General features: G+C 28.7%; 175 protein-coding genes and 3 riboswitches. Of the genes, 157 read left to right on the top strand and 18 right to left on the bottom strand.

What is annotated here, in order from left to right; genetic code table 11:
• From kduD to BUB01_RS02005, 8 genes are all read left to right on the top strand, one after another.
• A partial coding sequence (gene kduD, locus BUB01_RS02040; RefSeq protein ID WP_072984762.1) for a 2-dehydro-3-deoxy-D-gluconate 5-dehydrogenase KduD occupies nt 1-753 on the top strand: 753 nt, incomplete at its 5' end.
• Between the two features lie 56 nt (nt 754-809).
• Nucleotides 810-1,454 carry a bifunctional 2-keto-4-hydroxyglutarate aldolase/2-keto-3-deoxy-6-phosphogluconate aldolase gene (locus BUB01_RS02035; RefSeq protein ID WP_072984759.1) on the top strand — a complete coding sequence of 215 codons (645 nt, stop codon included), beginning with the start codon at nt 810-812 and terminating at the stop codon, nt 1,452-1,454.
• 10 nt (nt 1,455-1,464) lie between these two features.
• A complete protein-coding gene (locus tag BUB01_RS02030) occupies nt 1,465-2,484 on the top strand; it encodes a sugar kinase (protein WP_072984798.1) in 1,020 nt (339 codons plus the stop codon).
• An 11-nt stretch (nt 2,485-2,495) separates the two neighbouring features.
• Nucleotides 2,496-3,659 (top strand): galactokinase, encoded by a 1,164-nt coding sequence (locus tag BUB01_RS02025; RefSeq protein ID WP_072984757.1) that lies wholly within the window; start codon nt 2,496-2,498, stop codon nt 3,657-3,659.
• 94 nt (nt 3,660-3,753) lie between these two features.
• Nucleotides 3,754-5,271: a UDP-glucose--hexose-1-phosphate uridylyltransferase gene (gene galT / locus BUB01_RS02020; RefSeq protein WP_072984754.1), complete on the top strand. Its 1,518-nt coding sequence runs from the start codon at nt 3,754-3,756 to the stop codon at nt 5,269-5,271.
• Nucleotides 5,272-5,459: 188 nt separating this feature from the next.
• Nucleotides 5,460-6,512, top strand: a complete 1,053-nt coding sequence (locus BUB01_RS02015) for an aldose epimerase family protein (protein WP_084108169.1) — start codon at nt 5,460-5,462, stop codon at nt 6,510-6,512.
• 108 nt (nt 6,513-6,620) lie between these two features.
• A complete protein-coding gene (locus BUB01_RS02010) occupies nt 6,621-7,040 on the top strand; it encodes a hypothetical protein (RefSeq protein ID WP_072984752.1) in 420 nt (139 codons plus the stop codon).
• Nucleotides 7,041-7,046: 6 nt separating this feature from the next.
• The gene (locus BUB01_RS02005) at nt 7,047-7,250 is read left to right on the top strand and encodes a helix-turn-helix transcriptional regulator (RefSeq protein ID WP_072984750.1); all 204 of its coding nucleotides are present in this window, start codon (nt 7,047-7,049) and stop codon (nt 7,248-7,250) included.
• Between the two features lie 217 nt (nt 7,251-7,467).
• On the opposite strand, the gene BUB01_RS02000 is transcribed toward BUB01_RS02005, so the two are convergent.
• The 3 genes from BUB01_RS02000 to BUB01_RS01990 form a co-directional block, all read right to left on the bottom strand.
• Nucleotides 7,468-8,430: a PHP domain-containing protein gene (locus BUB01_RS02000; RefSeq protein ID WP_072984748.1), complete on the bottom strand. Its 963-nt coding sequence runs from the start codon at nt 8,428-8,430 to the stop codon at nt 7,468-7,470.
• Nucleotides 8,431-8,453: 23 nt separating this feature from the next.
• On the bottom strand, nt 8,454-9,728 hold the full coding sequence (locus BUB01_RS01995; RefSeq protein ID WP_072984747.1) for an MFS transporter: 1,275 nt from the start codon (nt 9,726-9,728) through the stop codon (nt 8,454-8,456).
• 639 nt (nt 9,729-10,367) lie between these two features.
• On the bottom strand, nt 10,368-11,132 hold the full coding sequence (locus BUB01_RS01990; protein WP_072984746.1) for a DeoR/GlpR family DNA-binding transcription regulator: 765 nt from the start codon (nt 11,130-11,132) through the stop codon (nt 10,368-10,370).
• Nucleotides 11,133-11,298: 166 nt separating this feature from the next.
• Here BUB01_RS01990 and BUB01_RS01985 point away from each other — a divergent pair, with 166 nt between their 5' ends.
• The 39 genes from BUB01_RS01985 (at nt 11,299) to BUB01_RS01795 (ending at nt 54,225) form a co-directional block, all read left to right on the top strand.
• Entirely contained in the window at nt 11,299-12,672 is a 1,374-nt protein-coding gene (locus BUB01_RS01985; protein WP_072984745.1) for an MATE family efflux transporter, read from the top strand.
• Between the two features lie 181 nt (nt 12,673-12,853).
• Complete coding sequence (locus tag BUB01_RS01980) at nt 12,854-13,396, top strand: sigma-70 family RNA polymerase sigma factor (protein WP_242958349.1); 543 nt, start codon at nt 12,854-12,856, stop codon at nt 13,394-13,396.
• A gap of 4 nt (nt 13,397-13,400) precedes the next feature.
• Entirely contained in the window at nt 13,401-14,762 is a 1,362-nt protein-coding gene (locus BUB01_RS01975; RefSeq protein WP_072984744.1) for a DUF4179 domain-containing protein, read from the top strand.
• Between the two features lie 140 nt (nt 14,763-14,902).
• Nucleotides 14,903-14,948, top strand: a riboswitch (PreQ1 riboswitch).
• A 93-nt stretch (nt 14,949-15,041) separates the two neighbouring features.
• Nucleotides 15,042-16,028 (top strand): nucleoside hydrolase, encoded by a 987-nt coding sequence (locus tag BUB01_RS01970; protein WP_072984743.1) that lies wholly within the window; start codon nt 15,042-15,044, stop codon nt 16,026-16,028.
• A 12-nt stretch (nt 16,029-16,040) separates the two neighbouring features.
• Nucleotides 16,041-16,598, top strand: coding sequence for an ECF transporter S component (locus tag BUB01_RS01965; RefSeq protein WP_072984742.1), 558 nt, complete (start codon nt 16,041-16,043; stop codon nt 16,596-16,598).
• Nucleotides 16,599-16,606: 8 nt separating this feature from the next.
• Nucleotides 16,607-17,296, top strand: a complete 690-nt coding sequence (locus BUB01_RS01960; RefSeq protein WP_072984741.1) for a radical SAM protein — start codon at nt 16,607-16,609, stop codon at nt 17,294-17,296.
• A 162-nt stretch (nt 17,297-17,458) separates the two neighbouring features.
• Nucleotides 17,459-19,267, top strand: coding sequence for a penicillin-binding transpeptidase domain-containing protein (locus BUB01_RS01955; protein WP_072984740.1), 1,809 nt, complete (start codon nt 17,459-17,461; stop codon nt 19,265-19,267).
• Nucleotides 19,268-19,430: 163 nt separating this feature from the next.
• Complete coding sequence (locus BUB01_RS01950) at nt 19,431-19,994, top strand: restriction endonuclease subunit S domain-containing protein (RefSeq protein WP_143152435.1); 564 nt, start codon at nt 19,431-19,433, stop codon at nt 19,992-19,994.
• A gap of 330 nt (nt 19,995-20,324) precedes the next feature.
• The gene (ppcA, locus tag BUB01_RS01945; protein ID WP_072984738.1) at nt 20,325-21,941 is read left to right on the top strand and encodes a phosphoenolpyruvate carboxylase; all 1,617 of its coding nucleotides are present in this window, start codon (nt 20,325-20,327) and stop codon (nt 21,939-21,941) included.
• A 280-nt stretch (nt 21,942-22,221) separates the two neighbouring features.
• A complete protein-coding gene (locus BUB01_RS01940; protein WP_072984737.1) occupies nt 22,222-22,863 on the top strand; it encodes a C40 family peptidase in 642 nt (213 codons plus the stop codon).
• Between the two features lie 226 nt (nt 22,864-23,089).
• Nucleotides 23,090-23,797, top strand: a complete 708-nt coding sequence (locus BUB01_RS01935) for an SPOR domain-containing protein (protein ID WP_072984726.1) — start codon at nt 23,090-23,092, stop codon at nt 23,795-23,797.
• Nucleotides 23,798-23,966: 169 nt separating this feature from the next.
• On the top strand, nt 23,967-24,236 hold the full coding sequence (locus BUB01_RS01930; RefSeq protein ID WP_242958348.1) for a DUF4321 domain-containing protein: 270 nt from the start codon (nt 23,967-23,969) through the stop codon (nt 24,234-24,236).
• 4 nt (nt 24,237-24,240) lie between these two features.
• Nucleotides 24,241-24,807, top strand: a complete 567-nt coding sequence (locus BUB01_RS01925; RefSeq protein WP_072984724.1) for a Maf-like protein — start codon at nt 24,241-24,243, stop codon at nt 24,805-24,807.
• Nucleotides 24,808-24,844: 37 nt separating this feature from the next.
• Nucleotides 24,845-25,528 carry a RadC family protein gene (gene radC, locus BUB01_RS01920; protein WP_072984723.1) on the top strand — a complete coding sequence of 228 codons (684 nt, stop codon included), beginning with the start codon at nt 24,845-24,847 and terminating at the stop codon, nt 25,526-25,528.
• Nucleotides 25,529-25,545: 17 nt separating this feature from the next.
• On the top strand, nt 25,546-26,565 hold the full coding sequence (locus BUB01_RS01915) for a rod shape-determining protein (RefSeq protein ID WP_072984722.1): 1,020 nt from the start codon (nt 25,546-25,548) through the stop codon (nt 26,563-26,565).
• 5 nt (nt 26,566-26,570) lie between these two features.
• Complete coding sequence (gene mreC / locus BUB01_RS01910) at nt 26,571-27,431, top strand: rod shape-determining protein MreC (protein WP_072984721.1); 861 nt, start codon at nt 26,571-26,573, stop codon at nt 27,429-27,431.
• A 13-nt stretch (nt 27,432-27,444) separates the two neighbouring features.
• Nucleotides 27,445-27,942, top strand: a complete 498-nt coding sequence (gene mreD, locus BUB01_RS01905; RefSeq protein ID WP_072984720.1) for a rod shape-determining protein MreD — start codon at nt 27,445-27,447, stop codon at nt 27,940-27,942.
• An 8-nt stretch (nt 27,943-27,950) separates the two neighbouring features.
• On the top strand, nt 27,951-30,845 hold the full coding sequence (locus BUB01_RS01900) for a penicillin-binding transpeptidase domain-containing protein (RefSeq protein ID WP_072984719.1): 2,895 nt from the start codon (nt 27,951-27,953) through the stop codon (nt 30,843-30,845).
• Between the two features lie 137 nt (nt 30,846-30,982).
• Entirely contained in the window at nt 30,983-33,880 is a 2,898-nt protein-coding gene (locus BUB01_RS01895; protein WP_072984718.1) for a penicillin-binding transpeptidase domain-containing protein, read from the top strand.
• A gap of 279 nt (nt 33,881-34,159) precedes the next feature.
• On the top strand, nt 34,160-34,795 hold the full coding sequence (gene minC, locus BUB01_RS01890) for a septum site-determining protein MinC (protein ID WP_072984717.1): 636 nt from the start codon (nt 34,160-34,162) through the stop codon (nt 34,793-34,795).
• Nucleotides 34,796-34,818: 23 nt separating this feature from the next.
• A complete protein-coding gene (minD, locus tag BUB01_RS01885) occupies nt 34,819-35,616 on the top strand; it encodes a septum site-determining protein MinD (protein ID WP_072984716.1) in 798 nt (265 codons plus the stop codon).
• Nucleotides 35,617-35,628: 12 nt separating this feature from the next.
• Nucleotides 35,629-35,895, top strand: coding sequence for a cell division topological specificity factor MinE (gene minE / locus BUB01_RS01880; RefSeq protein ID WP_072984715.1), 267 nt, complete (start codon nt 35,629-35,631; stop codon nt 35,893-35,895).
• A gap of 295 nt (nt 35,896-36,190) precedes the next feature.
• The gene (gene rodA, locus BUB01_RS01875) at nt 36,191-37,318 is read left to right on the top strand and encodes a rod shape-determining protein RodA (RefSeq protein WP_072984714.1); all 1,128 of its coding nucleotides are present in this window, start codon (nt 36,191-36,193) and stop codon (nt 37,316-37,318) included.
• A gap of 193 nt (nt 37,319-37,511) precedes the next feature.
• Nucleotides 37,512-38,639, top strand: coding sequence for a rod shape-determining protein RodA (rodA, locus tag BUB01_RS01870; RefSeq protein ID WP_072984712.1), 1,128 nt, complete (start codon nt 37,512-37,514; stop codon nt 38,637-38,639).
• A gap of 266 nt (nt 38,640-38,905) precedes the next feature.
• On the top strand, nt 38,906-39,745 hold the full coding sequence (locus BUB01_RS01865; protein ID WP_072984710.1) for a M23 family metallopeptidase: 840 nt from the start codon (nt 38,906-38,908) through the stop codon (nt 39,743-39,745).
• A gap of 92 nt (nt 39,746-39,837) precedes the next feature.
• The gene (locus BUB01_RS01860; RefSeq protein ID WP_072984708.1) at nt 39,838-40,686 is read left to right on the top strand and encodes a M50 family metallopeptidase; all 849 of its coding nucleotides are present in this window, start codon (nt 39,838-39,840) and stop codon (nt 40,684-40,686) included.
• Between the two features lie 214 nt (nt 40,687-40,900).
• Nucleotides 40,901-42,754, top strand: a complete 1,854-nt coding sequence (locus tag BUB01_RS01855) for a TIGR03960 family B12-binding radical SAM protein (RefSeq protein ID WP_072984706.1) — start codon at nt 40,901-40,903, stop codon at nt 42,752-42,754.
• Nucleotides 42,738-43,439: a TIGR03936 family radical SAM-associated protein gene (locus BUB01_RS01850; RefSeq protein ID WP_072984704.1), complete on the top strand. Its 702-nt coding sequence runs from the start codon at nt 42,738-42,740 to the stop codon at nt 43,437-43,439. The genes BUB01_RS01855 and BUB01_RS01850 overlap by 17 nt, the downstream gene beginning before the upstream one ends.
• 19 nt (nt 43,440-43,458) lie before the next feature.
• The gene (locus tag BUB01_RS01845) at nt 43,459-44,904 is read left to right on the top strand and encodes an Rne/Rng family ribonuclease (RefSeq protein ID WP_072984702.1); all 1,446 of its coding nucleotides are present in this window, start codon (nt 43,459-43,461) and stop codon (nt 44,902-44,904) included.
• Nucleotides 44,905-45,035: 131 nt separating this feature from the next.
• Nucleotides 45,036-45,347: a 50S ribosomal protein L21 gene (gene rplU / locus BUB01_RS01840; protein ID WP_072984700.1), complete on the top strand. Its 312-nt coding sequence runs from the start codon at nt 45,036-45,038 to the stop codon at nt 45,345-45,347.
• A 7-nt stretch (nt 45,348-45,354) separates the two neighbouring features.
• Nucleotides 45,355-45,726 carry a ribosomal-processing cysteine protease Prp gene (locus BUB01_RS01835; protein ID WP_072984698.1) on the top strand — a complete coding sequence of 124 codons (372 nt, stop codon included), beginning with the start codon at nt 45,355-45,357 and terminating at the stop codon, nt 45,724-45,726.
• A 4-nt stretch (nt 45,727-45,730) separates the two neighbouring features.
• Nucleotides 45,731-46,030, top strand: coding sequence for a 50S ribosomal protein L27 (rpmA, locus tag BUB01_RS01830; RefSeq protein ID WP_072984696.1), 300 nt, complete (start codon nt 45,731-45,733; stop codon nt 46,028-46,030).
• Nucleotides 46,031-46,467: 437 nt separating this feature from the next.
• Nucleotides 46,468-47,760, top strand: a complete 1,293-nt coding sequence (gene obgE / locus BUB01_RS01825) for a GTPase ObgE (protein ID WP_072984694.1) — start codon at nt 46,468-46,470, stop codon at nt 47,758-47,760.
• A 92-nt stretch (nt 47,761-47,852) separates the two neighbouring features.
• A complete protein-coding gene (gene yhbY / locus BUB01_RS01820) occupies nt 47,853-48,152 on the top strand; it encodes a ribosome assembly RNA-binding protein YhbY (protein ID WP_072984692.1) in 300 nt (99 codons plus the stop codon).
• Between the two features lie 4 nt (nt 48,153-48,156).
• Nucleotides 48,157-48,759, top strand: a complete 603-nt coding sequence (nadD, locus tag BUB01_RS01815; RefSeq protein WP_072984691.1) for a nicotinate-nucleotide adenylyltransferase — start codon at nt 48,157-48,159, stop codon at nt 48,757-48,759.
• 16 nt (nt 48,760-48,775) lie between these two features.
• Nucleotides 48,776-49,354, top strand: a complete 579-nt coding sequence (gene yqeK / locus BUB01_RS01810) for a bis(5'-nucleosyl)-tetraphosphatase (symmetrical) YqeK (protein WP_072984689.1) — start codon at nt 48,776-48,778, stop codon at nt 49,352-49,354.
• 20 nt (nt 49,355-49,374) lie between these two features.
• A complete protein-coding gene (locus BUB01_RS01805; protein WP_072984687.1) occupies nt 49,375-50,622 on the top strand; it encodes an LCP family protein in 1,248 nt (415 codons plus the stop codon).
• 6 nt (nt 50,623-50,628) lie between these two features.
• Nucleotides 50,629-51,531, top strand: coding sequence for an RluA family pseudouridine synthase (locus BUB01_RS01800; protein ID WP_072984685.1), 903 nt, complete (start codon nt 50,629-50,631; stop codon nt 51,529-51,531).
• Nucleotides 51,532-51,882: 351 nt separating this feature from the next.
• Nucleotides 51,883-54,225 (top strand): M4 family metallopeptidase, encoded by a 2,343-nt coding sequence (locus tag BUB01_RS01795; protein WP_072984683.1) that lies wholly within the window; start codon nt 51,883-51,885, stop codon nt 54,223-54,225.
• Nucleotides 54,226-54,314: 89 nt separating this feature from the next.
• Here BUB01_RS01795 and BUB01_RS01790 read toward each other — a convergent pair whose 3' ends face one another.
• Nucleotides 54,315-55,583: a D-alanyl-D-alanine carboxypeptidase family protein gene (locus tag BUB01_RS01790; protein WP_072984682.1), complete on the bottom strand. Its 1,269-nt coding sequence runs from the start codon at nt 55,581-55,583 to the stop codon at nt 54,315-54,317.
• Between the two features lie 129 nt (nt 55,584-55,712).
• Between BUB01_RS01790 and BUB01_RS01785 the strand changes: the two genes are divergently transcribed.
• The 5 genes from BUB01_RS01785 (at nt 55,713) to BUB01_RS01765 (ending at nt 60,908) form a co-directional block, all read left to right on the top strand.
• Entirely contained in the window at nt 55,713-56,381 is a 669-nt protein-coding gene (locus BUB01_RS01785) for a ComEA family DNA-binding protein (RefSeq protein ID WP_084108163.1), read from the top strand.
• 206 nt (nt 56,382-56,587) lie between these two features.
• Nucleotides 56,588-57,892, top strand: coding sequence for an ABC transporter substrate-binding protein (locus tag BUB01_RS01780; RefSeq protein ID WP_072984678.1), 1,305 nt, complete (start codon nt 56,588-56,590; stop codon nt 57,890-57,892).
• A 79-nt stretch (nt 57,893-57,971) separates the two neighbouring features.
• Nucleotides 57,972-58,835 carry a carbohydrate ABC transporter permease gene (locus tag BUB01_RS01775; RefSeq protein ID WP_072984676.1) on the top strand — a complete coding sequence of 288 codons (864 nt, stop codon included), beginning with the start codon at nt 57,972-57,974 and terminating at the stop codon, nt 58,833-58,835.
• Entirely contained in the window at nt 58,835-59,692 is an 858-nt protein-coding gene (locus BUB01_RS01770; RefSeq protein WP_072984674.1) for a carbohydrate ABC transporter permease, read from the top strand. Before BUB01_RS01775 ends, BUB01_RS01770 begins: the two co-directional genes overlap by 1 nt.
• A gap of 211 nt (nt 59,693-59,903) precedes the next feature.
• Complete coding sequence (locus BUB01_RS01765) at nt 59,904-60,908, top strand: LacI family DNA-binding transcriptional regulator (protein ID WP_072984672.1); 1,005 nt, start codon at nt 59,904-59,906, stop codon at nt 60,906-60,908.
• A 166-nt stretch (nt 60,909-61,074) separates the two neighbouring features.
• On the opposite strand, the gene glgP is transcribed toward BUB01_RS01765, so the two are convergent.
• Together glgP and BUB01_RS01755 are read right to left on the bottom strand one after the other, a co-directional pair.
• A complete protein-coding gene (gene glgP, locus BUB01_RS01760) occupies nt 61,075-62,730 on the bottom strand; it encodes an alpha-glucan family phosphorylase (RefSeq protein WP_072984670.1) in 1,656 nt (551 codons plus the stop codon).
• Nucleotides 62,731-63,014: 284 nt separating this feature from the next.
• Nucleotides 63,015-65,333, bottom strand: a complete 2,319-nt coding sequence (locus tag BUB01_RS01755) for a family 65 glycosyl hydrolase domain-containing protein (RefSeq protein WP_072984668.1) — start codon at nt 65,331-65,333, stop codon at nt 63,015-63,017.
• Between the two features lie 269 nt (nt 65,334-65,602).
• Between BUB01_RS01755 and BUB01_RS01750 the strand changes: the two genes are divergently transcribed.
• The 22 genes from BUB01_RS01750 to BUB01_RS01645 all read left to right on the top strand — a co-directional run bounded on the left by BUB01_RS01750 (nt 65,603) and on the right by BUB01_RS01645 (nt 87,035).
• The gene (locus BUB01_RS01750; protein ID WP_072984666.1) at nt 65,603-65,845 is read left to right on the top strand and encodes a hypothetical protein; all 243 of its coding nucleotides are present in this window, start codon (nt 65,603-65,605) and stop codon (nt 65,843-65,845) included.
• Nucleotides 65,846-66,007: 162 nt separating this feature from the next.
• A riboswitch (SAM riboswitch) is annotated at nt 66,008-66,123 on the top strand.
• Nucleotides 66,124-66,240: 117 nt separating this feature from the next.
• The gene (locus BUB01_RS01745) at nt 66,241-67,251 is read left to right on the top strand and encodes a methionine ABC transporter ATP-binding protein (RefSeq protein WP_072984664.1); all 1,011 of its coding nucleotides are present in this window, start codon (nt 66,241-66,243) and stop codon (nt 67,249-67,251) included.
• Nucleotide 67,252: 1 nt separating this feature from the next.
• Entirely contained in the window at nt 67,253-67,891 is a 639-nt protein-coding gene (locus BUB01_RS01740) for a methionine ABC transporter permease (RefSeq protein WP_072984662.1), read from the top strand.
• Between the two features lie 27 nt (nt 67,892-67,918).
• On the top strand, nt 67,919-68,728 hold the full coding sequence (locus tag BUB01_RS01735; RefSeq protein WP_072984660.1) for a MetQ/NlpA family ABC transporter substrate-binding protein: 810 nt from the start codon (nt 67,919-67,921) through the stop codon (nt 68,726-68,728).
• Nucleotides 68,729-69,051: 323 nt separating this feature from the next.
• On the top strand, nt 69,052-70,182 hold the full coding sequence (locus BUB01_RS01730; protein WP_072984658.1) for a VanZ family protein: 1,131 nt from the start codon (nt 69,052-69,054) through the stop codon (nt 70,180-70,182).
• Between the two features lie 205 nt (nt 70,183-70,387).
• A complete protein-coding gene (locus tag BUB01_RS01725) occupies nt 70,388-70,834 on the top strand; it encodes a DUF3284 domain-containing protein (protein WP_072984656.1) in 447 nt (148 codons plus the stop codon).
• Nucleotides 70,835-71,005: 171 nt separating this feature from the next.
• Nucleotides 71,006-71,413 carry an RDD family protein gene (locus tag BUB01_RS01720; RefSeq protein ID WP_072984654.1) on the top strand — a complete coding sequence of 136 codons (408 nt, stop codon included), beginning with the start codon at nt 71,006-71,008 and terminating at the stop codon, nt 71,411-71,413.
• A gap of 22 nt (nt 71,414-71,435) precedes the next feature.
• Entirely contained in the window at nt 71,436-72,794 is a 1,359-nt protein-coding gene (rlmD, locus tag BUB01_RS01715; RefSeq protein WP_072984649.1) for a 23S rRNA (uracil(1939)-C(5))-methyltransferase RlmD, read from the top strand.
• 295 nt (nt 72,795-73,089) lie between these two features.
• Nucleotides 73,090-73,281: a YwbE family protein gene (locus tag BUB01_RS01710; protein WP_072984647.1), complete on the top strand. Its 192-nt coding sequence runs from the start codon at nt 73,090-73,092 to the stop codon at nt 73,279-73,281.
• Nucleotides 73,282-73,704: 423 nt separating this feature from the next.
• Complete coding sequence (locus BUB01_RS01705) at nt 73,705-73,920, top strand: PF20097 family protein (RefSeq protein WP_072984645.1); 216 nt, start codon at nt 73,705-73,707, stop codon at nt 73,918-73,920.
• 365 nt (nt 73,921-74,285) lie between these two features.
• On the top strand, nt 74,286-75,464 hold the full coding sequence (gene iadA, locus BUB01_RS01700; protein WP_072984643.1) for a beta-aspartyl-peptidase: 1,179 nt from the start codon (nt 74,286-74,288) through the stop codon (nt 75,462-75,464).
• Between the two features lie 99 nt (nt 75,465-75,563).
• Nucleotides 75,564-75,824: a YkuS family protein gene (locus tag BUB01_RS01695; protein ID WP_072984641.1), complete on the top strand. Its 261-nt coding sequence runs from the start codon at nt 75,564-75,566 to the stop codon at nt 75,822-75,824.
• Between the two features lie 411 nt (nt 75,825-76,235).
• Nucleotides 76,236-77,234, top strand: coding sequence for a cobalt transporter CbiM (gene cbiM, locus BUB01_RS01690; RefSeq protein ID WP_072984639.1), 999 nt, complete (start codon nt 76,236-76,238; stop codon nt 77,232-77,234).
• A 24-nt stretch (nt 77,235-77,258) separates the two neighbouring features.
• Complete coding sequence (locus tag BUB01_RS01685; protein WP_072984637.1) at nt 77,259-78,053, top strand: energy-coupling factor transporter transmembrane component T family protein; 795 nt, start codon at nt 77,259-77,261, stop codon at nt 78,051-78,053.
• Between the two features lie 4 nt (nt 78,054-78,057).
• The gene (locus BUB01_RS01680; protein WP_072984635.1) at nt 78,058-78,786 is read left to right on the top strand and encodes an energy-coupling factor ABC transporter ATP-binding protein; all 729 of its coding nucleotides are present in this window, start codon (nt 78,058-78,060) and stop codon (nt 78,784-78,786) included.
• A 413-nt stretch (nt 78,787-79,199) separates the two neighbouring features.
• The gene (locus BUB01_RS01675; protein WP_072984633.1) at nt 79,200-80,135 is read left to right on the top strand and encodes a DUF5692 family protein; all 936 of its coding nucleotides are present in this window, start codon (nt 79,200-79,202) and stop codon (nt 80,133-80,135) included.
• Nucleotides 80,136-80,628: 493 nt separating this feature from the next.
• Nucleotides 80,629-82,011: a bifunctional lysylphosphatidylglycerol flippase/synthetase MprF gene (locus BUB01_RS01670; protein WP_159433195.1), complete on the top strand. Its 1,383-nt coding sequence runs from the start codon at nt 80,629-80,631 to the stop codon at nt 82,009-82,011.
• A 142-nt stretch (nt 82,012-82,153) separates the two neighbouring features.
• Entirely contained in the window at nt 82,154-83,023 is an 870-nt protein-coding gene (gene pdxS, locus BUB01_RS01665) for a pyridoxal 5'-phosphate synthase lyase subunit PdxS (protein WP_072984630.1), read from the top strand.
• Nucleotides 83,024-83,025: 2 nt separating this feature from the next.
• Nucleotides 83,026-83,613 (top strand): pyridoxal 5'-phosphate synthase glutaminase subunit PdxT, encoded by a 588-nt coding sequence (gene pdxT, locus BUB01_RS01660; RefSeq protein ID WP_072984628.1) that lies wholly within the window; start codon nt 83,026-83,028, stop codon nt 83,611-83,613.
• A 60-nt stretch (nt 83,614-83,673) separates the two neighbouring features.
• A riboswitch (guanidine-I (ykkC/yxkD leader) is annotated at nt 83,674-83,772 on the top strand.
• Between the two features lie 56 nt (nt 83,773-83,828).
• Nucleotides 83,829-84,149: a quaternary ammonium compound efflux SMR transporter SugE gene (sugE, locus tag BUB01_RS01655; protein ID WP_072984626.1), complete on the top strand. Its 321-nt coding sequence runs from the start codon at nt 83,829-83,831 to the stop codon at nt 84,147-84,149.
• A 196-nt stretch (nt 84,150-84,345) separates the two neighbouring features.
• Nucleotides 84,346-85,470 (top strand): betaine/proline/choline family ABC transporter ATP-binding protein, encoded by a 1,125-nt coding sequence (locus BUB01_RS01650; RefSeq protein ID WP_072984624.1) that lies wholly within the window; start codon nt 84,346-84,348, stop codon nt 85,468-85,470.
• Nucleotides 85,471-85,472: 2 nt separating this feature from the next.
• Nucleotides 85,473-87,035 (top strand): ABC transporter permease/substrate-binding protein, encoded by a 1,563-nt coding sequence (locus BUB01_RS01645; RefSeq protein WP_072984622.1) that lies wholly within the window; start codon nt 85,473-85,475, stop codon nt 87,033-87,035.
• A gap of 97 nt (nt 87,036-87,132) precedes the next feature.
• Here the strand turns inward: BUB01_RS01645 and BUB01_RS01640 are convergent, their stop codons facing one another.
• Nucleotides 87,133-87,753, bottom strand: coding sequence for a GntR family transcriptional regulator (locus BUB01_RS01640; RefSeq protein WP_072984620.1), 621 nt, complete (start codon nt 87,751-87,753; stop codon nt 87,133-87,135).
• Nucleotides 87,754-87,945: 192 nt separating this feature from the next.
• Here BUB01_RS01640 and BUB01_RS01635 point away from each other — a divergent pair, with 192 nt between their 5' ends.
• Nucleotides 87,946-88,608 carry an SDR family NAD(P)-dependent oxidoreductase gene (locus BUB01_RS01635; RefSeq protein ID WP_072984618.1) on the top strand — a complete coding sequence of 221 codons (663 nt, stop codon included), beginning with the start codon at nt 87,946-87,948 and terminating at the stop codon, nt 88,606-88,608.
• A gap of 134 nt (nt 88,609-88,742) precedes the next feature.
• Here BUB01_RS01635 and BUB01_RS01630 read toward each other — a convergent pair whose 3' ends face one another.
• A complete protein-coding gene (locus BUB01_RS01630) occupies nt 88,743-89,468 on the bottom strand; it encodes a tRNA 2-thiocytidine biosynthesis TtcA family protein (RefSeq protein WP_072984792.1) in 726 nt (241 codons plus the stop codon).
• A gap of 145 nt (nt 89,469-89,613) precedes the next feature.
• Here BUB01_RS01630 and BUB01_RS01625 point away from each other — a divergent pair, with 145 nt between their 5' ends.
• The 6 genes from BUB01_RS01625 (at nt 89,614) to BUB01_RS01600 (ending at nt 97,772) form a co-directional block, all read left to right on the top strand.
• The gene (locus tag BUB01_RS01625) at nt 89,614-89,817 is read left to right on the top strand and encodes a DUF350 domain-containing protein (protein ID WP_072984616.1); all 204 of its coding nucleotides are present in this window, start codon (nt 89,614-89,616) and stop codon (nt 89,815-89,817) included.
• A 165-nt stretch (nt 89,818-89,982) separates the two neighbouring features.
• Nucleotides 89,983-90,549, top strand: coding sequence for a tRNA 5-(aminomethyl)-2-thiouridylate-methyltransferase MnmM (gene mnmM, locus BUB01_RS01620; protein WP_072984614.1), 567 nt, complete (start codon nt 89,983-89,985; stop codon nt 90,547-90,549).
• Nucleotides 90,550-90,757: 208 nt separating this feature from the next.
• Nucleotides 90,758-91,582: a 5'-methylthioadenosine/S-adenosylhomocysteine nucleosidase family protein gene (locus tag BUB01_RS01615; RefSeq protein WP_072984612.1), complete on the top strand. Its 825-nt coding sequence runs from the start codon at nt 90,758-90,760 to the stop codon at nt 91,580-91,582.
• Entirely contained in the window at nt 91,554-92,576 is a 1,023-nt protein-coding gene (locus BUB01_RS01610; protein ID WP_242958347.1) for an SPL family radical SAM protein, read from the top strand. The genes BUB01_RS01615 and BUB01_RS01610 overlap by 29 nt, the downstream gene beginning before the upstream one ends.
• 1 nt (nt 92,577) lies before the next feature.
• The gene (locus BUB01_RS01605) at nt 92,578-93,270 is read left to right on the top strand and encodes an SDR family NAD(P)-dependent oxidoreductase (RefSeq protein WP_072984608.1); all 693 of its coding nucleotides are present in this window, start codon (nt 92,578-92,580) and stop codon (nt 93,268-93,270) included.
• 236 nt (nt 93,271-93,506) lie between these two features.
• Nucleotides 93,507-97,772, top strand: coding sequence for a polysaccharide lyase family 8 super-sandwich domain-containing protein (locus tag BUB01_RS01600; protein WP_072984606.1), 4,266 nt, complete (start codon nt 93,507-93,509; stop codon nt 97,770-97,772).
• A gap of 57 nt (nt 97,773-97,829) precedes the next feature.
• Here the strand turns inward: BUB01_RS01600 and asd are convergent, their stop codons facing one another.
• Entirely contained in the window at nt 97,830-98,909 is a 1,080-nt protein-coding gene (gene asd, locus BUB01_RS01595; protein ID WP_072984604.1) for an aspartate-semialdehyde dehydrogenase, read from the bottom strand.
• 140 nt (nt 98,910-99,049) lie between these two features.
• On the opposite strand from asd, the gene BUB01_RS01590 reads away from it, so the two are divergent.
• The 13 genes from BUB01_RS01590 (at nt 99,050) to rihC (ending at nt 112,782) form a co-directional block, all read left to right on the top strand.
• Nucleotides 99,050-99,892: an AraC family transcriptional regulator gene (locus BUB01_RS01590; protein WP_072984602.1), complete on the top strand. Its 843-nt coding sequence runs from the start codon at nt 99,050-99,052 to the stop codon at nt 99,890-99,892.
• Between the two features lie 111 nt (nt 99,893-100,003).
• Nucleotides 100,004-100,552, top strand: coding sequence for a helix-turn-helix domain-containing protein (locus BUB01_RS01585; protein ID WP_072984600.1), 549 nt, complete (start codon nt 100,004-100,006; stop codon nt 100,550-100,552).
• 79 nt (nt 100,553-100,631) lie between these two features.
• Entirely contained in the window at nt 100,632-100,970 is a 339-nt protein-coding gene (locus BUB01_RS01580; RefSeq protein WP_072984598.1) for an arsenate reductase family protein, read from the top strand.
• Between the two features lie 197 nt (nt 100,971-101,167).
• Nucleotides 101,168-101,320, top strand: coding sequence for a hypothetical protein (locus BUB01_RS23400; protein ID WP_200802822.1), 153 nt, complete (start codon nt 101,168-101,170; stop codon nt 101,318-101,320).
• Nucleotides 101,321-101,454: 134 nt separating this feature from the next.
• The gene (locus BUB01_RS01575; RefSeq protein WP_072984596.1) at nt 101,455-103,227 is read left to right on the top strand and encodes a M3 family oligoendopeptidase; all 1,773 of its coding nucleotides are present in this window, start codon (nt 101,455-101,457) and stop codon (nt 103,225-103,227) included.
• An 81-nt stretch (nt 103,228-103,308) separates the two neighbouring features.
• Nucleotides 103,309-104,217, top strand: a complete 909-nt coding sequence (locus tag BUB01_RS01570) for a DMT family transporter (RefSeq protein WP_072984594.1) — start codon at nt 103,309-103,311, stop codon at nt 104,215-104,217.
• A gap of 27 nt (nt 104,218-104,244) precedes the next feature.
• Nucleotides 104,245-105,051 carry a Cof-type HAD-IIB family hydrolase gene (locus tag BUB01_RS01565; protein ID WP_072984592.1) on the top strand — a complete coding sequence of 269 codons (807 nt, stop codon included), beginning with the start codon at nt 104,245-104,247 and terminating at the stop codon, nt 105,049-105,051.
• A gap of 86 nt (nt 105,052-105,137) precedes the next feature.
• A complete protein-coding gene (locus BUB01_RS01560) occupies nt 105,138-105,428 on the top strand; it encodes a DUF4491 family protein (RefSeq protein ID WP_072984590.1) in 291 nt (96 codons plus the stop codon).
• 5 nt (nt 105,429-105,433) lie between these two features.
• A complete protein-coding gene (ybaK, locus tag BUB01_RS01555) occupies nt 105,434-105,913 on the top strand; it encodes a Cys-tRNA(Pro) deacylase (RefSeq protein WP_072984588.1) in 480 nt (159 codons plus the stop codon).
• Between the two features lie 227 nt (nt 105,914-106,140).
• Entirely contained in the window at nt 106,141-108,174 is a 2,034-nt protein-coding gene (locus tag BUB01_RS01550) for a methyl-accepting chemotaxis protein (protein ID WP_072984586.1), read from the top strand.
• A gap of 235 nt (nt 108,175-108,409) precedes the next feature.
• On the top strand, nt 108,410-111,142 hold the full coding sequence (locus BUB01_RS01545) for a carbohydrate-binding protein (protein WP_072984584.1): 2,733 nt from the start codon (nt 108,410-108,412) through the stop codon (nt 111,140-111,142).
• A gap of 73 nt (nt 111,143-111,215) precedes the next feature.
• Entirely contained in the window at nt 111,216-111,779 is a 564-nt protein-coding gene (locus tag BUB01_RS01540; RefSeq protein ID WP_072984582.1) for a beta-class carbonic anhydrase, read from the top strand.
• A 79-nt stretch (nt 111,780-111,858) separates the two neighbouring features.
• Nucleotides 111,859-112,782: a ribonucleoside hydrolase RihC gene (gene rihC, locus BUB01_RS01535; RefSeq protein WP_072984580.1), complete on the top strand. Its 924-nt coding sequence runs from the start codon at nt 111,859-111,861 to the stop codon at nt 112,780-112,782.
• A gap of 158 nt (nt 112,783-112,940) precedes the next feature.
• Here the strand turns inward: rihC and BUB01_RS01530 are convergent, their stop codons facing one another.
• On the bottom strand, nt 112,941-113,285 hold the full coding sequence (locus BUB01_RS01530; protein ID WP_072984578.1) for a phenylpyruvate tautomerase MIF-related protein: 345 nt from the start codon (nt 113,283-113,285) through the stop codon (nt 112,941-112,943).
• Nucleotides 113,286-113,703: 418 nt separating this feature from the next.
• Here BUB01_RS01530 and BUB01_RS01525 point away from each other — a divergent pair, with 418 nt between their 5' ends.
• Nucleotides 113,704-114,039, top strand: a complete 336-nt coding sequence (locus BUB01_RS01525; protein ID WP_072984576.1) for a hypothetical protein — start codon at nt 113,704-113,706, stop codon at nt 114,037-114,039.
• A 55-nt stretch (nt 114,040-114,094) separates the two neighbouring features.
• Here BUB01_RS01525 and BUB01_RS01520 read toward each other — a convergent pair whose 3' ends face one another.
• The gene (locus BUB01_RS01520) at nt 114,095-115,900 is read right to left on the bottom strand and encodes a glycerophosphodiester phosphodiesterase (protein ID WP_072984574.1); all 1,806 of its coding nucleotides are present in this window, start codon (nt 115,898-115,900) and stop codon (nt 114,095-114,097) included.
• Nucleotides 115,901-116,077: 177 nt separating this feature from the next.
• A complete protein-coding gene (locus BUB01_RS01515; protein ID WP_072984572.1) occupies nt 116,078-116,902 on the bottom strand; it encodes an RMD1 family protein in 825 nt (274 codons plus the stop codon).
• Nucleotides 116,903-117,519: 617 nt separating this feature from the next.
• Between BUB01_RS01515 and BUB01_RS01510 the strand changes: the two genes are divergently transcribed.
• The 5 genes from BUB01_RS01510 (at nt 117,520) to BUB01_RS01490 (ending at nt 125,079) form a co-directional block, all read left to right on the top strand.
• Complete coding sequence (locus tag BUB01_RS01510; protein ID WP_072984570.1) at nt 117,520-118,866, top strand: MATE family efflux transporter; 1,347 nt, start codon at nt 117,520-117,522, stop codon at nt 118,864-118,866.
• Nucleotides 118,867-119,082: 216 nt separating this feature from the next.
• Complete coding sequence (locus tag BUB01_RS01505) at nt 119,083-119,709, top strand: TetR/AcrR family transcriptional regulator (RefSeq protein WP_084108159.1); 627 nt, start codon at nt 119,083-119,085, stop codon at nt 119,707-119,709.
• 8 nt (nt 119,710-119,717) lie between these two features.
• The gene (locus BUB01_RS01500) at nt 119,718-121,820 is read left to right on the top strand and encodes an efflux RND transporter permease subunit (RefSeq protein ID WP_242958351.1); all 2,103 of its coding nucleotides are present in this window, start codon (nt 119,718-119,720) and stop codon (nt 121,818-121,820) included.
• A gap of 15 nt (nt 121,821-121,835) precedes the next feature.
• Nucleotides 121,836-124,400 carry a hypothetical protein gene (locus tag BUB01_RS01495; protein ID WP_072984566.1) on the top strand — a complete coding sequence of 855 codons (2,565 nt, stop codon included), beginning with the start codon at nt 121,836-121,838 and terminating at the stop codon, nt 124,398-124,400.
• 184 nt (nt 124,401-124,584) lie between these two features.
• Entirely contained in the window at nt 124,585-125,079 is a 495-nt protein-coding gene (locus BUB01_RS01490) for a hypothetical protein (protein WP_072984564.1), read from the top strand.
• A gap of 28 nt (nt 125,080-125,107) precedes the next feature.
• Here the strand turns inward: BUB01_RS01490 and BUB01_RS01485 are convergent, their stop codons facing one another.
• The 3 genes from BUB01_RS01485 to ilvA form a co-directional block, all read right to left on the bottom strand.
• A complete protein-coding gene (locus BUB01_RS01485) occupies nt 125,108-125,893 on the bottom strand; it encodes an HAD-IIB family hydrolase (RefSeq protein WP_072984562.1) in 786 nt (261 codons plus the stop codon).
• A 35-nt stretch (nt 125,894-125,928) separates the two neighbouring features.
• On the bottom strand, nt 125,929-126,642 hold the full coding sequence (locus tag BUB01_RS01480; RefSeq protein ID WP_072984788.1) for a lysophospholipid acyltransferase family protein: 714 nt from the start codon (nt 126,640-126,642) through the stop codon (nt 125,929-125,931).
• Nucleotides 126,643-127,072: 430 nt separating this feature from the next.
• Nucleotides 127,073-128,272, bottom strand: a complete 1,200-nt coding sequence (gene ilvA / locus BUB01_RS01475; protein ID WP_072984560.1) for a threonine ammonia-lyase — start codon at nt 128,270-128,272, stop codon at nt 127,073-127,075.
• 152 nt (nt 128,273-128,424) lie between these two features.
• Here ilvA and BUB01_RS01470 point away from each other — a divergent pair, with 152 nt between their 5' ends.
• From BUB01_RS01470 to fabV, 3 genes are all read left to right on the top strand, one after another.
• Entirely contained in the window at nt 128,425-129,051 is a 627-nt protein-coding gene (locus tag BUB01_RS01470; RefSeq protein WP_072984558.1) for a hypothetical protein, read from the top strand.
• A gap of 98 nt (nt 129,052-129,149) precedes the next feature.
• Nucleotides 129,150-131,378: a putative bifunctional diguanylate cyclase/phosphodiesterase gene (locus BUB01_RS01465; protein ID WP_072984556.1), complete on the top strand. Its 2,229-nt coding sequence runs from the start codon at nt 129,150-129,152 to the stop codon at nt 131,376-131,378.
• 166 nt (nt 131,379-131,544) lie between these two features.
• Nucleotides 131,545-132,708, top strand: coding sequence for an enoyl-ACP reductase FabV (gene fabV / locus BUB01_RS01460; protein WP_072984554.1), 1,164 nt, complete (start codon nt 131,545-131,547; stop codon nt 132,706-132,708).
• 173 nt (nt 132,709-132,881) lie between these two features.
• Here the strand turns inward: fabV and ytaF are convergent, their stop codons facing one another.
• Nucleotides 132,882-133,499, bottom strand: coding sequence for a sporulation membrane protein YtaF (ytaF, locus tag BUB01_RS01455; protein WP_072984552.1), 618 nt, complete (start codon nt 133,497-133,499; stop codon nt 132,882-132,884).
• 154 nt (nt 133,500-133,653) lie between these two features.
• Between ytaF and BUB01_RS01450 the strand changes: the two genes are divergently transcribed.
• Nucleotides 133,654-133,854: a hypothetical protein gene (locus tag BUB01_RS01450; protein WP_072984550.1), complete on the top strand. Its 201-nt coding sequence runs from the start codon at nt 133,654-133,656 to the stop codon at nt 133,852-133,854.
• A 128-nt stretch (nt 133,855-133,982) separates the two neighbouring features.
• On the opposite strand, the gene uvsE is transcribed toward BUB01_RS01450, so the two are convergent.
• On the bottom strand, nt 133,983-135,227 hold the full coding sequence (gene uvsE, locus BUB01_RS01445; protein ID WP_072984548.1) for a UV DNA damage repair endonuclease UvsE: 1,245 nt from the start codon (nt 135,225-135,227) through the stop codon (nt 133,983-133,985).
• A gap of 518 nt (nt 135,228-135,745) precedes the next feature.
• On the opposite strand from uvsE, the gene ilvN reads away from it, so the two are divergent.
• The 17 genes from ilvN (at nt 135,746) to recJ (ending at nt 158,773) form a co-directional block, all read left to right on the top strand.
• Entirely contained in the window at nt 135,746-136,273 is a 528-nt protein-coding gene (ilvN, locus tag BUB01_RS01440; protein ID WP_072984546.1) for an acetolactate synthase small subunit, read from the top strand.
• Nucleotides 136,274-136,308: 35 nt separating this feature from the next.
• A complete protein-coding gene (gene cimA, locus BUB01_RS01435; protein ID WP_072984543.1) occupies nt 136,309-137,898 on the top strand; it encodes a citramalate synthase in 1,590 nt (529 codons plus the stop codon).
• Between the two features lie 12 nt (nt 137,899-137,910).
• Complete coding sequence (gene leuC, locus BUB01_RS01430) at nt 137,911-139,182, top strand: 3-isopropylmalate dehydratase large subunit (protein ID WP_072984541.1); 1,272 nt, start codon at nt 137,911-137,913, stop codon at nt 139,180-139,182.
• A gap of 4 nt (nt 139,183-139,186) precedes the next feature.
• Nucleotides 139,187-139,678 carry a 3-isopropylmalate dehydratase small subunit gene (leuD, locus tag BUB01_RS01425; protein ID WP_072984539.1) on the top strand — a complete coding sequence of 164 codons (492 nt, stop codon included), beginning with the start codon at nt 139,187-139,189 and terminating at the stop codon, nt 139,676-139,678.
• A 24-nt stretch (nt 139,679-139,702) separates the two neighbouring features.
• Nucleotides 139,703-140,773 (top strand): 3-isopropylmalate dehydrogenase, encoded by a 1,071-nt coding sequence (gene leuB, locus BUB01_RS01420; RefSeq protein ID WP_072984537.1) that lies wholly within the window; start codon nt 139,703-139,705, stop codon nt 140,771-140,773.
• A gap of 37 nt (nt 140,774-140,810) precedes the next feature.
• On the top strand, nt 140,811-142,469 hold the full coding sequence (gene ilvD / locus BUB01_RS01415; RefSeq protein ID WP_072984535.1) for a dihydroxy-acid dehydratase: 1,659 nt from the start codon (nt 140,811-140,813) through the stop codon (nt 142,467-142,469).
• Nucleotides 142,470-142,623: 154 nt separating this feature from the next.
• Nucleotides 142,624-144,324, top strand: coding sequence for a biosynthetic-type acetolactate synthase large subunit (gene ilvB, locus BUB01_RS01410; RefSeq protein WP_072984533.1), 1,701 nt, complete (start codon nt 142,624-142,626; stop codon nt 144,322-144,324).
• A gap of 113 nt (nt 144,325-144,437) precedes the next feature.
• Nucleotides 144,438-145,442: a ketol-acid reductoisomerase gene (ilvC, locus tag BUB01_RS01405; RefSeq protein WP_072984531.1), complete on the top strand. Its 1,005-nt coding sequence runs from the start codon at nt 144,438-144,440 to the stop codon at nt 145,440-145,442.
• Nucleotides 145,443-145,682: 240 nt separating this feature from the next.
• Entirely contained in the window at nt 145,683-146,156 is a 474-nt protein-coding gene (gene msrA, locus BUB01_RS01400; RefSeq protein ID WP_072984529.1) for a peptide-methionine (S)-S-oxide reductase MsrA, read from the top strand.
• Between the two features lie 171 nt (nt 146,157-146,327).
• The gene (locus BUB01_RS01395) at nt 146,328-147,329 is read left to right on the top strand and encodes a DHH family phosphoesterase (protein ID WP_072984527.1); all 1,002 of its coding nucleotides are present in this window, start codon (nt 146,328-146,330) and stop codon (nt 147,327-147,329) included.
• 34 nt (nt 147,330-147,363) lie between these two features.
• Entirely contained in the window at nt 147,364-147,651 is a 288-nt protein-coding gene (locus BUB01_RS01390; RefSeq protein WP_072984525.1) for a DUF1294 domain-containing protein, read from the top strand.
• A gap of 272 nt (nt 147,652-147,923) precedes the next feature.
• Complete coding sequence (locus BUB01_RS01385) at nt 147,924-149,525, top strand: glycosyltransferase family 2 protein (RefSeq protein ID WP_072984523.1); 1,602 nt, start codon at nt 147,924-147,926, stop codon at nt 149,523-149,525.
• A gap of 422 nt (nt 149,526-149,947) precedes the next feature.
• A complete protein-coding gene (locus tag BUB01_RS01380) occupies nt 149,948-151,903 on the top strand; it encodes a DNA gyrase/topoisomerase IV subunit B (RefSeq protein WP_072984521.1) in 1,956 nt (651 codons plus the stop codon).
• Nucleotides 151,904-152,002: 99 nt separating this feature from the next.
• A complete protein-coding gene (locus tag BUB01_RS01375; RefSeq protein WP_072984519.1) occupies nt 152,003-154,927 on the top strand; it encodes a DNA topoisomerase IV subunit A in 2,925 nt (974 codons plus the stop codon).
• 21 nt (nt 154,928-154,948) lie between these two features.
• The gene (locus BUB01_RS01370; RefSeq protein ID WP_072984517.1) at nt 154,949-155,518 is read left to right on the top strand and encodes a DJ-1 family glyoxalase III; all 570 of its coding nucleotides are present in this window, start codon (nt 154,949-154,951) and stop codon (nt 155,516-155,518) included.
• A 171-nt stretch (nt 155,519-155,689) separates the two neighbouring features.
• Complete coding sequence (locus tag BUB01_RS01365) at nt 155,690-156,943, top strand: M16 family metallopeptidase (RefSeq protein ID WP_072984515.1); 1,254 nt, start codon at nt 155,690-155,692, stop codon at nt 156,941-156,943.
• A 54-nt stretch (nt 156,944-156,997) separates the two neighbouring features.
• A complete protein-coding gene (gene recJ, locus BUB01_RS01360) occupies nt 156,998-158,773 on the top strand; it encodes a single-stranded-DNA-specific exonuclease RecJ (RefSeq protein ID WP_072984513.1) in 1,776 nt (591 codons plus the stop codon).
• A 47-nt stretch (nt 158,774-158,820) separates the two neighbouring features.
• Here the strand turns inward: recJ and BUB01_RS01355 are convergent, their stop codons facing one another.
• The gene (locus BUB01_RS01355; RefSeq protein WP_072984511.1) at nt 158,821-159,000 is read right to left on the bottom strand and encodes an alpha/beta-type small acid-soluble spore protein; all 180 of its coding nucleotides are present in this window, start codon (nt 158,998-159,000) and stop codon (nt 158,821-158,823) included.
• A 229-nt stretch (nt 159,001-159,229) separates the two neighbouring features.
• Between BUB01_RS01355 and BUB01_RS01350 the strand changes: the two genes are divergently transcribed.
• The 36 genes from BUB01_RS01350 to BUB01_RS01175 all read left to right on the top strand — a co-directional run.
• The gene (locus tag BUB01_RS01350) at nt 159,230-160,306 is read left to right on the top strand and encodes an undecaprenyldiphospho-muramoylpentapeptide beta-N-acetylglucosaminyltransferase (RefSeq protein WP_072984509.1); all 1,077 of its coding nucleotides are present in this window, start codon (nt 159,230-159,232) and stop codon (nt 160,304-160,306) included.
• A 451-nt stretch (nt 160,307-160,757) separates the two neighbouring features.
• Entirely contained in the window at nt 160,758-161,183 is a 426-nt protein-coding gene (locus BUB01_RS01345) for a flavodoxin (protein ID WP_072984507.1), read from the top strand.
• A gap of 89 nt (nt 161,184-161,272) precedes the next feature.
• A complete protein-coding gene (gene nifJ, locus BUB01_RS01340) occupies nt 161,273-164,782 on the top strand; it encodes a pyruvate:ferredoxin (flavodoxin) oxidoreductase (RefSeq protein WP_072984786.1) in 3,510 nt (1,169 codons plus the stop codon).
• Between the two features lie 394 nt (nt 164,783-165,176).
• Nucleotides 165,177-165,551: a DUF1292 domain-containing protein gene (locus BUB01_RS01335; protein ID WP_072984505.1), complete on the top strand. Its 375-nt coding sequence runs from the start codon at nt 165,177-165,179 to the stop codon at nt 165,549-165,551.
• A 151-nt stretch (nt 165,552-165,702) separates the two neighbouring features.
• Nucleotides 165,703-166,344 carry an HAD-IB family hydrolase gene (locus tag BUB01_RS01330; protein WP_072984503.1) on the top strand — a complete coding sequence of 214 codons (642 nt, stop codon included), beginning with the start codon at nt 165,703-165,705 and terminating at the stop codon, nt 166,342-166,344.
• 25 nt (nt 166,345-166,369) lie between these two features.
• Nucleotides 166,370-167,191, top strand: a complete 822-nt coding sequence (locus BUB01_RS01325; protein WP_072984501.1) for an aminotransferase class IV — start codon at nt 166,370-166,372, stop codon at nt 167,189-167,191.
• A gap of 64 nt (nt 167,192-167,255) precedes the next feature.
• Nucleotides 167,256-169,169 carry a flagellar assembly protein A gene (locus BUB01_RS01320; protein ID WP_072984499.1) on the top strand — a complete coding sequence of 638 codons (1,914 nt, stop codon included), beginning with the start codon at nt 167,256-167,258 and terminating at the stop codon, nt 169,167-169,169.
• A gap of 11 nt (nt 169,170-169,180) precedes the next feature.
• On the top strand, nt 169,181-169,630 hold the full coding sequence (locus BUB01_RS01315) for a chemotaxis protein CheW (protein WP_072984497.1): 450 nt from the start codon (nt 169,181-169,183) through the stop codon (nt 169,628-169,630).
• A 9-nt stretch (nt 169,631-169,639) separates the two neighbouring features.
• Nucleotides 169,640-170,125 carry a chemotaxis protein CheD gene (locus BUB01_RS01310; protein ID WP_072984495.1) on the top strand — a complete coding sequence of 162 codons (486 nt, stop codon included), beginning with the start codon at nt 169,640-169,642 and terminating at the stop codon, nt 170,123-170,125.
• Nucleotides 170,126-170,157: 32 nt separating this feature from the next.
• The gene (locus BUB01_RS01305; RefSeq protein ID WP_423231118.1) at nt 170,158-171,189 is read left to right on the top strand and encodes a protein-glutamate methylesterase/protein-glutamine glutaminase; all 1,032 of its coding nucleotides are present in this window, start codon (nt 170,158-170,160) and stop codon (nt 171,187-171,189) included.
• Between the two features lie 11 nt (nt 171,190-171,200).
• Complete coding sequence (locus tag BUB01_RS01300; protein WP_072984491.1) at nt 171,201-171,971, top strand: CheR family methyltransferase; 771 nt, start codon at nt 171,201-171,203, stop codon at nt 171,969-171,971.
• Between the two features lie 13 nt (nt 171,972-171,984).
• Entirely contained in the window at nt 171,985-174,012 is a 2,028-nt protein-coding gene (locus BUB01_RS01295) for a chemotaxis protein CheA (RefSeq protein ID WP_072984489.1), read from the top strand.
• 27 nt (nt 174,013-174,039) lie between these two features.
• Nucleotides 174,040-174,642 carry a chemotaxis protein CheC gene (locus BUB01_RS01290; protein WP_072984487.1) on the top strand — a complete coding sequence of 201 codons (603 nt, stop codon included), beginning with the start codon at nt 174,040-174,042 and terminating at the stop codon, nt 174,640-174,642.
• Nucleotides 174,643-174,658: 16 nt separating this feature from the next.
• A complete protein-coding gene (locus BUB01_RS01285; protein ID WP_072984485.1) occupies nt 174,659-175,018 on the top strand; it encodes a response regulator in 360 nt (119 codons plus the stop codon).
• A gap of 21 nt (nt 175,019-175,039) precedes the next feature.
• Nucleotides 175,040-175,441 (top strand): chemotaxis protein CheW, encoded by a 402-nt coding sequence (locus BUB01_RS01280; RefSeq protein WP_072984483.1) that lies wholly within the window; start codon nt 175,040-175,042, stop codon nt 175,439-175,441.
• Between the two features lie 18 nt (nt 175,442-175,459).
• Entirely contained in the window at nt 175,460-176,455 is a 996-nt protein-coding gene (fliM, locus tag BUB01_RS01275; RefSeq protein WP_072984481.1) for a flagellar motor switch protein FliM, read from the top strand.
• Nucleotides 176,448-177,575, top strand: a complete 1,128-nt coding sequence (gene fliY, locus BUB01_RS01270) for a flagellar motor switch phosphatase FliY (protein ID WP_072984479.1) — start codon at nt 176,448-176,450, stop codon at nt 177,573-177,575. The genes fliM and fliY overlap by 8 nt, the downstream gene beginning before the upstream one ends.
• Nucleotides 177,576-177,767: 192 nt before the next feature.
• Nucleotides 177,768-178,046, top strand: a complete 279-nt coding sequence (flgM, locus tag BUB01_RS01265) for a flagellar biosynthesis anti-sigma factor FlgM (protein WP_072984477.1) — start codon at nt 177,768-177,770, stop codon at nt 178,044-178,046.
• Complete coding sequence (locus BUB01_RS01260; protein WP_072984475.1) at nt 178,046-178,453, top strand: flagellar protein FlgN; 408 nt, start codon at nt 178,046-178,048, stop codon at nt 178,451-178,453. Before flgM ends, BUB01_RS01260 begins: the two co-directional genes overlap by 1 nt.
• Nucleotides 178,454-178,852: 399 nt before the next feature.
• Nucleotides 178,853-180,601 carry a flagellar hook-associated protein FlgK gene (gene flgK / locus BUB01_RS01255; RefSeq protein ID WP_072984473.1) on the top strand — a complete coding sequence of 583 codons (1,749 nt, stop codon included), beginning with the start codon at nt 178,853-178,855 and terminating at the stop codon, nt 180,599-180,601.
• 27 nt (nt 180,602-180,628) lie between these two features.
• Nucleotides 180,629-181,594 carry a flagellar hook-associated protein FlgL gene (gene flgL / locus BUB01_RS01250; protein WP_072984471.1) on the top strand — a complete coding sequence of 322 codons (966 nt, stop codon included), beginning with the start codon at nt 180,629-180,631 and terminating at the stop codon, nt 181,592-181,594.
• 19 nt (nt 181,595-181,613) lie between these two features.
• Nucleotides 181,614-182,039 carry a flagellar assembly protein FliW gene (gene fliW / locus BUB01_RS01245; RefSeq protein WP_072984469.1) on the top strand — a complete coding sequence of 142 codons (426 nt, stop codon included), beginning with the start codon at nt 181,614-181,616 and terminating at the stop codon, nt 182,037-182,039.
• Nucleotides 182,040-182,044: 5 nt separating this feature from the next.
• A complete protein-coding gene (gene csrA, locus BUB01_RS01240) occupies nt 182,045-182,260 on the top strand; it encodes a carbon storage regulator CsrA (RefSeq protein ID WP_072984467.1) in 216 nt (71 codons plus the stop codon).
• A gap of 40 nt (nt 182,261-182,300) precedes the next feature.
• Nucleotides 182,301-182,663 (top strand): flagellar protein FlaG, encoded by a 363-nt coding sequence (locus tag BUB01_RS01235; RefSeq protein WP_072984465.1) that lies wholly within the window; start codon nt 182,301-182,303, stop codon nt 182,661-182,663.
• Between the two features lie 18 nt (nt 182,664-182,681).
• On the top strand, nt 182,682-182,990 hold the full coding sequence (locus BUB01_RS01230; protein ID WP_072984463.1) for a hypothetical protein: 309 nt from the start codon (nt 182,682-182,684) through the stop codon (nt 182,988-182,990).
• A gap of 13 nt (nt 182,991-183,003) precedes the next feature.
• The gene (fliS, locus tag BUB01_RS01225) at nt 183,004-183,393 is read left to right on the top strand and encodes a flagellar export chaperone FliS (RefSeq protein ID WP_072984461.1); all 390 of its coding nucleotides are present in this window, start codon (nt 183,004-183,006) and stop codon (nt 183,391-183,393) included.
• A gap of 74 nt (nt 183,394-183,467) precedes the next feature.
• Nucleotides 183,468-183,809 (top strand): hypothetical protein, encoded by a 342-nt coding sequence (locus BUB01_RS01220; RefSeq protein WP_072984459.1) that lies wholly within the window; start codon nt 183,468-183,470, stop codon nt 183,807-183,809.
• A 470-nt stretch (nt 183,810-184,279) separates the two neighbouring features.
• Nucleotides 184,280-186,034, top strand: a complete 1,755-nt coding sequence (flgK, locus tag BUB01_RS01215; RefSeq protein ID WP_072984457.1) for a flagellar hook-associated protein FlgK — start codon at nt 184,280-184,282, stop codon at nt 186,032-186,034.
• 16 nt (nt 186,035-186,050) lie between these two features.
• Nucleotides 186,051-187,031 carry a flagellar hook-associated protein FlgL gene (gene flgL / locus BUB01_RS01210; protein ID WP_072984455.1) on the top strand — a complete coding sequence of 327 codons (981 nt, stop codon included), beginning with the start codon at nt 186,051-186,053 and terminating at the stop codon, nt 187,029-187,031.
• 19 nt (nt 187,032-187,050) lie between these two features.
• The gene (fliW, locus tag BUB01_RS01205) at nt 187,051-187,497 is read left to right on the top strand and encodes a flagellar assembly protein FliW (RefSeq protein WP_072984453.1); all 447 of its coding nucleotides are present in this window, start codon (nt 187,051-187,053) and stop codon (nt 187,495-187,497) included.
• 57 nt (nt 187,498-187,554) lie between these two features.
• A complete protein-coding gene (gene csrA, locus BUB01_RS01200; protein ID WP_072984451.1) occupies nt 187,555-187,770 on the top strand; it encodes a carbon storage regulator CsrA in 216 nt (71 codons plus the stop codon).
• A 36-nt stretch (nt 187,771-187,806) separates the two neighbouring features.
• Nucleotides 187,807-188,142, top strand: coding sequence for a flagellar protein FlaG (locus BUB01_RS01195; RefSeq protein ID WP_072984449.1), 336 nt, complete (start codon nt 187,807-187,809; stop codon nt 188,140-188,142).
• A gap of 108 nt (nt 188,143-188,250) precedes the next feature.
• Complete coding sequence (gene fliS / locus BUB01_RS01190) at nt 188,251-188,655, top strand: flagellar export chaperone FliS (RefSeq protein ID WP_072984447.1); 405 nt, start codon at nt 188,251-188,253, stop codon at nt 188,653-188,655.
• 121 nt (nt 188,656-188,776) lie between these two features.
• Nucleotides 188,777-190,261 (top strand): flagellar filament capping protein FliD, encoded by a 1,485-nt coding sequence (fliD, locus tag BUB01_RS01185; protein WP_072984445.1) that lies wholly within the window; start codon nt 188,777-188,779, stop codon nt 190,259-190,261.
• Nucleotides 190,262-190,268: 7 nt separating this feature from the next.
• Nucleotides 190,269-190,610: a hypothetical protein gene (locus tag BUB01_RS01180; RefSeq protein ID WP_072984443.1), complete on the top strand. Its 342-nt coding sequence runs from the start codon at nt 190,269-190,271 to the stop codon at nt 190,608-190,610.
• A gap of 379 nt (nt 190,611-190,989) precedes the next feature.
• Nucleotides 190,990-191,186 (top strand): flagellin N-terminal helical domain-containing protein (locus tag BUB01_RS01175; RefSeq protein ID WP_479723182.1); only part of this gene is annotated, 197 nt, incomplete at its 3' end.

The following is a 191,186-nucleotide window of genomic DNA, read 5'->3' as shown; positions in this document are numbered from 1 at the left end:
GATTTCTTTTCTTTAAAAGGAAAGGTTGCAGTAGTAACAGGTGGAAACACAGGACTTGGACAAGGCTATGTAGTAGCATTAGCAAAAGCAGGTGCAGACCTTTTTGTTCCAACTTATGATAGAAATTGGGATGAAACTAGAGAGTTAGTTGAAAAAGAAGGAAGAAAGATAGTATTCCATCAAGCTGATTTAACAAAGAAAGAAGATAGAGAAAGCGTTGTAGAAACTTGTATGAAAGAATTTGGAAGAATAGATATATTAGTTAACAATGCAGGAACTATAAGAAGAGCTCCACTTTTAGAATATAAAGACGAAGATTGGGATGCAGTAATGGATATAAATCTAAACTCTGTATATCACTTAAGTAAGGCTGTAGCTAATATAATGGTTGAACAAAAATCAGGAAAGATAATAAACATAGCTTCAATGCTTTCATTCCAAGGTGGAAAATTTGTACCTCCATACACTGCAAGTAAGCATGGGGTAGCTGGATTAACTAAAGCTTTTGCAAACGAATTAGCTTGTCACAATGTTCAAATAAATGCAATAGCACCTGGATATATAGAAACTGCAAACACAGCGCCTATAAGAGCTGATGAAAAGAGAAATGCAGAAATTCTTTCAAGGATACCAGCAGAAAAATGGGCTAAACCATTTGATTTAATGGGAACAGTGGTATTTTTATCAAGTAGAGCATCTGATTATGTAAATGGACATATATTAGCTGTTGATGGTGGATGGTTAGTTAGATAATTTAAAAAAGCAATATATAACAGAAAAAATTACGTTAATTCTAAGGAGAAATTATTATGTTAAATAAGATGAGAATAGTAAATGAGGTAATGGAAACTGGTGTTGTTGCTGTAATAAGGGGAAAAAATATAGAAGAAGCTATAAATGTAGCTTCTTCTTGCATAAAAGGCGGAATTAATGCAATTGAAGTAACCTTTACAGTACCTAAAGCGCATAAGGTAATAGATAAATTAAAAGAGATGTATGGTGATTCTATAGTAGTTGGAGCAGGAACAGTATTAGACAGTGAAACTGCTAGAATAGCTATTTTAGAAGGAGCAGAATTTATAGTAAGTCCAAGCTTCGATTTGGAAACTTCAAAATTATGTAATAGATATGACATACCATATATGGCAGGATGTATGACAATCCAAGAAATAATTAAGGCCATGGAAGCTGGAACAGATGTAGTTAAGTTATTCCCAGGTTCAGCCTTTGGACCAGGAATAGTTAAGGATATTAAAGCACCTCTTCCACAGGTTTCAATAATGCCAACAGGTGGAGTTTCACTAGATAATATTGACACTTGGATTAAAAATGGCTGCGTAGCAGTTGGAATAGGCGGAAGCTTAACAGCACCAGCACTTAAAGGAGATTTTGAAAAAACTACTGAACTTTCAAGACAATTTATAGAAAAAGTTAAATTAGCAAGAGGAAAGTAAGGTGTATACTATGAAGAAAAAAATAGTTACCTTTGGTGAAATAATGATGAGATTATCACCAAAATCTAATAAAAGATTTTCACAAGCAGAGGATTTCAAAATAAATTTTGGTGGTGCTGAAGCAAATGTAGCAGTGCTTTTAGCTAATTTAGGAATACATTCAACTTTTGTTAGTAAGTTGCCAGAAAATCCTATAGGAGATATGGTAGAAAGATATTTAGATAGTAATAGAGTAGATACTAGTTATATAGCTTATGGAGGAGAAAGACTAGGAGTTTATTATTTTGAAAATGGAAATTCTGTAAGAAGCTCTAAAGTAGTCTATGACAGAAAAAGTTCAGCTATGTCAACATCTAAAAAAGGTGACTTTTCGTTTGAGGAAGTGTTTAAAGATGCAGATTGGTTTCATTTTTCAGGTATAACGGCTGCTTTAGGTGAAAACTGTGTTGAAGCTTTAAAGGAAGCTATAAAGGTAGCTAAGAAAAATGATGTTAAAATAAGTGTAGATTTAAATTATAGAAGTAAGCTATGGGATTATGGAACATTTAAAACTGTAATGAGAGAACTTATTAAAGATGTAGATTTATGTATAGGTTGGATAGATTTAAATAGTAAAAGTAATGAATTTACACCTGTAAGTTTTAAAGATGAAGTAGAGGAAAAGGATTACTTTATTAAAGTTTTTGGAGAAATGAATAAGGAACTTAATGTAGGATTAGTTGCAACAACTATTAGAGAAACTTTTTCAACTTCAAGAAATTCTTTAAGAGGAGTAATTTTTGATGGAGATAAGCTTATAGCATCAAACAAATACGAATTTGATATTACTGATAGGGTGGGAGCAGGAGACGCTTTTGCAGCAGGTTTACTTTGTGAGTTAGCAAATGATAAAGATATTAAAGAAGCGTTAGAGTTTGCAGTAGCATCTGGTGTGTACAAGCATACCATAGAGGGGGATGCAAGTATTGCAAGCTATGAAGAGATAAAAGGGATAACTACAGGAATATTAGCAGGTGGAGTAGCAAGATAGGAGGCATATTTATGTTAGATGTATTAAAAAGTGACTTCAAAGAAATTTTTAAAGTAAATGCTGAAAATATATTTTTTGCACCAGGTAGAGTAAATTTAATAGGTGAGCATACAGATTATAATGGTGGACATGTTTTTCCTTGTGCTTTAAGTTTTGGAACATATGCTGTTTCAAGAAAAAGAGAAGATGGTTTGGTAAGAATGTATTCTTTAAACTTTGAGGACTTAGGAATTATAGAATTCTCCATAAATGATTTACAAAATATAAAACAAGATGATTGGGCTAACTATCCTAAAGGTGTTATTTGGGCGTTTAAAGAAAAAGGGTATAGCATAAATCATGGTATGGATGTTCTTGTATATGGAAACATACCGAATGGAGCTGGACTTTCTTCATCTGCATCCATAGAACTTGTAACTTCAGTTATGCTTAAGGATTATTTTGACTTAGATTTAGATATGATTGAAATGGTTAAACTTAGTCAAATGGCTGAAAATAAGTTCATAGGTGTTAATTGTGGAATTATGGATCAATTTGCAATAGGTATGGGAAAAGAGAACCACGCTATATTATTAGATACAAATAATTTGAAGTATGAATATGTACCAGTTTCTTTAGATGGAGCATCTATAGTAATAGCCAATACTAATAAAAGGAGAGGTCTTGCAGACTCTAAATACAATGAAAGAAGAAGTGAATGTGAAGAAGCTTTAAGTGATATAAAAGAACATAAAGATATAAATTCATTAGGAGATTTAACAGAAGAGGAATTTATAAACTTAAAGCAATATATAAAAAGAGATGTATGTAGAGATAGAGCGGAACATGCTGTACTTGAAAACATAAGAACTAAAAAAGCTGTTGAAGTATTAAAACAAGGAAAAATAAGTGAGTTTGGAGAGTTGATGAAATCATCTCATTATTCCTTAAAAGATAAGTATGAAGTTACTGGAATTGAGCTTGATACATTAGTAGAGCTTGCACTTGAAGAAAGAGGTGTAATAGGTTCTAGAATGACAGGAGCAGGTTTTGGGGGATGTACTATATCTTTAGTTAAAAATGAAAATATAGAGGATTTTGTAAAAAATGTAGGAAAAGGTTATAAAGAAAAAATAGGTTATGAAGCTAGTTTTTATGTAGCATCAGTAGGTGATGGAGCAAGAAAATTGTTTTAGGACGTAGGAAAAACAACATATAAGTAGACTAAATTATTACCTTTAAAATTTATGTGATAAGAAACAAAATTGTTTAACTTAGGAGGGAAACTGTATGATTAATATAGATATATTTAAAGAAATACAAGCTTTAGTTAATTACGGAATAAAATGCGGTTTTATAGAAATAGAAGATGAAATATATAGCATTAATAAAATATTAGAAGTACTTAAATTGGATGATTTTAAATGCTATCAAGGAGATGTAGAAGAAGACAGAGATTTAGACGGAATATTAGAAAATATACTAGCTTGGTCTATTAAGGAAGGTCTTATTAATGATACTGTTACTGAAAAGGATATATTGGACACTAAGATAATGGCTACTATGATACCAAAACCTTCTCAAGTTATTAAAGAGTTCTTATCAAATTATGAAATTAATCCTAAAAAAGCAACAGATTATTATTATGATTTTAGTAAAAAATCAAATTATATAAGAGTAGAAAGAGTGAAAAAAGATCTTAAATGGAAAGTTGCAACGGAATATGGTGATTTGGATATTACTATAAATATGGCTAAACCAGAAAAAGATCCAAAAGAAATTGCTAAAGCAAAGACTATTAAAAGCTCAAATTATCCTAAATGTTTATTATGTAAGGAAAATGAAGGCTATGCTGGACATTTTAATCATCCAGCAAGAGGAAATCACAGAATAATACCCCTTGTATTAAATAATTCAAGATGGTTTTTACAATATTCACCTTATGTTTATTTTAATGAGCATTCAATAGTGCTTAAGGATGAGCATAGTCCAATGAGGATAGGTAGAGATACTTTTGTTGAATTATTAGATTTTATTGAAACTTTTAATCACTATTTTATAGGTTCTAATGCAGATTTGCCTATAGTTGGTGGTTCTATCTTAACTCATAATCACTATCAAGGTGGTAATTATGAATTTGCAATGGAAAAGGCTGAAAGTGAAAAACAATATATTATAAAAGATTTTGAAGATATAATAGTATCTAAGGTTAAATGGCCTCTGTCTGCAATAAGAATAGCTTGTGAAGATAAAGATAGATTAGTAGAATTAGCAACTAAAATAAATAACTCTTGGAAAAAGTATAGTGATGAAGAAGTTGATATTTTAGCTTTTACAGGAGAAACTGAGCATAATACAGTAACACCAATAGCAAGATTTAGAAACGGAAAATTTGAACTAGATTTAGTTTTTAGAAATAACAGAACTACTTCTGAATATCCTTTTGGTATATTCCATCCACATGAAGAACTTCATCATATAAAGAAGGAAAACATAGGTCTTATAGAAGTTATGGGACTAGCCGTATTACCTTCGAGATTGAAATATGAAATGGAAGAATTAAAGTCTTATGTGCTTAAAACTATTAGAGGTGAAATGGTTCAAGTATCAGAAAGTATTAAAAAACATATTGCTTGGATAAATGAAGTAATAATAAATCATGGAGATATAACAGAAGAAAATATCGATAAAGTAATAGAAGAAGAAATAGGAAAGGTATTCCTTAAAGTATTAGAAGACTGTGGTGTATTTAAAAGAGATGCTAAAGGAATTAAGGCCTTTGATAAATTTATGAATTTATTAAACTAATTTAAAAGTTTTGACAAGTGAGAATCCAAATTTTAATTTGGTTAATTCAAACTTACTCATACGAATGTAATGAGTAGGAGTTTCATTAATATATTAAGACTTTAGGTATATTAAAAGATAATTAGTCAATATAGGAGGCTGTTATTATTTTAATATACCTTATTTTATTTAAGAAAGAGGTTATTTGTATGGGTATGAATTTTAAAAGTAATATTATAGATAATTATAAAGGTGAAAATATAATTGAGTATGAATTTGAAAATGAAAATGGGATAAAAGTAGGAGTTCTTAATTTAGGCGGAATTATTACAAAAATTATGACACCAGATAAAGAAGGTAACTATGAAAATATAGTGCTTTCTTATAACAATATAGAAGATTATTTTGAAAATGATTGTTATTATGGTGCTACAGTGGGGAGAACTGCTGGACGTATTTATAATGGAATTGTAACTATAGAAGGCAAGGAGTATAAGCTTAATAATAATTATGTAGTAAATCAATGTCATGGTGGTAATATAGGTTTTGATAAAAAAATATGGACAGTTAAACCTATAATAGAAAAAGACAAGGTTGGAGTAACTTTATATTATTTATCAAAGCGTATGGAAGAAAATTATCCAGGTAATTTAAGGTGTGAAGTAAGCTATACGCTTAATAATGAAGATGAACTTGAATTTTTGGCAGTAGCTAATACAGATGAGACTACTTTAGTAAATATAACAAATCATAGTTATTTTAATTTAAGTGGTAATTATAAGGATGATATATTAGATAATGAATTACAAATGAATGCTGAAAATATTTTAGAAATAGAAGAAACAGGAGCGGTTACAGGGAAGATATTACCTGTTTACGAGAATAAAGCTTTTGATTTTACCAAAAGGAAGACAATTAAAGAACATATTAATGCTGAACACAAGCAAATAAAACTTGGGAATGGATATGATCACCCATTTGTCTTCAGGGAAAACGAAGATGGATTAATATCATTAAATGATAAAAAATCAGGAAGAGGCATGGATATAGAAACAAATAATGAAGCAGTTGTTATTTATACTATGAACTATCCAAATGATAAAGCTTTAAAAGGAAATATTAAGCCAAGGCAAAGACTAGGAGTATGTTTTGAAACACAAGCGCCACCAATAGGAATAAATCAATGTTTCTTAGAAAAATCTATTCTAAAACCAGATGAAACATATAGTAAGTATACAAAGTATAAATTTTATTTAATATAAGAGGAATAAAAGTTAAAAATATACAAAAGATGCATTGACTAAAATTGTCATAAGTGATATATTTATAACATCAAGTTATAAATATATCACTTTTAGGAGGATGATTTTATGAGAGAAAATAAATTAACCGTAAAAAAACAATTATATCTACAATCTATACCATGGCTGTTTTTTTTAATTGTAGTAGCAATTGGTAAGGTAGATTGGGTTAGCGAAAGTGTAAATATTGTGCTGACTGTTGTTATGGCGATAGTAATTATTTATTTTTTCGTACTAGGATTGAAGAAAAAAGAAACTATTGATGAGTCAGCTAAAAGCATACTTGCAAAAGTAGATGGTATTTGTTTGCATACTATAATATATAGTCTTATAATATTTAATTTTACTATATCTCCAAATAATAATAATAACGTTGTTACTACTCTTATTCCTGTTAAATTTATAGGTTTATTTCTAGTTATAGTAGCTTATCTTGTTTTGCTTTTAAGAGCAATACTTTTTGGTTATTATGATAAAAGGGGGATTTAAATAAAATTGCCTACTTTAAAAACAAAAATAAAAGAGTATAGAGAAAAAGCGCTAATTAAGCAAAATGAGCTTGCAGAACTTGTGGGTGTTAGACGTGAAACAATTGTTCACTTAGAAAATGGCAAATATAATCCATCTTTAAAATTAGCAATGGATATTGCAAAAGTTTTTGGAACTACTGTTGAAGAGCTATTTGAATTTGAAGATTAAAAAAGTTATAAAAAATTATATTGATTAATAGTTTTTAGGAAAAAAGTAAAATCAGATATAATATTAAAAAATTGGACATGGTTCAAAATTAAAAAAGTAGATGGTTTTGTATAAAAGCAAAACTATCTACTTTTTTAGTAATAGATATTAGTTTGACACTTATATAGTATATAAATTTATATTATATATTGGTGATTTCTTACACACGTAATTATATCTATTCTGATATAAACATAGGATTTGTCCAAGCTGTTTTACCGAATTTATCTTCACATTCAATTCTAATATATTTTTCGGTTCCTTTTAATTTATAAGTAATTTTAGTTACAGGTTCTCCAGATTTATTACACCTACTATAGCCATAAGTATTTGATCTGAAATAAACCTTTTCAACTGGCGAGCATTCAACAAAAGCCTCACCATTTTCTATTCCGTAATTATATATTTCAGGACCTGTAGATGAGTAGAACTTACCAGCTAAAAGAGCTTCAGAAATAGCATCTTGAGATAACTCATTTGCTTGTACATTAACCCAGCCACCAAAAGAGTCCCATGTTATAGAGGCATCGCCAAATTTATTCTTATTATGATTATCATCTGTAGCTATCCCCCAGATTTTTCTGCCTCTTCTAAGTAAAGAATCCCAATAAACAGTAGATAGACCTGTCTTTGTTTCCATTTCGCAAGAGTTGTTAAAGATTTCTAAAGCAAAATAGTCTTTTAAATCTATAAAATCATCTAACTCAGTTAATGACCAAACAGGATGGTTAAGCATAACTAGATTGCCAGTGTTATTTAATTTATCAATAACATTTTGAACTGTATTGACATCCTTCCAATCTGGTGGAGCCATCCTATCATTATGATTAAGAGGCGTATTACCAGTACTTTTTATCATTTCTTTTGAACCTTGTATACCATGGATGTGATAGCATTTTTCGGAGTCTTTAACATATATGCCTGCTTCTATAGCTGGCATGATTAAGAAATCTTTAGAGTTAAATTCAGAAAGATTTGTAAATAATCCATGCTCACTAAAGGCTAAAAATGAGTAACCTTTTTCTTTATAAAGGTTTACAACTTCATCAGGATTAAGTTTTCCATCAGACATAGTAGAGTGACAATGCAAATTGCCTTTAAACCAATTTCCATTTCTATTTATAGGATATATATTTTTCATAGGTATTCCTCCATTAATTTATATTAAGCTAATTTTTTATATTGAATATCTAAAGTAGCTTTTTTATCTAATTTCCAGCTAATAGTAATTGATAATATTCCAAGTAGAGCTAATATACTCCAGCTGATTATAACAAAATTCCAACCATATTTATCAACAAAAAGTCCTGTGATAAATGATGCAAAACCTGTAGCTAAATATGATGCAAAATTAAGAAAGCCAGCTATTAAAGATGTCTTGTTATATTTTGCAAATCTCAGAGGTATAACACCAAGAAGAATAGTATTTACACCATACATTGTAGCTGAGGCTAAGGATAAGAATATTAAACTTATAATGGGACCAAAGCTTTGAAATTTAATAAAAGCAATAATGCTTATTATCCCAAATGTAAATAAAATAGAAGTAGTAAGTTTTTCTTGATTATTAAGTTTTTTATTAAGCCAATCGGTAAACATTATACCGATAAAATTCATAATAGGTATTAATAGAATCAAGGTTGTTGTAGATTTCATATTTAGCCCCTGAGTTTCCATAAGTAGAGTAGGTCCCCATAAACCAATACCATCTTTTATTATTCCTTGAGCTATACAACCAATAACTATTAACCAAAGTTTTGTTTCTTTAAAAACTTCTATAAAAGATAAGTTGTTATTTTCGTATGGTTTAGAAGTATCAACTTTTATATCTGTAGGCTGTTCTTCAAGAATAAGTCCTAATTCATTAGGGGTATCTCTTACTGTTAATAACCAAATAAAAGAGTATATTAATATTATAATGCCAGGAACCCAAAACGTCCATTTCCAATTTGCGATAGAAAGAATCTTACCAGATAATCCCCAAGCAAGAATATTACCACCAACCATGGAAGTACCTAAGATAATAGCAATAGAGTTTTTTTTATTTTCTTCAAACCAATGGGAGGTAGTTTTTATTATTGGCCCCCATAACATTGCTTGAAAGTATCCATTAAAAGACCAAAATATAAACATGATAGTTAAGCTAGTAGCAAATCCAAAAAATATATTGCAGATAGCTGTAATTATTAAACCTATAAAGATAATAATTCTAGAAGAAAATTTATCGCCTAAGTAACCATTAGTTAATTGACCAATGCCATAAATCCAAAAAAATAAACTACCTATTAATCCAACCTGTGCTTTACTTATTTCTAAATCATTTTGTATATATGGAATTGCAACGGATAGGTTTACTCTTCCGAAATATATAAGAGCATAAGCAAGCCAACAGCATATAAAAGTAATTACTTGCCACTTCTTTAGTTTTTTATTATTCATTCACAATCATCTCCAGTTTTTTTCTTAGATATATAATACAACAATATTTGTGGTTTTTCAAGAGATTTTGTGGTTTTTAGTGGTGTTTCTTGTGGTAAAATATGTTTTTGTGTTGTAATGTGTGATTTTTTAAGCAAAAGTGACTAGTTGTTATATGCTATTGTGTGTGCTGTGTCGGCCTTATGAAAAAGATATGGTAAAAGAGTTTCTCGAGAATTGTTGTTCTCATCTATTATAGAAAATAGATAATTATTTATTGTATTCACTCCATCAGGAAGAAGTTTATTATACACTGATTCTGATAAAGATAATGCATCTTCTTTTTTACAATTTCATGATTTGATTTTTTCTTGTGCATAAGTTTTTATTGCTTTATCTAAATATTTATAAAATTCAACACTAGTCATCTCTCTTAATATACTCATATTAACACCCTTAATTTATAAATTGTAATATTAAACTAGTATTCTCTTTTACCTATAAATATTTTATTATATACTGGAAAAGATGTAATATTTTTTTGATTATAATAAAAATAATAGATATCTAATATTACTAAGCAATAATAGATATCTATATTGAGTGTTTAATAATTTAAGGCATTTATATACTTTTAACTATATAGCAGAGTTTTCTATCCTATTTATTTATAACTTCAATATCATTAGCTTTATATTTATTTAATATATTATCATTAAGTTTAGAATCTGTAATTATCATATCAGCTTTTGAAATATCACAAAGTTTTAATAAAGAGAGTGTATCAAATTTACTACTATCACTTAGCATGAAAACTTGTTGAGATATTTCTATAAGTTTTCTTTGAATTTGAATTTCATCTAAGTTATGATCAGTGAAACCGTCTAGAAGTGAAATTCCACTTACAGAAATAAAAGCTGTATCTATACGGAATTTTGATATATTTTCTAAGGCAAATTCGCCTGCCAGTGAATATTCTTCACCATTAAATATACCTCCACAAAGAATTATTGTATATTTACTCATATCAGATAGCTCTAAAGCTATAGCTACAGAGTTTGTAAGAATAGTAAGTTTTTCAAAATTAATTTTTAAGAGTTTTGCTATTTCTAAAGTAGTTGTACCAGAGTTTAAAGCAATTGATTGACCTTCTGTTATATATCTAATAGCAATTTTAGCAATTTCCTGCTTTTCTTCAATAAATTCTTTTTCTCTCACATTAAAGGAAGCTTGGTTTGTATTTATTCTTTCACGAACAGCACCGCCATAAACTTTTTTTAGTAGCCCCTTTTTTTCAAGATGGTCTAAGTCTCTTCGTATAGTTTCCATCGAAACATTAAATATTTTAATAAGGTTAGATACCCTAACAGAATCGTTTTGTTCAAGTAATTCGAGTATTTTTTGATATCTATCTTGTGCTAACAATAAAATTCACCTCTCAATATAAATTTACTTATATTTTTATATAATACAATTATATAAAAATAATTTCAAATTCTTAGTTTTATTTGTTATACAATTTTAAAAGTGGTATAATTATCTGTATTATTTTTACACAATAGAAAAAAGCTATTAATTAGGGGGTGATAGTGTGGATACTAAAAAACGAAAGGATCTTATACTTAATGGGGGCTTGTATAAGGTTATAATAACATTAGCTGTACCTATGATGATTAGTAATCTTATACAAACACTATATAGTATAGTTGATGGAATATGGGTTAGTAAGATTGGAACTTCAGAGTTTGCAGCAACATCATTTGTTTGGCCAGTAAACTTTTTGTTTATATCAATAGGGATGGGGTTATCAATAGCGGGAACATCTTTATTATCGCAATTTATAGGAGCATCTAAATATAAGGAAGCATCTAAATATGCGAGTCAATTAGTTGTTATGTCAGTAATAAGCGCTTTAATATTTTCAGGAATAGGATTTTTACTTACCCCAATTATAGTAACGTTAATGGGGGCTTCTGGAGAGCTTGCGACTTATAGTAATATATTTTTAAGAATAACATTTTTAGACATGCCTTTTACATTTTTATTTTTTGCTTTTAATGCAATAATGAATTCACAAGGAAATACGTTAATGACAACATTTCTTAGTGCAGCAAGTGTTGTGTTAAATTGTATATTAGATCCTATATTTATATTCACTTTAAATATGGGAGTTGGTGGGGCAGCTTTTGCAACTCTAGTAGCTAAAGCTGTTTTGTCAATACTTGGAATGTATCTTCTTATGAAGTCTAATGTTGCTGTTAAGCCTAGCTTAAAGAATTTTAAATTTGATAAGACTATAATGAATAACATTGTTAAGGTTGGCTTACCATCAGCGGTAGGACAATCTGGAGCGGCATTAGGATTTATAGTTTTAAATTCATTTATAGCTTCTTATGGAACGGTTACAATTGCAGCCTTTGGCATGGTAAATAGAATAACCTCATTAATAATGCAACCAGCTATGGGAGTAGGAGCATCTCTTACTGCAATTGTTGGACAAAATTTAGGATCAGAAAAAATAGATAGGGTTAAAGAAGCTTTTATAAAGGCAATGAAGCTTACTATAGGTTTTTCTATAATAGGTTGCATAATACTTATTTGGCAAGAGGATGCTGTTATTGAGTTCTTTATGCAATCTAAAGAACGAGGGGAAGTATTCAATCAAGGAATTGTATATTTAAGGATGATATCTTTTTCTATGCCTTTAATGGGTATGTTTAGTGTATATCAAGGCTTATTCCAAGGTTCTGGACATACTAAGTATTCTATGAATATGGAAATAGGAAGGCTTTGGTTTGTTAGATTACCAATGATTCTTATATTTAAGTATTTAACAGAAGTTGGTTCGAGTGGAATCTGGTTTTCAATGAGTTTTAGTAATTTAATAGTTTGTATATATGGGTATTTAGTTTTTAGAAAAGGAAATTGGCAGACAAAAGTAATAAGGGAACAACTTGCTGTATAGTGTATTTATATGATGAAATACAAGTACTAAAATTTTTGTAAAAAAGGCTTCTCAAATAAAAGTATATTAGAATATATTTATATTCAATTATTTTTATTTGAGATTTTTTTTATTTATAAGAACCAACTAAAGTACTTTTGCATCTAAAGGATGTATTAAAGATTTTTAGGAGGTGTTAGAATTGAATGCGCAAGCTATAGAAGAAGGAGAATTTAATTTGAATAGGTTAGATTTAGTTAGAAGAGCAAAGGCAGGCGATAAGGAAGCTTTTATAGAGCTTATAAGAAATAATAAACTATCATTGTACAAGATTGCAAAGAATATCTTGAAAAATGATCACGATGTGGGAGATGCTATATCAGATACTATCTTAAAGGCTTATGAGAATATAAATACTTTAGAAAATAATGAGTATTTCAAAACATGGCTAATTAGGATACTTATAAATAAGTGTAATGAAATACATAGGAAAAATTCTAAGGTTATCTTGATTGATAAGAATGAAAATCCTTTTGATACTTATTATGATATTTATGAAGATATAGACTTGAATAAAGCTATAGCAGTTCTAGATGAAGATTTAAGGGTTTTGATTCATTTATATTATTATGAAGATTTATCTCTTTCAAGTATAAGTGATATTTTGAGTATACCCCAAGGTACGATAAAGTCTAGATTAGCTAGGGCTAGAAAGAATCTGTATGAAGTTTTAAAGGAGGAATAATGTTATGGATGATAAAAAGGATATATTTTTAAAGAATAAGTTTAAAGATACAAATTCAGAAATTCCTGATGTAGTAGATAGTATTATAGAAAATACATTATTAAATTTAGAAACTAAAAAAGTTGGTGAAATAAAAGTAAATAAGAAGAAAAGTGCTTGGACTAAAAGAATTATAGCAGCAGGAATTGTATTTTGTACACTGGTTATTTGTGAAAATACATTTAATGTATCAGCGAAGGTCAAAGGTATCTTAATACCAGCGGAAAAGCTATTAACAAAGGATACAAAGAAGTATGGCTATGATATAAATAGTGTAGTTGAAAAGGATGGCTACAAAATAACTTTGAAGAATGTATATACTAGTGACAAATCTATAAAGATAGTTTATGAAATAGAGGGAGAAAATCTAACTAGTGAGGATTTAAATAATTTAGATATAGATCAAAGGCCGTTTATAAATGGTAAGGATAATTTATATAGTTTTGGTTCTTTAGGAATACCTATTAAATTAGAAAATAATAAATATATATTAGTTGGAGAGGCAGAAACAAAAAATTCTATAGATAAGACATATGAATTGAAAACTAGTATTCTAAATAAAAAAAATAAGGCACAATATGAATTTAAGGCCGAAGTTGAAAATAAAAAACTTAATGATGTAACTAAAGTTTTAGCTCAGAATAAGAAGATAGAGCTTAGAGATTTTACTGTAATTATAAATAAATTGACATATAATCCCATAGAGATAAGTGGAGATGTTACGTTGCTAAAAAAAGATGAAATAGCTTGGCATAAGCTGACAGCACCTGCTTCTGAAAACCTTCCAAGTTGTAAGATGCTTAACATTTTTATAAAAAATGAAAAAGGTGAAAAAATATCAGAAAGATTTGTTGGAGGAGGGAATCCTGATGAAGGAAAGCTAAATTTTAAGTTCAATACTATGAGCTTTTTAGATGAAGCTAAAACGTTAGAAATAATACCTTCTGTAATGAATACTGATGAAACAGGAGAAAATACTATGTTAAGTATTAAAGAAGCTAAGAATAAGGAAATAGTAAAAGGTGAGAATAGTTTTATTATTAAAGATATAAAAGAACAAGAGGATAAATTTATAGTTTCAGTAAAGGCTAAAGGTATTTATAAAGATTATATTGCTAATAATATAAATTTTGTTTCAGAAGATAATAAAGTAGCAATGCTAAGTATGGAAAATCAGCGAGAGATATATGGAAATAATGAAGAATTCTTTTTAAGTTATATTAAGGTAGAAAAAGGTAAAAATTATAAGTTATCTTTACCTAAAAATATACAGTTAATGTATGAAAATATAGATTTAGCAAGTTTAAAGATAACTATTAAAGAATAAAAATTTAATTGTTTAAGCAGTATTTCATTGGTAAAATTGGAATTCTAACGGTTTAGTATATAAATGGAATGTGGACAAATTACAAGAATTTGATATAATTAGTGAGTAATCAAATAAAGAAATCTAAGAATAATAATTTCTTAGTAGAGGTTCATGAACCATCCCTCTATAAAAAACTAGGACTGTATATCGTATTTTACGAGCGCACTCTAGTTTAGTGCGCTCTTTTTTACGTTTATATGTTCTTCTTGGTTAAATTTTGAAAACAAGGAGGATAAAATGAAAAATATTATTATTGATTGTGATCCAGGGATTGATGACAGTTTAGCTCTTATTATGGCATTAAAATCACCAGAGATTAATGTAGTAGGGATAACTATAGTATCAGGTAATGTTCATGCAAGCAAGGGGGCTAAAAATGCTTTAAAAGTATTAAGACTTTTAGATATGCTTCATATACCGGTTTATGTAGGTGAAGGCAAGCCTTTAGTAAGAGAATTTGTAACAGCTGAGGATACTCATGGTGAAGATGGGTTAGGGGAAACTTTTATTGAAGAAGTTTATGATGTTGAGGTTAAAAATGGAGTTGTAGATTTTATATTAGAAAGTGCTAAGAGGTATGAAAATCTTACAGTAGTAGCAATAGGTCCGCTTACTAATTTAGCTTTAACAATAGAAAAGGATAGGGAAACTTTTAATAAGTTAAAGGAAGTTATTTTAATGGGAGGAGCGTTTAAATCTCATGGTAATTGTTCACCTGTTGCTGAGTTTAACTTTTGGGTAGATCCTCATGGAGCAGATTATGTGTTTAAAAATATAGATATACCTTTAATTATGGTAGGATTAGATGTAACTAGAGAGATTGTATTAACACCAAATTATATTGAATTATTGAATCAGATTTATCTGGAAAGTAGAGATGAAATAGCAAAATTTATAGTTGATATTACAAGGTTTTATGTAGATTTTCATTGGAAACAAGAAAGAACTTTAGGATGTGTTATAAATGATCCGCTTGCAATAGGATATTTGTTAGATTCTAGTATATGCAGTGGCGAGGATTATTTTGTTCAAGTAGTAAAGAATGGAGAAGCTATAGGACAAAGTATGGTAGATGTAGCTGATTTTTATAGAGAAAAACCAAACTGTCATGTATTAACTAAAGTAGATGCTAAGAGATTCATGGTGATGTTTTTAACTAGATTATTTCCAAATTATAAAAAGGAAATAGAAGTTGTATTAAATAATAATAGGTATGGTATTTAGGGGGAGAAAATTATGAAAAAGGTATCAACTCGTAAAATAAGTATAATAGGTATAGGAATAGCTCTTAATATAATAGGAGCATTTATAGCTTTAAATTTAAAGCTTCCAATATACATGGATTCTATAGGAACTATAATGGTGAGCTTTTTATTTGGACCGTTAGCGGGAGTCGTAACGGGTATTTTGGGAAGTCTTGTAAGTGGTGTAACTTTTGATATATATTCAATATATTTTGCTCCAGTACAGATAACTACTGGATTATTTGTAGGTCTTTTGTATAGAAAGGGTATGCTAAAAGGATTTAGGACAATATTTGGAGTTTTCATAATAACATTATTTACTTCAACAGCTAGTGCTATTATAGCAGCCTTTGTATTTGGAGGTATAACATCTTCAGGTTCTTCTATAATAGTAACTGTATTATCAAATTTAGGAGTTAATAAAGTTGTATCTGTATTTATAGTGCAATATTTAACTGATTATGCAGATAAATTTTTAGCTTGTGTAGCTGTAAGTGCATTTTTAGCAAGGGTACCTTATACCCTTAGACAAAAAATAGTTAATAGTTAGGAGAAACTATGGATAGATATAATAAGATAATTAATAAAAACGAAAGAGAGATAGTTTTACTTAAATCTTTTCCATGTGTATGGGGAAAGTGTGCATTTTGTGATTATATAGATGATAATTCAAAAGATGAAGAAGCAGTTAATAAGCTTAACATGGAAGTGCTTAAAAACATAACTGGAGAATATGGAGTGATAGAGGTTATTAACTCTGGAAGTTGTTTTGAAATACCTAAAACTAGTTTAGAAAAAATAAGAGATATTATAAAAGAGAAAAATATAAAGCTGTTATTTTTAGAGAGTCATTGGTGTTATAGAAATAGACTTCAAGAGATGAGAGATTTTTTTAACGTACCTATAATATTTAAGGTAGGTATTGAAAGTTTTGATTATAATTTTAGAAATAATATTTTAAATAAAAATGCTAAATTTAAAACTGTAGAAGAGGTTAAAGAATATTTTCAGTCTGTTTGTCTTATGGTAGGGATAAAGGGACAAACAAAAGAACTTATAGATTTAGATATGAAACTTTTAGAGGAAAATTTCAAATATGGAACTGTAAATGTATGGACTGAAAATACAACTAAATTTAAAAGAGATGAGGAAATTATAAAATGGTTTAAAGAAAAGTATAGTTATTTGGATAAACATGAGACTATAGAAGTTCTTTATAATAATACTGATTTTGGTGTTGGAGATTAATTTAAGAATAATAAACTTCCTTTTAAGTAAAGATGTATTATAATTTGCTTAAAGGGGAGTTTTCTTAAAAATAATAAAAAAATATTTTTCATTAGGTATATTTTATTATATACTATCTTTAGGTAGTTTTAGTTACTTCAAAAAATAGCTTTGGAGGATTTTATGAAAAAGTCAAATAAAAAAAGAAAAATAATAAAACCTGTTATAACAGAAAAAAGAATGTTGTTGGTGAATTTTGGTGTGGTACTTGTGCTAATAAGTTTAGTTGGAAGATTGGCTTACATAATGATATGGAAAAAAACAGAGCTTACAGCTAAGGCTACAGAGCAATGGACTAGTGAAATGCAAATAGAACCTAAAAGAGGAAAGATTCTAGATAGAGATGGAAAAGAGCTTGTTAGAAGTGCATCCGTTTATAGAGTAGATTTGGATTTAGATACTCTTAGAGATACTTATTTTGATACAGAAGATAAGAAAAAGCATATGACACCTAATCAAATGGCATCTAAAATAGCTCCTATTTTAGGGATGAAAGAAGAAGAGGTATTAGAAAAATTACAGGCTAAGCTAAAAAGTGGAGCGCCAGCTAAGTCTGCTATTTTGGCTAGAAGAATAGAAAATGATGTTGCTACAAAAATTAAGGATTTAAAGATATTAGGGTTAGTAGTATCTTCAGATACTAAGAGATATTATACAAACAATAACTTTTTATCGCATATATTAGGAACTACAAGTGCTGATGGAAAAGGATTAAGTGGAATAGAACTTGAATACAATAAGGAACTTACAGGAGTCCCAGGCATGAAGGTGTCTCAAATAGATGCTGGGAATAGAGAAAATCCATACAGTACTGCTAGTGTTACAAATGCACAAGATGGACATGATATAGTACTTACAATAGATGAAAAAATTCAATATTATGCAGAAGAGATTGCACAAAGAGCTTTTACAGAGCAGAAAGCCAAAACAGCTACAGTTATAGTTAGTAACCCTAAAAATGGAGAAATTTTAGCGTTAGCTAATAAACCAGATTTTAATCCTAATAAGCCTTATGAAGGTGTTGAAAAATTTGATGGGAATAGTAATTCTGAAAAGGTTAGTAATATGTGGTCAAACTGGGCAGTATCAACAGCGTTTGAGCCAGGGTCAACATTTAAAATGCTAACAGCTTACGCGGGGCTTGAATATGGGGTAGTAAATGAGGATTCTTGGTTTAATTGTCCAGGATATGAGATTGTAGATGGTATTAGAATAAATTGTTGGAAACAAGGTGGACATGGACATTTAAATTTATCTGGGATTTTAGAAAATTCTTGCAATCCAGGATTTATGCAACTAGGAAAAAAAATAAAAAAAGAAAACTTAAATGAATGCATTCAAAGATTTGGACTTGGTAAGCCATCAGGTGTAGATTTGCCAGGAGAATCAGCAGGTGTAATAAAGAAAACAGAAGAGATAAGTAATGTTGACTTGGCTAATATTTCTTTTGGTCAAACAGATACTGTAAATGCTGTTCAACTTATGGCTTCTGTAAATGCTATTGCTAATGGAGGTACTTTAATTCAACCTCATGTAATGAAAGAAGTTTCTCATGTGGATGAAAGTGGGAAAAAGGTTGTGGATAAGACTTTTGATCCTAAAAAGCAAGTGGTCGGAAAGCCAGAGATTGCTGCTGAAGTTAGAGCAGATTTAAAAAATGTTATAGAAAAAGGGTCTGGTAAACCAGCAAAAGTAGATGGATACTCCATAGCTGGTAAAACTGGTACATCTGAAAAATTAGGTTCTAAGGATAAGGATAAAAAAATAGCATCTTTTGTAGGAATGGCTCCAGCAGAAGATCCAAACGTTACAGTTATGATAATAATAAATGAACCAAATGGAGAGCAATATTTTGGAGGAGTAATAGCAGCACCTCTTGCTCATGATTTGTTTTCAGACATATTCAGTTATAATGAATCGAAAAAAGATTAATTTTAATAAAAGTGAGTATTTAAAATACTCACTTTTATTAAAAAAAGAATTATCAGAAAATTCAAAGAATATATTTTAATATGGAAGTTTATAGTGTATAATAAAACTAGAAAACGTTTACTAATTTTATGTTAATAACTATAAGGTGGGGAGGGTATATATGATGAATAATGTAAAATCTGTAGAAAATGAAAGCTTAATATTGAATAGTCTAGTTACTAATGGGTCCATTGAGGAAATAATGAACTTAAATTTAGCTTCACAAGAAACAAGTTTTATGATAGGAGAGGTTGCCGAGGTTTTTGAAGGAATATCAGTTAATCCTAAATACCTTCAAACTGATGAGGATATTAAAGGGATAAGCTATATAAAGCCTAGTTCAATAAAATATTGGGAGTTACTTAAAGGAAAGTATTATATTAAAGAAGAATTTGCAAATAAGTATGATAAGAAGTTATTAAAGGTTGGGGATATACTAATATCCAAAATATTTGATGGGTACAATTGTGCTATAGTAAGAGATGAGAGATTAAAAGCTATAGCATCTAAAAATGTTATAATAATAAGATGTACAAAAATGAATCCTCAAATACTTTTTAATGCAATAGCATTTAATGAAGGAAAACAAATATTTTTAAAGAGTATTAAGGAAAGAGGAAGAGGTTATGATATTAAATATATCAATAAAGAAATAATTAATGGAATAAGATTACCTTATAAAATATAATGAGAAAAAAACATTCTCCAAGAATTTAGGAGAATGTTTTTTATTATATATTGAAATTTAAATTAGATATTTAATTAACTATCAATAATAAAACTAACCTAAAACTAATTTTTAGATTAGCATTGTAGAAAGCATAGTTCAATAGATGTTATTACAGATTATAAAAAGGGAAATATTATAAAAATGAGCTGAGAAAACGTTATTATGTGTCAAATGCAAGTACACAAGAGAAAAACTTGCAAAAAATAATAAAAAAGCTTTATTTATTTAAGAGTTTATGATAATATTGAATTATTGAAAAAAGAAAATATTCATATAGGAGTGGTTTAAATGAAAAAATTTCCAAGTTCTATGATGACGCAGCATCCAGATAATGTAAGTACATATGTTTCTATACAAGAGGAACCTCAAGAAGCAATCGACGGGTTAAAGTTTCAAAATAAAGGTGGTCTTGGTATAGATGAAATAATGATAGATTTTGAAGGAAAGTTAACACCATATCATCAAACATCTCAAGTTGCATTAGGCTTAATTGCAAACGGAATAATACCAGGTAAAGATGTTGCAATAACGCCAAGAATACCCAATGCAAACAAGGAGTCAGTCTTTAGACAGCTAATGAGTATAATGTCTATTGTTGAAACTAATGTTCAGGCTTATGAGAATTCAGGAATACAAGCTATAAAAGAAGTTGTTGTACCTATGGTTGAAACTGGGGAGGAAATTTCAGAGTTTCAAGATAGAGTTAATTCAGTAATTGAGTTAGGAAATAAGAATTATAAGACGAAGTTTGATCTAAATAGTATAAGAATAATACCTTTAGTAGAAGGAGTACCTTCTTTAGTAAATATAGATAAAATATTTGATGAGTTTTACCATACATCTGAAACAAAAGGTGATAAATTAGATAGTTTAAGATTTATGATAGCAAGATCAGATTCAGCTATGTCTTATGGTATGATATCAGGAGTTCTATCTGTTATAATAGCTATTAACAAAGCTTATACTTGGGGAAAAGAACATAGCGTAGAAATGGCACCTATATTAGGTTGTGGTTCACTTCCATTTAGAGGACATTTTACAGCTGAAAATGTAGAACAAATGATAAAAACTTATTCGGGAATTAAAACATTCACAGTTCAATCTGCATTGAGATATGATCATGGAGCAGAAAAGACAAAGGAAGCTGTTAATAAGTTAAATGAAAGTATACATAAATCACTTCCAAGAGAATTTACAAGTGAAGATATAGATTTGATGAAAGAATTTATAGGAATATTTTCAAAACATTATTTACAAACTTTCTTAAAAATAATAAATACGGTATCATTTGTTTCAGACTTCATACCTAAAAACAGAGATAGGCTAACCAAGAGCAAAACAGGTTTAGATTATAATAGGGAAGTTGCTAATCTTCAAGATATAGCTGATTTAGTAAAGGATGAAACTTTAAAGAAAGAAATACTAGCTATAGATAATAGTACAGAATTCTCAGTACCTAGGGCTATATCATATACAGCAGCTATGTATACATTAGGTATGCCACCTGAATTTATGGGTATGGGAAGAGGTATGAAAGAAATAAAAGATAAGTATGGAGATTACGGAATAGATAAACTTAAAGAATTTTACCCACAAATAAAGGAAGACTTTAGATTTGCTGCTCTTTTTGCAAATAGTAAGATATCAAAAAAGATTGTGGATGAGTCAGCAAGACTTGAGTATGCTGAAGATATGAAATTAGTTAATGAAATATTAAATCTTGAAATAGATTTTGAATATTTAGATGAAAATGAATTCTATCATACTTTACTTAAAACAACAAAACCTATAATAATGCATCTTATAGGAATGGAAGATGACATAATCCAAAATAAAACTGAAGAACTTAAAATCCTTAACGAGTGGATTGTAAGAATGGGTAAAGTTAGAGGAAGTATGGGCTAATATATATTAGAAACACCATTTGGTGAAAACCAAATGGTGTTTTTTATACATTTAAAATTTTAAAATAAATTGCTTATTAAGTATATGAAAATTTGCTTTATTATTAAAGACGTATAAAATATGAAAAAGTTTCTTAAAAAATTCTTAAATTTTTCTTAAAATAAGGTTGACCAAAGGTTGACATAATGTATATAATTAGTATGTACATAAAGTTTATAGTAACTTTGGTTCTGTAAATGTTTACTTTGGAGAGAGTAACTTTATTTTTGAGGGGGATATTATGAAATTGAAAAAATGTTTAATTATAGCGAGTGTATTTTCAATTGCACTCATTTCTAACATGGTTAGTGAAAATAAAGTAGTTAAAGCAGACACTACAGTTAAAACACAACAAGGTGTTGTGCTAAAAAGTACTCAATTAAAGGGTGAAAAAACTATAATAGCACCTAAAAAAGAAGAGGCTGTTTCGGATAGTGGATCAAATTCATCAAGTGAAAAAAAATCATCAGGAAGCAAATCATCTGGTGGGAATGGGCCTTCTTCAAGAGGTGGCTCAAGTTCAGGGAGTGCAGTAGTTCAATATGCGTATAATTTTATAGGAAGACCTTATGTGTTTGGTGCAGCTGGTCCAAAAGTTTTTGATTGTTCTGGATTAACACAATATGTATATGCTAGATTTGGAGTATCGCTTGGTCACTATACAGGTTCTCAATGGGGGGCAGGCTCATCAGTAAGTAGAGGAAACCTACAACCAGGAGATTTAGTGTTTTTTAATACATATGGTCCTATAAGTCATGTTGGTATATATGTAGGTGGAGGGGACTTTATACATGCACCTTCATCTGGTAAAACTGTAACAGTAAGTTCACTTGGAGAATCTTATTATGCTTCAAGATATGCTGGCGCAAGAAGAGTTAAATAATAAATATAATGAAGGTTACGACATAGAGTGTGAAAATTCTATGTCGTTTTTTATATATAGGAATTTATAAAATTAATTATAAGTATAAATGTAGTAATATTAATATTTAAGATTATATGAGGCCACTTTTTACTTTTTAAATTTATGTAAACTATTTTTGTTTTAGGAATATAATTATGTAAATTAAAATAGATTTAAATATAAAGATGAATAGGTGGGTGATTATATGAAGTATACAAGATATGACTTTAACAAAGGGAAAAATAATTCGAATAGATTTGGTATAATAGTTATACTTATGGTAGTAATCGCATTAGTTATTGGAACTCTTATAGCAAAGTTTTTATTTTTGGGACAAGGTTCTCCAGAAAAAATTAAGGTAGAAAAACCAAATTCTATTCAAGCTGAAGATAGCAAAACACAAAGTAAAGATGGTGTTGAGAATTATTCTATAGTTCAGTGTGGATATTATTCTAAGAAGGAAAATGCAGATGATTTGAAAAATAAATTGAAAGATAAATATGATATATTTATCTTAAATGAAGGAGATAAATATAGAGCTATTTCATTTATAGGTAAACCAGAAGATGCTACAAAATTATTAGAAAAGCTTACTACAGAAAATATTACTGCTACTAAAATTAATTATAAAATAGATAAAAGTGCTTCTTGTAATCTTGAAATAGCAGGTATGATAAGTGGATATCTTGAGATAATTAGTAAGTTGAATGATAAGGATGTTAAGTCAGTTAAAACAGAGGATTTTAAAAAGTGGGCTGATACTTTGAAAGGAGAAGCTTCAGGTGCTAATTATAAAACATATAAGGAACTTCAAGACACAATAAAGAACTTGCCTAAAGAAATAACAAAAGCTGAAAATGATAAAAGCTATTCAGACATATTTAAGGCATTAAATGTTTTTAAAAGTAAATAAGAGATGTAAAAATAATTGATCAACGTATAAGGGAATTGTTTTCTCTAAATCTAGACAAATATTAAATAAAATGTAAAACAAATTAAGAAATTCTTAATTTGTTTTTTTTCACTTGTGTATGAATTTAATAAGTGATAAACTATATTAGATGAAAGTTAAGGTGGGATAAGTGTTGAAGAAGGGTAATAGAAATGTATGGCTTATAATATTAATAATTTTTATAGGTCTTATTTTAGGTAGTTTTATAGGTGATTTTTTAGGAAATCAGTTTCAGAATATAGAACTATTTAAACAAAAATATACAATTGGAAATACATCTCCACTAGTACTTGATTTAAAGGTTATATCATTAACCTTTGGTATAAGTGTAAATTTAAATTTTATGTCTATAATATGTGTTATTTTGGCAATAATACTATATAGAAAGTATTGGGAGTGATAAAATGCATGTAGTTTTAGCATCTAAGTCACCAAGAAGGAAAGAACTTTTAAGTAGGATAGTTAAGGAATTTGAGATTAGAGTTTCAGATTTTGATGAATCTACTGTAATTTTTAATTGTGATGCAGAAGCTTATGTAGAAGAATTATCTAGAAAAAAAGCTGAAACGGTAGCACAAAAACTACAAGAACCTTCATTGATTATAGCAGCAGATACTATTGTAGTATTAAATGGAGAAGTGCTAGGAAAACCTAAAACAGAAGAAGATGCTTTTTTTATGCTTTCTAAGTTAAGCGGAAAAACCCATGAAGTTTACTCAGGGGTTACGGTGATTAACACCCAAAATAATAAAATTATTTCAGATGCTGTATGTACAAAAGTTAAATTTTCTATTTTGGAAGAATCTCAAATTGAGGAGTACATAAAAACTTCTGAACCTATGGATAAAGCAGGAGCTTATGGAATTCAAGGATTAGGAGCTGTATTTGTTGAAGAAATAAAAGGTTGCTATTATAATGTGGTGGGATTGCCTTTAAATAGGTTAAATAAAATGCTATCACAAATTAAGTAGGGATGGGGAATTCAATAATTGAATAGGAGTTATTAAAATGAACAATAACCTGAAAATCATTGATATTCCACAAAATGAAAGACCTAGAGAAAAAATTATAAAATACGGACCAGATTCATTGAGTAATGTAGAACTTTTAGCATTGCTTCTAAGAACAGGAACTTCAAGCGAGAATGTTATTACTTTAAGTAGCAGAATATTAAAAGAAGTTCATGGTCTAAATGGATTATTTTCAGCATCAGCAGAAGAACTCATGTGTATAAAAGGCGTAAAAGAAGCAAAAGCTACACAAATACTAGCTTTATGTGAAATTTTTAAAAGATTTAGAAGTTTTGAAAAAAGTGAATACAAAATAAGTTCACCAAAGGATGTGGCAGAGCTTCTAACAGATGAAGTACGCTCTTTAGAGCAAGAAGTGTTTATATTAATTATGTTAAATACAAAAAATGTTGTTATTGGGAAAAAAGAATTATTTAAGGGAACTTTAAATTCTTCTGTAGTGCATCCAAGAGAGGTATTTAAAGAAGCACTAAAAAAAAGTGCAAATTCAATTATAATTAGTCATAATCATCCATCTGGTGACCCAACACCAAGTAAAGAGGATGTTAATATAACTCTTAGAATAAAAGAGTGTGGAAAACTTATAGGTATTGATCTTATTGATCATATAATTATAGGAAATAACAAATTTATTAGTATGAAAGAAAAAGGAATCTTATAACTGGAAGGGGAATAAAAATGGGATTATTTGGAATAAATAAAGATATGGGTATAGATTTAGGAACTGCTAATACCTTAGTATATGTAAAAGGAAAAGGTATTGTTTTAAGCGAACCATCAGTTGTTGCTATAAACAATATTACTAAAAAGCCATTAGCTGTAGGAACAGAAGCTAAGCAAATGATAGGAAGAACACCAGGAAATATAGTAGCTATAAGACCACTTAAAGATGGAGTTATAGCAGATTTTGATATAACTCAAACAATGCTTAAAAAGTTCATTGAAAAAATAACAAACAAATCTGCATTTACAAGTCCAAGAATTATAGTATGTTTTCCATCAGGAGTTACTGAAGTAGAGAGAAGAGCTATAGAAGAAGCTACAAAACAAGCAGGAGCTAGAGATGTTGTTCTTATGGAGGAACCAATGGCAGCTGCAATTGGAGCTGGTCTTCCAGTTGATGAACCAACAGGAAGTATGATAGTTGATATCGGTGGAGGAACTACTGAAGTTGCTGTGATTTCATTAGGTGGAATAGTAACAAGTAGATCTTTAAGAGTAGCTGGAGATGAATTAGATCAAGCGATTATTAGTTATATAAAGAGAGAATATAATTTAATGATTGGTGAAAGAACAGCAGAAGCTATTAAAGTTGGAGTTGGTTCAGCGTTTAAAGTTGAAGGCGAAGAAGAAAAAACTATGGAAATAAAGGGAAGAGATTTAATAACAGGTCTTCCTAAAGTAGTTGAAATAAGTGAAACTCAAATAAGAGATGCTCTAAAAGAACCAGTATCAGCAATAATAGAAGCTATTAAAACTACATTAGAAAAAACACCACCAGAACTTGCAGCAGATATAATAGAAAAAGGTATAATGCTTGCAGGTGGAGGAGCGCTTTTAAAAGGATTGGATCAATTAATAAATCATGAGACTCATATGCCTGTGCATATAGCTGAGTCACCACTTGATTGTGTTGCTTTAGGGGCTGGAAAAGCATTAGATAAATTTGACATAATAGCAAAACAACAAAGAGGTTAATCTGAGTGAAGATTTTTAAAAATAAACTGGCAGTAACTGTTATAGTTCTGTCAGTTACATTTTTAGGTATAATTATTTTTTCTGCGAAAAAAAATAATTATAACATATTTTCTAGTAGCGCAGGAGCAGCAGTCAATCCAGTCCAAAAGCTTGCTTATAAAGCATCAGAAAAGGTTAAAGGATGTATGACGTTTTTTTATACATTTTCAGATGTGAAAAGAGAAAATCAAGATTTGAAGAAAAAGAATATTGAGCTTGAAAATAAGCTTATAGAATATGATACTTTTAAAAAAACTAATGATGAATTAAGAGCTATATTAGATTTTAAAAATGAAAGCGATAAAAATAACAGTAAATATAAATACATAGGAACAAACATAATAGGGGTTAGTGGCGGAGGCTTCTTAAATGGTTATATCATAGATAAAGGTAAAAAAGATGGTGTAGATAAAGAAATGGTAGTTATATCAGCCAACGGCTTAGTGGGTCAGGTTTCCGAAGTAGGGTCTAACTGGGCAAAAGTTCAAACACTAGTTAATGAAAATGTAGCTGTACATGCAAAAGTAAAAGAAAGTAATGAAACTGGAGGAATAGTTAAGGGGTATAAAGATTCTAATGGAAAGCTTTTGGCTAAAATAGACTTTTTACCTATAAATTCTCAGATAAAAGTCGGAGATGAAATATATACATCTGGATTGGGAAAGATATATCCTAAAAATATAAAAATAGGCAAAGTACTGTCTGTTGATGAGGATAAAGTTAAGGTTAATAAAAGCGCAATAATAGAACCATATGTAGAATTTAATAAACTAGAGGAACTTGTAGTTATAGTTTATGATGAAAATAGAAAATATGAGCAAGATTAATTAGGAGATTTTTATGAAGAGATTTGTATTAATTTTATTATGTTTATTCTTTTTGGTGCTAGATAATACGCTAATGCCTTTTGTGGGAATTAAGGGCTGTTTTCCAAGTTTGTTATTTGTATTTGCTATTTTATTTTCAATTGTGAATGGATATTATGAAGCTATATTGATAGGTAGTTTTTCAGGGATAATACAGGATATATATTTTTTGAATGTATTTGGTATCAATTCTATTACTAATCTATTATTATGTCTTTTAGCGGCTTATATTGGTGAAAATATATTAAAACATAAAAAGTTAGTTCCAGTTATATTTACGCTAGTTATAACAGCAGTAAAATATATATTAGTATATATTTTATATAGAGCTACTAATATTAAAATGAATTTTGATGGAATAATAATAATGCCGGTATATAATATGATTATTGCTTTATTAATGTATTCGTGGATTTACAAAATATCTAATAAGCCTTATATGAAAACAGAGTGGAAGTTTAACGAAAAATAGGTGATGAAATGAATAATACAAAGAAGAAAAAGAAAGATATAAACAGATATTCAATTTTGCTTAGTATAATGTTGATTATATTTATAGCTATAATATCTAGACTTATATATTTACAAGTGTATAAATATGATGATTTTAAGGATAGAGCAAACACAAGAGCACAAAGATTTCTTGCAACAAAGGCACCAAGAGGTAAAATTTACGATAGTAATGGAAATATATTAGCTACCAATAAACAAACATATACTGTTACTTTTACAGAAACAGATGAATCAAAAAAACAATTTTATAAAACTATGGACAGTGTTATTTCTCTTTTAAGTGATAATAAAGAAGCTCTCCAAGATAAACTTAAGTTGAAATTAGATGATAAGAAGGAACCTTATTTCGATTTTTCTTCAGATAGTGATAGTGTAACTAAAGCTCAAGAGATAAGATTTAAAAGGGATAGAGGTTTAAATGACGAAGTCAAAAAGAGACTATATCCTAAGAAAAAGGATGATTTGAAAGAAGAAGAAGAGAATAAAATAGATCAAGAGCTTCTTAAATATACTCCGAAACAAACCTTTGAATTTTTAGTTAAAGCCTACTCATTATACGATTTGTTAATACCTTATGATATAGGAACTAAATCATATAATGAAGAAGCAAAGAAATATATTAATATGACTTCAGAAGAAGTTGCAAATGCAGTTTTAGCAAAATATCCAATAGAAAAAATAAGAAACTATATGATAGTTAAAGATGCTATAAAGATGCAGAGTTTTTCGGGATTCAAACCTGTAACTATAGCTTCTAATATAAAGCAGCCTTCTGCATTTGTATTTGAGCAGAAGTTAAGTACATTACCAGGAATAGATATAGCCTTAGAGCCTATGAGGGAGTATCCTTATGGTGAACTTGGGGCTAGTTTCTTGGGATATGTATCAACTATAAATAGTTCTAATAAGAATGTATATGAAGAAAGAGGTTATGATGTATCAACCGACCTTATAGGTAAAACTGGTATAGAATCTGCATTTGAAAATGTTCTAAAGGGAACTAAGGGCGGGAATACTGTTAATGTAAATGCTGAAGGAAGAAAAATAGAGGATTTATTTACATTAGAAACTTACCCTGGTAATAATGTGCATTTAACAATAGATAAGGATATTCAATATTCAGCAGAAACTATGCTTAAAAGTCAATTAGAATTTTTGCAAAAAAAAGGAATAGAAGGAGATATTGATTTTAGAAATGCAACAAGGGGAGCAGCAGTGGCTATTGAGGTTAAGACAGGTAGGGTCTTAGCAATGGTAAGCTTACCGGGATATGATCCTAATTTGTTTGCAACAGGTGACATAACAACGGAAATATCTAAAAAGTATTTTTCACCGGATCTTGAGGCATTTGGTAATCAATATATTAAATACAGAGGATTAAATACTACTGTAGATACGTTATTCCCTAAAAATAAAGATGGGATTAGACAAGATCCTTATGATATTTATCCAAAACCATTTTTAAATTATGCAACTATGGGACTTATTCCTCCGGGATCCACATTTAAACCTCTTACTTCTTTAGCAGCGCTTTCAGAGGGTGTAACAAATCCTTCTGAAACTATGGCTGATAAGATTGTTTTTGATAAATATCCAGAAATATTCGGAGCAACTAAACCTAAGGATAATGATCTTCATGGAGTAGTAAATTTAGCTTCAGCACTAGCTAAATCTTGTAACTATTACTATTATGACATGGGAATAAGACTTTATTATAAGAATAAAGAAAAGGGTGGAGAATTATCAGGACTTAATAGTTTGGCTAAATATGCTTGGGCTATGGGGCTTGGAGTAGATCCGAATTCAAATACAAAAGCTGCCACAGGTATTGAGATAAGTGAAAATTTTGGCCATTCATATAATTTTAATGATTTTAAAGATTTAAAATTAAATTATGCGAAATGGAATTTTAGAGATTATTTAGGAAGTGGAATATTTCCATCAAGAGGAACTAGATTTACACCTTTGGATATAAATAGTGCAACGGATGATAAAACTGATAAACTAGAAGCTGCAAAGGAAAAATTAAAAAATCTTGTTAACAATAAGCTTAAAGAAATAGGAATCAATAATATTAGCACAAATTCAAGCTATAATGAGTTTGAAAAACAAGTAAAAGAATCGCTTCAAGCTATTTATGATAATTCAGATGACTATAAAAAGGCAATGGAAGGTAAGAAAGTAAATCCTAGCTCAGAGATTACTACAACAGCAAAGGAAATAGCAAATTGGGTTATCTACTCTATGCCTATTGAAATTATGACACCTGTTGAAGTTGCAAATGCTTCCATAGGGCAAGGTATGAACAACTTTACACCACTTCAAATAGCTGATTATATAGCAACATTAGTTAATGGTGGTACTAGATATAAGACTCATTTAGTAGATAAAATAACTGATATAGATGGAAAAGTTGTTAAGGAATTTAAACCAGAAGCTATAAGCCATATGGATATAGATAAGGGAAATCTTGCTGCTATAAAAGAAGGTATGAGACAGGCAAATGAAGTAGATATGGGTACTGCTTCTTATGTATTTAAGAGTTTCCCAATAAGTTCTGGAGGTAAGACAGGAACAGCTACATTTAGAGATGATCAAAAGAACTTTGGTAGAGAAGCATATGGTGTCTATGTATCCATGGCGCCAGTAGAAGATCCTGAGATAGCAGTATGTGTAGCGATTTATGATGGTGGGCACGGATATTTCGGAGCTTCGGTTGCTAGAGCTATTTATGAAACTTATTGGAGAAATAAACTAAAAACAGAATTTCCAAACTATAAACCAATGGATATGTCTGGGAATTCCTATGATTATTCATTAAACCCTCCAACAGAAAATATAAAAGATGTAAAATCAAAATAATAAAAGAAAGTACTATCTTACAAATTTATTAAGATAGTACTTTTTTCTTATGATTCAAAGGACTTTTATGGTTTTTGTAGAAATATATATATATTTATACAATTAGTGGCATGAAGATAAAAACGGAGGAGACATGAATGAAAAAATTAAAGGAGAAGAAAATAGATAGATATAATATAATGTTGTTTATTACTATAATTATATTAGTAGTTATATTTATAAGATTATTATATTTGCAAGTTTATAAGTATGATGAATCAAAAGAGAAAGCTAATATTAGGGCGAGAAGATTTGTGGCAGAAAAAGCACCTAGAGGATTGATATATGACAGTTCTGGAAATATTTTAGCTAGGAATAAAGAAACTTATAATTTAACTTTTACAGAAACTGACCAGGCTACAATTGATTTTTGTAATACAATTGATAGCGTAGAAAAGCTTCTAAAAGAGGATAGTGCTGCTTTAAAAGATGATTTCAAAATAAAAATAGATGATAAAAAAGAATTTTATTTTGATTTTAATACGGATAATAAAAATATTAAAGCACAAGAAATTAGATTTAAAAGGGATAGAGGTTTAAATGACACTATAAAAGATAAATTATTTAAAGATAAAAAGGAAGAATTAAATGAAGAAGAAGAAGAAAGAATAAACGAAGAGTTACTTAAGTATGATGCTAAAGATACTTTTAATTACTTAGTTAAATCTTATGAACTTTATGAATTATTATTACCAAAAAAAGAAGGGTTAGATAAGAAAGCTCTTAAAGATAGAAGTTCAGAAATAGAAAAATTTCGGAAGAAAATTAGTGGCCAAGAAATTACAAAGCGGCTGCTTGAAAAATATAATATTGAGCAAATTAGAAATTATATTATAGTAAAAGATGAACTTAAAATGCAAAGTTTTCAGGGGTTTAAGCCTGTTAATATAGCAAGTAATATATCAAAGAATACAGCTTTTAAATTTTATCAAAAGCTTAATTCGCTTCCAGGAGTAAATATATCATTAGAGCCTATAAGGTTTTATCCTTATGGTGATTTAGCTTGTGCAGCTATAGGGTATGTAGGAGCAATAAATAGTGATAAGAAGAATTTATATGAAGAAAGGGGTTATGATGCATCTTCAGATTTAATAGGACAAGCTGGGATAGAATCAGCTTTTGAAAAAGAACTTAAAGGGATTAAAGGTGGAAACACCATAAAAGTAAACTCTACAGGAAGAAAGATAGAGGATCTTTTCAAATTAGAAACATTTCCAGGGAATAATATAACATTAACAATAGATAAAAATATTCAGTATTCTGCAGAAACTATGCTTCAACACCAGTTTGATTATTTAAATAGTGTTGGATCCACTGATGGTATTGATTTAAGAAATGCAAATAGGGGTGCTGTTGTTGCTATCGAAGTTAAAACAGGAAGAATATTGGCTTTAGTAAGTTTACCTAAATATAACCCAAATGAATTTGCTAGTGGACAAATAAGTAAGGAATTAAGAAAAAAATATCTATCGCCTGATTTGGAGGAGTTTGGAAAGAATTATATTTCAAGAAGAGGTTTAAAAGCAAGTGTAGATGAGTTATTCCCTGATACGAAGGGAATTAGGTCAGATAAATATGATATTTATCCAAAGCCTATTTATAACTATGCAACTATGGGATGTATACCTCCAGGATCTACATTTAAACCTCTTACATCAGTAGTTGCATTAGAAGAAGGTGTTACAGATGCTAATTTTTCTATAAATGATAGTACTTATGATCTTAGTAAGTATAAAAAAATATTGGGAGCAAATTTACCCAAAGATAATAATAATCATGGTGGAGGAATAAATATACAAAAAGCTTTAGAGCAATCTTGTAATAATTATTTTTATGATATGGCTGGAAAGCTTTATGAGAAATATGAAAAAGAAGATCCTAAAAAAGGTTTAAATTCATTATCAAAATATGCTTGGGCATTTGGGCTTGGAGCAGATCCTAAGTCAAATGAGAAAAAGAGCACAGGTATTGAAATTACAGAAAATTTTGGGGATTCTTATAACTTTGAAAGTTATAAGACGGTAAGAATAGAACAATCAAAGTTTGAATTAAGGGACTTCCTTAAAATGGGTAACTTTGAAAAAAGGGGGACATTTTTTGTTCCATTAGATATTAATATAAACGAGGACGATAAAGATTCTAACCTAGAAAAAGCCAAAGTGCACTTAAAAGAGGTTATTAATAAAAAATTAAATGAAATAGGAACAAAAAATATAGCTGATGATTATGATACATTCGAAAAAGATATAAGGAAGTGTATGCAAGAGTACTATGATGCTTCGCCCAAATATAAAGCTGATTTAGAACTTGCTAAGAAGAATGAAAAGGCAGAATTAGATATTGTTTCAAAAGAAATTGCTACATGGGCAGTTTACTCAATACGAACAGAAATGTTGTCAGGGGCTCAACTTGCTTATGCAGCTATTGGGCAAGGAAGTAATAACTTTAGTCCTGTTCAAATAGCAAGTTATATAGCCACTTTAGCAAATGGTGGAACAAGATATAAGGTACACTTAGTAGACAAAATAGCAGATAGTAATGGTAAAGTAATAGAAGAATATAAACCCGAAGTTTTAAGTAAGGTAAATATATCTGATAAGACTGTGTATGAAATAAAACAAGGTATGTATAGGGCAAATGATTCAGAAGGAGCAGCAGCATCTAGTGTTTTTAAAGGTTTCCCAATACGTAGCGGAGGAAAAACTGGTACAGCTTCGTTTAAAGAGGAAAAAGAACAAAAATATATAGGAAGAGAAGCATTTGGTATGTATGTTTCTTTTGCACCTTTAGATGATCCAGAAATTGCTGTATGTGTAGCTATATATGATGGTGGACATGGGTATTTTGGAGCACCAGTAGCTAGGGCTATTTATGAAACTTATTGGAGAGATAAAATAAAAAAAGAAAATCCAAACTATGTTCCAAAAGATATGAATGGTGTAAGTTATGATTATACTTTAACCCCCCCTAAATTAGAAGGAGATAATCAAAAATAAATTAAGAAGGATTTGTAGTGTTTTGCAAATCCTTTTTGATTGTATTATTTAAAGGAAACTCCTTCTCATTTCATTCGAATGAGTAAGTTCGAATGACTAAATTTAAAATTTAGATTCTTACTTAATTATAAGGTGATTTTTTGGAAAAGTAGTAATTTATAAATATTGCCCTTATTACTTTAAACAATTATAATATTAATATAGCTTTAAGAAGGAATTTATCAGGTTTTGTTGAATAATATAAAAGTATGCGTAGGTATTGGAGGTTAGCACATAAACATGATAGATGATAGGATACTTATTAAAGGCAATAAAAATGGGTTAAATGCTATAATTAATATTGATAAGTTTAAAGATTTTGAAGATATGCTCGAATGTTTAATAGAGAGATTGAATAAGGGAAAAAAATTTTATAAAGGCGCTACGCTAACAATACATACTGATTTGAAGCTATTAAATGATAGACAGATGAGAAAATTGAAGGACAGTCTTTTTGATGAAATTTTAATAAAAGATTGTATATTTATTGATAAAGACGAACCCTCGCTAAAATCATTTACAGGAGTATATGAAGGTAGAACAAAGTTTTTAAGAAAAACAGTTAGAGGTGGACAAGTAGTTGACTATGCTGGAAATATTGTTATAGTTGGTGATGTAAACCATGGTGGAGAGGTAAGAGCAGCTGGGAATATTATAGTTTTAGGAAGTGTAAAAGGAAGAGTGTTTGCAGGTGATAATGGCAATAATAAAGCTATTATAGCAGCATTTTCATTGCAGCCAGAAGTACTATCTATTGCTAGGATAATTACAATTTCTCCAGATGATGCTGAAAGACCAAGTTATCCAGAACTTGCAAAAATAAAAGATAATGCTATTATTGTGGAACCATATTTGCCAAATAAATATGGGTATTAATTAAATATGGAGGTATATTAAAAATGGGAGAATCTATAGTTGTTACATCAGGAAAGGGTGGAGTAGGTAAAACTACTACTACTGCTAATATAGGTACAGCGCTTGCTGCACAAGGGAAAAAAGTCGTTGTTGTTGATGGGGATACAGGTCTTAGAAATTTAGATGTTTTAATGGGCCTTGAAAATAGAATAGTTTATACAATAATTGATGTTATTGAGAATAGATGTAGAACAAAGCAAGCATTAATAAAGGATAAGCGTTTTCCTCATTTATGTTTGTTACCTACAGCTCAAACAAAGGATAAAAATGATATAAGTCCACAACAAATGTTAAAACTTGTTGAGGAGTTAAAAAAAGAATTTGATTATGTAATAATAGATTGCCCTGCTGGAATAGAACAAGGATTTGAAAATGCTATAGTTGGAGCTGATAGGGCTGTAGTTGTAGTTAATCCAGAAATAACTTCCGTAAGAGATGCGGATAGAGTTATAGGAAAACTTGATGCTAAGGGGTTAGAGGAACATGCTGTTATAATAAATAGATTAAATTACGAAATGACTCAAAGAGGAGATATGTTAGATATTCCGGATATTATAGAAACTCTTTCTGTTAAACTTCTAGGAGTTGTTCCGGATGATAAAAATATAACAGTTTCAACTAATAAGGGAGAGCCTGTTGTTTTAGATGATAAAGCAATGGCTGGACAAGCATTTAAAAATATTGCAAGAAGACTAATGGGAGAAGAAGTACCTCTTATGGATTTAAATACTGAGACAGGTGGTTTCTTCAGCTCTTTATTCAAAAAGTTCAAAAAACACTAGGAGGAGTTAGAGATGGATTTATTTAAAAGTTTTTCAAGTAAACCTACTCCGAAACAAGTGGCTAAGGATAGGCTAAAGTTAATCTTGATTCATGATAGAGGTGAGCTTGCACCAGAAATTCTTGAAAAAATAAAAGTTGAAATTTTAGAAGTTCTATCTAAATATATTGAAATTGAAAGCGAAGAGATAGACTTAACAGTAACTAAGTCTCAAAATATAGAAGGTGAATCACCTGCTCTAGTAGCAAACATTCCTATTAAAAATGTAAGAGGACGATAGTTTAATAAAAAAGAGTTAAATATTTAAATATTTAACTCTTTTTATTAATCTACGTCTTTATTTTGTTATTGAAAGTAATCTACGCCAATTAAATTTTAGTTTTAGTTAATAGAATTTGATTAGAGGAATGCTCATATGAATAATATTTGATAATGGTGTTAATTTAAATAATGGAAATTATTAAGAATTTATTTCATTTTATAGATTAGACTTTAATTGATTAAAAGGAATGTTATATAATATAAAAAGGTGTGGATGTTGTATATATTAACTACAAAAGATAGGAGGGGGTACTTTGCTTAAAAAATTTAAGATAGATATTAAGGTTTTAAAAGAAATGGACTTTACTTTATTTATAGTAACAATATTAATATCTCTATTTGGTATAATTAATATATATGAAGCAACTAGAATGATGAAAGGAAATTTTACTAGAAATCAATTAATATTTCTTTTAATATCGGTGGTGATATTGTACATTTCTTTACATTTTGATTATAGTTTACTTCGAAATTATGTTGAGATATTTTATTGGGGTAATATAGTATTGCTTATAGCAACAAAATTTATAGGTGTAACTGTAAATGGAGCACAAGGCTGGATAAGGTTTCCTGGAGGCTATCAATTTCAACCAGCAGAATTTATGAAATTTGCTATGATACTTATGTTAGCAAAAAAAATGGATCAATTTGATTTGAAAGTAAATGATTTTAAAAATTTTATGATACTTGTAGCATATTGTGTATTACCTATGGGGATAATAATGAAGCAACCGGATATGGGAATGGCAATGGTTTGCTTTTTTATAGCTCTTGGAATATTTTTTTGTGCAGGATTGGATTATAAAATTATAGGTGGAGGTCTCATAGCTGTATTATTAGGAATTATAATCTTATGGAATTCGCCTTTAATAAAAGATTATCAAAAAACAAGGGTACGAGCTCTTTTAAACCAAGAAGCAGATGAGCTTAGTACAAATCTTCAACTTACTCAATCTATGATAGGTATAGGTTCTGGTGGGATTCTTGGGACAGGACCATCATTTGGTAGTGACACTTCGAGGAGTTATGTTGCTGCATTTGTTCCGGAAAGTGAAACAGATTTTATATTTGCAATTATTGCAGAGCATTGGGGGACTATTGGATCAACAATACTTTTAATATTGTATGGAATACTTATATATAGAATGATAGTAGATGCTAAGGAAGCTAAGGATATATTTGGTAGTATGATATGTGCTGGGTTTACATCATATTTTATATTTGCAATACTTCAGAATATAGGGATGACAATAGGTATTATGCCTATAACAGGTATAACATTACCATTAGTAAGTTCTGGCGGTAGTTCTCTTGTTACAACATTTATTGCGATAGCATTAATACTTAATATAAGTATGAGAAAGAAAAAAATATATTTTTAAATTAAAGGTTAAATATTGTTCAAAAATATTTAACCCTTTTTAAGCTATAAATTTCTTTTTTATTTTTGCAAAAAATAGTATTATATAATTAAAAGAATATTACATAATAATATTAAGACGTATCAGAAAATAATAAATTAATTATTTTTATTTTTTTGAATATGATTAAATACAAATGACAGGAGGATTTATTTTGCTTAAAAAATTTAAAATAGACACTAAGCTTTTAAAAGAAATGGATTTAACTTTGCTTATAGTAACTATATTAATAGTTTTATTTGGAATAATTAATATATATGCAGCAACTAGAATGATGCAAGGGAATTTTGCTAAAAATCAATTAATCTTTCTTGGAGTATCATTAGTAATAGTATATGTATCGTTACATTTTGATTATAGTTTGCTTCAAAATTATGTTGATATATTTTATTGGGGAAATATATTATTACTTATAGCAACAAGGTTTATAGGGATAACGGTAAATGGAGCTCAAGGTTGGATAAAGCTTCCTGGGGGGTTTCAACTTCAGCCAGCAGAATTTATGAAATTTGCTATGATACTTATGTTAGCGAAAAAAATGGACCAGTTTGATTTAAAGGTAAATGAGTTTAAAAATTTTATTATTCTTGCAGGATATTGTATATTGCCTATGGGAATAATAGTAGCTCAACCTGATATGGGAATGACTATGGTTTGTTTTTTTATAGCACTTGGAATATTCTTTTGTGCAGGACTGGATTATAAAGTGATAGGAGGAGGTCTTGTATCTGTATTTATAGGAATATTAATTTTGTGGCAGACTAACTTAATAAAACCATATCAAAAGCTTAGAATATTAGGCTTTTTGAATCCAGAAGCTGATGATCTTAATACAAATTTACAGCTTACTCAATCAATGATAGGGATAGGATCTGGCGGTTTTTTAGGTACTGGAATATCATTAGGTAGTGAACCATCTAGAAGTTACGTTGCCGTTTTTGTACCAGAAAAGCAAACGGATTTTATCTTTGCTGTACTTGCAGAACATTGGGGAACTATAGGAGCAGTCGTGCTTTTAATATTATATGGAATACTTATATATAGGGTAATAATAAATGCAAGAGAATCTAAAGATATATTTGGAAGTATAATATGTGCTGGATTTGCATCATATTTTATATTTGCAATACTCCAAAATATAGGAATGACTATAGGTCTTATGCCTATAACTGGTATAACATTGCCACTTGTAAGTTATGGAGGTAGTTCACTTGTTACAACATTCCTTGCAATTGCGTTGGTACTTAATATAAGTATGAGAAAGAAAAAGATATATTTTTAAATATTTTAATAAGGATGTAGTTTTTTTATAAAGAAACTGCATCCTTATTTTTTATATAAGAAAGTAAATAATATTAAAAAGCTCAAGATTATAAAAAATTAAGGAATAATAACTCTCAATTATTTATTCATCTATAGAAAGTTAATGTTAATTCTCTTTTTGAGAGATGTAGATACATTAGTGAAAGAAAGTTCTAACTGTAACTTTTATTAAATATATATTAAGTATGGATTTTTAAAGTCTGCATATACTTAAGGAGGATAATGATGAGTAAGTATAACAAAGAGTATGAAGGATATTATTCTAAAATTATAGAAAGGCAGAGAATGGGACCTAGTTATAGAGAATATAAGCCTATTAGTAATGATGGGGAAGCGCGTTATAATTCATATAATATTAAAGATGGATATTATGTTAAAAAACCGTTGTTTGATTTTTCTAGAGATGGGATAGTTAAGAGATTTATTAGTGAATTAATAGGAGTTGCTTTACTTACAATTATAATATGTTTGTGTAAATTTACTGCTGTATCACAAATAAATTGGATTTACACATATGGAAAAAATTCTGTAAATACAAACTTAGATTATAAACAAGTTTTAGCATATGATTATTTAGGGGCTCTTAACAATTTAAAGGGAAAGTTTGACAAAACAGCTGATTTTAAAAATGAATTAGAAAATTATATAGATACATTTAAATCTAAGGTAACTGGAGAAAAAACACAAAAAGAAAAAATTAAAGAATCTTATGTATTGCCTCTGAATGGAAAGATAAAAGCAGATAGTGAAAAGTTAATAGAAGATAAAGGTGTAATTATAGAAGGTAAGGCTTTATCAGAAGCTATTTGTAGTTATGATGGTAAAGTTAAAACTGTAGGAGAAGATAAAAAACTTGGAAAGTATATAATCGTAGATCATGGAGATGGTATAGAGACTAAATATTATAATTTAAAAGAAGTTTCGGTAAAAGAAGGAGATAAATTAGGTAAAGGCGAGCTATTAGGAAAAATTGCTGAAAATAAAAATTTAAATGTGGTAGGTATAATATTTGAACTTTCAATTATGGGGGAGAATAGAGATTTAAAGGAATACTTTAAGCTATAAGGCATATTCAAAACATAATAAACAAATCTGCTTGTTTATTTGGTTTGCTATTTTCTTTCATATGCCTAAACAATTAATAAATGGAGGCGTGAATGGAGAAGACTATTAAGTGGCTTATTCCTCAAATTTTAGTATTTTTTATTTTAGGCTTTAAGGCTAAGATATTCTTAGCCTTTCTATTTATAATAATTCATGAGTTTTGTCATTTTGTGGTGGCTGTTAAAATAGGTGTTAATGTTCAGAATTTTAAAGTACATCCTTTAGGTACAACCTTAGAAATATCTGAGTATGATGAACTTAGTCCAAAGGAAGAAATTTTAATTTGCATAGCAGGGCCTATTGCAAATATTATAATGGTATTAATTTTTTTTTGTATTAAAAAATATATAAATATTGATTTTATAAACAATTGTATTGAAATAAATTTAGTTTTGGGAATATTTAATTTGATACCAGCTTTTCCTTTAGATGGTTCAAAGATTTTAAAAGCTATATTAAGTAGGAAGATGTTATATAAAACCGCATATGGTATTACTATTATAATAAGTTATATTATTTCAATATTATTTATAGCTTTATTTTTTCTAGAATTATATATACATAACTTAAATCTAAGTTTAATTTTAGCAGGTATTTTTATTATATATACCACTTATAAAGAAAAAGAAAGGATAATGTATATTATTATGAGTGATATTATAAGAAAGAGGAAAAGATTACTTAAAAATAAATATATTGAAAATAAATTTTTATCAGTTTATTATAAACAAGAGTTATTATATATATTAGGATTAGTAGATAAAAATAAATTTAATATATTTTATATATTAAATGAGGAAATGAAGCTTTTATATACTTTAAGTGAAGATGAGGTTTTGGAAGCGTTAAAGATTTATGGAAATATAACACTGGAAGAATATGTTGATATAAAGAGCAGTTAAAATAAGAGTTGGTTATTAAATTTATTTATGATAGAATAGTATAATACAATGTAAGAAGTATAGAAATATGCTTCTTTTTTTTGTGAATAAAAAAGTTAATTATTAAAAGTTAATTATTAATAGATAGACATATCCTAAAAAATAAAATATCAATTTATTGAGTTATCTTGTAACATATGTTTTGTGTTAATAGTTAAATGAAGGAGGAATATAAATGGTTAAAGTTTCAGATGACATTTTATATAAAGTTGAGAAACCTTCTAGATATATAGGTGGAGAGCTTAACGAGATAATTAAGAATCCTAAGGAAGTAGACATTCGTTTTGGTTTTTGTTTTCCAGATGTTTATGAGGTTGGAATGTCTCATTTAGGGTCAAGAATATTATATCATACTATAAATGAAAGACAGGATACATATTGCGAGAGAGTATATGCACCATGGCCAGATATGGAGGCAGAGCTTAGAAAAAATAAGATACCACTATATGCATTGGAGAGTAAGGATCCTATAAATGAATTTAACTTTTTAGGGTTTACGTTACAATATGAAATGAGTTATACAAATATATTAAATATGCTAGATATGGGTGGTATAACATTAAGAGCTTCAGAAAGAGGCGAGGGTGAACCTATAATTATGGCTGGAGGCCCGTGTGCATATAATCCGGAACCACTTTATGATATAGTAGATTTCTTTGAGCTTGGAGAAGGCGAAGAAATAATGAATGATGTTCTAGATGTATATAAAAAATATAAGGGACAAGGAAAGAAAAAAGAATTTTTAAGAGAAATATCAAAGATAAGAGGAGTGTATGTTCCTTCACTTTATGATGTTTTTTATAATGAAGATGGAACAATAAAAGAATTTAAACCTAAATATGATGATGTTCCTGCTACTGTTAAAAAGAGAATAATACCTGATTTTAATAATGTATCTTATCCGGATAAATTTATAGTACCTTATAGTGAAATAGTTCATGATAGAGTTATATTAGAGCTATTTAGAGGGTGCACAAATGGATGTAGATTTTGTCAAGCAGGTATGATATATAGACCAGTTAGAGAAAAATCAAGAGAAACTTTAATTAAACAAGCAGATCAGTTACTTAAGGCTACTGGATATGATGAAATATCATTATCTTCTTTAAGTACTTGTGACTATTCAGATATAAAAGGTTTAGTTACTGATTTAATAGCAGAACATGCTAAGGATAATGTTTCAGTTGCTCTTCCTTCCATAAGAGTAGATGCTTTTTCAGTAGATCTTTTAAAGGAAATGCAAAAGGTTAGAAAAAGTGGTTTAACATTTGCACCAGAAGCTGGCTCTCAAAGAATGAGAGATGTTATAAATAAAGGGTTAACTGAGGAAAGAATTTTAGAGGCTTGTAAAAATGCATTTGATTCAGGTTGGAGTAGCTTAAAGCTTTACTTTATGCTTGGTCTACCTTATGAAGAGGTTCAAGATGCTAGGGAAATAGCAATGCTTGCAGAAAAAATAGTAGCTAAATATTTTGAAGTGCCAAAAGAAAAGAGAAATAAGGGATTAAGAGTTACAGTAAGTACGTCAATATTAGTTCCAAAACCATTTACTCCATTCCAGTGGGCACCTATGGATAAACCTGAAAGTGTAAATGAAAAGATAAATGCTGTAAGAGATACTATAAAATCTAAGGCTATAAACTATAACTATCATGCTCAAGCTACTTCCTATATGGAAGCTGTATTTGCAAGAGGGGATAGAAGGCTTTGTGATGTTTTAATAAAGGCTTTTGAAAAAGGAGCTAGATTTGATGGATGGTCACAATACTTTAGCTTAGATACTTGGAAGGAAGCTATGGCGGAATGTAATGTTGATGGAGATTTCTACGCATTTAGAGAAAGAAGCTATGATGAAATACTTCCATGGGACTTTATAGATATAGGCGTTAATAAAAAATATATTCAAGCAGAAAATGAAAAGGCTAAAAGTGCAGAACTTACTCAAAACTGTAGAAAAGGATGTACAGGTTGTGGAATAAATGTAAACTTCAAAGAAGGGAAGTGTTTTAACGGTGCGATATCTAATTAAATTTACTAAAGGCTCAAACATAAAATTCATATCACACTTAGACTTAATGAGAACTATACAAAAAATTATAAGAAGATCAGAACTTCCTATAGAGTATTCAAAGGGGTTTAATCCACATATGGCTTTATCACTTGCACAACCTCTTTCAGTTGGAGTTTATTCAGATGCAGAATATATGGATATAGTTTTAACTGAGTTTGTAGATAATAAAACAGTATTAGAAAAGCTTAATGAGAATTCTTCGAATAATATAAGATTTTTAGAGTCTTCTAATACTGAAATAATACCTAACCAAAAGAGGGTTCCTCAAGGTATGGCACTTTTAGATGCTGCAAATTATACTATAAAGATAAGGTATTATAATACAGAGAAGGTATTAGAAGAAGTTAAAGCTCTTTTAGAAAAAGAAACTTGGGAAACATTAAAGAAAACTAAAAAGGGTGAAAAGATGGCAGATATAAAACCTTTAGTTAAGGATTTTAAATACTGGGTAAATGAAGATTTTCTAGTTATTAACGCTACTATAAGTTGTGGAAGTAGAGAAAATTTATCTGCAGACCTTTTAGCAAGTTTTGTAAAGTTGAATACAACAGGATTTAATGAAGAAGCTTTTGTTGAAATAAAAAGAGAAGAAATGTATGCATTAAAGGATGAGAAGCTTGTTCCTTTATATAAGTATATATAAAATTTAGGAAGTTAGTGTTATGAGAGAAATATATATTGAAAAAAGAAATGATTTGCGTAGAATTGCTATAAAAGAAGTTAATATTTTAACTGAGTGTTTTATAGAAGAGGAAACCTTTGAACCAATCCCTGGAGAAATTTATAAGGGAATAATCAAAAATATAGTTCCTGGTATAAAAAGCGCCTTTGTAGATATAGGGCATAAAAATAATGCATATATGAGTCTTAGTGAAAGTGAATTAAAGATTCTTAAAAAAGGTAGCGAAGTATTAGTTGAAGTTGTTAAAGAGGAGCTTAATGGTAAGGGTGCAAAGGTTATTAAAACTTTTTCTATTCCAGGAAAGTATGTAGTTTTAGAAACAGCTAATACAAAAAGGGTTTTTTCAAGAAAAATAAAAAATCAGGAAGTTATTAAAACGCTTAAGGAGGTTATAAAAACTCCAGAAGGTATAGGGATAACCTTTAGAACAAATTCACAATTTGCAAAACATGAAGACATCCAAGAAGAAATTGATAGACTATATAAAGAATATGAAAGAATAGTTAGAGATTTTAAATATTCGATAAGACCTTGTAAGCTATTTGGTGAGAGTAGCATAATTTATAAGGTTTTGAGAGATAATATAAATTCTAAAACTTCAAAAATAATTGTGGATTCTAAAGAAGATTATGAGATATGCAAGGAATATTTAAAAGAAATTAATACAGTAGATTTAGAGTTTTATGGCGAAGCAAGAACTTTGTTTGATTTTTATGGTATAGAAAAAGAGATTTTAAGTCTTAGAAATAATAAGGTAAACTTAAAATGTGGTGGCTATATAATAATAGAAAAAACAGAGGCTATGTATGTAATTGATGTTAATTCAGGTAAACATGTAACAGGAAGAAATATAGAAAAGACAGCTGAGGAAACTAATGTTGAGGCTGCTAAGGAAATAGCAAGACAAGTAAAGCTTAGAAATCTAGCTGGTATTATAGTAGTTGATTTTATAGATATGAAGAAAAAAGAAAGTAAAGAATGTGTAATAAAAGCTTTAAACAGTAGTTTTATAGGTGATAGAAATAAAAGCAAAATTTTTGATTTTACAGAACTTAATCTAATTCAAATATCTAGAATGAGAAAAGGCAAAAGTATATATGAGCATATAGAGGAAGAATGTCCATTATGTAAAGGTCATGGAAAGAGACTAAAGCTTTCATATATATATTTACTTATAAAAAATGAAATTTTAAAATCCAATGTTGAAGGTAAAATAAAGGATTTTCATATAGAAATAAATGAAGAGTATAAAGAAGCTGTAAATGGCAATATGTTTGAGTTTATAAAAGAAATAGGAGCTTTAGATTTAAATATATATTTAAATTTTAAAGATTTTAGTGAATATTATAAGGTAGAAGCTTTACTTTTTAATAATCAAATAGATAACGTAAAAGAATATTTAGTAAAGGTCATTGAGAAATATTAAAATTTGCTTTACAAAAATATGCACATGTGGTAGAATGGCTTTTGTAGACCGCTCACGAATGGGTTAATTATAAACAGGCTATTTATTGTCTGTACCTTAAGTGGCGAAACCGTAATTGAGGAGGTGTTTTAATGTACGCAGTATTAACTACAGGTGGAAAACAATACAGAGTTCAAGAAGGAGACGTATTATTCGTTGAAAAACTTAACGCTGAAGTTGACGCAACAGTTGAATTAACAGAAGTTCTTGCAGTATCAAAAGACGGAGAACTTAAAGTTGGTAAACCAGTTGTTGAAGGAGCAAAAGTAGTTGCTAAGGTTTTATCTCAAGGTAAAGCTAAAAAGGTTGTTGTATTCAAGTACAAACCAAAAAAGGACTACAGAAAGAAAACTGGTCACAGACAATCTTACACTAAAATAGTAATCGAAAAAATCGAAGCTTAATTTTTGTATGATTAAAGTAAAGATAATTAAAGAGAATAAAAACATAATTTCATTCATGATTGAAAATCATGCCCTTAGAGATAGAGACATGATTTTAGCTGGAGATGCTTATGATATGGTTTGTAATTCTGTATCAGTGCTTTCTCAAAGTGTAATAATTGGCTTAGACGAAGTTCAAAAGCTAAATTGCAATTATGAAATGAGTGATGGATATCTTAAGCTTGATCTTAATGGGTTTACTCAGGAAGAGATAAATGAAGCACAGGTTTTATTAAAAACTTTTGAGCTTAGTTTAGAAAGCATAATGATGTCTTTAGAGAGCAGTTTCGGGAAAAAGAGCTGCGATAAATATATAAGGCTTATAAAAGAGGAGGTGTAACGCTATGCTAATAATGAACCTTCAATTGTTCGCTCACAAAAAAGGTGTTGGTAGTTCTAAGAACGGTAGAGACTCTGAATCAAAAAGATTAGGAGTTAAACGTGCAGATGGAGAATTCGTTCTTGCTGGAAACATTCTTGTTAGACAAAGAGGAACAAAGATACATCCAGGAACTAACGTAGGTAAAGGTAAAGATGATACTTTATTTACAAAAGTTGATGGAATTGTTAGATTCGAAAGAATGGGTAAAGATAAGAAAAAAGCTTCAGTTTACCCAGTAGACTTAGAACAAATAGCTGAATAATTTATTCATATAAAGCACCCTAATTACTAGGGTGCTTTTTTAAAGTATAGGAAACAATCATCACATTTTTATTGTTTTAACAGGCAGTAAGATAACGATTGTTTATTTTGTAGAAAAGTCTAAAGTAGGCTTATACAAATTTTTTAGAATTTAAAATATATAGATAAAAAGAAAGTTTATATAAGCCCACTTTTTTATAATATGATTTTATACCTTTAAGAGTCTAAATATAAATAAGCAGGGTAATAATATAAATGAATCTCCTATTAATATCAGTAAATAGGAGTCAATTAGAAGAAAAAAATCTAAGATTTTGACTATTATTTAAATAAAGCTGCTACTTATTATCATTCGTAGGAGTGAATTTGAATTAATTAAATCTGAGATTTTGATTCTTAATTAAAAGAATAAATTAACATGAAGGTAAGGTGATGAGCATGTTTATAGATACGGCCAAGATATTTGTAAGATCTGGTGAAGGTGGTCATGGTGCTATCTCTTTTAGAAGAGAGAAGTATGTACCATTAGGAGGTCCAGATGGTGGAGATGGTGGAAGAGGAGCAGATGTTGTCTTAAAGGTAGATCCTTCTATGACTACACTATTAGATTTTAAATATAAGAAGAAATTTATTGCTGAAAAAGGCGTAAATGGTTCAGGTTCAAAATGTTATGGTAAAGATGGGGAAACTCTGTACATAAAAGTACCTATGGGAACAATAGTTAGAGATGTCGAGACTAATAAGGTAATGGCTGACCTTTCTCATCCAGAGGATGAATATGTAGTATGTAGAGGTGGAAAAGGTGGAAAAGGAAATTGTAAGTTCTGTACACCTACAAGGCAGGCACCAAACTTTGCAGAGCCAGGTATGCCAAGTGAAGAAAGATGGATAAGTCTTGAACTTAAGCTTTTAGCTGATGTTGGACTTTTAGGTTTCCCTAATGTAGGTAAATCAACTCTTTTATCAGTAGTTTCAAAAGCGAGACCAAAGATAGCAAACTATCACTTCACAACACTTAAACCTAATTTAGGTGTTGTTGCAGTTCCGGGAATACAACCATTTGTTATGGCAGATATTCCAGGTATAATAGAAGGAGCTGCTGAAGGAGTAGGTCTTGGTATTGACTTCTTAAGACATATAGAAAGAACTAGAGTACTTATACATGTTGTAGATATTTCTGGAGTTGAAGGAAGAAATGCTATAGAAGATTTCATAAAAATAAATGAAGAGCTTAAAAAGTATAATGTTAAGCTTTGGGATAGACCTCAAATAGTTGTTGCTAATAAAGCAGATATGTTATTTGAAGAGGAAGTTTATGAAAACTTCAAAAAAGAAATAAATAAAATGGGATATGATAAAGTGTTTAAAATGTCCGCAGCTACTTATGAAGGTGTAGAGGATGTAATAAAGGCTGCAGCAGAAATACTTTCAAATATTCCTGTAACTGATTTAGAAATTTCAGAAGATGAAAGATTTATACCAGAGGAAAGAAGATTCACATATGATATCCATGTGGAAGCTGGTGAAGAAGAAGGTACTAACGTTTATATAATTGAAGGAACCTTCGTAGATAGAATTCTTACAGCTGTTAATGTAAATGATCCAGATTCACTTAAATACTTCCATAAGGTTCTTAAGAATAAGGGAATATTTGATGAACTTAGAGAAATGGGAATACAAGATGGAGATTTCGTAAGACTTAACGATTTTGAATTTGAATATTTATTATAAGTGAGAATCCAAATTTTAATTTGGTCATTCGAACTTACTCCTATGAATGTAATGAGTAGGAGTTTCCATAATATATTTTATGAGGTGATTTAATGATTACAACAAAGCAAAGAGCTTACTTAAGAAGTATTGCTAATACATTAGATCCTATTTTTCAAATAGGTAAAAATGGAATTGAAGAAAATTTCTTAAAGCAAGTAGAAGAAGCGTTAGAAGCAAGAGAAATTATAAAAATAAAGGTTTTAGAAAATAGCGGGTTAGACACAAGAGAGGCTTCAGATATTATATGTAAAGCTGTAGGGTGTGAGGGTATTCAAGCTATAGGAAGTAAATTAGTTGTCTTTAAACAATCAAGTAAAAAACCAAAAATAGAGTTACCTGTAAAGAAATAATTCTATGAGGAAAATAGGTGTTTTAGGTGGAACTTTTGATCCAATTCATTTTGGTCATATGTATATAGCCTATGAGGCTTATAAAAAACTTGGTTTAGAAGAAATCATATTTATGCCAGGCGGTAACCCTCCACACAAAAGAGGAAATGAAGTAACGGATGGTATTTTAAGATATGAAATGGTAGAGAAAGCTATAAGTGATTATAGCTTCTTTACTATATCCGATTATGAAATAAGAAAAGAAACTTTAAGCTATACATATGAAACCTTAAGATATTTAAAAGAAACAAATAAAGACTCAGAACTGTATTTTATTACAGGTGCGGATTGTCTTATTAATATAGATAAATGGAGAAATGTGCAAAATATAATGGAAACCTGCAATTTCGTTGTATTTAAGAGACCAGGATACTCGAAAAATGAAATAATTTCACAGAAGGAAAAAGTAGAGGAAAGGTATAATACTAATATAATATACCTAGATTTACTTAATATGGAAATAAGCTCTAGTCTTATAAGAGACAGGGTAAGAGCTGGACTTTGTATAGATTTTTTTGTGCCTATTAATGTTAGAAATATTATAAGTAAGGAGAATTTATACAAGTGATGAAGGAGGAAAAATTATGTGGACGTATGAAGCTATGGATTATTATGTAAAAGAGAATCTAAAAGAAACTAGGTATATTCATACTTTAGGAGTGGTAAAAACAGCTATAGCCTTAGCAAAATTAAATGGTGCTTCAGAGGAAAAGGCAAAAATTGCAGCACTGTTACATGATGCAGCTAAAAACATGAAAATAGATGAGCAAGTTAAAATATTAGAAAATAATAATATAGAGCTTGATGATGTTACAAAAAATTCACCTCAAATATTGCATGGTCTTGTAGCAGGGATACTAGCAAGAGATATTATGGAAGTTACAGATAGTGAGATTTTAAGTGCCATAGCATGTCATACTACAGGTAAAGATAATATGTCTTTATTAGACAAGATAATTTATATATCAGATTATATAGAACCAAATCGTAATTATAATGGGGTAGAAGAACTTAGAGAACTTACTTTTAAAGATTTAAATGCAGGGCTTTTAAAAGGCATAGATAATACTATTATGTATGTTATCAAGTTAGGTCAATTAGTACATCCATTAACAATAGAAGCTAGAAATTATTTAATTTTAGAAAGTCAGGGGAACGTCTAAGTCTTCAAGTGGAGGCTTATATGGAAATTAAAAAGTTAGAAAATAAGAGAAAAATAAAAAGATCCAAAAAACGAAAGATGATAGTATATATAGTTATAAGCTTATTATGTATAATCTTGAGTTTAGGAGCTTTTTTTTATTGGTATATTGGGAAATTTAGTAATAAAAATAGCTTAGGTGTTATTAAGGGACAAGACTCTATAAACGTATTATTTTTAGGTCTTGATATAGGGGTGGTAGAAGATAAAGAAAGGCGCGATTTAAAACGAACTGATACTATGATGTTGGCACATGTTAATACAGTTGATAACACAGTCAAGGTTGTTTCAATACCGCGAGATACTTTGTTTGAGTATGGTGGAAAACCTCAAAAAATAAATTCTGCCTATGAACTTGGAGGAGATGATTTAGTAAAAAAAACTATAGAAGATATGCTTGCTGTAAAAGTACATTATGTTGCTAAGGTTGATTATGAGGGCTTTAGAGAAATAATAGATGCTATAGGTGGAGTAGAAATGCCTATAGAAAGAGATATGATATATGATGATGACGTGCAAGATCTTCATATACGTTTTTATAAGGGAGATACAGTAAAATTAGATGGGAAAAAATCAGAGGAGTTTTTTAGATGGAGACAAAATAATGATGGTACTGGTTTTAATAATGGTGATTTAGATAGAATAGAAAATCAACATAAATTTATAAATAGACTTTTAGAAAAAGTAAAAGCAGAAAACTCTTTTTCTGACTTTATTAAGATTTTATCTATAATGCCTAAATATATACAAACTGATATGAATGAAGATGCAATTATAAATTATGGAAAGTGTATATTCAAAATAAAGAAAGAAAATTTTAAAGTTACTACGCTTAATGTGTATCCTAAATATATAGGAAATATATCCTATGTTGTTTTTGACAAAACAAAAAATGAGAAAATAATAAAGGATTTTACGGATAGTGTGTCTAATTTTAATAATTTATCAAAGGATAGTGTAAGTATAAAGATTATAAATTCTACTAAAATAAAAGGATTGGCCACAGAACTTAAAAATCAATTAGAAAACAATGGGTATACTAGAATAGATGTAGCTAGTTCAGATTTGGAGAATTCAAAAAGCGAAATACAAATAAAAGATGTAAAATATAAGGCATTAATTTCTAATAATATAAAAATTAAAAAATATGTTGAATTACCTACTGACGAAAAGATATATGATGTTATAATAATTTTAGGAAAAGATTATAAAAAGTTTGGTGAGGAGTAAATAGCTGTGAGTAACTTAAGAAAAACTGTAACTAAAGAATATAATGGTAGAAAAATACGAGAGTTTTTGAAGGAAGAACTTCTTTTGTCAAGTAGATTAATAAGGGGGGCAGCTATAGATAAAAGAATTTTAGTAAATGGCATAGCTGTTAAGATGAATTTTGTTATAAAAGAAGATGATGAGATCGTAATAGATTTAGCAAAAGATGAATCACAGGATTTTGAACCAGAAAAGATGGATTTAGATATAGTCTATGAAGATGAAGATATATTAGTTTTAAATAAAAAGCCTTTTATGGTTGTTCATCCTACAAAGAGTCATCAAAGTGGGACATTAGCTAATGGAATACTTTATTACTTTAAAGAGTCTGGCCAAAACTGTATAGTAAGACTTGTAAGTAGATTAGATATGAATACTTCAGGGCTTATTATAATAGGCAAAAATCAATTTGCACATATGACACTATCAAATGAAATGAAAACAGATAATTTTAAGAAAAGATATTTAGCCTTAGTTCATGGAAATTTAGAGAAAAAAGAAGGTACAATAAATGCTCCTATATACAGACCAGAGTTGGATTCTATAAAAAGGATAGTGGATAGTAAAGGGCAAGAAAGTATAACTCACTATAAGGTTATAGAGAGTTATAAAGATGCAGACTTAGTAGAATGTCTTTTAGAAACAGGTAGAACTCATCAGATAAGGGTTCATTTAAGTCATTTAGGGCATCCTATTTTTGGAGATACATTATATGGAGAAAGTGATGATTCAAGATTAATAGAAAGGCAAGGCTTACATGCTTATGGTTTAGATTTCTTTAGTCCTAGAACAAAAGAGCAGTTAAGTCTTAGGGCTGAATTACCTTATGATATGAAAGAATTAATAAAAAATCTTAAAAATGGTAAATAAATTAATAAAGAGATTCTGCTAGAAAATAAGTGTGGTAATGATTAAAAAACAATCATTACCACACTATTTTTTATTGAAATATTTTTGGTGAAATTTTTTAATTTGTAAATTAATTTTTATATTTATTAATGATTCAGTTATAAATATAAAAAAATAAAAAAAGTATTGACAATATGTGTTAAAAATGCTATTCTGTATTTAACATATAGGAATAGTAGGAATTAAAAAATGATTAAGTTTGTAATCTAATTGATTTGTTAATAGATTTAAAGATTTTATGATACCTTAAAAAATGGTAATATACATACTTATTTAACAAGATAAGTTAAAAATTAAAAAGGAGGACTATTTATGAAAAGAAAAATTGCTTTTTTGGTATCATTATTTTTGGCTACAACCGTAATTACACCAATTAGCGCAAATGCACAAGAAAAAAAGGGGTATTTAAAATCTTTAATTGAGGCACAATCTTATACAAGTGATAAGGGGTTATTTATTCAGTGGGACGAAAGTAAAAATGTTCCAAGATTCATTTCAGGTAATTTGAGTGAGAGTGCTATAACTTCAAATGATTCAGTACAAAAATACTTGCAAGAAAACTTAGACTCATTTAACTTAAAAGGAGGAACTTTTAAGTTAATTAACACAGAAAAGGATAAGTTAGGTTTTACTCATTATAAATATCAATTTCAAGTAGATGGCATTTCAGTATATGGCTCAGAAGTAATAGTTCATGTTAATAAAGATGGTATAATAAATACTATAAATGGACAAACAGAGCCATCTCTTCCAATTGCACAGTATTCTAAAAATTATAAAGTATCAAAGGATGTAGCTTTAAAAAATGCACTAAAAGAAGTTAAGGTTAAAGAGGACAAAGTAACTAAAAATAAAATTGATTCTGTAATATATGAAAGTAATAAAAAGTGGTATTCAGTATATCAAGTAAATTTAGCTGGACAAGGATTCAATTGGATTGTATTTGTTGACGGAGAGAGTGGAAAGACAATAGATAAATATGATAATTTGGCACATGAAGCTGCTGTTGGTACAGGGGTTGGACAACGAGGTGATACAAAGACTTTAAATATAAACAGCATAGGAAATGGATATAATCTTGAAGATGTTTCAAGGCCTGGAAAAGTTACTACCTATGATGCTGATAATGGAATAAATGTTCCTGGAGATATAGTGAAATCTAATACAACTACTTTTAATACAGACAGAGAGGCTGCGGCTGTAGATGCACATTATTACGTTGGTAAATCCTACGAATATTTTAAAAATAATTTTGGAAGAGAAGGGTTTGATGGAAGAGGTGGAGCTTTAAAAGTAACGGTTCACTATGATGAAGATTATTTAAATGCATACTTTGATGGATATGATCAATTAGTATTTGGAGATGGAGATGGCAAAATAGCTGGAAATTTTGCAAAGGCATTTGATGTTGTATCACATGAGTTTACGCATGGAGTAACTGAAAATTCAGCTAAACTAACTTATAGAAATCAAAGTGGAGCTTTAAATGAGTCATTTTCAGATGTTTTTGGTGTAGTAATAGAAAATAAACCTCAGGATTTTTGGACTATGGGTGAAGATTTGACTATACCAGGTCAACCTATAAAGGTGGCTAGAAGTTTATCTAATCCTAAATTATATGGGCAGCCAGATAATATGTCTGGTTATGTAAATACAACTTCAGATGCTGGAGGGGTTCATACTAATTCAGGAATACCTAATAAGGCATTTTATAATATAGCAACAGCTATAGGAACTAATAAAGCAGCTAGTATATATTACAGGGCTTTAACAAGCTATCTATTCTCATCTGCAAACTTTACTGATGCTAGATCAGCAGTTGAAAAGGCTGCCTTCGATTTATATGGTGCAAATGAAAAATGGTATGCTAGTAAAGGGTTCTATGATGTTGGAATAGGTAAAGATCCAGGAGCAAATCCAGGGACAAACCAAACTTTAAAGGCAGCAAATATATCTGTAGACAATGCAAATAATACAGGAAATTATAATTTGAAGTTAGTAATACCTAAAGATAATACAGCTAGAACTGTAAAATTAATAGAAAATAGTGTAACTACAATTTTATCTCAAAATATAGATGTTACATTAAATGATGTAGTTATTAATAAAGCATTTTCAAATAAAGAAGCTGGAAGTTATAATTATTTAGCTGAAGTTAGTGACGGAACTAAAACTGTTACGTCTGAAATTAAAGTAACAGTTACTAAATCACAAGTACCAGTATTGCAAGGAGCTGAACTTTCAGTTGATAAACCAATTAATGATGGAAATTATGTGATTTCTATAAAACTACCTAATAATAATACAGCTAAAACAGTAAAGCTTTTTGAAAATACAGCTATAAGACCTGTATTAACTAAATCAGTAAGTGTAGTAGAAAATCCACTAAGTATAACAAAAGTATTTAGTAATAAAAAAGAAGGCTTATATAATTATAAAGTAGAAGTTTCGGATGGGAAAACAGTTAAAACAGATACAATTGTAGTTAATGTGAAAAAGTCAAAATTAGGAATTAGTAGTTGGGAGGAGAACGGTGTATATAAAATAGGTGATAAAGTAATTTATAAAGATAATTCATATACTTGTATACAATCTCACAATGCACTACCTAATTGGACACCAGATATAGTGCCTGCACTTTGGGGAAAACAATAAAAATCTAAATTCAAGTGATTAAATTTAAATAAATAAAAGCTCCAATTGTAGAGAGGTTGATTCTACAATTGGAGCTTATTATTTCAATACTATTTATCTTCTTCTAATTTTTTCTTAGCTTTTAATTTTTTTATTTTATATAAGGTAGCAAAAGCAGATAATGAAATCATTGCTATGCCTAAACCTAAAAGAAGTTTTCCTTGTGGGGTTGAAAGTTTTGATGGTTCAGTATATGTTACATCAACACCACTAGAAAGAGGAATAGTAGAAATTTGCTTATTATTAACATTAATATTTGCAGAAAGAATATTATCACCTTTTTTAAAGCTAGCTTTTGATAAATCTTTCTGTTCTAATGATACACAAGCCTTTAAATCCTTTATTTTTTCTTCTAATGTTTCATTAGGTTTAAAGTCAGACTTTTTAGTAACATAGTAAATATCTTTAGTGCAAATAAGAGGAACCTTGGTTTTAGCAGCCTCGCAAGAAGCTATTTCATTTCCTTTTGAATAAAGCTTTATTAAGTCGAAGTTATCAAAGCCATAGTCAAATAATTTTTTAGCTTCAGGAAAATAATCTTTTTTAGAATCAGATCTCAAAATTGATAAAACTAAAAGTTGACCATTTTTTTCTGCAGCAGAAGTATATGTATGTTTTGAAAGTGTTGTATATCCAGTTTTACCTGAAACAGCATATTTATAAAAATGAGGAGTATTTAAAATAAGTTCATTTTTATTATTAACCCATTTAATAGAGTTATCAATATTGCTTGGTGGAAATTGATACAAAGGTTTCCTTGATATTTTTACGAAGGTGTCATTTTTTACTACAGTTTTCATTATAAGAGATAAATCATAAGCTGTAGTTACATGACCTTCTTCATAAAGTCCAGAAGCATTTACAAAATTAGTATCTAAAGCTCCTAATTCTTTCGCACGCTTGTTCATAAGTTCAGCAAAAGATTTTTCGCTTCCAGATACAGATTCTGCAAGAGCAACAGCACAATCATTAGCAGATTCTAACAAAAGTCCATGTAATAAATCGTTTATAGTATATATTTCACCCTCTTTAAGTCCTACTCTAGTACCTTCTGCAAATGTAGGATTTTTACCAATAGTAACTTTTTCATCTAATTTCTTATTTTCAAGTATAAGAAGTGCAGTCATAATTTTTGTTGTAGATGCAGGTGCTAATTGTTTATGTTCATTTTTACCATAAAGTAAAGTTCCAGTAGTTGCATCTATAAGTGCAGCACCTTCACATTCAAGTTCTGGTATTTCCTGAGTGGCATTTGCAATTATAGGTTTAAAGTTAAATAAAAACATAAAAACCATAAAAAAACTAAATACTTTTTTCATAATATCCCCCTAAAGTAATCATTTTCGACATAAAACATTATAACAAAAAAAATTTTAAGAAGCTATAAAAAAGTCGTAAATATGGCAATAATTAAAAGTATAGTTACAAATTTAAGGAGGTAACATATTTTGAAGTTAAAAAATAAGGAAAAAATAATAGGAGCTATAATAATAGGAGTTATAGCTTTAGTATTTCTAACTGTTGGATATTATACAACAAGACCTCAAAAATTAAATCAGAAAGATATGGAAGAAATTTTTGTGGATTCAAAAGTTAATAAAGATAATAGTAATAATAAAACAAAAGAAGGAAAAGAGAATAAAAAGGATAAAGCGACTACAGAAGATGAGTTTATAACAGTAGAAATTAAAGGTGCTGTAAAAAAACCAGATGTATATAAACTTAAAAAAGGAGCAAATGTAAAGGAACTTATAGAAGTAGCTGGTGGATTAACAGAGGATGGAGATGATACTAATATAAATAGGGCAACCGTTTTAAAGAATGAGCAATGTATAGTAGTAGTGTCCAAAAACAATCAAAATTCTAACAAAATACAAAATAATAAAATTTCAAATAATATATTAAATAATGATAAGCAAGAAAAAAGAATAAACTTAAACTCTGCAACAATAGAGGAGTTAGACAGTTTACCAGGAGTGGGCAAGGTAACTGCTGAAAAGATAGTGGAATATAGAGAGAGCAAAGGAGGTTTTAAAACTATAGAGGAATTAAAAAATATAGGCGGACTAGGTGATAAAAAGATAGATAAATTTAGGGATAAAATAGATGTAAAATAAATAATGGCTATTGTAATCTTAAAAAGAACACCTCATTTTTACATATTATAAGAAATTTATTATGGAATAATGAGTAGTCAAAAAATTAGAAAATTTAAAAAAATAAAAATTCAGACTATTGACAGGAAACGTTTGCACTGTTATAATTTATTCATGAGCAAACGATTGCAGAAGCAATAAATAAAAAAACGAGGGGTGTTAATAAAATGAGGAATGTAAAAAGAATAATTGCATTAGCATGCACATTAAGTTTAGGAATGGGGATGTTTGTAGGTTGTGGCAAAAATAAAGATGCTGCAAATAAAGATGTCACAATAGATGTTTTTCAATTTAAAGTAGAAGCGAAGGAAGCTTTAGAGAAGGCTACTAAAGAATATATTAAAGAAAATCCAAATGTGAAAATAAATGTACAAACCGTAGGAGGAGGAGAGGACTACGGTGCTGCTCTAAAATCTAAGTTTGCGTCAGGAGAAGAACCAACTATTTATAATATAGGTGGTGCACAAGATGTTATTGATTGGAAAGAAAAGTTAGAAGATTTATCAGGTGAACCTTGGGTTTCGCAAGCTTTTGATGGAACATTAGAGGCAGTAAAAAAAGATGGAAAACTATACGGTATGCCATTTAATCAAGAAGGTTATGGTCTAGTATATAATAAAGAAATATTTAAGAAAGCGGGAATAGATCCAAATACAATAAAGACTTATGCTGATTTAGAAAAAGCAAGTGATACCTTAAATTCTAAAAAAGCTGAATTAAAATTAGATGCAGTTTTTGCATTGCCAGGAAAAGAGAATTGGGTTACAGGACTTCACTTATCAAATGTAGCATTTGCTAATGAATTTGAAAATGTAGTTAAAGCTTTCGAAGCAAAGAACATAGATTTCAAATATAATGCAGAGCTTAAAAAATTATTAGATTTACAAATTAAATATGCATTTAAACCTGATAATACAAACAAATCAATAAACAGTGTAGATTATGCAACACAAGTAGAAAAGAATTTAGCATTAGGTAAAGTTGCTATGATACAACAAGGAAACTGGGCTTTTGGTTCTATAGATGGAGTAGACAAAACTTTATCACAAAATGTAGGTATATTACCAATGCCGCTTGATAAAGTAAAAGAAGGCGCTATTCCAGTTGGGGTTCCAATGTATTGGGCTATTAATTCTAAAAAAGATGATGACACTAAAAAAGAAGCTAAGAAATTCTTAAATTGGTTATATACTTCAGATAAAGGTAAAGAAATGATTATAAAAGACTTTAAATTCATACCAGCATTTAAAGGTTATGATTCAGAAAATTTACAACCAGCAGATCCACTTGCTAAAGAGGTTTTAAGATATGCTAAAGAAGGAAAAACTATGCCATGGGTATTTATGGGTTATCCAACTGGTTGGGGAATGGACAAGCTAGGAGTAGATATTCAAAAATATATAGCTGGAGATATGACTTGGGATGCATTAGTACAAGACGCTAAAAAGACATGGCAAGAAGCTAGAAAGTAGTACTAATAAATAAGGGTTGCTTGAAACTTTGTTTTAAGCAACCTTAATAATAAGAATATTAAAAAGAGGGGAAATGTTTATGAAAAAGAATAATATCTCATTTTGGTTATTTGTAGGTCCAGTATTAATTGCATTTTCATTAGTAGTATTAGTTCCACTTATTTTTGGTATATATTATTCTTTTACAGATTGGAATGGAATTAAAAGTAATGTAAATTTAATAGGTTTTGATAATTATATAAAAGCATTTAAAGATGAAAGTTTTATGAAATCATTTTTATTTACAGTAAAGTTCACAGTTGTTTCTGTTATAGTTTTAAATGCATTAGGATTTGGTCTTGCTATGTTAGTTACTAGAGAGATGAAAATGAGTAATTTTTTAAGAACAGTATTTTTTATGCCAAACCTTATAGGAGGACTTATACTTGGATTTATATGGCAATTTATATTTAAAGAAGTTTTTGCAGGTATTGGTAATGCGATGGGACAATCTTGGTTGCTTGGATGGCTTTCAGATGGTACAACAGGATTTATAGGACTTGTAATACTTATGAGCTGGCAAATGGCTGGTTATTTAATGGTTATATATATAGCTGCTATACAAAATATACCTCAGGATTTAATAGAAGCATCTAAAATAGATGGAGCTAAACCTTTTGAAAGAATGAGACATATAGTATTGCCTTTAGTCAGACCAGCAATTACTATAAGTATATTCTTAACATTATCAAATTCTTTTAAACTTTATGATCAGAATCTTTCACTAACAGGTGGAGGTCCTGCCAATGCAACTCAAATGATGGCTATGAATATTTATAATTCAGCTTTTAAATTCAATCAGATGGGGGTTGCCCAAGCTAAGGCCTTTATACTATTTTTAATAGTTGGGATAATAACATTAACTCAAGTTTATTTCTCCAAGAAGGGTGAGGTGGAAGCATAATGAAAAATAGTAAGGTAGCTTCAAATAGTAAAAAACCTTTAAATATAAAAATAAGCACTGTAATATACACTATAATAGGGTTGGTGTTAGGAGTTTTATTTTTATCACCGTTTTATATAATATTTATAAATTCTTTTAAAAGCAAGAAAGAATTATTTGCAAGTACATTATCAATACCAAGTGTATTTACCTTTGATAATTATAAAGAAGCTTTTACAAGGCTAGACTTCTTTAAAACAGTAGGTAATTCATTATTTATCACTGTAATTAGTATAACGCTTATAATAATATTTGGTTCAATGGCAGCGTGGATGCTTGAAAGGACTAGATCAAAAGTTAGTAATATAATATTTTTCTTATTTATAGCTTCAATGCTTGTACCATTCCAAGCAGTTATGTTACCTCTAGTTAGAATTATGGGACAATTACATTTGCTTAATATGGGTGGTATAATATTCATGTATGTAGGATTTGGAGCGTCGCTTTCAATATTTTTATATCATGGCTTTGTAAAAAGTATACCTAAAGAACTTGATGAAGCAGCTATGATAGATGGATGTAATAAGTTTCAAACATTCTTTCATATAATATTTCCACTACTTAAACCGACTACAATAACAGTTGCAATTTTAAATGTAGTTTGGATTTGGAATGACTTTTTATTACCATCTTTAGTTATAAATAAACCAGGTACACAAACTATACCTCTTAAAACATTCTTCTTTTTTGGAGAATATACAAAACAATGGAATTTAGCATTAGCAGGCTTAATGCTTACTATAATACCAGTAATAATATTTTATTTCATAGCTCAAAAGCATATAATAAAATCTATAACAGCTGGTAGTATAAAATAGTAATAGGAATTAAAAGGTGTCCGTAGTGGCACCTTTTAATTATTTAGATTATAAGAGATAATATAACGGTAAATGCAAAAAAATAAAAAAGTTCAATTATGTAAGGCAGAGTGAAGGGAATTTATGTGTAGCTTTTTATTGACATATTGTTATATTAAGGTTTAATGTTATAATGATAATAAAATACATGGAAAAATAGGGGAGTGTAGTAATGAGTGTTACAATAAAAGATGTAGCAAGGGAGGCTAATGTGGCTCCTTCAACTGTTTCAAGGGTGTTAGCAGGAAATCCAAGAATAAGTGAAGCAACAAAAATTAGGGTAATGGAAGTAGTAGAAAAATTAAATTATCATCCGAATGTTATAGCAAGAAGTTTAGTGAACAATACAACTAGAACTTTAGGGCTAATACTTCCAACAGGGGAAGATAATCTATTTAAAAATCCTTTTTTTATACAAGTAATGACAGGTATAAGTGTTTATGCTCAAAAAAGAGGGTACTCTATTATGTATGCTTTTAGTAAAGATGAAGATGAAGAGCTTAATTTTATTATTAGATATATAAATTCAAAGCAAGTAGATGGAATTATATTACTTACATCACGGACAAATGATAAATGTATAAAATATTTAAAAAGTGAAGATTTTAAATTTGTAGTTATAGGGAGACCTGATGAACAAGAAGATATTCTTTGGGTTGATAATGATAATGTGAAGGCAATGGAAGGCGTGGTAGAAGATTTAATAGTTAAAGGTAATAAAAGTATTGCTTTTATTGGAGCAGGTAAAGAACTTAATGTGTCAATAGACAGACTACTTGGCTATAAGAATGCACTTAAAAAACATAATATAGTTTATGATAAAAAGTTAGTTATGCAGATGAATGATTTTAATGAGGAAGAAGGAGCAATTGCTTGTAATAAAATCTTAAAATATAAAATTCCAGATGCTATAGTAACAACAGATGATTTATTAGCATTTGGTGCAAATAAATCTATAAAAAATAATAATATTAAGGAACATATAGACATACTAGGCTTTAATAATACACCTCTTGCTGAGTATCAAATACCATCGTTATCATCAGTTGATATAAATGCAAAAAAACTAGGGTATTATGCGGCTAAAATTCTTATTGACAATTTGGAGAATAAACATAATGATGAAACGAATTATATTATAGAAACTAACCTTGTAAGAAGAGATTCTATAAGATAAAATGAACTCCAGAATTTTGGAGTTCATTTTATTTTTATAATAATCTGTTTAATGAAAATAATTAGATTTGAAATCTTTTTAGAGTTTGTGTGAAAAGTCTATTAATTTCTGGTGATTTGAAGAAGTAAAACAATAGTTTTAGTAAACTTATACTGTCTTATAGTGATTAAACCATATACATTAACTCATAGTATTCTCTAAGCATTCTTTCTATTGCAAAAAATTCTCTACAGTCAACTATAGAAGACTTCATCATTTCAATCCATTTATCTCTATAATCATAGTAAGTAGGGATAACCTTATTTAGTAAAACATCATATAGACTCTTTAAATCATGATTATCTAATTCGTCTAAGGTTGTAAAATCATCCACACCTTTTCCATCACCGAAGCTCCATCCGTTTATTTCTTCTCTGCAAGCTTCAGGCCACCATCCATCTAGTATAGAAAGATTTAGTACACCGTTTATAGCAGCTTTCATACCAGAGGTTCCAGAAGCTTCTAAAGGTCTTCTTGGGTTATTAAGCCAAACGTCAGAACCGTTAGTTAACATTCTACCAATTGCCATATCATAGTTTTGAAGGAAAACTACTGAATTTGGATATTCTTTTGAGAATCTTACTATTGTTTGAACTATTTCTTTTCCTGTATCATCAAGTGGATGAGCTTTACCTGAAAATACTATTTGAATCTTACCGGATTTTAAAAGTGGTTCTATAACTTTTTTATCAGAGAAGATTAAGTTGCTTCTCTTATAAGGAGCAGCTCTTCTTGAGAAACCTATTAATAATTTATCCTTATCAAGCTTAACGCCATTTCTTTCATAAACAAAGTCTATAAGAGCTTCTTTATTTTTTATATGAGCATTCCATAGTCTATTATTTATATCAGAAGTTGTATAACCTTGAGCAAGCTCTTTTCCAAGCTTAAGCATTTCCTCACCCACCCAAGTTGGAAGGTGAATAGCATTTGTTATACCTATTATTTTAGAAGCATCTTCTATATGTGCCCACATTTTATTTGAAGTTTCTTTATGAAGCTGAGCAACACCATTAGTTATCTTAGAAAGTCTTAAGGCTGCCACTGTCATATTAAATGGAGCTCCACCAATTTCAACTAATTGTTCTATAGTTAAGCCATTATTTGCTCCCATATACATTAGTCTATCAATAGGGTGAGATTCGTTTCCCTGGATAATAGGAGTATGGGTAGTGAATACCACTTCTTTTCTAGTAGCTTCGTAAGCTTCCTTGAAGCTAAAACCTTTTTCTATTTTTTCTCTTAATAATTCAAAACCAGCAAACACAGCATGACCTTCATTAAAGTGATATACTTCAGCAGGATAGCCTAAAACTCTTAAAGCTCTAACACCACCAATACCAAGAACCATTTCTTGAGCTATTCTTTCTTCACCAAACCAACCATAAAGTTGACCACAGATCCAAGTATCTTCATTTTCAGGAATGTCAGTATCTAAAAGATATAGAGGACAAACTCCGAATTTATTTACTTTCCAAACTTTACAGTAAACTTTTCTTTCTCTTATAGTAACATTAACAGTAACACCTGTATCTTCTAGACAATCTTCATAATCAGTATTTACATAAGAATCATAAGCTTTACCTTTTTCATTTATATATTGATCAGTATAGCCTTGTTTCCATTTGATACCTAATCCAACCATAGGATAGTTGTTATCTCCGGCTCCTTTCATATAGTCTCCGGCTAATATTCCAAGGCCACCAGCATAAGTTTTAATTGCGCTGTCTAAAGCATACTCCATACAAAAATAAGCAACATTAGGTAAATTATTCTTATCCATATTTACACCTCTCATATAATATTTTTTAAGTTATAAATTTAAGATTTACAAATAACTTTAATAATTTATTTAAGTTACTTGTATATATAATATCTATTAGTTTTATTATTCTAGAATTGAGCTTATTAAAATTGTATATAGTTTATGAGAGCATTGGATTAATTTTTAGTAAATTGGGGCCATAAGGCGGAACCAGAAAATTAATCCCATGATACCATTTGTTGGTATCCAAGACTCAAGCTACCAATGAAAAAATCATTGGTAACTTAAGGGGATGGTGTATCCTAAACAGTAGCTTTTTTAGTAGCTAAAGTTAAAGGCTTAGATTGCTTAACAGTATATTGTGTACCATATACTGAAAGTGTAAGATTATCTCCAGCTTGAAGCTCTATAGAAACATTTTCTTTAGAAACTGTAATGTTTAACAAATGCCCTCTATATAAAGTTTTGAAAGCATACTTATTCCAGGATTTTGGAATAAAAGGATTGAATTCAATCATATTATCCATAACTTTAAGTCCACCAAAACCATAAACCACAGACATCCAGGTACCTGCCATAGAAGTTATATGAAGACCATCGTCTGAATCGTTATTATAATTATCAAGGTCAAGTCTCGCAGTTCTTAGATACATTTCATAAGCTTTAGTTTCATAACCTATTTCAGAAGCTAATATGCAGTGAACACAAGGTGATAATGAAGATTCGTGAACAGTTCTTGGTTCATAGAAGTCAAAGTGTTTTTTCTTAAATTCTTTATCATATAAGTGACTTAAGAAGAAAATTCCTTGGAGCGTATCGGCTTGTTTTATAAATCCCGAACGAAGTATTCTATCCCATGACCATTTTTGATTAAGAGGAAGATTGCTAGTGTTTAGTTCGCTAACTAGAATTTGCTCTTTGTCCATATAGCCATCTTGTTGAGCAAAAATGTCTAATTCTTCTATGCGAGGGTAGTACATTTTTGTTATAATATCTTGCCATTTAGAAAGCTCTTCTTCTTTTAATCCTAAGCTACTAACTAATTCGGCATATTCAGTAGGATATTTTTCTCCTAAAAGTTTATTTACCTCTAAAGTATATTCTAGGGTCCAGCTTGCCATTCTATTTGTATGCCAGTTGTTATTAACATTATTTTCATATTCGTTTGGTCCTGTAACACCTAAAATCATATATTTATCTTTAAAGGTATTGTAGTTAACCCTGCTTGCCCAAAATCTACTAATTTCTGTTAAGACAGGAAAACCGTAACTTATAAGGTGTTTTTCATCACCTGTATATCTAACATAGTTAAAAATTGCATAAGCTATTGCACTGTTTCTATGAAGCTCTTCAAAGGTTATTTCCCATTCATTATGACATTCTTCACCAGTCATAGTAACCATAGGGTAAAGAGCACCTTTAGTACCTAGCTTGGCTGAGTTTTCTTTGGCTTTATCAAGCTGATTATACCTGTAAATCAGCAATTGTTTAGATATTTCTTCTGGTGCTGTACTTAAGTAAAATGGTACACAATAGGCTTCTGTATCCCAGTAAGTAGAACCACCATATTTTTCTCCAGTAAAGCCTTTAGGTCCTATATTTAAACGAGAATCTTCTCCAGTATATGTTTGGTATAGATGGAAGATGTTAAATCTTATGGCTTGCTGAGCTGAAATATCACCTTCAATAACTATATCACTTTCTTCCCATTGCTTATGCCATTTATCGCTATTAGTTTTTAATAATTTTTCAAAACCTATATTTTTAGCATTTAAAACTAATTTATTTGCTTTAGAGCTTAATTCTGAAAGTTCAAGATATCTGTTATTTGTTAATGCAATATATTTATTTAATGTTACAGTAGAGTTTTGCTTAATTGAAACATTAAAAGTATTAGCTACATATTTATCTTTAATCACAGTTTCTGGTACTACATTGATTTCTTCACCATCAATTAAAGTACTATAGGTCATAGCGCATGTGACTGTATAAGCAGTTTTTTTTGTTACCATAGTGACCTCACCATAGAGAGGAGCGACTTTTTCAGAAACTTTGTCCCAGAAGATTTCATCATAGTTTGAATCCTCATTTGTTACATTACCATCTAAATAAGGTGTGAATTCTATTTTACCATCATAGTTTAATGGAGTAATAGAATATGAAATAGCACCAATTTCTTTAGTATCTATGCTTAGAAATCTTTTAACTGAAACTTTTGTTTCATGATCATTTTTTGAAACGATTATAAAATTTCTTTCAAGATAGCCATCTTTCATATTTAGAATTCTTTTAAAGTCTTTAACTTTTTTAGCTTTAGCAAGATCTAAGATTTCACCATCTATTGAAATTTTGATACCTCTAAAGTTTATGGCATTTAAAACTTTAGCAAAGTATTCAGGGTAACCGTTTTTCCACCAACCAACTCTAGTTTTGTCAGGGTAGTAAACTCCAGCTACATAAGTTCCTAGGAGCGTATCTCCAGAGAAATCTTCTTCAAAATTTCCCCTCATTCCCATATATCCATTACCTAAACTCATAAAGCTTTCATAAATTTTATTTTTCCCAAGATGAAAGCCATTTTCGATTATATTCCACTCATTGAATTCAACATAGTTCTTCATTATATACTAATACCTCCTATAATATGCAATCGATTGCATGATTTGTCAAAAAAATAGCAACATTGTTAATGTTTACAATTATAATGTACCATTTTTTGTATGGATAATCAATGATAAATTTAAAATTCAGATAAAGGAACAAAAAAATAAATAATATTTGTAAAAACCACAAAATAAAAAGGTTAAAGCTAAGTAATAGTCATAAAATTAAAAAAATAAAATAAATATAATTGAGGGGATAAACTTGCAGTTTGAAAGGAGTTTTTAACATGAATTTATACTATTGCACTGAATGTATGAGAATAATTGAAAATGAAGAAAAATGTACTTATTGTAATTCAGAAGTTGTAAAACCGTTAAAAAAACATTCACCAGTTAATGTTATGGGGACAAAGCTTAAAGGTAGAATATCAAGAATATGCAAAGAAAAGGTAACTTTAGTTATAAGGACAGAAAGTTACGAAAAAGTATTAAAAGAATATAATTTTGAAAAGTTAAGAAAAATTCTTTAAATGATAATTTAATAAAAAAACAAAAATGAAAAAGTTTTCTTTTTAGATTATTAAAAAAATAATACTATATCAAATTAAATTTATAAAATATAAAAAAAGGGTTGATTTTTTTTTCTGTAGGTATTATAGTTGATACAAGACAAAACTTAATAAAACGAAACATTCTTATCAAGAGTGGTGGAGGGACTGGCCCTATGAAACCCGGCAACCGGTATGTGTTCCATTTAACATATACAATGGTGCCAAATCCTGCAGCTATATTAGCTGACAGATAAGAGAATAGATCAGTGCATATTTCAGCACCAGAGATTTATTCTCTGGTGCTTTTATTTTTAAAATGAGACTTTTATTATAGTTTTATTACAAATTAGACTTAGATTAAGGGGGAGCTTAAAGTGATTGAAATTAGAAATGTTTATAAGAGTTTTAATAAAGTAGAAGTACTAAAAGATGTTTCAATAAATATAGAACAAGGACAAATTTACGGTATTATAGGGCATAGTGGAGCAGGTAAATCTACACTTTTAAGGTGTATAAATGGACTTGAAGGTTATGAAAAAGGTAGCGTGAAGGTAATGGGAAAAGAGGTTAAAGGTTTAAGAGGTAAAGAACTTAGAGAGTTTAGAAAAGATTTAGGTATGATATTTCAAAGCTTTAATCTACTACAAAGAAAGACAGTAGCTGAAAATATATCGCTTCCCTTAGAAGTTTGGGGGTATGGGAAAAAAGAAAAGGTATATTCAGAGGATGGTGAAATAGAATTAACTTCAAAAGAGGCTATAGCTGAAAGAGTAGAAAACTTATTAAAGTTAGTTGGGTTAGAAGATAAAAAGGATATGAAACCAAGTAATTTAAGTGGAGGTCAAAAGCAGAGGGTAGCAATAGCGAGGGCATTAGCATTAGAGCCAAAAATACTTTTATGTGATGAGGCAACGTCAGCATTAGATCCTAAAACAACTAATGATATATTAGCACTTTTAGAAAAAATAAATAAAGAATTGGGGATAACTATAGTAGTAGTGACTCATCAGATGGAAGTTATAAAACAAATATGTGAAAATATAGTCTTAATTGAAGGTGGAGAAATAAAGACCAAAGGAAAAGCTCAAGAGTTATTTTTAAATCCTGGTCTATCCCTAAAGAAATTTTTAGGAGAAGATGATGAGGAAACATTACCTGAAGTTGGGGTAAATATTCGAATATTCTTCCCAAGTGATTTAAGTGAAAATTCATTAATAACAAAAATGGCAAGAGAGCTTAATATAGACTTCTCTATAGTATGGGGAAAGCTTGAAAAGTTTAAAGAAGATGTTTTAGGAAGTTTAGTAATAAATATAGAAGAAAAAGATAAAAACAAAGTTTTTAAATACTTAAAAGAAAAAGAAGTATTATGGGAGGTGTTATAAAATGAATGAAATACTTATAAGAGCATTAAAAGAGACAGCTATAATGATTTCCCTTTCAACTATATTTGCTGTAATAATAGGATTTATACCAGCAGTAGTACTTATACTTACAGCAAAAGATGGGTTAAAGCCAAACAAATTGATATATAGTGTATTAGATTTTGTTGTAAATACCTTAAGAAGTTTTCCATTTATAATACTTATGGTATTAATAATGCCATTAACAAAGATTATAGTAGGAACATCAATAGGAACACCGGCAGCAATAATACCATTAACAATAGGTTCAGCACCTTTTGTAACAAGGGTTATAGAAGGTGCTTTGAGGGAAGTGGACAAGGGAGTTATAGAGGCTGCTAAATCTTTTGGAGCAAGTAATTCACAAATAATATTTAAAGTAATGTTAAAAGAAGCCATGCCAGCTATAATGTCAGGAATAACATTAACAATAATAAGTATAGTAGGATATTCAGCTATGGCAGGAGCTATAGGTGCAGGTGGTCTTGGTGATGCAGCTATAAAATATGGATATTTGAGAAATAAAAAAGACATATTATTTTATACAGTAATAGTATTAATAATTTTAGTTCAATTCTTACAAGGGCTAGGAGATTTAATATATAAAAAATTATCAAAATAAAAAATAAATTTTAAGGGGGCAATATATATGAAAAAGACAAGAATATTATCAGTTATATTAGTGGGAGTTGTGGCTCTAAGCCTATTTGGATGTGGAGCAAAAAAGGAAGATGCAAATAAAGAAGACAAAAATATTAAAATAGGTGTTTCACCAGTTCCACACAAGGAAATTGTAGATGTAGCTAAACCACTTTTAGAAAAAGACGGTTATAAAGTAGAAATAGTAGAGTTTTCAGATTTCGTTCAACCAAATACAGCGTTAAATGATAAAGAATTAGATGCTAACTTTTTTCAGCATATACCATATTTAAATAAGTCAAATGAAGAAAAGAAGTTAGATTTAACTTATACTGCTAAGATTCATATAGAACCAATGGGGTTCTATTCAAAGAAAATAAAGGATATTAAAGAATTAAAGGATGGGGCAACTATATCAATTCCGAATGATCCAACTAATGGAGCAAGAGCATTAAAATTGCTTGAAAAGAATGGAATATTGAAAGTCAAAGATGGAGAGCTAGTAACAGCAGCAGATATTACAGAAAATCCAAAACATATTAAGATTAAGGAGTTAGAGGCACCACAATTAACTTTATCACTAGATGATGTTGATGGTTCTGTAATAAATACAAACTTTGCACTTCAAGGTAATTTAAATCCTACTAAAGATGCATTGCTTATAGAATCAAAGGATTCACCATATGCAAATATTTTAGCAGTTAGAAAAGGCACTGAAAATTCAGAGAAAATAAAAGCTCTTACAAAGGCATTGACTTCACCAGAAGTTAAAAAATTTATAGAAGATAAATATAATGGAAGTATAGTACCAGCATTTTAATGAGAAATTAATATTGATAATGTATTAATTATTCAAAGTAGACATTGATAGTTAATAAATAATATATAAATATTAATTAATAAGTTATTTAAAGACATTTTAAGTATAATTTATATCTTAAGATGTCTTTTTGTATGAAAAATAATCTACAGTTATAGATTAAAAAATATAGATTTTATTGTGTTTATTAAGCTTTAGTAGCTTTTACAATAGAAGAATTTATTTTGACTAATTTAAAAAAAAATGCTAAAGATAAAGTTACAATATAAACAAATTATTTCGAATTAGAAACTAAAGAATAGAGGTTACAAGGGGGAAATAAGATGAATTATTTATATCCTATAAAAATGGCTATATATACATTTCCTATAGTTGCATTTTTAATTTCATTACCTTTTCTAATATATCAATATAGAAGATATGGATACTTTAATAAATTTAGGGCGTTTATTATATATTCGTTTATTTTATTTCTAATGTGTGCATATTTTTTGATAATATTGCCACTTCCAAAGACAAGGGACGTATTAAGTATGCAGAGACCAGGAACTCAATATACTCAATTTAAGCCATTTAACTTTATTTCAGATATTGCAAGAGAAACAAAAGTAAACTTTGATAATCCTAAAACATATTTAAGGATGCTAAAAGAAAGAGCTTTTTATCAAGCATTATTCAACTTTTTTTTATTAATGCCTTTAGGAGTTTATCTAAGATATCATTTTAAAAGAAATTTTAAGCAAACAACAATAATAGTATTTTTTACTTCATTATTTTTTGAAGTAACTCAAATAACAGCATTATATGGATATTATAATGCTCCATATAGAGTATTTGATGTAGATGATTTGATTTTAAATACAGCAGGAGGAATTTTAGGATATTTTATAGCTCAAAATATTACAAGGAAATTACCGCATTCAGAAGATATAGATAAGAAGTTTAACGCAGAAATAGCTACAGTATCAGTAATTAGGAGAGTAATAGCATTTTTTATAGATAGTTTTATAATAGAACTTATGATTATAATACCTTCTATATTACTAAGGTCTAAATTTAGCGGTATTAAGATTAATATAGCAAATACTTTTATCACTATTATTTTTTGGTATATATATTTTGTAATGATTTCAAAGAAAAAAGATGGTAGTACAATAGGAAAAAGGTTTGTTAAAATAAAGTTAAAAAGAGAAGATAATATATTAACTAAAAAAATGTTAATAATAAGATATTTTATCTTATATATGCTTGTATATGGAATTAAAGGTGGAATTGATTTAATATCAGAATTAGCCTATTCTTATGGTTATATAAATATTGATTTTATTTTAGATTTAATAGGTATTGTATATATTATAGGCCTAACAATATATTTTGTTTCAGTTACATTAGGCAAAGAAAAATTATTTATTCATGAAAAAATAAGCAGAATAAAGAATGTAGTAAGTTTATAGCAAGGAAGTATAATAAATTTATTATAAATAATATTAAGATAACCTATATATTTATTTTTAGTATTTAATAAAAATGTTTTAAGTAAAAACGTCTTAAGGAAAACTTAGGATGTTTTTTAGTTATATTTAAGCTCTATTGTCTAAAGTATAGTAAAAAAGTATAATAAAGATTGATATGGTAAATAATTCATAGGAGGGGTTAATTATGGCAACTTATAAAAATGAAGCTGTGGTAAATTATAATGTAGAGAAAGTATTTAAATTATTTTATAAAACTGCTAAAAGGGATTTCAAAAAGTTCAAAGAAGAAACGGCAGTAGGTACCAATATAGGTAGACAAGTAGGAGCTTATTCTGGAAAGAAAGAACATATGCAAATAGAGATTACTGCCTATGAAAAAAATAAGGTTTATGAAATAACTAGTTATAAAAGAGGGGTAAGTTTTATATCAAGATATGAATTAGAAAAAGTAGATGAGGATAAAACAAAACTGAAGCTTATAGAAAGTGATGATACTAAAGGAATATTTGGATTAATAAATAATCTTTTAGCAATTTTATTTGTAAGAAGAAAGGCTAAAAAGAGATTTGATATATTTATTAAAGGTATGAACAGTCAATTAGAAAGATCATATGGAAATGTGAAGAAATAATAAAATATGTTATTAAATTGAAATATTTTATTAACAATTAGATATCAACGGATACATTGGTTTACACTATATAATAAATATAGTATATTAGAATAATGTAATGTAATGTATTAGAAATTAATTATAATAAAAATTAAAAACTAAAAAGAGGCAATAGCCGAGGAGGGCAATATGGACGAAAATAAAAAAGATTTAGAAACTACTGAAGCTATAGGAGAAAATGGTGAAAATATTAACCAAGAAATTCATCAAGAAGAAATAAAAGAGTTATTAAACAATCAAGAAGAAGTTAAAAAAGAAACTAAAGAAGAAGTTAAGGAAGAGGTTAAAATAAGTACAGAGAAAAAAGGTATATTATTAAGACTAATAGCTTCTATTATAGATCAAACAATAGCTATAGGATTATCAGTTGCGCTTTTATTCGTATTTAATGCAATACTTAAAATATTTGGCTATGAGGTAGCACAAAGACAACCAGTATTTTTCATTATCTTTGTCATAGTAAATGTGATATACTCACCAATAATGGAGTCAACAAAAGTAAAAGCTACTTTAGGAAGAAAACTTCTAAAATTATAAATGTAGAGGAGAGTTTAACTTAATGAAAAAAGGAAGTCAAATAGAGGTAAAAATTGAGACTACAGAATTTCCAGGACAGGGAATAGCATACCATGAAGGTTTGAAAGTTTATGTTAAGGGTGCATTCCCTGAACAGGTGGTTTATGGAAGAATCACTAAAAAAAGAAGAGATTATGCAGATATGAAACTTTTAGAAGTTAGGGAAAAAGCTTCATATGAAATAGAAAAGAAGTGTCCACACTTTGGTTTTTGTGGAGGATGTTCTTCTCAAAATCTTAGTTATGAAAAGCAATTAGCTCTTAAGGTAGAACAAGTTAAAAAACTTTTTACAGAGGCTAATGTAAGCACAGGAGAGTTTTTAGGTATAGAAACAAGTCCTACAGAGTGGGAATATAGAAACAAAATGGAATTTACCTTTGGAGATATGGAAAAGGGTGGAGAGTTAACTCTAGGTATGCATATGAAAGGTCAATCTTTTGGGGTAATAACTGTAGATCAGTGTTCTTTAGTTGATGAAGACTTTAGAAAAGTTATTAAGCTAACTCAAGATTATTTTAGGACTCAAAATCTTCCTTATTATAGAATAATGAAAAGAGAAGGCTATTTAAGACACTTGGTAGTAAGAAAAAGTGTTAAAACTGGAGAGCTTTTAGTGAATCTAGTAACAACAACTCAGATAGATTTTGATTTAACAGAATACGTAAATCTTTTAAAAGGTCAAGAATTTAAAGGTACATTAAAAGGTATATTGCATACAGAAAATAATTCTTTTTCAGATGCAGTAGTGCCTGAAAAGGTAAATGTTCTATATGGAGAAGAAAATATAACAGAGGAGCTTTTAGGATTAAAGTTTAATATATCGCCATTTTCATTCTTCCAAACTAATACTTTAGGAGCTGAGAAGCTGTATAGTATAGTAAGAGATTTTATGGGGGATGCAGATAGCAAGGTAGTATTTGATCTTTACTGTGGAACAGGAACTATAGGGCAAATAGCAGCAGGAAAAGCTTCTAAAGTTGTAGGTGTTGAGCTTATAGAAGAAGCTGTTCATAAAGCTACTGAAAATGCAAAATTAAATGGTTTAGATAACTGTAATTTCATAGCTGGAGATGTAGCTGAAGTTATAAAAACAGTAAAACAAAAACCAGACATAATAATATTAGACCCACCAAGGAGTGGGGTTCATCCTAAGGCATTAGACTATGTGATTAAGTTTGATGCAAAAGACATAATATATGTTTCTTGTAATCCTAAGACCTTAGTAGTTGATTTAAAGGTACTTGAAGAGGCAGGATATGTTGTAGAGAAAACATTACTTATGGATATGTTCCCAAACACACCTCATGTTGAAACAGTAGTAAAGCTTAAAAAGAAATTGTAACGCCAAAAAAACTCTCACCAATTACAAAAAAAATTACATCAAATGAGAGTTTTAAGGATTAAGGTAAGATAAAATTCTTGCCTTAGTTTTTTATTATCGAAAATTAGGATTGAGTATATACGACAAAGCCTATTCACGCCCTTCTATATTTTAAGAAATAAAATTTAGGAGGATTTGAGGAGAGTTTCTTGTAAGTGTATATTAAAATAAAGTTTTAGGATATCAACAGTGATATTTTTAATTTGTTTTGATATAGGTAACATGTGTTCATAGTAGAGGAAAGTAGGTTTATATAATGGATGGAACAATAAGAAAAAATATAAAAGTAGGAATAAGAGTCTTAGTAGTACAAAAACAAGATCAACGTACTGGAAAACTAACAGAGGGAGTAGTACAAAAAGTACTTACAAACTCAGAAGTTCATCATCGAGGGATTAAAGTTATGCTTGAGGGTGGAATTGTTGGAAGAGTTCAAGAAATAAAATAGTGTTTATTTGTAAAAGCATTCAATCTTTAAGGTTGGATGTTTTTTTATTTTTGAAGATGTAAGAAAAGTTTTTTGTAATTATAAAAAACTTTAGTTAAATAATTGTTATAGAATTTCAAATAAATTCTATAACAAAGATGAGAATGATAATTTTATGTAGCAGAATGTTTAAAATTATAGTGTTAATGTTAAAAAGTAAATATTGAAATATAAAAATGTATTATTTATAATATATTTGTAATATATGTAAAAAATATTAATCTAGGAGGCCTGTTACTGATTTTAGTTATGAGGATTGTGGATTAATTATCATGCTAAAGGATAGTTTCCGGAACTGGTTATAGAAAATCAGGACAAGGATGTGAAATAAGGTTATTAAGCAGAATTTGTGTAAGTTATTATGATGGAAAGGAGCAAAAAACTATGAAATGTCCATATTGTGAAAAAGAAATGAGGGAAGGGTATCTATACGGAAGTAAGGATGGAGCTTTTAGCTTTTCAAATGAGATTCCAGGTGTTTTCTCAAATGCAAAGAATGAAGAAGGTTTTATTCAGATTACTAAATTAAAAGCAGGTCATCGTATCAGTGTTAAGGCTTATGTATGCGAAGAATGTAAAAAAGTTATTTTTGATTATTAATGTTAATTTACAAGCCCTGTCACCATAATTGACAGGGTATTATTTCTTATAGAATTAATTGCTTTTAAGAATAAATGTGAAATAATCAAAGACTTAAGGCATACATTATTTATAGTAACTTAACAAGAAAGGAACTCCTCAGGGAGTTCCTTTGCAGTTATAAATAAAATTTTGTCAAACCCAAAATAAATTCTAAACTTAAAATCGTAGATATTCCAACTAGTAGTGAAGTAAAGGACATTCTTTTAATATAAGAATAGAATAATTAAATTGTGGGAAATAATATAAGCTGAATGACTGATTCTTGCACTAAAAATGATACATTAGATTAGAATTAAATTTATTGTTATTTTATGGAGGTTATCATGCTAAAAATTATTAAAAATGTTAGTGTATATACGCCTGAATTTATAGGTAAAAAAGATATTTTACTCTGTGATGATAAAATTGCAAAAATAGATGACTTTATACCAATACCACCCAAAGAATTTTATGAAGTCGAGGTAATAGATGCATCTGAGAAGTATCTTTTGCCTGGATTTATTGACTTACATGTTCATATAATAGGTGGAGGTGGTGAAGGGGGTTATATTACCAGAACACCTGAAATTCAGTTCTCTAAAATAACTACTTACGGAGTTACGACAGTAATTGGGTTATTAGGTACAGATGGAACTACTAGATCGCTTCAAAGTTTACTTGCAAAATGCAGAGCTCTTGAAGAAGAGGGTATCAATGCTCTGAATTGGACTGGTTGTTATCAGTTTCCAACAAGAACGATAACTGACAGTTCAAGAGATGATATCATATTAATTGACAAAATTATTGGAATTGGTGAAATAGCTATAGCAGATACTAGAGGGAGTAAACCCAATGAAGAGGATATAGAGAGACTAGCCTTAGAATGTAGAGTTGGTGGACTTCTTTCTGGAAAGTCTGGAGTGCTTCACATTCATGTTGGAGATGACAAGGAAGGAATACTGTCTCTTATCAGGATAATAAGTGAATCTCCAGTTCTTGCAAAGAATATGCTTCCTACTCATATTAATAGAAATGAAAATCTCTTACATCAAGGAGTTGAATATATTAATAAAGGAGGATATTTAGATTTAACTACAGGTATATATAGAACAGAGAATGATAAAGAATCAATAGATGCATCCATGGCGCTAAAATATTTATTAGAAAATGGGTGTAGTATAGAGCATGTTACTATGAGTTCAGATAGTAATGGAAGTATGCCTTTATTTAATGCACAGGGTGAATTAGAAGATATAGGTGTAGGCTCTATAGAAAGTAATATAATAGAATTTAGGAAGATGATTAATAGATTTAATATTCCAATTGAGAAAGCATTGATGCCATTTACTATAAATCCTGCAAAGATATTGAGACTTAAACATATTGGTGAAATTAAAATAGATAAACAGGCAGATTTAATTATTATGAATAAAGATTTATCTATTGATTATGTTATATGTAAAGGTAAAACATTAGTCAAGAATGGTGACCCTATAAAATTTGGGGTATTTGAACAAAAGTAAAAAGATACAAATATATTACAAAATAAAATAAATTTTTGTAAAAATAGGGATGTATATTGGTACATATGAATGGAAAATATAAAAGTGAGGTGATAATATATGAAAAAGATTGGCGTACAAAAGGGTTTGTCTACAATTGCAGACTACTTAAGTTCACAAGGATATTCAGTAGAAATTTTGGGAGAAGATTTTCAGAATAATATTGCAAAGTGTGATAATTTAGATGCTATTGTTATAGCAAACTATAATACAAACATGATGGGGTTTAGTGACAGTTTTACTCAAGTTCCTATTATTAATGCAGAAGGATTAACACAAGAGGATATAAAGAATATAATTGATCAGAAAATCACTAGATAACAGTTTTTTATAGTTGCAAAATTATTGCAAAGCAAACCTCCTTTGTCAAACTAAAATTAAATTTTAGGACTGAAATTAGAACAAAGGAGGTATTATTTGAATATTACAGGGAGACAAGCTGTATAAAAAATCGAATGAACTGTGATTAAATAACAACAACTAAGATTGGTTGTGCAAAAAAATAATAACTTTAGTGATTTTATTTTTTATAAATTATTGGGAAAAATATCTTGGTATTTACAAATTAGAAAGCATATAGTATTATAAATTTGCATATAGTAAAAAATACCTTTATGCGAAAATTTAATAAGTAGATTAATTATTGAATAATAACCACAAATACCGATTGGTGTAAACAATTACGAATTTTTGTGGTTTTATTTTATGGTTAAATTTTAAGGGGGTATAAAAATGCACATTCCAGACAATTATCTAAGCCCATCAACATGTGCTGTTATGGGAGGAGTAATGGTTCCAATATGGAAAAAGGCGGTTGAAAAAGTAAAGAAAGAGGTTACTAGAAAGAAAATGCCACTTATGGGTGTAGGGGCATCGCTTTCATTCTTAACAATGATGTTTAATATTCCATTACCAGGTGGTACCACTGGACATGCCGTTGGCGGAACATTATTAGCTATTCTTTTAGGTCCTGAAGCAGCCTGTATTTCTATAACTATAGCGCTTTTAATTCAAGCATTATTGTTTGGAGATGGGGGTATTTTAGCATTTGGAGCAAATTGTTTTAATATGGCGTTTGCTATTCCATTTGTAGGGTATTATGTTTATAAATTTTTAAAAGAAAAGTTGAGAACAGAAAAAGCAGAATATATAGCAATTTTTATTGCTGCATATATAGGTATAAATATTGGAGCATTATGTGCGTCAATAGAATTTGGTATACAACCTTTATTTTTTAAAGATGCAGCAGGTATGCCATTATATTGTCCATATCCTTTAGCAATTACAATACCATCAATGATTATCCCTCATCTTTTAGTTGCAGGCTTTTTAGAAGGAATTATAACAGTTGGAGTATTAGGGTTTATAAAAAAAGTTTCGCCAGGTAGTATATATGAAGGCGCTACTACAAAGATGAAACCTATATATGCTTTTTTAATATTAGTAGTATGTTTAACTCCTTTAGGATTATTAGCTACAGGAACAGCTTGGGGAGAATGGGGAACTGATGAGATAAGTTCAGTGATCACAGGAGGTAAGGAATTAGGTTTTGTACCTAAGGGAATGGAAAATGGATTTAATTTTAATACATTAATGCCAGAGTATTCAATTAAAGGACTTTCAGATAACTTTGGGTATATTCTGTCAGCAATTGCAGGAGTAGCAATACTTTTAATAATATTTAGAATAATAGCAAGTATGAAGAAGGATACTAAAAGCGTGAATGATTAAGTGCAGTAAGAGAGGAAGTTATAAATGCCAGAATGGCTTTTAAAAAAAGATGATTATGTACCGCCAAAGGATAAAGATGCATTTATAGATAAAAGTATTATTTCCATATTAGGTATAGTTATAAAATTTACCAAGCAGACAGAATATAGAAAAAAGAGAGTTGAAATCAATGCTTTAGTTAAACTTATTTCAACACTTATATTAATTGCTTTTATTTCTTTAACAAAAAATTTTACATTTGTTTTAGTTGTTACTGTATTTATGCTTGTGTTAATTAATTTTTTTAGGATTAATGAGATAAAACATATTTTAAAAGTAAGTTTAACAGTAGCAGTTTTTACTTTCATTATCTTTTTGCCATCAATTTTTTTAGGGTATGGTAATAATATCTTAATGATTACACTAAAGATTTTAGTTTCTGTTGCTTTTGTTAATATATTGGCTTTTACTACTCAATGGAATGATTTAATAGGTGCATTAAATGTATTTAGAGTACCGAATATGTTTATATTTGTTCTAGATATTACTATAAAATATATTTTGATTTTGGGTGAGTTTTCCTTGAATATGGTTTATGCACTTAAGTTAAGATCTGTAGGAAAGAGTAATAGTAAAAGTACATCAATTTCAGGGATTGTAGGAACTATGTTTATAAAGTCTAAAGAAATGGCAGAAGAAATGCATGGTGCAATGGAATGTAGAGGTTTTATAGGAGAATATAAAGTCTATAAGAAGTTTAAATTAAAACTACCTGATTATATTTGTATTATATTTAACTTAGCTTTTATACTAATGTATTTTTACTTTGATAGGTTGTGATTTTATGATTGATATAAAGAATGTTTCTTATAAATATGAGACTAAACAATATGCTCTAAAAAATATAAATTTTCATATTGCTGAAGGAGAAGCTATTGCTTTAATAGGAGTAAATGGAAGTGGTAAATCTACTTTAATGAAGTTAATTAATGGCCTAATAACACCAGATGAGGGGAGTTATTTTTTTGAAGGAGAAGAAATTAATTATAAGAAATTACAAAATGAAAGTTTTTCGAAGGCTTTTCATAAAAAAATAGGTTTTGTTTTCCAAAATTCAGAGGTGCAGTTATTTTGTTCTAATGTTTACGATGAAATTGCATTTGGTCCAAGGCAAATGGGAATGGATGAAGAAGAAGTTAAAGACAGAGTAGAGGATACTTTAAAGCTGCTAAAAATTGAAGAATTACGAGATAGACAACCATATCATTTAAGTGGTGGAGAAAAGAAAAAGGTGGCAATTGCTTCAGTTGTGGTTTTAAATCCAGATGTATATATTTTTGATGAACCTATGAATGGACTTGATCCTAAAACTAAGAGATTTTTAAAAGAATTTATGATAAATATAAATAATGTAGGGAAAACAATTTTATGTTCTACTCATGATTTTGAATATGTACAAGGAGTATTTAAGAGAGCAGTTGTTTTTTCAGAAGATCATACAATAATTAGAGATGATAATTACAATGAAATAATTAATGATACGGAATTTTTATATAAAAATAATATTATTTAATATAAGATTAAAATAAAGATTAGCCTCTTGATTTTTCAAGGGCTTTTTATTTTTTAGAGAAAATTATATATAATCTATGGATAATTTTTTAAAATTAAAAAATTTTATAGTCAAGGTAGTGAATTTTTATTTATATAAAATTATATAAGATTATTTTTTATTTCGTATAGAAAATAATCTTTGTTATGAATTTATAAAAATAAATAATATAAATTTTAATAAACATTGAATTTTAATAAAACAATATTTGCTAGAATCGAAAATGTAAAGATTTGACCATAATAGCATTGTATAATATAATTATGAGGATAGGGGGAAGGTAACGTTTTCATATATACCTATACATTAAGTAAATTAGGATAAATATGAGAATTATACTTATTTTATATTTTATTTTTAGGAGGTAAATTATTATGGGCTTTTTGTATGAAGCAACAAGTTTTACTAGTTGGGCAATTTGGCTTTTTGTTCTTTTTTCTTTAATGGCTTTTAATGAGTTTGGTCGTTCGACTAAATGGGGAGGTATTATACTTTTTGTAATTGTTCCAATAATTTTAACAATATTTATTTGGCCAACAACTGCAGCACCAGGAAATGAATATGGAACAGGAACTTGGTTTAACTGGGTAAAAACATACTCGGCTTTAGCAGGTTGTGTTTGGTTTATGGTTCTTAGATACAGCAAGTCACTTGCTAAGAAGAAGTGGGCAATAACATTACCAGCAGTTATATTAGCAGTTAATATCCTTGAAGCATCTATTCGTGATTTTCAATGTTTTTCATATGGTGCATGGAATGGAGCGTATGTAGATAACCTTTGGGTAATGTCAGGACCATGGAATATAATGAATGGTATAGCTGGATTACTTAACATAGTTACGATATGTGGTTGGGCTGGAGTATTTATATCTAAGGATAAAACAAAAGATATGATATGGCCAGATATGATCTGGGCTTGGATACTAGCTTATGATTTCTGGAATTTTGCATATACTTATAATTGTATAGCAGATCATTCATTTTATTGTGGACTAGCATTATTGCTTTCATGTACTATCCCTTCTTTCTTTATTAAAAAGGGAGCATGGTTACAACATCGTGCGCATACACTTGCTTTATGGATTATGTTTGTCATGACTATACCTCAATTTGCAGATCGTATAGCTCCTGTTCATACTACACATAATTCAACTGCATTTTTCATTGTAAGCTTAATATCATTAAGTGCAAATATTGCTTTAGCAGCTTATCAATTCAATAAGATTCGTAAAAATAAGCTTAATCCATTAAAAGATGAAATCTTTGCAGATACTAAAACATACAAGCAAGTAGTTGCAGAAAATGTATAATTAATAATTGATTTTATAATAGAAACTATGTCAAATCTTTAGTTAGATTTGACGTAGTTTTTTTCTTATATTACAGTTTAATTTATAGTTATTGTAGTCTATTATAATAAATAAAGTAGTTATATGTGGGATAAATTCGTATGATTTACAATTAATGGTGTAGGATTTGCGTTTAAGGAAGCAGAGATACCTGAAGAATTTATTGTAAAATAGTGAATTTTTATAAATTGACATAATCTACTTTGTATGGGGTAACATAATTATATTATTTTATATAATTTATATTGCTTTTTAGGTAATTTTAAAATAAGAAGAGTATTTTGGAGGGGCCATGAAAACTGTTATAAAAAAATATCATGTTATTTCTTTAATTTTATTAATATTGTTTTTAGGATTAAAAAATATAGGATATTCACTTTATTTGCTCAAAAACCCTGATATAAATAGTTCTTATATATACATACTGAATTATTTTTTATTAGGATTATGTTTTATGTTTATTACGCAAGGTCTACTAAGGAGATTAAGAGCTGTCTGGCTTGTTAATATGTTTCTTATATTTTTAATTATTATAAGGAATTTTTTTCAAAATGCATATTTTAAAGAAAATATTGTTTTATTAGGCTATATATTAATATCTTTATTATTAGAAAGTACTTGGTTTAAAGCGAAAACAAATTTTATAAGACTAAAACAAGCAACTATTGTATTAGCTATTTTGATGATTGTAGATGTTATACTTAAAGTGAATTGGGGAAGTAATTTTAGTGATATGATTATTTATATAAATCTTTCTTTAATACTAATAATCACATTACTAGTTTTAAGGCCTATTGTGTTAAGGTCAGAACATCATTTTGAGGAGCGGCTTAAGGTTCAAGATTTATTAAATAGGGTTGAAACAAATCCAGTTTCAGCTATAAATTTAGAGAACAATAGACAATACTTTTTTGCACAAGGATATGATGGTGTTATTGGATATGTATTAGTTAATAATATGGCAATGGTAGTTGGGGATCCTATATGTGATTTTACTAAGATGGAAGATATTTTATTGGAGTTTAAAGAGTATTGTTTTAATCGTTCATTATCAAGTTGTTTCTGTCAAATATCTTCAAAATATAGAAATGTTTTTGAAAAGGTTGGATTTAAATTACAAGAGTGTGGAAAGGAAGCTATTATCGATTTAAATACTTATAATATAAGTGATTCTATAATAGGTTTTAATGATAAAGTAGATAAACTAGAAATAAAAATAACAGAGTATAAACCAGCTATTAAGCATGATAAGTATATTGAAGATCAAATATACGATATATCTGATGAATGGCTAAAAATGAAAGGAAGCAATGAACTTTCTTTTATGAGAGGAACAATCTCATTTGATTATCCTTTTGAAAAAAGATATTTTATAGCTAAAACTATAGATGATAAAGTATTAGGAATTGTAGTATGTTTACCATATAAATTTAAAAATGGTTATTTTATTGATATGGTAAGAGAATGTAAAGATGCACCTTATGGGATTAGAGAAAATCTTGTTATAGAGATTTGTAAAATTTTAAAAGAAGAGAAGGTTAAAGAAGTTAGCTTAGGTTTGGCACCATTTGTAGACATAGAGTACAAAGACAACACTGAAAGCACATTTTTATATAAGGCGTTCAAATTTATTTATAAAAAAATGAATTCTATTTATGATTTTAAAGAATTGTATGATTATAAGAAGAAATATAATCCATCACTGTGGGAATCTAGATATATAGCGGTTTCATCTGAAATATCTATTCCGTCATTAGGGTATGCAATGATGAAAGCTAAGTATACTAAAGGGGTTAAGGAATTTTTTGTTAGTATATTAAATAATAATAAAACTTAAAGTAGATTAAACACTTGGTCATTCAAGTGTTTTTATTTTTATAGATAAAAAACTTTTGATTTAATTAACAGTGTATCCATACATTTGAAAATATTCTTTTGGTTTGCTATTGTGAAGATAGTAAATTTTTTAGGAGGCTATTATGGAGAGAGTAAACTTAAACAAAAACCTAGCACAAATGTTAAAGGGTGGAGTAATAATGGATGTTACTAATGCCAAAGAAGCAGAGATTGCAGAGAGAGCTGGTGCTTGTGCAGTAATGGCACTTGAAAGGGTTCCATCTGATATTAGAAAGCAAGGCGGAGTTGCTAGAATGTCAGACCCTAAGATGATAAAAGAAATTCAACAAGCTGTTTCAATACCTGTTATGGCAAAAGTTAGGATAGGACATATTGTAGAAGCACAAATCTTACAGGCATTAGATATTGATTTCATAGATGAAAGTGAAGTTTTGACACCAGCTGATGGACGTTATCATATTGATAAAAAAACTTTTAGTGTACCTTTTGTTTGTGGTGCAAAAGATTTAGGAGAAGCTTTAAGAAGAATAGGTGAAGGTGCAGCAATGATTAGAACTAAGGGTGAAGCTGGGACTGGAAATGTTGTAGAGGCAGTTACACATATGAGAACTGTTAATGAAGGTATTCAAAAAATAGTTTCTGCACCTAAAGAAACTTTGATGACACTTACCAAAGAATTTAATGCGCCTTTCAATTTAGTAGAGTATATTTGGGAAAATAAAAAATTACCTGTTGTTAATTTTGCAGCAGGAGGTATTGCAACACCTGCCGATGCAGCGTTAATGATGCAATTGGGCTGTGATGGAGTTTTTGTAGGGTCTGGGATATTTAAATCTGAGAATCCCGAAAAGATGGCTAAAGCAATAGTGGAGGCTACTACTCATTTCAATGATCCCAAAATACTAGCTGAAATATCTGAAGGTTTAGGGGATGCAATGGCTGGAATTGAGATATCAAACTTAAATGATAAATATGCAACAAGAGGTTGGTAAAAGTGGTTATTGGAGTTTTAGCATTACAGGGTGGTGTTGAAGAGCATATAAATCAGATAAAAACATTAGGATATGAGGGTGTGGGTGTAAAGACAGAAAAGGATTTAAACAATTTAGATGGTTTAATATTGCCTGGTGGAGAAAGTACGGCTATAAGGAAGTTACTTGATTATAGAAATATGTTTGACAGAATAAAAGAATTAATTATTTCTGGATTGCCAGTTTGGGGAACCTGTGCTGGAATGATTCTTTTAGCGAAGGAACTTGAGGGAGATACTACTTCACATTTTGGGGTTATGGATATTAAGGTTTTAAGAAATGCCTATGGTAGACAATTAGGTAGCTTTGAAGCTATTGAAGTAATAGAACAAATAGACAAATATCAACCTATTCCTATGGTATTTATTAGGGCGCCTATAATAAAAGATATATTAAGTGATGATGTAGAAATTTTATGTAAGGTAGATAATAAAATTGTAGTAGCGAAACAAAGGAATATGCTAGTTTCATCATTTCACCCAGAATTAACTGATGACTTAAGATTTCTCAAATATTTTATTGAAAAGATGTGTATAATTAAATATAGTTAAATTTATAAAAAGAAATTGACGGATTTAAAGTTTTCTGATATGCTAGAAAAAAATAATTATGTTAAAGTTTTATAGGGTTCCGCAGAATAATATCTGGTCTGGTCCAAGATAAAACGCACAGTGTATCTGTGTTCACGGAAGGACAAAAGCCTGGGAGATATTAAAAAATATCCTCCTAGGCTTTTTTATATTTAAAATGAAAGGGGTGAAGAAAAATGCAATGGGTATACTTGGTTGTAGCAGGTCTATTTGAGGTTTGTTGGGCAATAGGATTAAAATATTCTCAGGGTTTTACGAAGCTTATCCCTAGTGTATTAACTATAATAGGTATGATAGCAAGTTTTTATTTTTTATCATTAGCATTAAATGATATACCTTTAGGAAATGCATATGCTATTTGGACTGGTATTGGTACAGTTGGAACTGTTATTTTAGGAATAGTACTTTTTAAAGAAGCAGTTGATTTAACAAGATTAATTTGTATTGGATTCATAATAGTTGGTATTGTAGGATTAAAATTAGTAGGATCACATTAGTGAATTTTTTTAAAAATAATGAAAAGTGTAAGAACCTTGATTTATCAAGGTTCTTACATTTATAAATGTATATTAAAATATCTTATATAGAGTGAGAAGAATAGGTGTCTTATTTGCACAAGTAACAACTTTGTGATATAATAAAGTTGTTACTTATGGCGGATTTAAAAAAATATAATTAAAAGGAGGACACCGAATGATTGAATTTATTAATATAAAAAAATCATATAAAGATAAAACTATAATTAAAAATATGAATTTAAAAATTAATAAGGGAGAGTTTGTAGTTTTTATAGGACCTAGTGGTTGTGGGAAAACAACCTCTGTAAAAATGATAAATAAGCTTATAAAAATTACTTCAGGAAAAATATTAATAGAGGGTAAAGATATAGAAAAGGAAGATACTATAGCTTTAAGACGAAAAATAGGTTATGTAATACAACAAACGGGATTATTTCCTCATATGACAGTTAAAGAGAATATAGAGTTAATTCCTAGACTTGAAAAGTTGGATTCGAGTGAAATAGAAGAGAAAACTATAGAACTATTAAAAATGGTTGGGCTAAATCCAGAAGAGTATATGGACAGATATCCAAGTGAATTAAGTGGAGGGCAACAACAAAGAGTTGGAGTAGCTAGAGCATTTGCTACAGATCCGGAAATAATACTTATGGATGAACCATTTAGTGCTTTAGATCCGATAACAAGAAACGGACTTCAAGAAGAATTATTTAATTTACAAAATGAATTAAAGAAAACAATTGTTTTTGTTACACATGATATGGATGAAGCGTTAAAACTTGCAGATAAAATATGCATAATGGGGAATGGTGAAATAGTTCAGTATGATACCCCTGAAAATATTTTGAGAAATCCAGCTAATGAATATGTTGAAGAATTTATTGGGAAGAATAGAATATGGAACAATCCAGAATATATAAAAGCCAAGGATATTATGATAGAAGATCCGGTGGCAATAAGTAGTAAAAGAACTATACTTCAAGGAATTGAGATAATGAAAAATAATAAAGTAGACAGTTTACTTATTACAGATAAAGAAGGTCATTTAGAAGGATTGGTTACATTAAAAAATATAAAAAAGGATCCGAACAAAGTTTTAAGATTAGAAGAAATAATGGAACAAGATATTATAGCAGTTGAGGAAGATGACAATCTAATTGATATATTAGAAACTATGAATAAAAATAATATAGGTTATGTTCCAGTTATCAAAAAGGATAGAAAACTTGCGGGACTAATTACAAGAAGTAGTTTACTTTCAATTCTTAGTGAACAATTTATAGAAATGGAGGTGAACTAATAATGAATGAATTCATAAATTTTATCATTTCTAGAAAAGAACAAATCTTAGAATTACTATGGCAACATATGCAGTTAACTGTTTTTGCAGTTTTACTTTCTATAGTTATAGGTGTTCCATTAGGAATCTTAATTACTAGAGTACGTAAACTTTCTAAACCTATACTTGGAATTGCAAATGTTGTACAAGCAATACCAAGCTTAGCCTTACTAGGTTTTTTAATTCCAGTATTAGGAATAGGTAGTAAACCAGCTATTGTTATGGTAGTGCTATATTCATTACTTCCAATCATAAAAAATACTTATACAGGATTAACGAATATAAATTCGGATATTTTAGAAGCTGCAAAAGGTATAGGAATGACTAAGACACAAATTTTAAAGATGGTACAATTACCATTAGCTCTACCTATAATGATGGCTGGTATAAGAATATCGGCAGTTACAGCAGTTGGATTAATGACTATCGCAGCTTTTATAGGTGCTGGTGGATTAGGATATATGGTATTTTCAGGTGTACAAACAGTTGATAATAACATGATATTAGCCGGAGCTATTCCTGCATGTATGTTAGCGTTATTAATAGATTTTATAGTAGGAAAGATTGAAAAATCAGTATCTCCAAATGGCATTAAAAGTGCAGATGGAAGTATAAATATAAGAAAAAAGAGAAAAATAAATAAAAAGGTAGTTTTGGCTATAGCGGCATTATTTATATGTACAATTTTAGTTACTACATTTTATAAAAGTAATGATAAAAAAATAGTGGTAGGATCTAAAAATTATACAGAACAATTGATTTTAGGAAATATGTTAGCTGATTTAATAGAAGAAAATACAAATATTAAAGTTGAGAGAAAGTTAAACCTAGGAGGTAGTCAGGTTACTTTTGGTGCAATACAAACAGGTGAGCTTGATATGTATATAGAATATACTGGAACAGGTTTAGTTAATATATTAAAAAAGGATGTAGTAAATGATCCTAAAAAGGCATATGATATTGTTCATGATGAGTTTAAGGATAAGTATAACCTTAAATGGCTTGAACCATTAGGTTTTAATAATACGTATGCATTGGCAGTTAGAAAAGATACCGCAAAAAAATATAATTTAGAGACTGTTTCAGATTTGGCAGGAATAAGTAAGGATTTGATAATAGGACCTACTATAGAGTTTGCCAATAGACAGGATGGTTATTTAGGTTTATCAAAAGAATATAATATAAAATTTAAGGATGTTAAGGCTGTTGATGGAGGATTACGATATAAGGCTATAAATAATAATAAAAGTGATGTAACAGATGCTTTTTTAACAGATGGACTTTTAAAAGCCTTTGATTTAAAGGTATTAAAAGATGATAAAAATTTCTTTCCACCTTATTATGCTGTTCCTTTAGTTAGGGAAGATACACTAAAGAAATATCCGGAGTTAAAAGATGTTATAAATAAATTGTCTGGTAAGCTTAATGATGAAACAATGAGGGATTTAAATTATAGAGTTGACGAATTAGGAGAATCTCCAGAAAGTGTTGCTAAAGACTTTTTGAAAAAACAAGGATTAATTTAAAAAATAATAAATAATTTAAAAGATAATAATAAATAATTTAAAAGATAATAATAAATGCCTATTTAAAATATAAAAGTTTTAAATAGGCATTTTATTTTTATTCAGATAAAAATATTTTTATAGAATTTGATATACTTTCTTCACCAACTACTAAAAGAATATCTCCATTTTCAAATGTTGCATAAGGACCAGGAGATAGTATCAATCCGCCATTCCTTTTTATGCCAACTATTGTGGCACCTGTATTTTGCCAAAAATTAACCTCGGCAATAGTTTTTCCAAGTAGTTTACAAGTAGAAGGTATTTCAATTTCTAAAGGAGTAATTGGATCTATATTTTTTAATCTACCAGAATAATCAATAATTTTATTCACTGTAGATAGAATATCCTCTTCTAATGATTTCTTTTTGTTCATAAGCGAATTTAAGTGTGTTTTAAAGTAAGCAATGCTTTCAACATTTTGGAACTTATTAATAAATAAGAATGCATTTTCTTTAGAAAGTACAGTAATTCCACTTCCTTTTGTTGATTCAACAACATTCACATCTTCAAGTAATTTTATAGATCTTCTTATAGTTTCTGGAGAAACATTATACTCACTTGCTAATGTAGATCTGCCATGAATTTTTTTTCCTTCTAAAATGTCACCGCTATTTATTCTACTAGCTATATCTAAAGCTATTTTTTGATATATAGGTATTGAACAGTTATTACCCATTAAAGCCATCCTCCGTAATGATACCAGTCATATTATTATAAAAGTAGTATATATATATTCTAGTTATATTACAATATTAAGTCAACATTATCTGGTTATAACTAAATTATTAGATATAAATATATTGTAGTATAAATAAAAATTGTATATAGTAAAGAAAAATAAAAGTTTTTACAAAATGGAGGAATATAGATGAAAAAAGTATTGATTACAGGGGCTGGGAGTGGCTTGGGATTAGAACTTGCTAAATGTTATGCAAAAGAAAAAAATCATGTTATATTAGTTGGTCGTAATAAAGAAAAATTAGAGAAAGCAGTTGATGAAATTACCAAAAGTGGAGAATCAGCAGAATATTTTATTTGTGATATAAGTAATATAGAATCAGTTAAAGAATTAGTTGAATATATTTGTATTAAACATAAGACTATAGATTATTTAATAAATAATGCAGGAATAGGAATTTTTAATCCAATATCAGAACTTACTGTAAATGAAATTAATAAAATGATAGACATAAATGTAAAGGGAACAATAATGGTTACGCAAAGGATATTGCCATACATAAATGAGAGAATATTAAATATAATATCTACCGCAGGATTAAAAGGTAAAGTTAATGAATCAGTATATTGTGCAAGTAAGTTTGCAATTAGAGGTTTTACAGAAAGTCTTCAAAAAGAATTTATAGATGAAAAAATTAAGATAACTGCAGTATACATGGGAGGTATGAATACTCCATTTTGGGAAGGTTCAAAGCATATAAAAGATAAAAATAGATTAAAATCAGCTACTGAAATTGCAAAAGAAATTATAATGAAAGATGATGGTAGATTAGAAATTATTATTGGTCAGTAGCTATTTAAAATTCGATATTTTAAGAATAATCTTAAAATATTTTTATAGTTTGTTGGAGGGTTAATTAATTTTCGGTGACTTGGAATACAACGAAATAAGAAAATTAATTAACTCCACTACATTTATACACAGGATTACATGTTCTTAATTTTTTCCTTATCCCAAATAAATAATTCATCAGAATTGTTCAAGGCAGAAAAAAGTTTATCTTTTAAATTAGGAAATTCTCCTCCAAGATTTTTTACAAGATTTTTTACTTCTTGCCTTTTAGTATGTCCATCAGCCGGACAAGGGTTTTTAATAATAGGGTAGTTATACTGGAGAGCGGCTTTTCTTATCATATATTCATCTATGTAAACCATTGGTCTTATCAAACTTAAATTAAATTTTTCCATATATGATTTTGGCGAAAAGCAGTTAATCCTTCCTTCATAAAACATTGTCATAACAAAAGTTTCTACAGCATCATCTTTATGATGTCCAAGGGCTACTTTTGTACATCCAAGCTTCATAGCAGCATCATTTAAGGCACCTCTTCTTAGTTTAGCACAAAGAGAGCAAGGATTTTTTTCTTTCTTTATATCAAAGACAATCTTCGAAATTTCAGTTTGAATTTCATAGAATGGTATATCTAATTCTTTACATAATTTATGTAAAGAATCATTATTAACATTGCCAGGATTTAATGTTATAGCTATAAGCTCAAATTTTTGGGGAGAAAATCTTTGATAGTTTTTAAGTATATGAAGCAGTGTTAAACTGTCTTTTCCTCCAGAAAGGCCAACAGCTATTTTATCATTTTCTTCTATTAAGTTAAAATCATTTATAGCTTGTCTTGCTTTACTTAATAATTTTTGCATTGTCATATTTTATTACCTCAATATATTAGAATACTCCTATTTTATCAAAACTTTATTTATTTAACAAATTCAATAATATTATTTTATACGGTTTCAAAAGTATATATATTATGGTAAAATTAAGGTAAAAAAGAGGGGGAGACTTATGCATATTTTAACAAGTTTAGGTACAAGCTTTTTATTTGGGCTTTTAGGAATAGTTATAATGATACTAGGATATTGGATATTTGATAGAGTTATACCTGCAGATTTTAATAAGGAATTAGAAAACAATAATACTTCCGTAGCCATAGTTATAGCTGGAATGTTAATAGGTTTAGCAATTATAGTTTCAAGGGTTGTTGCATAAGATATAGCTTTAAACACTAGATATTAAATACGTTGTAATATCTAGTGTTGTTTTTTATGCATATGTTAAAAATCATTATATAGTCAGTTGTGTATTTATGGTGTTAAAATAAAAGTGTGAATTTTATACAGGACAAAAATTTTAAAATACTATGGAGGATTTGTTATGAATGTAAGTGACTTAAGAAGACCTACAGAGTTAGCAAAACTTTTTTTAAAAGGAAATATAAAAAATGGAGATATAGTAGTTGATGCTACTATGGGAAATGGAAATGATACTTTGTTTTTATCAGAACTTGTAGGCAATAAAGGAAAGGTATTTTCTTTTGATATACAAGAGATAGCTATTTTAAGTACTAAAAAGTTATTAGAAAATAATAATGTAAATAATGTAGAGCTTATACAAAAGGGACATGAAAATATTGGTGAATATATTTCGGAGGAGATAGCTGCAATTATGTTTAACTTAGGGTATCTACCTAAGGGGGACCATACTATTTCTACAAAGGCTGAAACAACAATTACTGCAATTGAAAAGGGGTTAAAGCTTTTAAAAAAAGATGGAATAATTACTGTTATTATATATTATGGTCATGAAGAGGGACAAATAGAAAAAGAAAAGCTTTTAAAATATTTTGAAACTCTTGATTCGAAAAAATTTCATGTTATGAAGAGTGATTATATAAATCAGTTAAAGCAGCCACCAATTTTAATTACAATAATTAAAAAATAAAATTATATATTATAGTTTTAAGGCGAGGTAATTTGTTTAATTCTCATAATTTCCTCAATGTAAAAGTTTATAAAATATATATTGATATTATGATTATAACATTATTTTGAATATGGTGTTATAATTATAATATCAATAACTATTATTTACAAAATGATTTTATTATGTGTAATTTAGTAAGATTTGGGGAAATAAAAGAGGTATTATTATGATTTATATAAGCGTATCTATGTATATTGAAGCACAATCTTTTGTAAAAAATTTCAATTTAAAGAAAGATTTTCGATTTAAAAAATTTGAAGTTTTTAAAAGTAACGAAGTAATTTTGATTATTACTGGAGTTGGTAAGATAAAATCTGCAATTGCTTTAACATATTTATTTTCTAAATATGAAATAAAGAGTTCGGATTTATTTATAAATATTGGGGTTGCAGGTAGTCTTGATAAGAATATTTCGATAGGAAGTGTATTTATATGTAATAAAATTATAGAGAATGATACAAATAAAACTTTTTATCCTGATATGCTTTTAAAGCATCCGTTTAAGGAAACCAGTATTGAGACTTTTTCATCAATAGTAGACAAGTCTAATTTAAATATTAAAGGGACTTTAACTGATATGGAAGCAGCAAGTTTATATCAGGCAGCGCTAGTTTTTATGGAGCCACATCAGATAATTTTTATAAAGATAGTTTCCGATTATTTAGATACAAAAGATTTAACTATAAAACATATTTCAAATTTAGTAGATGAAAAATCCTTACAAATTATAAGATTTATTAATGATATAAAAGATGTATTTTCTTATGATAATGAAGTTTTATCTAAAGAAGACATAAAAGCTTTAGATGTATTAACTCAAAACTTGAAATTGTCTGTAACTATGGGAAATAGCTTAAAGCAACTATTTACATATTATAAGTTACAAAATGGTGATTTTTTGGAAGCTATAGATAAATATATAAGTTTAGAATGTAAATCTAAAAATGAGGGGAAGAGATATTTTGATAAGCTTACAGAAAAAATTATTTAATCCTTATTTTTCACATATATACATTGAGAAAGCTGCTTTAAATTATGAAATAACAAAAGAAGTATTAAAAGTTTTTAAAAATTCTGAGCTTATTGAGATTAATCATTATAAGGATATTTTTTCTAGGAGTCATCAGAATTATATATTACAAAAGGGAAGTCCTAAATTAATTTTAGCTGTAAAAAGGGATAATTTAATTTATGAAGGTGCAGAGATGTGTCAAGATTTTGGAAATAATTATTTTTACTATACATCAACTATGATGAATTGTATATATGATTGTGAATATTGTTATCTTCAAGGTATGTACACTTCTTCTAATATAGTTATATTCGTAAATATTGAAGAGATATTTGAAGAGGTAAAAAAGCTTTTGAAAATCCACCCTGTATATCTTTGTATTTCTTATGATACAGACGTTTTAGCTTTTGAAAATGTTATAGGTTATACTAAAAGATGGATTGAATTTACTAAAGAAAATAAAGATTTAAAAATTGAGATAAGAACTAAGAGTGCAAATTTTAATGCGATTAGTGCTATTGAGGCTTATGATAATGTAATACTAGCTTGGACTTTATCACCAGATGAGGTTATAAAAGGTTATGAGAATAGAACTCCTATCTTAAAGGATAGGATTTTAAGCATAAAGCAAGCTGTAGATAAAGGCTGGAATGTTAGGTTATGTTTTGATCCAATACTTTATATAAATAATTGGAAAGTATGTTACAGTAATTTAATTACAACTATATTTAATGAGATAAATGCTGATAAAATAATGGATATAAGTATAGGTGTATTTAGGGTATCAAAGGATTATTTAAAAAGAATGAGAAAGCAAAGAAAAAACTCTATCATATTAAATTATCCTTTTGAAACGGTAAAAGGAGTCTGTAGTTATAATAACCAGTTATCAGAGAATATGACAAGTTATATATATAGTTTAGTAAGTAAATATATTCCTAAGGAAAAAATATTTATTTGGAAGGATAGATAAGATGAAAACAGCTATTATAACTGGTGCATCATCGGGCATTGGTTTTGAAATAAGTAAAATATTATTAAAATTAGGTTATAAGGTTTATGGTATAGGGAGAGATTTTTCAAAAAATAATATTCAAAATAATAATTTTATTCCTATTATTTGTGAGCTTAGCAATATAGAATTCCTTTGTGAAAAGATAAAAGACATAAGAAAGAATGAAGAAATATATATACTTATAAATAATGCAGGTGTTGGTTATTTTGGACCACATGAAGAACTAAATACTAAAAAGATTCATGAAATAGTTTCAATAAACTTGGAAATACCATTAGTATTAACAAACCTCCTTCTTAGAGATATAAAGAAAAATAAGGGCTTTATAGTTAATATATCTTCTATAACTGCAAAAAAATCTAGTACTTATGGTTGTGCTTATGGAGCAAGTAAAGCTGCACTTAGCCATTTTTCTAATAGTCTTTTTGATGAAACTAGAAAGTATGGTGTTAAAGTAATTTCTATTCATCCAGATATGACTAAAACGAACTTTTATAGAAATGCTAACTTTAAAGAGGGAAGTGCTTTAGAGAGTTATCTTATGCCAGAGGAAGTAGCTAAAGCTGTTGAATTTGTACTGTCACAAAGAGATGGTGTAGCTATTACAGATATTACATTAAAACCACAAAAGCACATGATTGAGAGAAAATAGCTTGAAAAGCATTACAGTAGTAGTAAATTTCAATTTGTGTCATTATATATAATTTAAATTTAATTATATAAATAAGAAAAAATCTATAGTGTCATAATAAAAAAATAGTTTTATATGACAAAAAAACTTATAATTCGGAAATAACATAGTAAAAATGCTATTCCTAGCTACTAATTATATTTGGTGTCAAAATTGCTATTAAATATTAATGATATATGTGTAGGGAGGAAAAGCTAATGAATAAAAACAAGATTATTGCTAAAATTTTAGCAGGAATATGTGTAACGAATTTAGTTATGATATCAACATTGAACTGTAAAATTGTTAAGGCTGATACTATAGCATATGTTGATAATATTAATGAAAATAGTAATGTTATCAAATATGATGATTTTTCAAAGACTAAAAAAGAAACGGATAATAATTTTAAAGCGTTTTATGCAGATGAGGTACGTCCTGAATTATGGCAACTTAGAAAATGGGCTGGGGCAGCGGCAACAGGAGATAATAAACCATACGGAAAGGTAGTTTCAGATATAACAAGCCGTGGTGGAAAAAATTTTCAGGTTGACTTTAATAAAAGTGTTGGATTTTTTCAACCAGATGATTTTGTGAGTATTGCTCCAAATGAGAACTATATTGTAAACGTTAAATTAAGAACAACAGATATTACAAAGTCAGAACCGCTAGTTGTTAGAGCGGAGTATTATGATTCAAGCGGAAAGGTTCTTGAAAGAAAGGACTTAATTACACTAAGTGGTAATAATGAGTGGAAAGATTATACTTCTAATATTGGAACTAGTAAAAGTACAGCTGTTAAAATGAAAATAATATTTGTATTTGGTAGAGTAGCTGCAAACAGTGTGGGTGCAAGTGGAAACTTTGCTATAGATTATCTTTCAATTAAGGCACAAGATTCAAAGCTTGAAAAAGTAGAATTTACCAATCAAAATGTTAACATAGGCATTGATAATAGCTATAAACCTGATGTTAAAATATATCCGTCGTATTCTACAGAAAAGTATACTTTAAAATCAAGCGATGAAAGTATAGCAAAAGTAGAAAACAATATTGTGTATGGATTAAAGGTAGGAACAACTACTATAACAGCTATAAGTGAATCTAATAAGGTATTAGGTAGCTTCAATGTAAACGTTAAATATGTAGATGTAGCTATGTATAATAAAATTTTAGATTCAATTTTTGAAACAATGGTACCTAATTCTATAATTGATACAAAAGATACTCAAATGATGACTATAATAGAAAATATGGTTGCAAGCGGTGAGAAGTCTTGGAATACTATGAATAAAGCGCCTGGAAATACTAGTGGATTATGGGAAGATACTAAAAGTACTACTAGCTCAGCGCAGGTTACAACTCAATTTAATAGATTATATGATATGAGTGTTGCTTATGCTATGGAAGGCTCAAAACTAAAGGGCAATGAAGAACTTTTGAAAGATATAATCTACGGATTAAATTGGATGAAAGCTAATAGATATGACGGTCAAAAATGGTATGATAATTGGTGGGATTGGGAAGTTGGAGCTCCTCAAAAATTAAATAGTATATTAATTCTTATAAGAAACAAAATATCTAATGAAGAAATAACAAAATATACTGATATAATTGATAATTATGTAAAAGATCCTACTATGATAAGCAAGGGTAGATATCCTTCTGTTGGTGCTAATAGATCAGATATGTGCAAAGTTATAATTTATAGCGGATTACTTTCAAAAAATGAAGATAGAATTAAGTTAGGTGTGGAAAAGCTAGATCCTTTATTCAAATATGTAGAAGATATAATTTCAGAAACAGGTTCCAAAACAGATGGGTATTATAAGGATGGTTCTTGGATTGAACATGGTTCAATTCCTTATGCAGGTTCTTATGGCGGAGTACTGATAGGGGGAGTTGGAGAGTTAGCTCATGTATTAAATGGTACTAGCTTTGAAATTCCTAAAGACAAACAAAAGATTATATATGATGTATTATTAAAATCATTTGACCCTCTTATGTATAAAGGGAATATGATGGATATGGTTAGTGGAAGATCTATTTCTAGAGAAAGTGAAAAGGAATCAGGTCGTGGTTTTGGATTGATGAGAAGGATTTTAGCCTTCTATACAGAAACTGCACCACAAGAATATAAAGATAAATTTAAATCTATAATAAAAGGTTGGATAACATCAAATGATGCTAGGGATATTATAGCTAACTCAACTAATATTCAATTTACTGCACAAGTAAAGGAATTGATGAAGGAAGATACTATAAAACCTAGAGGAGAACTTTTAGGTAATTTTATGTTTCCTAATATGGACAGAGTAGTACATAGAACTCCAAATTTTGTTTTTGGATTAAGTATGTATTCAAGTAGGGTTTCAAACTATGAATCTTTAAATGGTGAAAATTTGAAGGGGTATCATACATCAGATGGTATGACATATCTTTATAATGGAGATAGCGAACAATATTCTAAAGACTTTTGGCCAACAGTTGATGCTAAAAGACTAGCTGGTACTACAGTTGATACTAAGGCTATATTTAAAAATGTAGCAGGGCTTAGTTATGGACCAGGTGAGACAGCTACTTCAACAAGAGATTGGGTTGGAGGTGCTAGTCTTTTAGATTATGGCGTAAGTGGTATGTATTTAGATAATAAGAGAACCAATACTAAGAAGGATCTTGGAATGGACTTAGAAGCTAAAAAATCATATTTTATGTTTGATGATGAGATAGTTGCTTTAGGTTCAGGAATTACTAGTACTAAGGATAATGGCGTTGAAACTATTGTAGAAAATAGGCTTATAGATAAAGATTTAGATAAAATATATGTAGATGGAAAAGAAGTTTCTAATGATATAGATAATGAAACAAAAACTGATAATAGTAAATGGATTTATTTGGAAGGAAATAAGAGTAACTCAAGTATAGGTTACTATTTTCCAAGTAAAGATTCATTAAAGATTAAGAGAGATACTAGAACTGGAAGTTTTAAAGATATTAATAATGGACAATCAGCAAATTTAAAGACAAATACATTTTTTACAATGTGGAAAGAACATGGAGTAAATCCTAATAACGATACTTATGAATATGTTCTTTTACCAGGGAAAACTAAAGAACAAGTAGAAGAATATTCAAAGAAAGCAGATATAAATATACTTATTAACAATGAAGATGTACAAGCAGTAAGAGAAGAAAATAAAAATATAATGGCAGCAAATTTCTGGAATGATAAAGTTGTTGATATTAAAGAAGCAGGAATAAAAGTAAACACTATGGCATCTTTAATACTTAAAGAAAAAGATGGTAGATTAGACATAGCTGTCTCAGATCCAACTATGAAAAACCAAGGAGAAATAACTGTTGAATTAGATAAGAAAATAAAAGACATTATAGCAAAGGATGATAATATAAAAATAGAAAATGTGGATGGAAAGGTTATAATGCATATTAATGTTAAAGATTCAGCAGGAAAAAGCTTTAAGGCTCAATTTGAGTTGCTGAATGATAAACCAGTTGATCCAGAAAAGCCAGTTGATCCAGAAAAACCAGTGGATCCGCAAAAACCAATAGATCCAGTAAATCCTGGGGAACCAACAAAACCGATAGATCCAGAAAAGCCAGTGGACCCAGAAAAACCAGTGGATCCGCAAAAACCAATAGATCCAGTAAATCCTGGAGAACCAACAAAACCGATAGATCCAGAAAAGCCAATAGACCCAGGAAAACCAGTGGATCCACAAAAACCAATAAATCCAGTTAGTCCATTAAAACCAGAAACACCCCAAAATTCATCAGATTTAGTAAATAATGATATGGTAAAAGTAGACATTATAAATAATAATGGTGTTTTTGAAGTTAATAAAGTGAAGGATAAGGATAAAGTAAATGTTATCGATGTTTCTAATTTAGCAGATTTAAAAGAATGTGTTATAGAATTAAAGGATATTGAAGCAATAAAAAACGGTAATGGTAGAATTATGATAAAAGAAAATGGGTATACTATAAGTTTACCATTTTCAGCAATAGACAAAAATTTATTATATCCTGGTTCAAAAGTTATTATTAGAAATAGTACTATAGATAATAGTCCAATATCTAATAACTTAAAAGGTATTAAGAAAGTATATAAATTTGATATTGTTGTTAAGGATGGAGACAAAGAAACAATAATTCATAATTTTAAGGATGGAAAAGCAGAAGTAACAATTAATTTAAGCGATGATGAATTAAAAGGATTAAACAAAGAAAAGCTTGCAGTATTTTATTACAATGAAGAAACGAAGAAATTTGAAATAATGGAAACTAGAGTAGAGGGAAACAAAGTTATATTCAAAACACCACATTTCTCACAATATGTAATAGCTGAAAAGGGTGATAACAGTTATCTTCCTAGGACTGGTGAAAATTATGGAAGCAAAAATATTGCTTTAGTAGGATTAGCATTTTTAAGTTTAGGATGTCTGATATTAAGAAGAAAACTTTAATAAAATAAAAAATAAGGTAAGTATAGGCTTAATTTCTATACTTACCTATTTTATTTCTTATTTTAAAAGTCCTTCAGCATAAAGTAATTCTGCTGTAAGAAGAGCTCCACCAGCTGCACCTCTTAAAGTATTGTGGGAAAGGCAAACAAATTTATAATCAAAAATATTATCTTCTCTAAGTCTACCAATAGTAATTCCCATTCCTTTTTCAATTTCTCTATCTATTCTTGTTTGAGGTCTTGTTTCATCTTCAAAATAAGTTAAGAACTGTTTTGGTGCAAGTGGAAGTTCAAGTTCTTGTGGCCTTCCTTTATAATTTTTCCAAAGAGAAATTATTTCTTCCTTAGTTGGCTTGTTTTCAAAGCTAACAGCTACAGTAGCTAAATGCCCATCACTAACAGGAACTCTAATACATTGAGCTGATATTACTGGATATTCCGCTAAAGTTATACCAGTTTCATCAACATTTCCCCAAACCTTTAATGGTTCTTGTTCACTTTTTTCTTCTTCACCACCTATAAATGGAATTACATTATCATTCATTTCAGGCCATTCTTTAGGTGTTTTTCCGCTACCAGAAATAGCTTGATAAGTTGATACTAAAACTTTAGTAGGTTTAAATTGCATTAAAGGAGTTAATGCAGGTACATAGCTTTGAATAGAGCAGTTTGGTTTTGCTACTATGAAACCTTTTGTAGTATTTAGTCTCTTCTTTTGAGCTTCAATAGCTTTCAAATGATTGTTATTTATTTCAGGAATAATAACTGGAACATCCTTTGTCATTCTGTGTGCTGAGTTGTTTGATACTACTGGAACTTCAGCTTTTGCATAAGCTTCTTCTATTTTCTTTATGTCTTCTTTAGGCATATTAACTGCACAGAAAACAAAATCTACTAATCCTTTAATCTCATTTATAGAATTAATGTCTTTTATAATCATATCTTTAGCGTACTCTGGCATAGGAGTGTCTAATTTCCAAGTACTTTCTAAAATATTTTTGTAGGTTTTGCCAGCAGAACGTGGACTTGCTCCTAAAACTGTTACTTCAAAAAATGGATGATTATTAAGTAGGGTAATTAATCTTTGCCCTACAAAGCCTGTAGCGCCTAAAACGCCAACTCTTAATTTTTTGTTCATTATAAAAATACCTCCCCAATATCGTCTTAATTATAATTATACACAATACCTTTTGCATAGTATAGTGAGAAAGATGCTAAAAACATTGCAAAAAGTGCTATAATATATAGAAAGATAAAAAGTAGAAAGAGGAATACTAATTGAAAAGCAAAAGAGGTTATTTATATAAGGACTTTAAATTATTTCATTTGAAAGATAATAAGAAGGAAAGTTTTGAACTTCATTATCATGAGTTTAATAAGATAATAGTTTTTTTATCAGGAAAAGTTAATTATTTAATAGAAGGTAAATCCTATAATTTGAAACCAGGGGATATTTTATTTATAAATAATTACGAGGTTCATAGACCTATAATAGATTCAAGTGAAGAATATGAAAGAATAATTTTTTGGGTGAATTCAGATTTTCTAATAAAAAACAATTCTAATGATTTTAATCTTTTAAAATGCTTTGAATTTGCTGCTAAAAATAAAATAAATTTATTAAGATTAGAAAATGATGATAAAAAATATATAAATGAATTAATAAGAGAATTAGAATTAGAAGTTGATTCAAAAGTAATCGGAAGTTCAATTTTGAGTAGTGCATTATTTATAAAACTTATGGTGAATTTGAATAGATTTTTCTTAAATTACGATTTATCTAAGGAAAAAGCAGATATAAGTTTTAATGAGATTATACAAAATATATTATTTTATATAAACAATAATTTGAAGGAAGATTTAAGTATAGATTCAATTTCAAATAAATTTTTTATAAGTAAATATTATCTGATGCATAAGTTTAAAAATGAAACAGGATATACATTACATTCATATATAAATCAAAAAAGAATGATATTAGCTTGTGAGTACATAAAGCAGGGGAAAAATATACATGATGTTTCTGAAATGTGTGGATTTAATGATTATTCTACTTTTATTAGAGTATTTAAAAAGTTTTATAAATTATCACCTAAAGAATATAAAAAGGACAAATTTTAAGAATAAATTAAAAAATTTATCATTAAAAGATATTTTACTCTTTTTTACAAATATGATATTATTATCATGGGTAATGGGATTAATAAGAACATATTGTGAGGAGATAAAATTATGGAAGATAAAAGGATAGAAGTATTTATGCATCCTATTAGAATAAAAATATTACATGAACTCATAAAAAAAGATAGAGTTACAAATAAAGAAATATTAGAAAGCTTTAAGGGTGTACCAAAATCAACTTTATATAAACATATAAGTAAATTATTAAATGAAGGTATAATTGAAGTTGTTCATGAAAAAAATATTAAAAATAATTTTGATAAGATATATAAAATAAAAATTAATCCAATAGAAGAAATAGAGAAATTAGTGCAAGAAAAAGATTCTCAAAAAATTATAAATCTATTTTATAATTTTACAATGACTTTATTAGCGGATGTTTTAAAGGATGATTCAAGAAATATTGAAAATTTAGATAAATCTTGTGTTGGAGTTAGAAGTTATCCTATATATTTAAGTGATGAGGAAGTCTTAGAGCTTATGGGAGAAATACGAATGAGTATCCTAAAGCGATTAAATAATAAAGCTACAGAAAAAAGAAAGCTTAGAAAATTATCTACAGTTCTAACTCCAGGTAATGGACTTGAAAATATATCATAATTATGCTTATTTAAATCTAATATATGTTATACTGTATAAAAAGCAACTTGTTAATGCATAAGAGGAAAGGATTAGAAAAATGAATATTCAAATTTTTGGTGTTAAAAAATGTTTTGATACAAAAAAGGCAGAAAGATATTTTAAAGAAAGAAATATAAAATATCAATTTATAGATTTAAATGAAAAAGCTATTAGTAAAAGAGAACTGGAAAATATAAAAAGTAAAATAAGTATCAATGATTTGATAAATATTAATACAAAAGAATATAAAACATTAAATATATCAGATATAAGAACTACATCTGTAAAGGAAGAACTGTTGCTTAAAAATCCTAAACTGTATAAAACCCCTATAGTTAGAAATGGAAAAGAGGCTACTGTAGGATATACACCAGATGTTTGGAGTAAATGGGAATAAATACAGAAAAAGTGATTGAATTAAATAATTAATGAAAAAAAGTCTAGAAATTCTAGGCTTTTTAATGTACAGGAATTTATAAAATTATATAAGATTATTCTTTATTTTGAGTTAACTCAATACATTGGATAGTGGAGTGAACTATAATATAATTAAGCTAAAACATTAGATTAATATGGATAGGAGATACAAAAATTATGGATAAAAACATGGAAATGATGAAGAAACTTATTGAGGAAAAAAAGCAAAGAGGAAAAGTATCTAAAAATAGTAAGAAGGCAGAAAAATGTATAGGAAAGAGTTCTAAAGGTGTAAGAGTAGGAAATGGTGGAGGCTTATTTGATAAATAAAGTTATTTATTAAACAAGTGAATAGTTTTTTATGAATTTTATTTGTAAATTAATAGAGACTTTATTTAAATAATTATAAAATTGTGAAATTTATGGTATAATGGTTGAGAAAAACATATATTGGAGGGGCTAAAATGGAATTAAATTGGAGTTTAAAAGAAATATATACTTCATTTAATAGTGAAGAGTTTAAAGGGGATATTGAAAAGTTAGATACTTTAATTTCTAATTTCAATACTTGGGCTTTAGAAATAACTAAAGATACTTTAAATGAAGTAGAAAAAATAGAAGACTATATAAATAAGTCTACAGAGCTTGAAATATTAATTATGAGGCTTGATAGCTTTATTAATCTTAATTTAAGTACTAATACTAAAAATAGTGATGCTCTTAAGTATTCAGATATATTAGAGAATAAGCTTACATTTTTAGTTGCAACATCTACAAAATTGGAGAAGTGGATAAGTTCATTAGAAAATATAGATGGGGTAATAAGTAATTCTAAATTGCTTAAGGAGCATGAGTATTATTTAAAAAATATAATTAAGAAGAGCAAGTATTTACTTAGCGATAAGGAAGAAGCCTTGATTTCTAAAATGCAAAATACAGGTTCAAATGCTTGGCTTAAGCTTAAGGACAATTTAATATCAAATCTAAAGGTTGAAATTGAGCAAGATGGTGAAAATAAAGAGTTACCACTTACAGTGGTTTTAAATATGGCTTATGACAAAAATGCTGAAGTAAGAAAAAAAGCCTATGAAGCAGAGATAAAGGCATATAAGAAAATTGAGGAAGGGGTAGCTGCAGCTCTTAATGGTATAAAAGGTGAGGTTTTAACTATATGTGAACTTAGAGGATATAAATCGCCTTTAGAAATGACTCTTGTAGATTCGAGAATGGATGAAGAATCTTTAGAGGCTATGTTTACTGCTATAAGGGAAAGTTTACCAAGTTTTAGAAAATATTTAAGAAGAAAAGCAGAGATGTTAGGACATAAAAATGGATTACCATTTTATGACATGTATGCGCCAGTTTCAGAAGCCAATATGGCGTTTACTTATGAAAAGGGAACTAGGTTTGTAGAAAAAAATTTTAGAACCTTTAGTAATAACTTAGCTGATTTTGCAAGAAAAGCTATTAATAATGCGTGGATAGATGTAATGCCAAAGGAAGGAAAGGTTGGCGGAGCTTTCTGTGAAAACTTACATTTTATAGGTGAAAGTAGATTTTTATTAAACTATGGAGATAGTTTTAGTGATGTAGTAACTTTAGCACATGAATTAGGTCACGGTTTCCACGGAGATTGTTTAAAAAATGAAGCTACATTAAATTCAGATTATCCAATGCCAATAGCAGAAACTGCATCAACCTTCTGTGAAACTATAATAAAGAAAGCGGCAGTAAAAGAAGCTACCAAGGAAGAAGCTTTAGCTATATTAGAAACAGAAATTAGTGATTGCAATCAAGTTATCGTAGATATATATTCACGTTTCCTTTTCGAAAAATCATTGTTTGAAGCTAGAAAGGAAAGTGCACTAAGTGTAGAGGAAATAAAAAATCTTATGCTGAAAGCTCAGCAAGAGGCTTATGGAGATGGATTAAATAAAGATTTCTTGCATCCATATATGTGGACTTGGAAACCACATTACTATTATGCAACAAGTAATTTCTATAACTTCCCATATGCATTTGGTTTATTATTTGCAAAAGGGTTATATGCTGAATATTTAAAGAGAGGTTCAAGCTTTACGAAGGATTATGAAAAGCTACTTTCTATAACAGGTAAGAATGATATTGTAGATGTGACTAAGGTTATGGGAATAGATATTCATGATGTAAATTTCTGGAGAGGATCTCTAAAGACTATAGAAGAGGACATAGAAAACTTTATAAATATTAGTAAATAATTATAATAGGACCCTTTGGGGTCCTTTTGTGTTATAATAATAAATGGTTTACAAATTCATAAGATAAGAAGGAGAGAGAATATGAAATTAGAAAAAAAATTAGGTTATTTGGCTGCGTTTTTTAATGCTGTAATTATAGGGTTAGCCTTTTTATTTACAAAGAAAGCGGTAACACTAACTAATCCATATAATACTCTTGCTATGAGATTTACAGTATCATTTTTAGTAATTTTAATAGCTATTTTAACTCGAGTTGTAAAGGTGAATTTTAAGGGTAAAAATATTAAGGCATTAATTTATATATCTATATTTTTTCCAAGTGGATTTTTTCTTTTACAAAGCTTCGGACTTAAATATGCTTCATCCTCAGAAGCTGGTATAATAAATGCTTTAATACCTGCTATAATTTTAGTATTAAGTATTATATTTTTAAAAGAGGAAATTAATTTAAAGCAAGTAGGATGTGTAATACTTTCTATATTAGGAGTGTTTTATATATTCTTTATGAAGGGAAATACAATAAATATAAATAGTTTATTAGGAATAATATTAATTTTTGGGTCTTGTGTATTCTTTAGTATTTATAGTATATTATCAAGAAAGTATTCAAAAGAGTTTACACCAATGGAAATATGTTTATTTATGCAAGGGTTTGGATTTGTTGTATTTACAAGTCTAAGTATAGTAAATGGTTTTACATTAACAGAGTTTAAAGGGCTTGTAACAGATTCTTCATTTATGGTTTCTATTTTATACTTAGCAATTCCGTCTACACTAATAACTGCTATACTAAATAATTATTCTTTAGCTAAGGTAGAAGCATCAAAAGTTGGAGTTTTTTCAAATATATCAACTATAGTATCAATAGCAGCAGGAGCTTTGATATTAAATGAAGAGGTTAAATATTATCATATAATAGGTTCAGTTATAATTATACTGGGAATCGTAGGAACTAATTATTTCTCAAAAAAAATAAGAAAAAAAATATAAGATATATTTAAAGGATGGTATGGACATATGATAAAGTTTATTGCATCAGATATGGATGGAACATTACTAGGGAAAGATGGTAAGGTAAGTGATGAGATGTTCGAGCTTATAAACAAGCTTGATGATATGGGAATAAGGTTTGCAGCAGCAAGTGGTAGATTTTATTCACAATTAAATAAGAATTTTAGCAAGGTAAGTCACGATATGATATTTATAGCTCATAATGGTGCATTTGTTAAATATAATAAAAATGGTCAGCTTTTATATTCAAATGAAATATCAAAGAAAAATATTAAAAATGTTTTAGATTTAAAAAGAAGCTATGGAGAAGAATTGTTTTTATCAGCGGCAGAAAAGGCTTATATAGTTAATCCAACAGACAAGGTCATGGAAGAATTTAGGGATTTTAGAGTGGAAGCAATAGTTTTAAATAGCTTCAATGAAGTGGACGAGCCTATTTACAAGCTGACTTATTATGTGCAAAATGGTGTTAAAGATGAAATTTTAGATTATTTGAAGAATAATCTAAATGAGGAACTTGAGTTTGTAGTATCTGGAGATAAGTGGATAGATATTATGAATAAGGGTGTAAGTAAAGGCGAAGCCATAAGTAAATTACAAGAAAAACTTAATATAGACGAAAAAAATACTATGGTATTTGGTGATTATTATAATGATTTAACAATGTTTAAAAGAGCTCATTATAGCTATGCTATGGAGAATGCACCTGAAGATGTGAAAAGGCATGCAAAATTTATAGCTGAAAGTAATATTTCAAATGGTGTATATAAAGCTATTAGTGAAAAATGTTTAAGTGAAGAAAAGTTAGCATAAAATTATGAGTAAGTTCCATTAACTAAATCTAAGATTTAGAATGTCACTTAAAAGAAGAAAATAAAAGTATTCTAGGGGGAATAGTTGTGAATTTTTATGGTCTTATAATAGGATTAGTAACATTTTTTGTAATAGGTATTTTTCATCCTATAGTAATAAAAGGTGAGTATTATTTAGGTAAAAAAATATGGCCTATATTTTTAGTGTTAGGTGTTATATTTTTAGTAGCATCATTATATATTAAAGATAGAACTATATCTGCTATAGTAGGTGTAGTTGGTTTTTCTTGTCTTTGGAGTATACATGAAATAATAGAGCAAGAGGAAAGAGTAAATAAAGGATGGTTTCCTCGAAATCCTAAAAAAGATAAGAGGTAATAATTATGAGTAAAATAAAGACAAATGCTATGAGAATATTGGATTCAAACAGAATAGAATATGAAATCATAACTTATGAAAATAAGGATGGCAAAATAGATGGAGTATCTGTAGCGAATAAAATAGGTAGAGACATCAATATGGTGTATAAAACATTAGTTACACAGGGCTTATCAAAAGAGTATTATGTATTTGTTATTCCTGTAAATGAAGAGCTAGATTTTAAAAAAGCGGCTAAAGTCGCAAGTGAAAAAAGTATAGAACTTATTAATGTTAAGGACTTAACTAAAATAACAGGATATATAAGAGGTGGTTGTTCACCTATAGGAATGAAAAAACTGTATAAAACTTTTATAAATATTACAGCAAGCGAAAAAGATAAAATTGTTGTAAGTGGTGGGAAAATAGGTGTGCAATTGGAAATTAATCCACAAGAGCTTGTCAATTTACTAAATGCTAGATATGAAGATATTATAAAAAACTAATTATATATTAAGAATGACTTATAATTTTAAAATAATATGTTTATAGATAAAAAACTTCTATAACATATTATTTTTTTACTTAAAAACTCAAATAAAAACAAAATTTTACATACAGCCTAGAAGATTTTAGGCTATTTTACATAAAATATTAAAGAAAAGAAAAAACATTACGATAATAATAACATAATATAACAAAATATAACAAAAAGAATTAGAAGGGGTAAAAAATGCGAAGGAAGAATTTAGCGAAAAAAAGTAAAAGTAATAGTATTAAATTTAAGATTTTTACAATTCCAATGGTAATAATGGTAATAGTTATAGCTTTAATAGCTAGTATGGTCATATATTTGACAAAAAGTAATTTAACTATGCAATTAAAAGCAGATGGGTTTAATTTAACTAGACAAATATCTAATAACATGACAAAAAACTATGAAATAAGTGATTCTTTAAATGAAAACATAGATACTCAGATAAAATGTTTAGGAAATTTTATTAATAATGGACAAGCTACTATAAGTAATGAGTACCTTACCAGCTTGTCAAAAAACTTTGAAGCAGAGGAAATAAATATAATAGGTTCTGATGGGAAAATAGTATTTTCTACTCAGCCTAATAATATAGGTGTAATCTTAAAGAAGGATCATATAGTATTTAAGTTTTTAAATGATAATAAGGACTTTTTGGAAGAACCGATAAGAAAAAGCGTGGATTCTGAAAAATATTATAAGTATGGATATGTTAAGAAAAGCGATGGAAGTGTAGCCCAAATAGGTTTTTCAGCAGATAGGGTACATAAATTAACAGATTCTTTAGAAAATCAAGTTTTAGTTGATAATGTTGCGAAGGATAAAAGCATTGCATATGCTATTTTTATAGATAAAAATTTAAAAATACAAGCACATAGCGAACATGAGTTAATAGGGAAAAGTTCAGATGATAGTGGAAGTAAATCAGCAGCTGTAGAGGGTAAAGATTATTCATCAACATATATGTACAAGGATACAATTCCAGTATATGATATAGATGTTCCAGTGTATAAAAATGGTGAACATATAGGTGCAGTAGCAGTAGGAATTTCTATGGTTGAACTTAATAGTACTATAAATAAAATAATAATTATAATTATAGGAATTTCAATAATTTGTTTTATTGCTTTTTTAGTAATAATGAATAAAGTATCAAAAGGAATAACAAAACCACTTGAAATACTTGTTAATAGTTCAAATAGTATAGCTAATGGGGATTTTACAGAGGATATAGTTGTAAATAGTAATGATGAATTAGGTATACTTGCTAATAGCTTTAAAGTTATGTCAGAAAATTTAAGAAATGCAATTTCATCTATTAAAGAACAATCACAAATAATAACAGAAATGTCTAGTAATTTATATGATAATTCAAGTGAAATGACTACAACGACTAATGAAGTAGCAAGTTCAATACATGATATAGCAGAAGGATCAACTCACCAAGCTCAAAACTTAGTAGATTCAGTTGGTGATATGACTACTTTATCAGAAGAGATGGAAAGTATGTATGAAAAACTTACAACAGTAAAAAATAAATCAGATGCTACTGGACAAAATGCAAAAGATGGTAAAGATAGTATAGATAATCTTTCAGAATCAATAAATAGCGTTAATCAAGCGATAGAAACTGTTAGCAATAAAATAGGCTCACTAAATGAAAGTGTATCTCAAATTGGTAAGATAACAGAAGTTATAGATTCTATATCATCTCAAACCAATCTTTTAGCTCTAAATGCGGCAATTGAAGCTGCAAGGGCTGGGGAGCAAGGTAAGAGTTTCTCTGTTGTAGCTGATGAAATAAGAAAGTTAGCTGAACAATCACAAACTTCAACTTTGCAAATTCAAGAATTGATTAATTCAATAACAAATGAAAGTCAGGAGCTTAGTAGTACTGCTGTAAATGTAAAAACCAGTATGAATGATCAAATTCAAATAGTTGATATAGCAATAAGGAATTTTAATAATATGATAGATTCTATAGGCACTATGAGTCCACTAATAGAAGATACTCATGTTTCTATTAAGAGAACTAATAGTAATAAGGAACAGGTATTATCAAAAATAGAAAATATAACGGCTGTAGCAGAAGAAAATACAGCATTATCAGAAGAGATTTCAGCATCTTCAGAAGAACTTTTAGCAAGTACAGAGGAAGTCACAAACTTTGCTAAAACTCTTAATGAAATTGCAGATAAGCTTTATGTAGAAACAGAAAAATTCAAAGTATAAAAACAAGGTTATATTGGAGCCAGCTAAAAATATATTTTTTAGCTGGCTTCGGATAAGCCTTGTTTTTTTGTATATGATAATGAATATAAAGTTATTAAAAAAGTATATAGTAAGAATTATATTTAAGGATGAGTTAATGATTATTTTACAATAGGTAATAATTGTTAACACTATATAAACTTCCTTTTAACTAATTTATAGTAAGCTTTAATTAACGAAAAAAGGGGGTAATATAATGAAGAAATGGTTTAATATCTCAAGTGGACTTATAGCAAAACTAACGGGTTTAGCGCTAATTATGACGGTTATTCCAAGTGGAGTTTTTGTGGAAGCAACGGAAATAGGGGAAAAGGAGGACTTAGTTTTTTCAGTAATGAGTGATGTTCATATTAGTAATGGACCTTCTAGCGAAGATACTAAGTTTCAAAATGCATTATCAATAATAAATTCAAGAACAAGTGGCTTAGATGCTAGTATAATAGCTGGAGATTTAACAAACAGTGGAAGCGAAGCTCAATATGACAGATTTATGAATATATATAATAATTATGGAAATAAAAGTGCACAGAAGCTTTTTGTTATGGGAAATCATGATTATTGGAATGGTCTTTTGCCAAAAGATGCACAAAATCTTTTTAAAAGTAAGCTTGGAGTAGAACTTCAAACTCACAAAGTAATAAAGGGTTATCACTTTATTCAAGTATCTACAGAGGCAGGAGCAACAGAAGGTGTATTTCAAGATAATCTCTTAAAATGGTTAAGAGGAGAACTTGAAAAAGCAAAGAAAGATAATAATAAAAAACCTATATTTGTTACAGTACATCAACACATAAAAGGTACTGTATATGGTAGTGATGATTGGGGAAATAAAGCTTTATATAGTGTATTAAAGGATTATCCGCAAGTAGTAACTTTTTCAGGACATTCACATTATGCATTAAATGATGAAAGATCTATACATCAAAGAGACTTTACATCTGTAGGAACTTCTTCATTAAGTTATATGGAACTTGAAAGTGGTAAGCTTGGAGGAAGTATTCCAGAAGGAGCAGATAAAGTTAGTGAAGGAATGTTAGTAAAAGTTCATAATAATAGGGTAGAAGTGGATAGGATAGATTTTACAAATAATGAAGATATCAAGAAACCGTGGATTATCGAAAATCCTAGTGATAAGAATTTATATATATATACAGATGAACGTAAAAATTACAGAAAAAGACCATATTTCAATAAAGACACTAAACTAGAAGTTGATTCAGTTCTTGAAAATTCAGCAAAGGTTAAGTTCAAGCAAGCAATTCATGATGATTTAGTACATTCGTATAAAATAGAATGTTTTAATAAGGATAAAAATGTAGTTGACAATGTATTTTCAATTTTTTCAGGTTTTTATTTTGGCTCTAAAATGCCAACAGAACTTAGTGTAGCAGTAAGTGGATTAAATTCAAATACGAATTATGAGATAAGGGTATATGCTATAGAATCTTTTGGGCTAGAAAGTGAAAAACCAATAGTAGCAACTATAAAAACTAAAAAAGAGGGAGAAATAGATGAAAATATTAAAAAACCAACTGCTGATGTTTATGATTTTAGCTTTGTAAATTCTAAAATTGTAGATAAATCAAGTTCGAAACTTACTGGAGAGGTTATAGGCAATGTCAAAATAGAATATGAGCCAAATTTGAAAATGGAAGTTGCTAAGTTTAATGGAGAGGATAATAACTTTATAAAAGTACCATTTTCGTCTGAACAAAGAGGAAAGATTTCTAAAAGTTTTAGTTTAGAAACAGTTTTTAAAATGAATAAAATAGGTAATCAAGCAATAATTGAAAATTGTGAAGGTGGAGGAATTGGTTTTGAGTCTACAAATGATGGAACGGTAGAAATATGGGCGCATATTAATGGTTCTTATAAGAGATTAGGGGTAAAACTAGAGAAGGATAGATATTATCATTTATTAGCTACTTATGATGGGAATGAAATAGCAATTTATCTTAATGGAAACAAGGTTAAATCTATGGCTCAAACAGGTGATATTTATAACCCTAATATGCATTTTGCAATAGGAGCAGACCCAAATCCTAACGGAGGCGGAACAGTTTTAGATGGTAATATAGCACTTGCTAGGTTATATAGTAAGGGGCTAAATGCTAGTGAAGCTAGAAAACTTTATAAAGAATATATAGCTAGGACTAATTTAAATGAAGTAAATACATTAGTTTCTAAAAAGCCAGAAATAGAAGAGATTTTATTAAAGATTGATAGTTCTAATTTAGAGATGATAAAGAAATATTCAAATCAATTACAAACTCTAGCCAATGAAGGTGTAAAGATTTATTCAAGTATTGATACAAGTAAAGAGCAAATAAATGAATTTTTAAATAAATATAATGGAGTTGTAAAAAGTTATAATGATATTATTGAAAATGTGTCTAATATAAATCAATTATTAGAGAAAGCAAAAGAAACAATCTCAAAGGAACAAGGGTATGATGAAATAGAAAAATCGTTAAAAAATCAAATAGAAATAACAGTAAATATTTTAAAAGATAAAAATACAAATGTGGATATATTAAAAAATCAATATACAGTATTAAAAAATGAAATAGATAAGTATAAAGTATCATTAGGAGAAATAAAGAATATACCAAATTGGAATATAGGAGTTAATTATAAAGTTCAAGATAAGGTGAAGTTTAATGATAAGTATTATGTATGTATAATGGAGCATAATTCTTTAGAAAGCTGGAAGCCTAATGAATCTAATACTTTATGGAGTGAGATGAAAAATGATTATAATTCAACGAAAGAATATAATAATTGGAAGTTTAACATTAATTATAAAATAGGAGATAGAGTAAGTTATAATGGCCAAGTATATAAGTGTAATATTGGAAACTTGTCACAGTGGAATTGGAATCCAGAAAGATCTAGTACTATGTGGACAAAAATAAAAGATGATAAATAATAAAAAATCTTATGTAAATTTAAAAAATAGTTTATAATAGGGATATTATAAACTATTTTTTAAGGAGATTTTTATGAATAATTTAGAGCAAATATTAGAGTATAATAAATCTTTTGTCGAAAATAAAGAATATGAGAAATATAGAGCATCTAAATATCCAAGTAAGAAAATGGTGATATTATCTTGTATGGATACAAGACTTACAGAACTATTACCAAGAGCACTTAACATAAAAAATGGTGATGTTAAGATTATAAAGAATGCAGGTGCAGTAGTGGCTCATCCATTTGGAAGTATAATGAGAAGTATATTAGTTGCCATATATGAATTAGAAGCTACAGAAGTTTTAGTAATAGGACATCATGGGTGTGGCATGAGTGGTATAAATCCGGTTAAGACTATAGAAAAAATGAAAACAAGAGGTATAAAGGGTAGGACTTTAAATACTCTAGAATATGCAGGACTTGATTTAAAAGCTTGGTTACATGGGTTTGATTGTGTACATGATTCTGTTAAGAAAAGTGTCGGAATAATAAGAAATCATCCGCTTATGCCAGGTGATGTATTAGTCCATGGATTAATAATAGATCCAGAAACAGGGGAGTTAGAGGTTATAATTAATGGATATGATAAATAGGTTACTTTTCATAAGTAGCCTATTTTTATTTAATGTAGTATCATATATGTGTAAACGAATACTTAAATAGGAGGTAAACATGAGAAAAATAAGTATAATAATAGACACTGATCCAGGCATTGATGATGCTATAGCATTAGCTGCAGCATGTTTTTCTGAGGCTTTAGAAGTTAAACTTATATCTACTGTTAGTGGAAATGTCGGAATTGAAAATGTAACTCAAAATGCATTGAAACTAGTAGAGTTTTATGGTAAAGAGATACCTGTGGCAAAAGGGTCTGGTAAACCCTTGATTAAGGCTATTGAAACTGCAAGTAATATACATGGTGAAAATGGCATGGGTGGATATACCTTTAAGGAACCTACAAGAAAGATATTAGATAAACATTCTATTGAAGCTATGAAAGATGTTATATTAACTTCAAAGGAAAAAATAACCTTAGTGACTATAGGACCACTTACTAATATAGCTTTACTTTTAGAAACTTATCCAGAAGTAAAAAATAATATAGAAAGAATAGTATTTATGGGTGGAAGTACAGAGAGGGGTAATTATAGTCCTGCTGCTGAATTTAATATAGCAACTGATCCAGAAGCTGCGAAAATAGTTTTTAACTCAAAGGTTGATTTAGTCATGTTAGGTCTTAATGTTACTAGCAAAGCATTATTAGATGTAGAGACTGTTGAAAAGCTAAGAGTTAGTAATAAAATAGGTGAAATGTTTTACTCTATGTTTAGTCATTATAGAGGTGCTAGTTTAGAAGAAGGTGGCATTCATATGCATGATTTATCTACTATAGCATATCTCAATAAGCCTGAAATATTTAAGACAACTAGAGCATTTGTTGATGTTGAAACAAAGGGGGAGTATACTTCAGGTTTTACTGTTGTAGACTTAGATAATGTTTATGGGAAAGAACCTAATGCCACAGTTTGTTTAGATGTAGATGTTTTAATGTTTAGAAAGTGGTTAATAGATTTATTTGAAAATATGAATATATAATAAAATGGATATTAGTTCAATCTAATATCCATTTTATTATATATTTTACATTTTTCTAATTTACTGAAATTCAAATTGTAAGTATACAATTTTCAGGGTTTTAAATATTATATAACAGATTAAGAAAATTATATATAACAACTTTTTTATTTGAGTTTTTAAAAATTAAAGCCGTTATACCCCCAATTATCTACCTCTTCATATTTTACATATATATTATCTTGAGGGATAGATAGTTCTTTTTCGAATAAGGCACATATATTTTTAGTAGTATTTTCAAAAGCAGTAGGATTGGCTTTTCCAAAAATTTTAACCTCCACAAAGGCACCAAAAGCAAGTTTTTCTCCTTTAAAGTATAAGCAGAAATCATCTTCAAATCCTAACATTAAGTAGCTTTCGCTTTTTCCAAGACATGAGGTGCATATTTTACCTAGCTCTTTTACTAGAAGAGCTTTTTTTTCATCAGAAAGTTTTATAGTTAATCTTGAACCTATATATGGCATGCTAATACCTCCATTTATTAATATAATTTACTTTGAGTATAATTTAACTTTCATATAATATAATTATAGTTTAGTAAAGGCTAAATATATACTTATAATTTATATTGTTTAGCAATTTCAAGAAAAATATAAAAATCTTAAGAAAGAGAATGTTGATTTATAACAAAGAGTGACTAATGGTGTAAATAATGTTTAATAATGTAATTTAAGCAATTTTATTAAATGTAAAAGGTTTATTATAATAATTTTATAAGATGTTATCCCTACTAGTAGAGTTTAAATGGTTAATTTATAAAATGATTCATATTTTTTGCAATTATTTTTATATAAGCTTACTCATATATTCCGTGAACTTAGAGATTTTTAAGAAGTATGAGAGTTTATATAAATTTATTTACCTATTTAAAGGGGGGATATTATGAAAAAGATACTTTTATTTTCAGCTTTATTTTTAGCTGTAATATTAATAGGAAAAAGTGATTATAATACTTATACAGGTACATATTGTTGTGAAGGTAGTACCAATATTTCTATAAAGTTAAAAAGTGATGATTCATTCGAACTTGTTAGGCAATCTAATAGAAGTAGTGAAGTCATTAATGGTAAATATTCTATTTATGATAATAATTTTGAGCTTGAGTTCAATGATAAAGATAATGAGGAGTTGTTTAAAGATTTATCCAAAGGCAAAGTTTATGGTAGTACTCTAATAATTGAAAATAAACATAAAACTTTTAGTTTTAAGAAGCTATAAGAGTAATAAAAAAAGGTTTAAAAGATAAAAAACTATCTCTTAAACCTTTTTTATTTTAATTTTTAAAATCTTTAATAGTTTTTTTTAATAAGGTTGGATTATCTGTAATTATTCCATCTACATTATAGTCTAGAATTTCTGACATATCTTCTTCAGTATCTATTGTCCATACAAAAACTTCTTTATGTTTAGCATGAATGCTGTTTAAAAGTTCTTCTGAAACTATTGTTTGTTCTATAGTATAAAAATCAACATTAAGCTCTGTTATATCACCAGTGGCCATGTAGAGTATATAACCTGTACTTATATAAGGATTGAGTTCTTTAACTTTAAGTAAGCTAGTATAATCTAAGGATTGTATAAAACATGTATTTACTGCATTATTTGCTTCTATCAAATCTACTACTTTTTTTGCTAGAGTTTCGCTGTTTTTATAGGGTTTAAGTTCTATAATAAGTCTAATTTTACCTTTAGAAAGTTTAATGACTTCATCTAAGGTAGGAATTTTTTCACCATTAAATTTCTTATTATAATTTTTGCTTATATCTATATTCTGAATTTCCCTTAAACTTAGATCACCTATGCTAGTATCTAAACCAGCAATTCTTTTTAAATTAGCGTCGTGCATCAAAACGATAGCCCCATCAGAGCTTTCTTGGACATCTATTTCAGCAAAGTCAGTCTTATGTTTAATAGAATTTTTTAGGGCACTTATAGAATTTTCAGGTTCATTTTCACAGTTTGCTCTGTGTGAAATAATTTTTATATGAGGAGTTGAAGTTATTAATGCTCCTGTTGTTTTGAAATTAAAAAATATACTTGCAATAATACTAATTATAAATAAAAATATAGATAATTTTTTGTATTTAATTAGATAAGAGTAAATCTTTTTTTCACTTAAGAGTAATTTTTTATTTGAATTCTTATTATTAAAATCTTCATTTATATTATCACCTAGGATTTTTCTTTGGGCATAATATATCTTTGTAATTATATTAATACTAAAGGGTGTTACTAATAAAGAATAAACAAATAATAGTATAATAATAAATGTTATAAATATAATAAAAAATGAATCTTTGCTTAATGTAAGCTTAAATAATAAAGTTATTACAAATATAATAGTTGATAAAAGTATTGTAACTAAAATAGAAATAAGGAGGACTATCATATTCCAAATAAATACACTTATAATTAGTTTGAAACTTACTTTCTTTGTTAATTTTAAGCTTTTTTTTAGAGCTTTACTTACATTTAAATTTTCTATTATTATTGAGTGAAATACAAATATGTATCTTATAAAAATAATAAAAACTAAAAAGGCAAGCAATATAAATATACTTTCATATAAATAAGAGTGTTGTATTTCATTAGATATAAATCTAGGTATTTTTATAATTGTAAATATGCTAGAGCTAATAAAAAGTCCTTCGAAGGGAATTAGAAAAAGCATGAATATAATCATAGGAATTGTACCTATGCCAATTATTTTAGGTATTCTATTGAAAGTTATTCTAAGAGAAGTTAAGATAGAAGGTTTATAACTATAATAAATTTGCTCAGACATAGCTATAATAACTCCTATTTCGATAAATATAACTATAAGAGCGAGTAATGTTAAAGTTGTAAATATAGTTAGCCCTTTTAAGCTTAGTATAAAATTGAATATCTCAGCATTGGTAAGAGGACGTACCCTAAAAAACTTAAATAGTATATGAGATAATGATAATATAAATGGAATTAATATAAAGCTGGTTATAGTTTTATATGAGGCTTCGAATATAAAAAATTGGAGAATTATTTTCTTGAAATCTTTAAAACCATCTTTGACAATTTGAGAAATAGAAATATTAGTTTTCATAATAAGCTCCTACATTTAAATTAATAATATTTTTTATTTTATTACTTTCTTAATATTCCACTTATAATTTTAGAGTATACTTAAATTAATATATATAAATGATTAGCCCCCCATATAGCTTTTCAATAAAAGTATATGGGGGGCATTATAATTTTAGTTTTAAGATAATTTTTAATTCTATTTAGTAAACAAATTTATTAAATTTATTAAAGGGTCTTTAAAAGCAAATAAAACTTCTATAAATATTAATAAGATAACAATTAATTCAAGTTCAGTTGCTTTTTTAGAGTGACTTAAGTTTGAAAAAACCTCTGTAGTATTTAATAATGCATCAAATTTGGCATTAAGGCTTTCATATCTATCATTAAGTTCAAAAAGATCAGCCAAATCATCAAAAAGTATTTTAGCATCTTCATTTTTCCAAGCTACATCAGGCTTATCAAGTAGCATTATATAAGATATAGTATTATTTTTTAACGATAATATATGACCTATAATAGTAGCAGCTTCTGTCTCTTTTATATTTATCTTGCCTTTTTTAAGAAGTTCAGTAACTTTTTCAACTTCATCAAAGATTACATCAATTCTTTTTTCTATAGTCTCAAGAGCAACAGATTTAGCTAGAACTAAGGCTGTTATATCTAAATGGTAACCTTCAATATCTTTTATAAATAAATCATCGTATGTTAAATCCATTTCTTCTTCCTCATGGGTTACCAGTCTATATTCTTCAACACAGTTATAATTAATTTCTTTGTTAACCTTTTTTAAACTACCTTCTATAGAGCGAATAGTTTCTAAGAATTCCTTTATTTCATCATCATTATGATTTACAAAAACAGCAGAACCAAAATAATAAAGATATATAGCTTGTTCTTTACTTTTATTTATTATTAATGGTTCTTCCCATTTAATTTTTTTGTTTATGTTATAATATTTAGCAATATTACTAATATTAAATTCACCACAAACAGATAATGCTTTAAATTTAAATTTACCCATTTTAAATCTCCTCACTTTTTCTTAAGTATATAAATATTATATCATAATTTTATGTTAGATATTAAAAGCATAAAAGTGTTTCGATATCTCTTCCACTAGAGCCTCTAACTGGTATTTCTGTATTTTTATTGTCCATAATAACAAGATTATAAGTACCATTAAATCAAAAAAATAATTCTTTAATTATATTCAAGTTAACAAGATAGCTCTTTAAGAATTTTAATATTTCTTTATCATCTTTATTATTTTTATTATTAAAATTTTTATTTATAATATATCTATAGCTTCTAAAATTCTAATTGCATTATAAGTTTTAAGTATATAATCATCCACTTTAAGTTCAAAAGCCTTAAGTGCAAATTTTTTATAAATTGTTAGGAAAATTATAACTAGATATGGAAACGATGCTATAAAAATAATTATAGTAGAGTTCTTTTTATGTATTATGATATACTTATAAAATGAGTCTTGTTTTAAGATGAAGTTTTATTTAGAGTTACTTTATCTTATAAAAGTTTTTAGTCATTTTTTATTCTAAGTTTTAAAAAGAAGACAGTATTAACATGATTATTTGTTGGATAAAATGATTTTTACAAATGAATAGGGGGAAGTTTTAAGTGTTTAAGGATAAGAAATTTTATAGAAAACTTATAAAGATTGCTATACCTATAGCTCTTCAGAGCTTAGTAGTATCGTCTCTTAATATGTTTGACACAATAATGGTTGGTAATTTAGGAGACAAGGCTGTAGCAGCAGTAGGAATAGGAAATCAATTATTCTTTTTATTAAGTCTTATATTTTTTGGGATAAGTGGCGGTTGTAGTATGTATTTATCTCAGTATTGGGGGAAAAGGGATAAGGAAAATATTAGAAGGATAATAGGTTTTGGAATAATAACAATAACAATAATAGGACTAATATTTACTATTATAGCAATGGTATTTCCTAAAGCCATTGTAATGATTTTTTCAAGAGATAACGAAGTAATTCCACTTTCAGTAGCTTTCTTAAGAATAGTGAGTTTGAGTTATATTTTTACAGGCATAAGTGTTATACTTTCTGCTACATTAAGATGTATGGAGAAAACATTTATACCGATGGCTGTAAGTTTTGTAGCAGTAGCTATAAATATAATACTTAATTATATTTTAGTATTTGGAAAGTTTGGGTTTCCAAGGCTTGGAGTAGAAGGATCTGCAACAGCCACGTTAATTGCTAGAACTATTGAATTTTTAGTTATGCTATATGTGGCTTTTAATAGGAAAAGTATAATTTATGGTAAAATCAAATCATTTTTTAATTTCGATAAAGTTTTCTATTTTAAAATATTGAAAGATGTATTTCCAGTAATAATAAATGAAGCCTGTTGGGCTCTAGGAACTGTATTTTACTCTATAGCTTATGGTTTTATAGGAACAGAAGCTCAGGCGTCTATACAAATATGTAACACTATAAATAGTTTATTTATGGTAATTGCTTTTGGCGTTGCTAATGGTTCTTTAGTCCTAGTAGGTAATGTAGTAGGCGCTGGAGATTTTGAAAAAGGAAGAGCTTATGCAAAAAAATTGGCTAATATAGGTATATTAGTGGGGATATTACTTGGTATTTTTATGACTGCATCTGCGCCTTTAGTTATGAAGTTATTTAAAGTTTCAGATGAAGTTGTTATAGATTCTATAAATCTTTTAAGAGTAATATCAGTGATAGCACCATTTAAGGTATTTAATATTGTAACTGTAGTAGGAATATTAAGAGGTGGTGGAGATGTTAAGCGTGCTATGTATATAGAGGTAACAACTATGTGGCTTATAGGTGTCCCAATGGCTTTTATAGGGGCCGTAGTATTAAAATTACCTGTGTATTTTGTACTTTTACTTATTGGTTTAGAAGAGCTTACTAAATTTGTGATGTGCTTTTATAGGCTTAAATCTAATAAATGGATTAAAAATGTTGTAAATAATTAATAAATTTATTGAGGAATCTAGCTCAGCAATAAAATGAAGAGTTAGATTCTTCTTTTTTATTAAATTAAAAGTAAAATAAAGAAAAATGGAGCGATTTATATATAAGTTTTCAAATGATAAGATAAATTAAAAAATATTCAGAAAATTCAAAGAATACAAAGTTGACTGATAGTCATTTAGGTATATAATGGAATTATAGTGTTTAATTGTTAAATAATTTTAAGGAGGGAGAGCGTGGAGTCAAAAAGAAATACAAAAGTAGAGATAAAGAAAAACTTAAAAGAGAATGATTTATGCAACGCAGCTTTCGAACTTTTTACAACAAAAGGAATAAAGGCTACTGCAATTGATGATATAGTTAGAAAGGCTGGTGTAGCAAAGGGAACTTTTTATTTATATTTCAAAGATAAGCATGACATATTAAATAGGCTTATATTAAGACATAGTTCAAAAATTGTTAAAGAAGCCATGGAGGAAACAGCTAGAAAGAATATAGTTGATTTTGAAGAAATGGTACTATTTTATGTTAATTATATTATTGAACTATTTAAGGACAGTAAGCTCCTTTTAAAACTTATAAATAAAAATTTCTCATGGGGAATATACAGAAGGGAAATAATGAAGCCGGAAGAACATAAGGAAATGCAACAGCTTATAGAGATATTTATAAAGAATATGAAAGAAAGGGGCATGGGCTTAAAGGAGGCTGAAATAACATTATTTATGATTATTGAACTTGTAGGAACTGTATGTTATAGCTCAATAATACTCGGAGAACCATACGAAATAGATGAAGTTAAGCCACATCTCTGTGAAAAAATAATAAACATGCTACGATGCTAATAAAGGAGATGTTTAATTTGAAAAAGTTTGGCAGATTTATCGCTGAAAAAAGAGTTATGGTTTTAATAATAGCAGCGGTACTGATTATACCAGCAGTAATTGGTATGGCTTGTACAAGAATAAATTACGATATACTTACGTATCTACCTCAGGAGCTGGATAGTATGAGGGGACAAAAAGTATTAGAAGATGTATACTCAGATGCAGCAACATCTATGTTAGTTGTAGATAATATGGAGCCAAAGGATGTTTCAAGTTTAAAAGATAAAATAAAAACCGTAGATGGCGTTGATAATGCTCTTTGGATCAGTGATGTCTTAGATAATAGTGTGCCAAAAGAAATATTACCTGACAATATAAAGGACAAAATTTACAATGGGAAATCAACTTTAGTTGTAGTTAAGTTTAAAGAAGGAGCTTCCTCAGAAAAAACTCAAAGTGCAATAGCAAGCATAAAATCTCTTTTGAATAAACAATGCTTTTTAAGTGGTATGTCTGCTATTGTCAAAGATACAAAGGATTTAATAGATCATGAAACACCATATTATATAATTTTTGCAGTAATATTTTCAACAGTAATCTTACTATTATCAGTAGATTCGTTTCTTGTTCCTATCTTGTTCCTATTATCAATAGGAATTGCAATTTTGTATAATATGGGTACTAATATATTCCTAGGAGAAATCTCTTATGTCACTAAGGCATTAGCGGCAGCTCTGCAAATGGGAGTAACAATGGATTTTTCAATATTTTTACTTCATAGATATGATGAAGAAAGAGAAAAGACAGATAGTAGGCATGAAGCCATGGCAAATGCAATCTCTAATGCATTTGTAGCAATAGGAGGTAGTGCTTTTGCTACATCAATGGGATTTATAGCATTATGTTCTATGCAATTATCACTTGGAAAAGATATAGGAATAGTTATGGCAAAAGGTGTAATAATAGGTGTCATATGTTCTATAACAATTCTACCAGCTATGATATTAGTTTTTGATAAAGCTATTCATAAGTATAAACACAGGACATTTCTACCAAGTTTCAATAAAACAGCAGATTTTGTAACAAAACATTATAAAATAATTACAATTCTATTCGTATTAGCTTTCATACCATCAATTTACCTATATAAGAATACAGAAGTATATTATAACTTAGATGAATCATTACCAAAGGATATGGAATCGGTTATAGCAACAAATAAGTTAAAGGACACTTTTAACATGATGACAACACATTTTGTAATAATAAGTGATAAGCTACCAGCATATAAACAAACAGAAATTATAGATAAGATAGAAAAAGTAGATGGTGTTAACGATGTTATAGGGTATGAGAAATTCTTAGGTGCAGGAATACCAGATGAATTCGTGCCTAGTGATGTTAAAGAAGTATTTAAACAAGGTGGTTATAACTTAATACTTGTAAATTCAAAATATAAGGCTGCAAAAGATGAAGAAAATGCTCAAATAGGGGAAATAAATAAAATAATAAAAGGCTATGATGAAAGTGCTATGATAGCAGGCGAGGGATCACTTACTAAAGATTTAATAGATGTTGCGGATAAAGATATTAAAAATGTTGCCTTAGTATCAATTGCAGTAATTTTTGTGGTACTTGTATTACTATTTAAATCACCATCAATTCCAGCTATTTTAGTCGTTGGTATTGAACTTGCTATATTTATTAATTTAGGAATTCCATATTTAACAGGAACAAAAATACCATTTGTAGCTGATATAGTGTTAGGTACCATACAACTTGGAGCGACAGTAGACTATGCAATACTATTGACTTCCAGATATAAAGAGCAGACAGCTAATGGACTTAATAAGATAGAAGCTATGAATATATCTATAAGAGGTTCAGCAAAAGCAATAACTACATCTGCTTTAAGTTTAGCAGCAGCTACAGTTGCTATTTCAGTTATATCAAAGATGGAACTTCTTACAAGTCTTTGTTTCCTTATTGCAAGAGGAGCTGTTATTTCAATGTTAGTAATTATATTCATAATACCAGCATTATTGATTATCTGTGATGGAATAATTACAAAAACAACCAAGGGCTGGGGAAAAAAATCAAAAACAGAACCAGTTAATATATCTGCTTAAATGGAGGATGGTAAAATGAGAAGAAAAGCTATGTCAAAAAAAGTAATTGCCTTAACTCTATTAGCTACTATGGTAGTTCCACAGGTAGCCTATGGAAAAGAGCTAACCAAGGATGAAGCAGTTTATGTAACAATGGATTCAAATGGGAAAATAGATAAAAAGATAGTTTCGGATTGGATTCATTCAGAAACTAGTGGAACAATAATAGATAAATCAAATCTTAAAGATATTAAGAATGTGAAAGGCGAGGAAAAGCCTAATATAGATGGTGATACTCTTACTTGGAATGTAAAAGATAATGATGTTTATTACCAAGGAAATACTGATAAAGAATTACCTCTAAGTATAGATGTAAAATATTATTTAGATGATAAAGAAACAGCACCTCAAGATATATCAGGTAAGAATGGTAAATTTAAAATAACAATTGAATTCACAAATAATGATGCTCATAAAGTAAATGTGGGAGGAGTTGAAAGAACTTTATATACTCCAATAGCCACTGCAGCCGTAGTAAATTTACCTGATAAAAACTTTAAGAATATAAAAACAGATGGAGGCTCAGTATTATCAGATGGAAATAATAATATAATTACATTTGCAACCATTCCAGGGATCAGACAAAGTTTAGGATTGGATGAGGTAGATTTAAATCTAGGTGTGGATTTTAAAGATAAAATAGAAATAACAGGAGAAGCAAATAATTTTAAATTAGGGTCAATAATGATAACAGCTACACCTAAGATAGGTGAGGTTAAAGAGCTTTCTAATATACAAAAGTTAGATGATTTAAAAAAAGCTTTGGGAGATCTTAAGGATTCATCAACTAAATTAGCTGATGGTGGGAAAAAATTAAGTGATTCTGTCAATCTGGCAGATTCAAAACTTCAAGATATATTGAAGAAATTAGACAGTAAAGATAATAAATCAAAGTTAGACCTTATTAAAAATTCAGATAAGGTTAATCTTTCAAGAAAGCTAATAGATGATGCATTAGTAATGGAAAAGATGGATACTTCATTGTTGGAACAGACCTCATCTTTAATGACAAATCAAAATATAGCAATTAGTAATAAACTTTATAAAGATATAAATGATATAAATTATGAGAATCTAATGAATGGGGCATTAATACAAAAACTTCAGAATGTTACTTCGAATCAAAATATACAGAAAAATTTAGATGCACTGAACTCTTTGTTAGAGGATAAGGCATTAATAGATGGAAGTATAACAGATGAAAAATTAAATACTATTTATGGATTATTAGATTTATTTATAAATAATTTAGATGGATTAAAGCAGGTAATGAATTTAACAGAAAATATTAGTAATGCAGATTTATCTTCTTTAGATAAAGTAGATTTAATATTAAAAAATGCAGATGCAATAAATGCAAAATTAGATTCAGTAGCAGTTTATTCAAAGGATTTAGCAGATTTGAATAATAAGCTTAATGCGATGATTTCAAATGTAAACAAGGCATCAAATGCAGCTGTAGAATTAGATAAAAATAAAATAGCAGCAGATCAAGTAGTTTCTGTGATAAACGCATCTAACTTACAAGAAGCTCAAAAACAAGGACTTATAGGCTATGTTCAGGGAAGTAAAGCTTTTATAGGTGAGATGGCTAAATCATTACCTCAAACAGAAGCATTTATGAAAGAAGCTTCTACAAAATTAAATAGTGTAAATGCTGACTTGAATTCAGAACAAAGTAAAGCTATTATAGCTACCTTAAAAACTATGTTGGCTCAAGAGAATATTAAAAAAATCCAGGGAATGTTAGGAGAGCTTAAGTATTCACAAAAGCTTTTACAGGATAATAAAGTATGTTTAAGTACAATGAATAAGGTTATGAATGGTATAAATAAAGAGGATTTAATGAAAGTTAAGAAACTTTCAACTAAGATAACCTTAGACATTAAGAAAAATCAAGATAATATAGATCTTTTAATGACAGCTTCACAGGCATTAAAAGATCCAACAAGTGCAACTTTATTTAATAAGATAAAAGTAATTAAAGAAGATATAGATTCTTTGGAGCCAATAGTTAAAGCTATAAATAGTAATATGACACAAGAGAATATTAATAAGATTATGAATAGTCCACAAATGATAAAACAACTTTTAAGTATGAAACAAGATTTAATAAAGAGTGATGAAATATTAAATATCACAAATGATGCATTAAGAGAACAAAATATAAAAAAGGCTAATGATATGCTTAATAATATGCCTACACTTTTAAGCGGTATAAAAGAGCTAAAGAATGGAGCAAATATGCTTTCTGATGGGCTTGGTAAATTTAATACTGAAGGAATAGATAAATTAGATTCAGAGGGTACAGAAAAATTAGATAAGATTAAAAGAGTAGCAGATTCAGCTAATGAGCTGGTTAAAATATCTAATGATTATTCTGCCTTTTCAGGTGCTACAGATAATATGGAGAGTAAGGTTAAATTTATCTATAAGACTCAAGAAATAAAGGGCAAAGAAGTTAAAAATGAGGAAAAAATTCAGGTAAAAGAAGAAAAGAAGGGGTTTATTGCCTGGATTAAGAGTATATTTTCAAAATAGTAAGAATGGAGTTCCTAAATCTAGGAACTCTGTTTTTTATTTATTGCATCTACTAATTTAAACTAGACTTTTGATGTAGTAAAAAATTAGAGTGAGAGATTTATAATTGTTAAGGAAAATATTGTATTATATTTCTTTTATTATTGCTATAATATAAATAAATACTAATAATTGGAGGATAAATATGAAAAAAAAATATAAAGTATTAATTGTGCTTTTTAGCATATTATTTATATTTTTAATTATAGGAACGCCAAAATACAATTCTATAAAAATTAAAAACAAAGATTTTAAAGATTCACAAAAAACATTTGATGAGAGTATAGAGAAGAATAGTGAAATTGATATAAATAAAATAGTTAAGTTTGAGTTTGATGAAGTATATATTTTTACACCATATTATCCATCAAAGTCTATCTATGAAAAGTTAAATCAAGAGTGGACTACATGTAGTACTTATTTAGGTTATATATTATTACACGATGTGGAAAATGAAAGTTTAAATGATGATGAATTTTTAATGGTTTTTAAGAAGGCTGATAAGGTTGTTGCTACAAATCTTTATAAATTAAATAATGTAAAGAATATAGTTGTAGATGGACATAACAAACTTACTAAAGATAATGCTAAATTAGTAGTGGAGAAAAATGGTGAAAATAAAATAGTTAAGGTTAAATAAAAAATGAGAAGGGTTGTCCTTCTCATTTTTAACTAGATTTAATTATATGGTCTACACATTCATGAACATAGTGGACATGATTATTAGCATTAGCTTTTATTAAGTCGTCTACATGGTGAAAAGTATAGCTATTGTCAGTTATTTCAAACATAGGTAAATCATTAAAAGAATCACCTATTGTATAGACGTTAGTGGTATTAACACCAATTTCATTTAAAATATGGTTAAGCCCATCACCTTTAGAACAGTTTTTAGGAACTATATCTAAAAAATGAGTGTTTCTATAGACTTCAACAAGATCTCCGTACTTTGAAATAATTTCAGTTTTTATGGCTTCAACTCTTTCTATAGAGTTGGAGATAGAATTAAAACATAATATTTGAAAATCACAATTAAGCCTAAAGATTTTTTCATTATTTAATACTTTAATATTATCTGCAAACTCAGCTACTAATTTTTTATCGTATTTATTCACTGGTACATAGCTTTCAGTACCGGTGTCTAGATAGATGTATAAGTCTTCACAATCTATATAATCTTTTATAATTGAAAGTGCTATAGAATTATCTATGCTTTTTTTATATATTATTTCATGTGAACTATTCATAACAATGGAGCCATTACATAAAACAAGGTAATCATATTCAAAATTGAATTTTTCACTAAGTATTCTAACACCTTCTAAAGTTCTACCAGTAGCTACTATAAATTTATGCCCATTATCTTTTAGGGTAGCTAAAGACTTTAAATCATTATCACAAATAATATTATCTCTAAAAAGTGTTCCGTCTAAATCACTAACTAGTATTTTCAAAAATTTATCCTCCGTATTTAAATATTAATTTAAATTTATAATTTACTTTTTATAATTTCTTTTACTGTATCAGGCAGTTTATCTATTTCTTCTTTAGATAAATTAGAAGTTTTTATCATAGGGTGTACATAAACTTCTACATCAGCAGGTTTAATTTTATTATTGTTACCTTCCATTAATTTATAGGATCCATTTATAGTGATTGGTACAATAGGAACCTTTGCTTTAGTAGCAAGCTTGAAACTACCGGCTTTAAATTCACCAATCTTGTCAGATTTACTTCTAGTTCCTTCAGGGAAAATTACTAATGATTGACCGGCTTTTAAAATTTCAATTCCTTCAAGGATTGTTTTTAAAGATTTACGAACATTGCTTCTATCAAGAAATATGCAATGCATATACTCCATCCAAGATCTAAGGACTGGAACTTTTAGCATCTCAACTTTAGCGACGTAACCTTTAGGTTTATCTATATAACTCATTAAAAGAGCTATATCAAAATTACCTTGATGGTTACTTATAAAAACCACAGGCTCATCTTTTGGAATATTTTCCTTACCCAAAACTTTAACTCTTGCACCACTAAGTTTTACATGGGACATGGCCCATTTAGATGTAGTTTTATGAATATAAGTATTAAATTCAGAATCAGAAAGCTTGTTTTTTAATTTTTTAACCTTATACATATGTGGAATTTTACCTATTAGGCTAGTTCCAAAATGAGTATACCAAATTATGGTTCTAAACATTAATAACACCTCGTTTAATATAGTGTAAGTTCTAAGTTTACATCTATAATTTTTTTTATATAAAACGCTTACTAATATATTTATAGGAGTAATTTCACAAAGTAAGTTCAAGTAGTTAAATTTAAACTTATTTTATCAAAAGAAACTCCTATTTATTATGTTTTCATAAGTAAGTTCGCATTAATCAAATAGTAATCTTTTAAAAATGAAACTCCTACTCACTTACGTTCGTAGGAGTACTCTTATAGAGTAAATTCGTGTTAGCCAAATTAAAATTTGGATAGTTACTCAAGTTCGAATAGCCAAATTTAAGATTTGGATTCTCAAAGGAAACTCCTACTCACTTACATTCGTAGGAGTAAGTTCGAATAACCAAATCTAAGATTTGGATTCTCACTTAAGTATACATTAATTTTTGAAATAATTAAAGCTAATATATAGTTCTTATGGTATAACCAGCATTTATTAAAGCTTTTTTTATAACTTGAATATGATTTTCACCATTAGCTTCTACAGTAACCTCAAGCAAAATATTTTTTAATCTATCTGTAGCTTTGAATTGATTATGTTCAAGCTGTACAATATTAGCTCTTAGTGAGGATAGTAATTCTGATATCTCTACAAGTTGTCCAGGCTTATTAGGCAGTTCTACATCAAAGCAAAAAAGCCTTCCTCTAGATACAAGTCCACTATTTATAAGAGAAGATATTGTAAGCATATCTATATTTCCACCACTTATAATAGAAACAATATTTTTATTGTAAGTGTTAAGCTTTTTAAGAGCTGCTAAAGAAACAACACCAGAAGCCTCAGCAAGAAGTTTATGTTTTTCAAGTAGTAGTATGAAACTTTCTACAATATCACTATCATCTACAGTTATTATATCGTCTACATTATTTTTTATAAATTCATATGTAAGGGTTCCAGGGTTTTTTACAGCGATACCATCAGCTATAGTGTTTACTGAAGGTAAGTTTACAATAGAGCCCTTTTTAAAAGAAAGTTCCATGGAGTTAGCACCAGAAGCTTGAACTCCTATAATTTTAATGCTAGGTTTTAAAGCTTTACAAACTAGGGAAATACCACTTATAAGTCCTCCACCACCAATAGGGCAAAGAATTATATCAATGTCATTAAGTTGTTCTAATATCTCTAATGCTATGGTACCTTGACCAAATATAACTTCCAAGTCATTGAATGGATGAATGAATATTGAATGTTCTTCTTGCTCTATTCTTCTAGCTTCATTGTAAGCATCGTCATAAACATTCCCAAATAATACAACATTCCCACCAAAATTTTTAGTATTTTGAATTTTTATAAGAGGTGTAGTTTTTGGCATTACTATTTTAGATTTAACATTAAAAAGTTTTGATGCATAAGCAACTCCTTGAGCATGATTACCAGCGGATGAGCATACGACACCTTTTGCTTTGTCTTCTTCGCTTAAAGTGGAAATTTTGTTTAGAGCGCCACGTATTTTATAAGCACCTGTTAGCTGAAGATTTTCACATTTCATATAAACGTTATTACAGCATTCTGAAGAAAATATTTCACTAAATATGAGAGGCGTTTCTACTACAATATTTTTAAGGTTAATTCTTGCTTTTTTAAATTGATTTAAATACATAAAAAATCTCCTTTATAATAAAATCATTATATTTACATTATATCAAATTTTAAACATTAAACACAAAAAATTAAAGAAGAATAGTTTGAATTTGACTATATTGTTTATTGATTTAGCATGATATAATATAATTAAAAAACTTGGAGGCTATAATGATTAAAAATGATGTAAAAGATACTTTAGCTGAAGAATTACTTATTTCAATTGAAGGTTTATTAAAGGATACTGATAATTTTAAGAATAATGTAGAAGCTTTGTATAAAAAATATTTAGGGTTCCCATCAGAATTTTTAGTAAAGCTTCCCTCAGAAGAGCTAGAAAGTCTATTTGTACATAATAGAATAAAAGATTATAGCAAAATAGCAGCATTAGGGATATTGTTTATTGATGAATGGGGATTTAGCACAAAAGATGAAATGGCATTTTTAAAACTAAAAAAAGGATATTTAATGCTAGCAGATATATATTTGAATAAAAAAGAGAATACTGTTCAATATTATGAAGAATATTTAATTAGAGTACTTAATGAGTTAAGTGAGTATGAGGTAGAAGTAAGTATAAAGAAATCGATGGTAGATGTATTCTTAGGCTATAATAAATTATCTAATGTAGATGATTTAATTTTTGAAATACTTAAACAAGACACAGGTTATATAGAAAAAGCTATAAATATATATGAGCAAATTATGAATCTACCAATTGAAGATATAGAAAAGAATTCAATGACTATAAATGAAATAAAGGACACTTTAGAAGAACTTAAACTTAAGAATGTTTAATAAATAAAGTAATTAATAGATTTATAAAATGTTAATATTTTTTTTATTTAGTCGATAATTATTATGACATTAAATCTAAGTCTTAAGAGGTAAAACGTATGAGAAATATGGGAGTACGAGGAAAAATAAATATTAGTATAATAGTATATTTATTATTATCACTTATAACTTCAGTATCGCTTAGAATACATTACTTAGAACCGACAATGGAAAAAATAAAAATTGATACTGCAAATTCATTAATTCAATCAGCTATAAATTTTATGGATATTAAAATTAATGAATTAAGCGATAATAACAAAAAAATAAGTCTTGTTGAACCATCCAAGACTCTAGATAATAATATTACTTTCCTTATGATTTATGATAAAAACTTAAAAGAATATTATAGTTATATAAATGGGAAAAATAATCAGGATAATGATTCAATAAAAAACACAATTACTAAGATAATATCTTCTAAATCGTATAAAGATAAAGGAATTATAAATATAAACTACATACCTACGTTTATTAGTATAGATAGAAGAAGTAGTGGTTTAGAAGAATACATAGTAGTATCAGGAACTATTATGGACTATGAATTCAAAAAAACAATGACAAAAGATGATTCTTTTGATATTTATAGTCTATATGTCAATGCATCTGATTTAATTTGTGCAAATGAATTTAAAAGCAAAAATCTTGGGAATATTTATAAATTTAATTCTGTAAACAGTTCTAAGTTTCTTACAAGGACAACATTAACAGATATATATGGTCAACCCAATATTGAAATTAAAATAAACTTTGATAAGGCTATAACACCAAAATTAGCTACTATAAGTAGTGATTTTTATTTGATTAGTGGAAGTGTAAATACAGTATTTATATTTATATTACTGATCTTCTTAAATATATCAGTTTTTAATAAGATTGATAAAATAAATAAAGAATTAAAAAAAATAGTGACCCCAAATAATGATGGGGATAAAGAAAAAGTAGATATTTTATCACAGGATATTTTAAGTATAAGTAAATATGTAGAAGATGTAAAATTGAAGGCGGACTTTTATTCAGAACGGGATTCTATAACAGGGTTGTACAATAGAGAAACATTTTTAAATAATAGATTGTTTTTTGAAATCAGTAATAATTATAAGGCACTTATTTATATTAATATAGATGGCTTTTCGATAATAAATAAAACACAAGGGTTTGAAAATGGAAATAATGTACTTAAAAATATAGGGATAGTAATAAAGCAATGTTTATCTGGTAAAAATATAGTAGGAAGAGTTGGCGGAGATGAGTTTGCTATATTAATGGAAAGTGATTCTTTAGAAAATGTTGAGACAACAATAAAAAATATAATTTATAAAATAAATAATAATATAAAGATAAATAATAAACCACATTTTATTTCTTGTAGTGTTGGTATTGAATATTGTTATAATAATGAAGAATCACCAGCAAAATATTTAAATAATGCTTATGAGGCAATGCTTACAGCTAGAAGCAAGGGAATAAATAATTATTCATTTTTTAAAGAAACTGAGATTAATTTAAAGGATAAAATAACATTGGATATGCTTCAAAATGCTTTAGAAAATGGAGATATAATGGTTTATTACCAACCTAAGGTAGATGTTAAAACTACTAAAATATATGGGGTAGAAGCATTAGCTAGATGGATTCATCCAACTTTGGGATATATACCTCCAAATATATTTATAGAACTTGCAGAAAAAACAGGATATATATTAACTCTTGGAAATTGGATTTTAGAAAAAGCATGTAGAGATATAATGGAAATAAATGAAGAGGCCCAGAAAAAATTCAGAGTGTCAGTGAATGTTTCAGCAATACAATTAATTAGAAGTGATTATTTTGAAGATATAAAAAATGTTTTAGAAAAGACAGGAATTGATCCTACTATGTTAGAGCTTGAAATTACTGAAACAGCAGCTATAGGGAATTTTTATGAAACTAACAAAAAAATTGAAAAAATCAAAGAACTTGGAATAACTATATCTATAGATGATTTTGGTACAGGATATAGTACGTTAACTTATCTTGCTAAATATAAAGTTAATGTAATGAAGATGGATAAATCAATTGTAGATGTAATAGATACAAATGAAGAATTTATAAGAAGCGTTATTTCTATGATACATTCTATCGGTGCTATTGCTGTTGCAGAAGGGGTTGAAACTTTTTCACAATATCATAAGCTTAAAGAATTTGATTGTGATTTGATACAAGGATATTATTTTTACAAGCCTGTATCTATGAAGGAATTAAAATCATTAGTATTAGATGAAAATAAAAAATATTGTGAATTATAGTAAAAAGACTTTATTTATTATATTTAATAAATAAAGTCTTTTGTAATTTTTTCATAAATTAGATGATTTATTTTAAAGAATGTGATATATTAATATTATATTTTGACTATCAAACAATTTGATTTAGAATATAAAGTACTAGCAATGTTTTAGGAGGAGTTTAATTATGAAGATAGAGCCAAAGTTTAGAGGTTTTTTATGTACAGCAGCACATCCTGTTGGATGTGCTGAAAATATTAGTGAACAAATAAATTATGTAAAATCTAAAGGTAAATTTAAAGGACCTAAGAATGTTTTAGTAATAGGTGCGTCAGCAGGATATGGTTTAGCATCAAGAATAGTTGCAGCTTTTGGATTTGGAGCAAGTACAATAGGTGTTAGTTTTGAAAAAGAGGCTGTAGGAAAAAGAACTGGTACTGCAGGATATTATAATACGAAAGCTTTTGATAAGTTTTGTAATGAAGAAGGTATTTATACAAAAAGCATAAATGGTGATGCATATTCAAATGAAATAAAAGAAAAAGTAATAGAAACTATAAAAGATGATTTGGGAAAAGTGGATTTAATTATATATTCATTAGCAGCACCAAGGAGAACTAATCCGTTAACTGGTGAAACTTTATCATCTGTGTTAAAACCTATAGGAGAATCTTTTAAGAGTAAAACAGTGGACTTTCATACTAAAGAAGTAAAAGATGTTACAATAGAACCTGCAAGTGAAGATGAGATTCGTCAAACAGTAGGAGTAATGGGAGGGGAAGATTGGAATTTATGGATTGAAGCATTAAAAAAGGCTGATGTGTTAGCAGAAGGGGTAAAGACAATAGCGTACTCTTATGTAGGACCAAGTATTACTTTTCCTATTTATAGAGAAGGAGCTATAGGTATGGCTAAAGATAATTTAGAAGATACTGCTAAGGAGCTAACAAAAAAGTTACAAAATATAAATGGAGAAGCGTATGTTTCTGTAAATAAGGCATTAGTTACTCAGGCAAGTTCTGCAATACCAGTGGTTTCTCTTTATATTTCTATTTTATATAAAATAATGAAAGAAAAAAATATACATGAAGGTTGTATAGAACAAATTCAAAGGCTATTTGAGGATGTATTATATGGAGATAATTTGAAATTAGATGAAAAAGGAAGAATAAGAATAGATGAATTAGAGATGAGAGAAGATGTACAAAACGAAGTAAATAACATATGGGAAAAGGTTAATTCTCAGAATATAGAAGAATTAACAGATGTAGAAGGATTTAGAAAAGAGTTTTTAAAACTTTTTGGATTTGGGCTTGACAATGTAGATTATGATAAGGATGCTGAAGTGTAAAATTATATTGGCACAACCTATATTTGGAAATAAAGAGGTGCAGAAAATTGAAAATGGAAAATTGAAAGTAGAGAATTTCTAGCTCTCAATTCTCAATTTTCAATTAAAAATTTTTTTATAAAAGAATATATAGTATATTTAAATGCATATATTATAAAGGTAAGGTGTTTGTATTAAAAGAAAACTTGAAGAACACCTAGAAATATAATTATAAATGCTGAGATTAAACTTGAATATTTTTGAGCTAAAGAAGATATAAAGTTTTTTGCTATATAAACTCCAAATGGAATTACTAAAATACTAAAAATAAAAGTTATTGAAGAGGTTAGATAGCAGTTAAACCCAGAGATGCCAGCACCTATACCGAGACCAAAGTTATTAAGAGCAAGAGCTATTGAAAGTCCTATAGACTCTTTTATATCTATGTTTCCCGACTTATCAAGATCAGCGATTTCTGGAGTGTTTAAAATTTCCTTAGGAGAAACATTATTAACGTCTTTTTTGGCTATATTAAGAGAGGGTTTTATATTTTTAAAGTAATCATATAAAAAATATAGTCCTATAAATATTAATATAAATGAACCTAAGGCACTTGCATAGAACGAAGGAATAAAATTTGTTATAGTTTTACCTAATGTCATCGCTATGAATGTACCTATAGCAGAAACAAGAGCTATTATAAGATTACTAGTCAAATCTATTTTAATTTTCTTAATGCCATAGGCTACTGCCACTGTAAAATTATCAATACTTGCTGACAAAACAAAAAGTATTATAGATATTAGTGCCATCATTTTTCCTCCTAAAAGTTACTACTCAATTTAATATATTTATGAGTATAAGTTTTTGTGACTATATTATAGGTACAAGCAATATAAGGAAGAGTGGCAATTAATATTTATATGGAATATACTAAAAAACCAGAACTTTTTAGGAGTTTAGTATATGAATATTTTATTTTTTCAGTGTGTAGCAGTAATGCTAATTTGTTTAATAGCAGTAATATCTTTAAAGTTAAAAAGTGAGGTTTATATAAAAGTGGATATACCACATAAAATAAGAAGAAGTGCATATAATATTATAATAATAAATAAAGCAATCATAATAATATTAGGAATATTACTTTATATGTCATTATTATGGTAAGAAAGCAGGCTATAACTATTTAATATAGATATAGCCTGCTTTCTTATGAGCAAATTTTAAATATTTTGAAGAGTGAACTGTATGAAAAGATATTTAAATTAAGTAAGTATTTATATTACTTACTTAATTTATTGGGAAAAGAAATAGGAGTTAAGCATATATTCACTATTATATTTTGAACACAATTTCTTTAGATAGAGTTTAACTTTTGACATATCTTCAGATGACATAAGTTTCGCAAAATGATTTTTTTCAAAGTTTGAAGCGTTATTTTTAACGTAGCCCCATACATGGTCAAAGGTATTTTTTTGGGAACCTATGTTTAAAGGTTTATTAAGTGCGTCATCAACTAAAGAATAAAATTCTAAAAAGCTACAATTATTTTTAACTAAGCTAGAAACTTGTTTATAAAAACTGTAGTCATGTTCCATAATTAGATATTTATATTTAGCCCATTCTTCATATAATTTGGAAATCTTTAATGGGCTATTGTTTAGTTCTTCCAAAACGTTAATACATTTTATTGCAGATATATCCTTATCTTTAACTTCCAACATAATATCAGCGTTAAATTCTTTGATTTCATTGTAATATCTAAGAAAATCTTTTATAAAAATAGTATTAGAGTGAGAACCCATTTTTTTATCTAGTGCTTGCTGACTATAATGAACCTTCATTTGTCCATCACATTCTTTCCAAGTAGTGATAACCTTTGAATATATATCATAAAAACTATAATTGTTATCACCATAGCAATCATTATGTAGATTATCATAAACCATAGGTATATTTAAGGTTTTACTTATATAAAAAACTTCATCTAAAGAAAAATTTTTCTCATCATTTTCTATAATTAATCTTTTTTGGGCAGAAGTACTTAAAGAATCAAAGCTATTTATGAACCTTTTAATACTAGCATTTTTATCGCCATAAACACCTCCTATATGTAGTACTATTTTATTAGAATAATCTACATCCAAACTATCAAGAAATAAACAATGATATTCGATATCCCTTATAGATTTACTTACTATATTAGGATCAGGAGAATTAATAACTGTATATTGGCCTGGATGCATGGAAAGTCTTATATTATTATTTTTTGCATAATTACCTATTTCTCTTAGTTCATTTTTGAAATAATTGCTCCAATCAAAAGTATTTATCTCATGGGAACCTAGAGGAACTATATCTGAGCTTATTCTAAACATATATATATTGTTCTTTAGATTATCCATAAGTATATATTTTAGATCTTCAAGATTATATTTAAGTATTTCAATTAGTTTTTCTTCTGAATAATCTTTAAGAAATAATTTTCTATTTGTTCTATATGGAATAGTAATTGGTATACAAGCGTATCCTATCTTCAAAATAATACCTCCTTTTGGTAGAATTTTTTATCTTTTTAATTAATTGATAATTATATAATATAATAATTTTGTAAAAAATCAATAAAATTGATTGTTTTATATATAAATGTTTGATTTAATAACAAATTATTATTATTTTGCACAAAGTGTTGACAAAAAGAAAATTAGGTAGTAAAATTTTAGCAATAGGAAAAAAGTACTAGTTAAATATAAATGCTTAGATAGAGAAGGTTATTTGATTTGAAAAAAGTTACAGAGAATGGAGATTTGGTGAGAATCCATACTTTTAATTAAATAATTATCACTCTTGAGCAGTGTCCCGAAAATAAAAAAGAATTTTTTTATGAGTAGATGATTACCGGTATGCTCCGTTATAAGCAAGGGTTTGATTGAACCTAGTGATATTTTGTGGTGGTAGTTTATTACTCATTCTTATGGTTTATATCATGAAGAATGAGTTTTTTTTATATATTTATGTAAAAAAATATAAAAATTTTAAATAATAGGGGGGTGCTAGAATGGATAAACATGTTTTATCAGTATTAGTTAAAAATTCATCAGGAGTTTTAAGTAGAGTTGCTGGTCTTTTTTCAAGAAGAGGATTCAATATTGATAGTCTTTCTGTAGGTAGAACAGAAAATCCTGAATTTTCAAGAATGACAATTACTCTTATGGGAAATGATGATGCACTAGATCAATTTATTAAACAACTTAATAAATTAGAGGATGTTCTAAAAGTAATAAATTTGACACAAGATGAGGCGGTTTATAGAGAGCTTGTACTTATTAAAGTAAGTGCAGACTGTAATCAACGGTCTATTATAAATGAAGTTGTAAAGATATTTAGATGTAAAATCATAGACTTATCAAAAGATACTTTAACTATAGAACTTACAGGTGATGAGAGCAAGGTGACAGCACTTATTAAACTTTTAGATGAGTATGGTATAAAAGAACTTGTTAGAACTGGTATAACTGGCTTAGAAAGAGGGGCTAAAGATATAAATAGCTATGGTGAATATTTTGAGGCTAATTATAATAGCTAATTTTTTAAATTGCCTAAAGGGGGCTGTTAATTTTTATGGAAAGGGTAGTTATTCTAGATTCAACGCTTAGAGATGGAGCCCAGGGGCAGGGTATTTCATTTTCTGTTGAAGATAAGCTTAAGGTTTGTAAGGTATTAGATTCAATAGGTATTGATTATATAGAGGCTGGAAATCCAGGTTCAAATCCAAAGGATATGGAGTTTTTTAGAAAGGTTAAAGAGCTTAAACTTAAAAAATCAAGGATAGTAGCATTTGGTAGTACAAGAAAGGCAAATATTGAGATAGAAGAAGATAATAATTTAAAAAGTCTTCTAAAAGCAGATACCAAAGCTGTTGTTATATTTGGTAAAAGTTCAGAATTTCAAGTTAAGGAGATATTAAAAACATCTTTGGATGAGAATTTACTTATGATAGGAGAAACAATAAAGTTTTTAACTGAAAAAGGTAAAGAAGTAATTTTTGATGGAGAACATTTTTTTGATGGTTTTAAGCAAAATAGGGAATATGCGTTATCAACTTTAAAGATTGCAAAAGAATCTGGAGCAAAAACTGTAGTGCTTTGTGATACCAATGGTGGATCAATGCCAGACGAGATAATTAATATAGTCAATATTGTAAAGGAAGAATTAGATTGCAATATAGGGATTCATTGTCATAATGATTGTAATATGGCGGTGGCAAATTCAATAATGGCAGTAAAGGCAGGATCAAATCATATACAGGGAACATTTATAGGAATAGGAGAAAGATGTGGGAATGCTAATTTAACTTCAATAATAGGAAATTTGAGCACAAAATTAGGATATGATATTTTGGATAAAAATAGTATTAATAATCTTACTAAAGCAGCAAGATTTATAGCAGAGATTTCAAATATAACATTAAATGATGATATGCCTTATGTGGGTAATTCAGCTTTTGCACATAAAGGAGGTATGCATATTGATGCGGTATTAAAAACACCTACTGCTTATGAGCATATAAATCCTGAAAGTGTAGGGAATAATAGAAGATTTTTAATATCTGAGGTCAGTGGTAAATCTACTGTTTTAAAGGAAGTTCAAAAGATATTTCCAAATATGTCAAAGGAGTCAAAAGAAATTAAACTTATAACAGATAGACTTAAAGAATTAGAATACGAAGGATATCAGTTTGAAGGTGCAGAAGGAACTGTTGAACTTGTTATGAGAAAAATAATTGGAAAATATAAACCTTTCTTTAAATTAAATCATTTTAAAATAATAGGTGAACAACCAGAAGCTATGGATAAATTTGTATCAACAGCTATTATGAATATTAATGTTGATGGTAAAAATGAGATAACAGTGGCTGAGGGAGAGGGACCTGTTAATGCTTTGGATAAAGCACTTAGAAAAGCACTTGAAAGATTTTATCCTGAATTAAAAGAAGTAAGACTTTGTGATTATAAGGTTAGAGTATTAGATACTGAAAATGCAACAAGTGCTAGAGTAAGAGTTCTTATAGAATCAACTGATGGCAGAGAAAATTGGAGTACAGTAGGAGTTTCTAGAGACATTATAAAAGCTAGTTTTATAGCTTTAGTTGATTCTATTGAATATAAACTTATAAAAGATATAGAAAGAAAAGTAAAAACATATTTTTAGGGGGCTGAAAAAATGGGGATGACAATGACACAAAAAATACTTGCAAAACACGCAGGACTAGATTATGTAAAGGCTGGTCAATTAATTGAAGCTAATTTAGATTTAGTTTTAGGAAATGATATAACAACACCAGTTGCTATAAAAGAATTTCAAAAGCTTGGATTTGATAATGTTTTTGATAAAAAAAAGGTAGCTATAGTTCCTGATCATTTTGCGCCTAATAAGGATATAAAGGCTGCAGAACAATGTAAGTTTATAAGAGAATTTGCTTATGAAAAAGAAATAGAAAATTTCTTTGATGTAGGAGAAATGGGAATAGAACATGTGATAATTCCAGAAAAAGGTTTAGCTGTAGCTGGTGATTTAATAATAGGTGCAGATTCACACACTTGTACTTATGGAGCACTTGGAGCTTTTTCAACAGGTATAGGCTCAACTGATATGGCTGCTGGTATGGCCACAGGTAAATGTTGGTTTAAGGTACCACAAGCTATTAAGTTTGTTCTTAAAAATGAACCTGCAAAATGGGTTTCAGGTAAAGATATTATACTCCATATTATAGGTATGATTGGTGTTGATGGAGCTTTATACAAATCAATGGAGTTCTGTGGAGAGGGAGTAAAACATCTTTCAATGGATTCAAGATTCACTATAACAAATATGGCTATTGAAGCAGGAGCTAAAAATGGTATTTTTGAAGTTGATGAAAAGACTATTGAATATATGAAAGAACACGCCACAAAAGAATATACCATTTATAAGGCAGATGAAGATGCTGAATATGATGAGGTTTATGAAATAGATTTAAGTACACTTAGACCAACAGTATCTTTCCCAAGTTTACCTGATAATACAAAAACTATAGATGAAGTAGGAGATGTAAAAATCGATCAAGTAGTTATAGGTTCTTGTACTAATGGAAGGATGGATGATTTAAGAGTAGCTGCTAATATAATGAAAGGTAAAAGAGTAGCTAAGGGAGTTAGAACTATAATACTTCCAGGAAGTCAAAAAATATATCTTCAAGCTATGGAAGAAGGTCTATTTAAAATATTTGTAGAAGCTGGAGCAATTGTATCTACACCAACTTGTGGACCATGCTTAGGTGGACATATGGGTATACTTGCAAATAAAGAAAGAGCAGTTTCTACAACAAATAGAAACTTTGTAGGTAGAATGGGGCATATTTTATCAGAAGTATATTTGGCAAGTCCAGCAGTTGCAGCAGCTTCTGCAATAGCTGGTAAAATAACAGATCCAGAGACTATTATGGGGGGGCAATAAAGTTATGAAAGTAAAAGGTAGAGTTTTTAAATATGGAGACAATGTAGATACAGATGTTATAATTCCTGCTAGATATTTAAATACATCAGATCCAAAGGAACTTGCAGGTCACTGCATGGAAGATATAGATATTGATTTTGTTAAGAACGTTAAACCTAAGGATATAATAGTTGCAGACAAAAACTTTGGATGTGGTTCCTCTAGAGAACATGCGCCGATAGCTATTAAGGAAAGTGGAATAAGTTGTGTTATAGCGTCTACATTTGCAAGAATATTTTATAGAAATGCAATTAATATAGGACTTCCTATTTTAGAATGTGAAGAGGCTGTAAGGGCAATAGATGCAGGAGATGAACTTCAAATAGATTTTTCAACTGGGTTAATAGAGAATATTACAAAAAGTGAAAGTTATCAAGGAGAACCTTTTCCAGAATTTATGCAACAAATTATAAATAATAATGGGCTAATAGAATATATAAAAAATTCAAAAAAATAATAATTTAAACGTGGGGGAATTAGTATGGATTTTAAAGTAGCAGTAATAAAAGGAGATGGAATAGGACCAGAGGTTGTTGATGAAACAATAAAGGTTTTAAGTAAAATAGAGGAAAGGTATAATCATAAATTTAACTATCAATATGTACTTGCAGGTGGAATAGCTATAGATAAAACTGGCAATCCATTACCAGAAGAAACCCTTAATGTGTGTAGAAATTCACAAGCTGTATTACTTGGTGCAGTAGGTGGTCCCAAGTGGGATAATCCTTCAGCAGAAGTAAGACCAGAACAAGCACTTTTAGGACTTCGAGGAGGTTTGAATTTATATTGCAATTTAAGACCAGCCCTTTTATATGCACCTCTTAGAAACGCATCTCCACTTAAAGATTCTATAATTGGAGACGGAATAGACATAAGTGTAGTTAGGGAGTTAACTGGGGGTATATATTTTGGTGAGAGAAAATTAGAGAAGATTGATGATGAGGAAATAGCTTATGATACTGAAAAATATAGTACTTCAGAAGTAAGAAGAATTGCAAAGATAGCATTTGAAATAGCTATGCAAAGAAATAAAAAGGTTACAAGTGTTGATAAAGCTAATATATTAGAGAGTTCCAGACTTTGGAGAAGAGTTGTTTCAGAGGTCGCTGAGGATTACAAAGAGGTGGAACTTAATCACTTATATATAGATAATGCAACAATGCAACTTGTGAAAGATCCAAGACAATTTGATGTAATAGTAACTAGTAATATGTTTGGGGATATATTATCAGATGAAGCATCTATGATAACTGGTTCTATAGGAATGCTTCCATCAGCAAGTCTTGGAGAGAATAGTTTTGGTATGTATGAACCTATTCATGGTAGTGCGCCAGATATAGCTGGTAAGGGAATTGCCAATCCATTAGCTACAATATTATCAGCAGCTATGATGCTTAGATATAGTTTTAAATTAGAAGAAGAAGCTAAGGTAATTGAAAATGCTGTTATTAAAGTGTTAGAAGAGGGATATAGGACTGGGGATATAATGAGTGAAGGTATGAAGATTACATCAACTAAACAAATGGGGGATTTAGTTGTAGAAAGAATCTAAAATAAAATTAGGGTTTAAAGAAGGAAGTGAGTTTAACATGAAAAGTGATTTGATAAAAAATGGTGTGGATAGAGCACCTCATAGATCACTCCTTAAAGCAGCTGGTTTTTCTGATGAAGAATTAAAAAGACCATTAATAGGTGTTGTTAGTTCTCAAAATGATATTATACCAGGTCATATTAATCTAGATAAAATAACTGAAGCTGTTAAAAAGGGGGTTTTAATGGCTGGAGGTACACCTATAGTCTTTCCTGTAATAGGAGTTTGTGATGGTATAGCTATGGGGCATGAAGGAATGAAATACTCTTTAGCAACAAGGGAAATTATAGCTGATTCTGTAGAGTGTATGGTGAAAGCTCATTGTTTTGATGGATTAGTTATTATTCCTAATTGTGACAAGATAGTTCCAGGGGTTATTATGGGGGCTCTTAGGGTAAATGTTCCAACTGTATTAGTTTCTGGAGGAGCTATGCTTTCTGGAAAAGTTAATGGAGAGGCAGCAAGTTTATCTACTGTGTTTGAAGCAGTAGGAGGATATACTGCAAATAAAATAAGTTTAGAGGAATTAAAAGATATAGAAAATAAATCATGTCCAACTTGTGGTTCTTGTTCAGGGATGTTTACTGCAAATTCAATGAACTGTTTATCAGAAGTTTTAGGAATAGCTTTACCTGGTAATGGAACTATACCAGCTGTATATTCTGAAAGAATAATACTTGCAAAGCATGCAGGTATGTCAGTAATGAAACTTGTTGAAAAAGATATTAAACCAAGAGACATTATAAATGAAAAAAGTATAAGGAATGCTTTAACTGTAGATATGGCACTTGGATGTTCAACTAATAGTGTCTTACATTTAGCTGCTATAGCAAATGAAGCTAAAGTAGAATTTAATTTAGATATGATAAATGAAATAAGCAATTCTACACCGAATATTTGTAAATTATCACCAGCAGGAAAACACCATATAGAAGACCTTTATAGAGCTGGTGGAATAAGTGCAGTGATTAAGGAATTATCTAAACTTAATCTCCTAGATTTAAATTGTATAACTGCAACTAGTAGAACCCACGCTGCTAATATAAAAAATGCTAAGGTTTTAGATAGAAGCGTAATAAAAGAAGTAGAAGAACCTTATAGTAATTATGGTGGATTAGCTGTTTTAAGAGGAAATCTAGCATTAGATGGAGCAGTAGTTAAGAAGTCAGCGGTATTAAAGGAGATGTATGTACATCAAGGGCCAGCAAGAGTATTTAATTCAGAGGAAGATGCAATTAAAGCTATATATGAAAAGAAGATAAATAAGGGCGATGTTGTGGTTATAAGATATGAGGGACCAAAGGGTGGTCCAGGTATGAGGGAAATGCTTTCTCCAACTTCTGCTATTGCAGGGATGGGGTTAGATAAATATGTGGCACTTATAACAGATGGAAGATTTTCAGGGGCAACTAAAGGTGCTTCCATAGGACATGTATCACCAGAAGCTGCTGAAGGAGGGATTATAGCTTTAGTAGAAGAGGGGGACATAATTTCTATAAATATAAATGAATGTAAACTAGAATTATTGGTTTCGGAAGAAGAACTCAATGTAAGAAGAAAGAGTTTTAAGCCTTTAGAACCTAAAATAAAAGAAGGGTATTTAGCAAGATATTCAAGGCTTGTAAGTTCAGCTAATTTTGGGGCAGTTTTAAAATAGTTGCAAACTTGGGTGGAGGATTGAAAGTGTTTTATAAAATTATTTTAAAAAATTAGGCTTAGCTATCAACTTTTATTGATGGTTATAAATAAAAAGAAATAACTTAAATAGCAATAAACAATAATTAAAAATTATAAAAAAGGGGGTATAAAAAATGCTTTTAAATGGAGCTGAGATATTAATTAATTGTTTGTTAGAACAAGGTGTTGATACTATATTTGGATATCCAGGAGGTGCAGTTTTAAACATTTATGATGCGCTTTATAAATATCAAGATAAGATAACTCATGTTTTGACTTGTCATGAGCAAGGGGCAGCTCATGCGGCAGATGGCTATGCTAGATCTAGTGGAAAAGTTGGAGTTTGTCTTGCAACTTCTGGACCAGGAGCTACAAATTTGGTTACAGGAATAGCTACTGCATACATGGATTCCATTCCTTTAGTAGCTATTACAGGAAATGTTACTATGCCACTTTTAGGAAAGGACAGTTTTCAGGAAGTTGATATTTCAGGTATAACTATGCCTATAACAAAGCATAATTATATGGTTAAAGATATTAATAAACTACCTGATATTATAAGGGAAGCCTTTTATATAGCTAAGGAAGGTAGGCCAGGACCTGTTCTTATAGATATACCTAAGGACATTACAGGGCAAACTGCTATATATGAACATCAAGAACCTGTTGAACCTAAAAGAAAAAATAAGTATATAACAAGAGAGGCGTTAGAAAAGGTAGCAAAGCTCATAAATCAAAGTGAAAGACCATTTATATTTGCAGGGGGTGGCGTAATAGCTTCTAGTTCAGAAAATGAATTAAAGCAATTAGTAAATAAGATAAATGCGCCAATTACAACGTCACTTATGGGAATAGGAGCATACGATTCTAATGATAATTTATATACAGGTATGATAGGTATGCATGGAACTAAGGCTTCAAATTTACTTGCTACCAAATGTGATTTGCTTATAGCAATAGGAACAAGATTTAGTGATAGAGTTCTTAGTGATAGAGAGCATATTGAGAACGCAAAAATAGTTCATATTGATGTAGATCCAGCTGAAATAAATAAGAATATAAAGGTTGATTCTTATATAATTGGAGATATTAAGTTGGTACTTAGTAAATTGATACCTTTAATAAATGAAAAGAATAATCTAGAGTGGCTAGATACCATGAGCTTTTTGAAAAAACAAAAAGCTATAGTGGATAGGCAAGAAGAAGCTTTAACACCTCAATTTCTCTTTCAAAAATTAAATGAAATAACCAATGGAAATTTAATAATGACAACTGATGTAGGACAACATCAAATGTGGGCTGCACTTTATTATAATTTTAAATATCCACGGACTTATATATCCTCTGGAGGTCTTGGTACGATGGGATATGGATTAGGAGCGGCTATAGGTTCACAGTTTGCTAATAAAGATAAACTTGTTGTAGATATATCTGGGGATGGAAGTTTTGGAATGAATTGTAATGAATTGGCCACGATTGTTTCAAATAAATTACCTATAGTAATAATAGTAATGAACAATAATTCTTTAGGGATGGTAAGACAATGGCAAAACTTTTTTTATGAAGAAAGGTACTCACATACTACATTAAATAGAGAAACGAATTTTGTAAAACTTGCAGAAGCTTATGGACTTAAAGGATATAGGGTGGAGTATAAAGAGGAACTGGATGGTGTATTAAGAGAGGCTATTGGATGTAAGCGCCCTGTTCTTATAGATTATATAATTAACGAAGATAAAAAGGTATTTCCAATGGTTGCACCAGGAGAACCAATATCTAAAGTTATATGTGAAAAAGATATAATGGAGCTTGCTTCTGCGAATGTAAGTGAGTAGGAAGTTAATGAAAATAGTTAGTAAGATTTTTAAGAACTTTAAAATAAATATTTTAATAATTATATATTTTAAAGATTTCTTAAAGTTTACAAATAAAAAGGGGGATTAAAAAAATGGCAAAAATGTATTATGAAAAGGACACAAATTTAGAACTTTTAAAAGGAAAAAAGGTAGCTATAATAGGTTATGGTAGCCAAGGACATGCGCACGCATTAAATTTACATGAAAGTGGAGTTGATGTTATTGTAGGTCTTTATGAAGGAAGTAAATCCTTTGAGAAAGCAAAGGAAGCTGGACTTAATGTGGCATTAGTAGCAGATGCTGTAAAGAATTCTGATATAATAATGATATTATTACCAGATGAAAAGCAAGCAAAGGTTTATAGAGAAGAAATAGCGCCATATTTATGTGAAGGAAAGGCTTTAGTATTTGCCCATGGATTTAATATTCACTATGGTCAAATTGTGCCACCATCAAATGTTGATGTGTTTATGGTAGCGCCTAAAGGACCAGGGCACATGGTTAGAAGAACATATACTGAAGGGTCAGGGGTTCCTTGTCTAATAGCGGTTCATAATGATTATACAGGGAAAGCAAAAGATTTAGCTTTAGCATATACAAATGGTATAGGTGGAGCTAGAGCGGGAATACTAGAAACTACATTTAAAGATGAAACAGAAACAGATTTATTTGGAGAACAAGCTGTTTTATGTGGTGGAGTTAGTGCACTTATAAAAGCAGGCTTTGAAACCTTAGTAGAAGGAGGGTATGCTCCAGAAAATGCATATTTTGAATGTCTTCATGAGATGAAATTAATAGTGGATCTTATGTATCAAGGTGGAATGAGTCTTATGAGATATTCTATAAGTGATACAGCAGAGTATGGGGATTATTCAGTTGGTAAGAGAATTGTTACAGATGAAACTAAGAAAGAAATGAAAAAGGTACTAACAGAAATACAAGATGGTACATTTGCTAGAAACTGGATACTTGAAAATCAAGCAGGAAGGCCTAGTTTTAATGCTATAAAGAAAATGGAAAGAGAACATCAAATAGAAAAGGTAGGAAAAGAACTTAGAGAGATGATGTCTTGGATAAATACAAAATCAATAAATTAAATTTAAAAAACTAGAGGAATTTAAGCGAACTGCTTCATGTCAAGTAGACATGGAGCAGTTCATTTAAGTTCTAGTTTTTTTTATTTTTAAAATAAGGCATATTTCCTAAAATAATAAAGCAATATATTCATCTATTATTTTTTTATATGCCTAAAATATATAAATTAAGTTAATGATAATATTGAATATATAAATTGCTTTGGTAAAATATTAATAAAGAAATTTAGGAGGGAAGTTTTTATGAAAAAAATAGTTTTAGCAGGTGGTTGTTTCTGGGGTGTTGAAGAATATATTTCAAGAATTAAAGGTGTTGTGAAAACAAATGTAGGTTATGCAAATGGAATTACAAAAAATCCTAGTTATAAGGAAGTTTGTACAGGAATGACAGGTTATGCAGAAGCTGTTTATGTTGAATATGATGAAAATCAAATAAGCTTAAAGGAGCTTTTAAATAAATATTGGGAGATAGTTGAACCAACTGTATTAAATAGACAGGGTCCGGATATAGGTCATCAATATAGAACAGGAATATATTTTATAGATACTGAAGATAAAAATTTAATTATAGAGAGCAGAAATGAAGAACAAAAAAAATACGATAGTCAAATAGTTACTGAAGTAGAAAAATTGGAGTGTTATTATGTTGCTGAGGAATATCACCAAAAATATTTAAAGAAAAATCCAGAAGGATATTGTCATATAAATTTAAATTAATTTCAAAAGTAATTTAATAAAGACGTTGTGTAGGAATAATAATTTTTTCTAAAATATGAATTTTTAATAAAATTATTAAATAAATATAGAATGTTAAAACTACTTTATAAACTTTTAACAATGTGTTAATATATGTAATAAGGGTTAAAAAATACTAAGGAGATTGATTGTATGACAAAGTTAAATCAATTAATTAATATTTTAAGAGGAAATAGAAAAATATTTATACAAACTCATAATTCTCCAGATCCAGATGCAATAGCAACAGCTTTTGCACTTAAAAAACTTTTAGATAGAAAAGGAATTGATGCTACTATATGCTATAAAGGAGAAATAGAAAAGTATAGTACACTTAGAATGATAGAGTTATTAAATATAGATATAACATTTATTGAAAGTATAGATTATATGAGTAAAGATGATTACATAATACTGGTAGATTCACAAAAATATAATTCTAACATAACTGATTTTATTGGTGATGAGGTAGCATGTATAGATCATCATCCTGTTTTTGTGAATAATAAATATAAATTTAAAGATATACGAGATAATATAGGAGCTTGTTCAAGTATATTAGCAAGCTATTTTATAGAAAATAATATAGGGATAGATGAAGATACAGCTACGGCTTTATTATATGGTATTAAAATGGATACTTTAGATTTATCAAGAGGTGTTAGTGATTTAGATATAGATATGTTTTATTACTTATATAAAAGAGCAGATAAAAAGAAGATTTCAAAGATACAAAAAAATACTTTAGAATTTTCAGATTTAAATGCTTATGGAAATGCTATTCAAAATATAAAAATATACAGAAACATAGGTTTTGTAAATATAGGCTTTGATTGTCCAGATGTGCTTTTAGCTTGTATTTCAGATTTTATTTTAAGTCTTAAAGAAATTGATTTTGTAGTTGTATATTGTGAAAAAGAAAATAAATTAAAGTTTTCGGTTAGAAATGAAAGTGAAAATTTAGATGCAGGAAAAATAATCAATGAAGCAATAAGTGGATATGGTAATGGCGGAGGACATAAAACAATGGCTGGAGGTGTAATACCTAAAAAAAATATGTGTCACATAATTGGAGAAGTAGATACATTTATTCAATACAAGTTTTTAGAAACTATAGATAAGTATGAAAGTGACGAGAAAAAAGATATAATTTAAATTAGTAAATTTGTTTAAGTAAGAGGAAAAATAAATGTTAAATTATTTTATTGGATATATTATAATTATAAACTCATATACTTTTTATTTAATTTATTCTGACAAGAAAAGAGCGCGTAATAAAAAATGGAGAATTCCAGAAAAGAAGTTTTTTATCTTTTCAATTTTAGGAGGAAGTATAGGCACTATAGCATCTATGAAAATATTTAGACATAAGACTAAACATTGGTATTTCAAATATGGTATTCCCTCAATTTTAATTTTTCAAATTTTAATAATATATATTTTCTACAAATTAAAAATAGTTTTATTTTGCGTTTAACAAGTGTAAATATAAATTTACATTTTTAATTGCAATATATATAATAATTTAAAATAGAATACTCACTAATATTTCTGTAAGAATATTAAAAATCGTTAATCTTTAAAAATAATGAAAAATATACAAATATGTTTATACTTGATTTTTTTTTTAGAATGAAATATAGTATAGTAGGTGCTAAACGAAGTTTTATACATAAAATGAGTTTAATTTAGTTAGTATTATTTATAACAAAAGGACAATTCTAAAGTCCTGATTTAGGAGTGAATAAGATGAAGATATTTGGTTATGTTATCTATGATATAACATTTGTATTTCAAATATTAGTACTACTGTTAAGTATGTATTATTTCATACTTGGAATATGTGGTATTTATAGAAAGAAGGATAAAAAAGTATTTGACCCTAAAAAAAGTTTTGCTATGATAGTTGCTGCACACAATGAAGAAGTTGTTATAGCGAATATGGTAGATAGTTTAAATAAGTTAGATTATCCAAAAGAAATGTATGACATATTTGTTATAGCAGACAATTGTAATGATAATACTGCAAAGATAGCAAGAGAACATGGTGCTGAGGTTTTTGAAAGATTTAATAAAGAAAAAAGAGGAAAGGGTTATGCCCTTGAATGGATGTTTGATAAAATATTCAAAATGGAGAAAAAGTATGATGCAGTTTGTATATTTGATGCAGATAATTTAGTTTCTCAAAACTTTTTAAAAGAAATGAATAATAAGATGTGTGAAGGTTTTAAAGTTGTTCAAGGATATCTAGATTCTAAAAATCCAGATGATTCATGGATTGCAGCATCATATTCAATAGGTTTCTGGTCGGTTGATAGATTCTTTCAATTATCAAGAGCAAACTTAGGATTAACAAACCAAATAGGGGGAACAGGTTTCGCTGTAGATACAAGAATACTTAAGGAATTAGGTTGGGGAGCTACGTGTTTAACTGAAGACTTAGAGTTTAGTTGTAAATTAGTTTTAAACGGAGAAAAAGTTGGTTGGGCTCATGATGCTATAATTTATGATGAAAAGCCTTTAACTTTTAAAGCTTCGTGGAATCAAAGAAAAAGATGGATGTCAGGTTTTGCCGATGTTGCTTCAAGATTTTTCACAAAGCTTATGAAAAAAGCTATAAAAGAAAGAAGTTTTGTAACTCTTGATTGCGCTTTATATCTTATTCAGCCATTTGCTGCATTAGTTATAGCAACAGGGTTGCTAATATTACCGGCTATAAAGCAAGTTGTTTCCTGGGTAAATTATTTGATAGATCCGAATGTAGCTTATGATGCTCATATAGTTACTATTATGGATTTGGTTGGAAAAATTAATACGGCGTTTGGTTCACAATCTCAATCAAATAATGGTATGACTACTATTATGGGATTAGTTATGATATTTGGCTCTATACAATTTATGGTTACGCCTTTAATACTACTTTTAGATAAAAAAATATCTAAAAAAATGTTTGCTATATTAGGTGTATATTCTTTAAATTTCATAGCAACAAGTAAAATATGCGAAAGTTTAACAACCATATGGAAGGATAATACATTTGTTAAAAGTTATCTTATAGAAGATGTTCATAGGAAAGTAAATGTAGATGGCGTTTTAAAGAGCGTTACTAATACAGAAGTTCAAATTTGGGTGTCATGGACACTATTAGTTATTGTTGCTGTTCTGTTTATAGGTGGTATATACTTATTTATAGGTAAAAAAGAAGCTAGATTCTTCTATAGAATTGCATATTTATACTTAATATTCTCAATTTCTTGGCTTCCGATTACAATCCAAGGAATAAAAGAAAAAGATAATAAAGAATGGTCTCATACAAAACATGTCAGACAAATAGGAATATATGACGTTTAATGAATAGACACCCAGACTTTGGGTGTCTATTATATTTAAATGAGAATCCAAATCTTTGCTTTGGTTATTCGAAGTTAAGTGACGTTTTGAATCTTAGATTTTAAGTGAAAAATTAAATTTTTAATTTAGAAATTTGAACGTATTCCTATGAATGTTAGTGAATAGGAGTTTTTTTAATGGAATTTATTTAGTTAATAATAAAAAACTTTGAATAAAAAAAGAAATAATGATAAAATGAATGTAAAAAAAAGTAAGGTATAAGAACCTATGTTTGACAATGCTGTTTTTAAATTTTATACTAATCTAGAATTATAAGAAAATATAATTTGTTAGATATAAAAAATAGAATATTATATTCAAAAGGATATAAAACTATAATAAATTTAATTTTTAGTTCTTAGAGGATGTGGAGGAGTTTACATATGAGCAATAATAAAATACAAAGTGGTAGCTATGATGTCACGGATTTAACGTCTCTTGAAAAGCTAGAACCAGTAAGAATAAGGCCAGGTATGTATATAGGTTCTACAGGTAGCAAAGGTCTACATCATTGTGTATGGGAGATATTAGACAATGCTATTGATGAAATATCTAATGGATATGGAGATAAGGCTACTGTGGTTTTAAATAAGGATAAAAGTGTTACTATAATAGATAATGGAAGAGGTGTTCCAACAGGAATACATCCTATTAAGAAAAAATCAGGGGTAGAGATGGTATTTACAGAACTTCATACCGGAGGTAAGTTTAATAATAAAAATTATAAAACTTCTGGAGGACTGCATGGTGTTGGAGCTGCTGTTGTAAATGCACTTTCAAAATGGTTAGAGGTTGAAGTTTATCAAAACGGTAATATATATAGACAACGATTTGAAAATGCAATGGATAAAGAACTTAAAAAAGTAATGCCAGGTACTGCAATAACGACTTTAGAGGTAGTAGGTAAGACTAAGCTTACAGGAACTAAGGTTACATTTATGCCTGATAAAGATGTTTTTACTAATACTGAATTCAAATTTGATATTATAGATGAAAGACTTAAGGAGCTTGCTTTTCAAAATAAAGGCGTAAGACTTGAGTTTGTGGATAGAAGAAAAGATGAAGAAGTAGTAAAGGAATATTTTTCAGAAAATGGATTGCTTGATTTTATTTCCTATTTAAATGAAAGTAAAACTGCAATACATGAATTACCTATATTTTTTGAAGGTGAAAGAATGGTTGATAATATTCAAATGTATGGAGAAGTTTGCCTTCAATTTACTGATTCAACAACTGAATATATAGCAAGTTATGTAAATAACATACCAACTACTGAAGCTGGAACACACGAAAGTGGATTTAAAACTGGTATGACTCGTTCTTTTAAGGAATGGGCAAAGAAGCTTAATCTTATAAAGGAAAAGGATAAAGAGTTTGAAGGTGATGATCTTAGAGAAGGTATGACTGCAATTGTTAGAATAAAAATAACAAATCCAGTTTTTGAAGGTCAAACAAAAACTAAGCTTGGAAATAATGAAGCTTATACTATGATGAATGATTTAGCTTATACTAAATTTTCAGAATGGATAGAAGATAATAAAGAAGTTGCAACCATGATTATAAATAATGCTTTAGATGCGGCTGCTAGAAGAGAAAAGATAAAAAAGATAAATGAAGCTGAAAAGAAGAAAATAGGTAAAGGTACGGCACCTCTTGCAGGTAAGATTGCTGTGTGTACTTTAAAAGATAAGAATGTTAATGAATTTATAGTAGTAGAAGGGGATTCTGCTGGAGGTTCAGCAAAGCAAGCAAGAGATAGACGTTTTCAGACTATAATGCCTTCTAAGGGTAAGATAATGAACACCGAAAAGCAAAAGCTTGAAAATGTACTTGCATCAGAAGAACTTAAAATATTTAATACTGCCGTAGGAACAGGTACTTTAGACAATTATAAAGAAGAAGATTTAAAATATGATAAAATAATAATAATGAGTGATGCTGATGTAGATGGTTACCATATAAGAACTCTTTGGATGACATATATATATAGATACATGAGACCATTAATAGCTAATGGACATTTATATCTAGCTCAACCACCTTTATATAAAGTTTATAAAATGGGTAAAAATGCAGATAATGCAATTTATGCTTATTCAGATGATGAACTTGAAAAAGGTAAAAAGAAAATTGGTAAGGGAGCTTTAATTCAAAGATTTAAAGGTCTTGGAGAAATGAATCCAGAGCAGCTTTGGGAAACTACATTAAATCCAGCAACTAGAACTTTAGTGCAAGTTACTATAGAGGATGCGGCTAAGGCTGAAAAAATGGTATCTCTTTTAATGGGTGATGTAGTAGAACCTAGAAAAAACTATATGTACAAGTACGCTGAATTTTAGGATATCAAGTAAAATTTAGCTTGATATGGGAGCATTAGAACGGGCAATCATCGGGTAAATGTATAAAACTGAAAGATAGGCAGGAAAGGGGAGCACAAAGTGGCTAAAAAAGATGTTATTATCCCTAAAGATGGGAATATTATAAGAGTTCCATTAGAGGAAGCTATGCCAGATAATTATCTTCCTTATGCAGTAGAAGTAGCAAAGGATAGAGCACTTCCAGATGTTAGGGATGGACTTAAACCAGTTCATAGAAGAATATTGTATGGAGCATATTTATTAAAGGCTTTTCCAGATAAGCCTTATTACAAATCTGCAAGAATAGTAGGGGATATATTAGGTAAATTTCACCCACACGGTGATACTTCTGTGTATGACGCCATGGTTATAATGGCTCAAAACTTTTCAACTAGAGAACAATTAATAGACGGACATGGTAACTGGGGGTCTCAGGATGGTGATGGAGCTGCAGCAATGCGTTATACAGAAGCTAGACTTGCGCCTATAGCTATGGAAATGATAAATGACATAGATAAAGGTGTAGTGGATATGGTACCAAACTATTCAGATTCAGAAATGGAACCTAAGGTTTTACCAGCTAGATATCCTAATCTTTTAGTTAATGGTACTTTCGGAATAGCTGTAGGACTTGCTACTAATATACCACCTCATAATTTAAAGGAAGTTATAGATGGTGCATTAGCTTATATAGATAACAATGATATAACAACAAAAGAAATTATGGAGTATATAAAGGGACCAGATTTACCTACGGGTGGAGTAATAATAGGTAAAAAATCCTTAATAAGTGCTTATGAAACAGGAGAAGGTAAGGTTACTTTAAGATCTAAAACATCTATAGAAAAATTAGAAAATGGAAGATTCGGTATAGTAATAACAGAATTTCCTTATAGAAGAAATAAAGCAAAAATACTTCAAACAATATCTGAAATGACAGGAGATAAGAGACATGCAAAAGCTTTAGAATCTATAGTAGATATAAGAGATGAATCAGATAGAACTGGTATAAGAGCTGTTATAGAATTTAAAAAGGCTGCAGATGAGGAAATAGTAGATAAGGTATTAAAGTATTTATTTAAGAAAACAGATTTACAATGTAATGTTAGTTTTAATATGGTTGCGTTAGCAGATGGTAAGCCAGAAACTATGGGACTAAAAACTATAATAACTCATTATGTTAATCACAGAAAAGAAGTTATAACAAGAAGAACACAAAAGGAACTTGAAGTAGCGGAAAAAAGATTTCATATAGTAGAAGGCTTCATAAAAGCTATAGATGTATTAGATGAAATAATTAAAACTATAAGAGCTTCAAAATCTAAAAAAGAGGCACATGAAAGATTAGTTTTTGACTTTGGATTTACTGATATACAAGCCGATGCAATCTTAGAACTTATGCTATACAGACTTACAGGTCTTGAAATAAAAGTATTTGAGAAAGAATATAAAGAATTAGAGAAACTAATAAAAGGGCTAAAGAAAATTTTAGCTAATGAAAAAGAATTATTTAAGGTTGTAAAAAAAGAACTTATAGAAGTTAGTGAAAAATACAGTACTCCTAGAAGAACGGAGCTTGTAGAAGATGATAGCGAAGCTAAAATAGATTTGGAAGAATTACTTATAGTAGAAGATATAATGGTAACAGTTTCAAATGATGGTTTTGTTAAGAGAATACCTTTAAAAACATATAATCGTCTTAATGCAAATGCTGATGATATAGAATATAGAGAAGGCGATTATTTAAAATTACTTATAAAGTCAAATACTAAAGAAAATTTAATGATATTTACTAATAAAGGTAATATGTATCAGATTAAAGGTAATACAATTCCAGAAGGTAAATGGAAGGACAAAGGAGAACGTATAGACACTTTAATTAGAGGGCTATCCTTAGATAATGAGAAAATAGTAGCCATTCATTCTTTGGAGTTATTATTGCCTGAATATAGTTTTGAGTTTATAACAGCTAAGGGCATGATTAAAATGACTACGCTTGATAAATTTATAACAGCTTATTCTAGGCTTATGGCATTAAAGCTTAAGAATGAAGATGAGCTTATAGACGTTAAACTAGTTAAAACGGAAGGTGAGAATGAGTTTATTCAGGTTGTTTGTGAAAATGGATTACAGTTTGTAACTGAGAAACCTAAACAAGAGCCATTAGAAAGAGCAGTACTTGGATGTGAATTATGTGCTTTAAATTCACAGAATAAAATAGTTAAAATAGAATCTTGTGAGAACTTTAGTTATGCTGAATTTACATTAGGTATAAATAAAAAGGGAAATATAAAAATTTATGAAAAATATTCAAGTGATACTTATATAAAAACTAAGACAGATTCAAACTCTGAGATATTAGTATTTACTAACAAGGGAAAAGTATTTAAATTCCAAAGCTTAATGGTTCAAAATATTACAGAGGGTCATTTAAAAGATTTAGTAGATAATTTAGACGCTGATGAAGAAGTATTAAATATTAAATCTATAAAGGATAAGGATTTTGATGGTACTGTGTACTTTTTCTCAAAAAAAGGTTATGTTAAGAAAACAGCTCTTCAAGAGTTTTGTGGAATATATAATAATCAAATAGCATACAAGTTTAAGATGGATACTGACATTTTAGTTTCAGTAGATTTTAATAATAGCGACAATTCTCAAATTGTAGTGGTAACTAAAAAAGCTATGGCGATAAAATTTGCTGTGGAGACTGTAAGCTTAATGGGTAAAATAGCTTCAGGGGTTACTGCTATATCTCTAAAAGATAATGATGAAGTTATTTTTGGAAAAATAATTTCAGTAGTAGTTGAAAGAAATTGTGAAGATAATTATAATGAAATTGCAGTATCCTATGAAGAATGCAGTAGAATAATACTTATTAGTAAATTGAAACAAAAGTATGAATTTTTATTAAGAGATATGAAGCTTCAAAATAGAGCAGGTAGAGGTCTTAGCTTGGCTATTTTAGAAGGTGAAGATTATATAAAAGAAACTGTTATTAAGTAAGACAATTTTTGGAGGTGTGTTATGAAAAAAGTTTTGGTTATGTTAGCTGATGGCTTTGAGGTTATAGAAGCATTATCAGTAGTTGATGTTTGTGCTAGAGCAAATGTAACTTGTCATACTTGTTCAATTTTGGAAAAGGAAGTTGTAAGTTCGCATGGTATAAAAATTATAGCAGATAAAACATTACAAGATACTGATTTGCTTAATTATGATGCTCTAGTTTTACCAGGTGGTATGCCTGGATCTAAAAATTTAAAAGAAAGTATTAGAGTTGTTGAATTAGTTAAAGAATATTATGCTTCTGGTAAAATAGTAGCAGCTATTTGTGCAGCTCCTATAGTACTTTCAAAGGCTGAAATAGTGGATGGAAAGATGATAACAAGTTATCCAGGATATAGGGAAGAGCTTGGAAACTGTATATATGAAGAAAATAAAATAGTAGTTACAGACGGGAATATTATAACTAGTAGAGGACCTGCTACAGCGATTGCTTTTGCTTTGGAGATAATAACTAGATTAGGTTATGAAGAAGAAGCTAAAAGTATAAAAGAAGGAATGTTATTTGATTTTCTTCTAGAAAAAGGAAATTAATTTTGAAGTAATGGAGAGTTGCAAATGAAGAATTGAGAGTTTTGGATAATTTAATTCTCAAGTTTTAAGTTTTCAACTCTCAATTTTCATTTTTGCGAAAGTAGAAAACTGTAATGAGTTAATAAAGGTTATAATATATAATTAGCCTTAAAAATACAATATGGAGGAATAATGAATAAGAAGGTTTTTTCAAATGGAGTAAGATTAATATATAAGTATAGAGAGAGTGCTCATACATCGTTTACAATAGGTTTTGAAGCAGGGGCAAATGAAGAAGAAGGTTATACTATAGGTGTAGCACATGCTTTAGAGCATATGCTTTTTAAAGGAACTAAAACAAAAGATGAAAATTCAATAAATAAGAGCTTAGATAAGTTATTTGGATTTAATAATGCTATGACAAATTATCCTTATGTAATATATTATGGAACTACAGCAAATGAAGATTTTGAAGATGCTTTTGACCTTTATTCAGATATTGTATTGAATCCAGTGTTTTCAAAAGAAGGGTTTAAAGAAGAGATGGATGTTATTCTTCAAGAATATAAAGAGTGGAAGGAAGACTTAGATCAGTATTGTGAAGATTTGCTACTGTTTAATAATTTTAAAAACAGAAGAATAAAAGAAAGAATAATAGGTACTGAGGAAAGTATAAGAGGGATGACTCTTGATGAAATAGTAAGATTCTATAAACATAAGTATTTAGCTAATAATTGTGTTGTTTCGGTAGTTACATCTATAGATTTTGATAAGATAACTTACATAGTTGAAGAAAATTTTAAAGATATTAGAGTTCAAGGTTTTCATGGTATACATTTAAATGTTGTAGATGAGGGTGATTTGGACGTTCTTATAGACAATAGATTACATTATAAATATACTGGTGAGGATAGAATGGTTATAGCTGGAGAAGGTGCTAAAGTACAGGCTGTATATGATATATCTAATTTAAGTATAGAAGAAATAATGGTATTAAAGCTTATAAATCTTTGGTTCGGAGAAGGGGTAAGTTCGCAACTGTTTGATAAAATTAGAACTAAAAATGGTATAGCTTATGATGTAGGTAGTGTAGTTAAATGGGAAAAAGGAATTAAGTTATTTAAAATATATCTAGGAACTACTAAGGAAAATATAAATAAAGCTATAGAATTAATAAATGAGTGTATAGAAAATGCGTTAAATATAGATAAATATATAGGAGACGAGGAGATACAGTTATTAATTAAAAGATATAAGCTTAAGTATTCTTTAGAAATAGAGAAAAGTATAGTTCTTTCAAATAGACTAAATATATATGAATTATTAAATGGGAATCCAGACATTGTATTTAAAGAGTTGAATTTCAACATAGACGTAAATAAGGAATATATGAAAAATATTTGTAATAAGGTATTCAAAAATCCTAAATTGCAGATTTTAAAGTGATTAGAAATTATTTTAAGCTAATCTAAAGGAAGAAATAAGGTTATAGGTGATGATGTGAAAGAAAAATGGCTTTTAAAAGTAAGAAATAAAGAAAGAATTAAGGAATTAAGTGAAAAACTTAAAATTTCGGAGCTTTTAGCAAAGCTTTTGGTAAATAGAGAAATAGATGGTTTGGAACAAGCTAGAAGGTTTATTTATGGAGATTATAATGACTTTTACGATGAATACCTAATGAAGGATATGGATAAAGGAATATATATAATAAAAAATGCTATTTTAGAAGGGAAAAAGATAGTTATATATGGTGACTACGATTGTGATGGAGTTTCAAGCACAACCATATTATATAAGGCATTAAAAAGGTGTGGGGCTAATTTTAAATACCATATACCAAATAGAGAATCAGAAGGTTATGGTATGAATTCAGATAGAATTAGAAGTTTAAAGAACGAAGGTACTGAAGTTATATTAACTTGTGATAATGGAATAGCTGCTTTTGAACAAGTTAATGTGGCAAAGGAACTAGGAATGCAAGTTGTAATTACAGATCATCATGATATACCTTTTATAGAGGATGAAGAAGGGAATAAAGAATATAAACTACCACAGGCTGATGCTGTAATAAATCCTAAAAGAAAGGATTGTAATTATCCATTTGATAAGCTTTGCGGTGCTGGTATTGCGTTTAAATTTTCAAAATGTTTATATTCTGAATTGAATATACCTTTAGAAGAGTCTTATGAGCTTTTAGAATTTTGTGCGATAGCTACAGTTTGTGATGTGGTGGATTTAATAGATGAAAATAGGATAATAGTTAGAAAAGGACTACAGATTTTAAATGATAGTAATACGCCAGGAATAAAAGCTTTAAAAAAACAGATTGGCTTAGAAAACAAAAAGATAAGTTCATATCATCTAGGTTTTGTTATTGGGCCATGTATAAACGCTACAGGAAGGCTAGAGACAGCAGATTTATCAGTGGAATTATTAATAACTGAAGATGAAAGTAGAGCAGAAGAACTAGCTAAGATGCTTTTCGAGTTGAATCAAAGAAGACAAGAGCTTACAATAGAAAGTTTGGAGAGTATAGTAGAATATATAGAAAGAAATAATATGCAAAATGATAGGGTGCTTTTAGTTTATAATAAAGATGTTCATGAAAGTATAGCTGGAATAGTTGCAGGTAAAATAAAAGAAAAATATAATACTCCATGTATAGTTATGACTTCTGGGCATGAAATGCCTAAAGGTTCTGCAAGAAGTATAGAGGAATATAATATATTTGAAGAGCTTTCCAAATGTAAGCATTTATTAGGAAAGTTCGGAGGTCATCCTATGGCTGCAGGACTCTCAGTAAAAGAGGAAAATATTCCTAAGTTAAGACGATTATTACTAGAAAATTGTACTTTAACAGAAGAAGATTTAACTCAAAAAATAAAAATAGATGCTCAAATGCCATTAAATAATTTAAGTGAAGGATTAATTAAAGAAATTGAGAAGTTGGAGCCATTTGGGAAGGGGAATCCATCACCTTTGTTTGCAGAGAAGAGTGTAAAAGTTACTAGGTTATGGCTTATGGGAAAAGAAAAAAGTATCTTGAAATTAAGATGTAAGCTCAAAAATAGTTATATGTGTATAGATGCTATTAGTTTTGATAAATTTAATGATTTTAGAGAACAATTTATTTGTAAATACGGAGAAGAAAGATTTTTAGAAGTAGTAGACACTAGTTACTGTGACTTCGATTTAGACTTGATTTTCTCTCCATCAATAAATGAATTTAATGGAGAAAGAAAAATACAAATAATAATAAAAAATTTAAGAATTTAAATTTGAAAGTCAGCGGTTGCTGACTTTCAAATTTGTTTTTATGATGATTAAATTTTCTTTTCGTATTGTTCTACCATTTTTCTAACCATTTCTCCACCAACGCTACCGCATTGTCTTGAAGAAAGGTCTCCGTTATAATCTGAAAATGGTATGCCTAGTTCGTTAGCAACCTCATTTCTGAATTTTGCCAAACCCTTTTTTGATTCTGGAACTAATTTTTGTGCCATTTTAATTACCTCCTTAATTAAGATTGTATTTATATATTGTCCATTTAATAGAAGATTATATTGTATAATTGGAGGAACAAAAGGAATGTTTAGGCATATAATGAAAATGAAGTGAAAAAAATACTAAAGAGTTGACTTTTTTAATAAAAAGATGGTAAAAATTAAAGATAGGGCATTTGAGAATGCAAAAAGATTATAAATTTACCTACTAAAAGAGGGGATGATTACTTTGAGTAAATATAAAATAATAATGACAGGTGGAGGCTCTGCAGGTCATGTTACACCAAATTTAGCTTTGATACCGAATTTAAAACAAGAAGGATTTGAAATAAAATACATAGGAAGTAAGGATGGAATAGAGAAAGAAATAATAAAAAAAGCTGGAATACCATATTTTGAAATATCATCAGGAAAGCTTAGAAGATATTTTGATGTTAAAAATTTTACAGATCCTTTTAAAGTTGTGAAAGGAATTTTTGAAGCTATAAATATTTTAAATAAAGAGAAACCAGATGTTATTTTTTCAAAGGGAGGCTTTGTTACTGTTCCAGTTGTAATGGCTGCTTCACTAAAAAAAATACCAGTAGTTTCACATGAGTCGGATTTAACACCAGGTCTTGCTAATAAATTGGCAGCGCCTTTTTGTGATAAGCTTTGTGTTACATTTCCTGAAAGTATAAAATATATAAAAGGAAATAAGGGGGTACTAACTGGTACACCTATTAGAAAAGAGCTATTGTCAGGTGATAAATTAAAAGGTAAAGAGTTTTGTGGTTTTAAAGATAATAAAAAAGTTCTCCTTGTTATTGGTGGCAGCTTAGGTTCTAAAATTATAAATGAGTCTATACGAGCTAACTTAGATGATTTGTTAAAGGAGTTTAATATAATCCATATTTGTGGAAAAGGAAATATAGACAGTTCTTTAGATAAGAAAGCAGCATATTTTCAGTTAGAATATATTTCAGAAGAGTTGCCAAATGTTATGGCTTTAAGTGATATTATAATTTCTAGAGCTGGAGCAAATGTTATATTTGAGATTCTCGCATTAAAAAAATTAAATATTTTAATACCACTATCTAAAAATGCTTCAAGGGGAGATCAGGTTTTAAATGCAAATTCTTTTGAAAAAGCAGGATATTCTAAGGTTATAGAAGAAGAAAAGCTTAATAAAAAGGAACTTTTGAAGGCGATTATAGAAACCACAAGAGATGAAGAAAAATATATAAATGCTATGAAAAGTAGTTCTGTAAATAATGGCGTAGAGAATATAGTTAAAATTATAATGAAGTCCATAAAAAATAAATAAAAAACAAGTAAAAAAGTAAAAAAAAAGAACTATAGGAAAGGAAATTTCTTATAGTTCTTTTGCATAAATTGAAGTAAAAACGGTAAAAAGTGTTAACTAAATGTAAATTTTTAATAAATATTTTTTTGGAAAATCAAGTTTATTTTTTAAAAAATAATAAATTTTTCAAAAAAATTATAAAAAATAAAGTTAGCAAATAAGCGCAATTATGAGAATATTTAATCAATAAAGAGATATGAAGGAATAATAAGAATAAATAAGAAATTTAAAATGATAATGATAATATTTAAGTATTTTAAGGCACTTTTAGTGTTTTGTGCACATTTTAGTTAAATATATTAAAATATGAAACTTGAAAAATATTTTCCATAGTATATAATTAGTTATGTCGAGTCAAATACCAAAATATAAAGTTGTTAACAATTTAACAAAAATAAATGAGGTGTTATTTATGAGAAAAATTTCAGTTATTTATTGGAGTAACGGAGGTAACGTTGAAGTACTAGCTAGTAAAATAGCAGAAAGTGCCACAGAAAATGGAGCCGATGTTACTATAAAACACGTAACAGATGCAAAACTTGAGGATGTTACTAATGCAGATGCGGTAGCGTTTGGAAGTCCATCAATGGATAATAATAAAATTGAACAACAAGAAATGGAGCCATTTATAAAAGAATTAAAGTTAACTCCTAATAACAATAAAAAAGTAGTTCTATTTGGATCTTACGGTTGGGATGACGGAAAATTCATGAAAGATTGGGTTGTAAGAATGGATGATTATGGCTTCGATGTTATTGGTGATTTAGCAGTAAAAGAATCACCGACTGAGAAAGAGTTAGAAATGGCTAAAGAGTTAGGTAAAAAATTAGCTGAATAATGTTAAACCTTATGAATTTAAATTAATTTAAATTCATAATTCAATAAATTATCTAAGATATTTTAGAAAGAGGGGTCAGCATAATGGCAATTAGAAAAATGAAAACTATGGATGGTAACACAGCTGCAGCTCATATAGCTTATGCGTTCACTGATGTTGCTGCAATATACCCTATAACTCCATCATCTCCAATGGCAGAACACGTAGATGAATGGGTTGCACAAGGTAGAAAGAACATATTTGGTCAACCAGTACATGTAATGGAAATGCAATCAGAAGCAGGAGCAGCTGGTGCAGTTCATGGTTCATTACAAGCAGGAGCTTTAACTACAACTTTCACAGCTTCTCAAGGTTTATTATTAATGATACCAAACATGTACAAAATTGCAGGGGAATTACTTCCAGGAGTATTCCACGTATCAGCTAGAGCACTAGCTACTTCAGCATTAAACATATTTGGAGATCACCAAGATGTTATGGCAGCAAGACAAACTGGTTTTGCTATGCTTGCAGAAGGTTCAGTTCAAGAAGTTATGGATTTATCAGCTGTAGCTCACTTAACTGCAATCAAAACAAGAATACCATTTGTAAACTTCTTTGATGGATTCAGAACTTCACATGAAATTCAAAAAATCGAAGTTCTAGAATATGATGAACTAAAGAATTTATTAGATATGGATGCTGTTGAAGCTTTCAGAAGAAGAGCTTTAAATCCAGATCATCCTGTAACTAGAGGAACTGCTCAAAACCCAGATATATACTTCCAACAAAGAGAAGTAGTTAATAAGTACTATGAAGAAGTGCCAGAAGTAGTTGAAAAATACATGGCTGAAATCACTAAATTAACTGGAAGAGAATACAACTGTTTTGATTACTATGGAGCAGCTGATGCTGACAGAGTAATAGTTGCTATGGGTTCAGTTACTGACTTAGTTGAAGAAACAATAGATTACTTAAATGCTAACGGAAATAAAGTTGGTTTAGTTAAAGTAAGATTATTCAGACCTTTCTCAAATGAAAGATTATTAAAAGCAATACCTAGCACAGTTAAATCAATAGCTGTTTTAGATAGAACTAAAGAACCAGGTACTGCTGGAGAACCATTATACTTAGAAGTTAAGAATGCTTTCTACGGAAGAGAAAATGCTCCAGTAATAGTTGGTGGTAGATATGGATTAGGTTCAAAAGATACAGTGCCAGCTCACATAGTAGCTGTTTATGATAACTTAAAGAACGAATGTCCAAAGAACGGATTCACTATAGCTATAGTTGATGATGTTACAAATACTTCATTAGAAACAACAGTAGATGTTGATACTACACCAGAAGGAACTAAAGCTTGTAAGTTCTGGGGTCTTGGATCAGATGGTACAGTTGGAGCTAATAAGAGTGCAATCAAAATTATCGGAGACCATACTGATATGTATGCTCAAGGATATTTTGCTTATGACTCAAAGAAATCAGGTGGTATAACAGTATCACACTTAAGATTCGGTAAGAAAGCAATAAAATCACCTTACCTAATCAACAAAGCAGATTTCGTTGCTTGTCATAATCAATCATACGTTTATAAATACAACGTATTAGAAGGATTAAAACCAAATGGTAACTTCTTACTTAACACTTTATGGACTCCAGAAGAGTTAGAAGAAAAATTACCTGCTTCATATAAGAGATATATTGCAGAAAACAACATATCATTCTATACATTAAATGCTGTTAAGATAGCTCAAGAAATAGGTCTTGGTGGAAGAATTAATATGATAATGCAATCTGCATTCTTCAAATTAGCTAACATCATTCCAGTAGAAGATGCTGTTAACTACTTAAAAGCTGCAGTTGTAACTTCATACGGTAAAAAAGGTCAAAAAGTTGTTGATATGAACAATGCTGCTATAGATAAAGGTATAGAATCAATAGTTAAAATAGAAGTTCCAGCAACTTGGAAAGATGCTGTTGATGCAAAAGTTGAAACTAAAGAAGTTCCAGAATTCATAGAAAAAATAGTTTTACCAATGAACAGACAAGAAGGAGATAAACTTCCTGTATCTGCTTTATTATGTATGGAAGATGGAACATTTGAACCAGGAACTGCTGCTTATGAAAAGAGAGGAATAGCTATAAACGTTCCAGAATGGCAAGCAGATAAATGTATCCAATGTAACCAATGTTCTTATGTTTGTCCACATGCTGTAATAAGACCATTCTTATTAACAGAAGACGAAAAGAACAATGCACCAGAAGGAATGAAGATAGTTCCAGCTAAGGCTCTTAAGACTGCTGAACCAATGTCATTCACAATGGCAGTAAGCCCACTAGATTGTTCAGGTTGTGGAAACTGTGCTCAAGTATGTCCAGCTCCAGAAAAAGCACTTATAATGAAACCACAAGAATCTCAACACATCGAAATCGAAAGATGGGATTATGCAGTTGAAAAAGTAGCTCCAAAAGCTAATCCAATGAATAAGAAGACTTTAAAAGGTAGCCAATTTGAGCAACCATTACTTGAGTTCTCAGGTGCTTGTGCAGGTTGTGGAGAAACTCCATATGCTAAGCTTATAACTCAATTATATGGTGACAGAATGATGATAGCTAATGCTACAGGATGTTCATCAATTTGGGGAGGATCTGCTCCAGCTACTCCATACACAACTAACCATGAAGGACATGGTCCAGCTTGGGCTAACTCATTATTCGAAGATAATGCTGAATTCGGAATGGGTATGTTCTTAGGAGTTAAAGCTATAAGAGATAGATTAGCTGTAACAGCTCAAAAAGCTATAGATGCTGGTGTTTCAGAAGAAGCTAAGGCTGCTTTAGAAGATTGGATAGCTAACCTTAATAATGGTGAAGGTACAAGAGATAGAGCTAACAGAGTTATAGCTGCTTTACAATCAGAAACTAACGAATTTGCTAAAGAAATATTAAAAGAAAAAGATTTCCTAGTTAAGAGATCACAATGGATCTTCGGAGGAGATGGATGGGCTTATGACATCGGATACGGTGGAGTTGACCACGTTCTAGCTTCAGGAGAAGATGTAAATATATTTGTATTTGATACAGAAGTTTACTCAAACACTGGTGGTCAATCATCAAAATCTACTCCAACTGCTGCAATAGCTAAATTTGCTGCATCAGGTAAGAGAACTAAGAAAAAAGACCTTGGTATGATGGCAATGAGCTACGGATATGTATATGTTGCTCAAATATCAATGGGTGCTGATAAGAACCAAACTCTTAAAGCTATAGCTGAAGCTGAAGCTTATCCAGGTCCATCATTAATCATAGCTTATGCTCCATGTATAAACCATGGATTAAAAGTTGGTATGGGTAACTCACAATTAGAAGCTAAGAAAGCTGTTGAGTGTGGATACTGGGGAATGTATAGATTCAATCCAGCACTTAAAGAAGCAGGAAAGAATCCATTCTCATTAGATTCAAAAGAACCAACTGCAAGCTTTAAAGAATTCTTAATGGGTGAAGTTAGATATGCATCACTTGCTAAAGCATTCCCAGAAGCTGCTGATGCTCTATTTGAAAAGACTGAAAGAGATGCAATGGAAAGATTAGAAGGTTACAAAAAGTTAGCTGGTAAGTAATCTTATATAGCATGTAATATTTAAGGCTCATTACTTTAGGTAATGAGCCTTGTTTTTTTAGTAGATTGTGATTTGTTTATAAAAATTAATTTATTTGTAAAATAAATTTTTTAATAGATAAAATGTGCGTATTGAAATATACAATTAGGGAATAGTATATATTGAATAAAGCAAATTTAAATTATGTGAGTATTCAAAGCTTAAAGTTTATGAGTTTTAAAACAAAATTTCTATTTATTATAATACTTAGGAATAAGTTTGCGCCAGATAAATTTTAATTTGTATATTTACTACGTAAAAATAATGAAAAAAATTCTAGAAAATGCTTTTATTATTTAGCGTTTAAGAGTACAATATTAACATGTAACAAATTTACTTAAGGAGGCACTTATAGATGTCAGATAAAGAATTAAATAAATGTGGTTGCGGTTGTGGCTGCGGAGAAGAAATAAAAGAAGAAAGCTGTGGTTGCGGCTGCGGAGATCATTCACATGAACATGAACATAATCATGAAGGTTGTGGCTGTGGTTGTGAAGGAGAACATGAAAGCTATGTTGTTGATTTAGAAGACGAAAATGGAAACATAATATCATGTGAAGTTGTAGACTCTTTTGAATACAAGGAACAAGACTATGTATTAGTTCAAAATCCAGAAGATGGTTCAGTATACTTATTTAAATCAATCAATGAAGAAGGCGAACTTGTAGTTCCAGAAGAAGCTGAATTTGATGAAGTAACTAAGTATTATCAAGAAGAATTAGCTAACTAACATAAGGGTGGTGCAACTTTGCATCACTTTTTTCTATAAGTAAAAATAAATTTTTTGTGGTTTAAAATAATTAATAATAAAGTTTTTAAAGTATAAAAAATTAATTATTGAGAATTAAAAATTAAACTTTAAAATCTAAGGAGAATGTATTGTGGAAAAGTTAGCTTTATTTGATGTAGATTTCACTATAACCAGAAAAGAAACATTATTAGAATTTTTTAAGTTTGTAATTAGTAAAGATAAAAAAAATGTAAAATTCATACCTAGGGCTATATTTTGTGGAGTTATGTATGGAATAGGTGTGTATGATGAGAAGAAGGTTAAAGAAGCTTTTATAAAATTTATAGATAATATAGAAGAAAATGATTTGAAGCTGCTTGTTAGAGAATATTATAAAGATCATTTAAGTAACATATTATATGAAGATGCAATAACTATGATAAGAAAACTTAAAAGCGAAGGTTATAAGGTATATTTAATATCAGCTTCGCCAGAGTTTTATTTGTATGAGTTTTATAATATAAAAGAAGTAGATAAAATTATAGGTACAAAGTTTAAATTCAATGAAGGTAAACTTAAAAGAGAGATGGAGGGTTTAAATTGTAAAGGTGAGGAAAAAGTAAGAAGACTTATGGAAGTTATTAAAGAAGAAGGAATAGAAGTTGACTTTAAGAACTCATATATGTTTTCTGATTCTCTATCAGATAAACCTTTATTGGATTTAGTTGGAAAACCTTATTTAATTAATTTTAAGAAAAAACATGATACAATTGAAATATTAAATTGGAAGTAATTATATAATTTGAGGAGTAAGAAATATGGAATGTATGTTAAATTATTTTATTGAAAATGGTCAAATAAAGGAAAATGATAAATTTAATGAAGGATTACTATCAAGTAAAGGTATAGTTTATGAAGTGTTTAGAGTTACAGAGGGTATTCCTATGTTTTTAGAAAAACATGTAGCTAGAATGAGTAATTCGTTAAAACTAATAAATAAAGAAATGCCGTATAGTTATGAGGAAATAAAAAATCAAGTAGATTTATTAATAAAGAAAAATGATGTTAAAGTGGGTAATATTAAATTTTTATATAACAGCTTAATTGATGAAAAAAATTTAATAGCTTATTTTATAAAACATAGTTATCCAACAGAAGAAATGTATAAGGAAGGGATAGATACTATTTTCTATTTTGCTGAAAGAGAAAATCCTAATGCAAAGATAATAAATAAAAGCTTTAGAGATTCAGTAAATGAAGAAATAAAGAAAAAAAATGCCTATGAAGCTATCCTTGTAAATCATGATGGAAATATAACAGAAGGTAGTCGTTCTAATATGTTTATGGTTAAGGGAGGGGCTGTGTATACTTCAAATGTTAAAGCTGTATTACCTGGAGTAACAAGAAGTACTATAATAGAGCTTTGCAAAAAAAATAATATAAAGGTTTGTGAAGTTGACATTAACTACAAAGAAATAGAAACTTTCGATGGCTTATTTATGTCTGGAACATCTCCTAAAGTTTTGCCTATACGTAGAGTGGAAAACATAAATTTTAATTCAAGTGAAAATGACACTATAGTAACAATAATGAACTTATTTAATGAAAATATAAAGAAATATATAGAAAAAAATAAGTAAATATTTGTTTAAGATTACTTTCTTTATATGGTATAATGGGGACAAATGAGAAGGGAGGATTATCATGAGAGAAGAAATATTTGAAGGGCATAATATTGAAGAATGTATTAATAAAGCAACTAAAGTTTTTCAAGTTAATAAAAATGAAATTGAGTACGAAATACTTGAAAAAAGTGGTTTCTTAAAAAAGAATGTTAAAATAAAAGTTATAGTTAAAGATAGTTCATCAAAAGGTCAAATAGTAAATGGAACTGGGATTATTAAAGATGGAAAACTTTTCATTAAGAATCCAATTAATAATGGAGCACCTTGTAGGTTAATTTGTAGAGATAAAGTAACTTTAATAGTAAATGGTGAAGAAGTTAAACAAGCAAAAGTATTAGAAGAAGACAATGTTGAATTTAAATTTGAGGAAATTGAATCTAAAAGAATTATGAATATAAGAACTTCAGAAGATAAAATGGAAGCGTTTGTAGATATTAACTATATACCTAATATTAAATATGGTTTAAAAGATTCTGAAGAAAGTAATGAATTATTTATAGAGATTAAGGAAATAAATAAGGAATATCCTCCTTTATTTACAAGAGATGAAATTTTGAAAAATTTATCTGACAATAAAATAGTTTATGGCATTTTAGAAGAAAATATGCAAGAAATAATAAAAAAAGAAAGTGTTCAGGATTTTCTTATTGCTAAAGGAAAACACCCAATACCAACTGTACAAGATGAAATAGAAATTAAATTTAAAAGTATCATAGAAAAACATTTTAATGAGGATGAAAATCATATTAATTTTAGAGAAATTTGTGATATAGCTACTGTTAATCCTGGAGATGTACTTTTAGTTAAACAAGAAGGAAAAGAAGGCGAAGCAGGTAAAGATGTTTTTGGAAAAGAAATAGCTTGTGAAAAATTAAAAATAATAAAGCTGAAAGCTGGTGGTGGATGTAGTATTAAGGGGAATGCTATAGTAGCAGATATTAGTGGAAATCCGTCTTATATTGGGGATATAATTTCAGTTAATAGTATACATACTGTAGAAGGTGATGTGGATTTATCAACAGGTAATATAAACTTTAGTGGTCAAGTTAAGATAAATGGGAATGTTATGCCTGGCATGACTGTTATAGCTGGGACAGGAGCTTTAATTGGTGGTCAAGTGGATAAAGCTGTAATAAAATCTAATGGTGAAACCGTTATTTTAGGAAATATAATAACATCTACTGTTGAGGTCGGTGCTATAGATGTTTTAAAACAGGAATATAAGAAAAACTTAGAAGTTTTATATAAAAATATCAAAGATCTTGTAGAAACAGTAGAAGAAGTTAAGAAGTATAATTTATTAGGTTATGACAAGTTAGATGGGGAAATAATAAAAGTATTGATAGAAAATAAATATAAAGAAATACCTAAGGTTTCCATGGGAGTTATAAAATATAATGCGTTAAATTCAGGTAGTGAATTTGAGATAGTTGATAAAATAAAAAATAAACTTATAGGTTTAGCGCCTATAAACATTAAGTATTTTACAGAATTAAACGATATATTATATATTGTGAATAAAAAAATACAAGAATTAGCTAATGAAATATCAATACCTGTACCATTAACTTTAAATTATGTGCAAGAATCTAAGTTGTATTCCTCTGGAGATATTATAATCAATGAAAAAGGTTCATACATATCAGAAATAGTATCAAAGGATAAAGTAATATTTAAAGGTCTAGGGGCTGTAGTTCGAGGTGGATATATAAAAGCAACCAATGAAATAAAAGCTAAAATAGTTGGAAGTACTGGAGAAGTTAAAACCACTTTAGAGGTTTCTAGAAGAGGGCATATTTGGTGTGAAATTGCCTATTCAAATACAAAATTTATTGTAGGAGAAAGAGAAATGTTACTGGAAGAACAAGCTAGGGATGTACATGTTTATATTAATGAAGCAGGTGACATGATAATAGACAAATTAAAACTATAGGGGGTATATAAATGGCTGTAAATGAAATAAAGATACTTATATTTAGTTTAAATGGAGAAAATTATGCTACAGATATAATGGAGGTAGAAAGAATACTAGGATATGAAGTTCCAACAGCGCTTCCAGAGGTTCCCTTTTTTATGGATGGTGTAATAAATTATGAAGAAAGTATATTGCCAGTAATAAATTTAGCTAAAAAGTTTTCTTTTCCAGAATCTAAAATAACTAATGAAAGTAAAATTGTAGTTGTTAAAGAAAGTGGAGATAAGCTTGGAATTGTAGTTGAAAATGTTTATGAAGTTAGAGATGTAAACAAGGATGATGTAGAAAAACCAAAAGCTATAGAGGCGAATATTTCAAGTAGATATATAAAAGGTTTAATAAGACTTGAAGGTAAAATAATAATACTTTTAGATTTAGCTAAACTTCTTAATGACGAGGAAAGGGCTAAAATTTTTTAGGTGTAGAATATGAATGCTGAAATAAGGGTTGGAATAGCGGATTTAAACACAGTAAACGCTCCAGGAAAAATCATGACAATAGGTTTAGGATCTTGTATAGGAATAGCAATTTATGATAAAGTAAGAAAAATAGCAGGGCTTGCACATATAATGCTACCAGATAGTACTCAATTTAAAGAAGTATCAAACCCATTAAAATTTGCTGATCTAGCCATACCAATGTTAGTTACAGAAATGGAGAAGCTTGGTTCTTCAAAAAGAAGTATGACTGCTAAAATAGCTGGAGGAGCATCAATGTTTAATTTTTCCGATAAGAGCATGATAAGTGATATAGGAAAAAGAAATAGTGATGCAGTAATAAGGGCTTTAGGTACTCTTAGTATACCTATTAAAGCTCAAGATGTAGGAGGTAATAAAGGAAGAACTATGGTTTTAGATGCGGAGGATGGGAGAGTTACAATAAGAATTGTTGGTCAGGGCGTAAAAGAACTGTAGTGGAGTGATTGAAATTGGAAAAATTAAAAATTATGGTGGTGGATGATTCTGCCTTAATGAGAAAAATAATATCAGATATGATAAATGAAGAAAATGATATGGAAGTAGTTGCTGTCGCTAGAGATGGAGAAGAACTCTTAACAAAATTAGATAAAATTAAGGTTGACATAATAACTTTAGATGTAGAGATGCCTAAAATGGATGGCATTACAGCTCTTAGAAAATTAAAAGAAAAACAAACTGAAGTTAAGGTTATTATGTTGAGTTCTCTTACTACAAGGTCTTCTAGTTTAACATTAGAATGTTTAGACTTAGGAGCAGCAGAATTTCTTGCAAAGCCATCAGGTTCAATATCATTAGATATAAATAATGTTAAATTTGAGTTAGTGAGTAAAATAAGAATGGTTTCTAAAATAAAAAAACCTCTTATCATACCAAAAAAAACAATAATATCAGAAAGAAAGAAAACAGAAATGCCAAATAGAGCTGTTAGTAATAAACGCTTTGAAGCTGTATTAATAGGTGCATCAACAGGTGGCCCTAAAGCATTGTATGAGGTTATAACAGCACTTCCTGAAGATTTAGGAGTTCCAGTGTTTGTCGTTCAGCATATGCCTAAAGGTTTCACAAAAGCTTTTGCAGAAAGACTTAATAACAATTCAAAGCTTAAGGTAGTAGAAGGTGCTCAAAATCAAAACATAGAAAAAAATTGTGTTTATATAGCACCAGGTGGATTCCATATGGAAATTTCAAAGGATAAAAAAATATCTTTAAATGAAGAACCAGCTATATGGGGAGTTAGACCTGCTGTTGATAAATTATTTATAAGTGCAGTTGAAGTTTATAAAGGTAATCTTCTTTCGGTAGTATTAACTGGTATGGGAAGAGATGGAGCTAAAGGTACAGAAACAGTTAAGGATGCTGGTGGATATACTATATCTGAAGATGAATCTACTTGTACAATATATGGCATGCCAAAAGCTTGCTTTGAAACCGGTAAGGTTGACGAGGTTATAGGATTACATGATGTTTCTACAGCAATAATTAAATTGGTGAAAAAGTAGGTGTTAATAAAATGGATTTTTTAGAATTTGAAAAATGGGTTTATAGAGAAATAGGTATAAATCTTTCGGCATATAAACCAAATCAATTACATCGTAGAATAGAAAGTCTTATGTCAAGGGTTGGAGTTAAATCTTTAGATGAATATACAAAACTAATAAAATCAGATGGTGAGCAAAGGCAAAAATTTTTAGATTTCATAACTATAAATGTAACTGAATTTTTTAGAAATCCTGAACTTTTTGACGAATTAGAAAAACTTATGAAGACTACATATTTAACTAAAAAGGAACCCCTTAAAATATGGAGTGCAGCATGTTCTATAGGGTGTGAGCCTTATTCAGTGGCTATGATTCTTAAGAATAATACCACAGGTCCTGTGATGCACAAAATATTAGCAACAGATATAGATAATACTATATTAGGTAAAGCTAAACTTGGAGAATATACAGATAACGAAATGAAAAATGTTAGTCAGGAGAATTTGAAAAAGTATTTTAAAGTAGAAGGAAGTAAATATTTAATAGATCCTGGTATAAAAAATATGGTTACATTTAAAAAACATGATCTTATATTAGAAAATTATGAAAGTAATTTAGATATTATATTGTGTAGAAATGTAGTTATATATTTTAACACAGATGTTAAAAATGAGATATATAAGAAGTTTAGTAAAGCACTAAAGCCAGGAGGACTACTATTTGTAGGTGCTACTGAAAGTATTTACAACTATAAAGAATTTGGATTTGAAAAGAAATCTACATTCATTTATAGCAAGCTATAAGGAGGATAAGTAAATGGATACATCACAATATTTATCAATGTTCTTGGAAGAATCTATTGATAATTTACAAACTTTAAATGAGGCATTATTATATTTAGAACAACAACCAGAAGATGTAGATAAATTAAACGAGATATTTAGAGTTGCACATACAATCAAAGGAATGGCAGCAACAATGGGCTTTAATGAGATGGCAGAACTTACCCATAAGATGGAGGATGTTCTTTCAAAATTTAGAGAAGGAGAATTAAAAGTAACACAGAGTGTTGTAACTGTTTTGTTTGATTGTTTGGATACTCTAGAAAAGATGGTTAATAATATATCTGAAGGTGTTGAAGATTCTATTGAAATCACTAATATAATATCAGCTTTAGAAGGAGTTGCTTCAGGAGAAAAGGAAGAAGTTAAAGAAGAAGTAACTTTAGGCAATAAAGACATTGATAATAATTTTTCTTTATTAAAACTAAACCAATATGATATAAGTGTAATAAAACAAGCTAAAGATAAAGGTTATAGAGCTTTAAGTGCATCTATAGAACTAAGTCCAAATACACTTCTGAAATCAGCAAGAGCCTTTTTAATATTTAAAGAAATTGAGGATATTGGTGAAATAATAAAATCTTATCCAACTACAGAAGATATAGAAGGTGAAAATTTTGATTTTGCACTTGAAATAGTGGTTTTAACTCAATTAACAGTTGATGAACTTAAAAATATAATAGTAAATATTTCAGAAGTTAATAAAGTTTTGGTCTCAGAGGTCGATGTAAATAATGAAGACGATAATTCAAATAAACAAAAAGCACCAGAAATAACTAAAAATGTTAAACAAGAAGAAAAAGTAAAAAAAGTTGAACCAAAAGAAGCAGTTCAACCTGTAAGACAAAAGCCGGTTGTTAAAGAACATAAAAAAGCACATCAATCTGTAAGAGTTGATTTAGATAGGTTAGATAAACTTATGAATATGGTGTCAGAGCTAGTTATTCATAGAACTAGACTTGAACAAATAAGTTCACAATACAGATCAACTGATTTAAATGAAACACTGGAACAGGTTGCAAGAACTACATCAGATCTTCAAGATTTAGTAATGAAGATAAGAATGTTACCACTTGACATTGTGTTTAATAGGTTCCCAAGAATGATTAGAGATTTATCAGTAGAACTTAATAAAGAAATTAACTTTATTATTGAAGGTCAAGATACAGAACTTGATAGAACTGTAATTGATGAAATTGGAGAACCACTTATACATTTACTTAGAAATGCAGCAGACCATGGTGTTGAAAGTGCTGAAGACAGAGTGGAAAATGGTAAAACACCTGTTGGAACTATTAAACTTACTGCATACCAAGAAGGAACAAAAGCGGTAATAAAGGTTGAAGATGATGGAGCTGGAGTTAATGTTGAGAAAGTAAAAGCTAAAGCTGAAAGAGTCGGTATTAGTACTGAAGGAATGTCGGATGACGAAATAAAAAATCTAATCTTTTCACAAGGCTTTAGTACAAATGAAGTAGTAACTGATATCTCAGGTAGAGGTGTTGGTATGGATGTTGTTAAAACAAAAATAGCAGCACTTGGTGGAACTGTAGATTTAGTTAGTGAGCTTGGAAAAGGATCAGCTTTTATAATAAAGCTACCTTTAACTTTACAAATAATTCAAGCATTACTTGTAAATGTTGCTGAAGAAACATTTGCAATTTCTCTAGGATTTATAGACAGAGTAATAGACTATAATGAAGAAAGAATAAAGAAGACAAATGGAAAAGAAGTTATAGTTTATAGGGAAAATGTAATTCCGTTAGTAAGACTTAGAGAAAGACTAAATATAGGTGGAGAACGCACTGGTAAAAACTTTATTATAATAGTTAAGGTTGGTAATAAAGAAGTTGGTATTTTAGTAGATTCATTACTAGGCCAACAAGAAGTTGTTATAAAGCCACTAGGAAAAACTCTTCAAGGCTCAAAAGAATACATCGGTGCAACTATCTTAGGTAATGGGCTAGTAACATTAATTCTTGATATAGCTGCATTAATATAATTTTAGTAAAGGTGCGGAGATGATATTATGAATTATTCAAAATTAAATGAAGTGGAACTTGATGCAATTAAGGAAGTATCTAATATAGGTGCTGGAAATGCAGCAACAGCACTATCACAAATGCTAAATAGAAAAGTAGATATGACTGTTCCATCAGTAAAAATAATTAATTTTTCTGATATATATGGATTAATTGCTAAAGAAGATATAGTGGCAGGTGTTCTTGTCAGAGTTTTAGGAGATACACCAGGAAATATACTTTTTGTATTTGAAAAAACTGTAGCTTTTGATATAATAGAACAGTTGACAGGTATGAGAGAAGATAATATTACTGAAATGGGATCTTCAGTTCTGTGTGAAATAGGAAATGTAATTTCTGCTTCATATATGAACGCTATAGCGAACTTAACAAAACTTTCGATAATGCCTTCTGTACCAGCAGTGGCATATGATATGATGGGTGCCATCCTATCAACAACGTTTATAGAGTCAGCTGAATTTTCAGATGAGATTTTAGAAATAGAAACTACACTAAAAAGTGAAGATGCTAAAAATCTAGGTGGATATTTCTACTATCTTCCAAGAGCTGGTTCGTTAGAAAAAATATTAAATTCGATAGGTGTAATTTAGATGGGGGTATGTACAAATGGCTAGAGTATTAATTGTAGATGACGCAGCTTTCATGAGAATGATGATAAAGGACATTTTGGAGAAAAATGGTTTTGAAATCGTAGGAGAAGCTAGTAATGGAATAAAAGCAGTAGAGCTTTATGAAAAGGAAAAACCAGATATTGTTACTATGGATATAACAATGCCAGATATGGATGGAATAGAAGCTGTTAAAGCGATAAAAGCTTCAGATCCAGCAGCAAAGGTAATTATGTGTAGTGCCATGGGCCAACAATCAATGGTTATGGATGCCATAAGAGCAGGAGCAAAAGATTTTATAGTTAAGCCTTTCCAAGCAGATAGAGTTTTAGAAGCTATAAGAAAAGCACTTGGTTAATAAGAAAGGGGTGGAATTTTCATGCAAATAGTTGTTTTTAGACTAGGAGATGAGCAGTTTGCTGTTGAAACCTCAAGAGTTCAAAGCATTGCAGATATGATGAAAGTTACAACAGTTCCTAACTCCCCAAGTCATATAGAAGGACTTATAAATTTAAGAGGAAGTATAATATCTCTTATGGATATTAATTTACTTTTAAATGTATCACATGGAAACAATGACAAGACTAATGTCATTATACTAAAGGTTGAAGATGAACTTGTAGGTGTATCAGTAAATCAAGTAGATGAGGTTCTAGAAGTAGAAGAAAAAGACATTCAGAAACTTGACGGAGATAAAGCTCAAGCTTGTATAAAAGGAATAGTAAATTTAGACGATAGAATTGTGACATTAGTAGATATCGATAAGTTATTATTAAATTAGAGGAAATGAGGGAAATGTATGGCAGATGTATTATCGCAAAATGAGATAGACGCCTTGTTATCTGCCTTATCTGCTGGAGATTTAAAACCTGAAGAAGTTCAAAAGGAAGAGGAGAAACAAAAAGTAAAAAAATATGACTTTAAAACTCCTCAAAAGTTCTCTAAGGAGCATATAAGAACACTAGAACTTATTCATGATAACTTTGCAAGAATTACTTCTAATTACCTAACAGGTCAGATTAGAAAAAATACAAAGGTTAAAATTGAAACGCTGGAGCAGTTAACTTATGAGGAGTTTATACACTCCATACCTAATCCAACAGTTTTAACAGTATTTAAAATGCCGCCTTTAAATGGTTCTGTTTTATTGGAATTAAATCCGCAATTTACTTTTCAAGTTATAGATATATTACTTGGAGGAACTGGGGATAGGAGGCATGTAAATAAGGAGTTTACTGATATAGACAAAAACATAATAAGACAAATAGCTTCTGGAATTATTGCAAATATGAAGTTAGCTTGGGAAGATGTTTTGGAAGTAGTTCCAGAGTTAGAAACCATAGAAACTAACCCAGCAATAAATCAAACACTGGCTCCTAATGAGCCAGTGGCTCTTATTACGTTGTCGGTAGAGCTTGGAAAAACTACCACATTTATTAACCTGTGTATTCCATATTTGAGCATAGAAAAAGTAATAGACAAACTAGTGGTTCAATATTGGTTCCAGCCAGATAATGATAGCGCATTAGATGAATCTAAGGAAAAAATGAAGAAGAGTTTGGATTCAGTAGAGGTAGATCTTGCTGTAGAACTTGGAAAAACCCATGTAAGTGTAGAGGATTTCTTAAGATTAAATACTGGGGATGTAATTAAACTTGATGAAAGGTATAACAGTCCTGTAAAAGTTATAATAGAAAATGAGGAGTGTTATTTTGCAAAACCTGGTGTAGTAGGTAAGAACATGGGAGTGGCCATACTAGATATTATAGATAAGGATGTGGATAATTATGAGTAATGGGTTTCTTTCACAAGAAGAAATAGATTCATTATTAAATGGCAACTCAACATCTACAGAGCCTCAAACGCAAGAGGTAAATGAGGAAGCTATTATAACAGATTTAGATAAAGATTTATTAGGTGAAATTGGGAACATATCTATGGGGTCAGCCTCAACTGCTCTTTCTCAAATAATAAATCAATCAGTTAACATAACTACACCAGTAGTAAGTGTTACAACATTAAAAGAATTGAAAAGAGATTTTCATGTACCGAACATAGTTTTAGAAATAGAATATACTTCGGGTATAAGTGGTCAAAACATATTGGTTATGCAAGTTAAGGATGCGGCTGTTATAGCAAACCTTATGATGGGTGGCGATGGGACAGCTGTAAATCAAGAACTTTCAGAAATTGAAATTAGTGCTGTTCAAGAAGCGATGAATCAAATGATGGGTTCAGCGGCTACATCTATGGCTACAATGCTTGCTAGAGAAGTAAATATTTCTCCGCCTTTATCAAAAACTTGGGAGGATGCAAATGATGATCCATTAGCTCAAGATATTAGTGAGGATGACCAAATAGTAAAAGTATCATTTACTATGACAATAGGAAGCCTTGTAGATAGTAATATAATGCAGATTTTACCTGTTAAAACTGCTAAAACTATAGTTTCTATTATGATGGGAGAAGAACCAAAAGAAGAGGTTACTCCAAAAGAAACTGTTAAAGAACCTGTTAAAGCAAAACCGGTTGAAGCTCCTAGAGCTCCAGAGCCATCTTATGAAAGACCAGTGGCAAAAGAACCTGCAAGACCACCTGTTGAGGTTCATGAAGTAGCTTTTGAAAGTTTAAACAGTTCAAATGGTACTCCTGCTCATAGAAATATAGATTTAATATTAGATGTACCACTAGAAATATCTGTAGTTCTTGGAAGATGTAAAAAGAATATAAAAGATATTTTAAATCTAAGTAATGGATCTCTTATAGAATTAGAGAAATTAGCTGATGAACCAGTTGAAATATTAGTTAATGGAAAAAGAGTTGCATTAGGTGAGGTTGTTGTTGTTGATGAAAACTTTGGAGTTAGAATCAGTAGCATAATAAGTGGAGCAGAAAGAATCAAAAGTTTAAGATAATTTTTCAAAAGTTAAAAAAGATTAGGTATATAAAATATCTAATCTTTTTTTAAGTTTTTGCAAATTTAATATAAATTTCTTAAACTAGAAAAAATATATAAGAATTTATACAACTCTTATGTAAAAGTGCTAAATTAAATAGAAGATAGTACGATAATAAACCAAGAGAGAAAAAAGTTTGGGGGGAATAAAATGAATATCAGAGGAATAGGAGGTACTTCTAATGTTATAAACCTATATAATAGAAATACAAATAAAGTAGGAAATGCTAAAGAAGTATCAAAAAGAGACAGTGTAGAAATATCAAATGTAGGAAAAGTGCTTATGAGTTATGGTATTGAGGAACCAAATGTAGCAAATAATAAAAGGATAGAAGAATTAAGACAGCAAGTGCAAAATGGAACATACAAAGTAGATTCTACCTTAACAGCCAAGGCTTTAATTGATACAATGAGAGGGAGAAGAGTTTAATGAAAGAAAAGCTAAAAGAAGTAATTGATAATGAAAGATTAGCATTAATAGAACTTCTAAAGCTATTAGATGAACAAATGGTTTATATAACTAAAAATGATGTATTTGCTTTAGATGCTATAGTTGAAAAAATTAAAAACTCTAATAAAGAAGTAGCACAATTAGAAGTTGAAAGAAGAAAAATTCTAAATGGTAAAACTATAAAAGAAGCTATATATGAATTGGAAGATGAGGAATTAGAAAAAAGTTATAGAGAGATAAAGAAAACGGTTGAAGAAGTTGTATTACAAAAAGAAAGCAATGATATGCTAATAAAACAACAACTAAGCTATACAAATCAACTTTTAACTTTTTTGAATCCAAATAGAGAAGTTAAGACATATAACTCTTATGGTAAATTTAAGTAAAATAAATTTTAGAATGTGTTTATTGGAAAATTAGGCTATCAAGCACATTTAAGTATAATAAGATGTGCTTGATAAGCTATTATCATAAATTACATATAGCAGATACAAGATAAAGACAAAAAATTAAATTAGAATATAATTTAATTTTTTTTGTAAAAATTTTTTTCCTTAAAATCCTAAGTTTGAAGTAAGTATTATAAAAGAGCCATAATTTATAAAAAGTATATTAAAAATTTTTTTAATAATATAATGAATTAAATAAACAAATGCTAATAAAGAAATAAAAAATGATAAAACATTTTTATACTTAATAATTAAATTGTATAATGATTATTTATATTAACAAATATAGACATATTATATATAATATATAATAGTGTGAAAAGGAAGGGTGAAAAAATGTCAGGATTATTTGCAACTTTAAATATAGGAAGAAGTGGAATGTTTACAGCTCAGAGAAATATAGATGTAACATCACATAATATAGCTAATGCAAATACAGAGGGGTACACAAGACAAAGAGCTAAAACTGTAACTAATACGCCTTTTGGTCAACCTGGAACAGTAGGACAAATAGGAATGGGTGCGCAAGTACAAGCTATAGAAAGAATAAGAGATACTTTTTTAGATTTTCAAGTTAGAAATGAAACTACTGTTTTAGGACAATATGATACTAGAAGCTCATATTTAAATCAAATTGAAAGTATAATGAGTGAACCATCAGATAATGGTATATCGACTCTTATAGGGAAGTTTTTTGATTCGTGGCAAGAACTTTCAAAGCAACCACAAAGTTCAAACAACAGAACTGTAGTGGCTCAACAAACATTAGCATTAACAGATGCATTAAATCATACATATAAAAGATTTAATGATTTACAAAAAGATGCTGAAAGTATGATAAAAAATACAGTTGTTGATGTGAACTCTATACTTGACCAGGTAAACGAATTAAATAAAGAAATAATGACTGTCAAAGTATCAGGAAATGCTCCTAATGATTTGATGGATAAAAGAGATTTGTTATTAGATAAGTTAAGCCAAAATTTTAATATAGTAGTAGATAAAAAGAATTTTGAAGGCGTTGATGTAAAACCAGGTGATATAGACGGAATGAAAGCTCCGGAACTTGTAGTTGCAGATGGAAATCAAGATTATGCTAGATTCTCCTATATAAATAGTGTAGAAAAAGATCCAAGTGATGCTAGTGGAAAAACTTATATAGTAACGTATTCAGCTCTTGGAAATATGACAAATAGTAGTAGCCAAAAGACTTTAAAGCTTACAGATGTAACAGAAGCTCAAGTAAAGGAATTAAAACAAACAAGAGTATTGTGGGGATCATCAAAGGGAATTGCTATAAAGGGTGACGGTGCGCCAATAGAGGATGGAGAGACTATAAAGTACTCAGAACTTAGAGCTTTTAAACCAAAATCAGGTTCTTTAAAAGGAGATAGCTCTATACAAAATGATATAGAAAAATATAAAGAGCAACTTAATAAGATAGCAAAAGCAATAGCATTCACAGTTAATGCAATACATTCAGGTACTAATAACGTAGCAGATGATAAAATGCCACTTTTCGTTAACGGTAAAACTTGCAAATATGATGATCAAAAACAATTAGATCTTACATCAAATAAAGAAGATGAAATTACAGCAGAAAACATAACTATAAATCAAGAAATTCTTAGTGATGTTATGAAGATTAGAACAAAGAAAAATGATACTGATGGAGAAAAAGAAAATTCTAGAGCACTTGCTATAGCTCAATTACGAAAGAGTTTAATAAAAATGCAAGATATAGATGATAAAACTAGTAGATCAGATTTGATAAAAGGATTTGTTGAAACTGATGGTTCAAATTTAACTATAAAAAATGATATAAATGGTATGACTTTAGATGGATATTTTAAAGACACTATAGATAGACTTGCAGTACAAGGACAAGAAGCTAAAAGAATGGTTAATAATCAGGTTTATTTATTAGATGATATAAGTAATTCAAGAGAAAAAGTTTCAGGGGTTTCATTAGATGAAGAAATGGCTAATTTAGTTCAATATCAACATGCTTATGGAGCTAATGCGAAGATTATAGCAACAGTAGATCAGCTTTTAGATGTTGTAGTAAATGGGCTTAAGAGATAAGAAATAAATAGATAAAGAGGTGATATAATGAGAGTAACAAATAAAATGCTTTCAAATAATTTTTTAAGAGATATGAGGACAAACCTAAATAATATACAAACTCTTCAAGGTCAATTATCATCAGGAAAAGAAATAAGAAGACCTTCAGATAATCCTTTTAAAGTTGCAAGAAGTATGCAATTACATAGTGATATTACAGAAAATAAACAATATAACGAAAATATAAAGGACACCTTAAATAATTTAGATGCAACAGATACATCACTTGGACAAGCTACTAGTGTATTTCAAAGAATGAGAGAGCTTTTAGTGTCAGCAGGAAATGCAGCTTATGGTTCAGATGAAAGAAAAGCAATAAAAGATGAATTTAATCAAAAGGTAGAGGAACTAACACAAGTGCTTAATACTAATTTTGATGGTTCATATATATTTGGTGGAACAAAATCTACATCTAAGCCATTAAAAGTTGATTATGAAAATGGAAATAGTGTAATTAAATATAGTGGAAAAGAAGGAAATGATGCAACGCCAGAAGAAATTAATATGATGAAAGCAAAAATGAAGGTTGAAATTTCGCAAGGTGTTACAATGGAGTATAATGTAACATCAAATGAAATATTTGAGTTTAAAGATGATAAAGGAAAAGTTGTAGATGTCACTAAAATGTTATCAGATATAGTAAAAAATTTTGATTCAGATACTCCAGACGCTAAAAGTAAGCTTGTTGGCGAAAACTTAAAAGATATAACTAGTACAATGTCAAATCTTTTAAAGGTAAGAGCAGAAGTTGGAGCAAAGCAAAATAGAATGGAAGCAGCTCAAAGTAAAAATGAAGACGAAAATTTTAATATGACAGATATCTTATCTAAGACAGAAGATATAGATATAACTCAAAAAATAATGGAATATTCAACTATGCAAACAGTTTATACAGCATCTCTTCAAACTTCGGCAAAAGTAATTCAACCAACTCTTATGGATTATTTAAGATAATATATAGGAGGAATAAATTATGAATTTTAAAAGTTTATATCATGGGATTTTAGAATATACGGAAAAAGATGTAATAATGTTTAATAGAGGAATTCCAGGGCTCGAAGGATTGAAAAAATTTACATTAGTAAATATAAGTGAAACTGAGGAGTTTAAATTATTACATTCTTTAGAAGATGAAGCATTAGGTTTTATAGTTGTTTCGCCATTTAGTGTAATTAAGGATTATGAGATAGACATTCCAGAAGATATTATAGAAAGATTATCTATATCTAAACCAGAAGAAGTATTAATTTATAATACAGTGACCTTGAATGAAGATTCGAAAAAAATCACTACAAATTTAAGAGCTCCATTAATAATAAATATTAACAATAATTTGGGGGAACAGTTAATTTTAAACAATGAAAATTATAAAGTTAAACATCCCTTAATTAAGGAGTGATTTAAATGCTGATAGTAACAAGAAAACAAGGCGAAGGAATAGTTATTGGAGATAATATTGAAATTTCAGTTATTAAGTTAGATAATGGAAGTGTGAAATTAGCTATAAATGCACCTAAGGAAGTTAAAATACTTAGAAAAGAACTTTTAAAAGAAATACAAGATGAAAATAAAGAGGCAGCTTTTGTATCGCTTGAGGCATTTAATAAATTAATAAAATAAGTTTTATAAATATTAAAGTATCAATACAGGGGTGAAAAACATGGATGTTAAAAGTGTTAGCCAGGGAAATAAGGCTGATTTAGATAATTATATAAGAATACAAGAAGTACAAAAAGTTGATGATACAGAAAAAGTAAGGGAAGAAACAGCTACTATAAACAATAAGAAAGATGATTATTCAGAAAAGCAAATAAAAAAATCTTTAGAAAAATTAAATAAACTTCTTGAAGATGATAATACTCATGCCGAATATTCGGTGCATGAAAAATTTGGCGACATAATGATAAAAATTATAGATGATAACACAAAAAAAGTTATTATGGAAGTACCACCAAAGAAAATATTAGATTTAGTTGCGAAATTATGTGAAGCTGCAGGTGTAATATTTGATAAAAAGGCTTAGGAGTATAGGAGAAGTGCTATGGAATTTAGATTAAATAAAATAGATACTGATTTGAGAAGAAAGCTTCAAGATAAAACTAAGGATGGAAAAATACACAGAAAACTAGAGATTAGTATTTATAATAATGGCTATAAAGAAAGAAAAAATGAAAATACTCCTAATCATAAGGATAAAGAGAAACACGAGGAGTTTAAAGAGCTTGTTGATAAATATAGGGTTACAGTAGATGCTATAAAAGGAAAAACTATAGAGGTAGAAGGCGAAATGGAACAATATGAGTATGAAGAAAAAGTTAAAAGAGGCATATTCATAGACACCAAAAAATAGGAGGATTTAAATAATGTATCAAACTAATGGATATAATGTATATAAAACTAATAGTGTAAACTATGCATCTAAAGATCAATTACTTTTAATGCTAGTAGATGGAGCTGTTAAATTTTCTAAAATAGGTAAACAAGCTATAATAGATAAGGATATAAAAAAAGCACATGATGCATTAGTTAGAACTCAGGATATATTTACGGAACTTATGGTAAGTTTAGATACAAGTGCAGGTGAATGGGCTGTTAATCTTTATAAAGTATATGAATTTATTAACTCAGAACTTTTAAAAGCTAATATGAAAAAGGACTTAAAGATATTAGATGGTGTAATTCCTCTTATAGAAGAAATTAGAGATACTTGGCATGAGGCAAATGAGGCTAGTAAAGTGCAATCAAAAAAATAAGAATACAGAACTTTGATTCCTTTATGAAACAAAAAATGAAAATTTTGTTTTGTAAAATGAATGGGGTGGATTTAATGGATAATTTGTTAGAAGAACTTTTAATAGAATATAGGAATATATCTTTAAAGTTAATAGAAGATTTAAATCAAGATAAGTATGAGTTTTTAGAACAGGGTCTTGAAAGAAAAGATGCTATTCAACAAGAAATAGATGGGTTGAATTTTAGTAAAGATAAATTTATAGAATTAAGTAAGAACTTAGAACTTGAAACTATAAATAATAAATTATATGAAATTACCATGATAAAGAGAAATGAAGCTAAAGATGAACTAACTAAGATAAATAAAACGAGACAAATGAGAAATAATTATAATACTGCTAATAAAACAATTAGTTTTTTTAATGCAGAGATATAAAAATGATATTATTATAAAATAACAAAAGGGTGTAAATCAAATTGAATTTTGATTTACACCTTTTTTGTTTTGCAAATAAGGAAAAATATTTATATTTTTAAAACTAAAGTTAAACTATATAAATTCCTGACAATTTGGAAGAGCACGGGCGCACAAGAAAATTTAATCATTTTAACTATTTTTTATGGAAAACGATAATTAAATTTAAAAAAATATTAGAAATATTGTAATTAACTCTAAAGTAGAATAGAAAATTGTCGAATAATAAATATAACTAGAGTAAATGCATTTAATAGAACGGAATATACTTAAGGGATATTTAATCTTATTAATAAGGATCTAAAAAATTATAAAAATAATTAAAATGTATGGGGAACGGTAACCTACTAAAATAATAATTTTTATAGTTAAAGGTTTAGATAAATGATTTTACTAATATAAAAAGTTTTTAGATAAGAGAGGTATAAGATATGTCAGGATTATTTGCAACTTTGAATATAGGAAAAAGTGGATTGTATACAGCTCAAAAAAGCATTGATGTCACATCACATAATATATCAAATGCTAATACAGAAGGTTACTCAAAACAAAGAGCTAATGCTGTTACAAATGCACCTTATACAGTGGTAGGAAGTGCTGGACAAGTAGGTACAGGATCTCAAATACAAAGTATAGAAAGAATAAGAGATAGCTTTTTAGATTATCAGGTTAGAAATCAAACAGCCGTTTTAGGACAATATGACACTAGAAGCTCGTATTTAAGTCAAATTGAAGGAATATTAAATGAGCCATCAGATACTGGGATATCAACTCTTATGGGAAAGTTTTTTGATTCTTGGCAAGAACTTTCAAAACAACCCCAAAGTTCAAATAATAGAACAGTAGTTGCTCAACAAACTTTAGCGTTGACGGATGCTTTAAATAATACTTATAGAAGATTTGATGATTTACAAAAAGATGCTCAAAGTATGATTCAAAATAGTGTTATAGATATAAATTCTAGTCTTGATCAAATAAATGAATTAAACCAAGAGATTATGAGTGTTAAAGTATCAGGAAATCAACCTAATGACTTAATGGATAAAAGGGATTTATTACTTGATAAGTTAAGTTCAAATTTTAATATAGTTGTTGATAAGAAAAATTTTGAAGGGATAGATTTAAGGCCTACTGATACAACTGGTATGATATCACCTAATCTTGTACAAGCAGATGGAAATTCGGATTATACAAGATTTTCATATATAAACAATATAGAGAAGCAAAGTGATGGGAGTTACAAGGTAACATATTATGCGCTTGGTAATATGGCTAGTGATAAAAATAAAAAAACATTAATATTAGAAGATGCTACTGAAGATCAAATTAATCAATTACAACAAGGTAGGGTTCTATGGGGAGATAAAAATGGAATAGCTATTAAAGGTGATGGTGCCGAAATAAATGATGGCGATACTATAAAATTTTCTCAACTTAGAGCTTTCACACCTCAAAGTGGTTCTTTAAAAGGAAATAGTTCTATACAAGAAGATATAGGTAAATATAAAGAACAATTAAATAATGTAGCAAAGGCTATAGCATTTACTGTAAATGCTATACATTCAGGTAAGCAAGATGCCGCAGATGATAAGTTACCGTTTTTTGTTAATGGAAAGACCGCAACCTATAACGACGCAAGTGAATTAGATCTTTCTTCTAACAACGAGAATGAGATTACAGCAGAGAATATAAGTATAAATAAAGAAATTCTTAGTGATGTTATGAAGATTAAAACTAAAACCCATGATGATCAATATGATTTGCCATCACAAAATACTCAAGATGGAGATAAAGATAATGCTAGAGCAGTAGCTATAGCTCAACTTAGAAATGGTTTGATAAAAATTCAGAATATAGATAGTACAAGCACAAGAGCAACTATAGCACCTTTAGATAGTAGTAATTTAAATGTAAAAAATGATATAAATGGTACAACGTTAGATGGATATTTTAAAGATACTGTAGATAGATTAGGAATACAGGCTCAAGAAGCTAAAAGAAACGTTGATAATCAAACTTATTTATTAGATGATATAAATAATTCTAAAGAATCAGTTTCAGGGGTTTCATTAGATGAAGAAATGGCAAATTTAGTTCAATTTCAACATGCTTATGGAGCAAATGCAAAGGTAATATCAACAGTTGATCAGCTTTTAGATGTCGTAGTAAATGGACTTAAGAAATAGATAAAGAGGTGTGGTTATGAGAGTAACGAATAAAATGCTTTCAAATAATTTTTTAAGAGATATGAGAACAAACTTAAATAATATTCAAACTTTGCAAAGTCAATTATCATCAGGAAAGGAAATAAGAAAACCTTCAGATAATCCTTTCAAGGTTGCTAGAAGTATGCAACTTCATAGTGATATTGCAGAGAACAAACAATACAATGAAAATATAAAAGATACTTTAAATAATTTAGATTCTACAGATACAGCACTTGGACAAGCTACAAATGTATTTCAAAGAATGAGAGAACTTCTAATATCAGCTGGAAATGCGGCTTATGGCTCTGATGAAAGAAAAGCTATAAAGGATGAATTTAATCAAAAAGTTCAAGAATTGTCACAAGTATTAAATACTAATTTTGATGGTAGTTATATATTTGGTGGTACAAAAGCAAGCTCTAAACCATTAACAACTTATACAGATGCAAATGGTAATAGTATTCTTGCTTACAGTGATAAAGAAGGCAATGTACTTGATCCAAGCAAAGATGCTGATTCAGCAAATCAAATGAATATGATTGGTCAAAAAATAAAAGTAGAAATATCTCAAGGTGTTACTATGGAATATAATGTAACAGCAACTGATGTTTTAAATTTTAAAGGTACAGATAACAATGTTAGTGATTTACTTAAGCATATTGTTGAAAATTTAGATAGTGATGATAAAGCGAATAAAGATAAATTAACAGGGGATAATTTAACTGATATAACTACAGTTATGTCCAACCTTTTAAAGGTGAGAGCAGAAGTTGGAGCAAAGCAAAATAGAATGGAAGCAGCTCAAAGTAAGAATGAAGATGAAAATTTCAATATGACTGATATTTTATCTAAAACAGAAGATATAGATATAACTCAAAAAATGATGGAGTACTCAACTATGCAGACGGTATATACAGCATCGCTTCAAACATCAGCAAAGGTGATTCAGCCAACGCTTATGGATTATTTAAGATAAGATTTAGGAGGGTTAAGTTATGAATTTTAATAGTTTATATCATGGGAATTTAGAATATACAGAAAAAGATATTATGACTTTTAATAAAGGAATTCCAGGTTTCGAGGGGTTAACAAAGTTCATATTAGTAAATATAAAAGATAATGAACAATTCAAATTATTACATTCTTTAGAAGATGAAGCTTTAGGTTTCATATTAACTTCTCCATTCAATGTAATTAATGATTATGAGGTAAATATTCCTGATGATGTCATAAAAAATCTAGAAATAGATAAACCAGAGGATGTGCTTATTTATAATACAGTAACATTGAGCACAGATATTAAAAAAATTACTACAAATTTAAGAGCTCCATTAATAATAAATATTAATAATAATTTAGGGGAACAATTAATTTTAAATAATGAAAATTATAAGGTTAAGCATCCTTTGATTAAAGAAACTCCTACTCATATGCATTCATAGGAGTAAGTTCAAACAACCAAATCCAAGATTTGGATTTTCACTTAAGGAGTGATTTAGATGTTAATAGTAACAAGAAAACAAGGAGAAGGAATAGTAATTGGCGATAATATAGAAGTTTCAGTTGTAAAATTGGAAAATGGTAGTGTGAAGCTAGCTATAAATGCACCTAAGGAAGTTAAAATACTTAGAAAAGAACTTTTAAAAGAAGTGCAAGATGAAAATAAAGAAGCTGTTTTTATATCACTCGAGGCACTTAATAAATTAATTAAATAATTTGTTATTATGATACTATAAACAGGAGTGAAAAACATGGAGGTTAATAATGTTAGCCAGGGAAATAAGGCAGAGTTGGATAATTATATAAAATTGAAAGAAGTACCGAAAGTTGATAAAAAGGATGCTTTAGAAGAGGAAAAATATTCTATAGAAAAAATAAAAAAAGCTATAAAAGAATTAGATAAATTTCTTGTGGAGGAAAAAACTCATGCGGAATATTCAGTACATGAAAAACTTGGTGATATAATGATAAAAATTATAAATGATGATACCAATGAAGTTGTTATGGAAGTTCCGTCTAAAAAAATATTAGATTTAGTTGCAAAACTTTGTGAAGATGCAGGAATAATTTTAGACAAAAAGGCTTAAATCGAGAATAATTAATATAAAAAAAGAAAATGGATAATATTCTTATAAAAAATATTATTGCGAAATTCTTAAAAAATTACAAAAGGGAAATTTAGGGGGAGTTAAATAATGTACCAAACTAATGGATATAGCACATATAAAAATAATAGCGTAACTTACGCATCTAGAGAGCAACTACTTTTAATGTTAGTAGATGGAGCTGTTAAATTCGTTAAAATAGGAAGACAAGGTATAGTAGATAATGATGTAAAAAAATCACATGAGGCATTAGTTAGAACTCAGGATATATTTAGTGAGCTTATGGTAACTCTAGATAAAAAAGCTGGTGAATGGGCTATTAATATGTATAAAGTATATGAATTTATTAATTCAGAGCTTATGAAAGCTAACATAAAAAAAGACTTAAAGATATTAGATGCAGTAATTCCTCTTATAGAAGAGGTTAGAAGTACTTGGTATCAAGCAAATGAAATAGCCAAAAGACAAGGTAGCAAAAGTAAAGAGGTGATGTAAAAGATAGATTTAATAATAAGAGTTAATGGAAGATATATAAGTTATAGAAAAGTTTAGATATGTTTAATATCATGTAAACTAAGTAATCTAAGAGCAAGAAAAAAGTAAAGAGGTGATATATATGATAAGTCCGATGAGAGTCAGTGGATTAAGTGGTAGTGGAATAGATACAGATGCAGCTGTAAAGCAAATGATGGCACCTTATCAAGCAAAGGTAGATAGTGCAAAACAGGACAGGGATTTATTACAAGTAAAGCAAGATATGTATAGAGATATAACTAAGGATATAAAAAATTTATATTCAAAATATTTTGATATTGCATCAAGTTCAAATTCAAGTACTAATATTTTAAAAAGTCAAAACTACCAAACAGTAACTTATACAAGTAGTAATGAAGGTGTTATCACAGCAAAAGGAAGAGTTGGAGCAAGTACAGGAACTTACCAAGCTACAGTAGAGAGATTAGCAACTCCAGATAAGTTAAATATACCCTTAACTGATTTAAGTAATGCTGGTGTATTAAATTTTAAATTTTCTGATGATCCTTCAGCACCGCAAATAGATGTAGATTTCACTGGACTTACTTCTAGTACAGATATTACAAATGCTATAAATTCTAAAATATCAGCATACAATAGCGATCCATCACATACTACCAAAATAGATGTTTCTGTAAAATATAGTGAACTTGGAAATAGTGTAAGTATTCAAAGAAATAGTTTGGGTAATGTTGGCAATATGTATTTTAAAGGTACGACAGCTGCATTTACTGCTGGACAAAATTCGAAGGTAACAATAAAGGATCCTTCAGGAAACACTGCTACTAAAGAATATTCATCAAATATATTTGCTATAGATGGTGTTGAATATACTTTGAATGGAGTATCATCTGATTTAAATTCGCCAACACTTCTAACAGGTAAAAAGGATACTAGTGCAGCTATAAATAATATAAAAAGTTTTGTTACAGATTATAATGCTTTGATAGACAAAATATCAACAAAGCTTTCCGAGAAATTAAATAGATCGTACAAGCCTTTGACTGATGATCAAAAATCTTCAATGAAGGATTCTGATATAGCACTTTGGAATGATAAAGTTAAACAAGGTCAGCTTAGAAATGATCCTACTTTAAGCAAAATAATAGAAGATGTTACTAATGCATTTTCTACAAAAATAGGAAGTACTTTAGGTTCGTTTGGTGATATTGGTTTATCACTTGACCCAGATTACAAAACGCAAAAAGGAAAGCTTGTATTAGATGAAGATAAATTGTCAACAGCATTAACTGAAAATGGGGACAAGGTAAAAAATTTATTGACAGATACAAATACAGGTGCTTTTCAATCATTGAAGGATACTTTTTATAATGTGGCAGGCTCATCAGCATCTCCACTTTTGCAAAAAGCTGGTTATGAAGGAACAGTGTCTTTTTATTCTAATGATTTAACTAAAAGTATTAATGAACAACAAAGTAAGATAGATGATATGATAGCAAATTTGAGTGATAGAGAACAAGCTTATTATAGTAAATTTGCTGCATTTGAACAGGCTATGAGTAAAATGCAATCACAAAAAGATTATTTTTCTAAACAATTTGGGTAGGTGCTAAATGAATAATAAAATAGAAGAATTATTGATTGAATATAAAAATATATCATTAAAATTAATAGAAGATTTATCTAATGATAAGATTGAATCTTTAGATAAGGGTCTTCAACGAAAAGGTGATATTCAAAAGGAAATAGACAATTTTGATTTTGATAAGAATGAATTTATAGAGCTTATTAAAAAACTAGAAATTGAGGCTATAGATAATAGTTTATATGAAACTACTATTATTAAAAGAAATGAAGCTAAGAATGAACTAGATAAAATAAATAAAATAAAAAAAATGCAAAATAATTACAATAATGCAAGTATGAAGGTTAATTTTTTTAATACAAAAATATAAGATTATTAAAAATTATAAAATATTTGCTATGGCTATTTAGAAAAATTTTAAAAAGAAATTGGTATTATAATGAAAAAAAACATTATTAATGAAATAATATTAGGTAAAAAAACAATTTAAATAAAAAATACTAAAAACTTTTTTAAAAAGTACTAAAGTTATATCGAAAAAAGTCGAAAAATAAACATAACCAATATAAAACTTAAATAATTAAAAGTAGTTGAAGGATATAATGAGGGGGCGGTGAGTGAATAGAGGGAGAATAGGAATCTTGTTAATTAGATGATTTTGGAAAAAGGGACAAGGTATATTAATCTTTTAATAAAAATAAAAAAAGGCAAGGATGCCGAAAAAGTTAAAATTCAAGGAGGAATTTATTATGATAATCAATCACAATATGAATGCAATGAATGCATCAAGACAAATGGAAGCAAATAACGTTGCTGCAGGGAAGTCAATTGAAAAATTAAGCTCAGGTTTAAGAATAAACAAAGCTGGAGATGACGCAGCAGGTCTTGCAATATCAGAAAAAATGAGAGGCCAAATTAGAGGTCTTCAACAAGCATCAAGAAATGC

Origin of the sequence: Clostridium cavendishii DSM 21758 (assembly GCF_900141845.1) — a bacterium.
Lineage (GTDB): Bacteria > Bacillota > Clostridia > Clostridiales > Clostridiaceae > Clostridium_AG > Clostridium_AG cavendishii.
The sequence above is the reverse complement of the archived record's forward strand: the minus strand, read 5'-3'. Positions and strand labels throughout refer to the sequence as shown.

Bases quoted from the DNA above. Each gene is read 5' to 3' on its own strand.
- BUB01_RS01305 (WP_423231118.1), top strand. From the start codon at position 170,158: ATGGTGGTGGATGATTCTGCCTTAATGAGAAAAATAATATCAGATATG.
- BUB01_RS01705 (WP_072984645.1), top strand. From the start codon at position 73,705: ATGAAATGTCCATATTGTGAAAAAGAAATGAGGGAAGGGTATCTATAC.
- BUB01_RS01585 (WP_072984600.1), top strand. From the start codon at position 100,004: ATGGAAGATAAAAGGATAGAAGTATTTATGCATCCTATTAGAATAAAA.
- BUB01_RS01380 (WP_072984521.1), top strand. From the start codon at position 149,948: ATGAGCAATAATAAAATACAAAGTGGTAGCTATGATGTCACGGATTTA.
- BUB01_RS01345 (WP_072984507.1), top strand. From the start codon at position 160,758: ATGAGAAAAATTTCAGTTATTTATTGGAGTAACGGAGGTAACGTTGAA.
- BUB01_RS01575 (WP_072984596.1), top strand. From the start codon at position 101,455: ATGGAATTAAATTGGAGTTTAAAAGAAATATATACTTCATTTAATAGT.
- BUB01_RS01390 (WP_072984525.1), top strand. From the start codon at position 147,364: ATGTTAAATTATTTTATTGGATATATTATAATTATAAACTCATATACT.
- fliS (WP_072984461.1), top strand. From the start codon at position 183,004: ATGTATCAAACTAATGGATATAATGTATATAAAACTAATAGTGTAAAC.
- BUB01_RS01395 (WP_072984527.1), top strand. From the start codon at position 146,328: ATGACAAAGTTAAATCAATTAATTAATATTTTAAGAGGAAATAGAAAA.
- BUB01_RS02035 (WP_072984759.1), top strand. From the start codon at position 810: ATGTTAAATAAGATGAGAATAGTAAATGAGGTAATGGAAACTGGTGTT.
- BUB01_RS01320 (WP_072984499.1), top strand. From the start codon at position 167,256: ATGAGAGAAGAAATATTTGAAGGGCATAATATTGAAGAATGTATTAAT.
- BUB01_RS01580 (WP_072984598.1), top strand. From the start codon at position 100,632: ATGAATATTCAAATTTTTGGTGTTAAAAAATGTTTTGATACAAAAAAG.
- BUB01_RS01335 (WP_072984505.1), top strand. From the start codon at position 165,177: ATGTCAGATAAAGAATTAAATAAATGTGGTTGCGGTTGTGGCTGCGGA.
- yqeK (WP_072984689.1), top strand. From the start codon at position 48,776: ATGTGGACGTATGAAGCTATGGATTATTATGTAAAAGAGAATCTAAAA.
- ppcA (WP_072984738.1), top strand. From the start codon at position 20,325: ATGAAAAAATTTCCAAGTTCTATGATGACGCAGCATCCAGATAATGTA.
- BUB01_RS01325 (WP_072984501.1), top strand. From the start codon at position 166,370: ATGGAATGTATGTTAAATTATTTTATTGAAAATGGTCAAATAAAGGAA.
- BUB01_RS01635 (WP_072984618.1), top strand. From the start codon at position 87,946: ATGAAAAAAGTATTGATTACAGGGGCTGGGAGTGGCTTGGGATTAGAA.
- iadA (WP_072984643.1), top strand. From the start codon at position 74,286: ATGCTAAAAATTATTAAAAATGTTAGTGTATATACGCCTGAATTTATA.
- cimA (WP_072984543.1), top strand. From the start codon at position 136,309: ATGGAAAGGGTAGTTATTCTAGATTCAACGCTTAGAGATGGAGCCCAG.
- BUB01_RS01650 (WP_072984624.1), top strand. From the start codon at position 84,346: ATGATTGAATTTATTAATATAAAAAAATCATATAAAGATAAAACTATA.
- obgE (WP_072984694.1), top strand. From the start codon at position 46,468: ATGTTTATAGATACGGCCAAGATATTTGTAAGATCTGGTGAAGGTGGT.
- BUB01_RS01645 (WP_072984622.1), top strand. From the start codon at position 85,473: ATGAATGAATTCATAAATTTTATCATTTCTAGAAAAGAACAAATCTTA.
- ilvA (WP_072984560.1), bottom strand. From the start codon at position 128,272: ATGTATTTAAATCAATTTAAAAAAGCAAGAATTAACCTTAAAAATATT.
- BUB01_RS01845 (WP_072984702.1), top strand. From the start codon at position 43,459: ATGAGAGAAATATATATTGAAAAAAGAAATGATTTGCGTAGAATTGCT.
- BUB01_RS01925 (WP_072984724.1), top strand. From the start codon at position 24,241: ATGCATGTAGTTTTAGCATCTAAGTCACCAAGAAGGAAAGAACTTTTA.
- BUB01_RS01470 (WP_072984558.1), top strand. From the start codon at position 128,425: ATGATTAAAAATGATGTAAAAGATACTTTAGCTGAAGAATTACTTATT.
- cbiM (WP_072984639.1), top strand. From the start codon at position 76,236: ATGCACATTCCAGACAATTATCTAAGCCCATCAACATGTGCTGTTATG.
- BUB01_RS01735 (WP_072984660.1), top strand. From the start codon at position 67,919: ATGAAAAAGACAAGAATATTATCAGTTATATTAGTGGGAGTTGTGGCT.
- BUB01_RS01565 (WP_072984592.1), top strand. From the start codon at position 104,245: ATGATAAAGTTTATTGCATCAGATATGGATGGAACATTACTAGGGAAA.
- BUB01_RS01315 (WP_072984497.1), top strand. From the start codon at position 169,181: ATGGCTGTAAATGAAATAAAGATACTTATATTTAGTTTAAATGGAGAA.
- rihC (WP_072984580.1), top strand. From the start codon at position 111,859: ATGAGAAAAATAAGTATAATAATAGACACTGATCCAGGCATTGATGAT.
- flgK (WP_072984457.1), top strand. From the start codon at position 184,280: ATGTCAGGATTATTTGCAACTTTGAATATAGGAAAAAGTGGATTGTAT.
- ilvB (WP_072984533.1), top strand. From the start codon at position 142,624: ATGCTTTTAAATGGAGCTGAGATATTAATTAATTGTTTGTTAGAACAA.
- BUB01_RS02010 (WP_072984752.1), top strand. From the start codon at position 6,621: ATGAGAGAAAATAAATTAACCGTAAAAAAACAATTATATCTACAATCT.
- BUB01_RS01640 (WP_072984620.1), bottom strand. From the start codon at position 87,753: ATGGGTAATAACTGTTCAATACCTATATATCAAAAAATAGCTTTAGAT.
- BUB01_RS01895 (WP_072984718.1), top strand. From the start codon at position 30,983: ATGAAAAAATTAAAGGAGAAGAAAATAGATAGATATAATATAATGTTG.
- flgL (WP_072984471.1), top strand. From the start codon at position 180,629: ATGAGAGTAACAAATAAAATGCTTTCAAATAATTTTTTAAGAGATATG.
- BUB01_RS01805 (WP_072984687.1), top strand. From the start codon at position 49,375: ATGGAAATTAAAAAGTTAGAAAATAAGAGAAAAATAAAAAGATCCAAA.
- BUB01_RS01995 (WP_072984747.1), bottom strand. From the start codon at position 9,728: ATGAATAATAAAAAACTAAAGAAGTGGCAAGTAATTACTTTTATATGC.
- BUB01_RS01755 (WP_072984668.1), bottom strand. From the start codon at position 65,333: ATGAAGAACTATGTTGAATTCAATGAGTGGAATATAATCGAAAATGGC.
- BUB01_RS01670 (WP_159433195.1), top strand. From the start codon at position 80,629: ATGTTTATTACGCAAGGTCTACTAAGGAGATTAAGAGCTGTCTGGCTT.
- ytaF (WP_072984552.1), bottom strand. From the start codon at position 133,499: ATGGCACTAATATCTATAATACTTTTTGTTTTGTCAGCAAGTATTGAT.
- fliM (WP_072984481.1), top strand. From the start codon at position 175,460: ATGGCAGATGTATTATCGCAAAATGAGATAGACGCCTTGTTATCTGCC.
- BUB01_RS01970 (WP_072984743.1), top strand. From the start codon at position 15,042: ATGAAAAATATTATTATTGATTGTGATCCAGGGATTGATGACAGTTTA.
- fliW (WP_072984469.1), top strand. From the start codon at position 181,614: ATGAATTTTAAAAGTTTATATCATGGGATTTTAGAATATACGGAAAAA.
- BUB01_RS01385 (WP_072984523.1), top strand. From the start codon at position 147,924: ATGAAGATATTTGGTTATGTTATCTATGATATAACATTTGTATTTCAA.
- BUB01_RS01220 (WP_072984459.1), top strand. From the start codon at position 183,468: ATGGATAATTTGTTAGAAGAACTTTTAATAGAATATAGGAATATATCT.
- BUB01_RS01370 (WP_072984517.1), top strand. From the start codon at position 154,949: ATGAAAAAAGTTTTGGTTATGTTAGCTGATGGCTTTGAGGTTATAGAA.
- BUB01_RS23400 (WP_200802822.1), top strand. From the start codon at position 101,168: ATGGATAAAAACATGGAAATGATGAAGAAACTTATTGAGGAAAAAAAG.
- BUB01_RS01960 (WP_072984741.1), top strand. From the start codon at position 16,607: ATGGATAGATATAATAAGATAATTAATAAAAACGAAAGAGAGATAGTT.
- BUB01_RS01465 (WP_072984556.1), top strand. From the start codon at position 129,150: ATGAGAAATATGGGAGTACGAGGAAAAATAAATATTAGTATAATAGTA.
- BUB01_RS01280 (WP_072984483.1), top strand. From the start codon at position 175,040: ATGCAAATAGTTGTTTTTAGACTAGGAGATGAGCAGTTTGCTGTTGAA.
- flgL (WP_072984455.1), top strand. From the start codon at position 186,051: ATGAGAGTAACGAATAAAATGCTTTCAAATAATTTTTTAAGAGATATG.
- BUB01_RS01680 (WP_072984635.1), top strand. From the start codon at position 78,058: ATGATTGATATAAAGAATGTTTCTTATAAATATGAGACTAAACAATAT.
- BUB01_RS01935 (WP_072984726.1), top strand. From the start codon at position 23,090: ATGAAGTATACAAGATATGACTTTAACAAAGGGAAAAATAATTCGAAT.
- BUB01_RS01625 (WP_072984616.1), top strand. From the start codon at position 89,614: ATGCATATTTTAACAAGTTTAGGTACAAGCTTTTTATTTGGGCTTTTA.
- rplU (WP_072984700.1), top strand. From the start codon at position 45,036: ATGTACGCAGTATTAACTACAGGTGGAAAACAATACAGAGTTCAAGAA.
- leuB (WP_072984537.1), top strand. From the start codon at position 139,703: ATGGATTTTAAAGTAGCAGTAATAAAAGGAGATGGAATAGGACCAGAG.
- msrA (WP_072984529.1), top strand. From the start codon at position 145,683: ATGAAAAAAATAGTTTTAGCAGGTGGTTGTTTCTGGGGTGTTGAAGAA.
- BUB01_RS01965 (WP_072984742.1), top strand. From the start codon at position 16,041: ATGAAAAAGGTATCAACTCGTAAAATAAGTATAATAGGTATAGGAATA.
- BUB01_RS01365 (WP_072984515.1), top strand. From the start codon at position 155,690: ATGAATAAGAAGGTTTTTTCAAATGGAGTAAGATTAATATATAAGTAT.
- BUB01_RS01780 (WP_072984678.1), top strand. From the start codon at position 56,588: ATGAGGAATGTAAAAAGAATAATTGCATTAGCATGCACATTAAGTTTA.
- fliD (WP_072984445.1), top strand. From the start codon at position 188,777: ATGATAAGTCCGATGAGAGTCAGTGGATTAAGTGGTAGTGGAATAGAT.
- BUB01_RS01615 (WP_072984612.1), top strand. From the start codon at position 90,758: ATGATTTATATAAGCGTATCTATGTATATTGAAGCACAATCTTTTGTA.
- BUB01_RS01720 (WP_072984654.1), top strand. From the start codon at position 71,006: ATGGACGAAAATAAAAAAGATTTAGAAACTACTGAAGCTATAGGAGAA.
- mreD (WP_072984720.1), top strand. From the start codon at position 27,445: ATGAAGAGATTTGTATTAATTTTATTATGTTTATTCTTTTTGGTGCTA.
- BUB01_RS01545 (WP_072984584.1), top strand. From the start codon at position 108,410: ATGAAGAAATGGTTTAATATCTCAAGTGGACTTATAGCAAAACTAACG.
- flgK (WP_072984473.1), top strand. From the start codon at position 178,853: ATGTCAGGATTATTTGCAACTTTAAATATAGGAAGAAGTGGAATGTTT.
- fliW (WP_072984453.1), top strand. From the start codon at position 187,051: ATGAATTTTAATAGTTTATATCATGGGAATTTAGAATATACAGAAAAA.
- glgP (WP_072984670.1), bottom strand. From the start codon at position 62,730: ATGGATAAGAATAATTTACCTAATGTTGCTTATTTTTGTATGGAGTAT.
- BUB01_RS01795 (WP_072984683.1), top strand. From the start codon at position 51,883: ATGAAAAGAAAAATTGCTTTTTTGGTATCATTATTTTTGGCTACAACC.
- minE (WP_072984715.1), top strand. From the start codon at position 35,629: ATGGATTTATTTAAAAGTTTTTCAAGTAAACCTACTCCGAAACAAGTG.
- BUB01_RS01570 (WP_072984594.1), top strand. From the start codon at position 103,309: ATGAAATTAGAAAAAAAATTAGGTTATTTGGCTGCGTTTTTTAATGCT.
- BUB01_RS01730 (WP_072984658.1), top strand. From the start codon at position 69,052: ATGAATTATTTATATCCTATAAAAATGGCTATATATACATTTCCTATA.
- BUB01_RS01975 (WP_072984744.1), top strand. From the start codon at position 13,401: ATGGATGATAAAAAGGATATATTTTTAAAGAATAAGTTTAAAGATACA.
- BUB01_RS01290 (WP_072984487.1), top strand. From the start codon at position 174,040: ATGAATTATTCAAAATTAAATGAAGTGGAACTTGATGCAATTAAGGAA.
- BUB01_RS01900 (WP_072984719.1), top strand. From the start codon at position 27,951: ATGAATAATACAAAGAAGAAAAAGAAAGATATAAACAGATATTCAATT.
- BUB01_RS01775 (WP_072984676.1), top strand. From the start codon at position 57,972: ATGAAAAAGAATAATATCTCATTTTGGTTATTTGTAGGTCCAGTATTA.
- BUB01_RS01495 (WP_072984566.1), top strand. From the start codon at position 121,836: ATGAGAAGAAAAGCTATGTCAAAAAAAGTAATTGCCTTAACTCTATTA.
- BUB01_RS01790 (WP_072984682.1), bottom strand. From the start codon at position 55,583: ATGAAAAAAGTATTTAGTTTTTTTATGGTTTTTATGTTTTTATTTAAC.
- BUB01_RS01750 (WP_072984666.1), top strand. From the start codon at position 65,603: ATGAATTTATACTATTGCACTGAATGTATGAGAATAATTGAAAATGAA.
- BUB01_RS01300 (WP_072984491.1), top strand. From the start codon at position 171,201: ATGGATTTTTTAGAATTTGAAAAATGGGTTTATAGAGAAATAGGTATA.
- rpmA (WP_072984696.1), top strand. From the start codon at position 45,731: ATGCTAATAATGAACCTTCAATTGTTCGCTCACAAAAAAGGTGTTGGT.
- BUB01_RS01540 (WP_072984582.1), top strand. From the start codon at position 111,216: ATGAATAATTTAGAGCAAATATTAGAGTATAATAAATCTTTTGTCGAA.
- pdxS (WP_072984630.1), top strand. From the start codon at position 82,154: ATGGAGAGAGTAAACTTAAACAAAAACCTAGCACAAATGTTAAAGGGT.
- BUB01_RS01630 (WP_072984792.1), bottom strand. From the start codon at position 89,468: ATGCAAAAATTATTAAGTAAAGCAAGACAAGCTATAAATGATTTTAAC.
- BUB01_RS01950 (WP_143152435.1), top strand. From the start codon at position 19,431: ATGAATAATGTAAAATCTGTAGAAAATGAAAGCTTAATATTGAATAGT.
- BUB01_RS02000 (WP_072984748.1), bottom strand. From the start codon at position 8,430: ATGAAAAATATATATCCTATAAATAGAAATGGAAATTGGTTTAAAGGC.
- csrA (WP_072984451.1), top strand. From the start codon at position 187,555: ATGTTAATAGTAACAAGAAAACAAGGAGAAGGAATAGTAATTGGCGAT.
- BUB01_RS01230 (WP_072984463.1), top strand. From the start codon at position 182,682: ATGGAATTTAGATTAAATAAAATAGATACTGATTTGAGAAGAAAGCTT.
- BUB01_RS01295 (WP_072984489.1), top strand. From the start codon at position 171,985: ATGGATACATCACAATATTTATCAATGTTCTTGGAAGAATCTATTGAT.
- BUB01_RS01520 (WP_072984574.1), bottom strand. From the start codon at position 115,900: ATGAAAACTAATATTTCTATTTCTCAAATTGTCAAAGATGGTTTTAAA.
- sugE (WP_072984626.1), top strand. From the start codon at position 83,829: ATGCAATGGGTATACTTGGTTGTAGCAGGTCTATTTGAGGTTTGTTGG.
- ilvC (WP_072984531.1), top strand. From the start codon at position 144,438: ATGGCAAAAATGTATTATGAAAAGGACACAAATTTAGAACTTTTAAAA.
- BUB01_RS01695 (WP_072984641.1), top strand. From the start codon at position 75,564: ATGAAAAAGATTGGCGTACAAAAGGGTTTGTCTACAATTGCAGACTAC.
- BUB01_RS01480 (WP_072984788.1), bottom strand. From the start codon at position 126,642: ATGTTTAGAACCATAATTTGGTATACTCATTTTGGAACTAGCCTAATA.
- fliS (WP_072984447.1), top strand. From the start codon at position 188,251: ATGTACCAAACTAATGGATATAGCACATATAAAAATAATAGCGTAACT.
- mnmM (WP_072984614.1), top strand. From the start codon at position 89,983: ATGAATGTAAGTGACTTAAGAAGACCTACAGAGTTAGCAAAACTTTTT.
- BUB01_RS01515 (WP_072984572.1), bottom strand. From the start codon at position 116,902: ATGGGTAAATTTAAATTTAAAGCATTATCTGTTTGTGGTGAATTTAAT.
- BUB01_RS01530 (WP_072984578.1), bottom strand. From the start codon at position 113,285: ATGCCATATATAGGTTCAAGATTAACTATAAAACTTTCTGATGAAAAA.
- BUB01_RS01675 (WP_072984633.1), top strand. From the start codon at position 79,200: ATGGGCTTTTTGTATGAAGCAACAAGTTTTACTAGTTGGGCAATTTGG.
- radC (WP_072984723.1), top strand. From the start codon at position 24,845: ATGAACAATAACCTGAAAATCATTGATATTCCACAAAATGAAAGACCT.
- BUB01_RS01525 (WP_072984576.1), top strand. From the start codon at position 113,704: ATGAAAAAGATACTTTTATTTTCAGCTTTATTTTTAGCTGTAATATTA.
- BUB01_RS01915 (WP_072984722.1), top strand. From the start codon at position 25,546: ATGGGATTATTTGGAATAAATAAAGATATGGGTATAGATTTAGGAACT.
- flgM (WP_072984477.1), top strand. From the start codon at position 177,768: ATGAATATCAGAGGAATAGGAGGTACTTCTAATGTTATAAACCTATAT.
- BUB01_RS01450 (WP_072984550.1), top strand. From the start codon at position 133,654: ATGAATATTTTATTTTTTCAGTGTGTAGCAGTAATGCTAATTTGTTTA.
- BUB01_RS01860 (WP_072984708.1), top strand. From the start codon at position 39,838: ATGGAGAAGACTATTAAGTGGCTTATTCCTCAAATTTTAGTATTTTTT.
- fliY (WP_072984479.1), top strand. From the start codon at position 176,448: ATGAGTAATGGGTTTCTTTCACAAGAAGAAATAGATTCATTATTAAAT.
- BUB01_RS01725 (WP_072984656.1), top strand. From the start codon at position 70,388: ATGGCAACTTATAAAAATGAAGCTGTGGTAAATTATAATGTAGAGAAA.
- csrA (WP_072984467.1), top strand. From the start codon at position 182,045: ATGCTGATAGTAACAAGAAAACAAGGCGAAGGAATAGTTATTGGAGAT.
- rlmD (WP_072984649.1), top strand. From the start codon at position 71,436: ATGAAAAAAGGAAGTCAAATAGAGGTAAAAATTGAGACTACAGAATTT.
- BUB01_RS01955 (WP_072984740.1), top strand. From the start codon at position 17,459: ATGAAAAAGTCAAATAAAAAAAGAAAAATAATAAAACCTGTTATAACA.
- BUB01_RS01235 (WP_072984465.1), top strand. From the start codon at position 182,301: ATGGATGTTAAAAGTGTTAGCCAGGGAAATAAGGCTGATTTAGATAAT.
- BUB01_RS01685 (WP_072984637.1), top strand. From the start codon at position 77,259: ATGCCAGAATGGCTTTTAAAAAAAGATGATTATGTACCGCCAAAGGAT.
- fabV (WP_072984554.1), top strand. From the start codon at position 131,545: ATGAAGATAGAGCCAAAGTTTAGAGGTTTTTTATGTACAGCAGCACAT.
- nadD (WP_072984691.1), top strand. From the start codon at position 48,157: ATGAGGAAAATAGGTGTTTTAGGTGGAACTTTTGATCCAATTCATTTT.
- BUB01_RS02030 (WP_072984798.1), top strand. From the start codon at position 1,465: ATGAAGAAAAAAATAGTTACCTTTGGTGAAATAATGATGAGATTATCA.
- minC (WP_072984717.1), top strand. From the start codon at position 34,160: ATGATAGATGATAGGATACTTATTAAAGGCAATAAAAATGGGTTAAAT.
- BUB01_RS01550 (WP_072984586.1), top strand. From the start codon at position 106,141: ATGCGAAGGAAGAATTTAGCGAAAAAAAGTAAAAGTAATAGTATTAAA.
- ilvN (WP_072984546.1), top strand. From the start codon at position 135,746: ATGGATAAACATGTTTTATCAGTATTAGTTAAAAATTCATCAGGAGTT.
- BUB01_RS01770 (WP_072984674.1), top strand. From the start codon at position 58,835: ATGAAAAATAGTAAGGTAGCTTCAAATAGTAAAAAACCTTTAAATATA.
- BUB01_RS01865 (WP_072984710.1), top strand. From the start codon at position 38,906: ATGAGTAAGTATAACAAAGAGTATGAAGGATATTATTCTAAAATTATA.
- BUB01_RS01765 (WP_072984672.1), top strand. From the start codon at position 59,904: ATGAGTGTTACAATAAAAGATGTAGCAAGGGAGGCTAATGTGGCTCCT.
- ilvD (WP_072984535.1), top strand. From the start codon at position 140,811: ATGAAAAGTGATTTGATAAAAAATGGTGTGGATAGAGCACCTCATAGA.
- BUB01_RS01195 (WP_072984449.1), top strand. From the start codon at position 187,807: ATGGAGGTTAATAATGTTAGCCAGGGAAATAAGGCAGAGTTGGATAAT.
- asd (WP_072984604.1), bottom strand. From the start codon at position 98,909: ATGAACAAAAAATTAAGAGTTGGCGTTTTAGGCGCTACAGGCTTTGTA.
- BUB01_RS01740 (WP_072984662.1), top strand. From the start codon at position 67,253: ATGAATGAAATACTTATAAGAGCATTAAAAGAGACAGCTATAATGATT.
- BUB01_RS01500 (WP_242958351.1), top strand. From the start codon at position 119,718: ATGTTTAATTTGAAAAAGTTTGGCAGATTTATCGCTGAAAAAAGAGTT.
- BUB01_RS01835 (WP_072984698.1), top strand. From the start codon at position 45,355: ATGATTAAAGTAAAGATAATTAAAGAGAATAAAAACATAATTTCATTC.
- galT (WP_072984754.1), top strand. From the start codon at position 3,754: ATGATTAATATAGATATATTTAAAGAAATACAAGCTTTAGTTAATTAC.
- BUB01_RS01180 (WP_072984443.1), top strand. From the start codon at position 190,269: ATGAATAATAAAATAGAAGAATTATTGATTGAATATAAAAATATATCA.
- BUB01_RS01855 (WP_072984706.1), top strand. From the start codon at position 40,901: ATGGTTAAAGTTTCAGATGACATTTTATATAAAGTTGAGAAACCTTCT.
- BUB01_RS01260 (WP_072984475.1), top strand. From the start codon at position 178,046: ATGAAAGAAAAGCTAAAAGAAGTAATTGATAATGAAAGATTAGCATTA.
- BUB01_RS01605 (WP_072984608.1), top strand. From the start codon at position 92,578: ATGAAAACAGCTATTATAACTGGTGCATCATCGGGCATTGGTTTTGAA.
- BUB01_RS02015 (WP_084108169.1), top strand. From the start codon at position 5,460: ATGGGTATGAATTTTAAAAGTAATATTATAGATAATTATAAAGGTGAA.
- BUB01_RS01710 (WP_072984647.1), top strand. From the start codon at position 73,090: ATGGATGGAACAATAAGAAAAAATATAAAAGTAGGAATAAGAGTCTTA.
- BUB01_RS01285 (WP_072984485.1), top strand. From the start codon at position 174,659: ATGGCTAGAGTATTAATTGTAGATGACGCAGCTTTCATGAGAATGATG.
- leuD (WP_072984539.1), top strand. From the start codon at position 139,187: ATGAAAGTAAAAGGTAGAGTTTTTAAATATGGAGACAATGTAGATACA.
- BUB01_RS01600 (WP_072984606.1), top strand. From the start codon at position 93,507: ATGAATAAAAACAAGATTATTGCTAAAATTTTAGCAGGAATATGTGTA.
- BUB01_RS02025 (WP_072984757.1), top strand. From the start codon at position 2,496: ATGTTAGATGTATTAAAAAGTGACTTCAAAGAAATTTTTAAAGTAAAT.
- ybaK (WP_072984588.1), top strand. From the start codon at position 105,434: ATGAGTAAAATAAAGACAAATGCTATGAGAATATTGGATTCAAACAGA.
- minD (WP_072984716.1), top strand. From the start codon at position 34,819: ATGGGAGAATCTATAGTTGTTACATCAGGAAAGGGTGGAGTAGGTAAA.
- BUB01_RS01490 (WP_072984564.1), top strand. From the start codon at position 124,585: ATGAAAAAAAAATATAAAGTATTAATTGTGCTTTTTAGCATATTATTT.
- yhbY (WP_072984692.1), top strand. From the start codon at position 47,853: ATGATTACAACAAAGCAAAGAGCTTACTTAAGAAGTATTGCTAATACA.
- BUB01_RS01940 (WP_072984737.1), top strand. From the start codon at position 22,222: ATGAAATTGAAAAAATGTTTAATTATAGCGAGTGTATTTTCAATTGCA.
- BUB01_RS01310 (WP_072984495.1), top strand. From the start codon at position 169,640: ATGAATGCTGAAATAAGGGTTGGAATAGCGGATTTAAACACAGTAAAC.
- BUB01_RS01355 (WP_072984511.1), bottom strand. From the start codon at position 159,000: ATGGCACAAAAATTAGTTCCAGAATCAAAAAAGGGTTTGGCAAAATTC.
- leuC (WP_072984541.1), top strand. From the start codon at position 137,911: ATGGGGATGACAATGACACAAAAAATACTTGCAAAACACGCAGGACTA.